Here is a 170,661-nt window from a genome sequence, read left to right as displayed (position 1 = left end):
CGCGCCGCACCGCCGATGAACTGGGCGCCGGGATCCATGTCCATCTGAACGAATCCCAGACCGAGGTCGACTATTGCGTCGAGAAGTTCGACCGGCGCCCGACGGAGCTTGCCTACGAAACCGGGCTTCTGGGACCCGACACGGTCGCCGCGCACTGCGTCTGGCTGTCCGATCGCGAGATCTCGATGATGGCGGAGACGGGGACGCACATCGCCTACAATCCGAGTTCCAACGCAAAGCTCGGCAACGGCATCGCCCGGGTTCCCGAATACATGGCAAAGGGCATCAACGTGGGTCTCGGACATGACGCGGTTGAGTGCAACAACAGCGCCGACATGTTCGAGGTGATGAAATACGCCTCGCTGATGCAGCGGGCGCGCCATTGCGATGCCGGGCTGATGCCGGCTTCAACGGTTCTGGGCATGGCGACGCGCAACGGCGGCCGGGCGCTCGGCTTCGACGTCGGCCATCTGGTGCCGGGCGCCAAGGCCGACGTCATCCTCGTCGATACGCTGAACGCCCATTTCACGCCGCTGCTTCACGACGATCCCGCCCATCTGATGAGCCATCTGGTTTTCGCTTCCAACGGCAGCGTCGTCGACACGACGATCATCGACGGCGAGATCGTGATGCAGGGGCGCCGGCTGACGCGGGTCGATCAGGACCGGGTCTTCCGCGAGGCGAACGACGCCTTCCGCCGCATCAAGGACAAGGTCGCGATCGCGGCCTGACGGGCGATGAGGTTTGGACGGATAGCGCTCTGGAGCTATCATGGTTTGGTACAAGCAAGCCGCCCATCCTTCGAGACGCCCGCTTGTGCGGGCTCCTCAGGATGACGTTTTCGTGGTGTTGTTTCGGTGAACCCACCACAAACGCAACCTCATCCTGAGGAGGCCTGACAAGGCCGTCTCGAAGGATGGGCCGTCTCCAAGGATGGGCCGTTCTCTTGACCACGTCTTCCCCGCCGTCCGATTTCACCAATGCGCCGCGCCCCATCGTGGCGACGATCGCGGCGGTTTTTCAGGATGGAAAGGTGCTGCTGGTGCGGCGCGCCAATCCGCCCGATGTCGGGCACTGGGGCTTTCCCGGCGGCAAGGTCGATCGCGGCGAGCGGATCGAGGCGGCGGCGGTGCGCGAACTGATGGAGGAGACGGGGCTTGAGGGCGAGGCCCTTCAGGTCTTCACCGCGGTCGATGTCTTCGACCATGCCGAGGACGGCAGCCTGCGCCAGCACTATGTGCTGGTGGCGGTCTTGTGCCGCCGGATTTCGGGAACGCCGGTCGCCGGCGACGATGCGCTGGAAGCGCGCTGGTTCGACCTTGAGGAACTGGAGGATGCGAGCCTGGCGCTCAGCCTCGACGTGGCCGACGTCGCCCGCCAGGCCGCCCGACTTGCCCGGGATCATGAAGGCGGTGCCGGCTAGGGCGTTTCACGGCTCAGGCATCGAGGGCGGCGAGGCCGTCTTTCTCGAAGCGGTCGAGCTGCGCCAGTTCGGCCTCGCTCAGGGCGATCCCGTCGCGCATCGCCTTGCGGCGCGCGGCGAAGCGGCGCTCGGAGGGAAGCCGTGCGCCCTGGGCGCCGATCGCGGTCAGGAGCTTCTCGCCCTCGGCCAGCGGATCGCGGCCGCTTCTGGCCGCAAACACACGCGGATCGAGCGCGATCACCAGCGCGCCGTGGCGCGGCAGCAAAGCCTTGCCGCCCATGAAGTCGAGCGCTTCCTTGCTCATGAATTCGCCCAGCATCGCACCGGCCATGAGCTCGATCATGGTGGAGATCGCCGATCCCTTGTGCCCGCCGAAGGTCAGCATCGCGCCGTCGAGCGCGGCGTCGGGGTCCGTCGTGGGATTGCCGTGACGGTCGATGGCCCAGCCCTCCGGGATCGGCGTGCCGGCGCGCCGGTGCAGCTCGATCTCGCCGCGTGCCGCGACGCTTGTCGCGAAGTCGAACACGTAAGGGTCCTCGCCCGGACGCGGCCAGCCGAAGGCGAAGGGGTTCGTTCCCAAAAGCGGCTCCGTGCCGCCCGCCGGCGCGACGAAGGAATAGCTCGGGCACATCGAAAGCGATGCCAGCCCCTCTTCGGCCAGCGCCTCCACATCGTGCCAGAGCGCGGAGAAATGCAGGCAATCGCGGATCACCAGCGCCGCGATGCCGTTTGTTCGCGTGCGCTCGGCAAGGAGACCCCTGGCGGCATGGAAGGCCGGGTTGGAGAACCCGCCGCCCGCATCGACCTCGATCACCGACGTGCCGGCGTCATGAACCTGCGGCACCGCATCCGGCTCCACCTTGCCCTCGGCAAGCACCTTGAGACAGCCCTCGATGCGATAGATCCCGTGCGACTTGCAGTTGTCGCGCTCGCCCGCGACGATGACGCCGGCAACGGCCTTGGCGCTTTCGCGGCGAACGCCGGCGCGCTCGAAGATCGTCTCGACACGCTGCAGCAACGCGTCGACGGAGAGGACATGAGGTTCGGCCATGCTTGGTCAGGTTCCTTGTGCCGTGCGGGTGGTGGTCGAAAGTGGTCGGAAGCGGTCGAACGGAGGGCCGGCAATCGTCGGCGCGCCCTGCCCTACCCTGCGCTGCCCGGGGGCCTTCCGGGCCTACTTGTCCACGTCGATATAGGTGCAGGCCCAGAAGATCCGGGCCTCTTCGTCGTCCAGCGCGCGCAGGCCGTGCTTGAGCGTGCTGTCGAAATAGGCGCAGTCGCCGGGGCCCAGCGTGACGGGCTGGTAATGCTCGACGACCAGCTCGATCCGCCCGGACAGCACGTAGAGGGTTTCCTCGCCGTCGTGGGACTCAAGCTCGTCCGGCTTCAGCGGCGGGCGCTTTTCCACGCGGGTGACAAGCGGGATGATCTTCTTTTCCGCAAGCGCGTTGCAAAGCACCTCGTATTCGAAGTTCTTGGAGCGCACCTTGCGGCCCTCGCCCGCCTTGGTCACGGTCATCCGGGTCGTCTGCTGCGCGTCATGGTCGGAGGAGAACAGCCGCTCCATGCCGATGTCGTAGGCGCGCGCGATCCGCACCAGGTTCTCGTAGCTCGGCGAGACGCGTCCGTTCTCGATCTTGTGGATCGTCGACAGCGCAAGCCCCGTGCGCTGGGCCGCGACCTCGAGCGTGAAGCCGCAGGCCTGGCGCATCGCCTTCATCCGGCTGCCGAGGTCGGAGCGCAGTTGCATGCGCTCGGCTTCCCAGTCGTCGCCCGTGGCCCCGGTGGCGGCATCGGTCTCGGTGCCGGCGTCATCGGCGGAGGATTTTTCCATTTGTGCCATATTTTTCTTTTCTTACCAGTTGTGATCGTTTAAGCATATTTTCGCGACATGCGCAATATTTGCAACCGGCCGGAGGCGGGCAATCCCCGAAACTTGCGCCTTCCGGCATCATTTCGGGTGTTGACGGGTCGCACAACACGCCGAAGTTGATAAGCCGGCGAGGGGCCGGCGGAGGCGACGGGAAGAATCATGGCGACATCGATCGTGTCCGCATCCGTTCAGGGGCCGCTTCTTGTGTGCGAGGAAGGGCTCAGTGTCTGGGGCGGCGTGAATCCCGCAACCGGCGAGATCATCGACGCGCATCACCCTCAGCGCGGGCGTTCGCTCGCCGGGCACATCGTCATGATGCCGACGAGCCGCGGTTCCTGCACCGGGAGCGGTGTCCTGCTGGGCCTTGCCTTCGCCGGAACCGCACCGCGTGCGCTGGTTTTCCGCGAGGCCGAGGATATCCTGACCCTCGGCGCGCTGGTCGCCGGGCGGCTGTTCGGCCGCGAGATCGCGGTCCTGCGCCTCTCTCCCGCCGAATACGATGCGCTCGCCCGCGAGAAGACGGCCGAAATAAACGCCACGCATCTGAAGGCCGGCGCGCACGCATGGCCGCTCGTGCCCCCCAATGCACCAAAGCCCGACACGCCCGAAACCGGGGCACTCGAACTCAGCGACACCGACCGCGCCTTTCTGGCCGGCGAATATGGCGCGGCGGCACAACTTGCGATGGAGGTTATCGTCACCATGGCGAGGGCGCAAGGCGCGCTCCGGCTGACCGACGTCAGTCGCGTCCACATCGACGGATGCATCTACGCAAGCCCCGCCTTCCTGACCTTTGCCCGCGCCATGGCGGACAAGGGCGGGCGGGTGCGGGTGCCGACGACGATGAACGCGATTTCGGTCGACCATGCCAACTGGCGCGCCCAGGGCGTGGACGAGGCTTTCGGCGCGCCCGCCGCCCGGCTGGCCGATGCCTATGTGGAGATGGGCGCGAAACCGAGCTTCACCTGCGCGCCCTACCTGCTGGCCGACAGACCAAAGGCGGGCGAGGACATCGCCTGGGCGGAAAGCAACGCGGTGGTCTATGCCAACAGCGTGCTGGGCGCGCGCACCGAAAAGCATGCCGATTTCATGGACCTGTGCATCGCGCTGACCGGCCGGGCAGCCCAGGCCGGCGTCTATCTCGACAAGAACCGCGCGCCGCGCCGCATCCTCGACGTCACGATGCCCGCAGGCGCCGACGACGCTTTCTGGCCGATGCTCGGCTGGCTCGCCGGTCAGGCGGCGCCCGACCGCATTCCGCTCATCCGGGGGCTGGAAGCCGCCTGCCCGTCCGAAGACGATCTCAAGGCGCTGTGCGCCGCCTTCGGAACCACCTCGGCGGCGCCGATGTTCCATATCGCCGGCCTCACGCCGGAGGCGGATCTCGCGCCGGCGCCGGATGTCGATCGCGTCGCGATCGGCGGACGGGAGTTCGCCCGGCTTTGGGCGGAGTTCAACCGGGGCGGGGCCGAGGTGGATCTCGTCGCACTCGGCAGCCCGCATTTCTCGGCCGCCGAATGCGCCGCCTTCGCGAAGCTGATGGAGGGCACGCATGTCGGCCCGAACATCACCGCCATCGTCACCCTCGGTCGCAGCACGCTCGCGCAGATCGCCGAAAACGGGGTCAAGGCCCGGCTTGAGGCTGCAGGTGTGCGGATCATACCCGACCTGTGCTGGTGCTCGATCTCCGAACCCGTCTTTCCGCCGCAGGCCCGGATGCTGATGACCAACTCCGGCAAATATGCCCACTATGCGCCGGGCCTGAGCGACCGTGCCGTCCGCTTCGGCTCTCTGGCGCAATGCGCCGAGACGGCGCGCAGCGGCCGCGCGCCCGCCGCGCCGCCCGCATGGATCGCGACCTGAACGAACCGCGCCGCGCCCTTCTGGCGCCATCGCCCAGACGAATAACGAACGGAGCTTGCCCCATGACCCAATCCCCGAACAAAACCATGAACAAGGACGTCTTTCTCGGCACCATCCCCGCGCTGCTGACGCCGTGCACCGCCGACCGCGAACCCGATTTCGACGCGCTGGTGCGCAAGGGGCAGGAGCTGAGGGCGGCCGGCATGTCCGGCGTCGTCTATTGCGGCTCTTGCGGGGACTGGCCGCTCTTGACCGACGAACAGCGCATGGAGGGCGTGGAGCGCCTGACCAGGGCCGGCGTGCCGGTCGTCGTTGGAACCGGCGCGATCAACACGAAGTCGGCCGTGGCGCATGCCGCCCATGCCCAGAAGGTCGGCGCCGCCGGGCTGATGGTGATCCCGCGCGTGCTCTCGCGCGGACTGTCGGTCGCCGCCCAGCGCAACCACTTCAAGGCGATCCTGGACGCCGCGCCGGATGTGCCGGCGATCATCTACAACAGCCCCTATTACGGCTATTCGACCAAGGCGGACCTGTTCTTCGCCCTGCGCGCGGAACACAAGAACCTGATCGGCTTCAAGGAGTTCGGCGGCAAGGCGGACCTGAGCTACGCGGCCGAGCACATCACCTCGCAAGACGACGACGTGATCCTGATGGTGGGCGTCGATACCGAGGTCTACCACGGCTTCGTCAAATGCGGCGCGGTCGGCACGATCACCGGCATCGGCAGCATCCTGCCGAAGGAGGCGCTGCTGCTGGTCGCCCTGTCGCGCCGCGCGGCCGAGGGCTGCCCCGAGGCCGATCTGCGCGCGCGCGAGCTGACTGACGCCTTCTCGGTGCTCGCCAAGTTCGACGAGGGCGTCGATCTGGTGCTTTACTTCAAGCACCTGATGATGCTGAAGGGCGAGCGCGAATATGCGCTCAACATCAACGAGACCGACGCGCTGTCGCCCTCCCAGGCGAGGTTCTGCGAGGCGCAGTTCAACCAGTTCAACGCGTGGTTTGCGAACTGGTCGAAGCAGGGGGGAGTGATCGCCGAATGCATGTGATCGACAGCCACACCGGGGGCGAGCCCACCCGGGTGATCCTCGACGGGGGGCCGGATCTTGGATCCGGGCCGCTCGCCGAGCGCGCCGCAAGACTTGCAACCGAGCACCGCGCGTTCTACCGCTCGGTGATCCTGGAGCCGCGCGGGCAGGTCGCGATGGTCTGCGCGCTGCTGGTGGAGCCGGTCGATGCGACCTGCGTGACCGGCGTGATCTATTTCGACGCCGAGGCGGTGCTTGGCATGTGCGGTCATGGCACCATCGGCCTTGCCGCAACGCTCGTTCACATGGGACGCATCGGGCTCGGCAAACACCGGATCGAGACGCCGGTGGGCGTGGTCACCGTCGATGTGCGCGACGCCAACACCGTGACCGTGACCAATATCGAGAGCCGGCGCGACCGCAAGGGCGTTTCGGTCGAGGTCGAGGGTCTGGGCACCGTCACCGGCGATATCGCCTATGGCGGCAACTGCTTCTTCATCGTCGATCCGAGCCCGATCCCGGTCACCGCGTCGAACATTCGCCGGCTCTCCGACGCGGCGGTCGCCATACGCGAAACGCTGCTGGCGCAAGGGCTCGGCGGCGCGGACGGCATGCCGGTCGATCACGTGATCTTCTACGGTCCGGCGGAAACGGCGGAAGGGCACAGCCGCAATTTCGTGCTCTGCCCGGACGATGCCTATGACCGCTCGCCCTGCGGCACCGGCAGTTCCGCCCGCCTCGCCTGCCTTGCCGCCGAGGGGCGCCTGGCCGAGGGCGAGGAGATCGTCCAGGAAAGCATCATCGGCAGCACCTATCGCCTCTCCTATCGCAACGGGCCGAACGGCGGCGTGATCCCCTCGATCACCGGCAAGGCCTACGTGATGGCCGAAAGCAACCTGTTGTTCCTGAAGGAAGATCCGTTCCGACAGGGAATCGATCCCTGATCCCCTCCCCTCGTGCCACTCCCCTTCCCCGGCGCCGGTCCGACGTCGGGGGCTTCGTTCCAATCGAGATCGATCGAGGTCCGTCTTGGCGCAGTCAACACAAGCTGAAATCATTGTCATCGGCGCGGGCATCATCGGGGTGACCGCCGCGCTGGCGTTGCAGGCCGACGGGCACCGGGTTCGGGTCATCGACCGGAAGGGCATTGCGGCGGAAGCCTCGCGCGGCAATGCCGGCGCCTTCGCCTTTGCCGAGGTGGAGCCGCTTGCCGCGCCCGGCATCATGCGCAAGGCGCCGAAATGGCTGCTGGATCCGCTCGGACCGCTGTCGCTGCGCCCCGCCTATGCGGCGAAGATCATGCCCTGGATGCTGCATTTCTGGCGTGCCACCGCGAAATCGCGCTTCGAGGCTTCGGTCGCGGCGCAGTCGAGCCTCATGGGGCTGTCACGCGCGGCGCTGGAGCGGCTGATCGTCCGGGTTTCCGGCGAGCCCCTGATGCGGCGCGAAGGTCAGCTTCAGGTCTATGAGGGCCGCGCGCAGTTCGAGGCCTCGAAACCGGCGTGGAACCAGCGCCGCCGCCACGGCATCGCCTTCGATCTGCTTGAAAGCCCCGATGCGATCGCCGAGATCCAGCCGGGCCTGAGCCCGCGCTTCACCCATGCCGGCTTCACGCCGGACTGGATGAACACGGTGGACCCGGAAGCGTGGACGCAGCACCTCGCCCGCGCCTTCGTGGCGGCCGGCGGGGAGATCGAGATCGCCGAGGTTCTGGCCGTGCGCCAGCTTGAGGACGGGGTCGAGATTGTCACAGATACTGGCACCGGTTCAGGCGCCGGACCTGGCACACACCGGGCCGACCAGCTTCTCGTTGCGGCCGGCGCGTGGTCGCACCAGATCGCGCGCATGCTCGGCGACCGCATCCCGCTCGATACCGAGCGCGGCTACAATACCACCTTCCCGACCGCCAGCTTCGATCTGCGCACGCACGTGACCTTCGCCAATCACGGCTTCGTCGTCAGTCGCATCGGCGAGGGCCTGCGGGTCGGCGGGGCGGTGGAACTCGGCGGGCTGAAGCTCGCGCCGAACTACCGGCGGGCCGAGATCCTGGTGCGCAAGGCGGCCGACTTCCTTCAGGGCTTCGATCCCAGCGGCGGCACGCAATGGATGGGCTTCCGTCCGTCGCTGCCCGACAGTCTGCCGGTGATCGCGCGCGCGCCGAAGGCGGACCGGGTGATCTACGCCTTCGGGCATGGTCATCTGGGACTGACGCAGTCGGCGGGAACCGCCGAGCTTGTGCGCGCACTCGCGGCACGGCGCGAGCCGGATATTTCGCTCGCCCCCTTCGATCCCCGGCGCTTCTGATCCGGTTCCGCGCGGCGCGACGGGCGGATGTCGTGTCCTTTCGTGCGCCCTGCAGCGCGTGCGTCCGGGCGCCTTGTGGGGAACTTGCCAACTGGCAAGTTTGCCCTCCCCGCCTCCCCGCGACCGAAACTTGCCAATTGGCAAGTCCGAACCGCCTCAGGTCACCTTGGTGAAACGGGAGAAGCAGTCGGTGAAGGCGGAATAGGCGCTGTCTTCGCTCGCAAGGGCCTCGTTGCGCATGCGGACGCGGACGATGCGGGGATCCGCCAGCCGGCGGTGGTGCTCGCGCATTGCGGCGTTCACCGCCAGGCGGAACAGGTTCGGGCTCAGCGGCTTGATCGCGAAACGGTATATCTTGCCGGAATTGATCAGCCGGATCACCGTGTCGCTTTGCGGCTCTGACGTCATCACGACCACTGTAATCGCCGGGTCGAACCGCGCCACCTCGCAAAGAAGATCCGTCATGTCGACGCCGTCCACCTCGGCATTGGTGACGATCACGCCGATCTGTTCCTGCTCCAGAACCCTCAAGGCCTCGCTGATCGAGGCCGCGGCGTGGACCTGATAGTCGTAGGTGAACATTTCCATCACCTCGCGCCGGTCGCTGTCCACGCCGTCGATGGTGAGAAGCTGGGAGGTGATGGAGAATTGCGGCGCATCGCTGTCGCGGCGCCACACCGGCTCGATTGCCTTGCGCGTCCTGCGCGTCGCGCGGGAGGCCTCCACGGCCTCGGCCACCACGGCGCGCAGTTCCGTCTGGTCCCACGGCTTGTTGAGAAACTGGTACACCTCGCCCTCGTTCACAGCGCCGATGATGGCGACGAGGTCGCTGTAGCCGGTCAGCAGGATGCGCACCGTCGCGGGCCAGCGCTTGCGCACCGTGGCCAGCAGTTCGATGCCGGTCACCTCCGGCATGCGCTGGTCGGACACGATGACGTCGACCGCGGTCGTCTCGAGGATCGCGAGCGCTTCGGCCGCGCCGTGCGCGCCGTGAACCTCGTATTCGCCGCGGAACATCATGCGGAGCAGTCTGACGATCCGCTCCTCGTCGTCCACGAAGAGGAGGACGGGCTTGTCGGTCATCTCGGTTTCTCTCCCGGTATGGGGGCCGTCTTCTGGGCTGTTATGGACGTGGCGCGGCTCATGCGGCGCGCGAGGCGTCGGAGCCGTGCCCCGATGCGCCCTCCGTCATGTCAGCGTCCTTGCTTGCGTCCTCGCTGGAGCCTGGTACGGGGCCGCCCTGGCGCGGCAGGGTCACGGTGAAGACGGTGCCCCTGCCGGGCTGCGAATTCACCGCGATCGTGCCGCCGTGGTTCTCCACGATGCGATGGCAGATCGAAAGGCCCATTCCCGTGCCCTCGCCCACCGCCTTGGTGGTGAAGAAGGGATCGAACACCCGGGCGAGATCGTCGGGCGCGATGCCCGGGCCGTTGTCGCTGACGTCGATCTGGACCATGTCGGAGGCGGTGAGCCGCGTCCGCAGCTCCAATACGCCCGACGCCGCGCCCTGCCCGTTCTCGCCGATCGCCTCGGCCGCGTTGACGATCAGGTTCAGCAGCACCTGGCGAAGCTGCGATGCGGAGGCCATGATCGGCGGAACGGACCCGAATTCCTGACGCACCTCGATGGCCGGGTCCATCTTGGCGCGGGCGAGCAGCAGGGCGCTGTCGATGGTCTCCTCCACCGACACGCTTTCCACGTGTCCCTTGTCGAGACGGGAGAAGTTCTTCATCGTGCGCACTAGCGTGGCGATCTCCTCCAGGCCGTGCAGGCCGTCGTCGAGCAGGGTCGTCATGTCCTCGCGCCATTCGCGCGCCGCCGCGCGCTCGGCCTCGTCCTCCGGCTCCTGCAGGCCGCGGGGCGTCTCCAGCAGTTCCGGCGACGCCAGAACCCGTTCCTTGATCAGCTCGAACACGGCCTTGACGTATGCCAGCGGCGTGTTGATCTCGTGGGTGATGCCGGCCACCATCTGCCCCAGGGATGACAGCTTGGCCGATTGCACCAGCTGTTCCTCCGCGTCGGCGTTGGCCTGCTTCAGGAGAACGTTGTCGCGGCTGAGGCGGGAGAAGCGGCGCCACAGCAGGAAGGCGGTCGCAACAAGGGTGAGAACCAGCCCGCCGGCCAGAAGGATGGCCAGATCGGACAGGCGACGCTGAAGGCTGGCGCTGGCGGCCTCCAGCGTCTGCAATTCGCTTTCCACCCGCCCAGCGACGCGCTCGGAATCGAGCGCGGTCACGGCGACCATCAGGTCGTTGCTGCGGGCTCTTTCGCGGATCACCACCTCGATCTGTACCAGAAAGCGCTCCACGGTCTGCGCCAGCTCCGGGGGGAGGGCGCCGGTCGCCTCGCGGGCGGCGGCGATGCGCGCCGTCACCGTCTGCTGCAGCAGCGGGGTGGGGGTGGTGATGAAGCCCACCATGGCGGTGATGGTCTCGGTCAGCAGGTCGGCTGTGCGCTTGTCGGCACCGGCAAGGCCCGGCACCGGCGCGACGATCTCCGGATCGTCATAGGCGTCGGTGATGGCGGCGGGCAGCACCGCGACGGAATTGCGCAGCATCGCGTAGCTGGCCTTGATGCGCTCCGACAGCACGTCCTTGCGGTCGATGGTGCGCGCGAACGTCTCCAGCGGTTCGACGAGCGGGGCGAGGGAAGGGCGGTGCGCGCTCACGCTCATCAGCGCGCGCAACTCCAGCTTGAGATCGCGTGCGGCGTTGGTCACCGCGTCGTAATTCGGCGCCATGCCGAGTTGCAACGACAGGATTTCCTTGTCCCATTCGGTATCGAGGCCGCGCAACCGGTCGAAACGGGCGCGGAAATCGGAGGCCGGCTGCCCGGCCCGGTCGATCGACCAGATCAGCAGGCCGAGCCCGGCGAGGATCGCCGCGATCAGGCCGATGCACAGAACCCAGATCCGGCGGCTCGTGCGGCGATCGCTGATGGAGAAAGAGGTCAAGACGCTGTCTCCCGCTGCATTCCGTCGCGCTTCCCTTGCCATATCTACATATCCCCTACGGGTTTTCCGCGATAGAGACCGGTGAGCGAGCGCAGAAAGGCTTCGATGGCGGCGATGTCGCCGTCGCTGATCTCCCGGCCGAGCTGGAACCGGGCCATGATGGAGATGGCCTCCGCCAGCGTTTCGGCGGAACCGTCGTGGAAATAGGGGGCGGTCTGCGCCACGTTGCGCAGCACGGGCACGCGGAACACCGGACGGTCCTGCGAAATGCCGGTTCCACGCGCCGATCCGGGGGTCTCGGGTCCGAGCGCGGCGGCTTTCGGCTCGCCGAAAATACCGAATACCTGCAACATGTTACCGCCGACATTGACCCCCTGATGACAGGAGACGCAGCCGTAATCCTTGAAAAGCCGGTAGCCCTCTCGCGCCTGGGCACTGATCGCGTCGCGCTCGCCACGCAGGTAGCGGTCGAAGGGCGCGTTCGGCGTGTCGAGGGATTTGAGGTACTGCGCCAGCGCCTCGAGCACGCTGTCCCGGGCGATGCCTCCGTCGAAGAGGGCGGCGAAGTTCCGGTTGAGGACCTCATCGCGGCGCAGCAGCGCCAGCAGGTCCGGCCAGCGCGCGGCCATGGTGTTGCTCTTCTGGATGATGGTGTCGAGCTGTTCGGCCAGCGTCAGCGTCTGTCCGTCCCAACCCAGCTTCGCGGCATGCCCGACATTGAACAGCGACAGCGTGTTGGTCAGTCCGGGCGCCCCCGGCAGGCCGGCGGAGACGGGCAATCCGTCGGCAAGGCTGTGGTCGGGCAGGTGACAGCTGGCGCAGGAAACCCCGTTGCCCGCCGACAGGCGCGGATCGGAGAATAGCCGCTCGCCGAGCGCAGCCTTGGCCTCATCGTAGTCGCCTCTCAGGGGAATGGGCGAGATGGGTTCCATGTCCAGGGCGGAGGCGCCTGCGGGCTCGGCCTGCGCGGAGCCGGCCGGAAGAGGCAGGGCGGGAAAGAGAAGGGCCAAAAGCGGAAGGGCCAGAAACGGGCGGGTGAACGGGCGGATGAACGCGCGCGGGAGACGACTGGGCAGCGGCGCGCGGCGCGTGATCGCGCGATCCCGATATGGGCCGTTGCGGGCGTCCCTCGTCATGCTTCTCCCCTTTCCGGCGTGCTCGTGGCTCCGGCGTCTGTCAGGGCACTCTTATGCATGAAACCCCTGCGTAAAGCAGTATGCACAGCCGTTATACCGGTATGCACACGGTGATGATTTAAAGGCGCCGGCAGGTCTGTAGGGTCATGCTCCGCCACCTGTGCGCGGCGCGAAGCCGGCATTTTCGCACCGTCCGGTTCTCTGCCTCATCTGCCGTTCAGGCACGTGCGAAATGCCCTGTGTTGATGCGTGATCGAAAAAAGGCCATTTTATAAATGTTCATATGTACAAATAACAATGTTAATCATTTTTCCCTGCGGCCGTTTCAAGGCATCTCTGGTGAAGCTGACGCAAAGGGTCCCCGGAACGTCTTGCGGCCCCGGAACGTCTTGCGGCCCCAGAACGTCTGGCGGCCCCGGGATGTCTTGCCGAAGGTCGCGGTTCGGCCGGAAGGAGCAGCGAGGAGGCGAATGTGGTCGGGGATTTTCGAGACCATGCGCGGCCGGGCGAGGACGCAAGCCCAGAGACCGGATCGGCATTGGCCGGGTCGGCAGTGAACGCGTCGGCAGTGAACGGGCCGGGAATGAATGGATCGGCGGTGAACCTCGCCGGGGTCGATCTGAACCTTCTCGTCGCCCTGGAGGCGCTGCTCATCTGCCAGAACGTCACTCATGCCGCGCGCCGGGTGGGGCAGACGCAGCCGGCCATGAGCCGGGCGTTGTCGCGTCTGCGCGATCTTCTCGACGACGATATCCTGGTGCGCGGTCTTGCCGGCATGAAGCTGACCGCGCGCGGAGAGCATCTGGCCCGCACGCTGCCGGCCACCATGGCGCATCTGCGCGACGTGGTGTCCCTGCGCCAGGTGGACAACGGCTTTCGCGTCAGCATCGACGCGAACCTCGCCCCGGCGCTGATGCCGCGGATCGTGCAGTCGACGCGCTTCGGCCAGGGCATGTTCAAGGTGAACACGCATCTGTCCTCGCGCGAAGGTCTCGTCCAGCTGCGCACGCGCGCGGCCGATTATGTGCTCGGCGGCGCGGCCGAGCCGGGCGAGGATATCGAGCGCGCCACGGTGATGGTGGAATCCTACGTCACCCTCGTCGCCCCGCCGCGTGGCTCCGGCCCCGCCCGCGATCCGGACACGGGACGGCAAGGCGACGACGCGAAGGCTGCGGCGCCGGCAACGCGTGAGGCGTTCTTCGATCTCACCCATCTCAACCTGACCGGGCCGGGCGGCGAGGCGCATCCCGAGGTCGCCCAGGCGCTGATCGGACAGGGGCTCTCCCGGTCGCGCCTTCTGGATGTCCCGGACGTCACCTCCGCCGCGCTGATGGTCTGCGAAGGCGGCATGGCGCTGACCGTGCCGCGCTCGATCGCGGTGTGGCTGACCCGCACGCTCAATCTCTCCGCCTTTCACCCTCCCTTCGACATTCCCGGCTACGAGGTCGTGCTGTCGTGGCTGGCCGGGCCGGCGGATGCGGCCCGGCGCCATCTCATCGCCGACATCGCGGGGGCGACGCGGGCCGCGATCGCGCCCGATGCGGCACCGTTGCGCCTGCTGCCGGCCGCAATGGCGCGGGGGTGACGCGGATGACGGCGAAGCTCGTGTTGCGCACCGACGATGCTGGACATGCGTTCGATCTCGCCGATTTCGATCTCAATCTGCTGCTGGTGCTGAATGCGCTGCTGCGCTGTCGCAACATCACCCGGGCGGGCAGCGAGGTGGGGCTCAGCCAGCCGGCGACGAGCCGCGCGCTGACGCGCCTTCGCGAGATGTTCGGCGACGAGTTGCTGGTGCGGCGCAACCGGGCGTTCGAACTGACGGAGCTGGCCGAGATGCTGGCGCCCAAGGTGGCGGCGGCGCTGGAGAACATCGGCGAGATCTTTTCCGAGCACATTCCCGGGCCCGAACGCTTTGCCGTTGCCATGCCGGACTATCTGGCGCTGCTGCTGGTCGGCAACCTGACCGGCTATTTCCGCGAAGTCTCGCCCTCCACCGTGTTCCTGCCGGTGATCGGGTCGCGCAACATCCTGTCCCAACTGGAGGCGGGCAGCCTCGATATCGCGCTGGGGCTCGCCGAAGACGCGCCGGCCGGCTTCTATTGCCGCAAGCTGCCCGCCGTGCCGGCCGTGGCACTGGTGCGCGAGGGGCATCCGGCGGGGGAGGGGGCCCTTTCGTGGCAGGATCTCGGCCGCTTCCTGTCGATCCGTATCGGGTCGGGGGCCAATGCGGGCTTCGGCGAGGTGCATGACGGGCTGGAGGCGCTGCGCCCGCAGGCCGGCGAAACCCTGTCGGTGCCCGACATCCACACCGCCGCCCAGCTCGTGCAGGACACCGACGCCGTGCTTGTGCTGCCCGGCCCCTCGGCCCGCTATCTCGCCTCGCGCTACAGCCTGCGTGCCCTTGCGCCGCCGGGCGAGGTGGCCGCGCCCGGCTATCAGGTCTCGCTCATTTGGCACGAGCGCTGGCACCGCAGCTCCATCCATGCCGGCGTGCGCTCCATGATCGCCTCCTATGTGCTGGAAGGCGCCTGAAGGGCATCGCGGATGCCGGGCAGGTCGTCGCCTGGCATATGTAGGTATAGCCGATACGCATTTCTGCCCATCGGCAAATTGGTGAAAACTCCCTCCATCGAATTCTTCATTTGAAAACGTAAGTTTTCCAGGAGGGGTACATGCGCATCGAAACGGCACACGCGAACGGGCCGGCACCGCGTCCGGCAATGGACCTGACCCGGCAGCGGCCGAATGGTCAGGTTGGCGGTCTGGCTGGCGGTCTGGCTGGCGGAGCGGCGATGGGGCAGGGGGCCGGCGCCGGAGAGGGGACGCGCGATGCGCTCGGCCTCGATGTCGATCGCCAGATCGTCGCCGATGCCCGGATGCTCTCGGGGCAACTGTCGAGCCTGCGCCAGCGACTTTTCCCGCCCAACCGGGAAAAGAGCCTGCGCACCTTCTCCTCCGGGGAGGCGGCGCGGCTCATCGGCGTGTCGGACGGCTATCTGCGCCAGCTCTCGCTGTCGGGGGAGGGGCCGCAGCCCTCCTGCGTCAGCGCCAGCGGCCGGCGCGCCTACACGCTGGAGGATGTCAACGCGCTGCGCGAGCATCTGGGCCGTCAGGGCGGGGCCAAGGCGCGCAACTATCTGCGCCGCCGCGATCCGGCCGCCGGCGAGGAGTTGCAGATCCTGGCGATCAGCAATTTCAAGGGCGGTTCGGGCAAGACCACCACGGCCACCTATTTCGCCCAGCACATGGCCCTGCAGGGCTATCGCGTGCTGGCCATCGATCTCGACCCGCAGGCCTCCATGTCGGCGCTGTTCGGCTATCAGCCGGAGCTGGATTTCCAGCCGAATACCTCGATCTACGGCGCGATCCGCTATGACGGGGACCGGGTGGAGCTGTCCCGCCTCGTGCGCTCCACCTATTTCCCCGGTCTCGATCTGGTGCCCGGCAGTCTGGAGCTTCAGGAATTCGAGCATGCCACCCCGCGCCATCTGGGCGAGACGGGCGGCGTGGCGGCGGCGGATCCCTTCTTCACGCGCCTTCGCACCGCGCTCGACACGGTGGCCGACGCCTACGACGTGGTGGTGCTCGACTGCCCGCCGCAACTGGGTTTTCTGACCCTCAGCGCGCTTTGCGCCGCGAGCGCGGTGATCGTGACCGTGCATCCGCAGATGCTGGACGTGGCCTCCATGAGCCAGTTCCTGTTCATGACCTCCGACCTTCTGTCGGTGGTGAGCGCGGCCGGCTGCGAGCTGAATTTCGGCTTCATGCGCTATCTCATCACCCGCTACGAGCCGAATGACGGGCCGCAGACGCAGATGGCCGCCTTCCTGCGCGCGCAGTTCGGCTCGCGCGTGCTCACCGCACCGATGGTGAAATCGACCGCAATCTCCGACGCCGGGCTGACCAAGCAGACGCTTTACGAGGTCGGCCGGGAGAATTTTACCCGCCAGACCTACGACCGGGCCATGGATGCGTTGACAGCTGTCAACGGCGAGATCGAGGGCCTGCTGCGGGCCGCCTGGGGCCGGGGAAACGAGGCGGCGGCGGGCTAGAGCATATTCCGAGCGGCTCTGTCCGGGCGGAAAACACTCTGGGGCCTGCACCCTGGAAGCGGGAACGTTATCCCCGCCCCCCTTGGCCGGGGCGAGAATAGGGGGACAGGAGGATTGAAAATGAGCAAACGCAAGGATGTTGTCGAAGCGCTTTTCGCCGGGGTGTCTCCGTCCGAGGACATGATCGGCGCGGTGGCCCCGGAGGCAACGCACGAAGGACACGGCGAAAGTGCTGCGGATGCGGGCATGCCGCAGCGGCGGCTTCAGGCAGGGGCGACGGGCGCGGTGCGGGCCGTGGGGCTTTCGCTGGATGCGCTCGCGCGGGAGGCGGAGGAGGGACGGCGCCTGCGCGAAAGCCTGCGTGAGGGCGAGCGCGTGGTCGATCTCGATCCGGCGATGATCGAGGGGTCGATCCTTGCCGACCGGCTCGGCGAGCCGGGACCGGGGCCTGAGTCGGGGTCGAGGTCGGGGCCGGGCGATGCCGATTTCGCGGCGCTGAAGGCCTCGATTGCGGCGAACGGCCAGCAGGTGCCGGTGCTTGTGCGCCCCCATCCCGATGCGGACAAGGCGCGGGCCGGATACTATCAGACCGCCTGCGGCCACCGCCGTATTCGCGCCGCCCGCGAGCTTTCCATTCCGGTCCGGGCGATCGTGCGCCAGCTCGACGACCGTGCCCTTCTGGTTGCCCAGGGAAACGAGAACGCCGCCCGCCGCGATCTTTCCTACATCGAGCGCGCGCGCTTTGCCCGCGCCATCATCGCGGGCGGTTTCGACCGGCACACGGCGCAGGCGGCGCTTTCCGTCGACAAGACCGAGATGAGCCGCATGCTGCAGGTGGCCGAGGGCGTGCCGGACGACATCGTTCGGGCGATCGGGCCGGCGCCGCGGGCCGGCCGCCAGCGCTGGCTGGCGCTGGGCGCCTTGTTGAAGGCGGAGCGGGCCGATCTCCAGGTGCGCGCGGAATGCGCCACCGGCCGCTTCCGCCAGGCGGACAGCGACGCCCGGTTCCAGTTGCTGCTGAACAGGCTGGCGAAGATGCAGCGCAGCCGCGCCGCCGCCGCCGGTGAGGCGGGACCAGCCTCGGGCGCCCTGTCGATCGCCGACGCGCAGGGGCGGCGCGTCGCCTTCCTCTCACGCGGAGCGCGGCGCACGCGCATCGAACTCGACGGCGCCGATCACCGCGCCTTCGCCGATTATCTGGCCGGCGAGCTGCCAAGGCTCGCGGAGGCTTTCCGCGCCGCACGCGGCGGCTGACCACCCCCGATAGACGGAGAGAGGCGGCGCCCGGGGAGACTCGAACGAGGAGACGCGAACGAGGAGACGCGATCCGGGAGACGGCGCCCGGGGAGAGGCGAACAGGAATTTCATCAGGTCGGGCGGTCCGCGCATCCCGGAGATCTTGTCCGGGGGCGGCCGCATCGGGCGCACGCCCGGCGATGGCCGGGCATTCGGCCGGGCACAAAAAAAGCCCCCGAAGACGCCTCCGGAAGCTCCTTTTGATATCTGACAGTTGAGAAGGGACACCTTTCGGCGGAACGTGTCAAGGGCCCGGCATGGCCGGGCGGCGGTTTCCTGCGCCCTCCGCACAGTGGAGGTTTGCAATTTCGATGATGGAAACGGGTGGTTTCACGCCGGCGCCCAGCGGGTGGCGCAAGGCGACGCCGGGCTTGTGCCGGGCGAGCGCTCTTGCCAGCGACGGCGAGGGAGAGGACGTGACCCGCAACAGGGCGATGCTGGCGCTGCGTCGCGTGGCGCCGGCGATCGGGCTCAGGCCGGGCGACGTGCTGCTGCTCGACACGCTCGCCGTCTTCACCCGGCCCTGCGACTGGGAGGCCGGCGCACGGCCGATCGTGTGGCCCTCCAACGATTATCTGATGGAGGCGACGGGGCTTTCCCTGTCGGCCGTCAAGCGCCGGCTGCGCAAGCTCGCCGAGGCCGGGGTGATCGCCTACCGGGACAGTTCCAACGGCAAGCGCTGGGGCCGGCGCGACGAGGATGGGCGGATCCGCGAGGCCTATGGCTTCGACCTCGGCCCGCTGGCCGCCCGCACGGCCGAATTCGAGGCGCTGCATGCCACGATCCGGGCCGAGCGGGACCTGCGCAAGTCGCTGCAGCGCCGGATCACCATCCTGCGTCGCAGCGTGCGCGCCATGCTGGACGAGGCGTCAGGGGCGGCTGCGGGGCGTTTTGCGGAGCGTTCGGGGGAGCAGGACCCAATGCGGCAGGGCCCAGTCTGGCAGGGTCCGGTCTGGCAGAGGGTCGCGCGCGGTTATGGCATCCTGATGGCCCGGCTTCAGGGCGCGGCGACGATGACGACCGATGCGCTGTGTGACCTGCATGACGCCTTCACGGCGCTGAGGGAGGAGGCCGAGGCGGCCCTGCGTGCCGAAGTTCAGCCGGCCGAGGCGCCAAGTGCTTGCCCTGACGACGGGAATTTCCGGAATATGGACCCCAGCGGGGCCGGTCGTGACCCGCACATACCAATTACAACGCACCTCCAATCGGTAAGATGTAACAGCCTGGAAACGGCGTGCGCGCGGCCGGGCCGGAAGCCGGAGGCGCAGGCCCCGGCACCGGTGGCAGCCGGCGGGGAGCGGGAAGACATGCCGCAGAGACAAACCGAGATAGAGAGACAACCCGAGACGGGGCGACAAACCGAGATGGGGCGGCGAGACGGGGCGGGGCCGGAAGGCGAGGCGATTGCCGCGGGAGCCGCTGGGCAAATGGGCCGGCGGCCAGAGGGGCCGACAGGCGGGCGGCCAGATGGTCGAAACGGCGAGAGGGCGGGGGAGGCGGACGGCGAGGCGGGGCTGACCCTGCGGACGATCCTTTTCGCCTGTCCCGCCTTTGCCGAGACCGCGCACGGGCTCGGGCGCTATATCCGCAACTGGCGCGAGTTTGCGCTGGCGGCCGACACGATCCGGCCGATGGTCGGCATCTCGGGCGATGCCTGGCAGGGCGCGCGCGCGGCTCTTGGCGAACGCCGGGCGGCGGCCGCGCTGGCGCTGATCGCGGACAAGGTGGCGGAAGGTTCCGTCGCCTCGCCCGGCGGCTACCTGCGCGGGCTTATCGCGAAGGCCGAGCGCGGCGAACTTCGTCTGGCGCGCAGCGTCTACGGCCGGCTGAGCGAACGGCGGCGCGTGTTAGGGGACATATGAAATCGGAGTAGGCGGGACTTGGCGGGAAAAGGCGGCAAATGACGAAAAGCGCCGAAAATCCCGGCTTTGACCGGGCATCCGGGCCGCCCCGATTTCATGCGACGAAGGACATTTGGATTTAAAGGCGCCACCACCGAAGACACTTGATCTTGCCATCACAAAGGGGGCTCCCCGAGCCCTTCGAGGGGGCTTCCAGCGCGCTTCCAGTTGCCTTCAAATCGAGCGACCGAACCACATGACGCGGCCGACGATGCGGACCTGGTCGGTTTCGCTCGCGGCAATGTCTTCCGGCGCGAACACGGGATTGTCCGACGCCAGGCGCAGCGAACCGTCGAGGCGAAGCTGCGTCCGCTTCACCAGGACAAGACCGGCAACGACGACCACATAAATCGCATGATCGATAACCCGGTCGATCGAGGTGTCGACCAGCAGGATATCGCCGTCCCGGATCGTCGGTTCCATGCTGTCGCCGCGGGCTGTCAACGCCCGTGCAGCGCGCGGATTTATGCCCCGGCGATGCAGCCATTCGTTTCTGAACGCCAATGTGCCGATGTCGTCCTCATGCTCGGCCAACGCGCCGTTGCCGGCTGAGGCAGAGACCGACAGGCGCCGGATCAGCGCGAAATCGTCGGAAACCACCGCAGCCTCCTTCCGTGCGGCTTCCTCCCCTCCAATAAGCCAGTCGAGCGAGACGCCCTTTGCCTGCGCGATCTGCGCCGCCTTCTCGATACCTGGCATTCCGCCGGCGAGATATTTGCGGATCAGGCTCTCGGAGATGCCGACCTGGCGTGCGAAGGAGTTCGCACTATCGTGCCCGATCAGCTGTTTCATTCGAACCGGGAATCCCTCGAGATCCATCATGCCGAACCCTGACGAATCGACATTGTTCGGTGCCGGATCGGCGGATGGGTCATAAACGATTGATATTCGTACATTTAATTCGGGCCTCGCCTCATAACCGCCGACTTCGAACTATGACGCGAGAAATTCGAACTTTGACGCTTGATATGCTCGTCAAATAGTGCGAACCTCATCCCGTTCGTTGCTCACAACCGTTAACGCACTGGCCGGCCGGTCTTGCACACCGGGCCAGCCAGCAATGACAGGGATCAGCGCATGCCCCGCTCATGGGACAAATACGCCATTGCCGCCGAAATCCGCAGGCGAGGATCGAACCTCAGCCGGCTTGCCCGCGAGGCGGGGGAGCCGGACTGCACATGCCGGCAGGCATTGCTGCGCTGTTACCGCAAGGGCGAGTGGATCATCGCCAACTTTCTGGATATCCACCCGTCCAAGTTGTGGCCGGAGCGCTACGCCAAGGCACCGACCGGCCGCGATACTAACGCGATCCGCGAAAAGCGACAAAGCCAGAAGACGCCGTCCACCGCAGACATGAGGGACGCCGCATGAGCCGTCTCCTGTCCATATTACACGTCTCAGGCGGCACCACCTTGCCGCGAGATCTCGCCGCACTGGTCGCTGTAACGCTTTTTCTGGCCTCGGCCCTGGTCTGGTTCGCTTTCGCGACGAGGCGGTTGTGATGCAGCCCCCACCTTCTTTCAAGCCCTCCGTTTCCCGGTTCGCACCGTTGCAAGCTTAAGGGAAACGCCGCCTGCCCAGGCCGCCGGACGCAGCCGGGGGCAGCCATTTGTCTTGACTGATCGTGGCACATGCAAGGCAGGCGAAAACGACTGCGAAAGGCACAGTCCAATGCGGCAGCACATCGACACCATCGCCCGAAAGCCTCCCCGCAAGCCGGTGAAGCCCGAGCGCTGGGTGACGCTCGCCGACACCTTCTCCCGGCTGTCGAAGACGGACCAGACACGGTTCTTCGAAGCGCATCGCAAGCGGATCGAAGCCTGGGTGGCGGAGGACGATGCCTGATGTCCAGGCGCGCCGCCCAAACCGTGGACCTGCTGTCAGGACGGCCTGAAAAGACGACCGTCGATCTGGAGACGGTTGCCGAGCGCGGAAAGCGACCGGTGCGCCCGGAAAGCTGGTGGAAAAAGGAGAACCGGCCGATGAAAGAATGGCTTACAGCGGCCGAAATCGCAGCCGAGAACCTTCCCTTCATGCCGGCGAGCGCGAGTGCGGTGGTGCGGCGCGCCAAGGCATCCGGCTGGAACGAAAGCCACCTTGCACGTCCTCGTTGTGGGCGTGGCGGGGGGCTGGAATACAGTATCCAGCTCTTGCCGCTCGATGCGCGCGCGGTCTATCTGGCGCGCCATTCCGCACCGGCCGAGATCCCGCCCGCCCGATCTGCCCGGACCAGGGACCTGTGGGATCGCTTCGAGCGCCTGCCCGCAAAGCAGAAAGCCGAAGCGCAACGGCGGCTCGATGCCATTGAGCGCGTCGACCAGATGTCCTACGGCGCGACGCGGCAGGCGGCGGTAGCCTTCGTCGCCCGCGATGTCGGGGTCTCCACATCCACCCTGTGGAACTGGGTACGCGCTGCCGCCAAGGTCGCCGCGGCCGATCGCCTTGCCGCGCTGGCGCCCCGGTACAAGGGCCGCACGGCGACCGCGGCGGTTTCGCCCGAGGCATGGGACTTTCTCAAGGCCGACTGGCTGCGGCCGGAAGCACCGAACTTCGAGGCCTGTTTCCGCCGGCTGGAGCGGGCGGCGGGGGAGCACGGGTGGACCTTGCCGTCCGCCAAGACGCTTCGTCGCCGGCTCGACCGGGAATTGCCGCGTGCGGTGCAGACATTGGCGCGCCGGGGAACAAAAGCGCTTCAGGCGATCTATCCCCACCAGACGCGCGAGCGTTCGGTCTTCCACGCCATGCAGGCCGTCAATGCCGATGGCCACAGGTTCGACGTGTTCGTGCGCTGGCCGGACGGCTCCGTCTCGCGGCCGCTGATGGTCGCGATCCAGGATCTCTATTCGGGGATGATGCTCGCCCATCGCATCGGCGAGAGCGAAAGCTGGCCGCTCGTGCGCCATGCCTTTGCCGACATGGTCGAGAGCTGGGGCATCCCGGAAAGCGCCACGCTCGACAATGGCCGGGCGTTTGCCTCGAAGTGGCTGACCGGCAAGCAGAAGAGCCGCTTCCGGTTCAAGATCCGCGAGGATGAGCCGGAAGGCGTGCTGACCACGCTCGGCATCAAGGTCAACTGGGCGACGCCCTATCACGGCCAGGCAAAGCCGATCGAACGCGCTTTCCGGGACCTTTGCGAGGACATTGCCAAGCACCCCAGGTTTGCCGGCGCCTATACCGGCAACAGGCCGGACGCCAAGCCGGAGAACTATGCTTCGAAGGCAATCCCGATCGAGACTTTCCGGGCCGTCGTTGCCGAAGAGATCCGCCATCACAACGAACGCCCCGGCCGCCGCGCAACGGTCTGCGCCGGCCGTAGCCTCGCCGAGACGTTCCGCTCCTCCTACGAACAATCCCTCGTCCAGCGGGCGACGGAGGCCCAGCGGCGCATGCTGCTGATGGCGGCGGAAGGCGTGACGGCCTCCAGGCGCAACGGCGAGGTGATGCTGGCCGGGAACCGCTATTGGGCGGAACCGCTGGTCGATCTCGCGGGCCGCAAGGTCACGGTGCGCTTCGATCCTGACGATCTGCTGGCCGGCATCGCCGTCTACGCGGCAGACGGCCGCTTCGTCTGCGAAGCGCCGTGCATCGAGGCGACCGGCTTCAACGACATGGCGGCCGCGCAAAGGCATGGCCGCGACCGGCGCGCCTGGATGAAGGCCCAGCGGGAAATGCTCCGGCTGGAGACGCGGCTTTCCATCGACGATCTGGCGGACATGCTGCCGGCGCCGGCCGAGGCACCCGACCTCAAGCGCAAGGTGGCGAAGCTCGTCACCGCCGGCAATGCGGCTCTCAAGCATGACGAAGACAGGGATGCGGAGGCGTTCTCGCGCGCGATGAAGCGACTGGCTGGCGCGGACATCGTGCCGATCAGATCCCGGTCCGGCGGATAGCCCGGATACGAGTGACGCCCCGGCGGCTGCAACCGCACGGAGCGTCTGACGTCAGTGTGTAGCAAGGAAGAGGATAAGATGACGAAAGAGACTGCACAAGCCTCCCCGCATGCCTCCCCGCATGTCTGGGGCGTGCCGAAGGGTCGGCCCGAGGTGGACCCGGCCACGCTTGAAGCGTGGGAGCGCGCGACGGAACGCCTCCGCGTGGTCGCGGAACGGGACGGGCTTTCCCGCTCCGAGGTTTCGCGGCGGTCCGACGTTCCGCTCGGAACGCTTTCGGCCTGGTACGACGGCACCTATGCCGGCTCGATCGCCAATGTCACGGCCCGCGTCGTGCATTGGCTGGATGGTCTCGACGAGCAGCGCGAGGCCGCGGCGTCGATGCCGGCGGGGCCGGAATGGGTGGCGACGCGAACGGCGCGCGAGCTTTGGGACACGCTGGTCTACGCCCAGATGATGCCGGAGATCGCCGTGGTCACCCTCGGCGCCGGCATGGGCAAGACGAAGACGGCGCGGCGCTACGTGGCAGAGCGTCCCAACGCCTTCCTGGTGACCATGCGCCCGACCACTTCGGGCAAGCACTCGATGCTGCAGGAACTGGCCCTGGCGCTCGACGTGATCGAACGCAATCCCGCCCGCCTTGATCGCGCCATCGGCATGCGGCTGCAGCGCAACGGGCGCCAGACCCTGCTGATCGTCGACGAGGCCCAGAACCTCAAGGACGATGCGGCCGACCAGCTTCGCTATTTCCATGACGAATACGGCGCCGGCATCGCGCTGATCGGCAATGACGAAGTGGCGAGCCGCTTCGGCCGGAAGGATCCGCGCAAGGGACAGGCGCAGTTTCACCGGCGCGTCGGCAAGCGCATCGAGAGGCTCACGCCGCACGAAGACGACATCGAGGCGCTGATCGATGCCTGGGGCATCGAGGACGCGGAGGTGCGCAAGCTGCTGCGCGTGATCGGCCACAAGCCCGGCGCTCTCGGTCAGGTCGACAAGTCCATCCGGCTTGCGAGCATGTTCGCCGCAGGTTCCTGCGAACCGTTGTCGGCGCAGCACATCCGGTCGGCCTGGAAGGACCGGGCGGGGGAGCGGTTGTGATGAGGCTCTCCGAAGCTCTCCATATCTGGCGCCATGTCGCTGCGCAGTTCCGCAATGAGGGCGCAACCCTCATGCCCGCTGTCGTCCGGGAGGTGGAGCAGGCGCTCGCGGATCTGCAGGAACTGACCATCCGTCAGGAGAGTGAGATCGAGCGTCTGAAAGCGGAAAACAAGGCGCTTCAGGGCCGGCTTTCGGACGTGCCGCAGGCAGCACAGATCCCGATCGAGGATCGGGATTCGAATGTGGCGCCGTTTCCGATCGTCCCGCGTCCGGTGCCGGGCGCGGCCGACGGCGGTGGGGCATGACGTCGATCATCAGACGGGAATGGATGGAGGATCGAGAGATGGGAATGATTGAGAACACGGCGAGCGATGTGGTCGCCGCCGGCCGGATCGAAATCGGCGGGAAGACCTACATGCGGGACGGCGCCTGCTCGCTCGTGCCGGTCGAACTGGTGAAGCCGCAAGCCGCGCTCGAGGACGAGACGGTGCGCAAGATCATGGGTTTTGCCCGCGAACTCTCCGCGCAGATCGCCCGGTTTCGCGGCCACACCTTCGAGGATCTCGGCGAATTCGAGGCCCTGCTCGCGCAGGAATACGACAGCGCCAAGGGTGGGCGGAAGGGCAACAAGACCTTCATGAGTTTCGATTGCTGCCAGAAGATCCAGGTGCAGGTCGCCGATACGGTCGATTTCGGGCCGCAACTCCAGAACGCCAAGGCGCTGATCGACGAATGCCTCAACGAGTGGGCGGCCGACAGCCGGCCGGAGATCCGCGCCATCGTGACCCGCGCCTTCAACACCGACAAGGAAGGCCAGATCAACAAGTCGGAGATCTTCATGCTGCTGCGCCTCGACATCGAGGACGCGCGTTGGCGCCGCGCGATGGATGCCATCCGCGAAGCGATGCGGGTGGTCGGTTCCAAGACCTACATCCGCTTCTACGAGCGCGAAGCGCCCGACGCCCAGTGGCGGGCGATCACGATTGATCTGGCGAAGGCGTGAGGGGGCATCATGAGCGCCGCCCTGAAGGCAATCCATGCCAAACGCCGCCAGCTCGATCTGGATGACGCCGCCTACCGGGCCATTCTGGAACGCGTGACGGGCCTGCGATCTTCCCGCGATATGCGGGAGGATCAGCGCCGGGCCGTCGCGGCCGAGCTGGACCGGCTCGGCGCACCCGGAACGCCTCGCCACCGCAGCGATCGTGCGAGCGGCCCCTATGCCCCAAAGCTGCAGGCGCTGTGGATCGCGGCGCACAATCTTGGCGTGGTGCGCGATCGCTCCGATACCGCGATGATCGCATTCGTGAAGCGCCAGACCGGGGTCGATCACTCCCGCTTTCTGCATGAACCGGCCGACGCCGCAAAGGCAATCGAAGCGCTCAAGAAATGGGTGCGGCGGGAAGCCGGAAACGACGACCTTTTCCGTCGCGAGAAAGGGCGTCCCGCGCTTTTCAACGACGATCGCTTCCAGATCCTGACAACTCAGTGGGCGCGATTGGTTGCGCTCGACGCCGTTCCGGCTCCGGCCCTCGCCGTGTGGATGCAAGACCGGTTCGGCATGGCCGATGTCGGTCAGTTCGCGAAGGCCAACCGCATCGCCGCCATGAACGAGCTGGGCGGGCTTCTGCGGGCGGCGCTTGTGAAGAAGGAGACGCCGGCATGACCCGCAGCGACGCCGAGCCCACCGACTATTCGTTCCTCCCCGAAATCCTGGCCGAGATCGCGGACGCGGCCGGGCTCGATGCGGCGTTGAAGCTGGCGGCCGTGCGCGGCGGGCAGACGGTCTATATCCCCAGCCACGCCACCCCCGACCACTGGCTGAGCGATGTCGTCGGACTTCCCGCGGCGGTCAGGATCTGTGATCATTTTCGCGTGCGCGACAGCGGCGCCCGTCTGTTGATCCCGATCGCCCGGCGTTCGAGCGCGCAGCGCGCCCTCATGAAGGCACTTGAAAACGGCGCCTCGGCACGCGAAGCTGCCGCAGCGGCCGGCGTCCATGAACGCACGGCCTTTCGGGCCCGTCGGCGCCTCAAATCGGGCTCGGGCAACCAGGACGACCTTTTCTAAATCCTCTCCTTCCTGACAGTGTCAGCCTGCTTTCGGGAAGGCCGATCCGGCACCGTGGTGCGCAACATCACGTTGCGACCGGGACCGGATAATGACCGTCATCAACACATTGAGCCCTGCCGGTGCCGCCGATCTCGGCGCACACGAGGGCTTCGTCTCCCGCACCTATCGTTGCCAGGCAGGCGTCCTCACCATCGGCTTCGGCTTCACCATGCGCTCGAAGGTCTTCGCCGACTACTGGCGGACCAAGTACGGCCGCGGGCTGAAGCCCGGCGACACGATCACGCGCGAGGAGGCCGAAAAGCTCCTGATCGAGCTGGTCAATCGCGAATACGGCGCCGCGGTTGCCGACAAGATCGCGCCATCCAGACAGCATCATTTCGATGGGGCCTCGTCGGTCTGCTACAATCTCGGCCCACGTGCGGCCGGTTGGAAATGGGCCAAGGCGCTTGCTGCCGGGGATGTGAAGCGCTCGGCCGCGATCCTGCGCAAGACGGGCGTCACCGCAGGCGGGAGACGCCTGCCAGGCCTCGTCAGGCGCCGTGAAGCCGAGGCGCGCCTGATCGAATATGGCGTCTACGCCACGCAAAAGGCGATCCGCGTCGCGCCCGCTTCCAGCGTTACGCGGACGGCGGCGAGCGATGACGAGCTGAAGCACTATCAGGAAATCCTCGCCGGGCTCGGCCACTACAAGGGCCAGATCGACGGTCTGGCGGGGCCGCGCACCACGGCCGCCGTGCGCGCCTTCCAGCGCAGCCAGCCGAACCTCACCGAAGACGGCATTCTCGGTACCGCGACCGCGGCCGCTCTCGACCGGGCGCGCGCCGCCTCGCAGGACGGTGCCGCCGCGGGCATCGGAACGGTGTTGTCGGGTGCCGGCGCGGCCGCCGCGGTGGCCGGCGGGGCGCCGGAGTGGGTCTATTGGGTCGGCGCTGGCGCCGCCGCGCTCGCCGTTCTGGCGGGTCTCTGTCTGGCGTGGCGCTACCGCGACGAGGTGCGGGCCGCCTTCAACCGGGGGATGACCGCATGAAGGGCTTCCGAACCGTCCTCATCAACGGCCTTGTCGCCGCCGTGCCCGTCGTCGCCGAGGTGCTGAGGCATCTCGCCGTTCTCGACTGGCAGGCCTATCTGGAGCCGCGCGACGCGCTCTGGGCGATGCTGATCGTCGGCGGCCTCAACATCTTCCTGCGCCGCATCACCAACACGGCGATGGGGCGTGCGGAGTGATGGGACCGCTCGCTTTCGTCGCTCCCGTGGTGAGCGTCGTCTCCGCCGTTCTGCGCGCAGACGGCTTTTCCGGGGCGATCAAGGATGTCGTCCAGGCGCTCGCCGACGGCGACATATCGGCCGACGAGGCAAATGCGCGGATCGCGGAAGCGCAAGCGGGGGCCGAGGCGGAGATGACCAGGGCGCTGTCTGCTTCCGCCTCCGAGATCTTCGGAGCCGCCCAGGAAACGATCCGGGCTTCGTTCCAGAGCGACGATCTGATGGTGCGGCGCGCCTGGGCGTTCGTCGTGTGGTCGCAGACGCTCGTCCTGCTCTGGTACCAGATCGGGTTGCCGTTCTGGATCAAGGCATTCGGCGGCACCTTTCCGCGTACCGGCGACGACATGCTGAGCTGGGCTTATGCGCTGGTCGGCGGGGCGCTGGGGCTTGCCGGCCTCGGCGCGGTCAAGGGCGCGGGATCGAACTTCTTGAACAGGCGGCGGTAGGGCGCAATGCAGGACACCTGGACATTCGCGGACTTCCTGGCGCGCTACGGTCCGCTGATCATCATGGCTGCGACGCTCGTCTGGAGCGTCTATCAGTTTCGCCTGTCGGCCCGAAAGGACGAGACCGACGAACTGCGCGCCCTCATCGATGCTGTCTCGAAGCGGCTTGAGCAGCACGTCGACGAGGGGGCCGCCTCAAGGCGCGGCATCGCGGACCGTCTGACCGCGATCGAGGGCGAGTTGCGGCACATGCCGTCGGCCGACAGCTATCAGCGGACGGAGGTCGCCCTGGAAGCCTTGCGGGGGCAAATGGAAGTCCTGTCCGAACGCCTGAAACCCGTTTCGGATATTTCCCACCGGCTCCAGGAATTCCTGCTTGAGGAAGCCAAGACGAAGCGCGCAGCGCTATAGGCGGTCTGGAACGAGCGATCGGCGAAGAAGCACGGCCGGTCATGCCGACGTCTCTCCCGGGGTATCTGGCCCCTAAAACGGTATCGGGTTGCGTGCATTCGACCATTCCCCCCATGTCTCCCGTCGTCATTGTCCGGCGAAGCCCGGGCAATCCACCGCCAGCCGCAGCATTTGCTGCACGTGCTGCATCCCCCGGACTTTGCCGTTCGCCGGTCGATGACGATGGAAGGGGATGAGCGGGAGCATGCGCAGAGCCGTGAGCTCTCTTCCTGACATGCGCGGTTTTCGTTCCGCTTCTCGCCCGCCACCTTCTGAGCCGCGATATTTCCACGACCGTCGTCGCGCATTTCGCGGGCTTCGGTCGTCTGTCCGATGCGCGCCAATCTCCACAATCAATTCGAGCGATCGGGCGGCGCGCTGTTGCCGGCCGGTTCTCTGGCTGGTTCTCTGGCCGGGCCTATGGCGTTGTCGAATGCTCTCGTCAAATGGGGCCCCATGGTTCCTCCGTCAGGGCGGAGGCCTTTCCACGGCCTTTTAAGAGCCTTCTAACCCGGCTCTGGCGTCACTGCAGCAGGCAGAAGGCGAGCGGGGCAGGGACGATCGCCGCGATATTCCACTCCGCCTGACACTGTCAGGGGCGTTCGCATCGCGGCTCGCGTCCAGTTTGTTGCGCATGACGAAGCGCACCGCAACCACCATTCCGAATATCGATCTCGCCGCCGGGATGCCCGCGAAGGCTCCGGAACGGATCGGGCTGTTTCCGGTCGGGCCCGGCCTCGTCGCCCGTAATGACCGGGTACGGAGCCTGATGCCATGACCGGACGCCTCAACGAATTCCGGCATGCGATGGAAACGGCCTTCCAGGCCGCCATGCCTGATCTGCGCGAATGCGCGGCCCAGCTCGGCGACCTCGCCCCGCAACTGCTGGACATCTCGTCCATTTCGACGCCGGCCTTGCGCTGCGCCGTGCTGAGCGCGCCGCTCGAGGCCCGCTCCGACGATACCTCCACGGCACAGCTGGCTTGCGCCGCCTATGCCATCTGTTCGGGCAGCACCAGGGATGACGACGCCTGGGCGATCGCGGAAGCGGTTGCCGCCCTTCTGCGCCGCAACCAGCGCTTCGGCCTCGCCGATATCGGCGCCCCGGAACAGATCGTCGTTTCGCCTTCGCAGCCGTCCGAGCTCAGCGGGCTCGACGTGGCGATCGTCGCGACGCAATGGACGCAATCGCTCAACGGCATCGGCGCGAGCATGTTCGACAGCGAGCCGACCATCGACCTGTCCTTCGCGCTCAACGGCGAGGACCTCATCTTGTCGGATGATGAGGGAGCGGCGGCATGATCCCCTTCATCGATCGCGAATTCCGCACCCTCTACAAGCGCCACGACGAGCTGTCCCGGCGCCTGGCCGCCAGCCACATGGTCGGCAAGGTGGTCGAGATCAGCGGAAAGCGCGTGCGGCTTGAGCTGTTGCCGAGGGACGATCGCACCGGCAAGCCGTTCCTGTCGCCGTGGGTCCAGGTGCAGGAAAGCGCCGGCGACGGTTCGGGCGGCTATTCCACCCACGTTCCCGTGGCAGTCGGCGAGACCATGCGGCTGTTGTCGCCGCATGGCGAGATCGGCCCCGGCTCCATCGCCATTCGCGACGGATACACCAACACGAACCCGTGCCCGACCGACCAGGACGACCGCCTCGTGATCAAGCATGGCGGCACGTCGCTTGCGCTTGATGGCGACGCGATCGAGCTGAGCGTCGGCGGCGCGACACTGAAGATCACGGCCGAGGAGATCCTGACCACGGTCAGGACCAGGCTGAACAACGGCGAGCGCCGTGTCCACTACGTCGGTGGCCTCGACAGCGATGGCGATCGGGCCATCGACGGGGCCGAGGTCTACGTCTGAGGAGAGAACCATGAAGTACCGCACCACCGAGAAAGCCGGCGTTTTCGTTGCCGGCGTCCGCAACCCCGGCAAGGGCAAGTCGATCGAGCTCACCGAGGAACAGGCGCGCTATCCGCTCATTTGCGGCGAGATCGAAGCGGTTTCCAAGGCGTCCCCCAAGACTGATGGGAAGGCGAGCGGGAATGCCGCCAGGGACAAGACGGCCGATTGATCCGGCATTGAAGGGGCTTTGACCATGCGCACCGGCATGAACGCCGAAACCGGGGAGGTGCTGACGGGCTGGGACCACTGCGTCCAGTCGCTCGCCAAGATCCTGCGCACCCGCGTCAACACGCGGGTGATGCGCCGGCATTTCGGTTCCCGCGTGCCGGAGCTGCAGGACGCCAACGCCTCGCCGCTGACCCTCTTCGAACTCTATGTCGCGCTTGCCGAAGCGATCGACGATCCCGACACGGGCGAGCCCGGCTACTCGCTGCGCTCGATAGAGATGGCGGTCGGCGGCCGCGACGGACGCTTCGTCTTCATTCTCGAGGGAACGTTCTATCCGCGCGGACACCTTGGCGACTTCTCGATCTCGGAAGACCGCAGGGCCGCGATCCCCGCAACCGGCGAAAGCCTTGTTCTGACGGAGGCCGCATGACCCGCTTCGCCGCCCCCGACCTGACCGCTCTTGCCGCGCCCGACGTCATCGAGGCGCTCGACTACGAGGCTATCGTCGCGGCGCGCCTGGCGCGGCTCGTCGAACTCTGGCCGGGCTACGATGTCGGCGCTCTGGAGACGGACCCGCTCCGGATCTCGCAGGAAGCCGAAGGTTATTTCGAGCTGCTGCTGCGTGGCCGGGTGAACGATGCCGCACGCGCTGTGCTGATTACCCACGCCGCGGGCTCCGATCTCGATCATCTCGCCGCGCTCTTCGGTACGTCCCGCTTTGCCGGGGAAAGCGATGCCGACTTCCGCGCCCGCGTTCTGCTGGCGCTGGAAGCCTTCGCAGCCGCCGGACCGGCCGGCGCCTACGAGTATCACGCAAGGGCGGCCGACGCCCGCGTCAAGGGCGTCGGACTATCCGTGCCGCAGCCCGGTGCTGTGACGGTCGCGGTGCTCTCGCGCGAAGGCGATGGGACGGCCTCGGCCGATCTGGTTTCCGCCGTGCGGGCCCGTCTGATGCAGGACGATATCCGTCCGCTGACCGATGCCGTCACCGTCAAGCCGGCGACGATCACGGCTTTCGAGATCGCCGTCACGCTCGTCATTCCCGCCGGACCCGATCCGGCCGTATTGCAGGCGGCGGCGAAGACCGCGCTCGGCACGCTGGCTACCTCTCGGCATCAGGTCGGGCAGGCCGTCTATCTCTCCTCGATTGTCGCGGCGGCGCATGTCTCCAACGTGCAGGCCGTGCGCGTGGTGTCTCCGGCCTCTGATCTCGTGGCGGCCGCGGACGAGGCGTTGTGGTGCTCTGGCATCACGGTTGCGATGGAGGTGCTGCCATGAGTTTTGCCAATGGTTTCGATGGCGCCACCATCCTGCCGACCAACGCGACAGCGCTCGAACGTTCGCTTGCCCGCGTTGCGTCTCGCGTCCTGGACATACCCGTCCCGCTTGCCGATCTGTGGAGCCCGGACCGCTGTCCGGTCGCCTTCCTGCCGCATCTGGCAGCCGCGCTTTCTGTCGATTTCTGGTCGAGCGACTGGGACGAGGCGAAGAAGCGCAACGTGATCCGCGCCGCCGTCCGTCATCACCGGATCAAGGGCACGCTGGCCGGAATGCAAGCTTACGCTGCAATGGCCGGCGCGGAGATCCTGGACGTTCATCGTCCGCCGGAGAAGTTCTTCGCCGGCGGTTCCGACACGCAGGCCCAGCGGCTTGCCTGGCTGGAAAGCCTGCCGCAGGTGCGCATCTACCGCGCGGCCCCCGGTCTCGGCCGTCGCAAGGCGATCTACGCCGGCGGCGCGGCCCATCCGTTCTTCTTGCCGCGCCGCGCCGCCTGGCCCTCGACGGCGGCCGCACGCCGCCGCCCGCGCGCGGTACTCATCCGCGACGGCGCGGAGACGGAGATCGGCATCGCGACGGATGCGGAAGGCCGGCGCTGCGTGATCCTGCGGCGTACACTGAAGAGCCGTCTGGCCGCCTCGTTCGCCGCCGGGCGCCGCTTCGCGCTCGGAAGCTCGGCGGCATCGACCGTTGCCCCGATCTCGGCCGATCCGGGCCTCGACGATCCGGCCCTTGCCCGTCCGCTGCGCCCGGCGGGTACCGGCAACGGCATTCTGCCCGCGATCGGATCGGACCCGCGCGCCATCGGCCGTGCCTGGTTTGCGTCCGCTCCGTCGCTCAGGCGCTACGCGGGGTATCCGAGCGCGGTTGAACGCATCTTCGAGCGCATTCCGATCCAGGACGATCTGGCGCCGCCGGAACCGCGCAAGGCGACGGCCTTTGCCGGCGTCACGCGCCTTGCCGTGCCCGCGCACACGGCGGAGCTGAAGACCTCGATCCCGGGGCGCGGGCTCAAACACGGTTTCTTTGCCAATGCCAGCCCCACCGGCGCCTTTGCCGTCCGCGTGGACAAGGCACGGCTCACGGAGACGTTCGCCGCGCTCAAATCCGCCAAACGGCTGTCCGATCGCATCCTGATCGACACCCGCACCTACCGGCCGTTTGAGGCCGGGCAAACCCTTTTCGCCGGCCAGGAGATCCGCGCCGGTCAGATGACACGAGCTTGAGGAGCCCCGCATGACCGACCGTCAGGTGATCATCAACGACTACCAGGAGGTTCCGGCCTCCGATTTCATGGCGATGCAGGACTACGCACGAGACGGTGTGGACGCCCTGGTCAAGTACACCATCCACGACGGCCAGGCCTATGCGGGCTTCACCGTCACCGGCTCCGGCACCTTCGAGGTGACCATCCAGCCCGGCATCTATGTGAGCGCCGGCAAGATGTTCGCAGCCCGCGCGGCCGCGACGCGGGATCTGGTGGAATATCAGCCGGTGGCGAACAAGGTCGCCGTCGCCATCGTCGTCTGGGGCTCGACCGTCGACCAGTCGCCGGAATATCGCGATTTCGTGGTGAACCTGGAAACCGAGGAAACCGAAGCCCGCCAGGTCAACCTGGAACGCGCCCGCATCGCCAATCTGGGCACCATCGGCGGCGTGGAAAGCGGCGATCCGCAGTATCCGACGATCCCGCTCGACCGCATCGCGGTCGCCTACGTGATCCTCAGCCCGACCGGCATCGAGGAGATCATCACCAACACCGACAACGATCTGGCCTCCTCGCGGCGCAACGACCAGCGGCTCGACGTGATCGAGGACTGGAAGGCGCTGGCCGAGCCGCGGATCTCCACCATCGCGACCGATGTCGCGAACCTCTCCAACGCCCAGACGGGCCGCGTGACAATGGAAGACCTCTTCTCCGTCACCGCGGATGTTGCCCGTCTGAAGGAGGCGGCCGGACTGCCCGACGATTACGCGGACTACGGCGCCGACCATTACCTCGACGAGGACGAGAGCGCGACGGACGATGTGGAGTTCCTGGCCAAGGTCGAGGAAGGTGTGCGGTTCGCCCCGGAAAACAAGAACACGACGGAACTGGCGCTGTTTTCGTCGATCAATGCGCAGGTGACGCTGACCAACGGGCTGCTGCTGCCGAAGTTCACGTCCGAACTGCGCGTTTCCGTCGACGGCTATGTCGGCGAGCAATCGATCACGCAGTACACGCAGACCTCTTACGAGGTGGTGCAGAAGACGATGAGCCGCGAGCGGATCCGCTGGGGGCAGGTCTATAACTACTGCACCAACTCCGCCTGGTGGAGGTCTGGCAACTACGACCCGGTGACCAATATTTTCACCCGCAACGGCGAGACCTTCCAGGTGCTCTCCGGCAACACCTCCAGGAACCACCAGTCGATCCGCCTGCAGCAGTTCTGGGTCGATACGTATGAGGACCCGTACTGGGAGGTGGTCACCGACACCTACACGCTCAACGGTGCGCAGGTGGCGCAGACCTTCCTCAACAGCCAGGCCGGATGGTTGACCGGCGTGGACCTCTATTTCACGCGACGCGGCACCTCCGGCAACGTGCATCTGACGTTGTGCGAGTTGACGCCGTCGGGCACGCCCGACCTGTCGAACGCGATCCAGCAGGTGACGGTCGATTTCCTCGACCTCAAGCAGTATCCCACCGCGACCACCGTCGCCTTCACGCCGACCTATCTCACCGCCGGCAAGCGCTACGCGGCGGTGCTGACGACGCAGGGCGACCACTATATCGGCATGGCGGACGGCGGCGACTATCTGGCCGGCACGTTCTTCTATTCCACCGATGGCGCCTACTACGCCGGCGACATCACCAAGGACATGATGTTCGGCCTGCGCTTCGCGAAATTCGCGACTTCTCGCGTGGCCGTCGACCTGCAGCCGCTCAACCTCAATGGGGGCATTGCCGGTATCGATCTGCTCTCCTCGATGGTGGTGCCGGATGCCTGCGATCTCACCTTTCAGGTACAGCTCAACACCGGTTGGGTGCCGGTTTCCGAGATCTCCACCAACGCGCTTGTCGGTCTGCCTCCCCTGCTGCCGCTCCAGGCCATCTTTCAGGGCACGCCGGATCTCCACGCGGGCGTGTTCCTCGCAGGCTCCCAGGTGACCGTGGAGCGCCCGCGCACCGAGTTCAAGCATATCTCGACGGATCGCATCCTTGCGTCGGCCTCCGATACGATCCGGATCGCCTGGGAACTCGGCAACTGGAACGCCGCGCACCACGCTTTCGCGGCCGTCATCCGGGCCGGCGGGAGCGATGTCGCCCCCGACGTCGTCGAGGACAGCCCGCTGCCGGACAACCGGCTGCGGCGTGTCATGACCTGGTCACTGGCGGCTCCCATCTCGACCTTCCAGATCGTTGCCTCCGGCACCACCACCACCGCGCTCGATGTGTTTCACATCGAAGAGCGTGTCGATATCGAATTCTAGGAGACATCCATGGCGACCAAGAAAACGGACACTCCGGCATATGTCCCGGAAAAGAGCTACGAAGTGACCTTTGCCAAGGTCGTGAGCTGGCATCGCACGACCTTCCGCCCGCGCGGCACCTATCCGGCCGTGAAGGGCAGGGTCCTGAACGAACTGCCGAGTGAAGCGATCGCCAACGCGACGCCGGTTTCGGCCTGATCCATCCCGGAGAGCGACTATGCCGAATAGGTACGGCGACTATCTCGTCAAACGCGGCGACAACCTCGGCGATCCCTCGTTCTGGAACCGCCGGTTCAAGGATGTCGATGCGCGCATCGCGGCCAACGAGGACCAGCGCAACACGCTCGACGCCGTCATCGAGGAAGGCCGCGTGGTCTTTCGCGAGAAGGCGAACGACGTCCTGCTGCCGCTGATCAACGAGGTCTACGAGGCGGCAAATGTCGGCCTGATGCTCCGGGTGACGAGCGCGACCGAGCATCAGGTTTCCACGGGCGGCAAGACGTTCGTGGTCGACGAGGGGCAGCGCCTGCGCTACGCGCCGCCGGCCTATGTCGCGGTCTATCGCATGGAGAACCCACGGGCCGCCATGCTGGGCGAGGTGGTTTCCTGGGACGCGGGAACCGGGGAGCTGACGGTCGATATCGACCGGGTTTCCGGTTCCGGCGACCATGGCGGCTGGACCATCACGGCCGCATCTCCGTCGGACACGGCGGAGGCGATCGCCGAGGTTCTGGCGGCCGTCGATGCGGTCAACATGGACAGACAGGCGGCCGAGATCGCCGCCGGGGTCGCAGGCGAAAAGGCCGACCTCACCATCCGCAAGACGGATGAGGCGAGCGCCTTCGCGGCTTCGGCTTCCGACGATGCGGATCGTTCGCAGGCGGCCGTCGGAACGCTGGAGGACATCTACGCGGCGCAGTCGCGTGTTTATCTGGGGGCCTTTGCGGCCGACCCCGCAAGCGACCTCAACGGCGACCCGCTGGTCGCCGGGGCCGAGTACTGGAACACGACCGACGGCATCAAGAAGATCTACGACGGCTCCGGCTGGACGGTCTCCTACGTGCCGGTCGGCTCGGAGGTGACCTCCATCTTCGGCCGCATGGGCAACGTGTCCGCGAAGCTTGGCGACTATTCCGCCGACAAGATCACCGCAGCGGTCGCCGGTCTTGACGGCAACACGGTCCAGGGGGTGCTGGGATCGATCAAGGCCGCGCTCGACGCGCAGGCGGCCGCGGCCGCGACGGCCCTGTCGGACGGGCTCGCCACGAAAGCCGACAGCGATCACACCCACGCCTTTTCCGAGGTGACCGGCACGCCGACGACGCTCGCCGGCTACGGCATTGCGGACGGGCGCACGGCGGAGCAGATTGCCGACGAAATCGCGTCGGCAATCAACGGCCTCGCCGATACCGCCTATGTGGACGCTCATATCGCAGAACTGGCGGATGCGCTTAAGGACAACGACAGCGACATCGCCGCGATCCAGTCGAGCCTGGCGACCAAGTTGCCGGCGGCGAGCTATACGGCCGCCGACGTGCTCGCCAAGCTCAAGACGGTTGATGGAGTGGGATCGGAGATCGATGCGGACAAGCTGCGCGGCAAGTTTTCGACGTCGGCCGCCGCGGTCACGACGGTTGTAGAGCGCGATGCGCAAGGTGATATTCGTGCTCGACTGTTTCGTCCGGAATTCACGGTTCTTAATGCCGACATCAACTACTTCGCGACACAGATCGCGATTGGTGAGGGTTCCGCGAACAATTACTTGCGCCCGTCCACGCCGGCACAGGTTGTTGCCACGCTGAACGGGGCGGGCGGCATCGATGCCGACAAGCTTGGCGGAAATCCGCCGTCGGCTTTCCTGCGCACCTCGTCCGAGGCTTCGCTATCGGATGTCCTCAACGGAGCCAATGGCAAATTCCCCGACGCGGCAACACTCAAGGCTGCATTGCCGTCGCTTGTGGCATCCGTTCCGGTCGGCTCGATCATGGCTTTTGCGGCCGATACGCCGCCTTCCGGCTGGCTGGAATGCAACGGCGCGGCGATCGGCCGGACGACCTATGCGGCGCTCTTCGCCAGCATCGGCACGACCTTCGGCGATGGCGACGGTTCCACCACGTTCAACCTGCCGGATCTGCGCGGCGAGTTCGTGCGCGGCTGGGATCATGGGCGCGGCGTGGATGCAGATCGTGTGTTTGGGTCATGGCAGGCAGGACAGATCGAGGGACACACCCACGCGGTATTGTCTGAGGACGGCTACTCTACGGACACCCGCGGATTTGGCAATAGTAACAACTCCGGTTTAGGTCAGCCATCCCGTACATCGGCTGTCAGCGGTCTGACCTACTATGACACGGCATGGGACGGTCAGCCATATATAGAGAACACTGGCGGCACAGAAACCCGCCCCCGCAACGTCGCGCTTCTCTACTGCATCAAGGTGTTCGATGCGGTAACGGATCCTGCCCAGGTCGCGGCGGCGGATGTCATTCGCGATGTGGCGCAAAATGGCTTGAGGATTGATGCGCTGGAAGGGCAGGGGCCCCAGGGCATCGGAATCGGACAGACTTGGCAAGATGTTACCGGCAGCCGCACATCAGATACGGCCTACCAGAATACGACTGGTACTCCGATTGCGGTATCGGGGCAGATTGGTTCCACCTCGAATGCGAAGTTCCAGATTTCGTTTGATGGGGAGACATGGAATACAGTCGCGGATAAAGGAGGGTCCGGTGGGAGATCCTTTTTCTGCTTCATCGTTCCAGACGGTTTCTACTACCGTTTTATTTCTGGTGGGCTGGGGCCATGGTGGGAGCTGCGATAATGAGCGAAATTGGATTCTATCATCCTGCCAGAGGATACTGGCAAACCATCATGCGGCCGAGTACCACGGTTCGCGCCACCTATCCTGCGGGGACAGTCGAAGTCCCGGTTAAGCCCGGACCAGGCTACGAGTGGGACGAAGCAAGCGGGACTTGGATTGCGCTATCGCGACCCGCACCGACGGCGGACGATCTCAAGGCCCATCTCGCCGCCCTCCGCTTCGATGTGGAGACCGGCGGCCTGACCGTCGGCACGATGGAAATCGCCACCGACCGCGACAGCCAGGGCAAGATTTTGGCGGCACGGGTGAAGGCGGCGGACGATCCCGATTTCACCACGACGTGGAAGGCGCTGAACGGCTGGTTTGTGCTCGATGCGACCGCGATCGTCGCGCTGTCCGATGCCGTGCTCGCCCACGTGGCGGCGTGCTTCTCGGCAGAGGAGAGTACGGCGCAGGCGGTCGATGCGGGCACCGTGACGACGCAGGTGGAGATCGATGCGGCCTTCGCAGGGGCCCTGGAGACCGCTTCGAACGCCTGAGGCTCGCAGGCTCCCGAACATCAACGGCGGGAACGAGACGCGGCGCATTGCCCGTGCTCGCGTTCCCGCCGTTTTCTTATGCCCCGCCGTTCGCCGCCGCCGACCTCCGTCCGGGAAAAATCGCGAAAAAACGCCGTCGACTGACACCGTCAGGGGCGTTGGTTGCCCTGTCGTTTCCTAGTCTCGCTCTCGATCGGACCGGCCTTCGCGGCCGCTCCGCCCGGATCGAAGGAAAGACACATGGCAACAGCCCCGTTCAATCATGGCGTTCGCGTTCTGCGGCTCGGCGAAGAGGCGCGGCCGATCGCCGTTTCCGACGTCTCCACCATCGGCGCCATCGTCACCGCGCCCGAGGCCGATGCCGGTCTCTTCCCGCCGGACGAGCCTATTCATCTCTATACCCACGAAACCGAAAAGATCGCCGCGCTCGGGTCCACCGGAACCGCGCTCGACGTCATCAACGCCGTCAAGGCGCAGGGCATCGAGGCCTCGATCGTCATGGTGCGTGTCGAGGAAGGTGAGGATGCGGCCGCCACGCGTACGGCGATGGTCGGCTCCGCGGCCTCGCAGACCGGCGTTCACGCGCTGGAATACGCGCTCGGTCACGTCGGCATCGAGCCGGACCTGCTGATCGCGCCGGGCTATGCGGCCGGCCGCATCGACAATGCCAAGAACCCGCTTGCCGAGGCGCTCGAACAGACCGCGAAGAAGCTTCAGGCGATCGCCATCCTCGATACCGGCGGGCCGGACAAGGAGACGAGCCTCGCCTACCGCGCGGACTTCTCCGACCGCTTCACCTATCTGGTCGATCCCATGGTGCGCATGCTGCCCACGGGCGCGACGGACATCGCCGTCAAGCCGGCCTCGCCCTACGTCGCCGGTCTCTTCGTCAAGAGGGACAAGGAAAAGGGCGGGCCCTACTGGTCGCCCTCCAACCAGGAAGCGGGCGGCATTCTCGGCGTGGCCCGGCCGGTTTCCTACTTCGACGGCGAGATCGATCACGAGGCCAACTACCTCAACGAGAACGGCATCGCGACGTTCATTCCCGCCCAGGTCGTTCAGGGCACCGGCGGTTCGTACTCGGCCAACGGCCGCATCCTGTGGGGCAACCGCACCACTTCCGACGATCCGTTGTGGGTCTTCGTCAACGTCGTGCGCACCCGCGCCACGATCGAGAAGACCATCATGCGGTCCTTCCGCTGGGCGAACGATCAGAACCTGTCGCCGCAGCTCGTCATCTCCATCATGCGCTCGCTGCAGCAGTTCCTGGACGAGCTGAAGGCGGTCGGCGCGATCCTGGGCGGCGATGTCTATTGGGACCGCGACGTCAACACCAACGCCTCGCTCCGTCTCGGCAAGCTCCGCATCGAGTTCGACGCGGAAGAGGCGCCGCCGCTTGAGGATCTGACCTTCGGATCCCGGCGCAACGAGGTCTACTTCGACGTGCTCGCCGACGAGATCAACCGCCGCATCAACGTCAGTTTCGATCGCACAAGCGACGCATAAGGAGCGCCTTTCATGTCCCTTCGGATCCTGCGCGGCTTCACGCTGTTCATCAACGATACCCGCAATCTCTTCTTTGAAATCGAGACGATGAAGCTCGCCACGATGGAAGAGAATACCGAGACCTTCCAGCCCGGCGGCAGCGACATGGAGATGGCGATCGCCGGCCTCGGCGTGAAGGCCTTCGAAGTGCCCTTCAAGTGCAAGGCGCATTCGCCCGATGTCGCCGGCCTCTTCGGCGGCCCTGCGGGCGTGCGCCACAATTTCACCGGCCGCAAGCTGGTCATCGATGAGAAAGACGGCACCGAGTACGAACACGCCGTCGATATTCGCGGCCGTCTGACCAAGGTCGAGGCGGAGGAAATGGCCGCCGGCAAGGTGGCTGGCTACGACCACACGATCGGGTCGATCGACAGCTATTCGGAGATGTGGGACGGCCGCGTCATGCACCGCTTCAACTTCTGGACCGGCGGCTGGGAGACCTGGAACTTCGAGCCGGTCAACTCCGCCCGCCGCCGCATCCTGTTCTCCTGACACGTCGAGGCTGCAATGGACGACCTGAAACTCTCTATCGACATCCCGCTCTCGGTTCCCGCCGAAGAGCGGGAGGGCGACAACACCAAGCGTCACACAAGCCTCACCATGGGAAGGCCCAAGACGCGCCACGTCAAGCGCGTGGTCTCGCTGCTGGGGCCGGATTTCGTCCGCAACCTGATGGCGGACGAAGGCGAGGCGGCCGGGACCGTCTCCGGCCGGGATCTCCTGGCCGAGGCGCTCGCGCTTCTCGTCGACGATACAAGGCTCGACGGTATGCGTGACGTGATCGCCGATCTGTGCGGCGTCTCGGCCGCCGTCATCGACGATCTCGATCCGGCCGATCTGGTGGCCGTCATGAAGGCGCTCGCCGGTTTTTTTCCGGAACTCCGATCGATCGTGTCGGCGAATTCATGAGCGATCTTGCGGCCGTCTACCACTGGCCGCCGAGTGAGATGGAAAATCTCGACTGGCGCGAGTTCCTGGAATTCCGCCGCGATCTGCCTCGCATTGCCGCACAATTGTACGGCATGCGGGGCGAGTGAGGCTGCCCGATGTCCGATCTCACCATGACCGTGACAATCCAGTTCCTTTCAAAGGGGCTCGATATAATCCGCCAGGATCTCGAGGACATTCGGGATCTGGCGGCGACGGTGGGTGCCGAATTTTCAAAAGGCATCCGGGAAAACCTCAAAACCGACGAGATCAAGACAGCGCTAAAGGCCAATGAAGCGCGGTTGAAGCAGGCACGTGAGAAACTGATGGACGCCTTTGCGGTCTTCGCGCCCCTACGTGCCGCGGCTGCGTTCGACGACGCATTTTCCGGCATCGAAAAGGTGTTGGATGTTTCTGCCGAACGTTTGAAGGTGCTGCGCAGGTCGGTGCTCGACATGAGCCGGGAGATCGCCGTTTCGGCGACCGGACTTATGAGCATCATGGCGACCGCTGCCCGCGCCGGCATTCCGACGGATCAGCTGGAACGCTTCACGGCGTTTGCCGCGAAGGCTTCCGTTGCCTTCGACATGGCCGGCGATCAGATCGCCGAACGCTTCGCCAGACTGCGTGATGTCTACCGCCTCGATCAGGAAGGCTTGGAGGATCTGGCGGACGCGGCAAGCCAACTCTCCATCAACATGGACGCACGGGCCGGCGATATCCTGAACTTCGCCGATCGGGCCGCGGCCGCGCAGTCGGTTCTGAAGCTCAATGTGGCTCAGATGGAGGCCCTGGGGGCGGCGATGATCGCCGCCGGTGCTTCTCCGGAAGAGGCGGCGCGCGGCGTAAAAGCGTTTGCGAGCCATCTTGCCGAGGGCACGAGCGATGTGCGCGCCGCGCTGCGGACGGCCGGGGTTGACTATGACCAGTTCATGGCCTCGCTTGACCGCGACGCGCCGGTGGCGCTCACGGATCTCTTCGCACGGCTGTCGCATGCGCCGGGCGGCATGCAGGCGTTGAACGGATTGGGAGGGCAGGATCTCTCAAAGCTCGCCGGCAATCAGGACTTGCTGGCGCGGTCCTTCAAGACGGTTGGAAATGTATCGGGTTACGCAGGCTCGGCGACGGACAAGTACGACAAGCGCGCGCAGTCGGCTGGCGGGCATTGGCAGCTCCTCAAAAATCGAATGGACGCCATCGCCATCACGGCCGGCAATACCTTTCTTCCGGCCTTGACCGATATTATGGGCGGTCTCGGTAGTATTGTGTCAATTGCCGGGCAGTTTTCTGAGGATCACCCGACCCTGACCTCTTGGCTAATCAAAATAGGTCTGGGGCTTTTGGCCATCGTAGTCCCGGCTATTCGGCTGTACTCCGTTCTTTCCAAGGCCTGGAAGATTGGAAGTAAGATATTCTCGTGGTTCTGGCTCTACGATAAAACGGGCAAGAACGTCTCTGTTGCCGCGCGTGGGGTGCGGCTACTCCGCCGGGGGCTGCGGGCAATTTATGAAAAGGGCGCCAAGGCCGGGGGCTTCCTGGCCAAGAAAGCATCCGGTGCAGCGCGGTGGATCGGTGAACGCGCCGTGGGGGCCATCAAGCGTGGCGGCTCGTCTCTCGGTGGTGCGTTCCGCTGGCTTTCGAGTGCCCGCAGCAAGCTGGTCAAGTCCGTGTCGCAGGCCGCACCCGGCCTAGGCCGCAAGGTGCGCAGCGGTGCTGCTGGGGCCTGGGGCGCGGTTCGAGCATGGGTCAGCGGAGGCGGTATCCTCAAGTTGGGAAAGTTCGCTCTGCGGCGGGTTCCGCCCATTCTTATCGCGGAAGAAGCCATCCGGGAGCTGCAACGGACGCCGGAAGAGCGCATGCGGCTTGCGAACGAGCGCGCAGAGCAAGTTGATCGATTTAGGGAGTGGGCGGACAATACAGCTCCTGCGCAATTTTATTATAAAACACGGCAGGAAATCAAATCCCTGCTGGGGTTGGAGAAGGACGAAGTCCCGGCTGAGGTCTTTGGCCGTTGGGTCAAGAGGAAGCTCGGAATTGGCGAAGGGACGGAGGACGGGCCGCGACCTCTTCCGATCGTGCCACCACCCAACGCGCCCTCCCGTTTCCCCGATGACGATAACGGGATGCCGACCCTCTGGGACTATCTGCGCGGCCGCCTGCCCGGCCAGACAAGCGGCTCGCCCGCCTCGGGCAGTCTAGGTTGGCAGCCGTCGCAGATCACCATGACCAATCATTTCACGATCAATGGCGTCAGCGATCCCGAGGCTGCGGCCAATGCCACCGTCAACAAAATCCAACAATCGCTGGTTCGGACGAAAACCGGCGCCCTGCACGATGGGGAGTAAGCGAACATGAGCCTGCCGTTGCTTGCCCTGGGGCCGCACATCTTCACCATCGCGCCGCTCAACTTCCAGGCGATCAAACGCGATACCGAGGCCAAGTGGCCGTCGATCGCCCGCTTCGGTGCGCGGCCCGGGCGCCAGTTCACCGGGTTCGGCGAGGATCCGATCTCCATTTCCGGCCTGCTGTTTCCCGAGGAAATGGGTGGGCGGGAAGCCTACGAGGCGATCCGCGCCACACAGGCGGCAGCGCAGCCGGTGCTCATGGTCGGATGGGCGACCGCCTCGGCCGCGCGCGTGTTCGGCAAGGTGGTGATCCTCAGGATATCGGATACCCAATCCATCATCTCGCGCGAAGGTCAGGGCCGGCGTGTCGAATACGAGATCACGGTCGCGCCCTATCCCGACAGCGGCCGTCTGGGCCTTTTCAACTGAGGACGTGAGCGATGGCGACGACGCTGCCCGAAACGACGATCTCGGTGAGCCGAGAGGACGCGACGGTGGAGAAGATCTGTTTCGAGAACGCCTGGCAGGTGACCGGCGACATCAGGAAGGCCGGGCAGCTTTCCGGCTATGTCGAGGCGACGCTGGAGGCGAACCGATCGCTTGCGGCGGCGGGCCTCGTCCTGCCGCTCGGCACGGTCCTGACCCTGCCGGAATGGCGGATCTCGGAGGAGCGGACGTCGGTTCGCCTGTGGGACTGACATGGCGATGCGCACACATCCCTTCATCGAGGTCCACGTGGACGGTGAGCCGGTCTCGGCCGGTTTCTACCAGCGCCTGATCGAGGCGACCGTGCGCGACGCGACCGGCCAGGACGCCGACAGCGTCGAGCTCACCTTCGATGACGCGGGCAACGGGATCGAGATCCCGCGCGAGGGGGCTGAGCTGTCGGTGCGTTTCGGTTTCCGGGGCGGCGGCGCCTGGGTGGTCGGGCTCTTCATCGTCGAAAAGTCGACGATCGAGGGCGGAACGGGCGGCGAATTTCTGAAGCTCTCCGGTCGCGGTGCCGATATGCGCAAAGACCTGAAGGAGCCGCTGTCGGAGCATTTCGACGGCGAGACGCTGGGCGGGATCATCAGGACGCTGGCCGACCGGCACGGCCTGAAGGCCGAGGTGAGCCCGGAACTGGCGGGCCTCAAGGTTCCCTATGCGGCGCGGGTCGACCAGTCCGCGCTCGATTTCGGCACGCGTCTCGCCGATCGTTTCGGCGCATTGTTTTCGGTCAAGGGCGGGAAGATGCTCCTGGTCAAGCGCGGGAGCGGTTCGGTATCCGGGCAGCCGTTGCCTTCGCTCACGATCGCCAGGTCCGATTGCGTTTCGTGGAGCTTCCAGGTCGAGCCCCGGCCGCGTTTCGGCAAGGCCAGCGCGAAGTGGTTCGACCGCGAGACGGGCGAGACGAAGGTGGAACGCGTTTCAACGGGTCTCGAAGGCCCGGACAAGCACCTGCGCCACGCGCTGGCGAGTAAGGAGGAGGCCGAGAAGGCCGCGGCTTCCGAGGGCGAGAGGCTCTCCCGCGGCTCGGCTTCCGGCTCGGTGAAACTCGCCGGCCTGCCGGAAGCCCAGGCCGAAGCCAACGTGACGCTTGCCGGCTTCCGGCCGGAGGCGAACGGGCTCTGGCGCATCGCGACGGTGGAGCACCGTTTCGGCAGCACCTTCGAGACGAGCATCGAGCTGGAAGCACCGGAGGGTGGCAGGCGGCGCTGAAGGGGGAGACGGATCGTCTCTCCCGCGCGTGCATCGCGCCGCCGATGTGTCCCGCGCTCCGCTCGCCTCGCCGTCGAATGCGGGCGAGAAGAGGCGCATTTCAATCCGGCTTGGCGCGGTTTCAGAATGCCCCGGGATCAGTCCCGGGCATGTGTTTGGGCGCGATGCGGAATTGCTACAGATCCAAGTGTCCCGCGCTCCAATTCCAAGTGTCCGGCTACAGGGGGGGCATGGGAGGGACGGGGGCGAGCGGGACGGAGGGGAACGAAAGGGCGGCGGGGAGGAAAAGGTCCCGGCCGGTTGTCCGGCCGGGAAGGGGGCGAGGGGCCGGAGCGCCTGTCCTTCCAGGCGGAAGTGCCTGGTCGACAAGAAAACGCTCCAGTCGGGATATGCTCTAGCGTGCCCCCAGAGCCTGGAGCCTTGCGCGCACGCCGCCGCTTTCCAGCACCGGATTCCACGCATCGGCGGTCAGGTTGTCGGGGCCCAGATCCTCGGCCTGGATCCCCTTCAGCAGGTATCCCGACCCGCCATTGTTCCTCACCGCGATAAGCAGATCGCCGTCGACCTCGGTGATCTCGATATCCGCGCCGGGCATGGCACCGAAGTCGATCACGTCGCTGGCGGGATCGAAATCCGTCACCGTCTCGCGCTCGCCCCAGGCATAGCCGAGCGGCAGCGTGCGCCCGCCGCTCGTGGATGTCTCCGCGCCCTGCGTCCCGGGCGTTTCGTCGGCTGGCTCTGCGGCTGGCCCGGCGGGCGTTTCGGTTTCCGATCCGCTCGCCTCCGCGACCTCGGCCGGCGGGGTTTCCGCCTCGTCCTGCCCATCGCCCTTGGCCGGTTCGGGCGCCGGGTCGCCCTCCAGCAGCAACGCGCCGAGGCCTTCCTGCCCCACCACATGGCCCTCGTAAGTCCCGATCAGCGCGTCGACGCCCGGCGTGTCGTAGCCGCCGAACTGATCGATATATTGCAGGATCGAGGTGCCGTTCTCGTCCGAACTGACGGCATCTTCCAGCAGCAGCGAGGCCGTGCCCCACGCGCCGCGCAGATGCGTGGCGGCGAGAATGCCGGACAGGGTCAGCTCGACGCTCTCGCTCTTTCCGCCCTGCGTGTAGGTGCCGGTGGTGCCGACATAATCGTCGATCGAGCGGCCATAGGCGGCAAGCTGGTTCTGCAGGATCTGGAGATTGTAGCCGAAAGCCTCCTGGATGGCCCGGTTCTGGGCCTCGGCCGTCTTGAAATCGTCGAGCGAGGAGACCCCATTCTTGCCGGTCCAGGTGCCGTTCCAGGTATTGGTGGCGCTGCCGGCCCCGTAATAGGTGGTGGCCTCGTAGTATCCCAGGTCGATCAGCAGAGCCTCGCCGAACTGATAGCCGACGAAGCCGAGCGAGTTGGTGGAGCGATAGGACATTTCCCGCCACTCCGCCTCGCTGAGGTCGTTCCAGCTCGCATAGCCGGGATAGTGGCTCTCCACCGGCCCGCCGGCCCACTGGGTCAGCTGCCAGTCGGCGATCCCGCCGGCCTCGTACCGATCCCGGTCCCACCCCGATTCAAAAGCCAGCAAGGCCGCCAGAAAACAGGCGAATGTCGTACACATGAAGAATATTCCCTGAAAATTGAAGGAAGTCGCGATGCGATGGCGTGAAATGCGCCAAGTGTAAATTGGCCGTGCGGGAAGTGTAGTGTCAAGTAATACGATGATATTTGGCAATATTATCTTAATAGAAATACGTTCTTTCGGAAAATATACGTTTCATGGTGAGGATACGGTTGCGCGTGAAGACGGCTTTTGCGTGCGTGAGGGCTGCGGCTTCGCCAGGGGCTCTGGTCCTTATCATGAGCCTTCGGCACTTGTTGCGCTGGATCCCGGATCTCTCGATGCGCCTTGGGCGCACTCGGTCCGGGATGAGGGTGGAGAGTGCGGGGCATGCGGTGAGGGCCCTGGCTACGGCGCGTTGACACAAGCGGTGTCGAAGGGAAGGTTCCTTGCCCTTGCCCTTGCCCTTGCCCTTGCCCTTGCCCTCGCTTAGGCCTCGGCTCCGGCACGGTCCGTACGCCTCCGTCCTTTCCCGCGCCCCAATCTCTCCGCCGTCATCCCGGACCGAGCGCGCCGCAAGGCGTGTCGAGAGATCCGGGATCCAGCGCAACAAGCGCCGAAGGCGCATAACGCGCGACCAGCGCCCCTGACGGAACCGTGCAACTTGCGGAAAATGCCGCGAATGTCCCCCTATCCTGCACGCAGGCCCCGTGATGCGTGCAGGATAGGGGGAACTGTAGTCGCCGCCCCCGGGCGGCTCCTCCGTGGTCCTTCGCGCGCGGCGCTGCGGAACGTTTCCGCCGCCCGGGGGCGGCGACTTCTATTCCCCCTTTCCTGTCTTGGAAGGGGGGGGGGGAAGGGGGGAGTTCCCCTTGTCACGTGCCCCCGATTACGTAAGGGCGAAGATTAGTAAGCACATCACGTGAGATCACATGCACGAAGCCCCGGGAGGGGGTTGAGGTAAAGACTGTCTATTGGTCGGAGCTATGGATATTGCGAGTTTCGAATAGAGTGGTGCGAAGAGAAGAAGACAAAACAGAAAACAGAAATACTACCAAATGCAAGGGGCGTTGCGGTCCCCCTCGAAACATGCGGCATGTTGAATGCCTTCCGTCCATCCCGTGCGATCCTTCCTGTCCTTCCCGTGTTCCTCCGATCCCTTCCGCCTGACCGTCTGCCGTCGCGTTCTTCACCCGAACATCTCCGTCACCGAAACCGTCTAGTCCTCATGGGAGCCGCCGGCGCGCTGCTGGCCCTTGCCCTTCTTGTCCTCCTTCTTGCGCTTCTCGGCAGCCTCGATAACTCCCTTCTGGATCGCAGCGCTGGCCTGAATGCCGTAGAGCCAGAGGAAGTTGAAGATGGAGAGGGCAAGGCCGCGAAGGGCCATCTGCTTGCCCGGGGTGTCGCCTTGCTCGATAAACGGGCCAGAGTAGAGCCCGTAGATGAAGTAGGCGGCAAAGAAAACGGTGGGGGCCTTGAGGAAACCGCCCCAGCTGCAGAAGTGGTCGACGAAGGCCTTGCGGGCGCTGGTGTCAAGCTGCTTGAGCCTGTCGCTCGGCAGGGAAGCTCCGAACTTGAGGCGGATGGCCCAAAGGTCAATCATCGGCTTGATGGCCTCAATGGCGATCAGCGGGAACAGGAAGCCGGGGAAGATCCACTTGCGATCGACGCGGTCATGGTCCTCCAGCAGGGTGAGTTCGATTCCGCCGGCAACAGCAAACCCCCCGGCAATGCAGATGAGGATCGACTTGAGGGTCAACTGCACGGTGGTGGCATTGCCCTCGAACATGACCGTTCCGACAGCGGATTTGGCGATGGCGCCACAAAGGTCAGTGAGGGGGCCGCGCAGCAGGGCAGGCAATGCGGAGACGAAGGCGGCGAGTGGGCGCGATGTGCCTCGGAGCTTCAGCACATCCTGAAGAAGCATCCAGACCGAGTTGATGGCGCCGACCGAGATCGCGCTGGCGAGAATGGTACCGAACAGGGCGAGCGCCTTCTGGGTGGTGGTGACGGGCTTGCCGTCAAGCGTGATCATCTTCTTGTCGATGCGCGAGACAACGCTGTTCAGATGGGCGAGGGCGTCGCCAAGCTGCTGGCGCTCCTCGGGCGTCATCTGGTTCTCCTCGTCGGAGGGACCCTGCTGGGCGCGACTGAGGGCGGTCAGGTCGGCGATGGCCTTGTCGATGGCCGCCTTGGTGGGGGGCACGCCGCTGGGCTGGGGACGGGGGAAGTCGGGAAGGGGAATGTCGTCGGTTCCGGCGGGGACGAGAGCACCGGACATCATGGGAGAGGAGGAGATATCGGGGTCGTTGACGATCGGCTGGATCTCCGGCTCAAGGATGAGCGGGGTGCTGCCGCCGGCGGCGGCGCCCGTGGTCGCGGCGCGGCTCTCATCGTCCTTGGGGTCAGAGTGCGGGCCACGTCTCTGCATGCCGGAGCCGGTATCGGAGACAGAGTGACGCGAAGACATGATGGCGGTTGCAAGGGCGGGCTTGGAATACTTGAGGGGAGTGTCGATGAAAAAAGTCTGTGATCGAAGAAGTTTTGGGAGTGGGGATGAGCGAAGTGATGATGGTGAGGAAGGAAAGAGAGAAGAGAGAAAAAACGGAGAGGAAAGGCAGGTCTTAAGTAGGCGAGGGGGCGGGCGCTGCCGCCTGGGGGCGGAGGGATGTTCCCCCGTGCTTTGAAATCAATTTCGGAACGCGCGGCCTGATTTGAAATCGGACACGTCATGACCCCGCACGCCAAGGGCGGCTGAGGGGGCTGTGCCGCTTCTTCCTCCAATCGGATGCGGGTGGGAAGCGAATGCGAACCTTGGCGCAGGAACACGGACGTCAGCATCAGGCAGCAGCGTTCGGCAGTTGCGTGATTGGCTGGGCCCGGGTGGAGACCTCGGAAAAAGCGGCCGGATGAAATTCGGACCTGTCAGGCGGGATCCGTGCACCCGTGCCGGTTCCGGTCATGTTCCGGTCAGGGGGGGGCGGCAGGGGTCGGCGCACGTGACCTGCTGAGTCATCCTCCCTGGCGCGCAGGATAGGGATTGTGTAGGCTTTGTTCGTGCGGATGTGCGTCGAAGCGTCTGTCGGTGCGTGCGTGTGTTTGTATGTCCGTGCATTCGTGCGTGCGTTTGTGCGTACGGGCGGCTACCGGTCCTGCGGGTCTTGTTGCGGGCGGCGGGCGATCTCGGCCTCCACCACCTCCAGCAGGGCATCGAGTTCGCCGCGTTCCAGAGTGGTCCAGATCACCTCCACATCGACCTGGAAATACTCGTGCGCCACCCGGTCGCGCAGGCCTGCGATCGCCCGCCACGGGATTTGCGGATAACGGCCGGTCACCTCCTCCGGCAACGCCTTCACCGCTTCGCCGATCTCCATCAGCGAGGCCGAGACGGCCTTGAAGGTCTTGCGGTCCTGGCGCGGGGAGGCGAGGAAGGCGGCCTGGTCGAGCCCGTCGACGAAGGCATGGATGTCGGCGATGGCACGCGCGATGTCGGCAAGCCGCCGGGCCGGGGAACGGGGCATCAGAAGATCCGGATCTCGTCGTCGCGCGATGTGGCGCGCACGTGGTCGTAAAGGTCCTCGCGCGGGGCGAAGTCGATGGCGTGGTTCCCGCCCAGCATCGCGGCGATGCGGGTTTCGATGCGGCCGATATCAAACAGCGAGGGCCTTGCGTCGGGCTCGAATTCGTAGGCGATGTCGATATCGCTGTCCGCCCGCGCCTCGCCGCGTGCCACCGATCCGAAGAGCGTCAGGTGAGCGATACCCATTTCCTGCAGCTCGCCGCGTCCGGCCCTCAGCGCCTTCAGCACGTCGGTGGCCAGCGGCGGGGACTTGTCCTCGCGCGCCACGTAGTCCTCAACCAGCGCGTTCAGCAGGTCCTGCACCTTCTCGCCCCGCCGGGCGGCCAGCGCCTTGAACCGGTTCTTCAGCGGAACCGGAACGCGGGCGGACAGGAAAGCGGTCTGATGGTCGGGCATGACGTTCACATGTTCAATTGTGCACAAGTGAACATATAGGCAAATGGGGAGAGTTGGCAAGGTGCCGGGGAGGTCTTGGGGAGGTCTTGGGGAGGTGCCGGGGGAGGTGCACGGGCGCACTGAGCCGCGCGCCGGGGAGGGCGAGGCGATCGGACACCGGGCGCCACCCTCGCAGCATGGAGCGCGGGCCGGGGATGTGCGAGGCGGGCCGCGGCGCCCAAAGCAGTCCAGAGCAGCCCAGAGCAGGACGAGGGCGAGGCGGCTGGCGCGCCGAAGGATGCGCGGCGTCGTTAGTGTTCGGCAACAAGGGATATGGGCGGCGCGTTTGCGCCGGCTGATCGCTGGATCCCGGATCTCTCGATGCGCCTTCGGCGCACTCGGTCCGGGATGAGGGTGGAGAGTGCGGGGCGTGCGGTGAGGGCCCTGGCTACGGCGCGTTGACACAAGCGGTGTCGAAGGGAAGGTTTTCCTTGCCCTTGCCCTTGCCCTTGCCCTTGCCCTTGCCCTTGCCTTAGGCCTCGGCTCCGGCACGGGCCGTATTCATCTACTCTCTCCCGCGCCCCAATCCCTCCGCCGTCATCCCGGACCGAGCACGCCGCAAGGCGTGTCGAGAGATCCGGGATCCAGCGCAACAAGCGCCGAAGGCGCATAACGCGCGACCAGCGCCCCTATCCCATACGCGTGCAGGATAGGTGGAACTGTAGTGACGGAGACATGCGTGGCCTCCCTTCTGCAGCTTTCCGTCATGAGCGTGCACGACACGGTATGCTGGCCCCGCCTCAGGGCAATCCGTTCCGCGAGCCGTCGCAAGGGATAGGGACGTCGCGTTCGCGCAGGGCAGCTGCCGGATCTCCGATCCGCCGTCCCGCGCCCCCGGTCGGGATGAGGCGGAGCGGGGCATGGCCCCGGGGTGCTAGACAAGATGGGGCGCTACACAAGATGGGGCGCTGCACAAGGCGCGAGCCTCAGCCTCTCCCGCCTTCGGGGCGAAGCGTGCTCCCTCGTGGCCGCAATCCGCCGTGCCTGCCTTGCTCCAGATCCTCCCTCGACCACAACATCGCATAAGATATCTTATGGAATAAAGACGATCATTCCGGGCGCGGGCGCCAGTTGCCCGACCATGAAAACCACGGTCCGATCCCGCGGATTTCCGCCATCCGGAAGCGCCGAGTTGACAGCTGTCAACTTTTCGAGGCGGTCGCGGGCCTTGCACGAACGGAATGTCACGTTAGGATACCATGTCATCTGGACCAGCCAATTTTTTTTATTTTTCGGATGTGACTATCGACAGACTAAGGAAACACGAAAACAACAACTGACAACGCCGCTCCCCGATCCATTCCATCCCGCTCCTTCATCCTTCCGGGCATCCCTCCGGGTCCGGGCAACCTTCCGGGCCTGGGCGGAGCCGGCCGCCCGGGCATTCACCCGTCTCTCTCTGCCCTTTCCTTTCGCCCTTTCCTCTCGTCTCTTCCCCTTACATGCCGCCTGCCGGGGCCACTCTGCGGCTGGCCAGGAAGGCCTCGCGCAATCGCTTCTGCTCCTCGTGATGGGCGATCTGAGCGCTGGCGCCGAAATGCGGGTAGATGAAACCCGAGGCCTTGTGCGCGGCGAACAGCATCGGGGCGCCGATCAGAAGCTCCACCATCTCGTTGTCCACCTGTCCGCCAAGCGTCACCACCAGCGAAACGACCGTCGCCTGAACCGACATGTGGGCGGAGGAAACCCAGCCGGGATTGTCGCCGAAGGCCTCGCCCATGGGCAGCACGGTCTGGGGGCAGAAGTCCCGGGGCGCGTACTTGGCATAGAGCGCGTACTTGAAGAACTCCCGCGTGGACATGGAGCGGGCATAGTCGGCGGGCGCGCGCATGCCGACGCCACCCTGATAGCGGTCCGAGGTGCGATAGTTGACGGAACCGGCGGCCACCGCGCTTGAGGCGAGAACGTGCATGGGATTGCGGTCCCGGCCGGCGCGCCAGTTGTTGGCCTGTGCCAGCGTGGCGATGGGGACAAGCGAGGTGTCGGCATTCGCGCCGGAGCGAACGGCGTTGCCGGCAAGGTTGGCGTTGCTGTCCCAGGTGTAGTCCATCACCGTGGCCGTGGGGCGGTCGGCGGCGTCCGTGATGTCGGTGTCGATGTAGCAGTTGCGGGCCGAATCGATCAGCTGAAGCGCCCGCGCCGGGGTGCCCTCGTCGGCCACGCGGTAAACCTCCTTCGCATCCGCCTCTCCTTCCGGTGTCCGCGCATTCGCGAGGTGGAAGCCGGCCCTGGTCACGGCCTTCTCGAACCTTTCCGTCTCGTGGGCGGGGCAGCCGTAGAAGAAGCCGGGGTCGGCGGAGCGGGTGGCGACGGGAATGAGCTCGTCCGTGTCGAGCCGGGCCTCGGCGAAAGCGGCGGGGACCACATAGTTGACGGCCCGCTGTTCGGGCAGGATAGCCCCGTTCAGACGTCGGTGGATGGGGTCGTCGCGGCCAAGCGCGCGCGCCTTTTCCGCAGCCACCGGCGCCCAGACGAATTCGATCCCGTCCTCCACATGGCAGACCGGGTCGGCGTTGCCGTAAAGGGGGCGGAGCGTTTCTTCGGTGATGGCGAATTCGGCGAGCCGGGACCGGGTGACGGGCAGCAGCGGGGCGTCGCCGATCATGGCCGGGCGCTTGGCGGGATGGGCATCGGGCAAGGCGTCGACGAAGGAGGCGGCGAGGCGCACCATCCGGCATGTCTCCTTGCCGACCGTCAGAGCCGCGGCCTTCTCCCGTGCGGGCGCCCCGGGGCGCTCATAGGCGGTGACATGGGCGAGATCGGCGAGGCGGGCCACGGGCACGAGACGCCAGACGGCGTCCTGCTCCTCCACCACCGGCTGACCGGAGGCGGGGAAGAAGGCATCCTTGAAACTCTGGGTCTCATAGGCCTCGCGCGGCACCTCGTAGGTCATCTTGGTGGCGTTGAAGACGGGCAGATTGTCGGCGGCGTCCTTCACCAGCCAGTTGTTCTCCGCCAGCCAGGGGTCGACCTGGCCGAGGGCCGCGTTGTCGGCGCGCAGCAGGCGGAAGGGACTGTCGAGGACCAGGCTGAGACGGTCGCCGTGGCGGTCGTAGCCGTCAAGCACCACCCGTTCGGACGATCCGCACATCTGCGGGGCGACGACACGGGCCAGCACCGAGGGACTGACGGTGGTGGTGATGATGTCGCAAGGCAGAAGCTGCACGCGCTCGCACGGGGCTTGCGTGGCCGGATCGACGACCTGATAGGCCGCATGGGAGGGCGAAAGCGTGTTGTCCTCAAGGTCATGGGTGCCCTTGCCGAGGCCGACCACGCGGGCGCCATAGGCCCAGTCGATGCGGAAGAACTCACCGCCAAGGCGGCGGGCCTCGTTGCGCACGGGGCCGAGCAGGCCGGTCAGGCCGCGCAGGTTCTCGATGAAGTATTCGACCTCGGAATTGATCATCGAGGTCTGCAACTCCGACGCGGTTCCCATGAAGCGGTAGCCACCCCAGCCGCCGGTCTTGCGGCCCACGTCGAGCGCATAGGTGGACAGGATCTGGATGAGGCGCTTGGCCTCCAGCAGCTTTTCCTGCGGCAGCTCGGCGAGCGGGAGGGCGAACAGGCGGGCGTGGTGCTCCTCGGCAAGCGGGATGGTGCGATCGCGCAGGCCCTCCTCGATATGGGCATCGACCGAAACCTGGAAGGAGCGGTCCTCGCAGATGCTCAGCTTGGTGATGGCCTCGCGGATCTCCAGCGCGCGGTTGAGAGACCGGTCGACGGCGCCGGGCTCGTGCAGGAAATCGTGGATCTCGTCCCACGAGATGGTCTTGCCGTTCACCGTGGCCGTGAGGCGGCGGAAGCCGTTGGAGACGGCGGTGATCACCTGCTTGACGACCCGCTCGAACACCGTGTTGTCCTTCTCGTACTGGCCGCGGGTGCCGAACAGGTCGCGCACCTTGAAGAACGAGACGCCCTGATCGTGGTTGGGGAAGGAAATGAGCTGGGCGTTCTTGTCGAAGGCCTTGCCCAGATGCATCCAGTGAAGCGGGGAATCGGACTGGATGCGCATGGCGCCCAGCTCCTGATGGCGGCCGTCGGCGTACATGTGGGTCCAGAAGCGACCGAAGGCGGCGTAGAAGACGCCAGCCTCCAGAACCTTCAGATGGATGGGGCGGCGCGAAGCGCTGGCAAGGCGGGCCATCTGCAACATGAAGAAGGCGGCGGAGGGCCCTCCTCCCACGACGGTGATCTCGATCGGGCGGGTCTCATTGGCCGGGGGCAGGCTGCCGGTCGTCTGGCCGTGTCGCATGCCGCTGAAGCGGACGGCGGGGTACTCGGCGGAGCGGATGTCGTGGCGCAGCAACTCGTCAATGTCGAAGCGGCGGCTTTCGGGGTGGGGCTTGTGCGGGTTGCGCGCGTCGGCGACCTTCGGGCCGGGAGCGGAAAGGTCAAGCCGGGCGGAAAAGGCGTTGATCGCGGCGATGGCCTCGGGGTGGCTGGAAAGGATCCTCGACCAGACGTCGATCTCCTCGTCGCTGCCGGCCTTCTTCTTCGTCTCGAAGTCGAGGAACGCCTTGCGGGCGGCTCCGGGTATCTTGATCTCGGCGTCGGACTTGCCGAGGGCGGCGAGGAAGCGGCGCTTCTTGCCGTCGCGGGCGAGGTTGTAGAGGGCGAGGATCATCTCCTCGTCGACGATCCGGGCGCCGGGCTTGGTGCGCAGCAGCAGGTCGGGGCGCGCGGGCGGGTCATCGGCTTTCTTGCGGGCCTCCAGCACGATGTCGGGGCGCTCCTCGCAAAGCCAGCGGGCAAGGTCATGGCGCAGGCGCGCATGGTCGATGCGCGGGCTGACGACGTTCTCGATCCAGTCGGGGGCCCGGTCCCTGCTCTCAAGCGCGATGACGGCCTCAAGCAGCTCCTCCCGGTCGGGGAAGTGCAGAAGGATCGCGAGCACCTGAAACAGGGCGTTGGGGTTGGTGATGAAGTCGGCGGTGCGGAACAGGGCCTTGTCGCCCCACTCGAAGCCCTGGTCGAAGGGACGGCCGAGGCCGTCGACGACATCCTCGCGGGTCACGGTGTTGATGGGGATGGCCAGCTTGAAGTGCATGTCGTCGATGCCCTCGCGGATGATGAAGGCCTCGTTGGTCAGGTCCCGGCCCTTAGCCATGCCCTGAAGGCGGGCGCGGGTTTCGGGCAGCGGGCGACCGAAGTGGTCGAAGAAGAGAAGGACGCGCTCATCCTCGTGGACCTCCTCAAGGAAGTCCTCGACAACGGGAAGGAAGGCGTCGGTCAGGTGAACGAGGCCGGAAAGGTTGGGCGCAAGGTGCGTTGCGATCATCGTGGCGACGATCTCGCGCTCGGCTCCGGTCAGGTCGGAAGACATGGTTGGGCAGGTGTTGAAAAGCGTTGGTGTGAAAAGATGCGAAAATGTTTTTGGGGTTTTGTGAACTGTGCTGGTGATGATGAGGAGGAAAGAAAGAACCCGATGACGGGCGGGCGAGCCTGTCCTTTATAGACGTTGGCATGGCCGTGGGGCCTCGACGGTCGGAGGGTTTGAAACCCCGACGGGCAAATGGTTCGCCCGAGGTGGCGTCAGCATCACGCCATTTTGCGCGATTTTCCGGCAAGGCCCGGCCAATGATCCCGCATTCCCATGCCCTTCTGGCCCATGTCCTTCTGGCCCATGCCCTGCTGACCTCTCCGCCCCACCTTACGCGCCTGCAAGACCTGCTGCGCCCCGTTTCCCCTCATGCGAACACGTCACGAGGACACGTCATCCCCTCGCTTGGTCCTCTCCTGCCCCCCTCGCCGGAAAACGCGGCCCGGAAAACATGGCCCGGAAAACACGGCATGGCTGCCTGGCCTTGGCGTCTTGGCACGTGCCGACGATCCGGTCTGCCCCCGGCGCTCTCCGCGGATCGGGCGCACGTGACCTGCTGAGTCATCCTCCCTGGCGCGCAGGATAGGGGGAAATGTACTGTGCGTTCGTTCTTGTCTTCGTCCGTGCGCGCGTGCGTTCGTGAGTGTGTGCCGAAGGGCGGGCAACATCCGCCGGTCTCTTGCCGGTCTCGCGCCTGGCCTCTCCCTGCGATACGCACAAATGCCGGTTTCCGGTTGACTTCGCGTCGCTCCGCGGTTTAGGTGAGATAGTGCGACGGCGCACAGTACATTCCTACGCGATGCAGCGGGACACTTGGTCAACGCGCGTCGCTTTTTTGTTTTCAGGCCCGTTTTCTCAGGTGTTCTGCTGTTTAAAAAAACAGAGGGACACGTATCATGAAAACCGGAATCCTGAGGAACGGCATCTTCCGGGCGGGGGTGGTCGCGACGGCCATGCTCACCGCCCAGGCAGCTGGCGCGGCACCGAAGATCGGCGCGATCTTCGATCTGACCGGCGGTCTCAACATCTACGGCATCCAGCAGAACAACGCCCTGCAGCTCGCCGTGGAGGAGATCAACGCCAATGGCGGCGTGCTCGGCGAGCCGATCGAGGTCGTCTCCTACGATGCCCAGTCGGAGCTTTCCAAGTACACCCAGTACGCCAACACCGCGATCCTGCGCGACAAGGTCGATGCGCTGTTCGCGGGTCTGACAAGTTCCTCGCGCGAGGCGATCCGGCCGATCGTGCGCCGGGCCAACATTCCCTATTTCTATTCCTCGCTCTACGAGGGCGGCGCCTGTGACAAGCAGACCTTCGTCACCGGTCCCACCGCCTCGCAGCAGCTCTCGGTGCTGATCGACTGGGCGACCTTCAAGTACGGCAAGAAGATCTACATCATGGCGCCGGACTACAATTTCGGCACCATCTCCGCCCACTGGGTGCGCGAATATGCCGAGAAGATGGGCGCCGAAGTGGTCGGCGAGGACTTCCTCGCGCTGACCGTCACCGACTACGCCCCCACCATCCAGAAGATCCAGGCGGCGAAGCCCGACTACATCGTCGCCCTGCCCGTGGGTGCCAACCAGACCGGCTTTCTGGAGCAGTTCGCCGCGACCGGTCTCAAGGACACGATCGGCGTCGTTTCCACCAATTACGGGTCCGGCAACCAGCAGATCGTCGTCTCGCCCGAGGCCGGCAAGGGGCTGATCGCCGACCAGGGCTACTTCATGGTCGTCGACAACCCGGTCAATGCCGAATTCGTCAAGAAGTGGGTCGCGAAATACGGCGATGACGAGCCGATCGTCTCCGAGGCCGTGGACGTGTGGAACGCCGTGCACCTGTGGGCGCGTGCGGTCGAGCAGGCCGAGACCACGGACACCGGACCCGTCATCGCCGCGCTTGAAAGCGGGCTGAGCTTCGAGGCGCCCAACGGCACCGTGCGGCTGGAGCCGGGCTCCCACCACCTGGTGCAGAACATCTACATCGCCGAGGGCGACGATCGGCACGGCTTCAAGATCATCCAGACCTACAAGGCCGTCGCCCCCGTCTACGAGAACCAGAAGTGCGATCTGGTGGCCAATCCCGACCTGGTCGAGCACTTCAGCCCCGAGAGCGAATAGGTCTTCGTCGGCCCCGGCGCGGGGTCGCCGCAACCGACAGACCCGCGCCGGGGCGTTCTCATGTCCCGATGAAAACCGGAAGAACGGACTTTCCACGACCTGGAAAACGGAGCGGGCGTCTCTTCGCGAAGACCATCCCGCCATCGTCATCACCCGGACGAAGCCGGGCAATGACGATGGAGGGCGTGCGGGGAGACATCCTTCGGGGGGAAAGTCTTGAGGGGAGAATTCATGGAAATCGACTATCTGGCGACCGTCCTGCTGTCGTCGCTGTCCAGCGCCGCCATCCTGCTCATCGCCACGATCGGCCTTGCCGTCGTCTTCGGCCTGATGGGCGTCATCAACCTGGCGCATGGCGAGTTCCTCATGATCGGCGCCTACACGGCGCTGACCGCGACGCGGATGGGCGTTCCCTTCGCCCTCTCCATCCCCATCGCGGTGGCCGTCACCATGCTCATCGGGGCGCTGGTGGAAATACTCGTGATCAACCGGCTCTACGGGCGCATCTTCGACACGATGCTCGCGACCTGGGGCATTTCCATCGCCTTCTACCAGCTCGCCGTGCTGATCTTCGGCACCGTCACCCCCGGCATCGGCATGCCGCGCTTCAACGTCACCATCGGCGACTACAGCCTCGCCGGCTATCCGCTGGCGATGATCGCGGTGGCGCTGGCCATGGCCGGCTTCGTCTACCTTCTGATGACGCGCAGCGTCTACGGCATGAAGGCGCGCGCCGCGATCCAGGAGCCGGAAATGGCGCAGGCCATCGGCATCGAGGCGGCGCGGGTGAACACCATGACCTTCGCGCTCGGCTGCGGCCTCGCCGGTTTCGCCGGCGCGGTGCTGCTGCCCATCGTGCCCGCCACCCCCTCCATGGGCTTCGCTTTCGTCATCAAGGCGTTTCTCGCGGTCGTCGTGGCCGGTCCCGTCACCCTCACCGGCTCGGTGCTGACGACGCTGGGGCTCGGCGGCGGCGCCTCGATCACCGCCAGCTTCCTGACCTCGGTCGCCGGCGACGTCTTCTTCTTCCTGATCACGGCCGCCCTGCTCTGGCTCTATCCCCTCGGGATTTCCGCCAGATGGCGCCGCAAGCTGTAGGCCGCATTCCATGACCCTTTCCCAGAGACTTCATGACAATGCCGGGCTCGTCTTCCCGGCGGTGGCGACGCTCGCGGCCCTCGTCTCGGCAAATCTGATCGATCCCTACCTCGCCTATGTGGCCACCTCCTGGGTGATCTTCGGCCTTCTGGGCCTGAGCCTCGATGTGGTGTGGGGGCGCGGCGGCTTTCTCTCGCTGGCGCAGACCGCCTTCTACGGCCTCGGCGGCTACATGGGCTCCGTCGCCGCCATCAACATGGCCGCGGTCACCGGCAATTCGGTGATCTGGGCGCTGCCGGCGGGCATGATCGTCGGCGGCCTCGTCGCCGCCGCGCTCGGCTGGATCATCTTCTATGCCCGCATGGGCCCGCTGCAGAGCACCATTCTCTCCTACACCTTCACGCTGCTGCTGTGGTCGGTGAGCCAGTCCTTCAAGCTCGATATCGGCGCGGCGCGCATCGGCGGCGACAACGGCATGTCGAACATTCCCGGCTTCGTGCTGGGCTTCGGCGAAAAGGCCGAGACGCTCTCGCCGGCGGCGGGACTGATGCTCGTCGTCGCCATCTCCGCGGCCGTCTACTTCCTGACCCGCCAGCTGTGGCGCGGCACCTTCGGCAAGGTCATCGACTGCATCCGTCTCGATGCCCAGAAGGCGGAGCTGCTGGGCTATGACGTGCGCCGTTTCCAGGTGCTGGGCTTTGCCTATTCGGGCGCGGTGGCCGGGCTCGCCGGCGCGCTGTTCGGCGGCTGGGCGAACTATCTCAATCCCTCCATCTTCTCCGTGCAGGAGGCGCTGCTGGTGCCGATCTACGTGCTGGTGGGCGGTCTCGGTTCGCTGGCCGGCCCCTTCGTCGGCGCCCTGGTCATCGGCGGTCTGTCCTTCTGGCTGGGCGGAGGCGCGGTCGGCGGCCAGACGACGCTCATCCTCGGCATCGTGCTGGTGCTGCTGGTGCTGTTCCTCAAGGACGGCATTCTCGGCGCGCTCGATGCCGCATGGCGCCGCTTCCTGCCCGACCCCAACGACGCGGCGCGCTCGGCCGGTGCCGTCTCCATCGAGGCGGAGGCGCTGGAGGCGATCCTCATCGAGGCCCAGAACCGGGCGGGGCCGGCGAAGCCGCTCAAAACGCAAGATCTCTACAAGCGCTTCGGCGGCGTCGTGCCGGTCAACAGGGTCTCGCTCTCCTTCACCCCCGGCCGGCCGTTCTCGCTGATCGGGCCGAACGGGGCGGGCAAGAGCTCGTTCCTCAAGACCTGCATCGGCATCTACGACCCGCAGGGCGGCGCGGTGACGATCGCCGGCGAGGATGTCACCCACATGCCGATATCGGCGCGCGTTCACGCCGGCATGGGCGTCAAGAACCAGAAACCGCAGGTCTTCGCCGATCTCACCGTCCACGAAAACCTGTGGATCGCCGCCCATTCGCGTCTGAAGGACCGTGCGGCGGCCGATGCGGTGACGGGCGAGATCCTCTCCATGCTCGGCTTCGGCGCCCAGAGCGCGGTGGAGGCCGGCGCCCTGTCGCACGGCCAGCAGCAATGGCTGGATATCGGCATGGTGCTGTGTCTCGCCCCGCGCGTGGTGCTGCTGGACGAACCGGCCGCCGGCATGACCAGGGAGGAGACCGGCGAGCTGTCGCGTCTCGTCCGGGTGCTGGCCCGCTACACCACCGTCGTCGTGGTCGAGCACGACATGGAATTCGTGCGCACGCTGGAGGGGCACGTGACCGTGCTGCACCAGGGCGAGGTCTTCGCCGAGGGCGATATCGAGACGCTGCGGGCCGACGATCACGTGCTCGACATCTATCTGGGGAGGCGGGAGCATGTTTAAGGTCGAGAACGCCACCGGCGGCTACGGCAAGACCACCATCATCCGCGATGTCAGCCTGACGGTGGCGAGCGGCGAGGCCGTGGCCCTGCTGGGCCGCAACGGGGTGGGCAAGTCCACCCTGATGCGCTTCATCACCGGGCTCATTCCGGCCATGGCCGGCCACGTGGAGGTGGATGGCAAGCGCGCGCCGGTCTCCCCGGCGAAACGCGCGCGCATGGGCCTCGGCTACGTGCCGCAGGGCCGCTTCGTCTTTCCCCGCATGACCGTGATCGAGAACATCCACGTGGCGGCGGAGACGAACGGCTATTCCGGCAAGGAGGCGGTGGCCGACGCGCTGGAGGAATTTCCGCTCCTGAAACCCAAGGCGCACGACCTCGCCGGCGGGCTTTCCGGCGGCCAGCAGCAGATTCTGGCGCTTGCCCGCGCGCTGGCGCTGCAACCGAGGGTGCTGTTGCTGGACGAGCCGACGGAGGGCGTGCAGCCCTCGCTGGTCGACGAGATGGCCGGCATCCTCAAGCGCATCAACGCGGAGCGCGGCATCGCCATCCTGCTCGCCGAGCAGGATCTCGATTTCTGCCTGTCCATCGCCGGGCGGGCCTACGTCATGGAAAAGGGTCAGATCCGCATGGAGACGGACCGCGAGAAGCTCAGGGCCGACAAGGACCTGCAGCAGGAACTTCTGGGGGTCTGATGAAGATGAGCGATCCCGAGGCGAATTCCCTGAACCGGGACCAGAACGAGCGGGTGGAAAGGACCCTGACGCGGATCCGCGCCGGGCTCTCCCGCTTCCGCGACAGATCCGGCACCGAGCCGGCGCATTTCTTCCAGCCGGAGGCCTTCGATGACAGCCGTGAACGCTAGCCCCGCCGACACGCCCGCCGATACGCCTGCCAACACGCCTGCGGGCAGCCTGAGCTGGCAGGTGAGCGCGCTTGAAGGCGGCGCCGAGACGCCGCTGACCCTTGCCGAACGTGCGCTGGAACGGGCCGAGGCCCGGCGCGATCTCAACGCCTTCGTGGCGCTGGATCGCGCCGTGGTGATGGTTCAGGCCGAAGCCGCCGATGCCCGGCGCAAGGCCGGCCGGCCGCTCGGGCCTCTCGACGGGGTGCCGATCGCGGTCAAGGACAATTACCTGACCCGCGACTACCCCACCACAGCCTGTTCCAACGCCCTGCCGCTGGAGCCGGCCGGCGAGGATGCCCGCATCGTCGCCAACCTGCGCGCCGGCGGGGCGGTGATCTTCGGCAAGACCAACATGCACGAATGGGCCTACGGGGCGACCAACACCGCTTCCAGCATCGGCCCGACCCGCAATCCGCGCGACACGACGCGGATCACCGGCGGCAGCAGCGGCGGCTCGGCGGCCGCTGTTGCGGCGGGCATCGTCGCGGCGGCGCTGGGCAGCGATACCGGCGGCTCGGTGCGCATTCCGGCGGCCGCCTGCGGCGTCTGCGGCTTCAAGCCGAGCTATGGCCGGGCCTCGCGCCGGGGCGTGCTGCCGCTGAGCTGGTCGCTCGACGCGCCCGGCCCGATCGCCGGCACCCTCGCCGATCTCGCCCATCTGCTGCCCTTCTTCCTGGGGCCGGATGCGGGCGACCGCACCACCTTTGCCGCCCGCCCCTATGCCATGCCCGCGCCGGATGTCGCCGGCGGTGCGGTGCCGCGTCTCTTGTCTCTGGAGGGCGCGGACCTTGAGCGTTCCGACGAGGTGGGCGCGGCGCTCTCGCGTGCGCTTTCGAATTCGGGGGCCGCGTGCGAAACGGTGGACCTTCCCGATGCGGGAGGCTATTTCGCCGCCTGGGAGGCCATTCTCCATTGCGAGGCGAGCGCCTATCACGCACCCTTGCTGGCCGCCTGCCCCGAGGGCTTCTCGCCCGTGACGCGGGCCCATCTGGAGGCCGGCATGCGGCTTTCGGGGCCAGAATACCTGGAGGCGCAGGCGATCCGGGCGCGGTTCGTCGATCTTCTGCTCAACGGGCTGGGGGCTTGGGATGCGCTGGTGCTGCCGACGCTTCCCGTGGTGGCGCCGCGGCTCGGCGAGGACTGGCAGGAATTCGGCGGCCGGCGGGTCGCGACGCAGGACGCGATGACGTGGTTCTGCTGGCTGGGCAATCTCGCCGGGCTTCCCTGCGTGACGCTGCCGGTTGCCAATGCCGGGACCGGCGACGCGCCCGGGCTTCCGGTGGGGTTGATGCTGATGGGCCGGCCGGGCGCCGACGAGGCGCTGCTGGCGCTGGCCGGCGGACTGGAGGGACGGATGAGGGAGGCGCGGGACGGTCGTGAGTGACAGCGTAATCAGGATCGGCGTGCTGTTCTCGCAAAGCGGGCCGATGGCGGTGACGGAGAACGCCCATATCCAGGGCATTCTTCTGGCTTGCGACGAGATCAACGCGGCCGGCGGCATCGCCGGGCGGGCGCTGGATCCGGTGATCCTCAACCCCGCCTCCTCCGACGAGGCCTATGCGGATCTGGCGGCAGAACTCTTCGTGCGCCACCGGGTCAACGTGCTGTTCGGCGCTTGCCTGTCCACCAGCCGCAAGGCTATCCTTCCGCTGGTGGAACGGTTCAACGGCATTCTCTTCTATCCCTCCGTCTACGAGGGGTTCGAATATTCCCCGAACGTCATCTATGGCGGGGCGGTGCCCAACCAGGTGGTGATCCCGCTTCTGGAATACATCTTCCGCGCGCATGGGCGCCGCGTCGCCCTGATCGGCTCGGATACGCTTTACGCGCGCGAGATCAACCGCATCGTCAACGAGTTCCTGGCCGAGAGCGACGGCGAGGTGGTTCTGGAGCGATACATGCCGTTCTCCACCGCTCTGGAGGGGTTCGCCGCCTTGCTGCGGCAAGTGCCGGACGATGTCGACGCGGTCATCTCCACGGTGGTGGGGCAGGATATCGTGACGCTGTACGACGCCCAGCATGAGGCCGGCATTTCCGGCGAACGGCGGCCCATCGCCTCGCTGACGACGACGGAATCGGAGCTGGCGCGGATGCGGCCGGCCGCGCGTGCGGGTCATATCTCCGTCGCGCCCTATTTCTCCACGGTGGACACGCCCTCCAACGCCGCCTTTCTTTCCGCCTTCCGGGCGCGCTTCGGGGCCGATGCCATCCCCAGCGTCTATTCGGAAGTGTGCTACGCCCAGGTCCACATGTTCGCAAACGCGCTCGCCCAGAGCGGGACCGACGAGCCGGAGGCGCTGTTGGCGGCGCTGTCGGGCGCGGTGTTCAAGAGCCCCGGGGGGGATCTGTTCCTCGACATGGAAACCAACCACGTCTCGTTCCGGCCGCTGATCGGGCGGGCGCGCGAGAGCGGCGATTTCGAAATCGTCCACCGGGGGCGCAACACCTTTCCCGATCCCTATCTGGTCAGCTACGACCGGTCGGTGAGCGAGCGTGTAACCCAATGAGCGAGCACCAACCCGAGTGAGTGGGATGTCTTGAGCGAACAGGTTCCGGCAGCAAGCGGCGGTCTCCTGCGGCGTCTGCGGCGCATGCGGGTGCTCGTCATCCACCCCGACGATGCGGAGCGGGCGATGTTCCTGGCGCATCTGCGCCGCATCGGCTGTCAGGTGGAAAGCGTGTGGCCGGCCCCCGCCACCCTGCCCGGCCGGTTCGACGTGGTGCTGTTCCTGATCAAGCGCACCCACGACGACGACACGCTTTCGTGGATGGCGGCGGAAGACCAGATCGCCCGCATCGCCATCATCACCTTCGAGACGCCGGAGATCCTCGAAGAGCTCGGCCGTCTGAACGTGCACGGGGTGCTCACCAAGCCGATCCGCATCTTCGGCATTCTGGCGGCGCTGACCACGGCCATAAGCCTCGCCGGTCACGAGTCCCGCCTGAAAAAGCGCATCCAGTCGCTGGACGAGACCCTGAAGGCGCGGCGCAAGATCGAGAAGGCGGTGACGATCCTGTCCGAGAGCCGCTCGATCTCCGAGGCGGAGGCCTATGCCCGCATTCGCGGCAAGTCGCAGAAATCGAAGGTCAGCATCGCCGCCATCGCCGAGGCGATCATCTCCTCCGCCGATCTTTGAGGCGCGGCGTGCGTGCAGGATAGGGGGAATTGTAGTCACCGGAACCGGGAATGCTCCGGGCAAGATCAATTCAAGCGAGTGGACGGGCGAAGCCCTTGCGGAGATATCCGCCTGCTATTCTACAAACGAGTGACGACCCTTCTCCTCCCTCCTCCCTCCTCCCTCCTCCCTCCTCCCTCCTCCCTGATCCTTCTCCCCTCCCGCCTTCCCCTTTCCTCCCCTTCAACGGCGCGCCTCCACCTTCTGCCTGATCGCTCCGGCACCGCCCACAAGCGTCTTGAACGAGAAGACGAAGGCCCACAGGCCAAGGAACGAGCGCCAGTGCGTGGCGCCGATCTTTTCCGCATACCATTCGTAGGCGAACCAGACGGGAAGGTTCGGAACCACCTCGTAGATCACATAGCCGGTGGTGCTGAAATCGTGACGGAAGGCGCGCAGCGTCTGCATCAGGCTCTCGCGGGCCTCGGGGTCGGTGAAGGTGTAGGTCCAGGTGCGATGGGTGGCCGCCTCGCCGGCGGTGTTGGCGAGGAACGCGCCGAAGAACGCGAGCTGGTAGCTGCCGGCGAGGTGATACTTGATGCGCGAGGGATCGCCGCGGGCGCGGTAGGCGGCAAGCTCGATCGCGAGGTTGATGCTCTCTCCGCCAAGCGCCGCCGCGCTCACATGCTTGAGCAGAGGGACGCCGAAGGAGAGCGCCCCGGTGGGGCCGATCTGATCGGAAAACGCGACCGAGCCGACCCAGCGGGTCCGGGCCCCGTCGAAAAGGCGCAGGAGCAGCGGGTAGACGGTGCTTGCGCCGACGCTGGCGAGCGTCTCGAAGCCCGCGCGCTTCAGGTCGATGCTTCCATCGGCGGCGTAAAGGTCGCGCTCGGGGACCTGGCGGATCAGGTTCCATGCGGCGGTGACGATGGCGGTGGCGACGCCGGGCGCGACGCAGGTGGCGAGAAGGATCGCGGCGCGGCGCCCGCCGCTGACAACAGCGTCGCCGGGAGCGGGGGTATTGACGGGCACGGGTTGGGCCTCAAGGTCGAAGCCCGTGCCGGCGTTCGGCGGGATGACGGGGGAGGGAAGCATCTGGAAGAAGGCGGGTTCTTCCTCCTCCAGCGCGGTGAAGACCGCATCTGCGGCGCGCACGTCCTCGCGAGGCTCAGTGGCCGGGCGGGCGAGAGCGGCAAGGACACGGCGCTCCATGTCGGCGAATTGGGCGACGGGATCGCGGCCGGCGGCCTCCTCGATGCCGGCGGGGATGTCGTCGGCGCGCTCGTCGTTCCACTCGTACCACTGAAGGCCATCTGTCTGGGTCGTCTCGGGCAACGGCTCGTGCGCCTTGAGATCGCTCAACAGGGCGGCGAATTCCTCCTCGGAGAGGCCGGCCAGATAGCGCGTGAGCTCCTCCAGCGTGTCCCGGGAGGGGGCATCCGGCGCCGGGGAGACGAGCATCTTCGCCAGCGCATCGGTGAGGCGTAGGGGAAGAAGATCGATCTCCTGCTTGAGGCGCTGGACGACCTCCCGGAAATCGGAAACGGGCATGATGGTTCCTGGATGATGAAATGAAGTCGGGGGCAATGAAATGAAGTCTGGTGAAAGGTGTCTGTCACAAAGGATGATGAGACGGAGTGCGGGTGCGATGGGAGGAGAGAGAAGAGACGGAACAGGTGGGCGACGACGCGCCCTTTATGCCTTTCGCGAAGGTGGGAGGCCTCCGGTCGAAAGGATGGTCGCGGCAAGAACGGCTTTCACATGCTGACCATCGCATGGGCACGACGTGCCGTTTGATCCGACCGCGCCGCGAATACGAGCGACCCCGCCCCCCTGATGGCCTGATCCCGTGATGGCCTGATCCCGCCTCGTCCCGCCAATCATTGCCCGAAGGGGCAATATGCCCGCGCACGCGCCCCCTTCAGCTGACCTGGTGGCATGACAAGTGGCATGACACATGACACATCGTGCGGGGGCCACGTCATCGCAATTTGCGCGACCTCGCGCATCCGATCGGACTTCGCCGGGCGCCGAGGGGCGTGTCTCGCCTATAAATGAGGGGCTTCGTCCCTCGTTGCCTCGTTCCGGCATCCCCGACACGCAGTCTTCTTCGCGATTATCGGTCTGTCTGAAAAACCTGCCTGCCATGGACCTGAACGAGTATCCGGGCCAATTTCCGGGCCAGCACCAGAACCCTTACGGGCGCGTCGTGCTCAGACCTCGGCACACGCTTGCCGGCAGCGTGCCCGCCGATCCCGCTCTGCAGCCTGTCCCTCTCGACCGCCTCAATGATTCCGACTGCGAGCGTCTGTGGGACGACGAGAATTTGCGCGCGGCGCTCCGCGCGGAAAAGGTAAGGCGCATTTCCCGTTTCCGGTGCCTTTGATCTGACACGCCGGCCAGCCCTATATCCACCAGTCCATGAACGGGCTCAGTGCGACGGGGGCGCTGGATAACACGAAGACGCTGAAACGCTGGGGGGAGCATTTCCGCCTCTGCGCCTATGCCCGAAGCGCCGGGAAGATGGGAGAGGAGACCACCTCCTATTTCGCTCTGCTCGCCACCGGCATGGGACGTTCGATCGAGTACATGCGCCAGCGCGAGTACGTCAATTCGATCCCGGGCGAGATCGACGAAGGGGTCGGCTTCCCCGCCGCTTTCGAGCGTTACCGTCAGGCTCTGGGCATTGGGGAGACGACCGGCATCGCGATCATTCAGCATCCCGATTTCGCCTCGCTGATGCGGATCGCGCAGGTCTCGATCGTGCTGTGCGATCTGCCGCCGACCTATCAGGATTTCCCGCAGGTCCGCCTGCACGATGCCCCCTCGGAGGAGGCCGTGGTCAACTACCTGTGCCAGATCCGGAGCTTCGATGAGCCGAGCGAGGAAACCTCCTCCTGGCACTCCGACGAGGACCCCTCCGCCGGCCCGGAGATGGTGAGCGAGGGCACGCAGACCCGTTCTCCCCTGGATGTGGAGGAGTACAACGCTCTGATGGGCGATTTCGCGAGTATCTGAATGGGGGGATGGATCGTCGTTGCGGGCCAGTCACGACCCGAGAGCCTGTCATTACCGCAGACACTGTCATTACCGTAGAGATTGAATTGACCGGATTGCCTGATCCTGCCGCCTTCCCCGTGCCGTCTCTGTGCCTGCTGCGTGCGCGTATGCCGATGTGAAAGTGTCGACCGCGTCCCCGCCCGCACGTGATCTTTCCATGTCGCACGTGATCTGCTGAGTCATCCTCCCTGGCGCGCAGGATACGAGAACTGTCGTCTTTGTATGTTCGTGCGGATGTCGATCTGTTCGTTGAAGCGCTCGTGCAGGCCGGAATTGCGGTCCTGTCTTCCGATTTTTACTAACGGTGCGAATTGTTGTTACGGTTTTAACGATAAATACGCTTGAATTGCAGAGAAAATAAAGAAAAAATCGCCATTTTTGGCTACATTTCCTCTTTACAGGCGTGTAGTTGGTAAATAATCTCGTACATGTATTCGACGTAAGACTATTATATTCAAAACCCGAAAGTGTTTTCCATGGCTTCTATTTATCGAAGAAGCGTAGTCGATTGCCGGATAGGTCATTATACCGCCGGAAGCATCGTGCTGACGGGTATGTTGGCAGGTGTGCTGCTCGGGTGCGCCGATGAAGCCCCGGCGGCGGTTTTCGAGCAGACCAATGACGGACAATTCATTTCGATGGGGAGCGGCGCGCCGCAGGGTGCGCCGCTCCGATCCGGCCCGGGCCAGAACGCCGACCCGGCAGCCGATCAGGCCCCCGGCACGATGGAGGCGCTGCTGTCCGGGTTCTCCGCGAGGATCGATCCGGCCGGCATGCCCTCTTCGATCGTTCGCCAGACCGAGCGTGCGCGCACGGTTTGCGGCGCGGTGCCGACGGACGAGGAAGTTGCCGAGCTGATCGCCCTGGTGCTGGCGCCGGACGCGCCGGAGGGCGATGGCGCCGCCGCCATGGAGGGGCTCGGCAAGGGCCTGAAGCTGCCGGCCCCGCGTGCCATGCGCCGCACCCTTTCCGACCGTCAGGACGAAATGCGCGACCTGGCCGTCAAGGTCGCCCGGCGCTTTGCCCGCAGCGAGGGCGTGCTGAGGGCCGGGCTGTCGCCGGAGGGTTTCGTCCGCCTCTTCACCACGATGATCCAGCGCGAGAGCGCGTTCAATCCGCGCGCCGTCTCTCCCGTCGGCGCGCGCGGGCTGGGCCAGCTCATGCCGCGCACCGCCCGCGCCCTCGGCGTCGCCGACAGCTTCGCGCCCGAGGAGAACCTGGAAGGCGCGGCGACCTATCTCACCGCCATGCTGGAGCGCTTCGGATCGCCCGCGCTGGCGCTCGCCGCCTATAATGCCGGCCCCGGCGCGGTGAGCAAACACGGCGGCATCCCGCCCTATCGCGAGACCCGGCAATATGTCGCCGACATCCTGCACGCGGTAAAGACCGATGCCCCGCGAACGCGCTTCGCCAGTGCGGCAGGCGAGGGCCGGAGCACGCGCGAACAGGCGCTGATGCGCCTGCTGCTCGCCGCGCGCGCCGTTCCCGTTTCCGTCCCCACTTCCGCTTCCGTTTCTGGGCCCGCCGCCGCGCTCGCGTCGCTCGACGCCGAGCGGGGGGCCGAGCCGGTGAAAGTGGCTGCGTTGGCCGACGAGCTGCCGCTCTACGTGCCGCCGCCGGCCGCGCGGGTCGTGCTGGCAAGGGCTCCGGTGCGCGGACCTGCCTGTGTCGGCAAGCCCGATCCCGTCGCGCTGAAGGGTGTTACCGCGCGGATGGCCGATGTTCTGGCGGGAACGGCCCGGCCTGTCGCGGCCAAGCGGCAGGACCGCCTGCCCAGTACGCCCACTGCGCCCACCTTCTCGGCGCACGCGCAGGCGGCCGATGCCCCCAACACCACCATTCTCCACCGCCAGCCGGCGCGTGGAGCCCGCAACGACGCGACCGGTTCCGCCCGGCGCGCCGCGACGGCCCCCACCGGGGAGCCGGCCCACCCGCGCGCGGCACCGCCTGCCTTCGAGGCCCTGCCCTTCACGGAACGCAAGCTGCTCGTGCCGATTTCGGCGTCCGGCCCCGCGCGCGAGTGATCCTCAGAACCTCACAGCAAATGAAACCGTGTCGAGGACCCTATGAAAACCAACGAGATCTTGAAGCATTGTCAGAGGTACCTGCCGGTCGTCGGCTACGCGGCGATTGTCACCTTCGCGCTTACCAGCCCGGGGGCGGCCCAGGACTTCAGCGGCATCCAGACGTTCCTTGAAACCGTGGTCGACGCGATCACCGGCCCCATCGGCATCGCCATCTCGGCCATCGCGGTGATGGCGGTCGGCTTTTCCTTCATGACCGGGCGGATGGACTGGACCTTCGCCGTCTCGATCGTGCTGGGCATCGCCATCGTGTTCGGCGCGGCGACCTTCGTGGACAACATCACCGCCGCCTGACCGAGCACCGCCTGACCACGCACTGCGCGACCGGACGGCGGCGACACCCGCCCGCCGACCGGTCGCACCGCGGGGCGCCGGATGCGACCAGCTCGCGTTCCGGTTTCCCCCCGTCCGGACAGCTCCCCGGCCGACACCTCCCACCCGGGGCCGCCTGACAGGGCGGCATCCCTCTCCCGGGGTCGGCCCGGAAAGAAATCCAGGTCCGCCGTCCGCCCCCCACCGCATCGCGGCCGGCGGCGGACCTGGCCGAGCACGCGTCCGGCGCCCCTCACCCCGACCGGCGTTCCCTTAACCGGAGCACAAAGCCATGCAACCGACGACGCTCTTCATCGGCCTGACGCGCGAGGTCAGTTTCGCGGGCCTGCCGATCATGTACCTGGTGGTGCTGATCTGCACCGTGATGCTCGGTTTCATCTTCACCGGGTCGTTCGTCTTCTTTCTGGTGAGCGCGGGCGGCGGCTACGGCCTCCTGCGGGCGCTGGCCGCCTACGACCCGAAGATCATCGACGTGTTCATCGTCACCGTGCAGACGACGCGCATGCATCCCGGCGTCTTCACCGGCGAGGGGGTGACCTACCGTGCTTGAGGCCCCCCTCTCCAAGGCGATGCGCAATCTGAACGAAAAGCCCGGCGCCCACAGCGAGCGCCTGGTCAGCGGGCTGCCGTATCTGGGGGCCATCGACGATCACACGCTGCTCTTGCGCGACGGCGACGTGATGGCCGCCTTCGCGGTGGAAGGCATCAACGCCGACACCACCGACCAGCGCCAGACCTTTGAGCTGTGCAACGCCTTCTCCCGCTTCATCGCCCAGCAGCGCGGCGACATCGCCTATTACGTCCACCGGGTCTCCATCGAGACCAAGCCCGTGCTCGCCCCCGTCACCAGCGATCCCTTCAACGAGGAGATCGACCGGCGCTGGCAGGACTATCTGCAGACCATCGGCCTGCGCGACCGGGTCACCGTCGTCACCCTGGTGATGCGGCCGCCCAAGCGCATCGCGCGGCTGATCAACCTCCTCGGCAAGCAGGACCATTTCTCGCGCGAGGAACTGCGCGCGCGCGCCGTCCGGCTCGACCAGATGGTCAAGACCTGCATGGTCGGCGTCAACGAGGCCAAGCCGCGCCGGCTCACCGTCTCGGGCGGGGAATGGCTGGCGCTGCTGCGTACGCTCATCGACGGATCCGGCGGGCGGCTGGTGCCGGGCGCGAAATTCACGCCGCTGGCGGACCTTATCGCGAGCTCGCCGACGACCTTCCACGGCAAGGTGTTCGAATGCGATCACCCCGATCCGGCGCGCAAGCGCCATGCCACGATCATTTCCGTCAAGGATTATCCGACCGAGACCTTCCCGGGCATCCTTGACCAGCTCAACCTGCCCTACGACACGGTCGTCACCCAGAGCTTCACGCCCATCGACAACATCACCGCGCAGGGCAAGGTGGCGCGGGTGCGCAAGCAGATGCAGGCGGCGGAGGACGCCGCCGTCTCGCTGATGTCGCAGCTCGAACAGGCGGAGGACGACGTCGCCTCCGGCCGGGTGGTGTTCGGCGAGCATCATTGCTCCATCGCGCTCTTCTGCGAAAGTCCGCAGGAACTGGAGGAGGCCGTCTCCTTCACCACCCGCGCCATGCAGGAGGTGGGGGCGGCGATCGTGCGCGAGAGCTTCTCCGCCCGCGCGGTCTATTTCGCCCAGCATCCCGGCAATTTCCGTTATCGCACCCGTCCGGCGATGATCTCCTCGCAGAATTTCGCCGAACTCACCGCCATGCACGGGCTGTCCAAGGGCAACCCGCCCGAGCGCTGCCCCTGGGGCGATTGCGTCACCATCGTGCCGACCGCGCGCGGCGAGACCTTCCGCTTCAATTTCCATCTGGCCGGCAAGCCCGGCCAGCGCACCGTCGGCCACACGCTGATCCTCGGCCAGACCGGCTCCGGCAAGACGCTGGGCATGGCCTTCCTGCTCAGCCAGGCGCACCGGTTGGGCGCGCGCGTCATCGTCTTCGACAAGGACAACGGTTTCGAGATGGCCATCCGCGCCATGGGAGGAAAATATTCCTCGGTGCGCATGGGCGAGGACACCGGCTTCAACCCGATGGGGGCGGAGGCCGACAACCGCGGCGCGGCCTGGCTCGCCGACTGGCTGACGGCGCTGGTCGAACATGACGGCCATCACCTCAACCCCGTCCAGATCCAGGCGCTCAACGACGCGGTGCAGGCCAACATGATGGCTGATCCGCGCCTTCAGAACTACGAGCAGTTCCGCAGCCAGCTGCGCGCCACCGACGACGACGGCGATCTCTACAACCGGCTCGGCCGCTGGGATCTGACCGGCCAGTTCGGCTGGCTGTTCGGCGGCAAGACGCGCGATCCGCTGAGCTTCGAGAACCGCGTCACCGCCTTCGACCTCACCGAGATCTTCGACAACGCCATCGTGCGCACCGCGTGGCTCAGCTACGTCTTCCGCCGCATCGAGCGGCAGGTGGAGGACGAGGAGCCGACGCTGCTTGTCCTCGACGAGGCGTGGAAGCTGCTCGACGACCCCTATTTCGAGGTCCGCCTGAAGGACTGGATGCTGACCATGCGAAAGAAGAACGTGGCGGTCGTTCTTCTCACCCAGCGCGTCTCGCACATCGTCAACAGCGCGGCCGGCGACGCGATCCTGGAAAGCGCGGTCACCCGCCTCGTCTACCCCTCCTCCTACAACACCGAGGCCGAGCTCGCGCCGCTCAACCTGACGCCGACCGAAAGCGCCTTCCTGCAAACCAGCAACGTCGACAACCACCTCGTGCTGTTCAAGTCCGGCAGCGACAGCGTCGTGCTCGATCTCGCGCTGCAGGCGATCGGGCGCGGGATCGACATTCTGGGCGGCGGTCGCGGGGAGAAGGCCCCGGCGGGCTGGCGCGAGCGGCCGGATTTTCAAATGGAGATGCTGAAATGAAGCTGCGCCCGCTGATCGCCGCGATGCTCCTTGCGGGGCTCGCCGCCTGCCAGACGGTTCCGGCCGAACGCAAGAACAACTGTGTGTGCGTGTGGGAGCCGCTTGGATCATCCATGGAGCAACACGACACGGGAGCCCTGGCATGACGTCCTTTCTCAAACCGGTCCTGATCGCCGGCGCGCTGTCGCTGTCGGCAGGCGCCTTCACGCTTCAGGCGAGCCACGCGCAGGACACCACGATCGCGCCGATCGATCTGCCGGACATCGGCACCGTTCCCGACGCGCCGGACGGCGCGACCGTCAGCCACGACAGCTACACCATCGAAAAGCTCATGGTGCTCGTGGAGGTGACGCGGCTGGTGGCCGGCGGCATCGAGCAGATCTTCGCCTCGACGAAATCCATGACCAGCCTGCTCGGCGCGATCCGCGACACGGCGAACGCGCAGCTCGACGCGATCACCGGCGACAAGCCGATCACGCTGTTCAACGGCGAGGCGGCGGCCGGCGCGCGCAAGGGCGGCGAGAGCCCGCGCGAGATGGCCGACGAGGGGCTGGGCGGCTCGGTCACCGGCTCCGACGATATCGTTACCGCCTATGCGCGCTACTCGGAGGCCTACGGGCTGGAAAAGGCCTTCGAGTACCAGGGCAGCGACACGCTGGCCGAACAGACGATCGCCTTCATGGCGGCCAACGGCGCGGTCGCCGCCGCCACCGCCGAACACGCCTACAAGCGCGCCAACGACAGCATGGAGCGGCTCGACACCTACATCACCGAGCTTGCCGCCAGCGCCGACCTGAAGACCAGTCTCGACATCAACACCCGGGTGAACATCGAGGTGGCGCAGCAGCTCAACGAGCTGATCCGCAACCAGGCGGCGCAGACCACGCTGGCCGGCATGCACTTCATGGGCGCGGCCGGCGTCCACGCGGACATGAAGGACAACTTCGATCTGTCCCGTCTGAAGGATCTTTTCCCATGATCGCGTATCTGGTGGGTATCGTCGACGACGCGCTGCTTGGCTATCTGGAGACGATCTTCGGCTATGTCGCGACGCCGCTCGGCCTTCTGCTCAAGGCGGTGGCGCTGGTCGCGGTGCTTTTCATCGCCGTCAATCACGTCATCCAGGCCAAGCAGATCTCCTATACCGAGTATCTTCTGTGGGCCATGCGCTACATGCTGATCTACATGTTCGCACTGGTGTGGGGCAATTTCAGCTCGATCTACACCGTGATCACCGAGTTGCCGGGCGACTATGCCACCTTGCTGGTCAAGGGCGTGGCGACGCATTACGTCACCCACCGCGCGGACATTCTGGATGTCGCCTCGATCACTGACGAATACACGGCGATGGACGCCTTCACCGCTTCGCTGTTCTGGATGTCGGGCGATTTCTTCCGCGATATCAGCATCTGGGACCTCGGGCTGTCGATCAAGAACATCGGCCTCGGCATCCTGATGGCGATCATAGGCGGGGTGTGGACGGCGGTCTGCGCGATCATCATCCTGATCGCCAAGATCGGCTTCATGATGGCGCTCAGCCTCGCCCCGCTGGCGATCTGCATGCTGATGCTGGAACAGACCCGGCAGTATTTCGAGGCCTGGTCGCGCTTCGTGCTCTCCTTCCTCGTCATCCCGCTGCTGCTGGCCGCGCTCACCTCCCTCGTTCTCTACGTCGCCAGTGCCCTCCTGGTCGCCTCCGATGCCGGCAGCGACAACAAGGAGGCGTATCTGATGTTCGCCGTGATCATGATCGCCGCCTTCATCCTCTTGTGGAAGCTGCCGGAAATGGGACAGGCGATCGCCGGATCGGCGGTCGGCGCGGCGGGCGTGGGCCTTGGCCGCATGTCGGCCTCCTTCATGGTCAAGGGCGGACCGAGGCGCATGCGCGACGCCGGTCAGGTGGCGAATTCCGCCCGCAAGGCCGGCGCCGGTCCGGTCGGCATGGCCTGGGCCGCCATCTCCGGCATGCGCCAGTCCGCCCAGACGCGCCAGTACCGGCGCGACGAACGCATGGCCTCGCGCATGCCGGGCACGCAGAAGACCCGCCGAGACGGCCCGAACCGCGACGTGCCGCCCAAGGACAAGGCGACGACCTGAGCGCGCGGCAGGCCCTCTCCCACCGGGAGAACGGGCGAAGCGAGGACGTGCCGGGATCTCTCCGTATCCGCCCCCCAAACGGGGGTTTGCGTAACGTAATTGCGGACTATCGATTTTTCAGGATCGGAAGCTCACATGAGTGACAAGACCATCATGCATTCCTTCGAGGACGAGGTGTTCTTCACGCTTCGCCAGCAGCGCAACAACTGGGCCCGGGTGGCGGTGGGCAGCATGGTGCTGACCGTGCTGGCGCTTGTCACGCTGATCATCATCCTGCCGCTCAACGAGACGAAGCCCTACGTGGTGATGGTCGACAAGACGACCGGCCAGGCGGAGAAGATCGTGCAGGTGCGCCCGGCCTCGCTCGACCAGCAGGACGCGGTCCTTCAGGCCGAACTCGTCTCCTATGTGGTGGACCGCGAGACCTACGACCTGGCCGACAACGCGGTGCGCATTCCCGACGTGATGGAGCGCTCGTCCGACAACGCGGCGGAAACGCTGGCGCAGATCTGGCGCTCCAGCTCGCCCCAGTACCCGCCCACCGTCTACGGCGACGGGGTGCGCGTGCGGGTGGTGGTCAAGTCGATCTCGCTGACGCCGGCGGTCAAGCGCGGGCGGGCGGATCTGGCGCGCGTGCGCATCACCAAGTACCGCGAGGAAAAGGGCCGCGAGACCGCCCAGCGCACCTTCGTGGCCACCGTCGGCTACGAGTTCAACCCGCAACAGGACGCGACGCTGGAGTCGGTGTGGAAGAACCCGCTCGGCTTCACGGTCGTCTCCTACCGCATCGACGCGGAGACGGCCGAATGAGCCGCGAAGCGCAGATCCCGGTGCCAAGGGGAAAACCGATGTTCACCAAACGCATTCTCGTCGCCCTGTCCTCCATCCTTCTCGCGTGCGCCCTCGCCTTCGCCTTGGCCCTCACTGGCGCCCTTACCGGCGCGGCAAAGGCCGAGCAGCGGCCCGTCGGCTACAAGGCCGACATCCGCATCAAGCGCTACGTCTACGACGAGTACAACGTCTACAAGCTGAACCTCTACCTGAAGTCGGTGACGGCGCTTCAGTTCGCCGACGGGGAGAACGTGGAATCCATCATCATCGGCGACAGCGCCTCCTGGGAGGTGGTCAAGCTGAAGATGGGCAACGTGGTCAGCCTGAAGCCGGTGATCGACGGCGCGCTCACCAACATGACCATCTACACCGACCGCCGCGTCTACACGTTCGAGCTTTTCGCCGCCGGCGAGATCAAGGCCGGGATGAAGGCGGGGGCGGACCAGTCCTACCGGACCGTCTTCACCTATCCGGAGGACAATTTCACCAAGCTCGACAAGGACCGGGTGGTCGGCGGGCCGGAGAACTGGGACTATCTGGTTTCCGGCCATGCGGAATTCCGGCCGCTCTCCGTGCACGACAACATGCTGCAGACGACCTTCGTGCTGCCCAACGGCGCGCCGCGCCCGGCGATCTTCAAGGTCGGCTACGACCGGCAGGAGCGCCTGGTCAATTCGCGCAGCGACGGCAACAAGATCATCGTCGACGGCACCAGCGATTTTTGGGTGATGCGGATCGGCAACCGGACGATCTGCGTGGGCAAGGCCCATGCGGTGCAGGCCGTGCGCCCGCGCACCAAGCCGCTTCTGGGTGGAACGGGAGGCGGCCATGCAGGATGATCCGCACGAGGATGAGGATCGCGAGGGCGGTTCTCACGAGCATGGCCAGTGGTCTGGCGAGAGCGACCGGTTGGGCGAGAGCGATCGGCGCGCGCGCGACGAGGAGCAGCGCCAGGCGGAGGAACGCCGCGCGGCCGAGCGCGAGCGCCTGCTGGAGGAACGGCGCGCCCGCCAGACCGGCCGCGGCCGCTCGGGCGGCTCCGGCCGGCGGCGGATGATCCTGCTTGTCGGCGCCGGGCTCGCGGCCCTCGTGATCCTGATCATCGGGCCGATGAACCTGCTGCGCGCCCTCGGCCTTGCCGGCGGCATGGGCGGGCCGAAGACCTCGCAGGTCGATCTGGAGGTCGGCCGTCCGACGCACGATCAGAGCCGGCTCGATTTCCTCGTTCCCGCCGCGCCGGTGGAGGTGAAGGAGGAGGTCGATCCCAACAAGGCGTGGAACGAGCGTTTCGAGGCTCTGCAGAGCGAGCTGGAGAACCTGGTGCGCTCGCAGAAGGGGCCGGAGGTCAAGCTCTCCGACGTCAAGGACCTGCTCGGCCAGTACAATGCCCGCATGGCGGAGCGGATGGAGCGTCAGCGCAAGGAGATGGCGGAGGAAAACGCCCGCCTGCGCGAGGCGGCCGAGCGGCTGAAGGAAAAGCAGCGGCGCGAGGAGGAGGACCGCCGCCGGGCCGAGGAGGAACGCCAGCGCAAGCAGGCGATCTCGCTGAAGCAGATCGCGTCCGGCTCGGTGGTCGTCGACCAGTCCGGCGCGGGCGCGGGCATCGCCTCCGGCCTCGATCTGGGCCTCGATCTCGACCAGAACGACCGGTTCCTGAGCGCCAATGCCGGTTCCAAGGTGGAGACGGTGCGCGCGCGAAAGCTCGCCGATCCCTCGCGCACCGTCGTGCAGGGCACCATCATTTCCGCGGTCCTGGAGACGGCGATCAACACCGAACTGCCCGGCAACATCCGCGCCCAGGTGACCGAGCCGGTGTTCTCCTTCGACGGCACGCGCGTGCTGATGCCGGCCGGCACGCAGCTGATCGGCAAGTTCAACAATGACGTTGAGGTGGCGCAAAAGCGTGTGCTGATCGCCTGGAACCGGGCGATAACGCCGGCCGGCCGCTCCGTCGCGCTCGGCTCCACCGGCACCGACGTCCTGGGCCGGGCGGGAACGCTCGGCAACGTCAACAACCGGCTCGGCACAAAGCTGGGCGCGGCGGTTCTGATCAGCACCGTCTCCGCGCTGCCGACGATGCTCTCCAACCTGACCGGCGGCGGGCGCTCCTCCAATTCCGGCACGACGATCAACATCGGCGGTTCGGGCAGCAGTTCGGGTCAGTCGGCCGGCGGTGAGGTGGCGAAGGGCATCGGCGACCGGGTGGCGGAGGCCGGCGGCACGATCCTGGAGAAATACCTCTCCCTGCCCCCGATCATCCGCATTCCGCAGGGCGAAGAGATCCGTGTCTTCGTGAACAGGGACCTGATCATCCGATGAACATGCACATCCCGAGCCGCGAGATTTCCTATGTCGAGCAGTATCTGAGCCCGCTCAAGGACTATCTCGTCAACGACGAGATCAACGAACTGTCGATCAATCCGGACGGCTCGATCTTCGTGGAGCCGGCGGGCGCGGTGCACATGCAGCGCATCGACACGACCCTGCCGCCGCAGGCGATCAAGCGGCTCGGCGCCCAGCTCGCCGGCGAGACGCGCAATACGCTGGGCGCGCTTCATCCCATCGTCTCGGGTCGCGTCATCGTGTGGGGCAACCCGCAGCGCGTGCAGGTGGTGATCGAGCCGGCGATCGAGCACGGGGTGTCGCTGTCGATCCGCAAGTATCTGACCCGCACGCTCGACAGCGCCGACATCCGCTTCGTCGACGGCGGCCAGATCTCGGTCGACGACGACCGCCGCAAGCGCCACGCGGCGATTGCAGACATGGCGAAGGCGGGCGACCTGCAGGGCCTTTTCCGCCGCGCCATCGACGAGAAGTTCAACATCCTGATTTCCGGCGGCACCTCGTCGGGCAAGACGACCGTGGCCCGCGCGCTGATCGCCATGTCGGACGGCGAGGAACGCATCGTCACCATCGAGGACGCGCAGGAGCTGCACCCGCCGCACACCAATTACGTGGGGCTGATTTCCGACCGCAAGGACAACTCCGCCCGCAGCCCCTCGCGGCTTCTGGAAAGCTGTCTGCGCATGCGGCCCGACCGGATCATCCTGGGCGAGATCCGTGGCGTGGAGGCCTACGACTTCCTGGAGGCGATCAACACCGGCCATCCCGGCGCGATCACCACCATTCACGCCGACAGCCCCGAACTCGCCTTCGACCGCCTTGCGCTGATGGTGATGCGCTCGGGCGTGAAGATGTCGCACGGCGAGATCATCCAGTACGCCAAGAAGACGATCGATCTCGTCATCCAGGTCGGCCGCCGCAACGGCCAGCGCGGCGTGCTGGAAGTGTTCCTGCCCTCGCAGAACATGGGCTGAGAGGCCGAAAGCGCACACCCCGATAGCAATTTTAGGCGAGCCACTCAGCGTGCGAACCCGCCGGACCGGTCGTCGAGACGCGGGCGCCGGGCGGGGCGCTGATCCGCATCGGGATCCGGCGATGATTCCGCTCCCTCCACGGCGAGGGCCGCGTCGCGGGTCCGCTTGCCCAATCCCTGCCCGCCGGCTTCCGCGCTTGCCTCCCGGGAGAGCGAGCGGCTGCGTTCGCGCAGATTTCGCGGGTGCGCGGCAGACGAACCCGATGCGGGTGTGGGCATGGATGCGGGCGAGAGGTCGATGTCCGGCTGACTGTCGGAAATGAACTCCAGCCAGTCGCGCCGCTGTGCGGGCTGAAAGGACGAGTCATCGTCCGATCCGGAGGGCGCGAGGGACTGCGACCCGGCACCGAAGCGGGGGGAACTTGCCGCCCCGCGCTCCGTGGACGGGGACTGCGAGCGCGACGGGCTGCCTTGCGCGGCCGCCGAAAGCGTCGCGGCCGACGACCCGACACGCCCGGAGCCCTGCAAGCGTTCCGGTGACGCGACTTGCGAAAATGCGGGCGCAAGTGCGGGCGAAAGCCTCGACGGAGGAGGTTCCGGCGCAAACGGCGCACGCGATGCGGTGGAAGACGGCGTCGGCTCCAGTTCGAAATCGGAAAGCTCGGGAAGCGGCGAGCGGGGTTGCGCGTTCTGGAACGGGGAGCTTTCCGGCGGGCTTGAGCCTGCGCGCGCGGCGGCGGATCTGAAGCCGCCGGGGGGCTCGGGGATCGGATCGGGTTCGCTGTCGGGAACCGGTTCGGCCAGCGGCACGCAACCGTCGGGAATCTGCAGCAGAGGATGCGGGCGCGGCGGGCCCTCGCTCCACAAGGCCTCCACCAGCGAGGTGTCGCGGTGAAGCGAAATGGGGTGCGCGCGGATGCGGGCGCGCTCCGCCGGATCCTCTTCGGCGAGCGTGCCGGCGGGGAGCCGGTCGGCGAGCGTCCTCTCCCCGTCTCCGTTCTCGGGCGACAGGGCATGGCCGAGACCTTCGGCACGGCCGCGAGCCAGCATTTCGCCGCGTTCGCGCATGCCTTGTGCGATCGCCCGGGCAAGACCGGCCGCGACCTCCGGTTCCGGATCGGCGGGGCGCTCGGCCTCAAGGGCGCGGTGGATTCGCAATTGCGTGCGCGTTGCCGCGAAGACGACCGCGTAGTGCCCGCTCCGCCATTCTCCCCTCACCCGCCCGCCGCCGGCCTGGACCGTATCGACGATCTTCTGCCGGGCGTGGTCGAAACAGGCGCCGTCGGGCATCACCTCATTCAGCTTGTTGCGGATTTCCTCGCGCAGGCGACTGGCGTCGTCCCAACCCTGGGGCGTGGGCCGCAGCATGCCGTTATCGCCGGTGTGCAGCGCATCCTCATGCAAGCCGAGCTGCGAGACGGGCGGCAGATCCGGGCGCCGGCCCGCGCAGTGCGTCTCGTAGCGCCGCAGCAGATCGTCCAGTTCCTCAACATATTCGTAGTCGATGTCGATGTGACAGCGCGGCCGTTCCATGCGGATCTCGCCGACCACCTCGGCGGCGGCGTCGCCGCTGCGCCCGGTCCCCTCCCCGCTCCGCTCCGTGCCTTCCCCGCTGCGCCCGGTCCCTTCCCCGCTCCGCTCGGTGCCCCCTCCTGCCAGATCGCTGCGGGCGATGGCGGCGAAGGCGGCGTTGCGCTGGCGGGCATGGGCGGCATCCGGCGGCACAAGCCCGTCCATCAGCACATTCAGCTCGGCGTCCTTGCCGCGAAGCCGGGCCTCCAGAACGTGGCGCGCCACCTGCCGGGCCGCAATGGTGCGCCGTGCCTCCGCCTCGATGTGGGCGAGCTCCGTCTCGCTCACGTCCGAAAAGACATCCTCGTCAGGGAAGGCAGGCGTTGCGCCGCGCGGGAGATGGCTTTCCGGGCGCGGGAGATGGCCGGGCCGGCTTTCGGTGTCTCGCCCCTCGGGCATGACCTTGTCCTTTCATCGCTTTTCGCGACCGGGCCCGGCGGAGTTGACAGCTGTCAACTTTTCCCGCCTGACGCCAGCCGGCTTGTTTTCCGGTCTATTCGCCGCTGTCGCGGTTGGCGCGGTTGCGGGCCTGCACGTCCTTGATGCGCTCCAGAAGATCGCGCTGGGCCAGCAGAACCGACGGATCGGGCCCGGCCGGCGCCGCCGCTGCGTGCGCCGTTTCCCGCTGCGCTTCGCCGGCCGCGCGGGCGGCCTGTGCGGCGCGCATCCTGCGGTCCCACTCCGCCCGCTGGCGTGCCGCCTCTTCCGGCGATGCGGCGGCCTGCTGCGACGCCTTCTTGCGCGGCGGGGCGAGGATGTCCGTCTCATCCGGGTCGAAGTCGCTGTCGCCCGCACCGACAGCGGCATCGACAGCGGTATCGGCAGCCACATCGGCGTCGGGCGCGTCGTAATCGTCGGGAGCGTCGTCGTCCGGGATCTCGTCGCCCTCGTATGCGTCATCGGGGGCGCCGAAGGCGAGCGGGGGGAACGCCGCCTCGTTTGCGGCCATCTCAGGTTCAACCGTCTTCGGCGCGGGCTCGCCAGCGCCCGTCATGTCTCCGGCGCCCGTCATGTCTATTGAGAAGGTCTCGGCGGTCAGGGAGATGGGATCGGGCTCGGGCAGATCGCCGCTCTGGGCCTCGAAGATGCGCTTCAGCTTGCGGTCGGCGTAGTACTTGACCTTGTTCATGTGCAGCGGCGGCTGACCCTTGACCAGCACGATCTGCTTGTCGTCGGCCACCAGCCGCACCTGTTCCGGCCGCATCAGGAGCGCGCCCTGGTCGGAGGCCTGGATGTTGGTGTCCCACCATTCCTTCTGGCTGTAGGACTTGGACTTGCTCTTGAACGTGTATTCGCCGATCGCCTTGGAGATGTATTCCGGCGTCTCGTCGTCGGCGGTGGCCATGAACACCTGAACGCCGGTGTTGGAGAGAAAATTCTCCTTGCCCGATTGCTCGTAGGCGCCGGTCAGCGCCGACAGGCTCTGGATGATGAACATGAACCGGCCCTTGTAGCCGGCGATGGTGGTGACCGCCGTCTCGATCGCCTCCAGCTGGCCGAGATGCTTGAACTCGTCGAGCAGGAAAAGCACCTCGAAGATCTCGTCCTCGCCCGGCATCTCGCGCTGCAGGATGGAGACGACCTGCTGGAAGAACAGCCGCACCAGCGGGGCGATCACCTCCAGATCGTTCGGGCTGACGCACAGATAGACCGAGGTCGGGTCGCGGCGCAGGTCGTAGATGGAGAAGTCGGAGCGCGAGGTGGCGTTCTTGACCATCGGGTCGGCCCACAGGTTCAGCCCGCCGTCGCCCAGCACGGACGTGTAGGAGGTGATGATCTTGGTGTCGTTGCCGGCCATGTTGTCGAAGATGCGCACCACCTCGGGGATCTTGCTGTCCTCGGCGAGCTGGGCGAAGAGCTTGTATTTCTCGCCGGGTGCGGCGAACAGGTCGTAGACCGCGCCGATGGTCGGGTTGCCGCGCTCGATGCAGGCCAGAATGCCGGCGACGAACAGGTCGCGCGCGCCGTCGATGAAGCCCTCCGAGCCCTTGCCCTTGGCCGCGATCAGGTTGTGCGCCATGCGCCGGGCCTCGGTGAAGCGGCGTTCCGGCGGCATGGCGACGATATCCAGCACCGGGTTGTAGCAATGGGTGCGCCCGTCCTTGTCGAGTGGCGAGAACTTGAAGACCTTGTCGCCCTTGGACCGGCGCGCGCGCGAGGTCAGCTCGAACAGCTCGCCCTTCACGTCGAGCGCCAGCACCGAGCCGTTGAAGGTCAGAAGCGTCGGGATGACGACGCCCACGCCCTTGCCCGCGCGGGTGGGGGCGACGACGAGGGAATGGGGCTGCTCGCCGTTGGTCAGGTATTTGCCGAAACCGCGCGGGCCGGTGGTCTTGCCGAAGATGGGGCCCGATATGCGCGAATAGGGGCGCAGGTAGCCGAGCCCGGCCATTTCCTGAAACCGTGCCCAGCGCGCCGTACCGTGGTGCTTGGTCTTGAAGATGAAGATCGAGAGCACCAGCGCGACAAGCAGCGCCGTCACCACGACGATGACGAGCGAAGTGAGAAAGGCGTGGGTGAAATAGCCGCGCCGGAACGGGCTCTCCTCCCACAGGGCGAGAAGGTCGAAATCGGAAAGGGCGTAGAGGCTCAGCCCGTCCTTGAAATTGACGTAGAGGCTCGAAAACAGCAGCCCCAGCGGCAGCGAAAAGGCGGCGCCAAGCGCCAGTGAATGAAATTTCTGTCGGCCGTCCTGGATCATCGTCGTCCCTCATGTGGCCAGAAATGAAAGCGCTCGATATCAATGCTCTAGCGAAGGCGGGTTCGCGCGCGCGGATCCAGCCGGGGGCGAACCGCCTTGCGGGCTTGCGCCTCCTGCCGCGAACGGGCGTCCTCGCGTGCCGCCTCAAGATCGGGACGGGCGTGCGGGGCCCGATCTTCCCCGTTCGTCTGGTCTTCCCCACCCGTCCGGTCCTCTCCACGCGCCCCGTCAGGCGCGTGGTGCGGGTGTCGTGTGCCGAGCCTGCGGATGGGGCGATGCGCGTCCGCGGGCCCGTCCGTCTCCTCTCCCATGTCCGCACTCAACCGCCGAGCCCGACGCTCGCGGCCCCGCGGTCGTTGCGCGTGAAACTGCGTTCGGGCGAAAGGACCCGCCCGCGCGGGGGAACGCCGACGGCACTTGAATCCGCGACGGACGGCGGCGCCTTTGGGACGGCGGCGGGACGGACGCGCCCGGCGGTGCGGGACACGCCGCCGGCGCGCGGCACCGGTCCGGCCAGATCGTTGCCCAGGGAACTTTCCAGCGCACTGGCGACCTCGCTTGGCGCATTTGCTCTCGCGGCGGCGGCCTTGGCCATCGTTTCCATCTGGCGCGGCGCCTTCGGTGCCTTCGCGCCCGCCGGAGGGCCGCCGACGACACTTGAATCGGCGACGGTCGGCGGGGCCTTGGGCATGGCGGCCGGCCGGCCGCGCGCGCCAAGCCGGGTCACGGTACCGGCAGGCGGCAGGGGGCCGGCGAGATCGCCGCCGAGAGAACTGACTTCGGAACGGGCCTGGGGGGCGGTGTTCGTGTTGACCTGCGGAGCGTCCCGCGCGCTGGCGACCCCGCTTTTCGCCGCGGCGGGCGGGGGCGGTGTCTCTCGCGCGCTCGCCGCGTCGCTCGGGTGGAGACTGGTGGGCGTGGTGGAGACTGTGGAGCCGAGGCTCGCCTGGGAAAAGGCGATCTTTTCCGCATCGGTGAGACCGGTGTCCGGGGTGCTGGCGCGGGTTTCGCCGGAATGCCGTTCCCTCTGCGCCTCCGGTGCCGGGGCCTTTTCGTCCGGCGCGATGCTGCCGGCCGGTGGTTTTTCAAGGCTCGCCTGCGACCGGGTGCCGACCTGCGAGGCGGAATCGTCGGGCGACACATCCTTGGCGAAAACATCCTCGCGCGCGCCGGCGGGCGAATAGCCCGGCACGTTGGAGGGGGAATAGGCGGGCGGCGGCGTTTCCATGGTGGGGCTGCGCCGGGCGCCCGCGCGTTCGGGGCTGCCATGTTCGGCGGCGGCCGCCGCGTTCGGCGGGGTCGCTTTCAGCCAGTCGTCCAGCCGGCTGTCGCGTTCGGCCGCGCTCGGCGCCTCGCGCGATTTCAGCGCGGCTTCCAGCGAGATCGGAGCCGCCTCGCGGCCTGCATCCTTACCAGATCCCCGGGCCCCGCCCGTCGCGTGCCGCTGCCATGTCGCCTCGCTCTGCCGCTTCTGGCCCTGGCGCAGCTCGATCTTCTGCCTCTCCTTCGGCGAAAGGGCCTTGGGCGGGCGGGTGCGCTCGAACCACAGGAACTTGCGGGTGACCTGCTTGGTCATGTTTTCGAAATCGTAGTGGACGGAGCGTTCGAACAGCGGCCGGCCCTTCGCCCTGCCCTGTCCGCGCCCGTTCTTCGGCGGCACGATCTCGTCTTCCGCGCCCGCCTTGCGCTTGCCCCAGCTGCGAACCTTGGTTTCGCCCTTGCCGTTTGCGTCCGGCACGACGTTCATCTCGTAGCGGCCGAGCCGGCGATGCGTGGTGCGCCAGTGCTGGGCCCCGCCGTCCGGTCGACCAAGGGCCTGCTGGGTCTTGCCGTACCAGCCGAAAAGATCGGTTTGCTCGAAGGTCTGGCGCTTGCCGTCCGGGGTCTTCGACCATTTCGTGCTGCCGATGAAGTCGCCGCGCTCGCGCGAGAGCTGCTCGCCGCCCTCGTCATAGGTATCGGTGGCATGGAAGCCGAGCGGGTATTGGCGCTTGACGCTCTTGTGGCTGCCGTCGGGGTGGTATTCGACCTCCCGCGTGCGCAGCGGGTTCTTCTCCTTCTTCCGGGTGCGGGCGTAGATATCGCCGTCCAGCCCCCCATCGTGGACGCCGCCATCCCGGCCCTTGCCGCGCCAGGTGTAGTCCTCCTCCTTGCTCCACCAGCCGCCGAACAGACTGCGGTCGTTGGTGGCGATGCCGGCGTCCCTGTTGACCGTGCGGTCGCGGCCATAGAGCGAGCCGTACCGCTTCAGGTCGGTTCCGGTATCCCCTTCGGGGACGGCGAAAGTCTTCTCTCTCTTGCGTTTGTCAGCCATGGCGCAGCTCCTTTCGAGGACCGGCGGTTCGGGACAAGGCGGGGAACGGCGGGTCGGGAGGGAAGCGGAACGCGCCTTGCGGTTCTTTCCTTCCCGGCTCCATTTTCACGCGTATTCGCGGATCTCGCGTCCGGATGCCTGGAGCATGTTCCGAGCGATTCCGCTTGATCTGAAAGCGCTCTAGGCGCCCACGCTGATGCCCCCGGCGGCGCGCTTGTTGCCACGGTTGGCGATCATCTGCTTGCGCGGGTCTTGCGGAGTGTCGCTGCCGCTGTCGTAGCCGGCCAGATCTTCCATCTTTTGCGGCACCACCTTGCTGACGTGGTCGATCGCGCGCTGGTCGTAATGGCCGATGCGCGGCTCCACCCCGATCTGCTTGCCGATCCCGGGCGTGATGGACTCCCGGTCGCGAAGGGTGGCGTAGAGCATCTTCAGCGAATTGCCGGGCACTTCTTTGGTGCTGCCGGGCCTGTCGCCAGGTGCGATTTTCGTCTTGGGCGTGAAGGTTCGGGTGTCGCTGTAACGGCCGGCGACGGTCTCGCCTTCGCGCAGGCCCCGCTGCGCGGCGGTCGCCGTGATGAAGACGTCCTTTGACTTCTGTACCCAGGCCTGGTCGGCGCCGGCAGCCGAAGAGATTTTCTCGAACCCTTTGGGAAGATTGTATTCTTTCGCCAGGGCTTGGTAGATCTCGGGGTATTTCTCGGCCGCCATGGCGGGGCTGACATAGGTGCCTTCGGTGATCCGGACGCCGGCTTTCAGCAAGCGCGGATGTTCGTCGACATCGGCCGCGATTTGGGCAAGCGTCTGATTTTTTTCGTGTTGCGCGGTGTCGCGCACGAGTTTCATGGAGACGAGCTGGTTGCCGGCGGGATCGCTCACGGTCCGGCCGTCCTCCTGGCGGGTGGCCTCGGCCTCCACCACCAGATCCGGCAGGTGGCGGTTGTAGGCGAAGTCCATGCCGTAGGTCTTGGCCAGACGCCGATCCGCCTCGTAGCGCCCGCGCTCGTTCAGCACGGCGATGGAATCCCAGCGTCCGTCGGTATCGGCGATGCGCACATTGTGCTCGCCGTAGGCCTGCCCCATCTCGGCGGCGGTCATCTGCCGTCCGTCTTCGGTCAGGAAACGGGGATTGTCTTTGTGCAAGAGCAGTATTCTGTCGCCCTCGCCGTCACTTCTGGGCACCGTCAGCTCGATCTCGGGCAAATCGGCTCCGACCAGGTGGGGAACCTTGTATTCGTACTTGCGGAGGCGTGTTCCCGCGCTGGTCTCGAACTGTGCGGCCTCGTCATTGGGGTCGAGGGGCTTGAAATTGTTGCCCTTCGCCGCGTAGGGCTTGCTCTCGAAGTCACCCGCCTCCTTGATCCGGCTCCAGTTGTCCTGCCGCAGCTGCGTCATCTGGGCGCCGGATGAATTCCTCGGAATCTCGACGCTGTAATAGGCGCGCGGTCGGGTCATGGTGACGCCGTGTTGGTCGCGCAGCAGCCACGGATAGTCCCTCGGGCTGGCCTTATCGCCGTAGCGGCTCTGGAATTTTTCCTCGGACAGAAGCTCGTATTCGACGTGCCCGCCTGTCTTCTTCGCGCTGCGCGGCACCGCGATCCCCACCTCCAGTGTGCGGGCGGCGGAGGCCTTGCGGCCGGAGAGGTTGAGCGTCGCCATATTGTCGGCGAAGTCGTCGGTGCTGCCCGCCGTGGGAATGGAGCCGAGCGTGCGCTCCCCCGTCTCCTCCTTTTTCACTTTGTCGTCGGTCTGCATCGTGTCGGGTTCGAATTCGGACATTTGTCTTCACTCGCCTTTGTGCGGCCGCATCGTCGGCGGCCTCGTGGGAGGAACGGGTCATCGGGGCTGAGGCCCCTGCCCGAGCGTCAGGCCTCTTCCGGCCGCAGATACGCGCCGGGCGCCATCAACACGTCCATGTCGTCGTCGAATTGGGGTTCGTCGGGCGGATAGATCGTGTCGCCGGGGCGAAGACCGGCCGCCCTGGCGGGCGGCTGGGGCCAGTGGCCGCCTTGCGGGTGGGGGCTCGTGACTTTTCGCAAGCTCATGTGTCGTCCTTTCGTCGAAGGCCTGGAAGGGGCGGAAGGCCGGGGCACGACGCCTATCGTGCCCGGCGCTCCGGTGTGCGCCCCGGGTTGCGATCCGGGTTGCGATCCGGTGTGCGATCGGGCGAATGCTGTTGTCCCTCGCCGTCACGCGCTTCGTTTTCCGGTCTCCGGCCGCCTGTCTGGCCGCCTGTCTGGCCGTCGGGCTGGCCGCCGGGCTGGCCGCCTGGATGGCCAGATGCGGATTGCTGGTCGGGCCGGGTGCGGCCCTGGTTCTGGCGCTGGTTCTCGGCGGCGGAGCGGGCGTTCTGGGCGTTCTGGCGGACCTGGCGGGACAGCGCGTCGAGTTCGCGGGCAACCCACGGCTCCACCGCCGGTGCGCCGGCATCGCGGCGGGCCTGCTCGGCGCGGGTGGCGACGCCAGCGGCGCCGTAGCGCGCGCGGTTCCACACGATGTTCGCCCGCCGTGCCGCCTCGCGCAGCCGGTTGCCTTCGGCCCGCCAGTCGGCAAGGGTCTGCGAGTCGCCGCCTGCCGGCCGGCTCGCCTGATGCTCGCGAGCGCTCCGGCGTGCTGCATCGAGCCGGCGCTTGGCCTCCTTCGACACGGCCTGGGCGTGATCGCGCGCGCGGGTCGGTTCCGGGCGCTGATCCGACCCTTGGCCCGACCCTTGGCCCGAGCCTTGAGCAGCACCTTGAGCAGCACCGGGAGCCGCACCGGGAGCCGCGCGGCCATGCGGGGCCCCGCTTCCTGCCTGCGTTTCGTTTCCGGTGGGCGTTCCGCTTCCGGTGGGCATATTGCCGGCAGCCGGAGAGGCGGGAGGGCCGGAAGGGTCCGCAGGGCCGGCCTGGCGGGATGGCGTCCCGTTTGCGTCCGCCGGCGTCTGCCCCGCGCGGGCCGCATCGCCGCCGGGCGTCTTGTGGCGCCGGGGCGTTGCGTCGAGATTCTCGTTCTCGCGCTCTGCACGGGCCTCCTGCCGCTGGCGCCCACCCTGCCGGCGGGCCTCCTCGGCCGGGCTCTCCGGCATGCGGCGGCGGGTCGGATCCTGTCCATGGACCTCGTTCTCGCGGGCCGCGCGCGTCTCTTGCCGCCGGGCGTCGCGGCGCTCTTCCTCGCGCTGGCGGTCGGGATCGGATGTGGCTCCGGTTTCGCCGCGCGCCGCCCCTGAAGAAGGCGCGGGGGCGCCGGCCGCACGCCTGCGGCCACGGTCGCTGACGTCGTAAAGCGAATCGAAGGGGCTCTGCCTGTCGTCGTCACCGATCTGGAGCGGCAATTCCTCCTGCGGGGCGGGGGCCATGTTCTCCGCTTCGGCCCGCTCGGCCGCCTCGGCCGCCGCGCGGGCTGCCTCGAGGCGGCGGCGTTCGAACGCGACAGCGGCGGTGATGCGGCGCCGTTCCTCGACAAGCGCCAGCCGGGCCGCCTGGAGGGCAAGTTGGCGCTGTTCAAGCGGTTCGATTGGCGTCTCCAGACTGCGCCGGCGCTCTTCTATCTCCCGCTGCCAGCCGCGCGCGGCCTCATCGCGCAGGTGTGCGTCCTGTTCCGCATTGCGGACAAGCCCGGCGCGCCAGGCCCGCCGCGCGGCCAAATCCTCGTCGAAGCCGGGATCGCGCACGGGCGGGCGGAAGCCAAGCGGGCCTTCCGCCTCGTCCTCGTTCTCCCGCTCTCCTTCCCGGTCGGCGGGCTGGAACATGTAGCGTTCGTCCACCTGCCGCCAGCGACGCCAGTACTGGCCGTCCGTCATCGCGCGACCCATGATGCCGCGCTCGGCCCGGCTGGTGGCGCGCGCGTCGATACCGGCGTCTCTCGCGGTTCTGGCGGCGATCTCGCGCATGTTCGGCGGGTTGAGGTAACGGTCGTAGCGCGACATCTGCATGATCGCGCGGTCTTCCACGTCCTGCCGGTTGACGACGATATGCGCGTGGGTGTGATCGGTGTCCTCGTGGAGGGAGAAGAGATAGTCGAGATCGACCGGATCGGCGCTGTCGTGACCGCGGTGGAAATAGGCCCAAACGCAGTCGCGTACGGCCTGCTGCGCCTGCGCGGTGCTCGGCCGGCCGGGATAGCTGATCATCAGATGGGCGAAACGCCGCCGCCGGCCGCCGCCATTGGTCGGCGGCTCGGGGCCGGCCGGCTCGGTCCATTCGTTGACGAACCGGCGCAGGCGCGCCCGGTCGCGGATGATCTCCGGATCCAGCGGCGTGCCCTGATAGCGCTCGCTGCGATGCACCGTCAGTGTGCCCTTGCGCGAGATGTAGGGCAGCAGCCGGCACAGGTCGCGCGAGCGGGTGATCTGCTTGACGACGATCTCGTTCGACATCGCGGCGCCTCCAAATCCCGTGACCGGGGCCTCAGGCCGCGGCCCCGGCCTCCAGCAGCCGCTTGCCGTCGTGGCGGCGGCGCGAGACGGACAGGATCGCCCTCAGCCGGGTGTCGAGCTCGGCGAATTCGCGGCCGAAGGCGTGACGGCAGGCGGTCAGCGCCTCCATGTCCACCGTGCCGGCATGCAGCGCGAGGCGGTTCAGCTCGATCAGGCTGTCGGCGATCAGGCCGATTTCGCGGGTGATCTGGCGCAGGTGCTGGCGCGTTTCGCTGTCGAGTTCCAGAAAGCCCGCGATCCGCCGCGCCGCGATGCGCATGGCCATGTTGTTGGTCAGTCCCAGCGCGCGCACATGCTCGCAAAAGCCGGCATATTCGGCCTCGCGCAGCCGCACGCTCAGGATCTTGTAGCCGTTGGGGTCGAACGCTCCCGCGCGCCGCCCGTTGCCCTCAAAGGCGAATTCGGTCGTCCGCCCGGCGCCGTCGGGGGTGGTTTGCCGCAAGCGGATGTCGTCGCGATCGTGGCTCTCGCCTGTGGTCATGTCGTCCGGGTCCTGTCTGGTCTGATTTACGGAATTTTTTGCATATACTAAATAAAACCGTAAATACGAAAGACTATATCGAAATACTGTTCATACAATTTGGCGTTCTAGTAGTTATGGTAGGGACGAATTTCGCTAGATACAAGTAGGAACGCGCAAAAAATGAAAACGGAGACATTTAATTTGCGAACTGATATTGAAAATGATATTTACAGTTTGTACAATTACACGAAAATACAAATACACAATTCCACATTTTTAGTCGTTTCTGGGCGGTTTCCGCCGCCCGACGGATCGGGTCGAAGGACATTGCGCGCATGAGATTGATCACCTGCTGTTCGTTCAAGGGAGGCGCGGGCAAGACGACGGCGCTGATGGGGCTGTGCTCGGCGCTGGCGTCGGGGGGGCGCACGGTGGCGTTGTTCGAAGCGGACGAGAACCGCCCGCTGTCCACCTGGAAGGAGAACGCGCTGCGCAACGACACCTGGGACGAGCGCTGCGAGGTGCTGGTCGCCGACGAACTGCCGGCGCTGGAGGACGCCTACGAGATGGCGGAGCGGCAGGGCTATGATTACGCGCTGGCCGACACGCATGGCGGTTCGAGCGAGCTGAACAACACCATCATCGCCAGTTCCGATTTTCTTCTGGTCCCGACCATGCTGACGCCGCTCGACATCGACGAGGCGCTGGCGACCTATCGCTACATCATCGAACTTCTGCTGGCGGAGAACCTGCATTCGCACACGGCGATCCTGCAGCAGCGGGTCTCCATGGGGCGGATCACGGCCTCGCAGCGATCGGGCATCGAGCTTCTGTCCGCGCTGCCGCTGTGCGACACGCCGATGTTCGAGCGCGACGCCTTCGCGGCGATGAAGAAGCGCGGCATGCTGCATCGAACCCTGGCGGGCATGGAGACCAGCCCGGGCCTGCGCCTGCCGGCACGCAACTACCGCAAGGCGATGGACGAAATGATCGCACTCGGCCGCTATGTCGAGACCGCGCTGGGGGCATAGCCGTGGGTATTCGCAAACCGAGCGTCTCCGTCACCGAGGCGCGCCGCCTGGCCGAAACCCGGCAGGCCGGCCTCGACATTGCTCTCGACATTGCTCGCGACAGGGCTCCTGACACGGCCCTCGACACGGCCCGCGATACGGCCCCTGACACGGCCCGCGATACGGTCATGGGCCGCCCCGCCCCGTCCGTTCCCGAAGAGGTCCGCTCCGCGCCGGAAAAATCCCGATCGATCGGGCCTGAAGCGGGCCAATCCGCGCCTGCGAAGCCCGGCAGCGGCTCCCCACCCCGGCCGGCGGCAAAGGCCGCGCGGGCGCCGGCGGCGTTCGACCCCTTCTCCGCGCGGCGGGAGGCGAAGATCCAGGTGTTCCTGTCGGCTCCGCTGCCCGCGCCCGGTGCCTCGCGCAGTTTCGACCTTCTCACCCGCACCCATCCGCCCGCGCGCGCGTTGCAGATGATCCTGCGCCGCGCGCTCGATCTCTACGAGGCGCGGCTTGAGGACGGGACCTTCACCACGCTGGCGCGCGAGTATCCGACGCTTTGCGGCGGGCAAGACGGGAAAATGGCCGAATGCGGAAGGGGGACCGCGCCCGGCGGCGAGATCGAGGGCGAGACCGTGCACACCTCGCGGATGATGGCCAGACGCCTCGTGGCGATCGCACGGGCGCATTTCGATCCGCTCGGCTTTGAGAGCAACCGCGCCTTCGGCCGCATGCTCGCCACCGCCGCCCTCGCCGTCTTTTTCGAGGCCGAACGCGCGGGCCGGAGATAGAGCATCGGGCGCGTCGCGCCGCCTTGCCGCCGGAGCATGGTCCTGTCGATCGGATTGCCTCAATCCGACCGGAATTATGCCCTAACGGCCGCGATCGCCGCCGTTTGGGCGGGGCTGGAGGCCGCGCAGGGGCCCTGCGGAACGGGTGGTCTCCGTGCGGGCGGCCTCTGTGTGGGCGGCCTGGGCGGTCAATGGAGCGGTCAATGGAAAATCGACCATGCCCCGCTCGTTTGCGCGCAGGTTCAAGAGCGCCACCGCTTCGCGTCCCATGTCCGCCAAAGCGACGTTTCGAAAGTGATCGGGGGCGGAAAAGTTGCCGCCGCGCGCGCGGGTGTTTGGGCGAAGCAGAAAGAAATCCTCGCGCACATGGGCCTGAAGCAGCGTTTTCCCGACCGCCGCCGCCTGTGCCGCCGCCGCCCGGCCGGAGAGAAACGTCTCCGCGTCCATGCGCACCATAAAGGACGGGGGCGCGGTATCGGGTGTGGGCCGTGCGGCGCGCAGGGCCGCCGGATCGAGGCCGTGGCCGGTCAGAACCCGCTCCAGATAGGCCCTGTTCGTCAGGTTGGCCGAGCTTGGGCAGAAATAGTCGTCGCCCGTCGGCGTCAGGATCCAGAACGCGCGCCCGGCGAGCGCTGCGGAAAGATGGGCCCGGCGAGCCCCGGGCTGTGCGGGCGCGGCGGCCGCCGCCTCACGCAGGAAGCGGGCCGCGCCGACGAAGGTGTCCGGCCCCTCGCGGACCAGAATGGAGGGGATATCCCTGCGTGCGCTGCGGCCGGTGAAGGCCGCAAAGGCATCGAAGGCCGGCCTCGGCTTGTACTGTGTGCGGTGGATCTCGTTGAAGCGGTCGTGGGTGTGAAAATGGCCCGATCCGTCGCGCAGGCGAATGTTGTTCGCCCCGTAGAGGTCGCACCAGTGCGCCAGCGTCTGGTCGTGTCCTTCCGGACGCATCCAGAAGTGATTGCCGCCATCCGTCACCATCATCGTCATGTCGGCGCAGGGCGCGCGGGCGAAGGCCTGCCTGTCGCGCGGGCGGAAGCTGTCGTCCTGGCCGCGAACGAGTTCGGTGTCGGCGAAATCGCGCCGCGCGGCCGCCCCGTAGATCTCTTCGAAGACCTCGCCCGGCAGGAATTGCGGCATGCGGCGGTCCAGACTGTTGAAGTCGAGCACCAGCGTTTCGGGCCGCGCCACCGGCCGGGGGCGGAAATCGGGCGGCACGTGGTCGTTGAGCCGGCCCTCGATACGGCCAAAGCCGTAAAGCGGATAGGGCGCCTTGAAGCGCAAACGGCGCGGGCCGGGCTCGATGACCGATCCGTCGGCCCGCCGGGCGGGCAGGCCCCGCGGCTCGACATATTCCAGCTCGCTCTCGTCCTCGTCCGTTTCGCCCGTTTCGTTCTGTTCGACCGTATCGACCATCCTGCCCGCACGCGCGGGCACATGTTCGGTGCGGGCAAGCAGCGCGTCGATCTCGGCCTCCTCCTCGCTGTCGAGATCAGGCAGAAGATCGGGCGCGGGCGAAACGGATGGAGGCAAAACGGATGGGGGCGGGGCGGATGGAGGCAAAACGGGCGCAGGTTGGCCGGCCCGTCGGTTTCGCCGCGGCATGCGTGCGAGAATCGCGGCGACTTCCGCCTCCTCCCCGCTGTCGAAACCGGACGAGGAATCATCCGCGTGCGCCCGCGCTGCGGTCCGCCGTGCGCTTGCGTCGCGGGGGCTGTCCGGTGATCCGGTCTCGTATCGGACCCGCCGCGCCGGCCGGATATCGCGCGCGCCATCGTCGTCCCGCCCGCTTCCGGAACCTTCCTCAGGCGCACGCGCCCGCTTGCGGCGGAGCGGGGCAACGGGGGTGGACGGTCGGGGGGGATTATCGCCAGGCATGAGGAAAGACCAATCCAAACAATATATTGAGCGAAATATCGGGCCTCCCCCGGGGGCTGTGGGAGGGCGCGCTTGTGAAGCATATGGGCATGGTGGCACGCCCTGTCGCCTTTGCCGATGAAAATTCGTGCAGGAAAAGACCACCCGCGCGCGGAGCGAGAAACGGCGGCACGGCGCGGGAATGCGCGGCCCGCTGGTCGCCGCGTTCAGGTTTCGTTAACCTAAAATTCCTTGCGGAATCGGACGCGCTGCGCCTACCCTGACGCAATAATGAATTGGAACGGCCCGTAACCGTCAGGAGCGCCGAATGCGCGCAGGCGAAATAATTGCCGCCAGGGACACGACTGCCAAGATCGAGGACTTTACCCACAAGCTCTCGGACAAGCTGCAGTCCATGCGCGAGATGACCTATCCGCCGGAAGCGCGCAAGGCTTTCGGGCGGACGTTCTCGACCATGGACCTGTCCCGGCTGCTGGCCATTCCCGAAAGCACCCTGCGCACGCTGACGCTGGAGGGGCGCGGGCCGCAGCCGTTGCGCGCCGACAACAACCGCCGCGTCTATACGCTGGATCAGGTCTGGGCGCTGCGGCACTATCTGGCCGAACAGCGGCCCGACGACGCGTTGCGGCTTCTGCCGCACCGGCGGGAGGGCGAAAAGCTGCAGGTCATCGCCGCGGCCAATTTCAAGGGCGGCTCGTCGAAAACCACCACCTCTGTGCATCTGGCGCATTTCCTCGCGCTGCAGGGCTACCGGGTGCTGTGCATCGATCTCGACCCGCAGGCCTCGCTGACCTCCACCTTCGGCATCCAGCCCGACCGCGACCTGCGCTCCGGCGAGGACGAGGACGAACGCACCGACACCGCCTATGACGCGCTGCGCTACGACAACCTGCGCGTGCCGTTTTCCGAGGTCATCCGCGAGACCTATTTCACCGGCATCCATCTGGTGCCCGGCAACCTGCGGCTGATGGATTTCGAATACGACACGCCGACGAGCCTCGCCGCGCGCCAGACCGACGAGCTGGGCCTGTTCTTCGAGCGGCTCGATGCGCTGATCGCCTCGGTGGAGGACCGCTTCGACGTGGTCATCCTCGATACTCCGCCCTCGCTCGGCTACACCACCATGGCCGCGCTCTATGCGGCGACGGGGCTGATCATCACCGTGCATCCGGCGATGCTGGACGTGGCCTCCTGCTCGCAGTTCCTGAAGATGATCGCCGACGTGACCACGACGCTGCGCGGCGGCGGGGCGGTGTTCGAGCACGATTTCATCAAGTTCCTGCTGACCCGCGTCAACCCCAATGACGGGCCGCAGAAGATCATGGGCGGCACCATGCGCGGCCTGTTCGGTGCGGACGTGCTGGTCGCCGAAGCGGTGGAATCGACCGCGATCGCGTCCGCCGGCGTCGCCAAGAAGAGCCTTTACGAGATCGAACCCGGCGAGGTCGGCCGGGAAACCCTGAAGCGCGCGCTGGAAAGCGCCGATCAGGTCAATGGCGAGATCCTGGACCTGATCGAGAGGGTGTGGGGACGAAGACCATGAAAAAGTCGATCGTCAAGCTGATGAGCGAGGCCGCCGAAGCGGCGGAAGCCGCCAAGGCTGAAAGAGTGGCGGCAGAGGCCGCGAAGGTCGAAAAATCGGCGGCGGGGGCCGGGAAGGCCGGAAAAGTGGCCGCCGGGGCCGGAATGGCCCCGGAGACGAAGTCGGCGCCCGAAACGGCATCGGCCACGGACGCTGATGCGGCTGCGCCTGTTTCCTCGCCGGCATCTTCCGGCACGCGGCTGCGCGCGCCGGTGGTCAACGCCATGGGCCGGGCGCTTTCCCAGTTGAAGGAGGACAGTGTCGTCTCGCTCGATCCGGGCAAGATCGACCCCTCCCCTTTCCAGGACCGGCTGGAGGGCGACGGCGAGGCGGCGGCCGCGCTTGAGGAGCTGAAACACTCCATCGAGGCGGAAGGGCAGAAGATCCCGGTGCTGGTACGCCCGCATCCCGATCAGCCGGGGCGCTATCAGCTGGCCTACGGGCACCGGCGGCTTTCCGCCATGAAGGCGCTCATGGCCGAGAGCAGGCGGCCGGAAACGGTCAAGATCCGCGCTCACGTGCGCCCGCTCACCGATCAGGAGCTGATCCGGGAGCAGTCGGTGGAGAACGGGGTTCGCGAGAACCTGACCTTCATCGAACAGGCGCTTTGGGCCCGCCAGCTCAAGAGCGCGGGGCTGAAGCAGCGCGACATGCAGCCGATCCTCGGGCTTTCGGAATCCGGCATTTCGCGGCTGCTGTCCGTGGCAGGCGCCATTCCCGCCGACATCGTGCGCGCCATCGGACGGGCGAAGAACGCGGGCCGGCCGGCCTGGATGACGTTCGCCCGGCTTTTGGAGGACCGCAAGGCGGTGGACCGGGTGCGCGCGGCCTTGCGCGACAGACGGCTCGGCCAGATGGAGGGCGCGGAGCGGCTGGCGCTGCTGACCCGTGCCGCGCGCGGAGACCGCACGCGCGGCGGCGATGCTGCGGCCGGCAACATGCGCGCAATCGAGCACGACGGGCGCACGCTCGCCAGACTGAAGAAAACGGCGACGGGCGCGAACCTCGCCCTGCCCTCGTCCGATCACGGCTTCGCCGACTGGCTGGCCGACAATCTCGCCTCGTTCTACGGCGACTTTCTGCGGCAACGGAAAGACGACGAATAGCGCGGGGCGCGCAAGATGGTGCGGACAGTCGGTCCGCGCGGGAAAAGAGCAACGGGAGAAGGAGAGAGAACCGAGTTTCGACGCCCGAACCTGGAGGAAACCGAACTTTCGGGAAAACCGGGCTTTGGAAAAGCAAGCCCTGGAAATGAAACGGGCCCTGAAAATGAAACGGGACTGAACGGCGGCAACCGCTCAGCCCCAAATTTCATGGCCGCAGGGGATTTCGCCCCAACGGAACCGTCAACACTTCCGTTTTAGGCGAAAAGCGAATCACGCGCAAGAGTCCTTGCGCGCGAACGGTATTGCTTTGCCGAAATTCCCCTCTCGCGGCCGTCCGACATCACGCGCCGCCCGTGGCCTGTCCGCCGCGGGCGAACGGAGGACGCATGCCTACCGCAGCAATCGCCTCATTCCGGAAGGTGACGCCCGGCGTCATCGCTTCCGCCCGCCTCGCCATGGCCAACGACGTTCCCCGCGTGACAAAGGGGGAAGTGGCCATTGCGCTGAAGCGCGCCGCCCGCCCGCTCGGCATCGACGGCACCGCCTATCACGTGCTCGACATCCTGCTCGGCCTTTCCAAGGCGCGGGACTGGGAGGCCGGCAACCGGCCGGTCGTGGCCATTTCCAACCGGAAGCTCGCCGAATATGTCGGCCGCAGCGAGCGTACCGTGATCCGGGCGCTGAAACGGCTGGTGGAGGCGGGCATTCTCGCCTATCGCGACAGCTCCACGGGCCGACGCTGGGTGCATCGCAACACCGAGGGCGCCATCGAGCGGGCCTACGGGCTCGATTTCCGCCCCGCGCAGGTGCGCTACGGCGAGATCACGGCGTTGGCGGATGCCTATCAGGCGGAGCTGAACGCCGAGCGTGAGGCGCGCCGGGCCGTTGTGCGCCTGTCGCGGGCAATCCTCGACATCGTGGAAAGCGCGGCGCGCGAGGGGCTCGCCCTCGATCTTTCCCCCTACATGCGCCGTCTGGAAACCGTGATGTCCGCTACCCGTCCCGCACAGGACAAGGCCGCCGATCTCGACGAGCTTTACGAGGCGCTGGTGAGCGCTGTCGCGGAAGGCGGCCAAACCGCCGATCGGGCGTCTGATCCTGCCGGCGATCGCCAGGAGCGGGCCGCCGGCGATGATCTTTCTAGATCCCCTGATATGACAGGCGCGGGTGACATCGACGTCACGCCATTATCTATTACAAACGCTCATCCTCTTCGAAATCCTTGTAACAATGAAAGGACGCCCGCATCCGCGGGCGACATAAAATCAAAGACTGACGGCGGCTTTGCCGCCGAATGGCTCCCGAAAAGGGAGCAAGCGGGCAAGGCAGAGCGAACCGGCAAAGCCCACGGTACGCGGCCGAAGGGCGGCGGCCAACGGAGCAAGGGGAGCGGAGACCGCTCGCCGAACCCTCATCTCAGCGATGTCTCGATTCACCTCATCGAAACCGCTTGCCGGCTCGTTGGGTCCGAACTGGGGCTTTCCCTTTCCAGCTGGAACGATCTTCGCAACGCCGTCGAGGCGCTGCGCCTCGCCGTCGGGGTTTCGCAAAGCGCCTGGGCGTTGGCGGAGGAACGCCTCGGCGGCCAGACGGCGGCGGCAATCCTCATCGTGGTGGTTGAAAAGAGCCTGCGGGAGCCGGACCGGATCGGCTCGCCCGGCGGATATTTCCGCGCCATGGTCGAGCGCGCCGGCGAAGGCCGCCTGAACCTTGCCCGTTCGCTGTTCGGGCTGGCGGCGGAGTAGCGGAGGGGTGGCCGGAGCGCCTGCCGTTTCGCAGGGACGGCCCCCGAACGCCCGGCCGATGCGGTTGCGGGTATCCGCCTTGCCGCTGGCGTCGTGTCGCCTCGTCTGGCGTTGCCGGCGTGAATGCGTCGCCGGCCGAAATGGCATGCGCCCCCCCCCGATCGTAGCTGTTCGAAGGTAATGAAAAAAATTTCATTATTTCCCTGAAAATTTCTTCCCGATTACAGTCGGAGTCTCCGGAAAACGGCCAGATTGCGCGAATTTTTCTTGGGATTTGTTGTGGCACGCCTTTTGCAATTTCTATCTCGCAAAAGGAAACCGTCGAATGACCCATGCCGCAAACACCGCTTTCCGTGCCTTGGATCTTGCGCCGACGCCGGGGGGCATGCCCTCGAAAGTGCGGATGCGGAACCGCCGTCGGAACCGTGGGCGGCGTGCGGCCGTAAGGCTGCTGTTCCGCCGGTCTGTTTGCATCCGGCCGGATAAAACCGCGCCGGAAACCATCCGACCCGAAGAAATCCAGGCTGAAACCGGCGGAAATTCGGAACTTTGCGTGCAGCGCGGGCCACCGGCCGGCGTGAGCGCAAGGCGCTCCTGAACCTCCCTCACATCGCCGCCAGGTCGTTGCGTTCGCGACCGAGGATCTCTTGCCAGTTCGACTTGTCGCGTCGGGGGACAGGGCACCCGCATGCCCGCTTCCGCCCGCCGCAACGATCCCTGCGCAACCGCCCCTTCGTGACGTCATGCACCAGGACAAGTCCACGATGCGGAGTATCGAGACATGTCAAACACAGAAAATATCAGTACCGTCGCAGATGTCGTCGCCGAAGACGCCGCCGCTGCCAAGTCGTCGAAAAGCGGCAAACTCACCCTTCTGCCGCTCGTCGCACTGGTCGTCGGATCGGAGCTTGGCGGAGGCGTTTTCAACCTGCCGCACGACGCCTCGGCCGGAGCCAGTCCCGGCGCGATCATCCTGGGGTGGGCCATTACCGGCATCGGCGTTCTGGCGCTCGCGCTGGTCTACCAGAGCCTGTCGATGCGCAAGCCGGAACTGAATGCCGGTCCTTATGCCTACGCCCGGGCCGGGTTCGGCGATTTCGTCGGCTTCTCCAGCGCCTGGGGCTACTGGATCAGCGCCTTTCTCGGCAACGTGTCCTATGCGGTCGCCATCTTCAGCGCGCTGGCCTTCTTCTTTCCCGTCTTCGGCGCCGGCAACAATCTGGTCTCCGTCATCGGCGCCTCGATCTGCCTGTGGCTGCTGCACACGCTCGTGCTGCGAGGGGTCAGGGAAGCCGCCTTCGTCAACGTGATCACCACGATCGCAAAGCTCGCGCCGCTGCTGCTGTTCATCGTGCTGACGCTGCTGGCCTTCAACTACGACAAGTTCACCTTCAATTTTTGGGGTCAGGCGACCGCCGACGGCTTCACCGGGCTCGGCAGCGTCGTCGGCCAGGTCAAGAGCACCATGCTCGTCACCTTGTGGGTGTTCGTCGGTATCGAGGGGGCGAGCGTCTTCTCCGGTCGTGCCGCGCGGCGCTCCGACGTCGGCCGGGCGACCGTGATCGGCTTCCTCGCCACGCTCGCCATCTACATTCTCGTCTCCCTGCTCTCCACCGGTGTCCTGTCGCAGCCCGAACTGGCGGATCTCCAGGTCCCGGCGATGGCCTACGTGCTGGAGCCGATCGCCGGCAAGTGGGGCTCGGGCCTCATCAATCTCGGCCTCGTCATCTGCGTCGGCGGCGCGTTCCTGAGCTGGACGCTGCTGTGCGCCGAGATCCCCTACGTCTGCGGCAAGGACGGCATCTTCCCGCGCTGGTTCTCGGCGGAAAACGCCAACGGTGCGCCCGTCAACTCGCTTTGGGTGACCAATGGCCTGATCCAGATCTTCCTGATCCTCAGCCTGTTCGCGTCCACCGCCTACCAGTTCTTCTACTCGATCGCGACCGTCGCGATCCTGCCGCCGTACCTCTTCTCCGGCGCCTATGCGCTCAAGATCGCGCTGACGGGCGAGAGCTACGACGAAAACCCCAGGGGCCGCACCAAGGACCTCATCTTCGGTCTGATCGCCACCGTCTACGGCGTCTGGATGCTCTACGCCGCCGGGCCGTCCTTCCTGCTGATGATGACGATCCTCTTTGCCCCCGGAATGGTCGTCTACGTCCTGGCACGGCGCAACGCCAAGGAAAACGGCCGCCTGTTCAACTTCTGGGAAGGCCTGTTCGCGCTGGCGCTCATCGTCGCTGCCTGCATCGCCTGCTGGCTGATCTCCAACGGAACCATCTCGCCGTTCTGAGAAGCGCGAAACGCCTTTCCCGCTTCTCCAACCTCCGACGCGCCCCGCCTGCCCGGGACCGTCGGGCGGGGAGCCGACCGCGCGACCACCAGGCCGGCTCCCCATTCCATCCACTTCCACCGTCGGCAGTGCCTCCGCCGACAAGCCGAAAGAGGAAAAAATGCAAGACTTTGGCCTTTCCCCCAACGGAGCCCAGCCCTGCTCGCCGGAGATGCTGAACTTCTCCGCCGCCGAAGGAACGTCCGCGTTCGGCGTCCATTCCGAATGCGGCCGGCTCAGGACCGTGATCGTCTGCCGTCCCGGTCTCGCCCAGAAGCGCCTGACGCCGGAGAACTGCAAGGAGTTGCTGTTCGATGACGTTCTCTGGGTAGCCGAAGCGCAGAAGGAACACGCCGAATTCGTGCAGATGATGCGCGGCCGCGGCATCGAGGTTCTCGAGTTCCACGACCTTCTCGCCGACGTCCTGAACACGGCCCAGGGCCGCGCCTACATTCTCGACCGCCGCGTCACGCCCGGTTTCGTCGGCACGGCCATGTGCAAGGACATCCGCGCCTGGCTCGATGAAATGCCCTCGCGGCTTCTGGCCGAGCATCTGATCGGCGGCATCGCCTGTTCGGAGCTGCCCTTCGAGGCGCACGGCCTCGTCGCCGGTTCCATGGAGCCGGACGATTTCGTCTTCGCGCCGCTGCCCAACTCGCTCTTCATGCGCGACAGCTCCTGCTGGATCTATGAGGGCGTGACCGTCAATCCGATGTACTGGCCGGCGCGCCGGCAGGAATCGCTGCTGCTCGCCGCGGTCTACAAGTTCCATCCGCGCTTCGGCGAGGGCGGGGCCCGCATCTGGTGGGGCGATCCCGACCGCAACACCGGCAACGCCACCCTGGAGGGCGGCGACGTCATGCCGATCGGCAATGGCGTGGTGCTCGTCGGCATGGGAGAGCGGACCACCCCGCAGACGGTCGGCGAGCTCGCCCGGACCCTGTTCAAGGCGGAAGCCGCCGAACGGGTCATCGCCTGCCAGATGCCCAAGTCCCGCGCGGCGATGCATCTCGACACGGTGTTCACGGTCTGCGACCGCGATGTCGTCGACGCCTATATCCCGGTTTGCGAGCAGATCCACTGCTGGAGCCTGCGGCCCGGCGATCGCGACGACGAGGTGGATTACCAGTCGGAGACCCGGCCTTTCCTCACCGCCGAGGGCACCGGCATCGCGGCCGAAGCCATGGGCCAGCAGAACCTGCGGGTCGTCACTCCCGGCGCGACTGCCGATGCCTACGAGCAGCAGCGCGAGCAGTGGGACGACGGCGCCAATGTCGTCGCACTCGAGCCGGGTGTCGTCGTCGCCTACGAGCGCAACGAACTGACCAATTCCGCCCTGCGCGCGGCGGGCGTGGAAGTCATCGCGATCAGGGGAAGCGAACTGGGCCGCGGCCGTGGCGGGGGCCACTGCATGACCTGCCCCGTGTTGCGCGATCCCGTCGCTCTCTAACCAGTCTTCATCAGGAGTTCGAAAATGTCTTTAAACCTTCGTGACCGGTCCCTGCTGACCGTCCAGGACTACAGCCAGCGCGAGTTCAGGTACCTGCTCGACCTCGCCCGCGATCTGAAGCGGGCGAAGTACGCCCACACCGAGCAAGAACATCTCAAGGGCAAGGAAATCGCCCTCATCTTCGAGAAGACCTCGACCCGCACCCGCTGCGCCTTCGAGGTCGCGTGCCACGACCAGGGCGCGCATGTGACCTATCTCGATCCTGCGGGCTCGCAGATGGGGCACAAGGAATCCGTCAAGGACACGGCCCGCGTTCTGGGGCGGATGTACGACGCCATCGAGTTCCGCGGCTATTCGCAGGAATCGGTGGAGCAGCTCGCCGCCTTCTCCGGCGTGCCGGTCTACAACGGCCTCACCGACGAGTATCACCCGACCCAGATCCTCGCCGATCTGATGACCATGCGCGAGTACACCGACAAGCCGCTCAACCAGATCAAGTTCGCCTATGTCGGCGACACCCGGTCCAACATGGGCCACTCGCTCATGCTGGGCGGCTGCCTGATGGGCATGGACGTGCGCCTTGCGGGTCCTGAGGTGCTGTGGCCGGCCGATACCTACCAGTCGCAGGCGCGCAGCCTGCAGGCAAAGCACGGTGCCCGCCTCACCATTACCGAGGATGTTTGCGCGGCGGTGAAGGATGTCGACTTCGTCTACACCGACGTGTGGGTCTCCATGGGCGAGCCCAAGGAGGTATGGGGCGAGCGCATCGAGCTTCTGAAGCCCTATCAGGTCAACGAGAAGCTGATGGCGGCGACGGGCAATCCGCAGGTGAAGTTCCTGCATTGCCTTCCGGCCTTCCACAATCTGGAGACCAAGGTCGGCCAGGAGATCTTCGAGCAGTTCGGGCTGAACGGAATGGAGGTGACGGAGGACGTCTTTGAGTCCGAGCAGAACCTCTCGTTCGAGCAGGCCGAGAACCGCATGCACGCCATCAAGGCGCTTCTCGTCGCGACACTGGGGGATTGATCTCATGCGTATTCTGGTCGCACTGGGCGGCAACGCCCTGCTTTGCCGCGGCGAGCCGATGACGGCGGAGGCGCAGCGCGCCAATGTCCGCATCGCCTCGCAGTCCCTTGCAACGATCTGCCCGGGCAACGAGGTGATCGTCACCCACGGCAACGGTCCGCAGGTCGGACTGCTGTCGCTGCAGGGCCATGCCTACGACCCCAGCTCGCTCTTTCCCCTCGACGTTCTGGGGGCGGAGACGGAAGGCCTGATCGGCTACATGATCGAGCAGGAACTGGGCAACCTGCTGCCGTTCGAGGTGCCGTTCGCAACCGTGCTGACGATGACCGAGGTCGATCGCGGCGATCCCGCCTTCAAAAACCCGACCAAGTTCATCGGTCCGGTCTATTCGAAGCAGGAGGCGGACGATCTGGAGAAGGAGAAGGGCTGGATCTTCCGGCAGGATGGCAACAAGTGGCGCCGCGTCGTGCCCTCGCCCAAGCCGAAGCGGATCTTCGAGATCCGGCCGATCGAATGGCTCCTGGAGAAGGGGGCGATCGTCGTCGCGGCCGGTGGCGGTGGCATTCCCACCGCTTACGGAGATGACGGCAAGCTCGCCGGCGTGGAGGCGGTTATCGACAAGGATCTGTGCTCGGATCTCCTGGCACGTGAACTCGATGTCGACATGTTCGTGATGGCGACGGATGCCGATGCCGTGTTCCTCGACTGGGGGACGCCCGAGGCCCGCTCGATCCGTCGCGCCTCCCCCGACGCGATGGCCGCCCATGCCTTCCCCGCCGGCTCCATGGGGCCGAAGGTCGAGGCGGCGTGCAACTTCGCACGCCTGACCGGCAAGCCGGCGGTCATCGGCGCGCTGAAGGATCTGCCGGCGCTCGTTCGCGGCGAAGCTGGGACGACGATCACGAGCGCCGAGGTGGGCGAAACCCTTTACGAACCGGAATTTGCGTAAAGGCCGCCCGCCCCGGCCGGCCGGCTGCCGATGTCGATGACGTCGGCGGCTGGCCGGCCTGTGCTGCGCGCGAGGTCGACGCCGACCGTAACCTCGACACCGGCTGTAACGATGCCGCGCGGCGCTACAAATCATCACATGCGGCGCCGTTCGGCGCCCGTGCACAAGGGCCGCCGCATTGTTTGTGGCATAGTGTGATCGCGTTGAAGAAAAAGCCGAAAACGAAAAAGCGCAGGCGACACATGTTCTCCCCATCCCGTCGGCCGGTGGCTGGCCCCCACCTTGCGAACCGTCGCCGGATGTCGTCGGTCGATACAGCCCGACGCACGTCCGGCCCCGGGGCCGGCGTCATGAATCGAGAGGGCAACGCGCCATGTGGCAGGGCAGGCGATTCTCGCTTTTTCTCCGCGCCGGAACCGGTGCGGCGGGCGGCAGGGGGCGCGTCATGAGGCTGGCCAGAACCGTTGGCTTCGTCGTCGTGCTGGCCTGCGCGATCCTGCTGATCGCCAACTATCTGGTGGAGAACACCTACGGCCTCAACCTGAAGGAATATGTCAGATATTCCGCCGACTACACGAGCGAGGAAAAAGACTATCTGAAATCGCATGGCCGGTTGATCTATGGAACGGATGCGAGTTCCCCGCCGCTGAGCTACATCGATCCGAGATCCGGCCAGTACAAGGGCATCGTCATCGACTATGTGAACAGTCTGTCGGTGGAGCTGGGGATCGAGATCGAGTTCGTTCCCTCCGTCTGGTCGGATGCGCTGTTGAAGCTGAAGGAGGGCGAGACCGACCTTTGCGACATCTCCGTCAGCCCCGAGCGCGCTGAGACCTATTCCTTCGCCCATCCGATCTACAGGCTGCGCGGCGCCATCCTGTCGCGGCGCGATGCCGGCCCGATCCAGACGCTGGCAGGGCTTCGGGGCAAGCGCATCATCCTGACCAAGGGCGATTACGCAGAGGACTTCCTGCACGACGCGGGCGTCAAGGCCACGTTCGTCCATGCCGACAGCCAGGCGGAAAGCATCGCGCTTCTGCTGGCCGGCAAGGGCGATGCGGTGGTGGGCGACGAGCCGGTGCTTCTCTACTACCTGAACCAGGAGCAGGCGCACGGCCAGCTCAGCCTGTCGGACCGCACCCTCTACGAGCAGGACGTGGTGCTGGCCACCCGCAAGGGCAACGACCGGCTGGTCAGCATCATCAACAAGGGCATCCTGCACCTGAAGAAGGCGGACATCATCAACCGCCTGCAGCAGAAATGGATGGGGGTGACCTCGCCCATCGAGGAGGGCTCCAACCAGCGCCGCGCGCTGATCTGGACGATGGCCTCCATCGTTCTGCTGGCGGCCGTCGCCTTCCTGTTCCAGACCGTTCATCAGCGCATGAAGGAGGAAATCGCGAAGAGAACCGAAGAGATCGCCTACCGCAAGCTGGAGCTGGAGAAGATTCTGGAGAACATCCCCTACATGATCTTCATCCTCGATCACGCCCGCAAGATCCTGAACGCGAATTTCAGCCTGGAGAAATACCTGGGCACGGCGCGCGAGAAGCTGAAGGAGCATTCCATCGCCGAGTTTCCCGAGCTCGCCTTTCTCACCGAAAACGACGCCATGGTGGAGGGCGTGTTCCGCGACGGGGAAAGCCGGGAGGCGCAGATCCCGTTCCGCGACAGCATCCTGAGGGTGGCGCTCTATCCGGTCGAGGACAAGGATCAGGTGGTGAACATCATCGTCACGGTGAAGGACGTGACGAAGGAGAAGGAGGACGAGTCCAAGCTGATCCTGGAAAACAAGATGGCGGCCATCGGCGAACTCGCCACCGGCATGGCGCACGAGATCCGCAATCCGCTCGGCCTGATCCGCTCCTACAGCTACCTCATCCGCAACGCCCAGCCCCAGGGGGCGGCCGCGCAGCCCGAAAGCATCGCCAGCTACCTGACGGTGATCGACAACTCGATCGAGCGCGCGAACACCATCATCTCCAACCTGCTGAATTTCTCGCGCCTTTCGGGCGACGAGCGCGACACGTTCAGCCTTCATGCTCTGGGCACCGAGCTGTTCGCGCTCGGCCGCAAGACCTACGAGATCGCGGGGATAGAGACGGCGCTGGATGTGCCTGAAACGCTGCTTCTCCACTCCAACCTGGAGAGCATGAAGCACATCCTGATCAACCTGCTTTCCAATGCCATCGACGCGATGCCGGAGGGCGGGACGCTCAGGCTTGCGGCCACGACCAGGGGCGCGAACGCGTTCATCACCGTGTCCGATACGGGGGTTGGCATTTCCGAGGAGCACATCAAGTCGCTTTTCCTGCCGTTCTTCACCACGAAGGGGCCCAACAAGGGGACGGGGCTCGGGCTCTACATCGTCTACAACGAGGTTCAGAAGCTGGGAGGAGAGATCAGCGTGAAGACAAAGCCGGGCGAGGGGACGGCATTTACAGTCAGACTGAGAGGCGTGGCATGAAACCGGGACTGTCTATACTCGTCGTGGACGACGAGGCGGAGTACCGACAACTCTTCCGCATCCTTCTGAGAGATGCCGGCCACGAGGTGGATGATGCGGCTAGCGCCGCCGATGCGCTGGCAAAGCTCGCCGCCAACACCTACGACCTTGTTCTGAGCGATCTGGTCATGCCGAACATGGACGGCATCGGGCTGCTTCGCGCGATAAAGGCGATGGGCGTGGCGGCGGAGGTCATCATCGTGACCGGCTACGGCTCCATCCGCAACGCGGTGGAGGCGATCCGCTCCGGGGCGTTCAGCTATTTCATCAAGGGAACGGATCCCGGCGAGCTGCTGCACGAAATCGAGAAGATCCATCGGCTGAAGCAGATCGTGCGCACGCATCTGGACCTCAACGAACCGCTTTTGAGTGCCAGCGCCAGCCCCAAGATGCGTCAGGTGGAGCATGTGGTGGAGAAGGTCGCGGGGACCGACCTGTCGGTGCTGCTCAGCGGCGAGTCTGGCGTGGGAAAGGAAGTCCTGGCCCGCCACATCCACGACAACAGCCTGCGCCGGGACGGCCCTTTCGTGGCCATCAACTGCCAGGCCTTTCCCGAAAACCTGCTTGAGGCGGAGCTGTTCGGTTACGAGAAGGGCGCGTTCACGGGCGCGGTCGGGCGGCGGGTCGGCCGCTTCGAGGAGGCGCAGGGGGGAACGTTCTTTCTCGACGAGGCGCTGGAGCTGTCGCCGGCCATTCAGGTGAAGCTCTTGCGGGTTCTGGAAAGCCGGTCGATCGAGCGGCTCGGCAGCAACAAGAGCATCGACGTGGACATCCGCCTGATCTCCGCGACGAACAGGAACGTCAAGGAGGAGATCGCCACCGGCCGGTTCCGGCAGGATCTGCTTTTTCGCATCAACGCGGTCAACATCCAGATCCCGCCGCTCAGGGAGCGCCGCGAGGATCTGGACACGTTCATCTCCTATTTCGTCGCCCGCTTCAGCCGCAAGTACGACCGGACGGTGACCGCCATCAGCGACGAGGCCTCCCAGTTCCTGAAGACCTATCCGTTTCCGGGCAACGTGCGCGAGCTCAGCAACATCATCGAGAAGCTCGTCGTGTTCTCGCAGGACGGGCGGATCGAACTGGACGAGTCCGTCGTGCCCACCGACTACGCCCAGCCCCAAAACGGCATCGACTCGCGCTCCTTGAGGGAACTGAGGAAGGAAACCGAAAAGAGTTACATCGAGAAGGTTCTCGGTCACTACAACTACGACATCGGCGAGGCGGCCAACCATCTGGGCATCACCAAGCGGCATCTGTTCAACAAGATCAGCGAATTCGGCCTGAAGTACTAGAGCAATTCATGGACAGACAGAAGCAAGTCGCCCATCCTTCGAGATGCCCGGTCACGCGGGCTCCTCAGGATGATGTTGTGTTTGTGGCTGGTTTGGTGAACGACGGCCACGTTCGCAACGTCCTACTCAGTGTCTGGCCCTAAAATGGTAACCGGTTCTTCGCGTCGAAGTCTAAGCGCTTTCATACCTCTCCATCGTCATCACCCGGCGAAGCCCGGGTGATCCAGCGTGCGCCCCGAATGCTGCGACTGGAGGTGGATTGCCCGGACTTCGCCGGGCAATGACGGCGGTGGGGCATGAGCGTGAAAGGTTGAAGGCGCACAACCGGCTACCATTCTCGTGTCAGACTTTGAAGAGGCCTGAAAAGGCCGTCTCGAAGGATGGGCCACAACACAAATGCACGCGTTCTGATTCCGCCGAACCATGAAATGCTGGAGCATATCCCGATCAGATTGAACCAATCCGATCTGGCCGACAGGAAGCGGCTTTGGCGGTGGGCCCCTGCCCGTCCCGGTTCATGAATCTCTGTTCACGGGGCTGCGTTCAGGGGGCCGGATCCTGGCCGCCGCGTCCTGACGGGATCTTGCGCCGGATCAGCTGCCGCACCCGGCGCACCGCAGGCGAGGGCTCGACGTCGCGCAGGTAGATCAGCGAATAGGGCACCACGGCCATGTCGCGGCCGGCGTCGATGCACCGGATGCGGCCGCCGAAGGCGTTCTGCGAGGCGTAGAAATCGGCCGCGGAGCGGGCGATCGGGGCGATCGCGTTGGTCTCGCAGATGATCGCGAGCGTCAGCAGCATCGAGGAGGTGCTCAGGATGCGCTCCGGCGGCCGGTAGCCGTTGCGCAGCAGATAGGCCTCCACGGTGCGGCGCAGCAACCCGTCCTCCGGCTGCATCACCCAGTCGTAGGCCAGGCAATCCGCCATCGTCGGATCGGCGCGGCGCGACAGCGGATGCTCCAGCCGGGCGATGAGCGAGACCGGCTCCGGCCCGATCTCGTCGAGAGCGACGGTGCGCGTTTCCATGCCGTCGGGAACCCGGCCGATATAGAAATCGAGATCGCCGGCAATGAGCGCGTCGCCGAGCTTGTTGCTGGTATCGACCAGCACCGAAAGCTCGATTTCGGGATAGGTCACGCGCAATTCGCGGATCACCGGCAGCACCAGCTGCACCGCCGGCCCGGTCACGCTGCCGATGCGCACCGTGCCGCGCTCGCCGCTCTCGATGGCGGCGATTTCGTGCTGCACCGCATCGAGGCCGCGCAGGGTCTGGCGCGCCCGCTCCGCCAGCGCCTCGCCCGCCGGCGTCAGGGTCACACCGCGGGCATGGCGGTTGTAGAGCCGGGCGCCGACCGTCTTTTCCAGATCCGACAGCAGACGCGAGGCGGCCGGCTGGGTCATCGCCACCTGCACGGCGGCGGCCGAGACCTGACGGGTTTCCGACAGCGCCAGCAAAAGCCGCAGCTGCGACAGCCGCAACCCCCGCCGGATCAACTCGTCGCGTACGGTGAACCCGCCTTTTGCCGAAGGGGCCGTATCCATCTGCGATATTCCAAAAAGAGTATAACTAAATCCGGAATGCGTATTTGATTGTTATAGCGGCAAGGAGCAACGTGCAATGATCACGGGTTCCGGAGGGGAATCCATGAAAAGAATCCGGCGCACCGCAGCCAATGCGGAACAGTCGGGACCGGGAGGGAAAAATGCATTTGACCAGACGCGCCTTCGGCGCGGCCGCGATTTCTGTTTCGATTTCCATTGCGCTTGCCGCCCCTGCTATTGCGCAGGACAAGGGATATGTCGGCATCGCCATGCCCACAAAGTCGTCCGCCCGCTGGATCGACGACGGCAACAACATGGTGAAGCAGTTTGAGGTGGCCGGTTACACCACCGACCTGCAATATGCCGAGGACGACATCCCCAACCAGCTCGCCCAGATCGAGAACATGATCACCAAGGGCGTGGACGTTCTCGTCATCGCCGCGATCGACGGCACCACGCTGACGAGCGCGCTGGCGAACGCCGCGGCCGCCAATATCAAGATCGTCGCCTATGACCGGCTGATCCGCGACAGCGGCGATGTCGACTATTACGCCACCTTCGACAATTTCAAGGTCGGCGTGCAGCAGGCCGAAACGCTGGTTTCCGGGCTGAAAGAGCGGTTTCCCGACACCAGGCCCTGGAACGTGGAGCTGTTCGGCGGCAGCCCCGACGACAACAACGCCTACTTCTTCTACAACGGCGCCATGTCGGTGCTGCAGCCGCTGATCGACGAGGGCCAGATCGCCATTCCCTCCGGCCAGCGCGGCATGGATACGGTCGGCACGCTGCGCTGGGACGGCTCGGTCGCCCAGGCGCGGATGGACAATCTGCTGTCGGCCTACTACACCGACCGGAAGGTCAACGGGGTGCTTTCGCCCTATGACGGCCTGTCCATCGGCATCATCTCCTCGCTGCAGGGCGTCGGCTACGGCTCGGGCGACATGAAGATGCCGATCATCACCGGCCAGGATGCGGAGGTTCCCTCCGTCAAGGCGATCCTGCGCGGCGCGCAATATTCCACCATCTTCAAGGACACCCGCGAACTCGCCCGCGTGACCGTCGGCATGGTGGACGCGCTGCTCACCGGCGGCCAGCCGGAGATCAACGACACCAAGACCTACGACAACGGCGTGAAGGTCGTGCCCTCCTACCTGCTGGAGCCGGTTCCGGTGACGGCGAAGAACTGGGAGAGCGTGCTGATCGAGAGCGGCTACTACACCCGAGACCAGATCAAGTAGCACCGCCGCCGCCGATCCGCGAAAGGCGCCGGCAAAGTCGCCTGCGCGGGCCGGAGCGGTTCAGCAGGTCGTCGTCTCGGTTTTCCCGAAATCGACAGCCGCCGGGGCTGGCCATGTGCCGGCCCCCTGCCCCAGCCCCCTGGCCCCGGCTTGCCCTGTTTCGGCCGGCCGTGGCACGCGATGACCCGCCCTGCCCGGCCGCCTGCGGCGGATCTCTTCGAAAAGACGCGAGGATCCGATGTCGCCGATACTCGAAATGCGCGAAATCACCAAGGAATTCCCGGGCGTCAAGGCGCTTGACCGGGTGACCCTTTCGGTTGCCGAGGGCGAGATCCATGCCGTCGTCGGCGAGAACGGGGCGGGCAAGTCGACGCTGATGAAGGTGCTGTCCGGCGTCTATCCGCACGGCAGCTACGAGGGCGAGATCGTTTTCGACGGCGCCCCGCGCACCTTCCGCTCCATCCGCGACAGCGAGGATCTGGGGATCATCATCATCCACCAGGAACTGGCGCTGATCCCGCTTCTGTCGGTGGCGGAAAACATCTTTCTCGGCAACGAGCGCGCGCGCGCCGGCATCATCGACTGGCGCGAGACGCACGAGCGCGCCGGCGAGCTTCTGGCCCGCGTCGGGCTGAACGAGAACCCGGAGACGATCGTCGAACAGCTCGGCCTCGGCAAGCAGCAGCTCGTCGAGATCGCCAAGGCGCTGTCGAAGAACGTCCGCCTGCTGATCCTCGACGAGCCGACCTCCTCGCTGAACGAGAGCGACAGCGAGAAGCTTCTGGATCTGCTCGTCGACTTTCGCGGCAAGGGCATCACCTCGATCCTGATCTCGCACAAGCTGAACGAGGTCTCCAAGGTCGCCGACACGATCACGGTCTTGCGCGACGGGTCCGCCGTGGCGCGCATGGCGTGTGCCGACGGCGTCGACGAGGACGACATCATCCGCAACATGGTCGGCCGCTCGCTGCAGGACCGCTACCCGCCGCGCAGGCCGGGCGAACCGGGCGGGATCGCGATGGAAGTCCGCAACTGGACCGCCTGTCACCCGCTGCACCCGGATCGCCGGGTGGTCGATAATGTCAGCTTCAACGTGCGCAAGGGCGAGGTGCTGGGCATCGCCGGGCTGATGGGGGCCGGGCGCACGGAACTCGCCATGAGCCTCTTCGGCCGCAGCTACGGACGCAACATTTCCGGCGAGGTCGCAATCAACGGCGAACCCGCCGACGTCTCCACCGTGCAGCGGGCCATCGCCGCCGGCATCGCCTACGCCACCGAGGACCGCAAGACCTACGGCGTCATCCTCGACGACACGATCCGGCGCAACGTGCCGCTCGCCAATCTTCCAGCGGTTGCCCGCAACGGCATCGTGGAGCGTCACCGCGAGGCGGAGGTGGGCGAACACTACCGCGACCGGCTGGCGATCAAGTCCTCGTCCGTCGAACAGGCCGTCGTCGATCTGTCGGGCGGCAACCAGCAGAAGGTCGTGCTGTCCAAGTGGCTCTTCGCCGATCCGGACATCCTGATCCTCGACGAGCCGACGCGGGGCATCGACGTCGGCGCGAAATTCGAGATCTACACCGTGATCCGCGACCTCGCCGCCCAGGGCAAGGCGATCATCGTGATCTCGTCGGAACTGCCTGAACTGCTTGGGATTTCAGACCGCATCTACGTGATGAGCGAAGGCCGGTTCGTGGGCGAAATGCCGGCGGCCGAAGCGAGCCAGGAGAAGATCATGGCAAGGATTGTCAAGTCGGGAGCAGAGGCGGGGGCAGCCGCATGAGCGACACGACCACACCGATCGTCGTTGCCGACAGGCCCGAAACCTCCAGATCCGGGGGCGGCAAATCCGGCTGGCACTTTCTGAAAGGGCACCTGCGCGAATACGGCATCCTGATCGCGCTGGTCGCCATCATGGCCTTCTTTCAGGTCGCGACCGACGGCATCCTGCTGAAGCCGGTGAACCTGACCAATCTCATCCTGCAGAATTCCTACATCGTCATCATGGCGGTGGGCATGCTGCTGGTGATCGTGTGCGGCCATATCGACCTGTCGGTCGGCTCGGTGCTGGGATTCATCGGCGCGCTCGCGGCGGTGATGATCGTGCAATGGGGGATGCCGTGGCCGGTCGCCTGCCTTCTCTGCCTCGCCGCCGGCGCGCTGATCGGCATGGCGCAGGGCTTCTGGGTCGCCTATTTCCGCATCCCCTCCTTCATCGTCACGCTTGCCGGCATGCTGGTCTTCAAGGGCCTGACGTTGTGGCTGCTCGCCGGCCAGTCGGTGGGCCCCTTCCCGCCGCATTTCCGGCTCATCGCCTCCGGCTTCGTGCCCGACATTTTTTCCGGCGAACATCTGAACCTGTTCTCGCTCGTCGTCGGCATCGCGGTGGCCGGCCTGCTGCTGTGGCTCGCCATGCGCACCCGCGCCCAGCAACGCAACGTCGGCGCGGAGGTCGAGCCCTTCGCCTTCTTCGCCGCGCGAAACCTGCTGATCTTCGCCGCCCTCGTCTACATGTCCTGGCTCATGGCGGGCTTTCGCGGGCTGCCTAACGTCTTCGTCGTCATGGCGCTCCTGATCGCGATCTACGCCTTCCTGACCAACCGCACGACCTTCGGCCGCCGCATCTACGCCATCGGCGGCAACGAGAAGGCGGCGTCGCTGTCGGGCATCAATTCCAAGCGGCTGACCTTTCTGACCTTCGCCAACATGGGCATGCTCGCGGCCCTTGCCGGCCTCGTCTTCGCCGCCCGTCTCAATACCGCGACGCCCAAGGCCGGCGTCGCCTTCGAACTCGACGTGATCGCGGCCGTCTTCATCGGCGGCGCCTCCATGTCCGGCGGGGTCGGCACGGTCGTCGGCGCCGTGGTGGGGGCCTTCATCATGGGGGTCATGAACAACGGCATGTCGATCCTCGGCATCGGCATCGACTGGCAGCAGGTCATCAAGGGGCTGGTTCTGCTGGCCGCGGTGATCTTCGACGTCCTGAACAAGCAGAAGGGGTGAAGCCATGCTGCTGTCGCAATATTCCCGGGCGGGCGGAACCCCGCAGATCGTCGTGCGCGAGGGAACCGAAGCCTACGAGGTCAAGACCGACCTGTGCCTTTACGCGCTCGCGCTCGACTGCATCGAAACGGGCCAGCCGCTGCGCGAGCGGATCGCCGCGCTCGGCGTCAGGGACGCGGTGGACATCGAGGCGCTTTATGCCGCCGGCAGGCTTCTGCCGCCGGTGACCCATCCCGATCCCGCCCATCTCCACATCACCGGCACCGGGCTCACGCATCTGGGCTCGGCGGCAACGCGTGCGGAAATGCACAAGGCGGCGCAAGAGCACGAGACCGACAGCATGCGGATGTTCCGGCTGGGTCTTGAGGGCGGCAAGCCTGCGAACGGTGCCGCCGGGGTGCAGCCGGAATGGTTCTACAAGGGCAACGGCTTCGCGCTCGCGGCCCCCGGCGCGCCGCTGGAGGCGCCGGAGTTTGCCGAGGACGGCGGCGAGGAACCGGAAATCGCCGGGATCTACCTGATCGCCGCCGACGGAACGCCGGTGCGGCTCGGCTGGGCGCTGGCGAACGAGTTCTCCGACCATGTCATGGAACGGCGGAACTATCTCTATCTCGCCCATTCCAAACTGCGTCCCGCGGCCATCGGCCCGGAACTGCTGATCGGCGAGCTGCCGGACCATATCGAGGGCCGCTCGCGGATCCGGCGGGGCAACGAGACGATCTTCGAAGAGCCGTTTTTATCGGGCGAGGCCAACATGAATCATTCGCTGGCAAACCTCGAACACCACCATTTCAAGTACAAGCTGTTCCGTCAGCCGGGCGATCTGCATGTGCACATGTTCGGAACGGCGACGCTGTCCTTCGCCGCCGGCATCGCGCCGCGCGACGGCGACGTCTTCGAGATCGAGGCGGAGCCGTTCGGCCTGCCCTTGCGCAATCCGCTGGCCTTCGCGCCGCTCGCCCGCCCCGAGCCGCGCGTCGAGATCCGCGCGCTGTGAGGGACCCGATGGCATTCCGACCGGCCGCATGGCCCCGCAAGCTCAGATCGCAGGAATGGTACGGCGGCACGTCGCGCGACAACATCTATCATCGCGGCTGGCTGAAGAACCAGGGTTACCCGCACGACCTGTTCGATGGCCGGCCGGTGATCGGCGTGCTCAACACCTGGTCGGAGCTGACGCCGTGCAACGGCCATCTGCACGAGCTGGCGCAGAAGGTGAAGGCGGGCATCTGGGAGGCCGGCGGATTTCCGCTGGAAGTACCGGTCTTCTCGGCGTCGGAGAACACGTTCCGCCCGACCGCCATGATGTACCGCAACCTCGCCGCCATGGCGGTGGAGGAGACCATGCGCGCCCAGCCCATCGACGGCGCGGTGCTGCTGGTGGGCTGCGACAAGACCACGCCGTCGCTCCTGATGGGGGCGGCCTCCACCGATATCCCGTCGATCGTCGTCTCCGGCGGGCCGATGCTGAACGGCTGGTTCCGGGGTGAGCGGATCGGCTCGGGCACGGCGCTGTGGCAGATGTCGGAGGACATCAAGGCGGGCAAGATCAGCCGGGAGGATTTTCTGGAGGCCGAACAGGCGATGAGCCGGTCGTCGGGCACCTGCAACACGATGGGCACGGCCTCCACCATGGCCTCCATGGCCGAGGCGCTGGGAATGGCGCTGTCCGGCAATGCCGCCATTCCCGCCGTCGATGCGCGCCGGCGTGTGATGGCGCAGATGACGGGACGGCGCATCGTGCAGATGGTCAAGGACGACCTCAAGCCCTCCGACATCCTGACGCGGCAGGCGTTCGAGAACGCGATCCGCACCAACGGCGCGATCGGCGGCTCGACCAATGCGGTCATCCATCTTCTGGCGCTCGCCGGCCGCGTGGAGGTGCCGCTGACGCTCGACGACTGGGACCGGCTCGGCCGCGACGTGCCGACCATCGTCAACCTGATGCCGTCGGGCGACTATCTGATGGAGGAATTCTTCTATGCCGGCGGCCTGCCCGTCGTCCTGAAGCGTCTGGGCGAGGCCGGGCTGCTCCACCGCGACGCGCTGACGGTGTCGGGCAAATCCATCTGGGAGGAGGTCGGCGACGCGGTGAACTGGAACGAGGACGTGATCCGGCCTGCGGAGCGGGCGCTGGCGTCATCGGGCGGGATCGCCGTGCTGAAGGGAAATCTGGCGCCCGGCGGCGCGGTGATCAAGCCGTCCGCGGCCTCCGCGCACCTGATGAAGCATCGCGGCCGCGCCGTGGTCTTCGAGGATATCGACGCCTACAAGGCGCGGATCGACGACGAGGCGCTCGACATTGACGAGACCTGCGTGATGGTTCTCCAGAACTGCGGCCCGAAGGGCTATCCGGGCATGTCGGAAGTCGGCAACATGGGCCTGCCGCCCAAGGTGCTGAGGAAGGGCATCACCGACATGGTGCGCATATCGGACGCGCGCATGTCCGGCACCGCCTACGGCACGGTGATCCTGCATGTGTCGCCCGAAGCCGCCGCCGGCGGGCCGCTCGCCATCGTGCGCAGCGGCGACATGATCGAGATCGATGTGGAGGCCCGCTCCCTCCATCTCGATCTGCCGGACGAGGAGATCGCCGCGCGCCTTGCCGAGTGGCGCGCGCCGGAAGGGCCGCCTGAACGGGGCGGCTACACCCGTCTTTATTACGACAACGTCGAAGGTGCCGACACGGGTGCCGATTTCGTCTTTCTCAAGGGCCGCCGCGGCCGGGAGGTACCACGTGACAGCCACTAGCATCGCGCTTGTGGGCATCGGCAAGATCGCCCGCGACCAGCACGTCCCGGCACTTGCGGCCTCGCCCGCCTTCGAGCTGGCGGCAACCGTCAGCCGGTCCGGCGGCGTCGATGGCGTGCAGAATTTCGACAGTGTCGAGGCGCTGGTCCGCGAGCGGCCGGATATCCGCGTCGTCAGCTTCTGCACCCCGCCGCAGGTCCGCTACCCGGGCGCACGCGCCGCACTCGATGCGGGCTGCCATGTGATGCTGGAAAAGCCGCCGGGTGCGAGCCTGTCGGAGGTTCACGCGCTTGAGGCGCTGGCGGCCGACAAGGGCCTGACGCTGTTCGCCACATGGCATTCTCGCCACGCGGCTTCGGTCGCGGCGGCGAAGGCGTGGCTTGCGGGCAGAAAGGTGACGTCGGTCCGTATCGACTGGAAGGAGGACACCCGCGTCTGGCATCCGGGACAGCGCTGGATCTGGCAGGCCGGCGGGCTCGGCATCTTCGATACCGCGATCAACGCCTTCTCGATCCTGACGGAGATATTGCCGGTGCCGGTTCACGTGAGCGGTGCGGACCTGCGGTTTCCGGGCAATTGCGAGACGCCGATCGCCGGCGAGGTCCGCATGGACGGCCCCGCCGGCCCGCTCGTCGTCGCCGATCTCGACTTTCTCCACGAGGGCGATCCGTTCTGGCGCCAGACCATCGAGACCGACGCCGGTACTCTGACGCTCGACCAGGGCGGCGCGATCATGGAGATCGACGGCGTGCGGCATGCCGGCGAAAACTGGGAAAAGCCCGGCATCCACGGCGAATATGACGGGCTTTACGCGAAACTCGCCGATCTTCTGGAGGCCGGTGCCTCGGAGGTCGATCTTCGTCCGATGACGCTGGTCGCCGACGCCTTCACGCTCGGCCGCCGGCTTGAGGCGCCGGACTTCTTCGATCCGGCGCTTGCCGAGGGCTGACGATCCGGCGATGCGACCGATGGGAAAGGAGGAGAGGCTCGTCGAAGGAGGATTGGGCTTTGCGGACGGATCCCGGGGCGGTGGAAAGGCGCGGGGCGCAAGCCGTGAGCACCCCTCTCCCCCCTTGTGGGGGAGATGTCACGCCTTCGCGTGACAGAGGGGGGTAACGCCGCTTGCTCCGTGTCTGCCGCCATACCCCCCTCTGTCGACCCTAGGTCGACATCTCCCCCGCAAGGGGGGAGAGGGGAACAAGTGGCGTACGTTCGGCGTCCATCTGAACACGCCAAACCAGGGGAGAGACGAACGCTTTGAATAATTGAATTCATCCATCGAGACGGACGGGAGCTCTCCGTTTCGGTTCATTGAAGAGGGAGGAGACGACATGAGGAATTTTCTGACAGCGGTCGCGCTGGCGGCCTTCGGCGCATCGGCTGCACTCAGCCAGACCGCGCTCGCCCAGACCGTGGGCTTTTCGCAGATCGGATCGGAATCCGGCTGGCGCGCGGCGGAGACGACGCTGACCAAGCAGCAGGCCGAAGAGCGCGGCATCACCCTGAAATTCTCCGACGCCCAGCAGAAGCAGGAAAACCAGATCGCCGCCATCCGTTCCTTCATCGCCCAGGGCGTGGACGCGATCCTTTTGGCGCCCGTGGTGGCGACCGGCTGGGACAGCGTGCTGAAGGAAGCCAAGGATGCGGAAATTCCCGTCGTCCTGCTCGACCGGCAGGTGGACAGCGACAAGTCGCTTTATCTGACGGCCGTCGGCTCCGATCTGGTGCACGAGGGCGAAGTCGCCGGCCAATGGCTGGTCGATCACGTCGCGGGCAAGGAATGTCGCGTCGTGGAGCTGCAGGGCACCACCGGGTCCTCGCCGGCGATCGACCGCAAGACCGGCTTCGAGAAGGCCATCGCCGGTCATGACAACGTCAAGATCGTGCGCTCGCAGACGGGCGACTTCACCCGCGCGCAGGGCAAGGAGGTGATGGAATCCTTCCTGCAGGCCGAAGGCGGGGGGCAGAACATCTGCGCGCTCTACGCCCATAACGACGACATGGCCGTCGGCGCGATCCAGGCCATCAAGGAAGCCGGGCTGAAGCCGGGCGAGGATATTCTGGTCGTCTCCATCGACGGCGTGCCGGACATCTTCAAGGCGATTGCCGCCGGCGAGGCGAATGCGACGGTGGAACTGACGCCGAACATGGCCGGGCCCGCCTTCGATGCGCTCAAGGCCTACATGGACGACGGCACGGTGCCGCCGAAGTTCATCCAGACGGATTCGAAGCTCTACACCAAGGCCGACGATCCGGAAGGCGAGTACGAGCGCCGCAAGAACCTCGGCTACTGACACGGACGCGACCGGCGCGGCGGCCTGCCATCGCCGCGCCGGCGAGCCAGTTCCAGACGAAGCGGACCGTTCCGAGATGCTGCTCACCATTCGCTCGCTCACCAAGACCTTTCCCGGCACGACGGCGCTCGACGCGGTCGATTTCGACCTCGCGGCCGGCGAGATCCACGCGCTTCTGGGAGAGAACGGCGCGGGCAAGTCCACGCTCATCAAGTGCCTGACCGGCGCCTACAGCCGCGACGGCGGCGAAATCTCGCTCGAAGGGCGCACGATCTCGCCGCGTTCGACCTCCAAGGCGCAGGAACTGGGCATCGGCACGGTCTATCAGGAGGTCAATCTGCTGGCGAACCTGACGGTCGCGCAGAACCTGACCTTCGGCCGGGAGCCGACGCGCTTCGGCATGGTCGATGCCCGGGCCCAGAAGCGCCAGGCCGAGGCGATGCTGGAGGGCTACGGGCTCGATATCGACGTATCGCGCAACCTCGCCGCCTATTCCGTGGCGGTGCGCCAGATCATCGCCATCGCCCGCGCGGTCGCGCTTTCGGGCAAGGTCCTGATCCTCGACGAGCCGACCGCCAGTCTCGACGCGCGCGAGGTGGAGACACTGTTCGACGTGGTGCGCGGACTGAGGGATCGGGGGCTCGGCATCATCTTCGTTTCCCACTTTCTCGATCAGGTCTTCGCGCTGACGGACCGGGTCACGGTGCTGCGCAACGGCCGCAGGGTGGCGAGCGAGCGCACCGCCGATCTTAACCGCGTCCGGCTGATCGAGCACATGCTGGGCCATGCGCTGGAAGACGAGGTCATCGCGCACGGCAAGACGCATGAGGCGGCGGCGCAAAGGCCGGAGCTGCTGCGGTTCGAGAATTTCGGCCGGCGCGGGCATATCGAGCCCTTTAACCTTGCCGTCGGGCGCGGCGAGGTGCTCGGTCTCGCCGGCCTTCTGGGCTCGGGACGCACCGAAAGCGCGGAGCTTCTGTTCGGCGTGGTGGAGGCCCACAGCGGCGCGGCGCGCGACGGGAACGGGACCTTCGATCTTTCCTCCCCGCGCGCGGCCGTCGCCGCCGGCTTCGGCTACGCGCCGGAAGAGCGGAAAGCGGACGGCATCGTCGCCGATCTCTCGGTGCGCGAGAACATCGCCCTTGCGCTTCAGGCGCACCGGGGCTGGTTCCGCCGCCTGTCCAGCGCGGAGCAGACCCGGCTGGCGAACGACTATATCGCCCGCCTCGACATCCGCACCTTTGGACCGGAGCAGCCGGTCGGCGAATTGTCCGGCGGCAACCAGCAGAAGGTCGTGCTGGCGCGCTGGCTCGCCATGAACCCGCGCTTTCTCATTCTCGACGAGCCGACGCGCGGCATCGACGTGGGCGCGCATGCGGAAATCCTGCGGCTGATCCAGAAGGTGACGGCCGAGGGCATGTCAATCCTCATCATCTCCTCCGAACTCGACGAACTCATCGCCGTGGCGGACCGCGTCATCGTCGTGCGCGACCGCCGGCACGTGGCGGAGCTGACCGGACGGGAGATCACCTCCGACACCATCGTACGCGCCATCGCCACCCCGGATGCGGGCCGGCGCGAGAGCGGGGAGGAAGCCGCGTGACCGTCTTGCGCCGTATCGCGCCCCAGCTCGTGACGCTTGCCGCTCTCGTGGCCCTGGTGACGCTGTTCTTTCCCGATTTCCTGAGGGTCGATGTCGTCGACGGTCGCTTCGTCGGCCCCTTGATGGACATTGCCAAGCGCGGCGCGCAGGTGGGGCTTCTGACGGTCGGCATGACGCTTGTGGTCGCCACGCGGGGCATCGATCTTTCCGTCGGCACGGTCATGGCGATTTCCGGCGCCGTCGCCGCGTGGGCGATCACCCACGACGTGCCGCTCGCCGGTGCGCTGGCGCTGGCGCTCATGGCGGGGGCGGCGGCGGGCCTGTGGAACGGCTGCCTCGTCGCGCTCATCGGCATCCAGCCGATCGTCGCCACGCTGATCCTGATGACCTCGGGACGCGGCATCGCGCAGCTGATCACCGAGGGGCGCATTCTCACCTTCTCCAACGAGGGACTGGCCTTCCTCGGCTCCGGCGATCTTCTCGGCATTCCGGTTCCGGCGCTGATCTGGCTGGCGGCTGCGCTCGCCATCGCGGTCCTGATGCGGCGCACGGCGCTGGGGCTGCTGGTCGAGGCGGTCGGCGTGAACCGGTCGGCCTCCGCACTTGCCGGCGTCAACGCCGCCGTGCTGCTGGTCGCGGTCTACGTCGCCTCGGGCCTGTGCGCGGGGCTGGCGGGGATCATCTCGGCCGCCGACATCCGCGGGGCGGACGCCAACAATGCCGGGCTGTGGCTGGAGCTGGATGCGATCCTCGCCGTGGTGATCGGCGGCAATTCGCTGCTGGGCGGGCGGTTTTCCATCGCCGCCTCGCTCATCGGCGCGCTGATCATCCAGACCATCGACACCGGCATCCTGCTGGCGGGCTTTCCCTCCGAATACAACCTCGTCATCAAGGCCGCGCTGGTGCTCGTCATCCTCGTGCTGCAGAGCCCGAACCTCGCCCATCAATGGCGCACGGTCGGTCGCACGGCCCGCCGCCGGCGCGAGGCCGTTCCCCTGTCCGCGAAGGCACAAGGCCAATGAACCCGCGCCTCTATCCGCTCGCCGCGACCATCGCCATCTTCGCGCTCGCCTGGGCGATCTGCGTGATGCAGTTCCCCGCCATGTTGTCCACGCGGGTGGTGGGCAACCTTTTGACCGACAACGCCTATCTCGGCATCGTCGCGGTCGGGATGACCATCGTCATCCTCTCCGGCGGGATCGATCTCTCCGTCGGCTCGGTCATCGCGTTTTCCGGCGTCTTCATCGCGGTGATGCTGCGCGACACGAACCTCCATCCGCTCGTCGTCTTCGTGCTGCTGCTCGTCGTCACCACCGCCTTCGGCGCTGCCATGGGCGGGCTCATCCATGTGCTCGCCATGCCGCCCTTCATCGTGACGCTCGCCGGCATGTTCCTCATGCGCGGCATGGCCTACATGCTGACGATCGATTCCGTTCCGATCAATCATCCCTTCTACGACCTTCTCGACGGCGCCTACTGGCTGATGCCCGGCAAGGGGCGGCTGACGCTGATCGGCGCGTCGATGCTGGTCGCGGTCGCGGTCGGGATGGTCGTGGCGCACCGCACACGCTTCGGCGCCGCCGTCTTCGCGCTCGGCGGCGGCGAGGCGACGGCGCGGCTGATGGGCGTGCGCGTCGGGCGCACGACGGTTGCGATCTACGCCTTTTCCGGGTTCATGGCCGGGCTCTCGGGCATCGTCTTTTCCATCTACACCAAGTCCGGCTATCCGCTGGCGACCGTGGGCACGGAACTCACCGCCATCGCCGCCGTCGTCATCGGCGGAACGCTGCTGACCGGCGGCGCGGGCTTCGTCTTCGGCACGCTGGTGGGCGTCATGACCATGGGGCTGATCCAGACCTACATCGTCTTCGACGGCACGCTGTCGAGCTGGTGGACCAAGATCATCATCGGCCTTCTGCTGCTGGCCTTCATCCTGCTCCAGAAGAGCCTTCTGCGTCTGTCCGCCCTCGGCGGATCGCGCGCGACGAGACCCCGGCAGGAGGCCGCCGCATGAGCGAGATTTTCGACGATCGCGCCTGCGAACTGGGCGAGGGCGCGTTCTGGCACCCGGAGCGGCGGCAGTTCTTCTGGTTCGACATTCTCGGCAAAAAGCTGCTGTCGCGCACCGATGCCGGCCCGTTGAGCTGGAACATCGGCGAACACGCCTCCGCCGCCGGGTGGATCGACCGCGATACGCTTCTCATCGCGAGCGAGACAGGGCTCTACCGCTTCGACATCGCGACCGGCGAACGCAGGCTTGTCGCCGCGCTGGAGGCGGACCGTCCCGAAACCCGCTCCAACGACGGTCGGGCCGACCCGATGGGCGGCTTCTGGATCGGCACGATGGGAAAGCGCGCGGAAAGCGAGGCCGGCGCCATCTACCGTTTTCATGGGGGCGAGCTCCGCCTGCTCTACGACAGGATCTCGATCCCGAACGCCATCTGTTTCGCCCCCGGCGGGCGCCGCGCCTATTTCGCGGACACCTCGCGCCGGAAAATCTGGACCGTGGCGCTCGATACAGCGGGCTGGCCGTGCGAGGGCGCGGACGTCTTCCTTGATCTCGAAGCCGAGGGCCTGAACCCGGACGGCGCCGTCATCGACGCGGAAGGCGCGCTGTGGAACGCGCAGTGGGGTGCCTCCCGCGTGGCGCGCTATCTTGCCGACGGCCGGCTTGAGCGCACGCTTCCCCTGCCCGCACGACAGCCCTCGTGTCCCTGTTTCGCCGGCGCGGCGCTCGATGCGCTCTATGTCACGACGGCACGGGAGGGGCTGACGCACCCGACGCGGGAAGACGGCCTCACCTTCGCCCTCGCCCCCGGCGTGAGGGGGCTGGCGGAACCGCCAGTACGGCTATGAAGGTGCGGCCATGAGGGAACGAGATGTCTTCGGCGTCCTTCCCGACGCGCGCGAGGTCGAGCGCGTGCGGCTTTCCGCCGGACGGCTCGAAGCCTCGCTTCTGACATGGGGGGCGACCGTGCAGGATCTGAGGCTCGACGGCCGGTCCGTGGTGATCGGCGCCGACCGGCTGGAGGACTATCTCGGGGATCTTCTCTATACGGGCGCGCTGGTCGGCCGCTTCGCCAACCGGATCGGCGGGGCGCGGTTTGCGCTTGATGGCGAGACCTTTCACACCGATGCGAATTTCCGCGCCCGCCACACGCTCCACGGCGGCAGCGGCGGCACCGGCGAACAGCTGTGGCGGCTGGAGGGTGCGACGGAGACCCGCGCGCGCCTCGCGCTCGATCTGCCCGACGGGCACATGGGATTTCCCGGCGCATTGACGGTTGCCGCCACAGTCTCGCTGGAGCCGCCGGCGACGCTGCGCATCGCGATCGAGGCCCGCACGACCCGGGCCACGCCCTGCAGCTTCGCCCATCACGGCTATTTCGTGCTGGATGGCAGCGGCGACATCGAGCGCCACCGGCTGCGCGTGGCGGCAAGCCGGTATCTGCCCGTGGACGGCGACCTGATCCCGACGGGAGAGATCGCCGGCGTCGCGGGCACCGCCTTCGATTTCCGCACGCCGCGCGCGATCGGCGGCGCCGGCTACGACCACAATTTCTGCCTCGATGGCGCCGACGGCCGGCTGCGCGATGTCGCGTGGCTGGAAAGCCCGGAAAGCGGTCTCTCGCTCACCGTCTCGACCACGGAACCGGGTTTGCAGATCTATGACGGCGCCCATCTGGAAGGCGCGCTCGGATATGGCGGGACGCGGCTGAAGGCGCGCGCGGGACTGGCGATGGAAACCCAGGCCTGGCCCGACAGCCCGAACCGGGCAGATTTCCCGCCCTGCATCCTGCGCCCGGGGGCCGTCTACAGGAGCGAGACGGCCTACCGGTTCTGATGGCGCATGCCCGTTTCATCCAGGGGCCGCACCCTTGCGCATGTTCCTGTCGATCAGACGATTCCGTCTGAAGGACAAGCGCTCTAGGCGGTCGTTTTCGCCGCGCCGAGGCGCCGGCCCCAGCCGACGGTGACGCCCAGTTCCGCGATCATGATGATCGCCACGCCCAGCCCCTGAACGAGCGTGATGGAGTGGCCGTAGACGAGATAGTCCGAAACGAGCGCGGTGATCGGATTGAGGAAGGCGCAGATGGCGATGGTCGCCGTCGGCACCTTCGGGTAGGTCGCATACAGAAGCGTGTAGACGACGCCCGTCTGGACGATGCCGAGGCTGACGAGGCACGACCAACCGACGGCGGTGACCTCCCCCCACTGGAAGCCCGCCAGCACCGGCGAGAACACCACCATGCCGATGACGCAATGGACGATGGCCAGGAACGACGGGTCGACATTGGTTATGCGTCGGGCCGTCAGCGTGGAGCCGGCATAGAGAACGGAGGCCAGCAGCGCGAAGAAGATGCCTGCGGCGAGCCCCCAGTCGGCCGAGATCGCCCCGATCTTCGGGCCGACGACGAGGATCAGTCCGACGAAGGCCACGCCGGTCCACAGAAGCTTCGCCTTCGACAGCCGCTCGCCGAGGAACGCGGCGCCGATGATGATGATCCAGAACGGTTGCAGGTGATAGATGACGAAGGACAGGCCGACCTGGATGAGGCGGACGGACTGGAACAGCGCGGCCCAGTTGACGACCAGGAACAGGCCGCTGATCACGACGATCGCGACATTGCCCCTGTTGATCGACGCGATATCGAATTTCCTGCGCAGAATGCACCACAGCGACAGCGCCATGGCGCCGAACAGGCATCTGAAGAAGACCGCCGATACCGAGGAAAGCCCGGAGGCGACCACCACCACGCCGACGGTTCCCGACAGCGCCATGGCGAAGGCGAGCAGCGCCGTCGCCGTGACCTGATCGCCCTCATGCGCGGTCTCGTCCGGCGCGCGCGAACCCTTGCCCGCCGCCCCGCTCATTTGTCGCCGATCCAGCACAGGATCTCTTCCGCGTTCACCGGCATGCCGACCAGCTGGTAGAGCAGCGCGCCGGACTGCGGCGCGTGGATCGCTGTCTTCTCGTAGCCGAAATAGTCGCGTATCCGCCCCACCACCGCGCCTTCCTCCAAAATCGCGCCGACCTCGTTTTCCGGATACCACAAGCCATCCTGCGTGGCGATGATGGCCGCGGGCGCCTCGATCAGCGTGTCGTCGCCTGCGCCGGCGGTCGCCTCCTCGTCGTCGGACAGGCGGATCGCGCCGGTAAAGGCCAGCGCCCGGAGCAGGCCGGAATGGAGGATCCCGACGACATCGGCGCCGCGCGACAGGGCACCGCCGGCCTCCAGGATGACGCCGGGCACGCCCACCGCCGCCGCACCGTGAAGGCTCATTCCGCCCGGGCCGAGGCCGATGGAGAATTCCAGCCGCGCGGCGCGGGCAAGCGCCCTGGTGCGTGGATCGTCGCGCAGGAATATGGCGAACGGGCGCACGTATTCGCTGAGATCGCCGGAATGCAGATCGATGAGGAAATCGCAGTGCCGGAAGATGCCGTATGTCAGCCAGTGGGTGAGCCTGTAGCTCTGCGAGCCGTCGGCTCGGCCGGGAAAGGCGCGGTTGGGATTGATGCCGTCCGTCGGGTTGACGTAGGCCGCGCGGCCGATAAACGCCGGGATATTGACCAGCGGCAGCACGATGATGCGGCCGCTGACTTCGGCCGGGTCCAGCGCGAGGAGCCGCTGTGCCACCTCCAGCGCGCAATATTCCGAACCGTGGACGCCGGCCGACACGCAGACCGTGGGGCCTGGCCGCGCCCCGTCGAGGACGACGACGGGCAGGCTTATCCCATCGATTTCGGGGGAATGAAAGTCCCGCCGGGACGGCGTTCGCGGCCGCGTTTCCCGCATCAGGTTCTCAAGGTCTATCGTGGGATACGTCTGGTTCATCGATGCGTCCGGTTCCTCGGGTCTCTCGCTTGCGTCAGGGCCATTGCGGTGCCGGCTACTGATATTTCTTTTCCAGATACGGGGAGATGAACCCCTGCAGCATCGCGCGGTACTTGGGGATGAAGTCGATCGTGTCGCCGACGTCGTAAGGCTGGTTGGAGTCCGTTACGTCGACGATGGTGTAGTCGGAATTGGCCGTGATGATCTCGATGCCCGGATCGCTGGGCACGAGGGCCTTGGGGTCGGTATCGGAGACCCCGAAATCGAGGATCGCGCGCCGACGGAAGCCGCGGTCGCAGGGCCTGTTGACGGCGCCCAGCGCGTCCGCCCCGCCCGGCTCGGCCGGTGCGGAGGGTTTCAGCGCCTGTTCCAGGATGGTGGAGCGGAAGACCAGCGTGTCGGTGCAGAGGCCCGGCGCGGCCGTATCCACCACCGGCAGCGTTCCCAGAAGGATGCTCTGCCCGATCCGGATCTGGGTCGGCCAGTCGCGCAGATGATGGTGATCCAGCCAGTCGAGGATGGAGGACCCGCCGAGCGAGACGTAAGGGCGCGCACCGAGGATCGCGGCGAGTTCGCCCGCCAGCGAGTAGATCGTCTCCAGGTTCGCCGCCGAGGGCTCCACGCCGTTGGCGCAGGCGTAGTTCGTGCCGATGCCGCGGATCGAGACATGCGCGAAACCGCGCCCGGCGAGGGCGCGCACGAAGGCCGCCGCATCGGCCGGCAGGATGCCTTCGCGCAGGTCGCCGACATCGATCATCAGGACGATGCCGTGATGCGTGCCGGCGTCGGCCGCCGCGCGGTCGAGCGCGGCGATGGTCTCCAGGTTGCTGTTGAGGCTGACCTCGGCGATACGGACCGTCCGCGCAGCGTCCGCCGGGCGGGGAATGCTGGTCATCATGATCGGGCTCTGGACCTGATCGCGGAACTTCTCGGCGAGCGGCAGCTTCGACATGCCGAGATAGGACGGGCGGCGCCGGTCGAACAGATGCATCAGTTCCGATGAATCGTGGAACGATTTGACCACGGAGACGAAGTCGATCTTCCTCTCCTGCGCCCGAGCGAAAATAGCGTCGAGGTTCTGCTGGATCTTCGACACGTTGACGAGAAATGTAGGCATCGCGAAAACCTCGACACTGGCTACAACACTGGCCACAACACTGGCTACAACACTTGGCGGAATACGGGCGTGGCTTAGGCGGCTTCGGCGTGGGCGACGCGAAGGCCGCCGTTGCCGACCATCCGGTGCCGGAGCTCATCGAGAGCCGATGGCCTGCCGCCGCTGCCGAAGAAGAGGCCGCGGCTGCCGTGGTTGGCGTATTCCGGGCAATCTCGCTTCATCACCGCATCGATGGCCGGAAGATAGTTCCACCGCGCGGAGGGAAACAGCGAGTGGGCGAGGTGATAGGAATCGCCGTAGGGAAAGACGTTGCTTCTGACGAGGGCGCCGATAGGACCGGGAAAGTCGGTGGGCCGGCCGAGCCTCAGTTCCCGCTCGTGATAGGGAATGCCGTCCTCGCAGGCCGCGTACCAGCGGTGCAGAGCGATGTGGGCGATCCAGTAGGCGAGCGGGTAGGTGACGAGAACCGGCACGACATAGAGGAACAAAAGCTCCCAGTAATAGCCGAAGGCGACGAAAAGCCCGACGACGACGGCGACGCTCAAGAGTCGCAGCGCCAGATTGACGTTCCACATGTCCGCCGTCAGATAGCCCCAGCATTCCTTGAGCCGTTCCAGGATGCCGACGGGCGTGAGCGGCCGGAAGACCCCCAGCCAGAAACGCAGCGGCGTGATGCCGGGGGCAAAGCCCCTCTCCTCCATCTCGATCCTGTCGGGATCGTCGTCCATGTTGACCGAATGGTGGTGCTCGACGACGTGGACCTGATGCCGGCGGCGGATCTCCGGCATGAAGGCGGGGAACTGGTAGAGAAGGTTCGTCAGGATCTCGTTGAAGCGCCGGGCCGGGCCGAGCGAGCCGTGCGCGGCGTGGTGACCGATTTCCTGAAGGCTACGGAAGCGCCCGGTGACAAAGAGCACCGCGGCGATCTTCACCGCGAGATAGTCCGTGTGGTGAAACGCCAGGATGGCGGCGATGATGAACAGGTACGTCCAGACATAGGCGAGCGGGCCGAGGACGATGTCGAGCGGCTTGTAGCTCATGCCCCGGAACTGCTTGCGGTAGTGGCGCACGATGTCCGCGCCCGGCGGCGGGGCCGTCACCTCAGCAAGGTCGACCCGATGATAAAGCGTATCTGCGATAAGCATAATTGAAGCGGCAATAAAACAATAAAGAGCGTAAGTCATAATAATATCCTTTAGATAAAGCAGTATTTAAATTTATTTGATTTTATTGATAGAAGAATGAAATATATTCCGGGCATTTTGCCAGGGGGAATCGAGCTCAGAGCCCGATATGTAGTTATCAAGCAGAGGAAAAAGCTGCTTGCTCACCTGCTCGCTGCTCTCGCGGGGCGTGAGCGCAGGCAGGTGGTCCACCGACAGGATGTCGCAAATGCGGCCATCGCCCCGGTCCCTTGCGAGAAAGGGCGCGTCCAGCGTCGACAGGCCGTCGCGCAGCAGGACCGGATTGTTGTCGTTGGTCTCGCAGCCGATGTCGGCGATGACGGACAGCCTCGCGTCCCGTGGGCACCTCGACGGCGACAGGATCTTCGGCGTGGTCTCGTCCACCGCCATGCAATTGATCAGGAGATCGAAGGCGAACAGGTCCTCGTCGCCGATATCCGCATTCAGGTTCGCGTGGCGGATCGGCGTCCACGTCAGGCCGAGCGCCGAGAGAAGCTCCCGCGCCCCTGCCCCGCAGGCCCCCGACGGGCCGATCAGGCCGATGTCGAGCGGCCGGGTCTGTGCAATCTCCACCGCCGCGCGCTCCCTGAGCGCCGCGGTGCAGGTGGGGATGTCGTAGGGCGGGGCGTCGTCTCCGTTTCCGGCGTCTCGCACCCTGAGGCAGGCGCGCGCGATCCCGATCGCCGCTCCGACGTAACCGGCCACGGTGCTGAAGGCGGTGATCTTCGCGCCGCTTTCGTCGGCCAGGAATTCCATGTCGTAATGAATGCCGCCGCCCGCCCGCAGGGCGTTCAGCATCGCGGTGGCCGTTGGCTTTTCGCTCAGGACGCGGTTGCGGGTATACTGATGGCCGAAGAAAAGGTGCTCGCCGAACAGCGGCTGTACGTTCAGCGCGGGGATCTTGATGCCGACCGTCAACGTGTCGCCGGCCGGCGACCGCCAGCTCTCGCCGGGCTCCACGATGCAGCCCGCGTTCGCGTAGTCCTCGTCGGAAAAGATCCGGGACCGAGAGGACGAAACCTTCACCCGGCAGCCCCGTTCGACAAGTCGTCCCGCATCTTCGGGCGTTATCGGAGCGCGTCGTTCGTTCGGATTGGACTCGCCGCGAATAAATATCGTTTTCAATGATATGCCGTCCCCGGCGGAAAAATCACCAAGTCTTGAAAGGTTGACGATAAGCATATTTTCTGAGACGATGCAAACGCGTATTTATATTTCACAAGTCTAATAACTCTACGGAAGTTTAGCCGGCGCGCGGACCCCGGACCGATTGGGGGCGGGGCGGGGCGTTGCGGTTTCTCGGCCGGGTTTCTCGGCCGGGTCTCTCGATCGGGTCTCTCGGGTCCCGTTTCATGTTCGGGCGTACTGCCCGCGCGCCAATTCCTGCGTCCTCTGGCGCGTTTCGTTCATTTTCGTTTTTCCGACGACCGTTCGCCTTGCCACTTGCGCGGTTGGTCACCGCTCCCGGTTGCAGCGTCTGAACGGTCTCTTTTCGAGCTTTTTTCACCGATTGCTTTTGAGGTGTTTCTTGTCTTCGCGATTGCTTGTGCTCAGGGCCGATCAGCTGATCGACGGCAAGGGCGGTGCGCCGGTGCGTGCCGGCGAGATTGTCATCGATGGCGATCGCATCCTCCATGCGGGCGCCTCGAACGGTGCGGCGTTGCCCGAGGGCGCCCGGCTCCTCGAATTTTCCGGCGCGACGATCCTGCCCGGCCTGATCGACACCCATGTCCACCTGAACCTGCCGGGAGACGGGACCCTGCTGGAGGATGCCGTTCGCGAGCCGGAAGGCGTGCTGGTCGCAACGTCCGCATTCAACGCGGCGCGCGCGTTGGCTGCCGGCATCACCACCGTTCGCGATGTGGGCGGTATGGGCAATTCCGTCGCCCATCTGCGCCGGGCGCTTCAACTCGGCCACGGCCGGGGCGCGCATGTGCTGTGCTGCGGCCAGCCGATCACCATCACCGGCGGGCACACCTGGTATTTCGGCGGAGAGGCCGACGGCGAGGAGCGTCTGCGCCGCAAGGTGCGCGACCTGATCAAGCACGGCGCCGATTTCATCAAGGTCATGGCGAGCGGCGGCGGCACGGTGAACACGATGCCGTGGCTGCCCGCCTTTTCGCGGGGCGAGCTGGGGGCGATCGCCGACGAGGCCCATCGCCAGGGGCGAAAGGTGGCGGCGCATTGCCTGTGCGCGGCGGCAACGCGCGACGCGATCGCCGTCGGCGTCGACCAGATCGAACATGCCGGCTTCATCTGCGACGCGGCGGGCAACCAGCGGTTCGAGGCCGATGTCGCGGAGGACCTCGCGCGCTCTGAAATCCCGGTGACGGGCACGCTTGCCGTGGGCGGCGCCGTCATCGCGCGGCTGCGGGCCCTTGAGGCGCGCAGCGCGGCGCAGGAGGCGCTGCTGGAGCGCTGGCAGACGATGCTGGAGGAGAACCTCGACCAGTTCGGCAGGCTGCGTGCGGCCGGCGTGCGCTTCGTCGCCGGTACGGATGCCGGCTGGCGCTATACCCGCGTCGACGACCTGCCGATGGAGCTGTCGCTGATGAACCGGGGGGGCCTCTCGCCGATGGAGGCGATCGTGGCGGCGACGGGCAGGGCCGCGGCGGTCATCGGCATCGGTGGCGACCGCGGCACGCTGGAAGCGGGCAAGCGGGCGGATGCGGTGGTCGTCGGCGGCAATCCGTTGGACGATCTCGCCGTTCTGTCCGCGCCGCGCATGGTCGTTCAGGACGGCATCGCGATGACGCCTGCCGTCTTTCATTGACCACTGGACATTGACCATCAGGACAATCGGGGGCTTGCGATGACCGACGACGCCGACACCATTGCCGAGACGCTGGCCCGCGGACGGGACGCGACCGTTGACGGCGCGCGCACGGGAGCGACCGCGAGCGCCGCCCGCCCGCGCGGGGCGATCCTCGGCGGGTCGATCGGGCATTTCATCGAGTGGTACGACTGGGCGATCTACGGCCTGCTCGCCGGTGTCTTCAGCCAGCAGATGTTTCCCGCCCACGACAGGCTGACCTCGCTGATCGCCACCTACTCCGCCTTCGCCATCGGCTTTGCCGGGCGTCCGATCGGGGCCTTCGTGCTGTCGCCGATGGCGGACAAGTACGGCCGGCGCACGATGCTTTCGGCGACCATCATCATGACGTGCATCGGCAGCCTGATCATCGCGCTCTGTCCGGACTACGCGACCATCGGCATCGCCGCACCCATCGTGATCGTTGCGGCCCGGCTGCTGCAGGGCTTCTCCGCCGGCGGCGAGTTCCAGATCGCGGTGACCTTCCTCAACGAGCACGCGCCCGCGCGCAACCGTGCGCTGGCGGCCTCGCCGCAGATGGTCGCGATCGGCCTTGCCATTCTGGTCGGCGCAGGCGTAGCGAGCCTCGTAAGCTCCGTCTTTCCCGCGGACCTGCTGGAGAGTTGGGGGTGGCGGCTTCCGTTCCTCGCGGGCGGGGCCTTCGCGCTCTACGGTCTCTACCTGCGCCGCAACGTGCCGGAGACGGAGGCCTTCCGGAAAGCCGCGGTGAAAACCGCGAGGCTGCGCGACATCGTCGCCTCGCTGGCGCGTTACCCGCGCGAGGCCGTCATCGTGTTCGTCATTCAGATGAACAGCGTTCAGTACTACATCTGGCTGATCTTCCTGCCGACCTACGCCCATCTCGCGGGCGGGCTCGACCGGGCGGATGGATATGCCGGCAACATCGTCGCGCTGATCGTCTATTGCGTCGCGGTTCCGCTTTTCGCCTACCTGTCGGACAGGATCGGCCGCCGGCCGTTCCTGATCGCCTCGGCCCTTTGCTTCCTGGTCTTCAGCTATCCGTTGCTGAGCCTTCTGACGGGCGCTCCGGATTTTGCGACCTATGTCTTCGTCGCCGTCGTCGGCGCGCTGTTCATTTCGCTCAACAACGCGGTGCTCGGCACCACCTTTTCCGAACTCTTCCCGACCGAGGTGCGGGCATCCGGCATCGGCATTCCTTACGCGATCTGCGCCGCGCTCTTCGGCGGCACCGCCCCGCTGGTGGCGACCTGGCTGCAGGGCCTGGGCGGCGCGGCGTTCATCAGCGCCTATATCGCGGCGATCTGCGCGATCTCGCTGCTGGTGCACCTATTCCTCACCCCGGAAACGCGCGGGAAAAGCCTGGTCTGAAGCGATGCGGCCAGGCTCCGGATCGCGCGGGATCGGCAGGGTGTCGGTTTCCGGTCGCCGGCGCGGCCAGACGTTGGTCTATCTTGAGCTTCACTGCCTGGAGTTCGGACAGCAGAAGCCGCAGGAACGTCTGCACGAGCCCGGGTTGCGAGGCGCCCTTGGCGGAGACGATGGTGATGACGAAAGGCAGGGCGTGCGCGAAGCGTCGCATCACCAGGTCGTTGTGCAGCGACTCCAGCGCGAAGCCGGTAGTGCGGCGAAAATTCGACCCCGCCGCGACGACGGCTCCGCCTATTCGGCCGATTGCGGGGCCGCGGCGGGCGCGGCGTCAACGGCGCCGCCCATCTTGGATGCTGCGGGATCAGATGCTGCGGGAAAGCCGTGCGTGCGCGCCCGCATCACGCAGACGAGCGCCAGCACGAGCAGGATGCACAGCACCCACGGCAGGGAGGCGGCACCCGTCGCTTCCAGCAGGAGCCCGCCGACGATGCCGCCGCCCGCGATCGCGGTGTTCCACACCGTGACCAGCATCGACTGGGCCACGTCCGCGGCGTCCTTCGCCGCATTGGCGCAGGCCGTCTGGAACAATGTCGCCGCGCCGCCAAAGGCGAGCCCCCACAGGCCCATCGAGACGAAGACGATGGACCCGTTGCCGCCGGCAAGGCCGAGCGCGCCGCCGGCGACGATGAACAGCACCACGCTGCCCAGCGTGAGCAGGCGCAGGTGCCGGTCGATCATCGCGCCCACGAGATAGATGCTGACGATCGAGAAGACGCCGAACACCAGCAGGACGACGTCTATGCGCCCCTCCAGCCCCGACAGCGTCGCGAAGGGGGCGATGTAGGTGTAGAGCACGTTGTGGGCGAGAACGAATGTCAGCACCACGAAGAGAACGCTGCGCACGCCCGGAATGGCGAGAACCCGACCGAGGCCCAGCTCCCTGCCCTCCTCCTGGCCGGGAAAGTCGGGGACCCGCGCCAGGATCCAGACGATCAGCAGCACCGAGATGGCGCTCATGATGGCGAAGGTGGAGCGCCAGCCGAAGGCGATGCCCAGGAAGGTGCCGGCGGGCACGCCCAGCGACAGCGCGACCGGGGTTCCCGCCATGGCGATGGCGATGGCGCGCCCGCGCAGGTTTCGCGGGGCCATCCGGCTGGCATAGACCGCCAGCAGCGCCCACAGCAGGCCCGCCGACATGCCCGCCACGAAGCGCGCGACGAGGATCACGGCATAATCGCTGGAAACCGCCGTCACCGTGTTGGCGAGCGCGAAGCCGCCGACGGCCGACAGCAGCAGCGGCCTGCGCCGCCAGCGCTGCGTGGCCAGCGTGATGGGAATGGCCGCCGCGATCGAGCCGACGGCGTAGACGGTCACCAATTGCCCGACCATGCCCTCGGAGATGGCGAGCCCGTCCGACATCTGCCGCAGCAGGCCCGCCGGCAGAACCTCCGTGAGGATGGTTATGAACCCGGAAAGGGCGAGGGCGATGAGGCCGACGACCGGCAACGGACGCGTTTCGGACTGCGACATGAACTTTCTCCCAGGGCTTCAAGACGGGCTTCAAGACGGGGCGTTGCGGGGAGGTCTCGCCGGCGATCCTTGACGAGCGGCCGGCGGCCCGTGCTCCACCCGACGATCCTAGACACGCGCCATTGCGGGAAAAACGGATGGCTTTTCCGTTTTTTCCGGACATATGGGTCCGCAATCGGCGCCGCGTCGTTTCACGGGCTGATGGAAATTGGAGGATGCCGAGCGCAAGCCGCTTGCTCCCCTCTCAGCCCGCTCCGTCGTCATTGCCCGGCGCCGTCCGGGCAATCCATTACCGGCCGCGGCGTGCGCGGAAAGGACAATGGATCACCCGGACTGCGCCGGGTGATGACGGTGGAGGGATCGGTCTCCGGGTTTCCGCATTTTCGCAAATCGAGTTGATGACGCGCATCGCGTTTGGGACAACTGCCCGCACAGGCTAGGCGTAGACTTCCTCCGCCACGCCCAGCCGCCGGCCGCCGCCGAACGGTGCGCGCAGCCCCGACGTTTCCATCAGCGGCAGCACGTCGGCGACGAAATCGGCGATGCCGGACTTGTAGTCGAGCCAGGTCAGGCAGACGCCGTCGAGCCCGAGGTCCGAATATCTGTTCAGCTCTTGCGCGATCATGTCCGGCGTGCCGACCAGCGGCAGGCCCGCGAACCCGGCCTTGAAATGAAAGCGCGATCTCAGCGCGTCCTCGGTGGAGGCGAACATCCCGCTCTGGATGCCGATCTCCCTCGTCACGTTATCGCAGGCGATGTCGTTGCCCATGCGGTTGACGTAATAGTCGAGATAGTCCTCCGCCTCGGCGAGCGTGTCCTTCTGCACCACGTAGGCGTAGCACCAGACCTGGATGTCGCGTCCGTATTCGGCGGCGAGATCGCGGTAGGAGCGGATCTGCGCCCTGACCGCCTCCGGGCCGTCCATGTATTTCAGGATCAGGAAGGCCGCATCGCAGTTCGCCGCGCAAAAGCGCTTGCCGCGCGGTGAGCCGCCCGCATTCATCAGGAACGGCCGGTTCAGCGGCTTGGGCTGGGCGAAGACGTCCGTGGCATTGAAGAATTTGCCATCCACGGTGAACGTCTCCTTCTCGCTCCACGCCTTGCGCACGATGTCCAGCCACTCGTCGGCATAGTCGTAGCGGGTGTCGTGTTCCATCATCGAGCCGGAGAACATGCGCATCTCCGCTTCGAACCAGCCGCAGATCAGGTTCAGGCCGAAGCGGCCGTTGGAGATGTGATCGATGGTGACCGCCTGCTTGGCCGCGAAGACGGGATTGACGGTGGGCAGATGCGAGGTGGTGAAGAGCGCGATCTGATCGGTCACGGACGCGAGACCGGCGGCCCAGGTGTAGGTTTCGAAGCTCTCGCCCATGGGGTTTGAAAGCCCGCCGTAGCCGCGCCAGCGCCCGACGGGAAGCAGCATCTCGAAGCCCGCACGATCCGCGGCCCTGGCGACCTCCAGACTGCCCGCCCAGTCGGCAGCGCGGTGGCGCTCGGGCGCGTTGGTCAGCGTGCAGCCGCCATCGATGTTCAAGGCGAAGACGCCGAGCTTCATCCTGTTCGCGCTGGTGCGCACGGGGTTGGGTTTCACGTCGATGGTCGTCATGGAAATCTCCTTTCCTGGAAACGGGTTGGCTCAGAAAACCGTCTTTTGCCGCCCTGGCGGCGATGGAAACATGTCGGCGGGGCTGCCTACCGATCGGCGAGAAACGCCCGGACCCGCCGTCTCACCGCATCGCCGCGATCGCTCAGCGGACGCATTCCCGCGCCCGGTACGACAAAGGCGTGTTGCCGGACGGGATCGGCAACACGGACATTGCGCAGGGCGACCATGCGCGACGCGTCGCCGACGACATGCAGCAGCCGGCCGGCATAGGCCTCCATGCCAGGGGACACGTCGACCTCGCACAGTGCCGAGAAGCCGAGCGCCAGCCGGGCGGCCGCGACCGGGTCCTGCGAGCCGGCGTCCTCGGGCGCGGCATCCGTTGCGCCCTCTTCCGTATCGTTACGGCCGACGAGTTCGCCCAGCCGCCGCAGGCACGCTCCCGCCGAGACTTCGCGCGCGAGCCCCGCAAGCTCGCGCAGCGCCGCCGAAAGCGCGTCGTCCACCACAGTCGGCGAGGAGACGAAGAGCGCGCGGGCCGTTTCCGCGAAAGGAGGCGCGGCGATCAGGCCTTGCGCCACGGTTCCCCCGAGCGCCGCGCCGCCGATCAGATCCACCGGCATGCCCTCCCCCAGCCGGGCGCGCCAGGCCGACACGAGGTCGGCGAAGGTCATGCCCGGTTCGACGAGGGCCAGCGTGTCGTGGATCGTCGTCGTGTAGCCCGCGTTTGCCAGCTCCGGCAGCAACGGGGCGAAGTAGGCGCCCTCGTCCCATGCCGGCAGGATCGGAGAGAGGAGGACCGCCCGCTTGCGGCCGCCCGGAAAGGTCGTGTACGCGATGCGTGCGCGCGGGCCGCCTTGAAAGCCGCGGGGCGGGATCGCCCGCGCCCGAAGGCTGCCGGCATCGTGTTCTGCGAGCGCGCTCATGCCGCGCTCTCCCGCTGCCGTGCGTCATGCGATTGCGGGGCGAGGAGCCTTTCGAAGCCGGAAATCGTGTCGAGCGCGTCCGCGACGAGTTCCTCGACGATGCGCCGGGCGGGGCGGATATCGCGAACGATGTCGAGGACCTCGCCCGCCCACATGGCGCGGAAGTCGAGATCGTCGGCCGCCAGCGCCTCCGCGTAGTGCGCGCGCACATTGGCGGGTGCGCCGGCCAGTTCCCCTTCCCGCTCCGCCCAGCGGCGCGAGAAGCCGTTGGCGATCGCGCGGCCGGAATAGGGCTCCGGCCACGCGATCCCGCGAACGATGTCGAATGCGCGGGTGCGTACGGTTTCCGCAGCACCCGCGGCAACGAGCCGCTGCTTGTGCCTGCCGCTCGCAAGCGACTCGTCGCAGGCGACGAACCGGGTGCCGAGCATCGCGGCATCGGCGCCCAGCGCCAGCGCCGCCGCCACCCCCCGCCCGTCACCGATGCCGCCGGCCGCAATCAGCGGCATGTCTTCGCCCACAAGATCGCGTACGGCCGGCAGAAGCGGGAATGTCGAGCGCTGGCGGCTGTGCCCGCCGGCCTCCGCCCCCTGCACGATCAGCGCGTCGGCGCCGAGGTCCGCCGCCGCGCGCGCCTGGTCGAGTTCATGCACCTGAACGATCGCCTTCGCGCCGGCGGCGTGGATGCGCGGCAGGAACGGCGCCGGATCGCCGAACGACAGGGCGATGACGTCGGGCGCATGGGAGAGCGCCAGGTCGAGCAGGTCCATCCGCTCCGCCACGGTGAACATGACGAGGCCGATCCCCCACGGCGCGCCGGGCGCGCCGAGTTTCGCCAGTTCGCTCTCCATCCATGCCCGCTCGCCGTAGCTCGCCCCCACAAGGCCCAGCCCTCCGGCGCGCGAGACGCTCGCCGCGAGGGTGCCGCCAGATATTCCGCCCATCGGGGCGAGGACGATCGGATGATCGATGTTCAGAAGATCGGTGATGCGCGTTTTGAAGCGTCTCATGGCAATGTCCTCGACAATACGTTCAGTTCTGCGAAGCGGAAGGGACGATCCAGGGCTGGTCGTAGCGATTGAGCTTGCGCGCCTGCGCCAGGGAAACGCCGGAGCGGATGGCCGCAAGGATCCGGTTCTCGGTCGCCTCCACGGCTGCCGCACGGCGCAGGACCTCCCGGGCCTGGCCGCGCGGGACGACGACGCAGCCGTTGGCGTCGCCCACCACGAGATCGCCGGGTGCGACGATGGTCCCGTCGATGGCGACCGGCACCTGTGTCGCGCGCAGCTGCACGCGGTTCTTGCCCGAACGCATGAAGACGGCCCGGCTGAACAGCGGATAGCCCAGGGCGCGGACGGTCTCGATATCGCGCGCGGCGCCGTCGATGACGGTGCCGGCGATCCCTTTCAGGGCGGCCATCTGGGTGAGGATGTCGCCCCAGGTCGTGCAATCGGTGCGGCCGGGATTGGAGGAAACGATGACCGCGCCCGCCGGCACGTCGTCGATGTAGTCGGCCGCGTTGCGGAACCCGCCGCCGCCCGCCTCCGTCTCCACCGGCTCGTAAAGCACGGTGTAGGCATAACCGGCGCAGCGCGCGCCCCCGGTTTGCGGCCGGATCCCGGCAAGGCCCGCCGGCAGGCCGAGGCTGTCGAGGGCATCCGACAGGGAGGCGGTATCCAGGGCCTTTGCGGCGGCGAGCAGCGGATCGTGCTCGGGATTCGACAGCGTGGCGGGGGTCATGACGGCACCCGCGCCCGGGCGGGCGCCCGTGTTTCTGTTCGCTCGCCGGCGAAGGCGTCCCGCCTTTGCGCCACGTGCGCGATGATCGCGTCGGCCACCTGCGATGTCGTCGCGTCGCCGCCCTGGTCGTAGGTGCGCAATCGCGAGCGGGCGACCTTCATGACCGCATCGCGGATGCCCGCCGCCGCGCTTGCGTGACCGGTATGATCCAGAAGCAATGCGATCGTCAGGAACATCGCGCCGGGGTTGGCCCGGTTGTGTCCGGCATGCGCCGGCGCACTGCCGTGGACCGGCTCGAAATAGGCGCCGTCACGGCCGATATTCGCGCTCGGCGCAAAGCCGAGCCCGCCCATGATCCCGGCGCCGAGGTCGGAGAGGATATCGCCGAACATGTTCTCCGCGACGATGACGCCGAACCGCTCGGGCCTGCGCACCATCCACAGGGCGATGGCGTCGATGTTCTCGATCGTCCATTCGATGTCGGGATAGTCCCGCGCGACGCCCTCCATCACCTCGCGCGCGAATGCCCCGCTGCGGCGAAGGACGTTGGGCTTGTCGGCCCAGGTCACCTTGCCGAGAGATTCTGGGCCGAAGGCGTTGTGGCGGGCATGGTCGAAGGCGAAGCGCAGGATGCGCTCGAGTCCCGCCCGCGTCTGCAGCCGCACGGCCATCGTCGCGTCTTGCCGATCGACGGTTCCCCACGGGGCGCCGGCCGCCTCGCGCGCCCGCAGCAGCGGTTCGAACTCGGCCGGGATGGCGCCGAAATCGAGCCCGGCATAGAGCCCTTCGGTGTTCTCGCGAATGACGGTGAAGGCGAAGCGTCCGCCCTCGTGGATGTCCGTCACGGGCCGGACGTTGGCGAACAGGTTGAGCCGTTGGCGAAGCTGAATGACCGGCGAGACGAAGGGGCGGTCGTGTCCGCGCAGATGGGCTGGCAAGGCGGCCTCGGCCTCCTTCAGCGGCTTGCTGGTGATCGCGCCAAGCAGGGTCACGTCGGTGGCCGCGATTTTCGCCCAGGTCTCCGGCGGCACCGTATCGCCCTCGGCCACCCAGCATTTCCAGCCGATCTCGCCATAGGAGAGATCCACCGGAACGCCGGCGGCCTCGAAGACCGGCGTGGCCGCGGCCGTCACCTCCGAGCCGATCCCGTCTCCCGGCAGAACGCAGATGCGCAGCGGCCGGTTGCCGGTCGTCTCGCCCGGGCGTTGTTCCGGGTGTGGTTCCGGGCGTTGTCGCGCCAGATCATGGATGTTGGTCATCGACTGTTCTCCTGTGTCCGGCATGTGCCGGATCCGGTCTCATGCGGGGGCGGCGGCGCTTTCGGACCGCGCGGGAGATGCGGAAACCGCCGGACGCGGGGCGACGAGGCCGACCCCGTCGCGGCGCTCGCTGTCGCGTTGTTCGTGAAGCTCTTTCAGCGCCTCGAATCGAACTTCGGGCCGGGCTTCGGGCCGCGCGCGCCGGGCAGGCTGGCTCGCCGCGACCTTGGCCACCGCGTCGATGGAGAGGTTGTAGGCGCCCGTCATCACGTCGATGAGCGGGTGCGGCTTGGCGTTTTCGGGAACCTCGCGCGCGGCGAAACTGGAGAGTTCGAGCGCCTTCACCAGGTCGTAGGTATGGTTGCGGCCGATCCGGTCGAGATAGGCGATGAACATCGCCAGATGGAGATTGCCCGCCCCCTTGCCCATGCCGTTGATGGCGGTGTCGATGTATTCCGCCCCGGCGGCGCTCGCCGCGATCGCGTTCGAGAGCGCCAGCGAGAGGTTGTTGTGGGCGTGAAACCCGAGCGGGACGGCAACCGACAGGGCGAGGTCGCCGATCAGGCGCTCCACGTCGGCCGGGATCATCGCGCCGTTGGAATCGGCGATGCAGATGAGGTCGGCGCCCGCCTCCTCCGCCAGAACCGCCATGCGGATGATGGTCGATCGCGGCAGTTCGGTCGCCCGGGTCACGTTCGCGCTGACCGCCATGCCGGCGGCCCTGGCGTCCGCGATCGTCGCAAGGCCCGCGTCAAGCTGGTCGGGCCGCAGGCAGACGCGGATCACGTCGATGCCCTGGGCGGCGAGCGCGAACAGGTCCTGGCGCGTCACGTTGAGCGGGTGCACCATGACGCAGAGTTTCGTCGCCGCTCCGCCTTTTGGCGCGGCTCCGGGTCTGGCCGAAGCGCCAGCGGCGCAAAGCAGTGCCGCAATATAGCCGTCGTCGACCCGGCTCGTCAGCCCGTGCTCGGGCCGGCGGACGAACGAGCCGTTGCAATAGCCGATTTCCACGAAATCGACGCCCGTCGCCGCAAGGCCTTGGACGATCCTGACCGCGCACTCCTTGGAGAAATCGAAATTGTTCCGATAACCGCCGTCGCGCAGCGTCACGTCGAGAATCCGCAATGGTTTCATCGTACAAACTCCCATCGATGCCGCGACATGGTCGCGGGCTGAAGCGTCTGGCTGTGGTGATGGCCGCTCACGGCCCCGCGTGGGAGGCGGAAACGGAGGACGCCTCCGCCTCCGCGCGCCGCGTGCGGTCCTGCCGATGTTCGGGCCGATGTTCGGGCCGATGTTCGGGCCGGTGCTCGGGCCGGTGCTCGGGGGCACGGTCGGCGGCCTGCACGCACCGTACGTAGCGCCCGTCGAGATAGACCAGGGGATCGTTTCCGGCGGCTGCGATGCGTGTCGCAAGCACGTCGCCCACGAAAATCGAATGCGTCGCGTAGGTGAAATGCGCCGCCAGCCGGCAGTCGAAGGCGGCAAGCGCCCCCTTGAGCATCGGGGCCCCATTCCCGTCGATCTGCCAGCGCGGATCCCAGCGCGGATCGTCGAACCGCTGCTCGCGGAAACTCTCGTCGGCGAACCGTTGCGCCAGCCAGGCATCCTCGTGCAGGAGGACGTTCACCGCGAACCGTTGCGCCGCGGCGAAACTGTCGTGGCTGCGCGAGGTGTGGCCGACGCAGACGATGAGCGAGGGCGGTTCGAGAGACAGCGAACTGACGGACGTCGCAATCAGTCCCGTCGGGCGGGCCGCGCCCGACGGCGCGGCGCTGTCAGCAGGATGACCGGGAGCCGGACGACCGGGCGCGCTGGCGAGGTCCCATGTGGTGACGATCGACACGCCGGCCGCGAGGCGTCTCATCCCGCGCTTGAATGCGTCGGCGTCATGGCCGAACGCGCCGGGTTCGTTTCGGGATTTGGCGGGAGTGGTCATGATGCACCTCCCCGCCGCGGGATTTCTGCCTGAGAAGAACTAAGCTCAATGGTGTGGCCGACAAAGGCCGGATCAAATGATGCAGTCATAGAGAACCCCTTTGAAATGACAGGTTCTCCTCCCTCCGGATCGCGGCGTTATATATCTGCCGCGTTGCAGCAAAAGCATGGTATCCGACGTATCTCGGAAATAAAACTGCCCCTACGTCCACTATGCGCGGACACGGAAGTCCCGAAAAAGTTGGGCGGGCGCACTGAATACATGCATGTACGTCGGACGTCCTTTTATATATTTATCAATAGGCGGAACCGGAGAGGACGGTCGCCGGGCTTTGCGCGGCGATTGCGACCTCTGCGAACAGGTTTTCCGCCACGAGGAAATCGATGAACGCCCTGACGCGCGGCGAGGCGTGCCGGCTGGAGGGCCAGAGCACGCGAAACACGCCTTCGTGGTGGACGTGGGGCCGCAGGACCTGCCGCATTCGCCCCTGCGCGATCGCGTCCCGGACCGCGAAATCGGGAAGGCAGGCGATGCCGCGCCCTTCCAGCGCCAGGTCCATCAGCGCCTCGATGTTGTTGCACACGATCGTCGTGGGCAAGGTGAGACCCGCATCGACGCCGGTCAGCGGCCAGTCCTCCATCTTGCCCGAATGCAGGTAGCGGTGGCGCAACAGGGAGTGGTTCGCCAGATCGCAGGGGCCGGCGGGCTCGCCGCGGGCCGCGAGGTAGCCGGCGGAGGCGACCAGCATCATCGTGTAGCTGCCGAGACGGCGCGAGGTGAGCAGCGAATCCTGCAGGTCCCCCGTGCGGATCGCCACGTCGAAGCCCTCGTTGACGATGTCCACCAGCCGATCGGTGAAATCGAGTTCGAGCTCGACGTTCGGGTGCGCCTCGCTAAAGCGGCCGAGGGAGGGAAGAAGCAGCTTGTGAACAAGGGGCATCGTGATCTTGAGAACCCCCTTCGGCTCCGTCGACCGGCTCGCCAATTCCGTTTCGATCGCCTCCAGCTCACAGAAGATCCGCCGGCATCGCTCCAGCAGCAGGCGGCCCTCGTCGGTCAGGCTGAGGCTGCGGGTGGTGCGCCGGAACAGCGAGACGCCGAGATTTTCCTCCAGCCGGCCGATGCCCTTGCCGACCGCGGAGGGCGAAATCCCGAGCTGGCGCCCCGCGGCCACGAAACTGCCCGACTCCACAACCTGAATGAATAATGCAAAACGCGACAGACTTTCCACGGCAATATCTCCCTCTTCACCTCCCCGTCCTGATGAATCCGGGCTCTTAGGCGTCCCGGTTTTATTGACATTTCGGTCCATAGATTCCGGACAAGCTCGCGACTTGTCTCTTGCTCTACGTTTGTAGAAAATTGAACAAGTAAATACCGGTGATCTTTATTTGTTCAAACCGCCTTTTTCTGTGGCACGCGCGCCGCGTCCGGGCCTGCCCGAGGGGCCCGGCGCCCGCGCGATGCGAACCGAGCCGAGGATCTCAGATCTTGCTTGCGAACATCCACGCCCGCAACCGGCCCGGCCGGGCCGGGGAGACGGCGGAGCTCTCGTCCGCTCCGCTCCCGGCGCCGCTTTCCGCCGCGCGCTTCATCGATGTGCACTATCACGCCGATCCCGACGCCTATGTGCGCCGTCACGGCGCGCTGGAGGCGGGCGGGCTCTATGCCGAATACGGCGGCTGGGTCGTGCTGAAGAACCATCTGGGCTGCACGGCGGCGCAAAGCGTGGAGGCCCGGCGCGCGGGCCTGCCGCTGTCCGGTTCGCTGGTCCTGAACGAAATCGCCGGCGGGATCGACTGGCGGGTGGTGGAGCGCTCGCTGTGCCAGGCCGGGTGCCAGAGGGGGGGCCAGAGGGGGGGGCAGACTGGGCAGCAGACGGGGGCGGGCGAGGCCCGTTTCATCGTCCACCTGCCCACGGTCACCGGCCATCCGCACAGAAGCCGCCTGTCGCGCGAGCCCGCGAACCCGATCCTCAGCCGTGCTCCGATCCGGCCCTTGCGGGTTTCCGGCGAGGACGGCGCGCTTCTGCCAGAAACGCTGGACGTGATGCGCCTTTGCCGGGATCATCCGTTGGTGCTGTCCACCGGCCATGCGGACAAGGAGGACGTTTATCGTCTGATAGATGCGGCGCTGGCGCTCGGCGTGCCGAGGCTGATGTTGAACCAGCCCGCCAGTCCCATGACGGGATTTTCCGCGCGCGAGCTGATCGAACTCGGCGCGGAACCTTCGCTCTATATCGAGCAATGCGCGCTGACCTACCTGCTCGGCTACCAGAGCGAGGAGGATTTCGGCGCGGCCCTGACCGGCATTTCCAACCTCGTCTACAGCTCCGATCTCGGCCAGCCCAGCCAGCCCGATATAGAGGAATGGCTGGCGCTCACTGAGGTCTGGTTCCGCAAGTTCGGCCTGACGGACGAGCGGATAGACGAAATCACGCGCGCCAATCCCCTCGCGATGCTCACCTAAGGCGGAAAGGAACACACGATGCAGCCCAATCTCTCAAAGGACGACAGGATCGAAGCCGGGGACGTGGTCCTCGTGAACGTGGTGCAGGTCGAGCCCGGCAGGCAGGACCTGGCGCTTGATGTGCTCAGGGACACGGTTCGCTACGTCGCGCGGAGCTACGAGACGTTCTGCTGGAGCCGGCTTTACCGGAGCCTCGACGGGGCGACGGTGATCAACCAGGCCCTGTGGAAGAGCCGGGACGAATTCGAAACGCTCTTTTCCGACGAGGAATTCCTCAAGCGGTACAACGGGCTCAGGGAGGCGGGCACGTGGGAGTACCACCTCTATGAGCTCAGTGACCTGATCCTGCCCGAACAGGACACGGTGCCGTCCGGCGCGCTGGTCGACTGACCCTCCTCCCAAGGTATGATACGGTTTAATGTATCAGACATGCTATTTGATCATTATATTATATCATTTGCCTTGACGATCCGTGACGATGCACGTAGATACAGTATCCTGATAATTCGATCTCTGTGATTACGGATCCTGTATCATGTCCTACCAGAGCGAGCGCCTGATCGCCCAGGCCCGGGCGGCCCGCACGGCCGCCGGGGTGAGCCAGCGGGCGCTTGCGGAGCGCTCCGGCCTGACGCAGAGCCATATTTCCCAGATCGAGACCGGCCGGATGGAGCCGGGGCTGTCGAGCTTCATCGACATGACCCGCGCGCTCGATCTGGAGCTGGTGCTGGTGCCGAAAAAGCTCGTGCCGGGGGTCGCCGGCCTCGTCAGGAGCCAGGCGGCGGAGGCTGTGCCACGGCCCGCCTATTCGCTCGACGACGGGGACGACGATGCCTGACGTCGCCGTTCTCGACGTGCGGCTTCACGGCCGTCCCATCGGCACGCTGACGCACCTGCAGGGCGAGCGCTCGATCTTCGCCTTCAACGAGGACTATGTCGAGGACGCCGCGCGCCCGACGCTGAGCCTGTCGTTCAAGGACGATCTCGGCGGGCTGATCACCGACATCCGCCCGACGCGGCGGGTCGTGCCGCCGTTCTTCTCCAACCTGCTGCCGGAGGGCCACCTGCGGCGCTATCTGGCCGAGCGCGCGGGGGTGAATGCGCAGCGCGAATTCTTCCTGCTGTGGGTTCTGGGCCTCGACCTGCCCGGCGCGCTGTCGATCCATCCGGCGGCCGGCGAGGCGCTTCCCCCCGGCGCGGATACGGATGCGCCGGACGCGGCGCGCACCAATGCCCTGCGGTTTTCTCTGGCCGGGGTGCAGCTCAAGTTCTCCGCGCTGGAGAATGCCGGCAGGCGCGGCGGGCTGACCATTCCGGCGGAGGGCGTCGGCGGCTCCTGGATCGTGAAGCTACCCTCCCAGCAGTTTTCCGGCGTTCCGGAAAACGAGTTCTCGATGATGACGCTGGCCGGGCTGCTCGGCATGGAGGTGCCAGTCATCGATCTCGTCGATCTCGATGCGATCGCCGGCATTCCCGAAGGGATCGGCGAGCTGAAGGGGCGTGCGCTCGCCGTCCGCCGCTTCGACCGCACCGGCGAGGGGCCGGTTCACACCGAGGATTTCGCGCAGGTCTTCGGGGTCTTTCCGGAGGAGAAATACAGGAGCGCGAGCTACGCCAACATCGCCCGCGTGATCGGTATCGAGGCGGGGGCTGCCGGCGTTGCGGAATTCATCCGCCGGCTGGTGTTCAGCGCGCTTGTCGGCAACGGCGACATGCACCTCAAGAACTGGTCGCTGATCTATCCCGACCGGCGCACGCCAGCCCTTGCCCCGGCCTACGATCTGGTCTCCACCATCGCCTATATCCCCGGCGAGGACACGGCCGCCCTCAATTTCTCGCGGACGAAGAAGATGGCCGGGCTGGACGTCGACGAACTGCGCCATCTGGCGGCCCGGGCGCGGGTTCCCGAAAAGCTCGTCATCGATACCGCGGCGGAAACCGTGCAGCGGTTCCGCGAGGTCTGGGAGCGCGAGAAGCGGAACCTTCCGCTTGCCGGCGCGGTCGTGAAGGCGATTGACGCCCACGCCCCGACCGTGCCGCTTCACAACGAACTCACGTAGCGCGGTTCGCGGCGGGACGGGCGCAAGTGGCCACCGCTCTTGCGAGCGGTCCATCCTTCGCGACGGCCGTGTCAGACCTCCTCAGAGCCCGGCCCGAAAATGGTATCGGGTTATGCGCTTTCGTGCCATTTTCCTCATTCCCCTCCTCCGTCATTGCCCGGCGAAGTCCGGGCAATCCATTGCCAGCCGCAGCATTCGGGGCACGCGCTGGATCACCCGGACTTCGCCGGGTGATGACGATAGAGGGGTATGAAAGGAGGGAGAGGTATGAAGGCGCATAGAATTCGCGGGCGAAGAACCAACTACCATTTCCGGGCCGCATCTCTCCCCTCGCGCCTTCCCCCTTCCCTCCCTTCGCCCTCTCCCTCTACTGCTCGAGGTCCGCCAGCAGCTTCACCAGCCAGTCCACGAACACGCGCACCTTGTTGGAGAGATGCCGGTTGGGCGGATAGACGATGTAAAGCGGAAGACTTTCCGTGTTCCATTCGCTCAGCACGGGCACCAGGTCGCCGCGGGCAAACTCTTCCGCCGCCATGAAGCGGGGGATCTGGGCGATGCCGTGGCCGATGAGGGCGGCGGTGACGTAGCTGCGGCCGTCATTGACGGAGAAGCGGGACCGGCCGTCGATCTCCAGCTCCTCGTCGCCCTTGCGAAAGGTCAGCGGATAGCACTCGCCGGTCTGGGCGGAGAAATAGCGTACGCACCAGTGGCCGGTTTCCAGATCGCGCGGGTGAGCCGGCTGGCCGAACCGCTCCAGATAGGGGCGCGCGGCGCAGGTGATCATCTTCACCTCCGCGACGCGGCGCGCGATCAGCGACTGGTCGCCCGGCGTGCCGCCGCGCAGGGCGCAGTCCACGTTCTCCACCAGATAGTCGACGGTGCGGTCGCCGACGCCCAGATCGATGCTGATCTCGGGATATTTCATGGCGAAGTCGCACAGGGCGGGAATGACGATCCAGTCGGCGAGCGCGCCCGACATCTCCACCCGCAGGCGGCCGCTGGGGTTCGCCTGGGCATGGGCGAGGGTGCTGTCCAGCTCGTCGACCTCGGCCACGATGCGGGCGGCCCGTTCGTAGTAGAGCGCCCCGTCCGTCGTCACGATCACCCGCCGGGTGGTGCGGTTGAGCAGCTTGGTCTGCAGATGCGCCTCAAGGCTCTGGATGAGGTTGGTCACCGTGGCCCGGGGAATGCGCAAGGCTTCGGAAGCGCGGGAGAAATTGCCCGTCTCCACCACCCGGAGAAAGGCGCGCATGGCGGATAGCTGGTCCATCTCGCAGGAGCTCCGATAGAGTGCACTGCGATATTATTCGAAATTTCGAACAGTGTAACCAGAAATTACCGTCTTATTCCGAGATAGGAACAACAATAGGTATTGGAGCACGAGAGGCGCGCATTCGGGGGTGAACTCTGGCGTGCCATTGGCCATATTCGGGAGCATTCGTGAATGGCCCCGGCGCTCACCGGGGGGTGAAACGGAACGGAACGATTATGGTGCAGATCAAGGACATGACGTTCGACAAGGCGGGCATCGGCCCGGTCTCGGCGCGCGTCTTTCAGGGTGCGGAATACGAGAAGTCGCCGCCGGTCCTGCTCTATTTTCATTCCGGCGCCTTCCTGGAAGAGGGGCGCAAGGACAGCGAGGTTGCCGAGACGCTGGCGGGGCGCGGCACCATCGTGGTGATGCCGGACTACAACGCGCCGCTTGGCGCGGTCTTCCCCAAGCCGCTGGAGACCGGTTTCTCGCTCTTCAGCTACCTGGCGAAGAAGCGCGCCGGGCTTGGCAACCGCAACTCGCTGCTGCTGGTCGGCGGCACCGAGGCCGGCGGCAATCTGGCGGCGGCCGTGGCGCTGAAGGCGCGCGACCATTATGCCGACGAGCTCGACGGACAGGTCCTGCTGTCGCCGCTGCTCGACCCTTTCATGGGCTCGGCCTCCATCCGCAAGGCGGGTGCCATCGGCATGCGCGCGCGCTGGTCGGAGGGCTGGAGCCACTATCTGAGCGGCGGCGTCTGCCACCCTTACGCGGCGCCGTGTCTGTGTTCGCGGCTGGCGCGGCTGGCGCCCGCGCTCATCGTCACCGCCGAGGACGACCCGCTCCTCGACGAGACGCTTTCCTATGCAGCCCGCCTGGAAGAAGCGGGCGTCGAGGTCAAACGGCACGTTCTTCCCGCGAGGACGGGCTGGCCGTCGGTTTACGGCGGCACGGGCGAGGAAACGTCAAGCTGGCAGGACGCCCTCAACGGACGGTTTGAAGAATTCGTCAGGGCGCTCGGAATGCACTGAGTTGCGATTGAAGATCAGATGACACCGAAACCCAGATGATCGGGGCAGGCCTCGTGCGGGCCTGAAGGAGAGATCAAATGACATCGAGAAAGACACGCTGGGCCCTTGCGGGCGCCGGCCTGGGGCTTGCTGTGTCCGTTTCGGCCGCCGCCCTGTTCATGGATATGCCGATCGCCACGGTCGCGACCGCCGCCGATACGACTTCCGAGACGCCTGGCGATAAGACTGGCGCGCCGCCCGCCGTGCCGGTCACGGTGGCGGAAGTGGCGAGCCGCGACATCACCTTGTGGGACGAGTTCTCCGGACGGCTGGAGGCGGTCGACCGGGTGCAGGTGCGCTCCCGCGTCGCCGGAGCCATCCAGTCGGTGGACTTCCGCGAGGGCGCGCTGGTCAAGGCGGGCGATCTCCTGTTCACCATCGATCCCGCGCCTTTCGAGGCGGCGGTCGCCCAGCGGGAAGGACAGGTCGCCCAGGCCCAGGCCCAGCGCGATCTCGCCCGGCTGGAACTGGAGCGCAGCGAGAAGCTGATCCAGACCCGCGCCATTTCCCAAAGCGCTCTCGACCAGCGTCGCAGCGCCTTCGTGGAGGCACAGGCCAATCTGCGCACCGCCACGGCCGCGCTGCGCTCCGCAAAGCTGGAACTCGATTACACGAAGGTCCGTGCGCCGGTCGCCGGCCGGGCCGGCCGGGTGGAGATCACCCAGGGCAACCTCGTGGCGGCCGGTTCCGCTTCGCCGGCGCTGACCACGCTCGTCTCCGTCGATCCGATCTATGCAAGCTTCAGCGTGCCGGAGGAGATCGTGACCCGGGCACTGGCCGAACTGCCGGCCTCCGACGCCGCGCTGCCGCCGCTCGACCGGATCCCCGTGGAGATCGAGACGCTCGCCGGATCCGATCCGATCAGGGGCCGGTTGCAGCTCGTCGACAACCAGGTGGATGCGGCAAGCGGCACCATCGCGGTGAGGGCCGTCTTCGCCAATCCCGGCGGGCGGCTGATCCCGGGCCAGTTCGTGCGCATCCGCATGGGCACGCCGAAGCCGGAGAACCGGATCCTGATCAGCGAACGGGCCATCGGCACGGATCAGGACAAGAAGTTCGTCTTTGTCGTCGGCGACGGCAACAAGATCGACTACCGGCCGGTTCATCTGGGCCGCAGCGCGGAAGGCAAGCGCATCGTGGAAAGCGGCCTGACCTCGGGCGAGCGCATCGTGGTCAACGGCCTGCAGCGCGTCCGCCCCGGCGCGGTCGTCGATCCGCAGATGCAGAACGACGTTGCTGCAGCGAAGTAGGGCTGCAGCGAAGTAGGGACTGAGCGGCCTTCGTATCCGCGAGAGCCTGAAACCGCTCACCCGCCGCGAGAGGCGCGTTTCTTCAAAAAACGACATGCACCGGCCGCCCACGGGCGGCCGGACGAACCTCCTTTGTCCGAAATCACGAGCTTCAAGATCCTCCGGGAAGGGCGCTTGCCATGAATATCTCCAGGTTTTTCATCGACCGCCCGGTCTTTGCCGGGGTGCTGTCGGTTCTCATTCTCGTCGCCGGCCTGATCGGCCTGCGCTCCCTGCCGATTTCCGAATATCCGGAGGTGGTGCCGCCCTCCATCGTCGTGCGCGCGACCTATCCCGGCGCCAATCCGAAGGTGATCGCGGAAACCGTCGCCACGCCGCTGGAAGAGCAGATCAACGGCGTGGAAGGCCTGCTCTACATGTCGAGCCAGGCAACCTCCGACGGCGTCATGACGCTGACGGTGACGTTTGCGCTCGGCACCGATCCCGACCAGGCCCAGCAACTGGTGCAGAACCGCGTCTCCCAGGCCGAGCCGCGTCTGCCGGAAGAGGTGCGCAGCCTCGGCGTCACCACGGTCAAGAGTTCGCCCGACCTGATGATGGTGGTGAACCTGACCTCGCCCGACGACCGCTACGACATCACCTACCTGCGCAACTACGCGGTCTTGAACATCAAGGACCGGCTCGCCCGCATCGACGGCGTTGGCCAGGTGCAGGTGTTCGGCTCCGGCGACTATTCCATGCGCGTGTGGGTCGATCCGCAGAAGGCGGCGCAGCACAAGCTGGCGGCCAGCGACATCACCGCCGCCATCCGCCAGCAGAACGTGCAGGCGGCGGCCGGCATCATCGGCGCCTCGCCGAGCGTCGACGGGGTCGACGTGCAGCTCAGCGTCAACGCGCAAGGCCGCCTGCAGACGCCAGAGGAATTCGGCAACATCATCGTCAGCACCGGCGAGAACGGCGAGGTCACGCGCCTGCGCGACGTCGCCCGCATCGAGCTGGGCGCGGCCGACTATTCGCTGCGCTCGCTGCTCGACGGCAAGCCGGCGGTCGCGATCCCGGTGTTCCAGGCGCCGGGCTCCAACGCCATCGCCATTTCCGATGCGGTGGTGGCGACCATGAACGACTTGCAGAGCGCGATGCCCCAGGGCGTCGAGTACAGGATCGTCTACGACACCACCAAGTTCGTCCGCTCCTCCATCGAGAAGGTGGTGGACACGCTGCTGGAAGCCATCGCGCTGGTGGTGATCGTCGTCATCCTGTTTCTGCAGACGTGGCGCGCCTCGATCATTCCGCTGATCGCGGTTCCCGTCTCCATCATCGGCACCTTCGCGGTGATGTACGTCTTCGGCTTTTCCATCAACGCGCTCAGCCTGTTCGGGCTGGTGCTGGCCATCGGCATCGTCGTCGACGACGCCATCGTCGTGGTGGAGAACGTGGAGCGCAACATCGAGGGGGGGCTTAGCCCGCGCCAGGCCACCTACCGGGCGATGAAGGAGGTCTCCGGGCCGATCGTCGCGATCGCGCTGGTGCTGGTCGCGGTGTTCGTGCCGCTCGCCTTCATCTCAGGTCTGTCGGGCCAGTTCTACCGCCAGTTCGCGCTGACGATCGCGATCTCCACGGTGATCTCGGCGATCAACTCGCTGACCCTGTCGCCGGCGCTGGCGGCGCTGCTTCTGAAGGGCCACAACGCGCCACGGGACAGGCTGACCCGGATCATGGATCTGGCTTTCGGCTGGTTCTTCCGCGGCTTCAATCGTGCCTTCGGCGCCGGCTCCCATGCCTATAGTCGCGGCGTCGGCTCCCTGCTGTCGCGCAAGAGCGTGGTCATGGCGATCTATCTGGCGCTCGCAGGCGCGACCTGGGGCCTCTTCACCGCCGTGCCCGGCGGCTTCGTGCCGGCGCAGGACAAGCAGTACCTGATCGGTTTCGCCCAGCTTCCCGACGCCGCCACCCTCGACCGGACGGAGGACGTCATCAAGCGCATGAGCGACATCGCCATGGCGCAGCCGGGCGTGGAACACGCGATCGCCTTCCCGGGCCTGTCGATCAACGGCTTCACCAATTCCTCCAACGCCGGCATCGTTTTCGCCACGCTGACGGATTTCGAGGAGCGGCGGAGCCCGGAGCTTTCCGGCGACGCCATCGCCATGCAGCTCAACGGCAAGTTCGCCGCCATTCAGGACGCCTTCATCGCCATGTTCTCGCCCCCGCCCGTGCAGGGGCTGGGCACGACCGGCGGCTTCAAGCTGCAGATCGAGGATCGTGCCGGGCGCGGCTATCAGGCGCTTGATGCGGCCAACAAGGCGTTTCTGGCGAAGGCCTACCAGGCGCCGGAACTGGCGGGGCTGTTCTCCAGCTTCCAGATCAATGTGCCGCAGCTTTACGCCGATCTCGACCGCACCCGGGCCGAACAGCTCGGCGTGTCGGTGACGGACGTGTTCGAGACGCTGCAGATCTATCTGGGCTCGCTCTATGTCAACGACTTCAACGCCTTCGGCCGCACCTACAGCGTGCGGGTGCAGGCGGACGCGAAGTTCCGGGCGCGGCCGGAGGATATCGGCCGGCTTGAGGTGCGCTCCTCGTCGGGGCGGATGATCCCGCTGTCGGCGCTGATGAAGGTGGAGGCCACCACGGGGCCGGAGCGGGCGACGCGCTACAACGGCTTCCTCGCCGCCGACATCAACGGCGGACCGGCGCCGGGCTACTCCTCCGGCCAGGCGCAGGCGGCGGTGGAGCGGATCGCGGCCGAAACCCTGCCCAAGGGCATCGGTTTCGAATGGACCGACCTCACCTACCAGCAGATCCTCGCCGGCAGTTCGGGCATGATCGTCTTCCCGCTGGCGCTGCTGCTGGTCTATCTGGTGCTGGCCGCGCAATACGAGAGCCTGGCGCTTCCCGTCGCCATCATCATGATCGTGCCGATGGGCGTGCTGGCGGCGCTCACCGGGGTGTGGTTGACCGGCGGCGACAACAACATCTTCACCCAGATCGGCCTTGTGGTGCTGGTGGGATTGTCGGCGAAGAACGCGATCCTGATCGTGGAATTCGCGCGCGAGCTGGAATTCGAGGGCCTAAGCCCGGTTCGCGCCGCGGTGGAGGCAAGCCGGTTGCGCCTGCGTCCGATCCTGATGACGTCGCTGGCCTTCATCATGGGCGTTGTGCCGCTGGTGCTGTCGACCGGCGCGGGCGCGGAAATGCGCATCGCCATGGGCGTTGCGGTCTTCTCCGGCATGATCGGCGTGACGTTCTTCGGCATCTTCATGACGCCGGTCTTCTACGTGCTGGTGCGCAGGCTTGCCGGCAACCGGCCGCTGGTCCAGCACAAGGAAGCGCCGGTGGAGGCATGAAGCATCAGAGCGTGTCACTGTGCGCCCCGAACCTCATTCCGGTGCGGGCAGCGACACGCGCACTTCCACGCCGCCCGAGCGGGCCGGCACGGGCGAGTTCAGCACCAGCGAGGCTTCGGCGCGCTCGACGATGGCCTTCACGATCGCCAGACCGAGACCGCTGCCCGCCGCCTTGCCGTTGGCGCGCACGAAGCGGGCGGTCAGGCGTTCCAGTTCCTGCGGGGGAATGACGGTTCCGCTGTTCGTGACGGTCAGCGTCGCCGGGGCGCTCAGGCTCACGGCCACCTCCCGCGTCGCGTCGCCGTGCTTCAGCGCATTCTCGATCAGGTTGCGACAGAGGATGCCGAAGGCGTCCGGGTCGATATCGGACAGGACCGGCGCGTCCGGCATCTCGAGGTCGATACGGCCTGCGGCGTCGCACCTCTCGAAATCGTCCACGATGATGCGCAGGATCGGGCGCAGGTCGGCGGCGACGCCCGTGCGGATGCGTGCACCTTCGGCCCGCGCCAGCTGCATCAGCTTTTCCGCAAGGCGGTTCAGCCGTTTCAATGTGGTCTCGATATCGCGGGCCCGCGACAGGACCCGGGCGTCGTCGGTCTCGGTCTGAAGGCGCTGCGCCTGGGCGATGGCGCCGGCCACGGGCGTGCGCAACTCGTGCGCGGCATTCGCCGCAAAGCTTCTCTCCGCCTCGAAGGCCGCGCCCAGGCGCGACAACAGCGCATTGATGCTGCCGACGATCGGGGCCAGTTCGCTGGGCAGGCCCTTGTCGGTGAGCGGGGCGAGCTTGTGGGCGCTGCGCTGGCCCAGATCGTCGCGCAATTGCCGCATGGGCGAGAGAGAGCGGCGCACCACCAGAAAGATGGCGGCAAAGCTCAGCGGGATCACGAGCACGAGCGGCAGGCTCAGGCTGAGCGCGATGTCGCCGATGACCATGGTGCGGCGCGAGCGGGGTTCGGAGACGACGATCGTCAGGACCCGGTCGCCGCTATGCGCACGATCGTAGAACAGGGTCCGGGTGTCGGTGCGCACGAAGCCGGTGTGATCGAACGGCGGGAAATCCTCTTCCTCGGCATCCTCGGAGGCCAGCAACACCTGGCCCGTCTGGTCCACGATCCTGTAGCTGTAATATCCGACATCGACCGCGCGGCGTCCCTCGCCATGGCCTCGGCGCCCGAACCCGAGGTGCTTGCGCTTCCTGCCCAGGCCGCGGCCGTCATGCTCGCCGCGCTCCGCGACGTTCAGCAGCCTGCGGGCCGTGTCGCGCAGCGCGCCGTCGAATTCCATGTCCAGCTCGCCGCGCAGGCGATAGGCGGTGAGCGCGGCGGCGGCAAGCCACAGGGTCATGACCGCGAGGCCGATCGCCAGCGCAAGGCGCAGCTGGAGCGAGCGCGGCGCCCTCATGGATGCCCCGGATTATTGCCCGGCCGATAACCGAGCCGGTAGCCGAGCCCGCGTTCGGTCTCGATCACCGAGTGGCCGAGCTTCTTGCGCAGGCGGCTGACGTGTACCTCGATGGCGTTGCTCTCCACGGTATCGTCGAAACAGTAGAGGTGCTCCTCGAGCTGCCCCTTCGACAGGACCTGTCCCGGCGCCTGGAGGAAGACCTCCAGCAGCGCCCATTCCCGCGCGGTCAGCGTGACCGGCCGGCCGTCGTTGCGGATCGAGCGGGCGGCGATGTCGATCTGGAGCGGGCCGAACTGCATCAACGGGTTCGGATTGCCCGCGTAGCGGCGGGCGACCGAGCCGATGCGCGCGGAAAGCTCCGAAAGGTCGAACGGCTTGACCATGTAGTCGTCGGCGCCCGCGTTCAGCCCCTCGATGCGGTCGGAGACCTGATCGAGCGCGGTCAGGATGATCACCGGCGTGACGCTGCCGCGGGCGCGCATTCTTTTCAGAAACGGAATGCCGCGCCCGTCGGGCAACATGAGGTCGAGCAGCACCAGCTCGAACGGGCTCGCGGCAAGGGCCTCCTCGGCCATGTCCAGCCGGGTCACCCAGTCGGCCGAATGGCCGTCGGCCTTGAGCTGGTCGTGAACCGCAACGCCCAGAACCGTGTCGTCCTCGATCAGCAGAATTCGCATCGCCCGCTCCGCCAGAGTGCAGCTCACCCTAGAGCGCTTTCCGTTCAGACGGAATCGTCTGAACGACAAGAAACCGCTCCAGATCAATACCTTGAGCATATTCCGATCAGATTGCCTCAGTCTGATCGGAATATGCTCTAGTGCGCCCTTTTCCTTACAGAAAGCTGAAGCGTTTTTTGCGCCCCCGTCAGGAAGCGATCAGGCGTGCAGGCGATTTCGGAAGCATCGAATGCTGAAGGAGACGCAACATGCACGCTCTGCCGAAACTCATCCTGGCCGCGCTTTTCGTGGCGCTTCTGATCTCCGCCTCGCGCGCCCAAACCCCGACAATGGCACCCGCGCCGCAAGATCCGGCGTCAAACGGGGCCGCCGTCGCCGCCGACGACAATGCGCCCGAGGCGGCCAGTGCCGCCGACGACAATGCGCCGGTGCCGATCCGGCCGCGCGCTGGCGCACAAGGCGGGCCCCGGGCCGATCAGGCGCAACAGCGCCCCTGCGGCCGGAGCGACCGCGCCATGCGGCACGGTCATCACTACCGCGATCATCACCGGGGCGGCTACCGCGACAGTTACCGCGATAATTACGGGGGCAAGCATCATCGATCCTGGTTCTCCGGGGGCTCCTGGTTCTCCGGAAACGGCCGCAACGAGGGCCGCTACCGTGACGGCGGCGGCTATCGCCAGTGGAAAGACTGCCCCAACGGCGCCGCGAACCCGGCGCGGTCGGGAACCGCCCAGCCGCCGGCCAACGGCCTCTTCAACAAGGGGGCCGCGCCCAAGGCGCAGGTCGACTGACCCACGATCTTTTCCGACAACTGGAGACACGGATACATGAAACGGTTCTTGAGCGTCCTCGCCCTGACGACCGCCCTTACGGCGCCGATCCTGATCGCCCCCGGCCTCGCGACGGCGAAGGACGTGACCTTCACCACGACGCTGAACGATTACGGCGGCGACGGCGCCTACCTCGCCTATTACGTCACCGATGCCCAGGGCGCCTATGTCGGCTCGCTCTGGATGGCCGGCCCGAAAGCCAAATGGTACGAGAGCCTCACCGACTGGTACCGCGCAACCGGCGGCGATGCGGCCGAGGTCAACGGGATCACCGGGGCCAGCGTCGGCGCGGGCAAGACCCTGACGATCAGCTTCGACCTCGCCGACGCGCTGTTCGATGCGGGCTACGAGCTGCACATCGATGCCGCGGTCGAGGACATGCGCGGCAGCCCCTCCGAAATCGTGGTGCCGCTCACCACCGAAGGGGCCGGCAAGCCGGTCCGGGGGCGGACCTATATCGCCAATTTCGCGTACGGCATGTGAGGTCAGGTGCGATGATCCGTCCACTGCATCGCTGGGTCGGGCTCGTCGCCGCCCTGCTGGTCTGCGTCACCGCGCTGAGCGGTGCGGTCCTTTCCCTCTATCCTGCCGCCGAGGCCATCGGAACCGCCGCGACGCCGGCGACCGACGTCGCCACCTTCGCCGCACGCGTGCAGAAGGCCCTGCCGGGCGTGGAACAGATCCGCCGCGCGGCCTCAGGGAAAATCACCGCCTTCACCTATGATGCGGGCGGCGCCGCGCGATGGGTCGTCGATCCCGAAACCGGGGCGGCGAGCGCCCCGGCGGCACCCGCGCCGGGAAAGAAATGGATCACCGATCTGCACCGGGCCTTTCTCGCCGGCGATGCGGGCCGCTTTGCCGCCGCGGCCGTCAGCCTCGCCATGCTGATGCTGACGGTGTCCGGTTTCCTGCTCGCGGCCCGGCGGGTGGGCGGCTGGCGCCGCCTCTTCGGACCTCTGAAGGGCCCCCTGCCGCCGCGCCTGCACCTGGAACTGGCCCGCGTCGCGGGGATCGGCCTGCTGCTGTCCTCGCTCACCGGCCTGTGGCTCTTCGCCGCCACCTTCGGTCTTCTGCCGAAAGGCGGCGGCCTGCCTCCCCTGCCGCCGGTCAGCGGCACGGGCGGCGTCTCCCCCGCCCAACTCGGCGCGTTGAAGGATATTCCCCTGTCGGATCTGCGCGAACTCGTCTTTCCGCGGGCGGGCGACCTGCGCGACGTCTACACGGTCAAGACCGGCGCCGGCACAGGGTATGTCGACCAGGGCACGGGCGCGCTGATGAGCTGGACGGCGCGCACGACGCTGGAGCGGATATCGGACCTCGCCCATCTTCTGCACACCGGCGCGGGCGCGGCCGCCCTCGGGCTGTTCCTCGGGCTGTGCTCGCTGAGCGTGCCGGTGCTGGCGGCGACGGGCCTCTTGCAGCAATCCGGCCGCCTGCGCGGCATCTGCCGGCGCAAGGCCGGCGTGGCGGCGCAGGACGCGGACACGGTCATCCTCGTGGGGTCGGAAGGCGGCACGACATGGACCTTCGCCCGCAAACTGGCCGGGGCGCTGGCACGGGCCGGCGGCCGCCCCCATGTCGCGGCGATGTCGGCCTTCGCGCCCGAGCGCTACACCGGCGCCGAGCGTGTCCTCATCCTCGCCGCGACTTCCGGCGACGGCGATGCCCCGGCTTCGGCCGGCGGTTTCCTCGACCGGCTCGCCGCCCTGCCGGCGCCGCCCGCCGCTCCCCTCGCCGTTCTCGGCTTCGGGGACAGGTCGTTCCCCCGCTACTGCGCCTATGCCAAGCGCGTCGCGGCGGCCGCGCGCAAGGCCGGGTGGCGGGAGCTGATGCCGATGGCCGAGGTCGACCGCCAGTCCGCGAGCGATTTCGCCCGCTGGATCGGGGCGCTCGCGCAGGTTCTCGATATCGCGCTGACGCCGGAGGATGAAACCGGGGCGTCTGGGGCGTCTGGGGCGTCTGGGGCAGCCGGGGCGAGCGGCGCGCCGGAGACGGTCGGCCTGACGCTCGTGTCGCGTCGCGACTATGGCGAGGAGGTGCAGGCGCCGACCGCGATCCTTCGTTTCGCGCTGCCGCGCATGCCGTTGTGGTCGCGCCTGCGCGGGCAGGGTTTCGCCCGCTTCGAGGCCGGCGATCTCATCGGTATCCTGCCTGCCGGCGACCGGCGGCCGCGCTACTACTCGCTCGCCTCCGGCCACCGGGACGGGTTTGTCGAGATCTGCGTGCGCAAGCAGCCCGGCGGCCTGTGCTCGGGCCAGTTGATGGCCCTGCGGCCGGGCGAAACGGTTCCCGCCTTCCTGCGCCGCAACCCCGGCTTTCACCCCGCCGCCGACGACAGGCCGCTGATCCTGATCGGCGCCGGCACGGGCATCGGCCCACTGGCCGGCTTTGCCCGCGCCAACACCGCGCACCGCCCCATACACCTCTATTTCGGGGCGCGTTCCGAGGCCTCCGACCTGCTCTATGGCGAGGATCTGGCCCGCTGGCGGCAGGACGGCCGGCTCGCCTCGCTCGCGACCGCCTTTTCCCGGGACGCCCAGCATGCCTACGTGCAGGACGTCCTGCGCCGCGACGCCGACACGCTGCGCCGGCTGATCGCCGAGGGCGCGCGCATCATGATCTGCGGCGGGCGGGATATGGCCGCCGGCGTCGCCGCCGCCATGGAGGACATTCTGGCCCCCGTGGCGCTCAGTCCCGTGATCCTGAAGGCGCAAGGACGCTATGTCGAAGATGCCTACTAAGCTTGTCCGTCACGCGTTGAGCGGCCCGACCATGGGCGCAAGGTGGTCGGCCATCGTCCATTGTTCGCCGGAATGCGATCCGGCCCCCCTGCGTGCCGCCCTCGCGGCCGCCGTCGGCGAGATCGATCGGCAGATGTCGCCGCGTGCGCCCTCAAGCGATCTGTCGCGGCTGAACCGCGCGGCGCCGGGCGCCTGGGTCGAGGTGCCCGCGCACATGCTGACCGTGCTGGAGGCGGGGCTGGAGATCGGCCGCGCCAGCGATTGCGCCTTCGACATCGGCATGGGCGACGCCGTCGCCGCCTGGGGCTTTTCGGGGCAGGAGGCCGATCCGGACCGCATCTGCGCGGCGCTTGGCGCCCGACGCCGCCCCGCCCACGAGGTGCTGGAGATCGATGGAGGGACCGGCCGCGTGCGCAAGCATGCGCCCATCGCCATCGACCTTTGCGGCATCGCCAAGGGCTACGGCGTCGACCGGCTTGCCGAGACGGCGCGTTCCTTCGGCATCGCGCACGCGCTCCTTGCCATCGACGGCGAGCTTCGCGCGCTCGGCAACCAGCCGGGAGACCAGACGGGCGGGCGGCCCTGGGTCATCGGGGTCGAGCGGCCGGACCCCGATCACCGCGCCGCCCATTCCGTCCTGACGCTCGCCGATGGCTCTGTTGCGACCTCGGGCGACTACAGGCACCGGATCGAGCTGGCGGGCGCGCGTTTCTCGCACATCATGGACCCCGACCGCGGCGCCCCGCTTCTGGCCTCCTCGCAATCGGCGACCGTCGTCGCCGCGACTTGCATGCAGGCCGATGCCTGGGCGACGGCGATGCTGGTTCTCGGCCGGGACAGGGGCCTGAGACTGGCGCGCGATCTCGGTCTTTCCGTGCTGTTCCTTGCGCAAGGCGACGGCCTGCCGGAGGTCTGCGGGGCCGGTCCGGTCTTCGAGCGCGGCGCAGGCGCGGGTCGCGACGGCTTTGTCGCAGCCGCCCCGCTGCTTCAGAACCCGTTCACTGCCTCAAGGTCGGCGTGACGCCCCAGGTGTCCGACAGCATGTAGCCGGTCTGCCAGGGGTCTTCCGGGTCGAGCAGATAGGAATGCTGGCCGGTGATCCAGGCGCGGCCGGTGATCTGGGGGATGATGGTCGTGCGGCCCCCGCGCTCCTGCGCATCGAGGATCGTGCCGACGAAGCGCGATCCGATGATCGAGGCGTGGATCAGTTCGTCGCCGACCTTCATCTGGCCCTTCGCGTGCAGCACCGCCATGCGCGCGGAGGTTCCCGTGCCCGTGGGCGAACGGTCGGAGCGGCCCGGCGACACGATGCAGGTGTTGCGGGTCACCTTGCCGCTGCCCTCGAACGGCATGGCGAACTGCACGATGGAGACGCCGCGCACGTTCGGGAAGTCCGGATGCACGACCTCGAACTGTTCGCGCGCGGCCTTGCGGATCTTCTCGCCGAGAAGGGCGAGATCGCGCGCTTCGTCGGGCCTGATCCCGAAGCCCAGCGCCTTTGCGTCCACGATGGCGAAGAACATCCCGCCATAGGCGATGTCGAGCGGGATCGTGCCGTGGCCCTCGACCTCCAGCGCCCCGTCCAGCACGGAGGCGAAGGCGGGCGCGTTGCGGAAGGTGACGGACTTGCACTTGCCGTCCTCGCAGCGCGCGCTCACCTCGATCACTCCGCCCGGCATGTCGAGCCTGAAGCGCGTCTCCGGCTCCTGCATCGGCACCATGCCGGTCTCCAGCAGAACGGTCGCGACGCAGATCGTGTTGGACCCGGACATCGGCACGTATTCGGTCGGCTCCATGATGATGGCGCCGGCCGCGCAGCCGGGCGTTATCGCCGGCACGATCAGGTTGACATGGCGGGCGACCGATCCCCGCGGTTCGCAGATCAGCAGCCGGCGGATATGGTCGTGATCGCGCTCCATGGCGATCATCCGCTCCATCATCGTGCCACCCTCCGGCGGCAGCACGCCGCCGATGATGACGTCGCCGATCTCGCCTTCCGCATGGCAGCCGACGACGGAAATGTTGATGCGCGAACGCATGGTCCGTTCTCCTGTGTGGGGGGAATGTGAGCCGGCCCGGAGAGGCTGGCCCGAAACTGGTATCGGGTTGTGCACCCCCAATTCTCTCCCCTTCATACCCCTCCGCCGTCATTGCACGGCGCAGTCCGGGCAATCCACTGTCAGCCGCAGTATTTGGGGTACGCGCTGGATCACCCGGACTTCGCCGGGTGATGACGATGGAGGGGCATGAAGGCGCTTAGAATTCGGGGAGAAGAAAGCACACCTGTTTCCGGGCCGGCCTCCGAGGGCTCAGTCGGCCGCATCTTCCGGCAGGAGCGCGGCGGGCATGTTCTGGTAGCAGACCGGACGCAGGAAGCGGCGGATCGACAGGGTTCCGACCGAGGTCGCCCCGAAATTGGTGGAAGCCGGGTACGGCCCGCCGTGGACCATGGCGTCGCAGACCTCCACGCCGGTGGGAAAGCCGTTGGCGAGAACGCGCCCGGCCTTGCGCTCCAGAACCGGCATGAGCCGGCGCGCGAGCGCGACATCCGCGTCGTCCATGTGCAGCGTCGCGGTCAGCTGGCCTTCAAAGCTCATCGCGACCTTGACCATCTCTTCCTCGTCACGGGCCACGACGACGAGGCCGAGCGGGCCGAAGACCTCCTCGCCGAGCACGCGGTTTTCCATCCAGTCCCCGGCCGACACCTTGAACAGGAAGGGCTTTGCCTCGCGCCGGTCGCACATCGAGGTCAGAAGATCCCGCACGCCCGTCTGCGCGCCCATCCGGGCGGCCCCCTTGGCATAGGCCGCGGCGATGCCGTCGGTGAGCATCACCTGCGCGCCCGTTTGTGAGAGCCCTTCACGGGCGACCTCGGCGAAGGCGTCGGCGTCCGCCCCGCCGATCACTACCGCGATCCCCGGATTGGTGCAGAACTGGCCCGCCCCCATGGCGAGCGAGCCGGCCCAGCCCTTGCCGAGCTCGCCGGCGCGTGCGGCGATCGCCTGCGGCAGCATGAACATCGGGTTCACCGATCCGAGCTCGCCGAAGAACGGGATCGGCTCGGGACGCTGCGCGCAAAGATCGTAAAGCGCGCGCCCGCCGGCGAGCGAGCCGGTGAAGCCCACGGCCTTGATCAGCGGATGTGTCACCAGCGCCTGGCCGACCTCGCGCGTGCCGCCCTGCACCAGCGAGAACACGCCCTGCGGCATGCCGCAGGAGACGATCGCGGCAAGGATCGCCTCGGCGACGATCTCGCCGGTGCCGGGGTGGGCATCGTGGCCCTTGACGACGACCGGGCAGCCGGCGGCCAGCGCGGCGGCCGTATCACCACCGGCGGTTGAGAACGCGAGCGGGAAATTCGAGGCGCCGAACACCGCCACCGGGCCGATGGGACGCTGCATCAGGCGCAGGTCGGGGCGCGGCAGCGGCTGGCGGTCCGGCAGCGCGGCGTCATGGCGGCGGTCGAGATAGTCGCCCTTGCGGATATGGTCGGCGAAGAGCCGCAGCTGGCCGGTGGTGCGTCCGCGCTCCCCGTTCAGCCGTGCCTCCGGCAGACCCGTCTCCTGCACGCCGATCTGCGTGATCGCCTCGGCCCGCGCCTCGATCTCGTCGGCGATGGCCTCAAGAAAATCCGCCCGCGCGGCGCGGGAGGTTGCGGAATAGGCCCAGAACGCCTCCTCCGCGGCTCGTGCCGCCTGGTCCACCAGTTCGGCCGTGCCGAGCGAGAACGCATGCGCCGGACCGTGCGCGGGGGCCGACAGGAAGGTCTGATCGGTCCCCGTCCACGTGCCTGCGATCAGATGGTTTCCGTGGGGTTCGAAAGTCATGTGAGTCCCTTCCGGTTGGCGTTTGCGATGAGGGCACCCTGGCCCCCGAAATTCACGTCAATGTGTCGGAATGGCGCGCGGCACGGATGCGAGGAGAAGAAAATACATACGTGAATCCATTGGCTTGGCTTCCAACACAGGCTTGGCGGCGATTTTCTTGTTGCGCTAGATTTTTTCTTATATGAAAATTTATTGCAGTAAAGAAAAAATCACGTCATGTTTGCTCAAGAATCAAACAGAGGGTTCTACCAATGACAAAATTCACCCCCATCAAGAAAATCACGGTCCTCGCGGCCCTGATCGCCGCGACGGGCTTTTCCGGCGCCGCCAGGGCCGACAAGCTTGACGACATCATTTCCTCCGGCACGCTGCGCTGCGCGGTCGTGCTCGACTTCCCGCCGATGGGCATGCGCGACGCGAACAACGAGCCGATCGGCTTCGACGTCGACTACTGCAAGGACCTCGCCAAGGTGCTCGGCGTCGAGGCCGAGATCGTCGAGACGCCCTTCCCCGAGCGCATTCCCGCGCTGATGTCGGGCCGTGTCGACGTCGGCGTCGCCTCGACCTCCGACACGCTGGAGCGTGCCAAGACCGTCGGCTTCTCCATCCCCTACTTCGCGTTCGAGATGGTCGTGACCGCCAACGAGACGTCGGGCATCACCTCGTTCGAGAGCATGAAGGGCCACACCGTCGGCGCCGTCGCCGGCACCTTCGAAGGTATTGCCCTGGAAAAGCAGGTCAAGGCGTGGGGGGAGGGCGAATACCGGCCCTATCAGACCCAGGCGGACGTCTTCCTCGCTTTGAGCCAGGGCCAGCTCGACGCCACCGTCTCCACCTCCACGGTGGCGATGGCGAGCGTGAATTCGGGCAAGTTCGAGGGCATCGCGGTTGTCGGCAAGGCGCCGTTCGACACCGACTATGTCGCTCTGTTCACCAACCGCAACGAATACGGTCTCATCAACTATCTGAACCTGTTCGTGAACCAGCAGATCCGCACCGGCCGCTACGCCGAACTCTACAAGAAGTGGGTCGGCGGCGAGCTTCCCTCCCTGACAATTCCGAACGCCTATCGTTGACAAGACGCCCGAACTGATGGCGGCGCGGGGTCTCCCGCGCCGGCCCGGTTCCGGATCGCCTCCTGAACGCACCAGGCAGGAAACAACAATGTTCGGTTACACCTTTCAGTGGAACCAGGCGCTTGCCCGGCTTCCGAAGATGCTGGACGGTGCCGTGGTGACGATGGAAGTGGCGGTGCTGTCGATGCTGATCGGCATCCTGTGCGCCATCCTCCTGACGCTGCTGCGCCTGTCCGGCTCCCGATCGCTGCGGGCGGTCGCCGCCGGCTGGGTCGAGATCGCCCGCAACACCCCGGCCCTGTTCCAGATCTACATGGCGCATTTCGGCATCGCCAGTTTCGGGATCCATTTCAGCCCCTTCGTCTCGCTCCTGATCGGCATCACCTTCAACAACGCCGGTTATCTCGCGGAAAACTTCCGCGGCGCGCTGAAGGCCATTCCCGATACCCAGATCCGTGCCAGCCGCTCGCTCGGCATGTCGCAGACCCAGGCCTTCCGCTACATCATCGTGCCGCAGATGCTGCGCATCTCGTTCCTGCCGATGACGAACCAGATGGTCTGGGCCGTGCTGATGACCTCGCTCGGCGTGACCGTCGGCATGAATTCCGATCTCTACGGCGTCACCCAGGACCTGAACGCGCTGACCTTCCGCACCTTCGAGCTGTTCGCCATCGCCGCGGTGATCTTCTACATCATCACCAAGATCATCACCCTTGGCGCGCGCCTGATCGCGGCACGCCTGTTCCGCTATTGAGGGGGCGCAGAGCATGTTCGACACCGCGCTTTCCTCAGCCGACCTGATTTTCCTCGCCAAGGGCGCGGGGATGACCATCGTCGTCACCGCGATCTCGGTCGCCATCGGCACCGTCCTCGGCATCGTCTTCGGCGTGATCCGCGTCCAGCTCGGCACCGTCTACGCCGCGCCGCTGACCTTCTTTCTCGACATCTTCCGCTCCGTGCCGCTGCTGATCCAGCTCGTGCTCGCCAACGCGTTCATGGGCATGGTTCTGCGGGTGCAGTTCTCCGGCCTCACGGTGGCCTGCATGGTGCTCTCGCTCTACACCGCCGCCTATTGCGCGGAGATCGTGCGCGGCGGCATCGACGCGGTGCCCACCACCACGCGGCGCGCGGCCCGTTCGCTCGGCATGAGCTGGGGCCAGGACATGCGCCACATCGTGATGCCGCTCGCCACCCGCGTGGCGCTGCCGTCGTGGATCGGGCTGGCGCTCGGCGTCATGAAGGATTCGGCGCTGGTCTATGTGGTGCAGGTGACCGAGTTGCTGAAATCCACACAGATCCTCATCACGCGCCTGCAGGAACCGATGCTCCTGCTCCTCATCTGCGGCGCCTTCTACTTCGTCATCAGCTTCCCGCTTGCCCGGTTCGGCGGGTATCTCGAAAAGAGGTGGTCCAATGATTGAGATCCACGACGTCCACAAATCCTTCGGCAAGCTCGAAGTCCTCAAGGGCATCGAGCTGACCGTCGACAAGGGCGAGGTGGTGACCATCATCGGTGGTTCCGGCTCGGGCAAGTCGACGCTTCTGACCTGCATCAACGGGCTGGAGCCGATCGCCTCCGGCCGGATCGTCGTCGACGGCACCGAGGTGCATGCAAAGTCGACCGACCTCAACAAGCTGCGCCAGAAGATCGGCATCGTGTTCCAGCAGTGGAACGCCTTCCCGCATCTGACCGTTCTGGAAAACGTCACGCTCGCCCCGCGCAAGGTGCTGGGGATGGGCAAGGCGGAGGCCGAGGAGATCGCCAGGACGCAGCTCGCCCATGTCGGGCTGGGCGACAAGCTCGCGACCTATCCCTCGCGCCTGTCCGGCGGCCAGCAGCAGCGCATGGCGATCGCCCGTGCGCTCGCCATGTCGCCCGACTACATGCTGTTCGACGAGGTGACCTCGGCGCTAGATCCGCAGCTTGTGGGCGAGGTTCTGGAAACGCTGAAGATGCTGGCGGAGGAAGGCATGACGATGATCTGCGTCACGCACGAAATGGCCTTCGCCCGGGACGTGTCGAACCGCGTCGCCTATTTTCACAAGGGCGTCATGGCCGAGATCGGCGTGCCGGAGCAGATCTTCGGCGATCCGCAGCACCCCGAAACGAAGAAATTCCTGGCAAGCGTACGCTGAGCGGGCCGCGCCCGAAGGGGGGCGTGCCAGTGCTGTGTCGATGCTGGGCCTGCCGCTGCGGCCGTGCTGTTGACAGGCCCTGCCCGACCGTTTCAAATGCCGGCGATATTTCGATCGGAAGAAACGTGTCGGTCTGATTTTGAAATGCGCCGGTGATTTGTGGCGCGGATGTCTGTTGCGATGAACTTTTCTTTTGCGATGAGCTTGTCTGTTGCGATGAGCTCAATGACCCGAAAATCGGGGACATGAAAATCGGGGCGTTGAAATCGGGCCGACGCATTCGCGCGGACCTGTCGACTTCGGCCGGTCTTCGCGGCCGGCGCCGGAGAAGGCTTGTCCGGAGAACGTTTGTCCGGCCGTTCGAAACAGCGCCATCCGCCGCGGTGGCCCGATCAGGCGGGAGCGAACAGAAGAAATCCTCTGCCGATCCGCATTTTGACAGGAGGGATCCCAACAACACTTTCGGCTTTTTGTTTCCTTGATTGCTATTCGTTTCAAAAAAATTTGGAGAGGACGCGTTCATATGAAGGTATTTCTTGCCGGGCCGTTCAAGGCGCTCGTCGATCCGCAGGAAAAGCGGATGTCCGATCATGGAATGGCGATGTTCGTCCCGCTGATCGATCATTTCGAGACGTTGGGCTGGGAGGTTCATTCGGCTCACCGGCGCGAACAGTGGGGGCGGGAATTCATGACGCCCGACGAATGCACGCGCATCGATTACGACGAGATCGCCAAATGCGACCGGTTCATCGCCTATCCCGGCTTTCCCGCCTCTCCCGGCACGCATGTCGAACTCGGTTGGGCGTCGGCCTTGCAGAAGGACATCACCCTGCTCCTGAAGCGCGGCGTCGAATACGCGTTCCTCGTTCGCGGGCTTCAGACCATCACGCGCGTGCGCACGCTCTTCTATGACGATGCGGTGGAGCCGAAGGCGCTCGAGCAGCTTCTCGTCGAAGCGTAGGTGGCGCCATGACAGACCGATTTGAAACCTTCGACGACATGTATCGTTCGACGATCGCGGGGGTTCTCTCCGCGCCCGAATTCCACAACGCGCCGCGCGGGAACGCGGAAATAGAGGTGCTCGGTTTCTCCGCCGTGCTGCACAACCCGCTGGCGCGGGTGTGCTTCAGTCCCCTGCGGCGCCAGAACATCGTCTTCAATTACGCCGAGGCGCTCTGGTACCTGTCGGGGCGCAACGATCTGGCGTTCATCGAGCGCTATGCGCCGCGCATGAAGCGCTACAGCGCGGATGGGAAAACGCTTCCCGGCACCGGCTACGGGCGCAAGCTGCTGGCCTTCGGGCCGGACCGGATCGACCAGATCGAGCGGGTCATCGACATCCTGGGTAACGACGATCCCGACAGCAAGCGCGCCTTCCTCCAGATCTTCGATGCGAACGAGGATCTCTACCGGCGCAACATCGACGTGTCCTGCACGCTGGGCCTGCAGCTGCTGCTGCGCGACGGCGCGCTGCACATGGTGGCGTTCATGCGCGCCAACGACGCCTATATCGGCTTTCTCAGCGACGTGTTCTCGTTCACGCTCATCCAGGAATACATCGCCCGGCGCCTCGGTGTGTGCGTGGGGCGCTACTACCACCATGTCGGCTCCATCCACATCTACGAGCCCGATCTGGAACGCGCCCGCGCGCTCGCGGCCGAACAGCGGCGGGCGCCCGGCATCGGCTATCCCGAAATGCCGGCGACAAGCCCTGAGACGATCGAGGACGTTCTTTGCGCAGAAGGCGAGATCCGCAAGGGCAACCTCGATCTGGACGACGTGCTGCGGTTTTCCGTCCCCGCCTACTGGCGCGACATTCTCGTGCTGTTCTGGCTGCATGCGCGCAAGCCGGAGGTGAGCGCGCGGGCGCTGGAGGCGCTCCATCCGCTGCACCGGCATCTGTTCACCCAACGGCGCATGGAGGCGGTCAACTGATGGGCGCGACGACCAAGACCAAATGGGACGACAGCACGGTTTCCGACCTGTTCGTCGCCTATGACGATCATGTCGAGGATCTGCTCGGCTATCAGCCGCTGATCGCGGAAATGCTGCGCCGGCTCGGCGGCGATGTCCGCGTGCTCGACTACGGCTGCGGCGGCGCCAAGGTGACCCGGCGCATGCTCGATGCCGGGATCGCGCGGGTGAGCGGCGTCGATCTCTCCGCCGACATGATCGAAAAGGCGAAGGCCCCGGGCCTGCCGGGGGCGGACTTCGCGCGCGTGGAGAGCGGGCGCGTTCCGCACGAGGACGCCAGCTTCGATGCGGCGATCATCTGCTTCGTGCTGATCAACATCGACACCAAGGCGGAGATCGGCGCGATCCTCAAGGAGATCCACCGCGTCCTCAAGCCGGGCGGCCAGCTTTTCGTGCTGGATTCAAACCCGCGCGTGACCGGCGTCCGGTTCAAGACCTTCCAGAGCGGAGAGGCCGGCGTCACCTATGCCGACGGCGCGCTGCGCAAGGTGACGCTTCAGGTGCCCGGCGTCGCGGAACCCTTCGTCATCCACGACAGGCACTGGTCGCAGGAAACCTACGTGGAGCTTATCCGCGAGGCGGGCTTCTTCGGGCCGTCGATCTACGAACTGACCGCCGATGCCATCGCGGCGGAGGCGCGCGAAAGGCTGACGGTCAGCGAGCGCACCCATCCCCCCTTTCTGCGCCTGACGGCCCAAAAGGCTGAGAGCAAGGCGGAGACGCCGCGCTGACCCCTCCCCCCTCCCCTTCACAAGACGCCGGAGGCAGACGACAAGGAGCGAGACTTGGCACGCATTATCCTGAAGAACGGCCTGTTGCTGGCACTGGACGAGGCCGGCACCTATCATCCCGGCGGATCGCTCGTCATCGAGAACGACCGCATCGCCTCGCTGTGGCCGGGCGCACCGGAAATCGAGGCGCGCGCGGACGACCGCGTCATCGACGCGAGCGGCAAGGTGATCATGCCGGGGCTCGTCGATCTCCACTATCACACGGCGATCGGCAAGGGCTTCAACGATCACCTGCCGCTGTGGGAATATCTCGACCAGTGCTGGTATCCGCTGATCCGCGGGCTCGATCCGGAGGCGGCCTACTGGGCGGCGCTGGCGAGCTATTCGGAATCGATCCTGTCCGGGGTGACCACGGTCAACGACATGTACCGGCTGCTGCCGTCGCTGGCGAAGGCGGCGGACGAGATCGGCATGCGTGCCGTGCTCTCCAACGACATCGCGCTCGACGAGCACAATCTCGATACGATGGCGGACAACATCGAGGCGTTCAACACGCTGCACGGGCGAGCCAACGGGCGGATCGCGGTGCGTATCGGCATCGAATGGCTGCCGCTGGCCTCGCCGGAACTGCTGCGCACCG

At 66.5% G+C, this 170,661-nt stretch carries 147 protein-coding genes; 106 read left to right on the top strand and 41 right to left on the bottom strand.

Translation table 11 applies throughout. The features are described 5' to 3' along the window. Both V2L18_RS20105 and V2L18_RS20100 read left to right on the top strand, forming a co-directional pair. Positions 1–731, top strand: a 731-nt coding sequence (locus tag V2L18_RS20105) for an amidohydrolase family protein (RefSeq protein ID WP_336180122.1), incomplete at its 5' end; no start/stop codon positions are given. Positions 732–946: 215 nt separating this feature from the next. After that, the gene (locus V2L18_RS20100) at positions 947–1,423 is read left to right on the top strand and encodes an NUDIX hydrolase (RefSeq protein ID WP_336180121.1); all 477 of its coding nucleotides are present in this window, start codon (positions 947–949) and stop codon (positions 1,421–1,423) included. A 13-nt stretch (positions 1,424–1,436) separates the two neighbouring features. On the opposite strand, the gene V2L18_RS20095 is transcribed toward V2L18_RS20100, so the two are convergent. Both V2L18_RS20095 and V2L18_RS20090 read right to left on the bottom strand, forming a co-directional pair. Continuing rightward, complete coding sequence (locus V2L18_RS20095) at positions 1,437–2,474, bottom strand: Ldh family oxidoreductase (RefSeq protein WP_336180120.1); 1,038 nt, start codon at positions 2,472–2,474, stop codon at positions 1,437–1,439. A 123-nt stretch (positions 2,475–2,597) separates the two neighbouring features. Continuing rightward, on the bottom strand, positions 2,598–3,266 hold the full coding sequence (locus V2L18_RS20090; protein ID WP_336180119.1) for an XRE family transcriptional regulator: 669 nt from the start codon (positions 3,264–3,266) through the stop codon (positions 2,598–2,600). Positions 3,267–3,455: 189 nt separating this feature from the next. On the opposite strand from V2L18_RS20090, the gene V2L18_RS20085 reads away from it, so the two are divergent. The 4 genes from V2L18_RS20085 to V2L18_RS20070 all read left to right on the top strand — a co-directional run bounded on the left by V2L18_RS20085 (position 3,456) and on the right by V2L18_RS20070 (position 8,488). Next, on the top strand, positions 3,456–5,159 hold the full coding sequence (locus V2L18_RS20085) for an aconitase family protein (RefSeq protein ID WP_336180118.1): 1,704 nt from the start codon (positions 3,456–3,458) through the stop codon (positions 5,157–5,159). An 86-nt stretch (positions 5,160–5,245) separates the two neighbouring features. Further along, positions 5,246–6,205 (top strand): dihydrodipicolinate synthase family protein, encoded by a 960-nt coding sequence (locus V2L18_RS20080; RefSeq protein WP_336180126.1) that lies wholly within the window; start codon positions 5,246–5,248, stop codon positions 6,203–6,205. Then, complete coding sequence (locus tag V2L18_RS20075) at positions 6,196–7,128, top strand: proline racemase family protein (protein WP_336180116.1); 933 nt, start codon at positions 6,196–6,198, stop codon at positions 7,126–7,128. Before V2L18_RS20080 ends, V2L18_RS20075 begins: the two co-directional genes overlap by 10 nt. A gap of 85 nt (positions 7,129–7,213) precedes the next feature. Next, positions 7,214–8,488, top strand: coding sequence for an FAD-dependent oxidoreductase (locus tag V2L18_RS20070; protein WP_336180114.1), 1,275 nt, complete (start codon positions 7,214–7,216; stop codon positions 8,486–8,488). A 156-nt stretch (positions 8,489–8,644) separates the two neighbouring features. On the opposite strand, the gene V2L18_RS20065 is transcribed toward V2L18_RS20070, so the two are convergent. The 3 genes from V2L18_RS20065 to V2L18_RS20055 are packed head-to-tail and all read right to left on the bottom strand — an operon-like array spanning position 8,645 to position 12,577. Next, positions 8,645–9,571, bottom strand: a complete 927-nt coding sequence (locus V2L18_RS20065; protein WP_336180113.1) for a response regulator — start codon at positions 9,569–9,571, stop codon at positions 8,645–8,647. Positions 9,572–9,629: 58 nt separating this feature from the next. Continuing rightward, positions 9,630–11,441, bottom strand: coding sequence for an ATP-binding protein (locus V2L18_RS20060; RefSeq protein ID WP_336180112.1), 1,812 nt, complete (start codon positions 11,439–11,441; stop codon positions 9,630–9,632). A gap of 44 nt (positions 11,442–11,485) precedes the next feature. Next, positions 11,486–12,577: a cytochrome c peroxidase gene (locus V2L18_RS20055; RefSeq protein WP_336180111.1), complete on the bottom strand. Its 1,092-nt coding sequence runs from the start codon at positions 12,575–12,577 to the stop codon at positions 11,486–11,488. Positions 12,578–13,160: 583 nt separating this feature from the next. On the opposite strand from V2L18_RS20055, the gene V2L18_RS20050 reads away from it, so the two are divergent. From V2L18_RS20050 to repC (V2L18_RS20030), 5 genes are all read left to right on the top strand, one after another. Continuing rightward, entirely contained in the window at positions 13,161–14,162 is a 1,002-nt protein-coding gene (locus V2L18_RS20050) for a LysR family transcriptional regulator (RefSeq protein WP_336180110.1), read from the top strand. Between the two features lie 5 nt (positions 14,163–14,167). After that, the gene (locus V2L18_RS20045; RefSeq protein ID WP_336180109.1) at positions 14,168–15,112 is read left to right on the top strand and encodes a LysR family transcriptional regulator; all 945 of its coding nucleotides are present in this window, start codon (positions 14,168–14,170) and stop codon (positions 15,110–15,112) included. A gap of 260 nt (positions 15,113–15,372) precedes the next feature. Then, positions 15,373–16,632, top strand: coding sequence for a plasmid partitioning protein RepA (gene repA, locus V2L18_RS20040; RefSeq protein ID WP_336180125.1), 1,260 nt, complete (start codon positions 15,373–15,375; stop codon positions 16,630–16,632). A 120-nt stretch (positions 16,633–16,752) separates the two neighbouring features. Continuing rightward, on the top strand, positions 16,753–17,886 hold the full coding sequence (gene repB, locus V2L18_RS20035; RefSeq protein WP_336180108.1) for a plasmid partitioning protein RepB: 1,134 nt from the start codon (positions 16,753–16,755) through the stop codon (positions 17,884–17,886). 353 nt (positions 17,887–18,239) lie between these two features. Continuing rightward, on the top strand, positions 18,240–19,790 hold the full coding sequence (gene repC, locus V2L18_RS20030) for a plasmid replication protein RepC (protein WP_336180107.1): 1,551 nt from the start codon (positions 18,240–18,242) through the stop codon (positions 19,788–19,790). 213 nt (positions 19,791–20,003) lie between these two features. On the opposite strand, the gene V2L18_RS20025 is transcribed toward repC (V2L18_RS20030), so the two are convergent. Beyond that, entirely contained in the window at positions 20,004–20,621 is a 618-nt protein-coding gene (locus V2L18_RS20025) for a helix-turn-helix transcriptional regulator (protein WP_336180106.1), read from the bottom strand. Between the two features lie 285 nt (positions 20,622–20,906). Between V2L18_RS20025 and V2L18_RS20020 the strand changes: the two genes are divergently transcribed. The 31 genes from V2L18_RS20020 to V2L18_RS19870 all read left to right on the top strand — a co-directional run bounded on the left by V2L18_RS20020 (position 20,907) and on the right by V2L18_RS19870 (position 45,754). Then, positions 20,907–21,200: a helix-turn-helix domain-containing protein gene (locus V2L18_RS20020; RefSeq protein WP_336180105.1), complete on the top strand. Its 294-nt coding sequence runs from the start codon at positions 20,907–20,909 to the stop codon at positions 21,198–21,200. Positions 21,201–21,500: 300 nt separating this feature from the next. Next, entirely contained in the window at positions 21,501–21,674 is a 174-nt protein-coding gene (locus tag V2L18_RS20015; protein ID WP_336180104.1) for a hypothetical protein, read from the top strand. Beyond that, positions 21,674–23,719, top strand: a complete 2,046-nt coding sequence (locus V2L18_RS20010; protein WP_336180102.1) for a transposase domain-containing protein — start codon at positions 21,674–21,676, stop codon at positions 23,717–23,719. Before V2L18_RS20015 ends, V2L18_RS20010 begins: the two co-directional genes overlap by 1 nt. Positions 23,720–23,797: 78 nt before the next feature. After that, positions 23,798–24,820, top strand: a complete 1,023-nt coding sequence (locus V2L18_RS20005; protein WP_336180101.1) for an AAA family ATPase — start codon at positions 23,798–23,800, stop codon at positions 24,818–24,820. Continuing rightward, positions 24,820–25,125: a hypothetical protein gene (locus V2L18_RS20000; protein ID WP_336180100.1), complete on the top strand. Its 306-nt coding sequence runs from the start codon at positions 24,820–24,822 to the stop codon at positions 25,123–25,125. The genes V2L18_RS20005 and V2L18_RS20000 overlap by 1 nt, the downstream gene beginning before the upstream one ends. Positions 25,126–25,169: 44 nt before the next feature. Then, complete coding sequence (locus tag V2L18_RS19995) at positions 25,170–25,823, top strand: DUF3164 family protein (protein WP_336180099.1); 654 nt, start codon at positions 25,170–25,172, stop codon at positions 25,821–25,823. A 9-nt stretch (positions 25,824–25,832) separates the two neighbouring features. After that, complete coding sequence (locus tag V2L18_RS19990) at positions 25,833–26,486, top strand: regulatory protein GemA (RefSeq protein ID WP_336180098.1); 654 nt, start codon at positions 25,833–25,835, stop codon at positions 26,484–26,486. Then, a complete protein-coding gene (locus V2L18_RS19985) occupies positions 26,483–26,890 on the top strand; it encodes a helix-turn-helix domain-containing protein (RefSeq protein ID WP_336180097.1) in 408 nt (135 codons plus the stop codon). The genes V2L18_RS19990 and V2L18_RS19985 overlap by 4 nt, the downstream gene beginning before the upstream one ends. Positions 26,891–26,981: 91 nt before the next feature. Continuing rightward, positions 26,982–27,920 (top strand): peptidoglycan-binding protein, encoded by a 939-nt coding sequence (locus V2L18_RS19980; RefSeq protein ID WP_336180096.1) that lies wholly within the window; start codon positions 26,982–26,984, stop codon positions 27,918–27,920. Next, a complete protein-coding gene (locus V2L18_RS19975; protein WP_336180094.1) occupies positions 27,917–28,117 on the top strand; it encodes a hypothetical protein in 201 nt (66 codons plus the stop codon). Before V2L18_RS19980 ends, V2L18_RS19975 begins: the two co-directional genes overlap by 4 nt. Then, positions 28,117–28,602: a hypothetical protein gene (locus V2L18_RS19970; protein WP_336180093.1), complete on the top strand. Its 486-nt coding sequence runs from the start codon at positions 28,117–28,119 to the stop codon at positions 28,600–28,602. The genes V2L18_RS19975 and V2L18_RS19970 overlap by 1 nt, the downstream gene beginning before the upstream one ends. Positions 28,603–28,608: 6 nt before the next feature. Then, complete coding sequence (locus V2L18_RS19965) at positions 28,609–29,013, top strand: hypothetical protein (protein WP_336180092.1); 405 nt, start codon at positions 28,609–28,611, stop codon at positions 29,011–29,013. Positions 29,014–29,686: 673 nt separating this feature from the next. Beyond that, the gene (locus tag V2L18_RS19960) at positions 29,687–29,830 is read left to right on the top strand and encodes a hypothetical protein (protein WP_336180091.1); all 144 of its coding nucleotides are present in this window, start codon (positions 29,687–29,689) and stop codon (positions 29,828–29,830) included. Then, positions 29,827–30,354: a hypothetical protein gene (locus V2L18_RS19955; RefSeq protein ID WP_336180090.1), complete on the top strand. Its 528-nt coding sequence runs from the start codon at positions 29,827–29,829 to the stop codon at positions 30,352–30,354. The genes V2L18_RS19960 and V2L18_RS19955 overlap by 4 nt, the downstream gene beginning before the upstream one ends. After that, the gene (locus V2L18_RS19950) at positions 30,351–30,914 is read left to right on the top strand and encodes a phage baseplate protein (protein WP_336180089.1); all 564 of its coding nucleotides are present in this window, start codon (positions 30,351–30,353) and stop codon (positions 30,912–30,914) included. The genes V2L18_RS19955 and V2L18_RS19950 overlap by 4 nt, the downstream gene beginning before the upstream one ends. Positions 30,915–30,924: 10 nt before the next feature. Continuing rightward, the gene (locus V2L18_RS19945; protein ID WP_336180088.1) at positions 30,925–31,125 is read left to right on the top strand and encodes a hypothetical protein; all 201 of its coding nucleotides are present in this window, start codon (positions 30,925–30,927) and stop codon (positions 31,123–31,125) included. Between the two features lie 24 nt (positions 31,126–31,149). Beyond that, entirely contained in the window at positions 31,150–31,554 is a 405-nt protein-coding gene (locus tag V2L18_RS19940; RefSeq protein WP_336180087.1) for a baseplate assembly protein, read from the top strand. After that, complete coding sequence (locus tag V2L18_RS19935) at positions 31,551–32,402, top strand: baseplate J/gp47 family protein (RefSeq protein WP_336180086.1); 852 nt, start codon at positions 31,551–31,553, stop codon at positions 32,400–32,402. The genes V2L18_RS19940 and V2L18_RS19935 overlap by 4 nt, the downstream gene beginning before the upstream one ends. Next, positions 32,399–33,628, top strand: coding sequence for a phage tail protein I (locus V2L18_RS19930; RefSeq protein ID WP_336180084.1), 1,230 nt, complete (start codon positions 32,399–32,401; stop codon positions 33,626–33,628). The genes V2L18_RS19935 and V2L18_RS19930 overlap by 4 nt, the downstream gene beginning before the upstream one ends. A 10-nt stretch (positions 33,629–33,638) precedes the next feature. After that, positions 33,639–35,876 carry a hypothetical protein gene (locus tag V2L18_RS19925; protein WP_336180083.1) on the top strand — a complete coding sequence of 746 codons (2,238 nt, stop codon included), beginning with the start codon at positions 33,639–33,641 and terminating at the stop codon, positions 35,874–35,876. 9 nt (positions 35,877–35,885) lie between these two features. Then, on the top strand, positions 35,886–36,074 hold the full coding sequence (locus V2L18_RS19920; RefSeq protein WP_336180082.1) for a hypothetical protein: 189 nt from the start codon (positions 35,886–35,888) through the stop codon (positions 36,072–36,074). Between the two features lie 19 nt (positions 36,075–36,093). Beyond that, positions 36,094–38,697, top strand: a complete 2,604-nt coding sequence (locus tag V2L18_RS19915; RefSeq protein ID WP_336180081.1) for a phage tail protein — start codon at positions 36,094–36,096, stop codon at positions 38,695–38,697. 50 nt (positions 38,698–38,747) lie between these two features. After that, a complete protein-coding gene (locus V2L18_RS19910) occupies positions 38,748–39,236 on the top strand; it encodes a DUF4376 domain-containing protein (protein WP_336180080.1) in 489 nt (162 codons plus the stop codon). 240 nt (positions 39,237–39,476) lie between these two features. Beyond that, the gene (locus V2L18_RS19905; protein ID WP_336180078.1) at positions 39,477–40,742 is read left to right on the top strand and encodes a phage tail sheath C-terminal domain-containing protein; all 1,266 of its coding nucleotides are present in this window, start codon (positions 39,477–39,479) and stop codon (positions 40,740–40,742) included. A gap of 12 nt (positions 40,743–40,754) precedes the next feature. Further along, the gene (locus tag V2L18_RS19900; RefSeq protein ID WP_336180077.1) at positions 40,755–41,273 is read left to right on the top strand and encodes a phage major tail tube protein; all 519 of its coding nucleotides are present in this window, start codon (positions 40,755–40,757) and stop codon (positions 41,271–41,273) included. Between the two features lie 15 nt (positions 41,274–41,288). Continuing rightward, entirely contained in the window at positions 41,289–41,690 is a 402-nt protein-coding gene (locus V2L18_RS19895) for a phage tail assembly protein (protein ID WP_336180076.1), read from the top strand. Continuing rightward, on the top strand, positions 41,687–41,818 hold the full coding sequence (locus V2L18_RS19890) for a GpE family phage tail protein (RefSeq protein WP_336180075.1): 132 nt from the start codon (positions 41,687–41,689) through the stop codon (positions 41,816–41,818). Before V2L18_RS19895 ends, V2L18_RS19890 begins: the two co-directional genes overlap by 4 nt. A 9-nt stretch (positions 41,819–41,827) precedes the next feature. Next, positions 41,828–44,053 (top strand): phage tail tape measure protein, encoded by a 2,226-nt coding sequence (locus tag V2L18_RS19885; protein WP_336180074.1) that lies wholly within the window; start codon positions 41,828–41,830, stop codon positions 44,051–44,053. 6 nt (positions 44,054–44,059) lie between these two features. After that, positions 44,060–44,482, top strand: coding sequence for a phage tail protein (locus V2L18_RS19880; protein ID WP_336180073.1), 423 nt, complete (start codon positions 44,060–44,062; stop codon positions 44,480–44,482). Between the two features lie 11 nt (positions 44,483–44,493). Continuing rightward, positions 44,494–44,751: a tail protein X gene (locus V2L18_RS19875; protein WP_336180072.1), complete on the top strand. Its 258-nt coding sequence runs from the start codon at positions 44,494–44,496 to the stop codon at positions 44,749–44,751. 1 nt (position 44,752) lies between these two features. Beyond that, entirely contained in the window at positions 44,753–45,754 is a 1,002-nt protein-coding gene (locus tag V2L18_RS19870) for a contractile injection system protein, VgrG/Pvc8 family (protein ID WP_336180071.1), read from the top strand. Between the two features lie 394 nt (positions 45,755–46,148). Here the strand turns inward: V2L18_RS19870 and V2L18_RS19865 are convergent, their stop codons facing one another. From V2L18_RS19865 to V2L18_RS19845, 5 genes are all read right to left on the bottom strand, one after another. Continuing rightward, positions 46,149–47,348: a hypothetical protein gene (locus V2L18_RS19865; RefSeq protein ID WP_336180070.1), complete on the bottom strand. Its 1,200-nt coding sequence runs from the start codon at positions 47,346–47,348 to the stop codon at positions 46,149–46,151. 1,159 nt (positions 47,349–48,507) lie between these two features. Beyond that, the gene (locus V2L18_RS19860; protein WP_336180069.1) at positions 48,508–49,758 is read right to left on the bottom strand and encodes a hypothetical protein; all 1,251 of its coding nucleotides are present in this window, start codon (positions 49,756–49,758) and stop codon (positions 48,508–48,510) included. 673 nt (positions 49,759–50,431) lie between these two features. Continuing rightward, positions 50,432–50,809: a HepT-like ribonuclease domain-containing protein gene (locus V2L18_RS19855; RefSeq protein WP_336180068.1), complete on the bottom strand. Its 378-nt coding sequence runs from the start codon at positions 50,807–50,809 to the stop codon at positions 50,432–50,434. Continuing rightward, a complete protein-coding gene (locus tag V2L18_RS19850) occupies positions 50,809–51,264 on the bottom strand; it encodes a nucleotidyltransferase domain-containing protein (RefSeq protein WP_336180067.1) in 456 nt (151 codons plus the stop codon). The genes V2L18_RS19855 and V2L18_RS19850 overlap by 1 nt, the downstream gene beginning before the upstream one ends. A gap of 1,477 nt (positions 51,265–52,741) precedes the next feature. Further along, on the bottom strand, positions 52,742–56,626 hold the full coding sequence (locus V2L18_RS19845; RefSeq protein WP_336180066.1) for a hypothetical protein: 3,885 nt from the start codon (positions 56,624–56,626) through the stop codon (positions 52,742–52,744). An 893-nt stretch (positions 56,627–57,519) separates the two neighbouring features. On the opposite strand from V2L18_RS19845, the gene V2L18_RS19840 reads away from it, so the two are divergent. From V2L18_RS19840 to V2L18_RS19805, 8 genes are all read left to right on the top strand, one after another. Beyond that, complete coding sequence (locus tag V2L18_RS19840) at positions 57,520–58,743, top strand: ABC transporter substrate-binding protein (RefSeq protein WP_336180065.1); 1,224 nt, start codon at positions 57,520–57,522, stop codon at positions 58,741–58,743. A 231-nt stretch (positions 58,744–58,974) separates the two neighbouring features. After that, entirely contained in the window at positions 58,975–59,841 is an 867-nt protein-coding gene (locus V2L18_RS19835; RefSeq protein ID WP_336180064.1) for a branched-chain amino acid ABC transporter permease, read from the top strand. A gap of 10 nt (positions 59,842–59,851) precedes the next feature. Further along, positions 59,852–61,669, top strand: a complete 1,818-nt coding sequence (locus V2L18_RS19830; protein ID WP_336180063.1) for an ATP-binding cassette domain-containing protein — start codon at positions 59,852–59,854, stop codon at positions 61,667–61,669. Continuing rightward, the gene (locus V2L18_RS19825) at positions 61,662–62,360 is read left to right on the top strand and encodes an ABC transporter ATP-binding protein (protein ID WP_336180062.1); all 699 of its coding nucleotides are present in this window, start codon (positions 61,662–61,664) and stop codon (positions 62,358–62,360) included. The genes V2L18_RS19830 and V2L18_RS19825 overlap by 8 nt, the downstream gene beginning before the upstream one ends. 5 nt (positions 62,361–62,365) lie before the next feature. Continuing rightward, complete coding sequence (locus V2L18_RS19820; protein ID WP_336180061.1) at positions 62,366–62,530, top strand: hypothetical protein; 165 nt, start codon at positions 62,366–62,368, stop codon at positions 62,528–62,530. Further along, on the top strand, positions 62,511–63,956 hold the full coding sequence (locus tag V2L18_RS19815; protein WP_336180060.1) for an amidase: 1,446 nt from the start codon (positions 62,511–62,513) through the stop codon (positions 63,954–63,956). The genes V2L18_RS19820 and V2L18_RS19815 overlap by 20 nt, the downstream gene beginning before the upstream one ends. Continuing rightward, positions 63,949–65,079 carry a transporter substrate-binding domain-containing protein gene (locus V2L18_RS19810; protein ID WP_336180059.1) on the top strand — a complete coding sequence of 377 codons (1,131 nt, stop codon included), beginning with the start codon at positions 63,949–63,951 and terminating at the stop codon, positions 65,077–65,079. The genes V2L18_RS19815 and V2L18_RS19810 overlap by 8 nt, the downstream gene beginning before the upstream one ends. A gap of 30 nt (positions 65,080–65,109) precedes the next feature. Beyond that, positions 65,110–65,709, top strand: a complete 600-nt coding sequence (locus tag V2L18_RS19805; RefSeq protein ID WP_336180058.1) for an ANTAR domain-containing protein — start codon at positions 65,110–65,112, stop codon at positions 65,707–65,709. A 222-nt stretch (positions 65,710–65,931) separates the two neighbouring features. Here the strand turns inward: V2L18_RS19805 and V2L18_RS19800 are convergent, their stop codons facing one another. Further along, on the bottom strand, positions 65,932–67,239 hold the full coding sequence (locus V2L18_RS19800) for a hypothetical protein (RefSeq protein WP_336180057.1): 1,308 nt from the start codon (positions 67,237–67,239) through the stop codon (positions 65,932–65,934). Positions 67,240–68,211: 972 nt separating this feature from the next. Between V2L18_RS19800 and V2L18_RS19795 the strand changes: the two genes are divergently transcribed. The 12 genes from V2L18_RS19795 to virB11 all read left to right on the top strand — a co-directional run bounded on the left by V2L18_RS19795 (position 68,212) and on the right by virB11 (position 80,313). After that, the gene (locus V2L18_RS19795; protein WP_336180055.1) at positions 68,212–68,706 is read left to right on the top strand and encodes a hypothetical protein; all 495 of its coding nucleotides are present in this window, start codon (positions 68,212–68,214) and stop codon (positions 68,704–68,706) included. Positions 68,707–69,290: 584 nt separating this feature from the next. Continuing rightward, entirely contained in the window at positions 69,291–70,772 is a 1,482-nt protein-coding gene (locus V2L18_RS19790; protein ID WP_336180053.1) for a lytic transglycosylase domain-containing protein, read from the top strand. A 42-nt stretch (positions 70,773–70,814) separates the two neighbouring features. Beyond that, positions 70,815–71,126 (top strand): TrbC/VirB2 family protein, encoded by a 312-nt coding sequence (locus V2L18_RS19785; RefSeq protein WP_336180052.1) that lies wholly within the window; start codon positions 70,815–70,817, stop codon positions 71,124–71,126. Between the two features lie 310 nt (positions 71,127–71,436). Beyond that, complete coding sequence (locus tag V2L18_RS19780; protein ID WP_336180051.1) at positions 71,437–71,715, top strand: VirB3 family type IV secretion system protein; 279 nt, start codon at positions 71,437–71,439, stop codon at positions 71,713–71,715. Beyond that, positions 71,708–74,068 carry a DUF87 domain-containing protein gene (locus tag V2L18_RS19775; protein WP_336180050.1) on the top strand — a complete coding sequence of 787 codons (2,361 nt, stop codon included), beginning with the start codon at positions 71,708–71,710 and terminating at the stop codon, positions 74,066–74,068. The genes V2L18_RS19780 and V2L18_RS19775 overlap by 8 nt, the downstream gene beginning before the upstream one ends. After that, on the top strand, positions 74,065–74,214 hold the full coding sequence (locus V2L18_RS19770; RefSeq protein ID WP_336180049.1) for a hypothetical protein: 150 nt from the start codon (positions 74,065–74,067) through the stop codon (positions 74,212–74,214). Before V2L18_RS19775 ends, V2L18_RS19770 begins: the two co-directional genes overlap by 4 nt. Beyond that, positions 74,211–75,047, top strand: a complete 837-nt coding sequence (locus tag V2L18_RS19765; RefSeq protein WP_336180048.1) for a type IV secretion system protein — start codon at positions 74,211–74,213, stop codon at positions 75,045–75,047. The genes V2L18_RS19770 and V2L18_RS19765 overlap by 4 nt, the downstream gene beginning before the upstream one ends. Then, a complete protein-coding gene (locus V2L18_RS19760) occupies positions 75,044–76,165 on the top strand; it encodes a type IV secretion system protein (RefSeq protein ID WP_336180047.1) in 1,122 nt (373 codons plus the stop codon). Before V2L18_RS19765 ends, V2L18_RS19760 begins: the two co-directional genes overlap by 4 nt. A gap of 135 nt (positions 76,166–76,300) precedes the next feature. Then, positions 76,301–76,975, top strand: a complete 675-nt coding sequence (locus tag V2L18_RS19755) for a type IV secretion system protein (RefSeq protein ID WP_336180046.1) — start codon at positions 76,301–76,303, stop codon at positions 76,973–76,975. Continuing rightward, positions 76,972–77,835, top strand: a complete 864-nt coding sequence (locus tag V2L18_RS19750) for a TrbG/VirB9 family P-type conjugative transfer protein (protein WP_336180045.1) — start codon at positions 76,972–76,974, stop codon at positions 77,833–77,835. The genes V2L18_RS19755 and V2L18_RS19750 overlap by 4 nt, the downstream gene beginning before the upstream one ends. Then, entirely contained in the window at positions 77,825–79,315 is a 1,491-nt protein-coding gene (locus tag V2L18_RS19745; RefSeq protein ID WP_336180044.1) for a TrbI/VirB10 family protein, read from the top strand. The genes V2L18_RS19750 and V2L18_RS19745 overlap by 11 nt, the downstream gene beginning before the upstream one ends. Then, positions 79,312–80,313 carry a P-type DNA transfer ATPase VirB11 gene (gene virB11 / locus V2L18_RS19740; RefSeq protein WP_336180043.1) on the top strand — a complete coding sequence of 334 codons (1,002 nt, stop codon included), beginning with the start codon at positions 79,312–79,314 and terminating at the stop codon, positions 80,311–80,313. The genes V2L18_RS19745 and virB11 overlap by 4 nt, the downstream gene beginning before the upstream one ends. A gap of 44 nt (positions 80,314–80,357) precedes the next feature. Here virB11 and V2L18_RS19735 read toward each other — a convergent pair whose 3' ends face one another. The 7 genes from V2L18_RS19735 to V2L18_RS19705 form a co-directional block, all read right to left on the bottom strand. Then, positions 80,358–82,283: a hypothetical protein gene (locus V2L18_RS19735; RefSeq protein WP_336180042.1), complete on the bottom strand. Its 1,926-nt coding sequence runs from the start codon at positions 82,281–82,283 to the stop codon at positions 80,358–80,360. A gap of 94 nt (positions 82,284–82,377) precedes the next feature. Further along, a complete protein-coding gene (virD4, locus tag V2L18_RS19730; protein ID WP_336180041.1) occupies positions 82,378–84,585 on the bottom strand; it encodes a type IV secretion system ATPase VirD4 in 2,208 nt (735 codons plus the stop codon). Between the two features lie 319 nt (positions 84,586–84,904). Beyond that, the gene (locus V2L18_RS19725) at positions 84,905–86,899 is read right to left on the bottom strand and encodes a hypothetical protein (protein WP_336180039.1); all 1,995 of its coding nucleotides are present in this window, start codon (positions 86,897–86,899) and stop codon (positions 84,905–84,907) included. A gap of 180 nt (positions 86,900–87,079) precedes the next feature. Then, positions 87,080–88,678: a hypothetical protein gene (locus V2L18_RS19720; RefSeq protein ID WP_336180038.1), complete on the bottom strand. Its 1,599-nt coding sequence runs from the start codon at positions 88,676–88,678 to the stop codon at positions 87,080–87,082. An 86-nt stretch (positions 88,679–88,764) separates the two neighbouring features. Beyond that, the gene (locus tag V2L18_RS19715; protein ID WP_336180037.1) at positions 88,765–88,944 is read right to left on the bottom strand and encodes a hypothetical protein; all 180 of its coding nucleotides are present in this window, start codon (positions 88,942–88,944) and stop codon (positions 88,765–88,767) included. Between the two features lie 53 nt (positions 88,945–88,997). Beyond that, positions 88,998–91,256, bottom strand: coding sequence for a relaxase/mobilization nuclease domain-containing protein (locus tag V2L18_RS19710; RefSeq protein WP_336180036.1), 2,259 nt, complete (start codon positions 91,254–91,256; stop codon positions 88,998–89,000). A 31-nt stretch (positions 91,257–91,287) separates the two neighbouring features. Then, entirely contained in the window at positions 91,288–91,797 is a 510-nt protein-coding gene (locus tag V2L18_RS19705) for a DNA mobilization endonuclease VirD1/MobC family subunit (RefSeq protein WP_336180035.1), read from the bottom strand. A 317-nt stretch (positions 91,798–92,114) separates the two neighbouring features. Between V2L18_RS19705 and V2L18_RS19700 the strand changes: the two genes are divergently transcribed. Together V2L18_RS19700 and V2L18_RS19695 are read left to right on the top strand one after the other, a co-directional pair. Next, complete coding sequence (locus tag V2L18_RS19700; RefSeq protein WP_336180034.1) at positions 92,115–92,810, top strand: conjugal transfer ATPase VirC1; 696 nt, start codon at positions 92,115–92,117, stop codon at positions 92,808–92,810. A gap of 2 nt (positions 92,811–92,812) precedes the next feature. Further along, positions 92,813–93,580, top strand: coding sequence for a VirC2 family conjugal transfer protein (locus V2L18_RS19695; protein WP_336180033.1), 768 nt, complete (start codon positions 92,813–92,815; stop codon positions 93,578–93,580). Positions 93,581–93,661: 81 nt separating this feature from the next. Here V2L18_RS19695 and V2L18_RS19690 read toward each other — a convergent pair whose 3' ends face one another. Further along, positions 93,662–95,110: a hypothetical protein gene (locus V2L18_RS19690; protein WP_336180032.1), complete on the bottom strand. Its 1,449-nt coding sequence runs from the start codon at positions 95,108–95,110 to the stop codon at positions 93,662–93,664. Between the two features lie 652 nt (positions 95,111–95,762). On the opposite strand from V2L18_RS19690, the gene repA (V2L18_RS19685) reads away from it, so the two are divergent. From repA (V2L18_RS19685) to V2L18_RS19645, 9 genes are all read left to right on the top strand, one after another. Continuing rightward, positions 95,763–96,998 carry a plasmid partitioning protein RepA gene (gene repA, locus V2L18_RS19685; RefSeq protein ID WP_336180031.1) on the top strand — a complete coding sequence of 412 codons (1,236 nt, stop codon included), beginning with the start codon at positions 95,763–95,765 and terminating at the stop codon, positions 96,996–96,998. Then, entirely contained in the window at positions 96,995–98,143 is a 1,149-nt protein-coding gene (gene repB, locus V2L18_RS19680; RefSeq protein WP_336180030.1) for a plasmid partitioning protein RepB, read from the top strand. Before repA (V2L18_RS19685) ends, repB (V2L18_RS19680) begins: the two co-directional genes overlap by 4 nt. A 386-nt stretch (positions 98,144–98,529) precedes the next feature. Beyond that, positions 98,530–99,888 (top strand): plasmid replication protein RepC, encoded by a 1,359-nt coding sequence (repC, locus tag V2L18_RS19675; RefSeq protein ID WP_336180029.1) that lies wholly within the window; start codon positions 98,530–98,532, stop codon positions 99,886–99,888. Positions 99,889–100,669: 781 nt separating this feature from the next. Then, positions 100,670–102,181 carry an arginine-ornithine antiporter gene (gene arcD, locus V2L18_RS19670; RefSeq protein WP_336180028.1) on the top strand — a complete coding sequence of 504 codons (1,512 nt, stop codon included), beginning with the start codon at positions 100,670–100,672 and terminating at the stop codon, positions 102,179–102,181. A gap of 211 nt (positions 102,182–102,392) precedes the next feature. Then, positions 102,393–103,670 carry an arginine deiminase gene (locus V2L18_RS19665; RefSeq protein ID WP_336180124.1) on the top strand — a complete coding sequence of 426 codons (1,278 nt, stop codon included), beginning with the start codon at positions 102,393–102,395 and terminating at the stop codon, positions 103,668–103,670. A 24-nt stretch (positions 103,671–103,694) separates the two neighbouring features. Beyond that, positions 103,695–104,696: an ornithine carbamoyltransferase gene (argF, locus tag V2L18_RS19660; RefSeq protein WP_336180027.1), complete on the top strand. Its 1,002-nt coding sequence runs from the start codon at positions 103,695–103,697 to the stop codon at positions 104,694–104,696. Between the two features lie 4 nt (positions 104,697–104,700). Next, positions 104,701–105,645 (top strand): carbamate kinase, encoded by a 945-nt coding sequence (arcC, locus tag V2L18_RS19655; protein WP_336180026.1) that lies wholly within the window; start codon positions 104,701–104,703, stop codon positions 105,643–105,645. Between the two features lie 445 nt (positions 105,646–106,090). Next, the gene (locus tag V2L18_RS19650; RefSeq protein WP_336180025.1) at positions 106,091–108,112 is read left to right on the top strand and encodes a transporter substrate-binding domain-containing protein; all 2,022 of its coding nucleotides are present in this window, start codon (positions 106,091–106,093) and stop codon (positions 108,110–108,112) included. Then, positions 108,109–109,446 (top strand): sigma-54 dependent transcriptional regulator, encoded by a 1,338-nt coding sequence (locus tag V2L18_RS19645; RefSeq protein WP_336180024.1) that lies wholly within the window; start codon positions 108,109–108,111, stop codon positions 109,444–109,446. The genes V2L18_RS19650 and V2L18_RS19645 overlap by 4 nt, the downstream gene beginning before the upstream one ends. Before the next feature lie 543 nt (positions 109,447–109,989). Here the strand turns inward: V2L18_RS19645 and V2L18_RS19640 are convergent. Continuing rightward, entirely contained in the window at positions 109,990–110,988 is a 999-nt protein-coding gene (locus V2L18_RS19640) for a LysR family transcriptional regulator (protein WP_336180023.1), read from the bottom strand. A gap of 161 nt (positions 110,989–111,149) precedes the next feature. Here V2L18_RS19640 and chvE point away from each other — a divergent pair, with 161 nt between their 5' ends. The 12 genes from chvE to V2L18_RS19580 all read left to right on the top strand — a co-directional run bounded on the left by chvE (position 111,150) and on the right by V2L18_RS19580 (position 125,721). Further along, the gene (gene chvE / locus V2L18_RS19635; protein ID WP_336180022.1) at positions 111,150–112,226 is read left to right on the top strand and encodes a multiple monosaccharide ABC transporter substrate-binding protein; all 1,077 of its coding nucleotides are present in this window, start codon (positions 111,150–111,152) and stop codon (positions 112,224–112,226) included. A 238-nt stretch (positions 112,227–112,464) separates the two neighbouring features. After that, positions 112,465–114,009 (top strand): multiple monosaccharide ABC transporter ATP-binding protein, encoded by a 1,545-nt coding sequence (gene mmsA, locus V2L18_RS19630; protein ID WP_336180021.1) that lies wholly within the window; start codon positions 112,465–112,467, stop codon positions 114,007–114,009. Next, positions 114,006–115,229, top strand: a complete 1,224-nt coding sequence (gene mmsB, locus V2L18_RS19625) for a multiple monosaccharide ABC transporter permease (protein ID WP_336180020.1) — start codon at positions 114,006–114,008, stop codon at positions 115,227–115,229. Before mmsA ends, mmsB begins: the two co-directional genes overlap by 4 nt. Before the next feature lie 4 nt (positions 115,230–115,233). After that, positions 115,234–116,226 (top strand): AraD1 family protein, encoded by a 993-nt coding sequence (araD1, locus tag V2L18_RS19620; RefSeq protein ID WP_336180018.1) that lies wholly within the window; start codon positions 115,234–115,236, stop codon positions 116,224–116,226. 8 nt (positions 116,227–116,234) lie between these two features. Then, the gene (gene araD / locus V2L18_RS19615) at positions 116,235–117,980 is read left to right on the top strand and encodes an L-arabinonate dehydratase (RefSeq protein ID WP_336180017.1); all 1,746 of its coding nucleotides are present in this window, start codon (positions 116,235–116,237) and stop codon (positions 117,978–117,980) included. Beyond that, positions 117,967–118,929: a Gfo/Idh/MocA family oxidoreductase gene (locus tag V2L18_RS19610; protein WP_336180016.1), complete on the top strand. Its 963-nt coding sequence runs from the start codon at positions 117,967–117,969 to the stop codon at positions 118,927–118,929. Before araD ends, V2L18_RS19610 begins: the two co-directional genes overlap by 14 nt. A 382-nt stretch (positions 118,930–119,311) precedes the next feature. Beyond that, complete coding sequence (gene ytfQ / locus V2L18_RS19605) at positions 119,312–120,274, top strand: galactofuranose ABC transporter, galactofuranose-binding protein YtfQ (protein WP_336180015.1); 963 nt, start codon at positions 119,312–119,314, stop codon at positions 120,272–120,274. A gap of 76 nt (positions 120,275–120,350) precedes the next feature. After that, positions 120,351–121,877, top strand: a complete 1,527-nt coding sequence (locus V2L18_RS19600; protein ID WP_336180014.1) for a sugar ABC transporter ATP-binding protein — start codon at positions 120,351–120,353, stop codon at positions 121,875–121,877. Continuing rightward, a complete protein-coding gene (locus tag V2L18_RS19595) occupies positions 121,874–122,899 on the top strand; it encodes an ABC transporter permease (protein WP_336180013.1) in 1,026 nt (341 codons plus the stop codon). The genes V2L18_RS19600 and V2L18_RS19595 overlap by 4 nt, the downstream gene beginning before the upstream one ends. Then, positions 122,896–123,891 (top strand): galactofuranose ABC transporter, permease protein YjfF, encoded by a 996-nt coding sequence (gene yjfF / locus V2L18_RS19590; protein ID WP_336180012.1) that lies wholly within the window; start codon positions 122,896–122,898, stop codon positions 123,889–123,891. Before V2L18_RS19595 ends, yjfF begins: the two co-directional genes overlap by 4 nt. Then, positions 123,888–124,733 (top strand): SMP-30/gluconolactonase/LRE family protein, encoded by an 846-nt coding sequence (locus V2L18_RS19585; RefSeq protein WP_336180011.1) that lies wholly within the window; start codon positions 123,888–123,890, stop codon positions 124,731–124,733. Before yjfF ends, V2L18_RS19585 begins: the two co-directional genes overlap by 4 nt. A 10-nt stretch (positions 124,734–124,743) precedes the next feature. Then, positions 124,744–125,721, top strand: a complete 978-nt coding sequence (locus V2L18_RS19580; protein WP_336180010.1) for an aldose epimerase family protein — start codon at positions 124,744–124,746, stop codon at positions 125,719–125,721. A gap of 83 nt (positions 125,722–125,804) precedes the next feature. On the opposite strand, the gene V2L18_RS19575 is transcribed toward V2L18_RS19580, so the two are convergent. From V2L18_RS19575 to V2L18_RS19555, 5 genes are all read right to left on the bottom strand, one after another. Further along, complete coding sequence (locus V2L18_RS19575) at positions 125,805–126,752, bottom strand: DMT family transporter (RefSeq protein WP_336180009.1); 948 nt, start codon at positions 126,750–126,752, stop codon at positions 125,805–125,807. Next, positions 126,749–127,714 (bottom strand): succinylglutamate desuccinylase/aspartoacylase family protein, encoded by a 966-nt coding sequence (locus tag V2L18_RS19570; protein WP_336180008.1) that lies wholly within the window; start codon positions 127,712–127,714, stop codon positions 126,749–126,751. The genes V2L18_RS19575 and V2L18_RS19570 overlap by 4 nt, the downstream gene beginning before the upstream one ends. Positions 127,715–127,769: 55 nt before the next feature. Next, positions 127,770–128,831 (bottom strand): alanine racemase, encoded by a 1,062-nt coding sequence (locus V2L18_RS19565; RefSeq protein WP_336180007.1) that lies wholly within the window; start codon positions 128,829–128,831, stop codon positions 127,770–127,772. Between the two features lie 74 nt (positions 128,832–128,905). Continuing rightward, positions 128,906–129,976, bottom strand: coding sequence for a fatty acid desaturase (locus V2L18_RS19560; protein ID WP_336180006.1), 1,071 nt, complete (start codon positions 129,974–129,976; stop codon positions 128,906–128,908). Positions 129,977–130,048: 72 nt separating this feature from the next. Then, on the bottom strand, positions 130,049–131,197 hold the full coding sequence (locus V2L18_RS19555; protein ID WP_336180005.1) for a hypothetical protein: 1,149 nt from the start codon (positions 131,195–131,197) through the stop codon (positions 130,049–130,051). Positions 131,198–131,543: 346 nt separating this feature from the next. On the opposite strand from V2L18_RS19555, the gene V2L18_RS19550 reads away from it, so the two are divergent. Continuing rightward, the gene (locus V2L18_RS19550; protein ID WP_336180004.1) at positions 131,544–132,788 is read left to right on the top strand and encodes an amidohydrolase family protein; all 1,245 of its coding nucleotides are present in this window, start codon (positions 131,544–131,546) and stop codon (positions 132,786–132,788) included. A 39-nt stretch (positions 132,789–132,827) separates the two neighbouring features. Further along, positions 132,828–134,177 (top strand): MFS transporter, encoded by a 1,350-nt coding sequence (locus V2L18_RS19545; protein WP_336180003.1) that lies wholly within the window; start codon positions 132,828–132,830, stop codon positions 134,175–134,177. Here the strand turns inward: V2L18_RS19545 and V2L18_RS19540 are convergent. The 10 genes from V2L18_RS19540 to V2L18_RS19495 all read right to left on the bottom strand — a co-directional run bounded on the left by V2L18_RS19540 (position 134,143) and on the right by V2L18_RS19495 (position 144,405). Further along, complete coding sequence (locus tag V2L18_RS19540) at positions 134,143–134,388, bottom strand: hypothetical protein (protein WP_336180002.1); 246 nt, start codon at positions 134,386–134,388, stop codon at positions 134,143–134,145. The two genes, V2L18_RS19545 and V2L18_RS19540, sit on opposite strands and share 35 nt — an antisense overlap. A gap of 80 nt (positions 134,389–134,468) precedes the next feature. Then, a complete protein-coding gene (locus V2L18_RS19535) occupies positions 134,469–135,707 on the bottom strand; it encodes an MFS transporter (RefSeq protein ID WP_336180001.1) in 1,239 nt (412 codons plus the stop codon). A gap of 436 nt (positions 135,708–136,143) precedes the next feature. Next, complete coding sequence (locus V2L18_RS19530; protein WP_336180000.1) at positions 136,144–137,313, bottom strand: LLM class flavin-dependent oxidoreductase; 1,170 nt, start codon at positions 137,311–137,313, stop codon at positions 136,144–136,146. Positions 137,314–137,399: 86 nt separating this feature from the next. Further along, on the bottom strand, positions 137,400–138,236 hold the full coding sequence (locus V2L18_RS19525) for a hypothetical protein (protein WP_336179999.1): 837 nt from the start codon (positions 138,234–138,236) through the stop codon (positions 137,400–137,402). Then, positions 138,233–139,246, bottom strand: coding sequence for a nitronate monooxygenase (locus V2L18_RS19520; RefSeq protein ID WP_336179998.1), 1,014 nt, complete (start codon positions 139,244–139,246; stop codon positions 138,233–138,235). Before V2L18_RS19520 ends, V2L18_RS19525 begins: the two co-directional genes overlap by 4 nt. Positions 139,247–139,268: 22 nt before the next feature. Next, on the bottom strand, positions 139,269–139,976 hold the full coding sequence (locus V2L18_RS19515; protein WP_336179997.1) for an RraA family protein: 708 nt from the start codon (positions 139,974–139,976) through the stop codon (positions 139,269–139,271). Next, entirely contained in the window at positions 139,973–141,235 is a 1,263-nt protein-coding gene (locus V2L18_RS19510; protein ID WP_336179996.1) for an isocitrate/isopropylmalate family dehydrogenase, read from the bottom strand. Before V2L18_RS19510 ends, V2L18_RS19515 begins: the two co-directional genes overlap by 4 nt. A gap of 39 nt (positions 141,236–141,274) precedes the next feature. Beyond that, positions 141,275–142,369, bottom strand: coding sequence for a hypothetical protein (locus V2L18_RS19505; protein WP_336179995.1), 1,095 nt, complete (start codon positions 142,367–142,369; stop codon positions 141,275–141,277). 67 nt (positions 142,370–142,436) lie between these two features. Continuing rightward, a complete protein-coding gene (locus V2L18_RS19500; RefSeq protein WP_336179994.1) occupies positions 142,437–143,174 on the bottom strand; it encodes a flavin reductase family protein in 738 nt (245 codons plus the stop codon). A gap of 295 nt (positions 143,175–143,469) precedes the next feature. Beyond that, complete coding sequence (locus tag V2L18_RS19495) at positions 143,470–144,405, bottom strand: LysR family transcriptional regulator (RefSeq protein WP_336179993.1); 936 nt, start codon at positions 144,403–144,405, stop codon at positions 143,470–143,472. Positions 144,406–144,665: 260 nt separating this feature from the next. Between V2L18_RS19495 and V2L18_RS19490 the strand changes: the two genes are divergently transcribed. From V2L18_RS19490 to V2L18_RS19475, 4 genes are all read left to right on the top strand, one after another. Then, positions 144,666–145,643, top strand: a complete 978-nt coding sequence (locus V2L18_RS19490; protein ID WP_336179992.1) for a DUF6282 family protein — start codon at positions 144,666–144,668, stop codon at positions 145,641–145,643. An 18-nt stretch (positions 145,644–145,661) separates the two neighbouring features. Continuing rightward, positions 145,662–146,033, top strand: a complete 372-nt coding sequence (locus tag V2L18_RS19485; protein WP_336179991.1) for an antibiotic biosynthesis monooxygenase — start codon at positions 145,662–145,664, stop codon at positions 146,031–146,033. 145 nt (positions 146,034–146,178) lie between these two features. Next, positions 146,179–146,481, top strand: coding sequence for a helix-turn-helix transcriptional regulator (locus V2L18_RS19480; RefSeq protein ID WP_336179990.1), 303 nt, complete (start codon positions 146,179–146,181; stop codon positions 146,479–146,481). After that, positions 146,474–147,703 carry a type II toxin-antitoxin system HipA family toxin gene (locus V2L18_RS19475; RefSeq protein WP_336179989.1) on the top strand — a complete coding sequence of 410 codons (1,230 nt, stop codon included), beginning with the start codon at positions 146,474–146,476 and terminating at the stop codon, positions 147,701–147,703. Before V2L18_RS19480 ends, V2L18_RS19475 begins: the two co-directional genes overlap by 8 nt. 367 nt (positions 147,704–148,070) lie before the next feature. Here the strand turns inward: V2L18_RS19475 and V2L18_RS19470 are convergent, their stop codons facing one another. Next, positions 148,071–148,973, bottom strand: coding sequence for a LysR family transcriptional regulator (locus V2L18_RS19470; protein WP_336179988.1), 903 nt, complete (start codon positions 148,971–148,973; stop codon positions 148,071–148,073). A 215-nt stretch (positions 148,974–149,188) separates the two neighbouring features. Here V2L18_RS19470 and V2L18_RS19465 point away from each other — a divergent pair, with 215 nt between their 5' ends. The 3 genes from V2L18_RS19465 to V2L18_RS19455 all read left to right on the top strand — a co-directional run bounded on the left by V2L18_RS19465 (position 149,189) and on the right by V2L18_RS19455 (position 154,622). Further along, positions 149,189–149,986, top strand: coding sequence for an alpha/beta hydrolase (locus V2L18_RS19465; protein WP_336180123.1), 798 nt, complete (start codon positions 149,189–149,191; stop codon positions 149,984–149,986). A gap of 77 nt (positions 149,987–150,063) precedes the next feature. Beyond that, the gene (locus V2L18_RS19460; protein ID WP_336179987.1) at positions 150,064–151,275 is read left to right on the top strand and encodes an efflux RND transporter periplasmic adaptor subunit; all 1,212 of its coding nucleotides are present in this window, start codon (positions 150,064–150,066) and stop codon (positions 151,273–151,275) included. Between the two features lie 179 nt (positions 151,276–151,454). Beyond that, a complete protein-coding gene (locus tag V2L18_RS19455) occupies positions 151,455–154,622 on the top strand; it encodes an efflux RND transporter permease subunit (protein WP_336179986.1) in 3,168 nt (1,055 codons plus the stop codon). A gap of 33 nt (positions 154,623–154,655) precedes the next feature. Here the strand turns inward: V2L18_RS19455 and V2L18_RS19450 are convergent, their stop codons facing one another. Further along, on the bottom strand, positions 154,656–156,023 hold the full coding sequence (locus V2L18_RS19450) for an ATP-binding protein (protein WP_336179985.1): 1,368 nt from the start codon (positions 156,021–156,023) through the stop codon (positions 154,656–154,658). Beyond that, positions 156,020–156,703, bottom strand: a complete 684-nt coding sequence (locus V2L18_RS19445; protein WP_336179984.1) for a response regulator transcription factor — start codon at positions 156,701–156,703, stop codon at positions 156,020–156,022. The genes V2L18_RS19450 and V2L18_RS19445 overlap by 4 nt, the downstream gene beginning before the upstream one ends. Before the next feature lie 248 nt (positions 156,704–156,951). Here V2L18_RS19445 and V2L18_RS19440 point away from each other — a divergent pair, with 248 nt between their 5' ends. Genes V2L18_RS19440 through V2L18_RS19425 form a run of 4 tightly spaced genes read left to right on the top strand, consistent with a single transcriptional unit; the run spans position 156,952 to position 161,298 of the window. After that, a complete protein-coding gene (locus V2L18_RS19440) occupies positions 156,952–157,497 on the top strand; it encodes a hypothetical protein (RefSeq protein ID WP_336179983.1) in 546 nt (181 codons plus the stop codon). 36 nt (positions 157,498–157,533) lie between these two features. Beyond that, positions 157,534–158,019: a DUF2271 domain-containing protein gene (locus tag V2L18_RS19435; RefSeq protein WP_336179982.1), complete on the top strand. Its 486-nt coding sequence runs from the start codon at positions 157,534–157,536 to the stop codon at positions 158,017–158,019. An 11-nt stretch (positions 158,020–158,030) separates the two neighbouring features. Then, positions 158,031–160,277, top strand: coding sequence for a PepSY domain-containing protein (locus tag V2L18_RS19430; protein WP_336179981.1), 2,247 nt, complete (start codon positions 158,031–158,033; stop codon positions 160,275–160,277). Next, positions 160,267–161,298 carry an FAD:protein FMN transferase gene (locus V2L18_RS19425; protein WP_336179980.1) on the top strand — a complete coding sequence of 344 codons (1,032 nt, stop codon included), beginning with the start codon at positions 160,267–160,269 and terminating at the stop codon, positions 161,296–161,298. Before V2L18_RS19430 ends, V2L18_RS19425 begins: the two co-directional genes overlap by 11 nt. Here V2L18_RS19425 and V2L18_RS19420 read toward each other — a convergent pair. Next, positions 161,276–162,316, bottom strand: coding sequence for a proline racemase family protein (locus tag V2L18_RS19420; RefSeq protein WP_336179979.1), 1,041 nt, complete (start codon positions 162,314–162,316; stop codon positions 161,276–161,278). The genes V2L18_RS19425 and V2L18_RS19420 overlap by 23 nt on opposite strands. A 270-nt stretch (positions 162,317–162,586) precedes the next feature. Beyond that, positions 162,587–164,104, bottom strand: a complete 1,518-nt coding sequence (locus tag V2L18_RS19415) for an aldehyde dehydrogenase (NADP(+)) (RefSeq protein ID WP_336179978.1) — start codon at positions 164,102–164,104, stop codon at positions 162,587–162,589. Positions 164,105–164,355: 251 nt separating this feature from the next. Between V2L18_RS19415 and V2L18_RS19410 the strand changes: the two genes are divergently transcribed. The 8 genes from V2L18_RS19410 to V2L18_RS19375 form a co-directional block, all read left to right on the top strand. Further along, a complete protein-coding gene (locus tag V2L18_RS19410; protein ID WP_336179977.1) occupies positions 164,356–165,180 on the top strand; it encodes a transporter substrate-binding domain-containing protein in 825 nt (274 codons plus the stop codon). A gap of 88 nt (positions 165,181–165,268) precedes the next feature. Continuing rightward, positions 165,269–165,934, top strand: a complete 666-nt coding sequence (locus V2L18_RS19405; protein ID WP_336179976.1) for an amino acid ABC transporter permease — start codon at positions 165,269–165,271, stop codon at positions 165,932–165,934. Between the two features lie 13 nt (positions 165,935–165,947). After that, the gene (locus V2L18_RS19400) at positions 165,948–166,601 is read left to right on the top strand and encodes an amino acid ABC transporter permease (protein ID WP_336179975.1); all 654 of its coding nucleotides are present in this window, start codon (positions 165,948–165,950) and stop codon (positions 166,599–166,601) included. Then, the gene (locus V2L18_RS19395; RefSeq protein WP_336179974.1) at positions 166,594–167,316 is read left to right on the top strand and encodes an amino acid ABC transporter ATP-binding protein; all 723 of its coding nucleotides are present in this window, start codon (positions 166,594–166,596) and stop codon (positions 167,314–167,316) included. The genes V2L18_RS19400 and V2L18_RS19395 overlap by 8 nt, the downstream gene beginning before the upstream one ends. Positions 167,317–167,839: 523 nt before the next feature. After that, positions 167,840–168,277 (top strand): nucleoside 2-deoxyribosyltransferase, encoded by a 438-nt coding sequence (locus tag V2L18_RS19390; RefSeq protein ID WP_336179973.1) that lies wholly within the window; start codon positions 167,840–167,842, stop codon positions 168,275–168,277. Positions 168,278–168,285: 8 nt separating this feature from the next. Continuing rightward, positions 168,286–169,251, top strand: a complete 966-nt coding sequence (locus tag V2L18_RS19385; protein WP_336179972.1) for a thymidylate synthase — start codon at positions 168,286–168,288, stop codon at positions 169,249–169,251. Beyond that, positions 169,251–170,021: a methyltransferase domain-containing protein gene (locus V2L18_RS19380; protein ID WP_336179971.1), complete on the top strand. Its 771-nt coding sequence runs from the start codon at positions 169,251–169,253 to the stop codon at positions 170,019–170,021. The genes V2L18_RS19385 and V2L18_RS19380 overlap by 1 nt, the downstream gene beginning before the upstream one ends. Before the next feature lie 54 nt (positions 170,022–170,075). Then, positions 170,076–170,661 (top strand): amidohydrolase family protein (locus tag V2L18_RS19375; protein ID WP_336179970.1); only part of this gene is annotated, 586 nt, incomplete at its 3' end.

Source organism: Breoghania sp. JC706 (assembly GCF_037026715.1).
Lineage (GTDB): Bacteria > Pseudomonadota > Alphaproteobacteria > Rhizobiales > Stappiaceae > Breoghania.
The sequence above is the reverse complement of the archived record's forward strand: the minus strand, read 5'-3'. Positions and strand labels throughout refer to the sequence as shown.

Excerpts from the sequence above, each read along its gene's own strand:
- V2L18_RS20095 (WP_336180120.1), bottom strand. The coding sequence starts at position 2,474 with ATGGCCGAACCTCATGTCCTCTCCGTCGACGCGTTGCTGCAGCGTGTC.
- V2L18_RS20090 (WP_336180119.1), bottom strand. The coding sequence starts at position 3,266 with ATGGCACAAATGGAAAAATCCTCCGCCGATGACGCCGGCACCGAGACC.
- V2L18_RS20085 (WP_336180118.1), top strand. The coding sequence starts at position 3,456 with ATGGCGACATCGATCGTGTCCGCATCCGTTCAGGGGCCGCTTCTTGTG.
- V2L18_RS20080 (WP_336180126.1), top strand. The coding sequence starts at position 5,246 with ATGAACAAGGACGTCTTTCTCGGCACCATCCCCGCGCTGCTGACGCCG.
- V2L18_RS20075 (WP_336180116.1), top strand. The coding sequence starts at position 6,196 with ATGCATGTGATCGACAGCCACACCGGGGGCGAGCCCACCCGGGTGATC.
- V2L18_RS20065 (WP_336180113.1), bottom strand. The coding sequence starts at position 9,571 with ATGACCGACAAGCCCGTCCTCCTCTTCGTGGACGACGAGGAGCGGATC.
- V2L18_RS20055 (WP_336180111.1), bottom strand. The coding sequence starts at position 12,577 with ATGACGAGGGACGCCCGCAACGGCCCATATCGGGATCGCGCGATCACG.
- V2L18_RS20050 (WP_336180110.1), top strand. The coding sequence starts at position 13,161 with ATGAATGGATCGGCGGTGAACCTCGCCGGGGTCGATCTGAACCTTCTC.
- V2L18_RS20045 (WP_336180109.1), top strand. The coding sequence starts at position 14,168 with ATGACGGCGAAGCTCGTGTTGCGCACCGACGATGCTGGACATGCGTTC.
- repA (WP_336180125.1), top strand. The coding sequence starts at position 15,373 with ATGGGGCAGGGGGCCGGCGCCGGAGAGGGGACGCGCGATGCGCTCGGC.
- repB (WP_336180108.1), top strand. The coding sequence starts at position 16,753 with ATGAGCAAACGCAAGGATGTTGTCGAAGCGCTTTTCGCCGGGGTGTCT.
- repC (WP_336180107.1), top strand. The coding sequence starts at position 18,240 with ATGATGGAAACGGGTGGTTTCACGCCGGCGCCCAGCGGGTGGCGCAAG.
- V2L18_RS20025 (WP_336180106.1), bottom strand. The coding sequence starts at position 20,621 with ATGAAACAGCTGATCGGGCACGATAGTGCGAACTCCTTCGCACGCCAG.
- V2L18_RS20020 (WP_336180105.1), top strand. The coding sequence starts at position 20,907 with ATGCCCCGCTCATGGGACAAATACGCCATTGCCGCCGAAATCCGCAGG.
- V2L18_RS20015 (WP_336180104.1), top strand. The coding sequence starts at position 21,501 with ATGCGGCAGCACATCGACACCATCGCCCGAAAGCCTCCCCGCAAGCCG.
- V2L18_RS20010 (WP_336180102.1), top strand. The coding sequence starts at position 21,674 with ATGTCCAGGCGCGCCGCCCAAACCGTGGACCTGCTGTCAGGACGGCCT.
- V2L18_RS20005 (WP_336180101.1), top strand. The coding sequence starts at position 23,798 with ATGACGAAAGAGACTGCACAAGCCTCCCCGCATGCCTCCCCGCATGTC.
- V2L18_RS20000 (WP_336180100.1), top strand. The coding sequence starts at position 24,820 with ATGAGGCTCTCCGAAGCTCTCCATATCTGGCGCCATGTCGCTGCGCAG.
- V2L18_RS19995 (WP_336180099.1), top strand. The coding sequence starts at position 25,170 with ATGATTGAGAACACGGCGAGCGATGTGGTCGCCGCCGGCCGGATCGAA.
- V2L18_RS19990 (WP_336180098.1), top strand. The coding sequence starts at position 25,833 with ATGAGCGCCGCCCTGAAGGCAATCCATGCCAAACGCCGCCAGCTCGAT.
- V2L18_RS19985 (WP_336180097.1), top strand. The coding sequence starts at position 26,483 with ATGACCCGCAGCGACGCCGAGCCCACCGACTATTCGTTCCTCCCCGAA.
- V2L18_RS19980 (WP_336180096.1), top strand. The coding sequence starts at position 26,982 with ATGACCGTCATCAACACATTGAGCCCTGCCGGTGCCGCCGATCTCGGC.
- V2L18_RS19975 (WP_336180094.1), top strand. The coding sequence starts at position 27,917 with ATGAAGGGCTTCCGAACCGTCCTCATCAACGGCCTTGTCGCCGCCGTG.
- V2L18_RS19970 (WP_336180093.1), top strand. The coding sequence starts at position 28,117 with ATGGGACCGCTCGCTTTCGTCGCTCCCGTGGTGAGCGTCGTCTCCGCC.
- V2L18_RS19965 (WP_336180092.1), top strand. The coding sequence starts at position 28,609 with ATGCAGGACACCTGGACATTCGCGGACTTCCTGGCGCGCTACGGTCCG.
- V2L18_RS19960 (WP_336180091.1), top strand. The coding sequence starts at position 29,687 with ATGACGAAGCGCACCGCAACCACCATTCCGAATATCGATCTCGCCGCC.
- V2L18_RS19955 (WP_336180090.1), top strand. The coding sequence starts at position 29,827 with ATGACCGGACGCCTCAACGAATTCCGGCATGCGATGGAAACGGCCTTC.
- V2L18_RS19950 (WP_336180089.1), top strand. The coding sequence starts at position 30,351 with ATGATCCCCTTCATCGATCGCGAATTCCGCACCCTCTACAAGCGCCAC.
- V2L18_RS19945 (WP_336180088.1), top strand. The coding sequence starts at position 30,925 with ATGAAGTACCGCACCACCGAGAAAGCCGGCGTTTTCGTTGCCGGCGTC.
- V2L18_RS19940 (WP_336180087.1), top strand. The coding sequence starts at position 31,150 with ATGCGCACCGGCATGAACGCCGAAACCGGGGAGGTGCTGACGGGCTGG.
- V2L18_RS19935 (WP_336180086.1), top strand. The coding sequence starts at position 31,551 with ATGACCCGCTTCGCCGCCCCCGACCTGACCGCTCTTGCCGCGCCCGAC.
- V2L18_RS19930 (WP_336180084.1), top strand. The coding sequence starts at position 32,399 with ATGAGTTTTGCCAATGGTTTCGATGGCGCCACCATCCTGCCGACCAAC.
- V2L18_RS19925 (WP_336180083.1), top strand. The coding sequence starts at position 33,639 with ATGACCGACCGTCAGGTGATCATCAACGACTACCAGGAGGTTCCGGCC.
- V2L18_RS19920 (WP_336180082.1), top strand. The coding sequence starts at position 35,886 with ATGGCGACCAAGAAAACGGACACTCCGGCATATGTCCCGGAAAAGAGC.
- V2L18_RS19915 (WP_336180081.1), top strand. The coding sequence starts at position 36,094 with ATGCCGAATAGGTACGGCGACTATCTCGTCAAACGCGGCGACAACCTC.
- V2L18_RS19910 (WP_336180080.1), top strand. The coding sequence starts at position 38,748 with ATGCGGCCGAGTACCACGGTTCGCGCCACCTATCCTGCGGGGACAGTC.
- V2L18_RS19905 (WP_336180078.1), top strand. The coding sequence starts at position 39,477 with ATGGCAACAGCCCCGTTCAATCATGGCGTTCGCGTTCTGCGGCTCGGC.
- V2L18_RS19900 (WP_336180077.1), top strand. The coding sequence starts at position 40,755 with ATGTCCCTTCGGATCCTGCGCGGCTTCACGCTGTTCATCAACGATACC.
- V2L18_RS19895 (WP_336180076.1), top strand. The coding sequence starts at position 41,289 with ATGGACGACCTGAAACTCTCTATCGACATCCCGCTCTCGGTTCCCGCC.
- V2L18_RS19890 (WP_336180075.1), top strand. The coding sequence starts at position 41,687 with ATGAGCGATCTTGCGGCCGTCTACCACTGGCCGCCGAGTGAGATGGAA.
- V2L18_RS19885 (WP_336180074.1), top strand. The coding sequence starts at position 41,828 with ATGTCCGATCTCACCATGACCGTGACAATCCAGTTCCTTTCAAAGGGG.
- V2L18_RS19880 (WP_336180073.1), top strand. The coding sequence starts at position 44,060 with ATGAGCCTGCCGTTGCTTGCCCTGGGGCCGCACATCTTCACCATCGCG.
- V2L18_RS19875 (WP_336180072.1), top strand. The coding sequence starts at position 44,494 with ATGGCGACGACGCTGCCCGAAACGACGATCTCGGTGAGCCGAGAGGAC.
- V2L18_RS19870 (WP_336180071.1), top strand. The coding sequence starts at position 44,753 with ATGGCGATGCGCACACATCCCTTCATCGAGGTCCACGTGGACGGTGAG.
- V2L18_RS19865 (WP_336180070.1), bottom strand. The coding sequence starts at position 47,348 with ATGTGTACGACATTCGCCTGTTTTCTGGCGGCCTTGCTGGCTTTTGAA.
- V2L18_RS19860 (WP_336180069.1), bottom strand. The coding sequence starts at position 49,758 with ATGTCTTCGCGTCACTCTGTCTCCGATACCGGCTCCGGCATGCAGAGA.
- V2L18_RS19855 (WP_336180068.1), bottom strand. The coding sequence starts at position 50,809 with ATGCCCCGTTCCCCGGCCCGGCGGCTTGCCGACATCGCGCGTGCCATC.
- V2L18_RS19850 (WP_336180067.1), bottom strand. The coding sequence starts at position 51,264 with ATGCCCGACCATCAGACCGCTTTCCTGTCCGCCCGCGTTCCGGTTCCG.
- V2L18_RS19845 (WP_336180066.1), bottom strand. The coding sequence starts at position 56,626 with ATGTCTTCCGACCTGACCGGAGCCGAGCGCGAGATCGTCGCCACGATG.
- V2L18_RS19840 (WP_336180065.1), top strand. The coding sequence starts at position 57,520 with ATGAAAACCGGAATCCTGAGGAACGGCATCTTCCGGGCGGGGGTGGTC.
- V2L18_RS19835 (WP_336180064.1), top strand. The coding sequence starts at position 58,975 with ATGGAAATCGACTATCTGGCGACCGTCCTGCTGTCGTCGCTGTCCAGC.
- V2L18_RS19830 (WP_336180063.1), top strand. The coding sequence starts at position 59,852 with ATGACCCTTTCCCAGAGACTTCATGACAATGCCGGGCTCGTCTTCCCG.
- V2L18_RS19825 (WP_336180062.1), top strand. The coding sequence starts at position 61,662 with ATGTTTAAGGTCGAGAACGCCACCGGCGGCTACGGCAAGACCACCATC.
- V2L18_RS19820 (WP_336180061.1), top strand. The coding sequence starts at position 62,366 with ATGAGCGATCCCGAGGCGAATTCCCTGAACCGGGACCAGAACGAGCGG.
- V2L18_RS19815 (WP_336180060.1), top strand. The coding sequence starts at position 62,511 with ATGACAGCCGTGAACGCTAGCCCCGCCGACACGCCCGCCGATACGCCT.
- V2L18_RS19800 (WP_336180057.1), bottom strand. The coding sequence starts at position 67,239 with ATGCCCGTTTCCGATTTCCGGGAGGTCGTCCAGCGCCTCAAGCAGGAG.
- V2L18_RS19795 (WP_336180055.1), top strand. The coding sequence starts at position 68,212 with ATGGGAGAGGAGACCACCTCCTATTTCGCTCTGCTCGCCACCGGCATG.
- V2L18_RS19785 (WP_336180052.1), top strand. The coding sequence starts at position 70,815 with ATGAAAACCAACGAGATCTTGAAGCATTGTCAGAGGTACCTGCCGGTC.
- V2L18_RS19780 (WP_336180051.1), top strand. The coding sequence starts at position 71,437 with ATGCAACCGACGACGCTCTTCATCGGCCTGACGCGCGAGGTCAGTTTC.
- V2L18_RS19770 (WP_336180049.1), top strand. The coding sequence starts at position 74,065 with ATGAAGCTGCGCCCGCTGATCGCCGCGATGCTCCTTGCGGGGCTCGCC.
- V2L18_RS19765 (WP_336180048.1), top strand. The coding sequence starts at position 74,211 with ATGACGTCCTTTCTCAAACCGGTCCTGATCGCCGGCGCGCTGTCGCTG.
- V2L18_RS19760 (WP_336180047.1), top strand. The coding sequence starts at position 75,044 with ATGATCGCGTATCTGGTGGGTATCGTCGACGACGCGCTGCTTGGCTAT.
- V2L18_RS19755 (WP_336180046.1), top strand. The coding sequence starts at position 76,301 with ATGAGTGACAAGACCATCATGCATTCCTTCGAGGACGAGGTGTTCTTC.
- V2L18_RS19750 (WP_336180045.1), top strand. The coding sequence starts at position 76,972 with ATGAGCCGCGAAGCGCAGATCCCGGTGCCAAGGGGAAAACCGATGTTC.
- V2L18_RS19745 (WP_336180044.1), top strand. The coding sequence starts at position 77,825 with ATGCAGGATGATCCGCACGAGGATGAGGATCGCGAGGGCGGTTCTCAC.
- virB11 (WP_336180043.1), top strand. The coding sequence starts at position 79,312 with ATGAACATGCACATCCCGAGCCGCGAGATTTCCTATGTCGAGCAGTAT.
- V2L18_RS19735 (WP_336180042.1), bottom strand. The coding sequence starts at position 82,283 with ATGCCCGAGGGGCGAGACACCGAAAGCCGGCCCGGCCATCTCCCGCGC.
- virD4 (WP_336180041.1), bottom strand. The coding sequence starts at position 84,585 with ATGATCCAGGACGGCCGACAGAAATTTCATTCACTGGCGCTTGGCGCC.
- V2L18_RS19725 (WP_336180039.1), bottom strand. The coding sequence starts at position 86,899 with ATGGCTGACAAACGCAAGAGAGAGAAGACTTTCGCCGTCCCCGAAGGG.
- V2L18_RS19720 (WP_336180038.1), bottom strand. The coding sequence starts at position 88,678 with ATGTCCGAATTCGAACCCGACACGATGCAGACCGACGACAAAGTGAAA.
- V2L18_RS19715 (WP_336180037.1), bottom strand. The coding sequence starts at position 88,944 with ATGAGCTTGCGAAAAGTCACGAGCCCCCACCCGCAAGGCGGCCACTGG.
- V2L18_RS19710 (WP_336180036.1), bottom strand. The coding sequence starts at position 91,256 with ATGTCGAACGAGATCGTCGTCAAGCAGATCACCCGCTCGCGCGACCTG.
- V2L18_RS19705 (WP_336180035.1), bottom strand. The coding sequence starts at position 91,797 with ATGACCACAGGCGAGAGCCACGATCGCGACGACATCCGCTTGCGGCAA.
- V2L18_RS19700 (WP_336180034.1), top strand. The coding sequence starts at position 92,115 with ATGAGATTGATCACCTGCTGTTCGTTCAAGGGAGGCGCGGGCAAGACG.
- repA (WP_336180031.1), top strand. The coding sequence starts at position 95,763 with ATGCGCGCAGGCGAAATAATTGCCGCCAGGGACACGACTGCCAAGATC.
- repB (WP_336180030.1), top strand. The coding sequence starts at position 96,995 with ATGAAAAAGTCGATCGTCAAGCTGATGAGCGAGGCCGCCGAAGCGGCG.
- repC (WP_336180029.1), top strand. The coding sequence starts at position 98,530 with ATGCCTACCGCAGCAATCGCCTCATTCCGGAAGGTGACGCCCGGCGTC.
- arcD (WP_336180028.1), top strand. The coding sequence starts at position 100,670 with ATGTCAAACACAGAAAATATCAGTACCGTCGCAGATGTCGTCGCCGAA.
- V2L18_RS19665 (WP_336180124.1), top strand. The coding sequence starts at position 102,393 with ATGCTGAACTTCTCCGCCGCCGAAGGAACGTCCGCGTTCGGCGTCCAT.
- argF (WP_336180027.1), top strand. The coding sequence starts at position 103,695 with ATGTCTTTAAACCTTCGTGACCGGTCCCTGCTGACCGTCCAGGACTAC.
- arcC (WP_336180026.1), top strand. The coding sequence starts at position 104,701 with ATGCGTATTCTGGTCGCACTGGGCGGCAACGCCCTGCTTTGCCGCGGC.
- V2L18_RS19650 (WP_336180025.1), top strand. The coding sequence starts at position 106,091 with ATGAGGCTGGCCAGAACCGTTGGCTTCGTCGTCGTGCTGGCCTGCGCG.
- V2L18_RS19645 (WP_336180024.1), top strand. The coding sequence starts at position 108,109 with ATGAAACCGGGACTGTCTATACTCGTCGTGGACGACGAGGCGGAGTAC.
- V2L18_RS19640 (WP_336180023.1), bottom strand. The coding sequence starts at position 110,988 with ATGGATACGGCCCCTTCGGCAAAAGGCGGGTTCACCGTACGCGACGAG.
- chvE (WP_336180022.1), top strand. The coding sequence starts at position 111,150 with ATGCATTTGACCAGACGCGCCTTCGGCGCGGCCGCGATTTCTGTTTCG.
- mmsA (WP_336180021.1), top strand. The coding sequence starts at position 112,465 with ATGTCGCCGATACTCGAAATGCGCGAAATCACCAAGGAATTCCCGGGC.
- mmsB (WP_336180020.1), top strand. The coding sequence starts at position 114,006 with ATGAGCGACACGACCACACCGATCGTCGTTGCCGACAGGCCCGAAACC.
- araD1 (WP_336180018.1), top strand. The coding sequence starts at position 115,234 with ATGCTGCTGTCGCAATATTCCCGGGCGGGCGGAACCCCGCAGATCGTC.
- araD (WP_336180017.1), top strand. The coding sequence starts at position 116,235 with ATGGCATTCCGACCGGCCGCATGGCCCCGCAAGCTCAGATCGCAGGAA.
- ytfQ (WP_336180015.1), top strand. The coding sequence starts at position 119,312 with ATGAGGAATTTTCTGACAGCGGTCGCGCTGGCGGCCTTCGGCGCATCG.
- V2L18_RS19600 (WP_336180014.1), top strand. The coding sequence starts at position 120,351 with ATGCTGCTCACCATTCGCTCGCTCACCAAGACCTTTCCCGGCACGACG.
- yjfF (WP_336180012.1), top strand. The coding sequence starts at position 122,896 with ATGAACCCGCGCCTCTATCCGCTCGCCGCGACCATCGCCATCTTCGCG.
- V2L18_RS19585 (WP_336180011.1), top strand. The coding sequence starts at position 123,888 with ATGAGCGAGATTTTCGACGATCGCGCCTGCGAACTGGGCGAGGGCGCG.
- V2L18_RS19580 (WP_336180010.1), top strand. The coding sequence starts at position 124,744 with ATGAGGGAACGAGATGTCTTCGGCGTCCTTCCCGACGCGCGCGAGGTC.
- V2L18_RS19575 (WP_336180009.1), bottom strand. The coding sequence starts at position 126,752 with ATGAGCGGGGCGGCGGGCAAGGGTTCGCGCGCGCCGGACGAGACCGCG.
- V2L18_RS19570 (WP_336180008.1), bottom strand. The coding sequence starts at position 127,714 with ATGAACCAGACGTATCCCACGATAGACCTTGAGAACCTGATGCGGGAA.
- V2L18_RS19565 (WP_336180007.1), bottom strand. The coding sequence starts at position 128,831 with ATGCCTACATTTCTCGTCAACGTGTCGAAGATCCAGCAGAACCTCGAC.
- V2L18_RS19560 (WP_336180006.1), bottom strand. The coding sequence starts at position 129,976 with ATGCTTATCGCAGATACGCTTTATCATCGGGTCGACCTTGCTGAGGTG.
- V2L18_RS19555 (WP_336180005.1), bottom strand. The coding sequence starts at position 131,197 with ATGCTTATCGTCAACCTTTCAAGACTTGGTGATTTTTCCGCCGGGGAC.
- V2L18_RS19545 (WP_336180003.1), top strand. The coding sequence starts at position 132,828 with ATGACCGACGACGCCGACACCATTGCCGAGACGCTGGCCCGCGGACGG.
- V2L18_RS19540 (WP_336180002.1), bottom strand. The coding sequence starts at position 134,388 with ATGCGACGCTTCGCGCACGCCCTGCCTTTCGTCATCACCATCGTCTCC.
- V2L18_RS19535 (WP_336180001.1), bottom strand. The coding sequence starts at position 135,707 with ATGTCGCAGTCCGAAACGCGTCCGTTGCCGGTCGTCGGCCTCATCGCC.
- V2L18_RS19530 (WP_336180000.1), bottom strand. The coding sequence starts at position 137,313 with ATGACGACCATCGACGTGAAACCCAACCCCGTGCGCACCAGCGCGAAC.
- V2L18_RS19525 (WP_336179999.1), bottom strand. The coding sequence starts at position 138,236 with ATGAGCGCGCTCGCAGAACACGATGCCGGCAGCCTTCGGGCGCGGGCG.
- V2L18_RS19520 (WP_336179998.1), bottom strand. The coding sequence starts at position 139,246 with ATGAGACGCTTCAAAACGCGCATCACCGATCTTCTGAACATCGATCAT.
- V2L18_RS19515 (WP_336179997.1), bottom strand. The coding sequence starts at position 139,976 with ATGACCCCCGCCACGCTGTCGAATCCCGAGCACGATCCGCTGCTCGCC.
- V2L18_RS19510 (WP_336179996.1), bottom strand. The coding sequence starts at position 141,235 with ATGACCAACATCCATGATCTGGCGCGACAACGCCCGGAACCACACCCG.
- V2L18_RS19505 (WP_336179995.1), bottom strand. The coding sequence starts at position 142,369 with ATGAAACCATTGCGGATTCTCGACGTGACGCTGCGCGACGGCGGTTAT.
- V2L18_RS19500 (WP_336179994.1), bottom strand. The coding sequence starts at position 143,174 with ATGACCACTCCCGCCAAATCCCGAAACGAACCCGGCGCGTTCGGCCAT.
- V2L18_RS19485 (WP_336179991.1), top strand. The coding sequence starts at position 145,662 with ATGCAGCCCAATCTCTCAAAGGACGACAGGATCGAAGCCGGGGACGTG.
- V2L18_RS19480 (WP_336179990.1), top strand. The coding sequence starts at position 146,179 with ATGTCCTACCAGAGCGAGCGCCTGATCGCCCAGGCCCGGGCGGCCCGC.
- V2L18_RS19475 (WP_336179989.1), top strand. The coding sequence starts at position 146,474 with ATGCCTGACGTCGCCGTTCTCGACGTGCGGCTTCACGGCCGTCCCATC.
- V2L18_RS19470 (WP_336179988.1), bottom strand. The coding sequence starts at position 148,973 with ATGGACCAGCTATCCGCCATGCGCGCCTTTCTCCGGGTGGTGGAGACG.
- V2L18_RS19460 (WP_336179987.1), top strand. The coding sequence starts at position 150,064 with ATGACATCGAGAAAGACACGCTGGGCCCTTGCGGGCGCCGGCCTGGGG.
- V2L18_RS19455 (WP_336179986.1), top strand. The coding sequence starts at position 151,455 with ATGAATATCTCCAGGTTTTTCATCGACCGCCCGGTCTTTGCCGGGGTG.
- V2L18_RS19450 (WP_336179985.1), bottom strand. The coding sequence starts at position 156,023 with ATGAGGGCGCCGCGCTCGCTCCAGCTGCGCCTTGCGCTGGCGATCGGC.
- V2L18_RS19445 (WP_336179984.1), bottom strand. The coding sequence starts at position 156,703 with ATGCGAATTCTGCTGATCGAGGACGACACGGTTCTGGGCGTTGCGGTT.
- V2L18_RS19440 (WP_336179983.1), top strand. The coding sequence starts at position 156,952 with ATGCACGCTCTGCCGAAACTCATCCTGGCCGCGCTTTTCGTGGCGCTT.
- V2L18_RS19435 (WP_336179982.1), top strand. The coding sequence starts at position 157,534 with ATGAAACGGTTCTTGAGCGTCCTCGCCCTGACGACCGCCCTTACGGCG.
- V2L18_RS19430 (WP_336179981.1), top strand. The coding sequence starts at position 158,031 with ATGATCCGTCCACTGCATCGCTGGGTCGGGCTCGTCGCCGCCCTGCTG.
- V2L18_RS19425 (WP_336179980.1), top strand. The coding sequence starts at position 160,267 with ATGCCTACTAAGCTTGTCCGTCACGCGTTGAGCGGCCCGACCATGGGC.
- V2L18_RS19420 (WP_336179979.1), bottom strand. The coding sequence starts at position 162,316 with ATGCGTTCGCGCATCAACATTTCCGTCGTCGGCTGCCATGCGGAAGGC.
- V2L18_RS19415 (WP_336179978.1), bottom strand. The coding sequence starts at position 164,104 with ATGACTTTCGAACCCCACGGAAACCATCTGATCGCAGGCACGTGGACG.
- V2L18_RS19410 (WP_336179977.1), top strand. The coding sequence starts at position 164,356 with ATGACAAAATTCACCCCCATCAAGAAAATCACGGTCCTCGCGGCCCTG.
- V2L18_RS19405 (WP_336179976.1), top strand. The coding sequence starts at position 165,269 with ATGTTCGGTTACACCTTTCAGTGGAACCAGGCGCTTGCCCGGCTTCCG.
- V2L18_RS19400 (WP_336179975.1), top strand. The coding sequence starts at position 165,948 with ATGTTCGACACCGCGCTTTCCTCAGCCGACCTGATTTTCCTCGCCAAG.
- V2L18_RS19395 (WP_336179974.1), top strand. The coding sequence starts at position 166,594 with ATGATTGAGATCCACGACGTCCACAAATCCTTCGGCAAGCTCGAAGTC.
- V2L18_RS19390 (WP_336179973.1), top strand. The coding sequence starts at position 167,840 with ATGAAGGTATTTCTTGCCGGGCCGTTCAAGGCGCTCGTCGATCCGCAG.
- V2L18_RS19385 (WP_336179972.1), top strand. The coding sequence starts at position 168,286 with ATGACAGACCGATTTGAAACCTTCGACGACATGTATCGTTCGACGATC.
- V2L18_RS19380 (WP_336179971.1), top strand. The coding sequence starts at position 169,251 with ATGGGCGCGACGACCAAGACCAAATGGGACGACAGCACGGTTTCCGAC.